Genomic DNA, 202,036 nt, shown 5'->3' with positions numbered 1-202,036 from the left:
ACGCTGAGTTCGGAATAAGACATAGGGCAGCACCGTACCGGAAAGGTCAGGTGTTGCACTCAGTTTTTGCCGCCGCCATGGTATTACTCGTGGCATGGATCAGAAGCATGGTAGTTAACGACTGATTTATAAGGATATTTATTTATTGCTGATAATAGAGTGGGAGTTAGCCTGAAGTTGGTATATGCGAACTTAGTCGTTTTCTGATGTATATAGGGCCCGCGAATTGCGGGCCTTATTTTTGCAAGTCTGTAGTGAGGCGAGTATTCCCATTGTTGTGAGCTGTGCCCAGCGTTGGCTTGATTTTGGTTAGCCTAAACCGGTGTGAGTACCTGGTTGCTAAATTCATGAGCGCTTATCTGCGGAGTTTGATCGCAGTGTAGTCATATATGCCTCGTAAGTTGGCGCTGTTTTCTAACTCCATCTTAAAGGCACTCGTCATGCGATAAGATGTCATGGTTTATCGCGGGTTATTCGCGGGTGACAAGGTCAATGACTTCAACACCAAGAAGGTTTTTAATGGCAGTCGGGAAGCAGGAAATTTAGACTCCAATACTAGTAGTGCGCGGACATCCTTTATCTGCGAATGCGCAAGTAGTACTGCCTCCATCACAGTCCGGTATTTTACGCACTGGAACAGGCCTCTAGTGATATCGGGGACCGAAGAGATTGAGAGGGGGTTGTGTGCTACGAAATCCTTTAATTTCTTATGGTGCTCGCTTTCACCTCCTCCGGCGATTTGACAAGCCAACTCAAGAGCGTGCGAGAAATCGGTTTCGGTCAGTTCAAGGTCTAAAGTTTTTAGGACCTTGTCCCATTGTGGAAACGTAAAAACGTGATTGAGTTCGGCTTTGACAATTACCTGCTTCTGATGGCGGGGCAGAGTAGCGAACTCTTCTTCCTTAACTAAAAACCACCCGACCCCTTCACCAGGTAGGCCGGTGTTTTTATTGACTACCAGCGCTTGGATATCCGAGCAAAAGCCATTGCACTATCTCAGCTCTTTGGCCAGATCTAACCAAGCCATTGCAGCCGGAGGCAAATGCGCACCGGCACGCCAAGCGAGTGCAATATTCCAATCCGTGTGTGGCTCTTCAAGAGGTACTAGAGCGATGCCCGCATGTTTATGTTTTTGCGCAAGCATTCGCGGTAAAAATGCCACCCCTAAACCTGCAGCTACCAGGTCGGCGATGAAATCAATCTGCCCGCTGCGGGCCGTCACCCGGGGCACAATCCCTCTTCGATCACAAGCGGCCATAATTAATGCGTTAAGCGCAAACCCCTCATCAAAGAGGATGAATGGCGAATCCGCCAGATCACTGAAGTTCATTCGCTTGCGTCGCGAAAGCGAATGGGCGCTAGGCAGCACAACCACTAAAGGCTCGTTGCGCACTTCCTGATAAGCGAAAGTTTCATCGATCGGAATCAGTAGTGCTGCCAAGTCCACCTCTCCGGCCTCCAGGCACTCACACAGTTTCTTACTACCGTGCTCTATCAGTTCTATATTCACCATCGGATAGCGGCTGCGATAAGTAGCAAACATCTCAGCGAACAATACCCCGGAGCCTACAGGCGGCAAGCCGATCCGCAGCGTACCGCCCTTCAGGTCGCGCAGTTCATTGATCTCTGCGATCAGATCGTTCCGCTCTGCGAGTAATACCAGTGCGCGCCGATAGGCAATCTCACCTGCGGCCGTCAACTCGCTTTTATGGCCGATACGGTTCAGCAGTGGCGTACCTAGCTCATCCTCGAGCGTCCTGACTGCCTTGCTGACTGAGGACTGAGTCAAAGACACAACCTCCGCAGCTTGGGAGAAACCTCCCTGGCGCACCACTTCTACAAACACCCGCAGCGTTCTGAGATTCATGTGTATTCCAATAGCGACTCAATTCGAGTAGAAAAAGTTGTTTTTATCATACTCAACACTCCCTTATCGTGAAATTCACTCAGCAACGTCCTACGTCGCTGAAATTTTCTAGAGACCTAGGAGTTGTAGATAATGATTATTTCATCGGCATCCGACTATCGCGAAGCCGCGAGACGCAAATTGCCGCGATTTCTGTTCGACTACATCGACGGCGGCGCCTATGCCGAACACACAATGCGTGCCAATAGCGCTGACCTCGCCAGCATCAGCTTGCGTCAACGCATCTTGAGAAATGTTGACAGTTTGAGTCTCAAGACGACGCTCTTTGGAAAGGAACAGAGTCTGCCGATCATCCTCAGCCCCGTCGGACTGACCGGTATGTATGCCCGTCGTGGTGAAGTACAAGCGGCCAAGGCTGCGGCCACGAAAGGCATTCCCTTTTGCCTGTCCACAGTATCGGTCTGCTCGATTGAAGAGGTTAGTTCCCAGAGTTCGCAATCGATCTGGTTTCAACTCTATGTGCTCAAGGATCGCGGATTTATGCGTAATGCCCTAGAGCGTGCTCAAGCAGCCGGCGTTACCACGCTGGTGTTCACCGTAGACATGCCGACGCCAGGCGCTCGTTACCGTGATGCCCACTCGGGCATGTCTGGGCCACTCGCAGCTTCACGGCGCATCCTGCAAGCCACCACTAGGCCGGATTGGGCGTTTAATGTCGGTATCCTCGGTCGTCCGCATGATTTGGGCAACATCTCCAAGTACCTGGGCAAAGCCACCACCCTGGAAGATTATGTTGGCTGGTTAGGCAATAACTTCGACCCCTCTATCAGCTGGAAGGACCTGGAATGGATCCGCGAGTTTTGGAAGGGCCCGATGATTATCAAGGGCATCCTTGATCCACAGGACGCCAAGGACGCAGTAAGTTTCGGCGCTGATGGCATCGTGGTCTCCAACCACGGCGGTCGCCAATTGGACGGTGTGCTGTCCACCGCTAGGGCTTTGCCTCCCATCGCCGAAGTAGTGGGTGATGACCTGACGGTGCTGGTGGACTCTGGCATTCGTTCCGGGCTGGATGTTGTGCGCATGCTCGCCTTAGGCGCCAAGGCATGCCTGCTGGGGCGCTCGACGGTTTACGCTCTGGCCGCCGACGGACAGCACGGGGTAGAGAATATGCTGGATATCTTCTCGCAAGAAATGCGCGTGGCAATGACGCTCACTGGTGTTACCTCGATTGACAAGATCGATCGAACCGCATTGGTTCCAGTTGAGTAATGAAGGTTCGATCATGTCGCAATCACTGACCGTTAAGATGTTGGAAGCGGTACGCAATGTACCGATTGGCTACGTAGTGTGTGGTGGTGTTGTCTGTACTGTGCCGGCGCTCCTCGCGGCTCGCTTACACAACCCCTTGTTCTGTTGGTCAGCGATTGCCGCATTCTGGAGCTATCTGTCGATTCCGAGCGATAAGTCCCCAAAGGGTTGTATCTTCGGCCTGGTTTTCGGCATCACCGGCGCCGTGGCGTCAGGGCTAGGTGCTTGGACGATGGTATGGCCGCAACTGGCTATAGCACTGTCGGCCCTCTTTGCGTTTGCTGGCGCTTACGCCCAGGTTTGCGGCGCGCGCATTAGCATTCCCGCTTTGCTGACAGCGACGGCATTTGCGGTATCCACTGCATTCCCGGCAAAGGACTTTGCCCAGGGATTTGCTTATGCACGTTACTTTCTATATGGCAGCCTATGGGCTACAGGCTCCGCATTGCTGTTCCAATGGTGTCAGTACGACCAGCCTGATGCTGCAAAGCGGCCAGTTTTATGGTCGGCACTCAGAACAAATTTCACACCGAAATCTAACTTCTTTCTGCATGGGCTTCGCGTTGCGCTGTCGGGAGCACTGTCAGTTTGGTTGGTTCAATTGTGGTCGTTGCATTACGGATACTGGATGACCCTTACGGTGTTTCTGATCATGCAGCCCTACATGCATTCAACGTTGAGGATGTCTCTGGAGCGAGTCGGCGGCACCTTCTTAGGGGGAGCCATTGCTGCCGTTCTTGGTTACGCAATCCATGATCCGTTTTTGTTGGCTGCACTGATACTGCCTGTTTCTATTGGCACCCTGGCAGGGCGCTCTGTGAGCCACATCAGCTATTTGATGTTCCTCACTCCACATTTCATACTGGTCGCGCAGGTTGGCCAGTCAGGAGGATCGGAGCTGGATTTGGTATTTCTACGAATGCTCTACAGCACCGGTGGTGCACTTTTAGCGATCATCGCTTCGCTTGTGATTTTTCCTCGCTGGCAAACGGCTGAGCCGTAGAGGACTAGGGGAGTGTTTCCTAGACCGCCGGTTTGAAAGCCCCTTCCCGTGCAGCCAACCAGTAACACCGCGCAAAAACTCAGTAATAGGCTCCGCGTGAACATGGCGTTCTTCCTCATGGTTTGACTCGGATGTTTGTAGGCCCTGATCGTGCCGTAGTCACGTGCGCCCTATCAAAGAGCGCTATACCCCCTCTACAGGTGCTTGTCATGCGATGAGAGGCGGGAGGGCTGAGCATCTAGAGCGTCGTTCGGGAATGGTTCTTTTCATGGTATGCCTTTTGTTTTGTTTGATAGTTATCTGCTTTTAAAGGTTTTATTGCGCTTGTTGATAATAGAGTGGGAATAAGTCATACCGGGTCACCGGTTTGAACTGAAAAAGGCGGTCAACATTAAGTGTTGGCCGCCTTTTTTATGCGTGGTTCAGGGGGGGTAGCTCAAAATCATCCAGTCGCGAGCAAGATCTGTAGCCGTTAACGAGCTCCGCGAGGCCACGTCCGACTGCGCAACAGTCGTTAATGCTGCCTGCCGTATCTCTGTGGCAAACACAAAAAGCCGCAGCTTTCAGCGCCTCGCCACATCCGAAAAGTAGAACTTGTCCAGTGTATGCCGCGACTCGGTGTACTCGAACTGGCGCCCATCCTGCAAGAACGTCTGGTTGCTCACCACGATCACATGGCTCTGACCCTCCAGGTCCAGATGCTGCTGATCATTCTTGCTGCGCGGCACCGCTTCGATGGTGCGCTGGGCATAGCTGATCTGCAGGTTTAGCGTCTGCTCGATATAGGCATAGATCGAGTGCTGGGCTATCTCCTGATCCAGTCCCGGAATCAGATCACTGACAAAGTGGTTGATGTCCAGAATCACCCGTTTTCCATCAATATGGCGCACTCGCTTAATGCGGGTTATCAGGCTGCCCGCTTCAACATCGAACTTCTCGCACAGCGCACCTTCGAGGGGGAATTGGGTGAACTCCACCACCTCAGTGCTGACGTTATCCCCCAGGCGCGGGTAGGTTTCCTGGAAGCTGACGATGCCGCCCAACTGAAACTCGATTGGGCTGGATGACAGTACGAAAGTGCCTTTGCCGTGGATCTTTTGCGCGAAACCGCGTTCTTGCAGTTGCTCGATGGCCTTGCGCACGGTGCCACGGCTGGCCTCGTAAGTGGCCATCAATTGCGTTTCGGACGGCAAGCGCGCGCCGCGAGCCAGGCGTTCAGTGGTGATGCTGGCAAGCAGATCGGTGTAGATCTGATTGTATTTGCTCATGGTGATGGCTCTATGCCGTGTGGGCTACGGGCCCGGAACCTTAAGGGCAGGGGATGGGCAGTGCAAGCCTTGTAGTAAAGCCTATTGGCAAAAATTATCTAACTCGTCTGTACCAGTTATTGCTTTAACTCGTACAGACGAGTATTTTTCGTTTCTGCGTGCTGCCAAAACGACGCTCCATAATAAAAATTCAAGCGGAAGACAACGCATGAGCCACGACTATTCCAAGATCGCCAGCGAGTTGCTGCACAGCCTCGGTGGTGCCGATAACGTTCAACAGGCCGCGCATTGCGTCACGCGTTTGCGTCTGGCGCTCAAGGACCCGAGCCTGGTTGACAGCGCGACCCTTAACCAGATCGATTTGGTAAAAGGCTCCTTCTTTACCGGCGGCCTGTATCAAGTGGTGATCGGCCCCGGCGAAGTCGAAAAGGTCTATGCGGCTCTGCGCGAGCAGACCGGGTTGGCGGCTTCCACCATCGCCGACGTCAAGCAAAAGGGCGCCGACAAGGCCAATGCCATGCAGCGTTTGGTGCGGGTCTTCTCGGATGTGTTTATGCCCATCCTCCCCGCCCTGATCATTGCTGGTCTGCTGATGGGGGTGAACAACCTGCTCGGCGCCAAGGGCATGTTTATTGAAGGCAAAACCCTGCTCGATGCCTATCCGCAACTGGATGGGGTGTGGAGCCTGATCAACCTGATGGCCAATACCTCTTTTGTGTTTCTGCCTGCGCTGGTGGGCTGGTCGGCGGCCAAGCGTTTTGGCGGCAGCGAAATCCTCGGCATCGTGCTCGGCCTGATGCTGGTTCACCCTGATCTGCTCAATGCCTGGAACTACGGCAAGGCCGTGGCCGGGTTGGATGGCCAGAGCCTGCCGTACTTCAATATCCTGGGACTGTTTCAGATCGAAAAAGTTGGCTATCAGGGGCAAATCCTGCCGATCCTGATGGCCGCGTATGTCATGAGCGTGATTGAGAAATGGCTGCGGGCACGGGTGCCCAATGCCATTCAACTGCTGGTGGTGCCCATCACTACCATCGTTATCACCGGGGTGCTGGCGCTGGCGATCATTGGCCCCGTGACCCGTCATCTGGGGATTCTGATCACCGAAGGCGTGGTCATGCTGTTTGATCTGGCCCCTGTGCTCGGCGGGATGATCTTCGGCCTGCTGTATGCGCCGCTGGTGATCACCGGCATGCACCATATGTTCCTCGCCGTCGACCTGCAATTGATCGCCACCCAAGGTGGCACCTTTATCTGGCCGATGATTGTCATGTCCAACCTGGCCCAGGGCAGCGCCGCGCTGGGTGTTTTCTACATGAGCCGCAATGTGCGGGAGCGCAGCATGGCCTCGACCTCTGCCGTATCTGCCTATTTCGGCATCACGGAACCGGCCATGTTCGGGATCAACCTGCGCTACAAGTTCCCGTTTTATGCGGCGCTGATCGGCTCGGCGCTGGGCAGTATTTTTCTGTCGCTGAACAAGGTTCAGGCCTCGGCTATCGGTGTGGGCGGCCTGCCTGGGTTTATCTCGATCATTCCGCAGTACATCCCGATGTTTGTGATCGGCATGCTGGTGGCCATCGTTGTTCCGTTTGTCCTGACCTGTGCCTTGAGCCTGAAAATTGTGCGTCCCGGTTATCGCGTCGCTTAAACCCGTTTCCCGTAAATGCAAGGACCCCTACATGCAAGACTGGCAGCGTTCGGTGATCTATCAGATCTACCCAAAAAGCTTTTACAGCCACGCGGGCAACCCGACCGGTGACTTGCTGGGGGTAGTCGACAAGCTCGATTACCTGCAATGGCTGGGTGTGGACTACCTGTGGCTGACGCCGTTTCTACGTTCTCCTCAGCGCGACAACGGCTATGACATCAGCGATTACTACGCCATCGACCCGAGCTACGGCAGCATGGCCGACTGTGAGTTGCTGATCCGTGAAGCCAAGGCCCGCGGGATCAAGCTGATGCTTGATATCGTGGTCAATCACACCTCTATTGAACACCAGTGGTTCCAACAGGCGCGCAGCAGCCTCGACAACCCGTATCGCGACTTCTATATCTGGCGCGACCAGCCGAACAACTGGGAGTCCAAGTTCGGCGGTTCGGCTTGGGAATACGAGGCGCAAACTGGCCAGTACTTCCTGCATTTGTTTGACCACACCCAGGCAGACCTCAATTGGGATAACCCCAAGGTACGCGCCGAGGTCTACAAGCTGATGTGTTTCTGGCGGGACAAGGGTGTGGGCGGTTTCCGCCTGGATGTGATCAACCTGATCTCCAAGCCAGCGCACTTCCCCCAGGACGACAGCGACGGGCGTCGCTTTTACACCGACGGCCCCCATGTGCATGAGTACCTGCAAGAGATGCACCGGGAAGTGTTCGCCGGCCACGATTTGGTCAGCGTGGGTGAGATGTCGTCCACCAGCCTTGAACACTGCATCCGTTATTCGCGCCCTGACAGCAACGAGCTGTCAATGACCTTCAACTTTCATCACCTGAAAGTTGATTACCCGAACATGCAGAAGTGGGTGCGGGCAGATTTCGACTTTCTTGAACTTAAACGCATCCTCTCGGACTGGCAGGTCGGCATGCAGGCAGGCGGTGGCTGGAACGCCCTGTTCTGGTGTAACCACGATCAGCCTCGGGTGGTCTCGCGCTTCGGCGATGACGGCGAGCACCGTGTGGTCTCCGCCAAGATGCTGGGCACCGCGCTGCACTTTTTGAAGGGCACACCCTATGTCTATCAGGGCGAAGAGATCGGCATGACCAACCCTGGGTTCGAAAGCATCGAGCAGTACCGCGATGTCGAGACCTTGAATATTTATCGCCTCAAGCGTGAAGCCGGTGTGCCTCACGATGAGTGCATGGCCGCGATCAAGCAAAAGTCACGGGACAACAGCCGCACGCCGATGCAATGGGACCCTCAGGCCAATGCCGGTTTCAGTACGGCCGTACCGTGGATCGGTATCCCTGAAAATGCCGCCTTTATCAATGTTGCAGACCAGCGCAATGACCCGGCTTCAGTGCTGCATCACTACCGTCAGTTGATTGCCTTGCGGCGCGCAGAACCGCTGCTGCAACACGGCGAATATCGTCAGTTGCTGCCCGAGCATGTGCAGGTGTGGGCGTACCTGCGTCAAGGCGAGGGCGAGAGCCTGCTGGTGATCAACAATTTTTACGGCACACCTTGCCACATCGAATTGCCCGAGTCGGTGATCGATGAAGGCATGTCGCAACGGTTGTTGATCAGCAACTACGACGACTGTCCTGTGCGCAGTAACAGCCTCTCGCTGCGCCCTTATGAATCTTTTGTCCTGCACCTGAAACCTGAACGTTGATCCCTCAGAAACATGCGTGTCATCACTATAAAAATAAAAAAAGGTCGCTCCATGAAATCATCACTCAACTACAGCATCTGTATCGCCAGCGTGTGCCTGCTGGCACCGCTTTCAGCCAACGCCCTTGAGTTCGCCGGTTACTTGCGTAGCGGCGTGGGCAACTCGCTCAATGGCGGCAAGCAATCCTGTTTCAAGCTGCCCGGCGCCGAGGCCAAATACCGGTTGGGTAACGAATGCGAACAATACGCCGAGCTGGAGCTGCGCCAGGACGTGTACAGCTTCGCCGATGGCTCGGTGCTGAGCGTCGACGGCATGGCTTCGCTGTACAACCAGTACAACCGCCAACTGACCTTTCAGGGCGACAACGGCACGGCCCGCCTGCCGCAACTGTATGCACAGTGGTCCAACCTGCCGAGCCTCAATGGTGGCTCACTGTGGGCCGGACGCCGTTACTACAAGCGTAATGACATCCATATTTCCGACTTCTACTACTGGAACCAGAGCGCCACCGGGGCCGGTATTGAAGACGTGCTGATCGGCGGCCTGAAATACAGCTACGCCCTGTCGCGCAAAGACAACCTCTACCAGGAAAATTACGTGACCCGTCATGACTTCAACGTGGCGGGCATCAACACCAACCCCGGTGGCCAGCTGGAGTTTGGCCTGAGTTACCTCGACAAGCCTGAGCGCACCGATGCCCACAGTGGCTGGGCCATCACCGCGCAGCATGTGCAGAGCGAATTTTTGGGCGGCAAGAACAAGTTCGCCGTGCAGTATGGCGAGGGTTCGGGCACCGGCTTGGGCTACACCGGCGACTTCCGTCTGGACAACAGCAGCAAGCGCTATCGCATCGTCGAGTTCTTTGACTGGCAAATAACCCCGCGATTCGGCGGGCAGGTCGAGGCGGTGTACCAAAAGGATTTTCGCCCTGATGGCGGCAATCAGGAATGGCTGTCCCTTGGTGTACGCCCGACCTACGCGATCAGTGAGCAGTTCAAACTGGTCACCGAGCTGGGACACGATCAGGTCAAGGCCGCAGACGGAACGCGCAAGTTGAGCAAGTTCACTTTCGCGCCGACCTGGTCGCCCAAAGGCCCTGGTTTCTGGGCGCGCCCTGAGGTGCGTTTGTATTACACCTATGCCAGTTGGAACGCCGCGGCACAGCGCGCGGCCAATGAGTTTGACGCCGGGTCCGCGTTGTCCGACAGCGGTGCATTCGGCTCGGCCCGGCATGGTTCCAACGCCGGTGTGCAAGTCGAGTACTGGTGGAAGTAAGCGAGCTGTCGGGGCTCGCGCTCCATCGGCATTTAACCGAATCAATTGCAGGTGAAGTCATGGTCACATCCCAACAACTCCAATTGCTGGCCCCGCTGTCCGGTGTGCTGATGGCGCTGGAAAACATGCCGGACCCGGTGTTCTCCAGTCGCCTGATTGGCGACGGCCTGTGCATCGACCCGACCTCTCAGGTGCTGTGCGCGCCGCTGGCCGGGGTGATCAGCAACCTGCAGCACACCGGCCACGCCATCAGCATCACGGCTGCCAGCGGTGCGCAGGTGTTGCTGCATATAGGTCTGGATACGGTGAACCTGGGCGGCAAGGGCTTTACGCCGCTGGTTGAGGAAGGCCAGCAGGTAGCCGCAGGGCAGGCGTTGATCGAGTTTGACGCTGATTTTGTCGCGCTCAATGCCCGCAGCTTGTTGACCCTGATGCTGGTGGTCAGCGGCGAAAGCTTTGTGCCGCTGGTGCAGGAGGGGGATCTGGTAGAAAGCGGCCAGCCGTTGCTGGCCTTGCACGTGGAGGTTGAGACTCAGGTGATGGCAGAGCAGCAAACCGGCGCAGCGCAGTGTTCAGCGCCGCAGATTTTGCCCAACCCCAACGGTTTGCACGCCCGCCCGGCGGCAGTGCTCGCCCAGGCGGCGAAAGGCTTTGCGGCCACCATTCTTCTGCACAAGCAGGACGCCAGCGCCAATGCCAAATCACTGGTGGCGATCATGGCCTTGCAGACGGTCTACGGCGACCGTGTTTATCTCAGCGCAGTGGGTGCCGATGCCGGGCCAGCGCTCAAGGTGTTGTCCGAATTGCTGGCGTCCGGATGCGGTGAAACGGTTGCTGACGAGGAGGTCCAGGCGCCGCCGGTGTTGCCTGAACAGGCAGCCGCGGATGTATTGCGCGGTGTGTGTGCATCACCGGGTTCGGCCTTCGGGCAGGTATTTCAACTGAGCGAAAATGCGCTGCAGATTGACGAGCTCGCCACAGACTCATCTCAGGAGAACCTGCGTTTAAAGCAGGGGCTGACCGAGGCCACCACGGCGCTGCAGGTGCTTTGCGACAATGCTGCAAGCAAGGCCCAAGCCGATATTTTCAAGGCTCATCAAGAGTTGCTGGAAGACCCGGGCCTGCTGGAGCAAGCCTTTGCGCTGATTGAACAGGGCAAGAGCGCCGCGTTCGCCTGGCAAAGCGCTACTCAGGAGACGGCGACCCTGTTCAAGGGGCTGGACAACCGCTTGCTGGCCGAGCGCGCCCTGGACTTGCAAGACGTTGGCCAGCGGGTACTCAAACTGATGCTCGGCGTGCAGGACAGCCCGCTGGAGTTGCCCGAGAACGCGATCCTGATTGCCGAACAACTGACCCCGTCCCAGACCGCCGCATTGGATACCTGCAAGGTGGCGGGCTTTGCCACTGCCGGCGGTGGTGCGACCAGCCATGTGGCGATTCTGGCCCGGGCACTGGGTTTGCCGGCGATTTGCGCAATGGGCCCCCAAGTGCTGGCGCTGGCCAACAGCACGCAGGTTTTGCTCGATGCCGATTCGGGGGTGTTGCATCTGCAGCCCGACCCGGAGCGCATCAAGCAACTCGACACGCAGCGTGAGCAGCAGCGCCAACGCCAGCAACAGGATTTGCAGCATGCAGCACTGGCAGCCTGCACCCGTGATGGTCAGCAGATCGAAGTCAGCGCCAATATCGCGTCACTGGCCGAAGCTGAACAAGCGGTGAGTCTCGGGGCCCAAGGGGTAGGGTTATTGCGTTCGGAGTTTTTGTATCTGGAGCGCAACAACGCCCCCAGCCACGATGAGCAGGTTGCTACCTACAGCGCCATCGCCCGCACCGTGGGCACCGGGCACAATCTGGTGGTGCGCACTCTGGACGTTGGCGGCGACAAACCGCTGGCCTATGTGCCGATGGATCACGAGACCAACCCTTTTTTGGGCATGCGCGGGATTCGCCTGTGCCTGGAGCGTCCGCAGTTGTTGCGCGAGCAATTGAGCGCGATTCTGGCCAGTGCGGACCTGACCCGTCTGCACATCATGTTGCCGATGGTCACACAGCTGTCGGAACTGCGCATGGCCCGTCAGTTGCTCGAAGAACAAGCGCAGGCATTGGGAATCAAGACCCTGCCCAAGCTGGGGATCATGATTGAAGTCCCGGCTGCCGCTTTGATGGCGGATTTATTTGCGCCTGAAGTGGACTTTTTCTCCATTGGCACCAATGACCTGACCCAATATACCCTGGCCATGGACCGAGACCACCCGCGGCTGGCGGGTCAGGCTGACAGTTTTCACCCGGCGGTGCTGCGCCTGATTGCCAGCACAGTCAAGGCCGCCCATGCCCATGGCAAGTGGGTTGGGGTGTGTGGTGCTCTGGCCTCCGAGACGCTGGCGGTGCCGGTATTGCTGGGGCTGGGTGTGGATGAGTTGTCAGTGAGTGTGCCGTTGATTCCGGCGATCAAGGCGCGGGTGCGTGAGCTTGATTTCGCTGCTTGCCAGACGCTGGCGCAGCAAATGCTGGGGCTGGAAAGTGCCGAACAGGTGCGCACTGCCTTGAAACCTCTGCAGCAGCCCTTGACCGTGTTGGAGTACTGATGATGTTCGATAACGTGCGCAAGGCCTTCTGGAAAGCCCTGACCCCGGACCTGGTGGTGGATGAACCCGGCAAGCTTGACTCGCAACTGCAACCGGCAGTCTTGGCCGCTCTGGGTGGGGCCGGCAATGTGAAGTCCGAACAGCGGGTGGCGTTGACCCGTATCCGTGTCGAACTTGCCGATATTACCCGCCTGGACCCGCAAGCCCTGCGAGCAGCGGGTGTGCCGGGGATATCGAATCTACCGGGCGGGTTGGTGCATCTGGTGGTGGGGCTTTGACTGAAAGCCCCTCTTGCGCCATGAGAGGGCGCTTTCACTTACTGTTTCGCATTCGCAGGTGTATCGTATTCGCCTTTTGCGGGCCCAGCGCCCGCGCCGGATGCGCGAGGTAGTTAAATCCATGTCCTTTACCCGTCGACAAATACTCGGTGGTTTGGCTGGCCTGGTAGTGGTGGGTGTTGGCGCAGGAGGCGCTTCGCGTTACTGGTTAGGCAAGATGGCCGACTCCGAGGCCGGCCACGATTACGAACTGATCGCCGCCCCGCTGGACGTCGAACTGGTGCCCGGTCATCAGACCGAAGCCTGGGCCTTCGGTCCTTCGGCGCCCGGCACCGAGCTGCGGGTACGTCAGGGCGAATGGCTGCGCGTGCGCTTCATCAACCACTTGCCCGTTGCAACCACCATTCATTGGCATGGCATTCGCTTGCCGCTGGAAATGGACGGCGTACCCTATGTGTCGCAATTGCCGGTTCTGCCCGGTGAGTACTTCGATTACAAATTCCGTGTGCCCGATGCTGGCAGCTATTGGTATCACCCGCACGTCAACAGCAGCGAGGAGCTGGGCCGGGGTCTGGTGGGGCCGCTGATTGTCGAAGAGCGTGAGCCCACCGGCTTCAAGCACGAACGCACGCTGAGCATCAAAAACTGGCACGTCGATGAAGAGGGCGGCTTTCTGCCGTTCAGCATCACTCGCGAAGCGGCTCGCGGTGGCACGGCCGGACGACTGTCGACGATTAACGGCGCACATGTTCCGACGATTGATTTACCCGCTGGGCAGATCACCCGCGTGCGTATCCTTAATCTGGACAACACGCTGACGTATCGCCTGAATATTCCCGGCGTCGAAGCCAGGATTTACGCGCTGGACGGAAACCCTATCGAGCCCCGCCCGTTGGGCAAAGATTACTGGTTGGGGCCGGGTATGCGTATTTGCCTGGCGATCAAAGCGCCGCCAGCCGGTGAAGAGCTGTCGCTACGTGATGGCCCGGTGCGTTTGGGCACCTTGCGTTCGGTCGCCGCTACCGATGCACCCGGCGCATGGCCGCCGGCGCTGCCCGCCAACCCGATTGCCGAGCCAGATGTGGCGAATGCCGAGAAGATCAACTTCAACTTTGAGTGGGTCGGCTCGGTGTCCGAAAATCCAGGCGGCGATCAGCCACCCAGTCTGTGGCAAATCAACGGGATTGCCTGGGACATCAAGGACAAGACCTGTGCAGATCGCCCAATTGCCAAGCTCAAGCTGGGGCAGAGCTACATTTTTGAATTGAAGAACATGACGCAGTATCAGCACCCGATTCATTTGCACGGGATGAGTTTCAAAGTACTGGCGTCCAATCGTAAAAAGATCACACCGTATTTCACCGATACTTACCTGTTGGGTAAAAACGAGCGTGCCCGCGTGGCGCTGGTGGCGGATAATCCCGGCGTGTGGATGTTCCACTGCCATGTGATTGACCACATGGAAACCGGCCTGATGGCCGCCATTGAGGTTTCCTGATGCGACAAGGGCGTCAACCCCGGATCATCGATCGCAGCCGCGATCAAGAATACATGCGTGAAGCGCTGGCGTTGGCCGCGCAAGGTGCCGCGTTAGGCGAAGTGCCGGTGGGTGCGGTGCTGGTGCAGGACGGTGAGATTATCGGGCGAGGGTTCAATTGCCCGATCAGTGGCAGCGATCCCAGCGCCCATGCCGAAATGGTAGCCATTCGGGCTGCCGCTGCTGCTGCCAGTAACTACAGGTTGCCCGGCAGTACGCTGTACGTGACGTTGGAGCCGTGCAGCATGTGCGCGGGCCTTATCGTGCATTCACGGATAGCGCGGGTGGTGTACGGCGCGTTGGAGCCCAAAGCGGGAATTGTAGAAAGCCAGGGGCAGTTTTTCACGCAAGGCTTTCTTAACCACCGCGTGCTGTTTGAAGGTGGGGTCTTGGCCGAAGAATGCGGGGCAATCCTCAGCGAATTTTTCAAGGCCAGAAGGGCACGATAACGCTTGCCCTGATCCCGTAGCAGCTGACGAGTAATGCGAGGCTGCGATCGGCGGCGAAGCCGTCGTAAAGTCAGGATGCGCGGTTTTTCAGGTACGGCATATATTCAGGTTTTACGATTGCGTCGCAATCGGACGCAGCCTCGCACGACTCGTCAGCTGCTACGAAATGTGTTGCTACTTCTTGGCCACAATCACCGCACGCATCGGCGCTGGCAGACCTTCGATGGTTTTACTGTGGTCATTGGGATCAAGGTAATCGCTGAGCGACTGAAATTTCATCCACTCTGTAGCGCGCTGCTCCTCGACGGTCGTTGTACTGACGTCTACACAGCGCACATCGGTGAAACCCGCGCGCCGCAGCCAGCGTTCCAGTGCCGGGATTGATGGCAGGAACCAGACGTTGCGCATCTGCGCGTAGCGGTCTTCGGGCACCAATACCTGATTGACATCACCTTCAATCACCAGCGTTTCCAGCACCAGTTCGCCGCCTTTGACCAAGCAGTCCTTCAGCGCCAGCAGGTGTTCAATGGGCGAGCGCCGATGGTAGAACACGCCCATGGAAAACACGGTATCGAAGCCTTCAAGGTTCGCGGGCAGATCTTCGAACGGGAAGGGCAGGTGCCACGCTGCTTCTTGCTGCAAGTAGCGTTGTACGGCCTGGAACTGGCAAAAGAACAGCCAGTTCGGGTCCACACCGATCACGCTGTGCGCGCCGGCGCCAAGCATGCGCCACATGTAGTACCCATTGCCGCAGCCGACATCAAGGATACGCTTGCCCTGCAAGTCGATATGGGGCGAGACCCGTGACCACTTCCAGTCAGAGTGCCATTCGGTGTCGACATGTACGCCGAACAAATCGAAGGGCCCCTTGCGCCACGGTGACAAGCCCATCAGTGCCTGGCGCATTTGGACGCGGGTTTCGTCATCGCAATCGGTGTCCAGCGTCAGGCCGTTCAGCAGGTCGACTTCGGTCGGTACGACGTTGGGTAATGCATCCAGCGCGCTTTGCCAGCGCTCAAGGTCGCCATGACCTTTCTCCATTTTTGCGTCGAGTCGGGCTTGCAGCGTGGTCGCCCATTCAGCCAGGGGCGTGCCGGCCAAACGCCGGGCGAGGGGGGATAGATCAATCATGGCAGGGCAATCAACGAGGCAAAGTTAAGACACTGGAACCACGGCACGACTTTCGAGAACCCGGCTGCCAACAGGCGTTCGCGGTGTTCTTCGAGGCTGTCGGGCTTCATGACGTTTTCGATGGCGCTGCGCTTTTGCGCTATTTCGAGGTCGCTGTAACCGTTGGCACGTTTGAAGGCGATGTGCAGGTCTGTCAACAGCTCATGTTCTTCGCAATCATTGAAGCGCAGCTTCTCCGACAAAATCAGCGCGCCACCTGGCAGCAGTGATTGGCGGATGCGGCTGAGCAATGCCAGACGTTCTTGCGGAGCAATGAATTGCAGGGTGAAATTCAATGCCACCACCGACGCTGGCTGGAACTCCAGCGCAAGAATATCGCCCTCGATGACCTCAACCGGCAATAACTCCTGGAACATCGAGTTTTGCCCGTTGAGGTATTCGCGGCAGCGTTCCACCATGGCCGCCGAGTTGTCCACGGCAATGACGCTACAGCCTTCAGTGCGCACGTGCCGACGCAAGGCTTGAGTGACGGCGCCCAGCGAACTGCCCAGGTCGTATAGAACGCTGTTGGGCTGGGCGAATTGTGCGGCGAGAACACCGAGATTTTCGACAATGGTGGGATAACCGGGCACCGAGCGCTTGATCATGTCCGGGAACACCCGCACCACGTCCTCGTTAAAAGCGAAGTCCGGCACTTGGGCCAGGGGCTGGGCGAAAATACGGTCAGGGTCTTGGATCACGACGGTTCCGGCAGGTGAATTTCAAAAGGGGCCGTATTTTAGCCAAGTTGACGCCGGGATGCGCGTTCTGTCTGATAAACCGCTCTGGCCCGCGGGGTAAAAGGCTCGCTCCCGGTTGAGGTGAGGCTCAGTTCACGGTGATAGAACAGTCAAAGGTTTGTGCCGGTTCGGCTTCGGGCTCCCATGGCTGTTGATAGGTCAGTCGCAAGCGTCCGTTACCTGCGGCAAAGGCTTGGAAACGCCAGGTAGATTGCCCGCCACTGCCCAATACTTGCCCATTGTCGGCACTGCTGTAGACCTCGGGGCTCAGGCTGCGTAAAACGCCACCGGCTGAGTCCTGAATGGCCCAGCGATAACCTGTTGTCGGATTGCTGGGTAATGACACTGTGACATTTTGGCCAGTATGTAACTGCAGTGGGCAGTCGCTTTGTGCTTCAACGATAACGTTGTTTGCAGGGGTGTGTACGCAGGCGGTCAGCAAACTGAGGCTTAGTGCAGGGATAAGGCGTGCAAGGGGCATCGAAGGCTCCGGTCTGACAAATACAATGGCGCAGCATACCCCATCAGGTGGGTTGCGCCATTTTCGTCGGCCAGAGGCTGGAATGCTCTATCAGTATTTGAATGATGCATGGGGCGGGCTGACAGTGAAGTCGCCACACATTTCAAGCGTCTCGCCGTTATGGTCCAGACATTCGAGGGTGAACAGTCGAGCGCTGTAGCAACTCTCAATCACACTCAGGTGTAAGGTGCCAACCACCGCCTCGTTCAAGTGATAGACCTCTTTGCCATTCACTTCAACGCACTCCAGGTAGGTCATCCCCCAAACAGGGCCCCCTTCACCTTTTTTGAACAGGTAAATGCCGGACTGGATATTGACGTCCAGAGTAAGAGTTATGGCTCGATAGGATTTTGAGCCGAAGTCATCGAACTCCGCGGTAATCACAATTTTTTTATGGCTACTGGCAAAGGTCAATTCCTGAGCAGTGAACGGTCGCCGATCCAGTACCTCAGCCTTGAGTTCACCACGGGTTTTGGGATTAAACACAGCCTGACCAAACAGGGCGGGCCAGAAAGCATCTGGATTTTGATGGGCTGGATGATGAAGAGGCATGGCAGGTTCCCGACGTAATACCTGTGGGCTATTGGCCACTTTTTACGTTGAGACCGCAGGGGCTGTCTACTGTCAGAAATACCAGTAAGCACGCTGAATTATGCGCTTATTGCAGGTGAGGCCAGTAAGTGGGCCAAGCGCAGGATGGCTTGGCCCTCTTCCACAATCCGTCAATCAGCGTTGAAACAGTACTTTGGCTACGTCGCTGAAGTGTTTGGCAAAGTGCACGGTAATGCCCTCTTTCAAGTAGTCAGGCAACTCTTCGAAATGCCCTCTATTGGGTTCCGGCAGAATCAGCTCGTGAATTTTTTGCCGGCGTGCAGCGATGACTTTTTCGCGTACGCCACCGATAGGCAATACGTGCCCGGTGAGCGTCAGTTCGCCGGTCATGGCGATGCCTTTTTTCGGCGGCTGATTACGGGCCAGGGACAGCAGCGCGCTGGCCATGGTCACACCCGCGCTAGGGCCATCTTTGGGCGTCGCCCCTTCAGGGACGTGCAAGTGCACAAAAGCCTCGTCGAAAAACCGCGGGTCGCCACCAAACTGTTGCAGGTTAGCGCTGACGTAGCTGTAGGCGATTTCTGCAGACTCTTTCATCACATCGCCTAATTGGCCGGTTAGTTTGAAGCCGCGATTCAGGGTGTGGATGCGCGTTGCCTCAATCGGCAGGGTTGCGCCGCCCATGCTGGTCCAGGCAAGACCGGTGATGACACCAATGCCGCTGATAACCTGCTCGTTGCGAAACACAGGAGTGCCCAATGACGGTTCGAGGTCTTTGGGCCCGATCTTGATCACCGCCTTGGGGTCTTCCAGCAACTTGATCACGGCCTTGCGTACCAGTTTGCCCAATTGTTTTTCGAGCTGACGCACACCGGCTTCGCGGGCATAACCGTCGATGACATGACGCAAAGCGCTGTCGCTGATGGTTAGGCTGTTTTTCGAAACCCCGGCTTTCTCCAACTGTTTAGGCCACAGGTGACGCTTGGCGATCGCGATTTTCTCTTCAGTGATGTACCCGGACAGGCGAATCACTTCCATGCGGTCGAGCAGCGGGCCCGGAATGGAGTCCAAGGTGTTGGCCGTACATACAAACAGCACTTTGGACAGATCCAGTCGCAAGTCCAGGTAATGGTCAAGGAATTCGACGTTTTGCTCAGGGTCCAGAGTCTCCAGTAATGCCGAAGCCGGATCGCCCTGGAAGCTTTGACCCATTTTGTCGATTTCATCGAGCATGATGACCGGGTTCATCACTTCGACTTCTTTGAGCGCCTGCACCAGCTTGCCGGGTTGGGCGCCAATGTAAGTGCGTCGATGGCCCTTGATTTCGGCTTCATCGCGCATGCCGCCCAGGCTGAAGCGGTAGAACGGGCGACCCAGTGATTCGGCGATTGATTTGCCGACACTGGTTTTACCTACACCCGGTGGCCCCACCAGCAATACGATTGAGCCGCTGATTGAGCCCTTATAAGCGCCCACGGCGAGAAATTCGATGATGCGGCTTTTAATGTCATCGAGCCCGGCGTGGTGGGCATCGAGTACTTTGCGAGCGTGTTTGAGGTCGAGCTTGTCTTGCCCGTAAACGCCCCAGGGCAGCGCAGTGGCCCAGTCCAGATAATTGCGGGTGACTGCGTATTCGGGGGATCCGGTTTCCAGAATCGACAGTTTGTTGAGTTCTTCGTCGATGCGCTTTTGCGCCTGTGCAGGCAGGGTTTTGCCTTCAAGACGCTGCTTGAATTGTTCGATGTCCGCACTGCGATCATCTTTGGTCAGGCCCAGCTCTTGCTGGATCACCTTGAGTTGTTCCTTGAGGAAAAACTCACGCTGATGCTCGCCGATCTTGAGATTGACCTCTGCCGAAATTTCTTTTTGCAGACGCACCACTTCGACTTCTTTGCGCAGCATGGGCAGGACTTTTTCCATGCGCTTGAGAATCGGCACGCAGTCGAGCACTTCTTGCAGCTCATTGCCTGTGGCCGACGTCAGTGCGGCGGCAAAGTCGGTGAGAGGCGAGGGGTCGTTGGGACTGAACCGATTGAGGTAGTTTTTCAGCTCTTCGCTGTACAGCGGATTGAGCGGCAGCAGCTCTTTGATCGCATTGATCAGCGCCATGCCGTACGCCTTCACCTCGTCGGTCGGTGCCTTGTCTTCTTGCGGGTATTCAACCTCCACCAAATACGGCGGACGATGATGCTTGAGCCACATGCTGATACGCACACGGGTCAGGCCTTGGGCCACGAATTGCAATTTGCCATTTTCGCGGCTGGCGTGATGCACCTTCACCAGTGTTCCGTATTCCGGAAGGCTGTTGGTGTCGAAATGGCGAGTGTCATCGGGCGGTGTATCGACAAAAAACAGCGCCAGCGAATGATGGGGTGACTTGCTGACCAATTCGAGGGTTTCGGCCCACGGTTCTTCATTGACGATGACCGGCAACACTTGGGCCGGGAAGAACGGGCGATTATGAATCGGGATGATGTAAACCTTGTCTGGCAGATTCTGTCCTGGCAATGCCAATTCAGTGCCTCCCGTGTGTACGGTGTGTTCGGAGTCGGTGTGTTCTACATCTACGTCTACCGTGTCATTTGTAAATTTTTGCTGGTCGCTCATGGGGCACCTGCGCAATTGGGTATGGGTCTTAGATGGGGCGCGGTGGCAGTCGTTTCAATGGTGAAGCGATTTTCATGTCGTTTCACACGCAGCTCTCGGCGCAGGTCGCTTGGACCTCAACGACTGTAGACGCTGCAACAGGGCTGTGAGCAATAGAAAGGCGATACTTTCAAACAGGATGGGTGAATGTCGCCAGTATATTGGCGGTGGACAGTCAGCATTTATTGGGTGATCTTCTGGGTTGCGGCCATGCTGCTGCGAAAATAATAAATACATTGCTGAAAGTCATTAATTTGACTTTTCCTGCCTGCAGGGAGCGCGCTTATGCCTTGGACGGTCGTAATAAATTACCGGGTCTGCGATGCAGCGGAGGCCGGTCATGAAGCTGCGCAATAGCTTTCAAGCGCATATCAGCGTGGTGTTGGCGCTTCTTTTGCTGGTGGTTATCGCGTCTGTGTACCTCGCCGTGAAAGCCGCAACGATTACGGCGGCCAGTGACCAGTCCGAAGAGCAACTGAAAACCGGTACTCGGGTCATCGAAAGCTTTTTCGAGCTGCGCGGGCGCCGCATTCAGTACGGGCTTAATTGGCTGACCAATGACTCGGATTTTCGCGCTGCAACGATGGATGGCAGTCCTCAGAAAATTTTGCATGCATTGCAAGAGTTCGAGCCAAATATTCGGGGCAGTGAGCTCTTCGTGCTCGACCTGCAAGGCAAAATCATTACAAGCACGCTGAAGAACCTGCCTGCCGGCGAGGTCTTCCCCTATGCCCATGCGCTCAAGCTGGCCCGGCGCAACTCGCAGACGATGACGATCGGCGTGCTCGACGGCTTGCCCTACATGTTGGTGCAGGGGGTCGTTCAAGCGCCCTTGCCGGTGGTGAGGGTGGTTTCGGGGATGGCCATGGACAGTGCGTTCGCCGAAGAGTTGAGCGCACTAAGCAATCTCGAAGTGTCATTTATAGCCCTGAAAAACGGTCAGTTCGGGCCGCTGTCCAGCTCTCAGCCGCAGGCGATGAGCGCTGACATTGAGCACTATTTACGCACCCACACCCAAGGGGGTGCCGCGCATTTCACTGAGTATGAACAGCAGCGCTTTTTGGGGCAGATGATTCAAATGGCCAATTCGGGAGATCCTGAAAACGGGCAGGTACTGGCCTTTTTGCAAAGTCCTCTGGACAGGGCGATGCAAGCGTTCAGCTCTCTGGATCGCAAATTTCTGTGGATTTCGATTGCTGCTTTACTGGCTTCTTTGCTGGGAGCCCTGTGCCTTGCCCGTGAAGTGTCACGTCCAGTCAGCCTCTTGGCAGAGGCGGCGCAGCGCATAGGCCGCGGCGATTACCAAACGCCTGTGGCGCTCAAACGCCGTGATGAACTAGGTTTTCTGGCCAAGGCGATCAATACCATGCAAAGCGGCATTGCCGAGCGAGAACAGCAACTGGCGCATAACGCTTTGCATGACACGTTGACCGGTTTGCCTAACCGCGCACTGGTGATGGAGAGACTGGGCAGCAGCATCAGTTCTCGACGTCGTGTGGTCATCATTTATCTGGGCATCGAAAACTACCGGCTGATTAACGAACACTTCGGCCCGGCCGGGGTGGACCTGATCATGTGTGAAACCAGCCAGGTGCTGCGTGACTCGCTGCATCAAGGCAGCACTGCCGCGCGTATCACCGGCAACGAGTTTTTACTGTTGCTTGAAAATACTGATATCGATGCCGGGGTAGCGATGGCGGATCGGCTGTACGCACGCTTGAGTCGTCCGCTGAGTATTGACGGGCATGATGCCGAACTTGAAGTTTGCATGGGGCTGACGGTGTATCCGGGTAATGGTCATAGCCCCGAAGAGTTGATCCGCCGAGCGGGGATTGCTCGACGTGATGCCGCGATGTTGCCGGGTTACTTACAGGTCTATCAGCAAGACCGCGACCTGGCTCATCAACGCCAAATCCAGTTGATCCGGGACTTGCGTCGGGCGGCGGATAACGGCGAATTGTTTCTGCATTACCAGCCCAAACTCGACCTCAGCACTGAACTTGTACAGCAGGCTGAAGCCTTGCTGCGCTGGCAGCACCCAGCGTTTGGACAGGTCTCCCCAGCGGAATTTATCCCGCTGGCAGAGCGTACCGGCAGCATGAACGGACTGACGGACTGGGTTATTGAAGAAAGCATCCGTCAGGTACGTGAGTGGAATCAGCGCGGCCTTCATCTGCAATTGTCGATCAACATTTCGGCCGATGATCTGCTTGCAGAAGATTTGTCCGTGAAAGTCGGGTCGCTGCTCAAGCGCTACAACGTCGCGGCACAGCAATTTATCTTCGAGATCACCGAGAGTGCCGTGATGCGTGACCCTGAACATTCACTCAAGGTGCTACAGGGGTTGCGCGATATGGGGGTCAGCCTGTCGGTGGATGACTTTGGCACTGGCTATTCCTCGCTGGCTCACCTTAAGCGGCTGCCGGTTCAGGAGTTGAAAATCGACCAGTCATTTATACGAAATCTGGACGAAGCCAGTGAGGACGCTGTGATTGTCCGTTCCACCATCGAAATGAGTCACAGCCTTGGGCTTAAGGTCGTGGCCGAAGGTGTTGAGTACCAACACAGTCTTGATCTGCTCAAGCGTTGGGGTTGTGACACTGCGCAAGGCTATCTGATTGGCCGGCCAATGGATGCCGTGGCGTTTGAAGCCTGGATGTCGAACGTGAAAGCGATTGCTTAGCGACAGGTGTGTGCAGGTGGGGTTTCTTTACCCCTTTGATCGTCGCGAGCCAACTCGCCCGCTACAGAAATGAGCGACAAAAAAAGGCGGCTACCGAAAGGTAGCCGCCTTTTTCACAACCAGCTGTAGTGCTTATTCAGCCAGTTTGAACGCCAGTACGTAGTCACCGGCTTTAGTACCCAGACCGCCGTGACCGCCCGCCATGACCAGCACATATTGTGTGCCGTCCTTGCCGGTGTAAGTCATCGGAGTGGTCTGGCCGCCAGCAGGCAGACGACCTTCCCACAGCAGCTTACCGTTGCTTACATCGTAAGCACGCAGGTATTGGTCAAGTGTACCGCTCAGGAAGGCAACACCACCTGCAGTGGTCACTGTACCGCCCAAGCTTGGAACACCCATTGCCAGTGGGATTGGAACCGGCGAGCTGTCACGCACGGTGCCGTTTTTGTGTTTCCAGATCACTTCGTTGTTGGTCAGGTCGACCGCAGCAACGTAGCCCCATGCCGGTGCCTGGCAAGGCAGACCAAGTGGCGACAGCAGAGGTTCCAGAATCACGCCGTATGGAGCGCCTTTGTTCGGTTGAACGCCCGAAGTTTCGCCTTTGCGTGGACCCATTGCAGCCACATCCGCCTGAGGAACCAGTTTGGAGGTGAAAGCCATGTAGCTTGGGTTCAGGAACGCAATTTGACGAACCGGGTCAACCGAAATGCCGCCCCAGTCGAATACGCCGAAGTTGCCTGGATACACAATCGAACCTTGCAACGAAGGCGGGGTGTACATGCCATCGTAACGCAGGGATTTGAAGTTGATCCGGCACAGCATTTGGTCAAATGGCGTCACACCCCACATGTCGCGCTCGGTCAGAACCGGCGGAATCATGTTCAGCTCTGAACGAGGCTGAGTTGGAGCAGTGTGGTCGCCCTCTACAGCGCCGCCTGGAGCCGGTACTTCGTGGATTGGAACAATGTCCTCACCGGTACGACGGTCCAGCACGTAAATGCTGCCTTGTTTGGTCGACGCCAGCAGAGCCGGTTTTTCACCCTCAGCTGTTTTCAAGTTCATCAGCGTTGGTTGACCACCTACGTCCATGTCCCACAGGTCATGGTGAGTAAGCGGACGGTACCAGCGGACTTTACCGGTGTTGATATCCAAAGCAGTGATGCCTGCGGCATAACGCTCGGAGTCTTCGGTACGGTCGCCGCCGTATTGGTCAGGGGTCTGGTTGCCCATTGGCAGGTACAGCATGCCAAGGTCTTCATCGACCGCGAACATCGACCACATGTTAGGCGAGTTACGGGTGTAGGTTTCGCCTTCAGCAATCGGTGCGGTGGCTTCAGGGTTACCGCTGTCCCAGTTCCAGACCAGTTTACCGGTACGCACGTCGTACGCACGGATCACGCCGGATGGCTCGTCAGTGGAAATGTTATCGGTCACGTGACCGCCCACTACAACCAGGTCTTTGGTCACGGCAGGTGGCGAAGTGGAGTAGTAGCCACCCGGTGCAAAGCCACCGACGTTATGACGCAAGTCAATCGCGCCGTTGTCACCGAAGTCTTCACACACTTTACCGGTGTCGGCGTTCAGTGCGATCAGGCGGGTGTCAGCTGTTGGCAGGAACAGGCGACGTGGGCACGAGTTGCTCGAAGTGGCAGCAGGCTCGGCAGCGTTTTCGTCAGTGCTCGCTTTGGCGTAGGCGTTTTCGTCGTGATAGCTCACGCCGCGGCAGGTCATGTGTGCCCAACCTTTGAAGTTTTCAGCATTTTGCGTGCTGATCTTCGGGTCGTAGCGCCAGATTTCCTTGCCGGTATCCGGGTCAAGAGCCAGTACCTGGCTGTGTGGAGTACACACATAGAGCATGCCGTTGACTTTCAGCGGGGTGTTCTCGGCGGTTGTTTCTCCCGGATCACCTTCGCCTGGCATGTCACCGGTACGGATTGTCCAGGCTGGAACCAGCTTGTGGGCATTTTCCGGAGTGATTTGTTTCAGAGGCGAGTAACGATCACCGAAAGCCGTGCGACCGTAGGACTGCCAGTCGCCTTCAGGCATTTCTGGCGCAGCGTTGGTTACACCCGGTACAGCATCACGGTCCAGTTGACCTTTGATTTCGCCAGGGCTGGTGAACTGGCTAGCCAGTGCAGCTGCGCCTGCCAATACAACGGCAACGCTCAGTGCGCCAGTGGCCATCGGGGCCGATTGGCCACGCAGCACTGGACGACGGAACCAAGGCAGCAGCAGGACGATACCGATGGCGAACCACAGTGCCAGACGCGGCACCAGCTGCCACCAGTCCAGACCCACTTCCATCAGGGCCCAAACGGTGCTGGCGAACAGCACCAGAGCATACAGACCCAGCGCCGCACGGCGCCCTGCGATCAGCAATGCGCCTGATAAACCAAAACCGATACCGGCCAGCAGGTAGTACCAAGACCCGCCAAGCGTTACCAGCTTGATACCCCCGACCAACATGGCCAGGCCCATTAGCAGCAGCAAGATACCGAGTAGGCTCGGTAGCAGGCGGCTTCGACTGAAAGCACTATCAGTGCTCATAGTGTGGTTCTCCGTTACGTTATAGATACCCCCGTCTGATCGTGTTTCAAGCACGGGCCGACGCGGGAGTGAATCAACTAAATAGGTTCTTGGTGGCAACCTTCAAGGTTGCCGTTGCCGTCCGTTTGTCAGGTCGGACGTTGGTTTTTCCGGCTTGCGTTCGTTACGTCATCCAGCAGGCAGATGCGGCCCGCAGGAGGGCAGACGGATCGCTGTGTCGAAGGCGTTGAGGGCGTGTGCCACGTGGCTTGACTCAGTAATTGAGTAAAAATGCAGGGCTCTGAAATGACTGTAGTTGTTAGCTGAGTGATATTCGCGCCGCGTGCATTTATTTTTAGCCGTCCGCATTCCTTCCATGTGCTCAACAACGCGGTGGCCGTTGCTCGCATTTAAGGGGTGCGAATTCAGAAATGTGGACATTGTTAAAAGCGAGTCTTTAAAGTTTTTTGCATGGTAGCGCTGTCTCGGGAGGCTGCGCTAACGATGTGATTCTGTGGGCAGAATGAATCGTTTCAGCCCTTTATGCGGAAATGATAAAGCCCTAAAACGTTTAGAAACAGCACTTTTAAATGACATGGATCATTTCTGATTCAGTAACAGTGTGCTGCGACGGTTCGTCTCAGGGCTTTTTTGTCGCGCCCCCCCTTGATTGGAGGCCGCGAATTATGGGGCTTTCAGCTTAGAAGGTAGTGCGCAGCCCAACCTCAATACCCCGTCCTGGGGCCGGTGCAATATTTCGCAAAATAGAACTCGCGTAACGCACCGTTTGGTTGGTCAAGTTGTCGCCTTTGACGAAAGCCAGCCATTGACTGCTGCCGACATCGAAGTGATAACCCGCGCTGGCACCCAGCGTGGTGTAGCCGTTTGTACCGGACTCATTGTCGGGTACCCGACCCTGATTGCTGGCGTGTTCGACGTCCAGACGAGCTTGCCAGCGTTCCATTTCCCACAGCAGGCCGCTGTTCAAGCGCAGGGGTGCGATGCGTGGCAACGGCTCACCCGTGTCGAGGTTTGTGGCACGGGTGTAGTCGCCTGACAGCTCCAGCGCAAACTTGCCGTAGGCGCCTTCCCCCAAGCTCCAGTGATCCTTGGCTTCAAACCCGGCGAAACGTGCCCTAACCCCGGAGTAGGTGTATTCCGGAATGCCCTCTGCGTCAGGCTCGCCTTCATCATCAAGGGTGCGCCCCGTGCCCAGCAAGCCGATGTAATTGGAGAAGTGGCTGTAGAACACCCCCACGCTGCCTTTGTGGGTGCCATTGTCAAAGCGCAGGGCCAAGTCGCTGGACAGCGCTTTTTCTTTGGACAGATTGGCGTCTCCCACTTCATAGGTGCCGGTGGCGACGTGGGCGCCGTTGGCATACAGCTCGTAGAAGGTCGGCGCGCGCTCGGTGTAGCCCAGCGTGGCGGCCAACGACCAGATTGGCGTCAGGGTGAACACGGCACCTGAGGACAGGCTGCCCGCTGTGAAGCTTTTGGAACGGTCGGCGGCGGCAAAGCGCTCATTGCCCTTGGCGTCCGGGTCAACCACAGTGTGTTCAAGGCGTGCGCCCAGGCTGAGTTTGAGTCGATCAGTGGCCTGCAATTCTTCAAGAATAAATAACGCGCCGCTGTTGGTATCGGTCTGCGGCACGAAGGCTTCTTCGCCCAAAGCTGAAAATTCATTGCGATTAACCTGCGCTCCGATCACGCCATTGAGTGGGCCAAGCGGCACATGACGCGCCTCGACGCGGGCTTCGTAGCCCTTGTTTTTGAACGTGGTGCCGACTTCGCCGCCTTCTATTTCCCGGTGCTCGTAGTCGGTGTAGCCGGCATCCAGTTTCAACGAGCTGAAGGGGCCTTGCAGGTTGCGAATTTCCGACGCAAAGGCGTAGTGATCCTGCTTCATGCGGATGCGAACATCTTGCTCGGCCGGTGAACCATAATTGGCGTCGTAGTTGCTATAGGACACGCCGGCATAACCGTCATCCCAGGTGTACGAGCCGCCCACCGAACCGCCGTCCTGACGGCCATTACTGTTGCCTAAACGCCCTTTTTTTGGGTCCTCGTCTTCACTGGCAGGCGCGTGACGGTCGCGGGCGTATCCGGGGATTTTCAGGTCGTTGAATGTACGGGCGTTGGCATCCAGATGCAGGGCGAAGGTGCCGTCCCCGGCTTCCAGTTTTCCTGCACTGCTGCGGGTTGTATCCGCGCCGCCATAACGCAGTTCGCCCGCACCATGAATCCCTTCAATGGCTTCGGTGGGGATGCGGTTATCAAACGTGTTGACCACCCCGCCAATGGCATTGCCACCATACAACAGTGCTGCCGGGCCGCGCACGATTTCAATACGTTCGACGTTGACCGGGTCCAGCGGCACCGCGTGATCGTAAGAGAGCGATGAAGCGTCCAGCGCGCCGACGCCATTGCGCAGGATACGAATACGGTCGCCATCGAGTCCGCGAATGATGGGTCTGCTGGCACCGGGGCCGAAGTAGGACGAAGACACGCCGGGCTGGTTTTTCAGGGTTTCGCCCAAACTGCCTTGTTGCTGCAGGGTTAAATCGTCGCCTTCCAGAACAGTCGTTGGCGAGGCCAGCTGGCTGCTGCCCAGCGGGTTGCCGGTGATGACCTGAGGTTGCAGTTCGAGCGCGTAGGTCGGGGAGGCAATTAGAAAAAAAGTGGCGAGCGGGGTCAGGCGCAGATATCGCAAAGGGAAAGCGGGGGCTGGCATTACAGGTTCCTTGGTCAACGGAGAAAAGGCATATAACGAATAGTTACAATATAACATTCCTTTTCTGAGCTCCAAGCGGAACTTTCATGCACGCGCAGGTCACGACTAGACTCATCGCGTACGAATGCACTTCCCCCTGAGCAGGTGCTCGGCTAAGGTGCGCGGCTTTCCTCTTATTGCTTAAAAGGCTCGGCATGACTGAACCCAACAACAACCCATTGCACGGCGTGACGCTGGAACAAATTCTCACGGCGCTGGTTGCGCATTACGAGTGGGAAGGGCTGGCCGAGCGCATTGACATCCGTTGTTTCAAAAGCGACCCGAGCATCAAATCGAGCCTGACGTTCTTGCGTAAAACACCGTGGGCGCGGGAGAAGGTCGAGCGTCTTTACGTGAAATACGCCCGCAGCAAGCGTGAGCTTTGAGCCGCGTATGAAGACCGTGCTAAAGCACAGGCTATGCCTATTGATGGCATTACTGGGCTGGGGCGGGCTGGCGATTCAGCTGTATGTGATCCTGCTGATGCGCTGGACATCAGGTGCCAGTGTGATCGGCGGGCTGTTGAGTTATTTCAGCTTTTTCACCGTGTTCACCAACACGCTTGTTGCCACGGTGTTGAGTTATGCCGTGATCTCTCGACCTTCGAAAGCTCGGACGTTTTTCCTGCAGCCGTGGGTAAGCAGCGGTATTACGGTGAGCATTATCGTGGTGGGAGTCGCGTACAGCCTGTTGCTGCGTCAGCTCTGGCAACCTCACGGTCTGGCATGGCTGGCCAACGAGTTGCTGCACGACGTGATGCCGGTGCTATTCACGTTGTACTGGTGGTATTGCGTGCCCAAAGGCTGGCTGCGCGTGAGTCATATCGGTGTATGGGCTCTTTATCCGGCCTTGTATTTCAGCTACATCTTGTTACGTGGGCACTTGCTGGGTGTTTACCCGTATCCCTTTATTGATGTGAACAAGTTGGGGTATGCGCAGGTGTTTCTCAACGCGGGTGAGATTTTGGCAGGATTTGTTGCGGTGGCGCTGATGCTGGTGGCGCTTGATCGGTGGCGCGCAACCGATCGTCCGCTCTAACCCTGTGACATGGGTTAGAGCGAAGCACATTAGTCTTCGGTGCTGCCTTCCAACCGCCAGTAGCCAGCGGCTTTCACGAATTCGTCGTTTAAACCATGGGTGTCCAGCAGCACTCTGCGAACTTTGCGTGACAGCGTGCTTTCAGTCGCGACCCACGCGTACAGCGTGCCCGGCGGCATCGTCAGCCCTTCAACGGTTTTGAGTAGATCGTGCTCAGGATCATCTCGATGCACCCAAATCACTTCGACGGCTGCCGCACTGTCCAGTGTTTGCTCTTCAAGCGCGTTTTCGACCTCTACGACCACCAGAGCACGCCGATTACCGGGTAGTTCTTCCAAGCGACGGGCGATGGCCGGCAATGCAGTCTCATCGCCAATCAGCAGATAGCTGTCGAAAATATCCGGCACCACCATCGAGCCTCGCGGGCCGCCGATGTGCAGGAACTGCCCGGGTTTGGCCTGTGCCGCCCAGGTGGCAGCGGGGCCGTCACCGTGCAGAACGAAGTCGATGTCCAGCTCCAGGGTGTCAAGGTCATAACGGCGGGGGGTGTAGTCGCGCATCGGGGGCATGGTGTCGGATTTTTTCCCGGCGCCTAACTCCAGGGTTTCCAGTGCCGACAGTTCCTGTTGGTTCTGCGGGAAAAAAAGCTTTACGTGGTCGTCACTGCCCAAGCTGATAAACCCGGCCAGTTCAGGCCCGCCGACGGTAATTCGGCGCATGCGCGGCGTCAGGTCGACCACCCGCAGCACCTCCAATTTGCGGCGTTTGATTTCATGCATGACCCGGTGAATGGTCTGGGCATTGGTGTCATTCATTGAGCATTCTCCTGCGCGGGCTGGGCAGTAACAGGGCCATCGACGATGGCTTTTGCGGTGTCATTGAGCAAGTCACGAACCCGCTGAATTTCTGCTGGATTCCAGCGGCCGTGGTGCATTTGCAAGGCGTGGCGCAGGTTGTGGATCGCTTCATGGATTTCGGCCGGGCGATCATGACCTCGCAAGGAGCGCTTGCTCACATCAATACGCATTCTTACGCCATCCAGTGCGACCGTTTGCTCGCTCAGGGACTGACGGCCCAAGTCAGTGACGGTGTAGCGTTTTTTCCCGCCGTCGGCATCGCCCTGGATCATTTCACTTTCTTCCAGGAAGGTCAGCGTCGGGTAGATCACGCCAGGACTCGGGCTGTATGCGCCATCAAACAGACCTTCGATCTGTCGGATCAGGTCATAGCCGTGGCACGGCTGTTCAGCAATCAGCGCCAGCAGCAGTAATTTCAAATCGCCGGGGGCAAACACACGGGGACCGCGTCCACCGCGTTCACGGCCGGGGCGTTTTTCAAAACCATCTTGCCCGGCAGTGTGTTCGCGGCCGGAACGTTTCTCGGAACCTTCGTGGCCTGCGCCATGTCCGCGGTGATGGGGATGATGCTCTCTCATTTTCTCTTCGCTCTTTCATTAAGTTAGACACAACTTAAGATATATCTTAGATAATGTAAAAACGAGGCGACAAACGGTAATGGTTCGTAACAACTGCGGGGTTATCAGCTTTTACAACGTGCTCACGTTTTGTGGCGCGTGACACAGGGTAAGGGTTCCGGGTTGCAGATAGGGCGTGAGGATCGGTGCCATGCCTTTGAGCACTTGCACCGGTAGGGCGGAGGTGAATGTGAAGGCTTCTGCTGAACGGCCGGGCACGAAGGCAGTCAAGGTGCCAAAGTGATGCTCGCCGATATAGAACACAAAGGTTGCCGTGCGATTGATGGACTTGGAGCTGATGATTCGGCCCCCTGCGCCCATGCTTTCAATGCGGTTGTCGCCCGTGCCGGTTTTGCCGCCCATGGCCAACGGGGTGCCGTTGTCGAGTGTGAAACTGCCTGATACTCGCCGCGCGGTGCCCGCGTCAACCACTTGCGACAAGGCTTCGCGCAGGGCGTTCGCGACTTCGCTGGGCATCACTCTCACGCCTTTGTTGGGGTCATTCACCAGCCGTGTTTCATACGGTGTATTGGCCGCGAAATGCAGCGTATCAATGCGCAAGACCGGCAAACGCACTCCATCGTTAAGGATGATGCCCATCAGTTCGGACAGCGCCGCCGGGCGATCCCCCGAGCTGCCCAGCGCTGTAGCAAGGGAAGGCACCAGATGGTCAAACGGGTAGCCCACTTGCTGCCAGCGCTGGTGAATATCGAGGAAAGCTTCGATCTCCAGCATGGTGCGAATCCGGCTGTCGCGGGCGCTCTTGTGCCGGCTTTTGAACAGCCAGCTGTACACTTCCTGACGCTCGAATACGCTGGCGGCGACCGCTTGCTTGAAGGTGGCCTCCGGGTTTTTCAGCAAATACCCCGCCATCCATAAATCCAGTGGATGAACCTTGGCGATATACCCTTGATCGGGCAGATCGTAAGCACCCGGGCCGTAACTTTGATAAAGCTTGGCTAAACGCTCATCGGTGATCTTGTCGCTCTTGAGGTGGGCTCGCACAAAACTGTCAAAGGTGGCCTGGCTGGCGTTCGGAAATAGGTAGCGGTGTACCGCCGCCATGCGGATGGGTGTCGGGCGCATGCTGTCGAGAAAGGTTTCCAGGCGTTCCTTGGAGTCCTTGCCTTTGTATTTCTTCCAGAACTTGAGCATGTAGGTGGTGCCTTCGCGGTCGGCGAAGCGGCTTAGGTACTCCTGGCGGCGCGGGTTCAAGTCATCCTTGAGCAATTCAGCATTATTGCTGGGAGCTTGATACGAGGTGTATCGCACCACGTCCCGCATCAGGCGCACAAAGGGCAAGTTGATCGACTCACGTATCGCGTCACGCAGCGTGGGGTTGCGGTGGTTGTCCTGATTACGAAAGTTGTGGAAGTAGTGCATGCCGCCGCCCGTGAAAAAACCTTCACCGGGATTGGCTGAATACGTTCGGTTCAGCGCCGCGTCGAGCATCCTGGCGAGGCTCGACCCCGGGTTTTGAATCATGTAACTCAAGGCCCAGCGGGTCAGCGGGTCCTGATCAGTCACCTGTATTTTCTTGAGCTGGCTACTGGACTGGCTGGCGTAGCGATCATGCAGCTCACTGATGATCTGCAAGTAAGTGGTCAGCACCCGTATCTTGGCCGTTGAGCCCAATTCCAGCTTGCTGCCTTCATTGATATCGAAGGGTTGGTCAGTGCTGTCAGTCTGCACCCGCGCCCGTGCGCCGTCGGGCGTCAGTTCAAACAACGTAAAGCTGTAGCGCACTTGCGCAGTGCTGGAAGGCGTCAGCAAACTTTTTCCCAGCAGACCCATCTTGCCGGCAAATGCAGGGTCTGCCAGTTGCCGCAGATAGTCGCTGGCTTGGCGCTGCAAATCGCTCTGCAAGGTGCTGGTGGCAGACAGATCAAGGCGGTCGAGGTCATACAGCGGACGCTTGAGCATGGCCGACAAGCGCGTGCGGGCCAGGCTGATGCCCTTATTGGTTTCAATAGCCTGCAGGGTGGGCGATACCTGCCAGTCGCGATAGGTTACGCGGCTGGTCAGGGCGGCTTGGGTCAGTGCAGGATCAATGACATTGTTTTGCGCCAATAGCCGGATGTGGCTGTCAGTCAGTTGCGCAAGCTCAGCGCGGCCCTTGGTCAAATAATACGAGGGACGACGCTGGGCAATCATCAAGGACAGTACTTCCCGCAAAGCCAGCCCCTTGTTTGCCAGGCTTTGTGGGTCGGTGGCAGTGCTGGCGAGGTACTGGTTGACCTGATTGAAATCGGTGCCGTACCACACGCGCATGCCTTCCGCCATGCCGTGTACCTCGCCATGACCAGGGACGGCCGACAGCGGCACGCTATTGAGGTAGTCACGGACTATTTTTTGACGGGCTACCAAGGTTTGTGGGCCATCCTGATAAGCCCGCACGCTGGCTGAAATCATCTGGCGCAGCTTTTCGGTGCCCGATACCGTCAAACCATCGGGAGAGTGGCGGTATTTTTCAAGCTGGGTCGCCAAGGTGCTGCCCCCAGCCGATTGCCCCGGCAGGTGAAATAGTTTGGCGACTTGCGAATAAGCGGCCATGGCAAACCGGGGCCAGTCGACAGCAGGGTTGTTTAACGGTTGTTGAGGGTCCAACAGATCGCGGTTCTCGATAAACAGCAAACTGTGAACCACCAAGGGCGGAATACTGGCAAAGGTCGGATAGAGCTGTTGTGGGTAGTTGTACTGGTACAGCGATCCACCTGAGCAATCGGTTATGGAAAGCCCTGCTTGAATCTTCTCGGCGTAGGGGACGAAAAACCCCTTTTGGCTATAGCTGAGCATCTCAGGGGAAAAACGCGCTTGCTCGGCAATCACGTAGTCACGCTTTAACAAGCGCGGCAAAAAATCCCCCAGTGCGCTGTAACCCAGGCGTTTGTCGAAGGGCCCCAAACCTGGGTAATAAATTGAATCACTGGGGCCTGCCTGCACGGAGTAGCTCAGGTTCGCAGCAAAGCGACTGAATTCGCGTGCCTGAATGTGTGAAGTGCGCACCTCTTTGGCGATGGCAAAGCCCAAGACGACAAGACCAATCAGGCCCATCAAAAACAGGACCCAAAATACCCGCCAGCCATAACGTTTGCGCGGGGGCTTTTGCGCAGGCGGATCAGAGTCAGCCATTGGCGCTAATGGTTGCGACGCTTTGCTGGAGTTGGAGTGCCACAGTGCGCCCATAGTTAATTGATCCATGTACGCATCTTTGCTGCGTTTGAGTGAAGCGTAGACGCTGTGGGCTGGTGTTGATGAATTAATCTGTGGGCCTGTTGACTGTTCGTTGTGAGAATTATGAACAAGGAAATAGAGCCTTCCAGAGGGGTAAATACGTCCTAGGTAGGGGCATGACTGTGCACCAACCCTGTGCAATACTCGCCGCCGATCTCTGTAGGGCATTTCCCTTTTGATCCAATGACCTACCCGGTTATGGCCGATCAACAGCGAAAGCAGGTGACCAACCGGGCCCTATAGCTGCATATCCAATAACAATACGAGGTTGTACATTTATGCCAGTCGGCAACCACCAGCCCCACGGTGAAACCGTGCAGGGCGGTCCTCTTAAACGCGAACTGGGCGAGCGCCACATTCGTTTGATGGCGCTGGGCGCCTGTATCGGTGTCGGCCTGTTTCTGGGCTCGGCCAAAGCTATTGAAATGGCCGGGCCGGCCATCATGCTGTCCTACATCATCGGTGGCCTGGCCATTTTGGTGATCATGCGTGCCCTCGGTGAAATGGCCGTACACAACCCGGTAGCAGGCTCTTTCAGCCGCTACGCCCAGGATTATCTGGGGCCGTTGGCTGGCTTTTTGACCGGTTGGAATTATTGGTTTCTATGGCTGGTGACCTGTGTCGCGGAGATTACCGCCGTGGCGGTGTACATGGGGGTCTGGTTTCCGGATGTTCCGCGCTGGATATGGGCGCTCGCCGCACTGATCAGCATGGGCTCAATCAACCTGATTGCCGTCAAGGCCTTTGGTGAATTCGAGTTCTGGTTTGCCCTGATCAAAATCGTCACCATCATTGCGATGGTATTGGGCGGTATCGGCATTATTGCCTTCGGTTTTGGCAATGACGGTGTCGCGCTGGGTATTTCCAACCTCTGGGCCCATGGCGGCTTTTTGCCTAATGGCATGCAGGGTGTACTGATGTCCTTGCAAATGGTCATGTTCGCCTACCTGGGCGTTGAAATGATCGGCCTGACAGCAGGTGAAGCGAAGAACCCGCAAAAGACAATCCCGAGTGCAATTGGCTCGGTGTTCTGGCGCATTTTGCTGTTCTACGTGGGCGCACTGTTTGTGATTCTTTCGATCTACCCGTGGAATGAAATCGGCACTCAGGGCAGCCCGTTTGTGATGACGTTTGAGCGTCTGGGCATCAAAACGGCTGCGGGTATTATCAACTTTGTGGTTATCACCGCTGCGTTGTCATCCTGTAATGGCGGTATTTTCAGCACCGGCCGCATGCTTTACAGCCTGGCGCAAAACGGACAGGCACCGGCCAACTTCGGTACAACGTCGAAAAATGGTGTACCGCGTCAGGCGCTCTTGCTGTCGATCGCGGTACTGCTCTTAGGGGTAGTGCTTAACTACATGGCGCCCGAGAAGGTCTTCGTCTGGGTGACAGCCATTGCCACCTTCGGTGCGATTTGGACGTGGTTGATGATTTTGCTGGCGCAACTGCAGTTCCGTAAAAGCCTGAGCCCGCAACAGGCAGCCGATCTCAAATATCGCATGTGGCTTTATCCGTACAGTTCATTTGCAGCATTGGGTTTCCTGCTGATGGTGGTAGGCCTGATGGCTTACTTCGAAGAGACGCGGATTGCTCTGTTCGTAGGCCCGGGCTTTTTGATTCTACTGACTGTGCTGTATTACATGTTCAGACTGCACCCTACTACGCTGAAAATGTCGAATTCAAAACGCTGAATTAATCGGCACATTATGGCTTCTCATCCCCCCGCTCGTGAATGACTCGCGAGCGGGGTTTTTTTTGGGGGGACTGTCAATGTTTTAATTAATACAAGGCTATTCCTTTGTACGCAGCGAAAGCACTAAAAGTATTTTTTCATTGCTGTGGCCATCGTTTGAAACGTTGAGACATATTTTTCTTGTTATCCGGTTTGTTGTTAGGGGGTGGTGATAATCTTGAACATGAGGGTGACATAGAAGCTTACAGAGGCTGTTAGATATAAGAGTACGTGTTCGACTAACACTGCCGTAGTTTGAAGTTACGCCTTGGAGCGTAAATTTTCATACTGCGGCTGGAACAGTATTCAGGCGTAACAGGTGAATACCCTTAAGTGTTAATGGGTCGGACTATGAGTGACTTCGATATATTAGTAGGGTTGTCTCAAGCGGGAGTCAGTAATTTAGTTGCGCAATATCATGCCAGCCCGCCGGAGAATGATAACCCTTTTAAAGGCCGCATGGAGCTCGAAATATTGGGACAGCCGGCCGTGATTGAATGGGGTGTAATTTCGTCACCCGAGATCATTCTTGCAAGGCCTGATTGCGATGTTTGGCTCGCCGCACAAGGCTGGGATGGCCTGACGAATGAAGAAGCAAACAGGCATTGTCCAAAGTTACCGATGTTACAACTCAAGTTTCCGCAGCTGGATCTTTTATGGGGGCTGTTAGGGGCTGATTTGTCCTCAGGTACATCGAAGGATGTGATTGCACACGCCATTCTTAACCTAAAAGGGTCTACGGTTGGTGTTGAGTTAGTTGCAGTGACTGTCGATCAAAGTGAGTTTGGTGAAATAGATAAGCAGATATTTAATCTTCTGGTGCTTCCTACGATTTTTAAAAAAGCTGAAGAAATACTTACGGTCATTCATTTGCCTGAGCTGGACCTTGGCGAATTGTCGTTCAATCCTCTGCAGATCAGTCAGGTAGATCGCTGCCTTGTGGGAGCCGCGACGCTGAAGAGTAATTTTTCCCCTCTTGATATCACCGGCCTGACAGTGCCTTCAGATTCGGTATTTATCCTGTTGAGCGATAATCTGGTAAATGCTGCGTTGTCTATTGCCTTTACGGCAAACGGTCCATTCATTAAAGAAGACAGTGGCCAGCATCACGGCCTTGCCAACTGGAAATATAAAGCCGAAGGATTACCCAGTGCAAGGTTGGGGTCTGTAGAACCGCTGACTATACACGCAGAGGCCAATATGAATTTGGAGGCCTCGATGTCTCTCACCGCCGCAGGCATTGCTCTATTAGTGGTGAGTCCATTGGGTTGTGTCATCAGCTTGTTTGTGTAGGCAGACATTTAAACAGAGTGATGGCTTAAGTTATTTCGACGGAGTTGATAATGAATTTGCATTACGATGTGGCGTTTGACAATACCCCACTTGCTCTTCCTGTAGAAATTAAAGTTGAAGGCGACCGTGTGATGGTTGCTATTGGGGAAGTACCTGATGTGGGGCTGAGCCTTTCACCGGCAGGCGGCGGACTGGAAGCCATCATGGCGACCATACTGGATCCTCTCGCAGAAAAGCTTGTAGGTGATAACGTGGGCAGCCATGGACGACATGTTGGGCGATAAAGCCTATGAACTCACGAAGCTCAATAGTTTTGAGTTCGGCAATATGGTGATGAGCGCTAAATCACTGTCGACTGGGGGGCATTCTGTAGATGGCAAGCCAGTATTAAAGATAATACCTGTGCTCTCAATTGCACCGATACATGCGTCTGCACATGCAGTGCAAATCAATAAGGTTGATCATCATGGTTATTGAGAATTTTCTTTCGCGGGTTATTTTCGGTCATGGCCAGGCTGAATTGGAATTGGCATTGCCATCGGAATTTAAGGTAGTGACATTAGGCCCTTATCCTCTGTGCCAATATTTCAAATTGCCAGAGAGTGATCTGGGTGGTGAGTTGCAACTGGCCTTCGAAGATATTTCGTTTGCGCCAGTTACAGTTGCAGCCATAGAGCCCGGTACTGACAAGCGCCAGTTCAAAGTCACGCTTAATGCTTCGGTACTTAAGGGTCAATACAAACTGTTCTGCCTCCAACGTCCGGAAGTGACCATGGACACGGGCGGGTTGATGGGCCGTCTGCCTGCATTAAGCGCAGAAGAACCGGCGATGACCGAAGAGCAATACTTCCGTTTTGTGCAGCTGGAACAGCAGCGTAATCATCTAAATCAAACGGCCAATGGACGCTTGCTGGTAGAGGAATATAACCGGCACAACGACGCTTATCACCATGTGTATTCAACTAATGAATTTTTGCGCTTGTATTGGGAGGAGAACGGTACCAGTGAAGACATGGGTGAATACACCTCTGAAGCGCTCAAGCGTGGTGATGTAGTTAACCCTAAAGATCGTGGGTTTGGCAGTCAGGGTGTCGCCTACAACAGCAATGCTTTTCAACAGCAAATTATGCTGGCGGTTGCGTGTCAGAGTGCCGGGTATATAGAAGCAGGTAAAGCAGCCCTGAGTTTCTCTGATGTGGTCAAAGAGACGGGCAACACTTCACAGCTGTCTGTGGAGTTGACCGGTCAAGAGATTTACAACGCGGTTGAGAGTTCCTCGCTCACTTTGAAGAGCCTGCAGACCTCACCTCGAACTGAGGTACTTCTGGCTGCGCTCAAAAATATCGCGACCAGCAAGATCGCTTCCAACTCCGATATCAAATCCTGCCAGCAGTTGGGCTACACCCTGGACGCTAAAATGTGCCAGCGGTTGCGGGCGGTGTATCAAGGTTCTTTGAGTCAGGATTCTGCTCAACCACAATTGGCTACACACAGCGACACTATTGAAATCGCTCTGGAGCGTAGCGAATTTGACTATGTGCTGACAGAGCAGCCCGACGGTGCACTGACCCTCAAACTCAAATCCAGTACGCTGAGCATTCCCGAAATGGGACTGTTATCTGGCACGGTTTATGAGCACGTTAAAGCAGACACCCGTTTTATACGCGGTTTATTGGTTGACCGAATGGCTTCGCAGTTAACCCGTACTCTGCGTGCGCTAGTCAGGCAGCAAGAATGATGCAGAACCCTGACTGCATGGCCGATAAGTTAGTCCCTGCGCCCGATGGCGAGTCCCCGTTCACACTTATATGCGAGGGGTTGCTTGCTGATGATTTACCGCAATTTCGTCATGAAATTGAGCTTGCCCTGCACGCTCAGGCCGACTATCTGACGGATATTGAGTACCAGATGTTCAAGGGCGGAAAAAAAATTCGCCCCATCGTTATGTTATTGGCTGCGCGGATGATTGCAGGCGGCGCACCTTTAAATCCCAAAGTCTATAAAGGCTCAGCGTCCTTGGAGATGCTGCATGTTGCGACCTTGATTCATGACGATATTGTCGACGAGGCACAACTGCGTCGTGGCGTGCCATCGGTATCGGCTGCGCGGGGGATTAAAACCGCATTGCTGGTGGGAGATCTGCAGTTTGTGCAGGCCTTGCGTGGGTTTGCCCAGAACGTCGAGACAGAGAGGGATATGGGGCTGGTGCGGCTTGTCCTCGATACTGCTTTCGACATTTGTCGGGGCGAGCTGGACGAACTGGATCGCACCTTGCCAGCCGATATAGATTCGGCGCTGGCCCGCTACTATCAAACCATCGACCGAAAAACGTCTGAGCTGTTTCGGCTTGCATAGCATGCGGGTGTGGAACTGGCCGGGGGACGATTGCGGGATGCGCGACGTGCCGGCTTTTTCGGACGGTCATTAGGGCGAGCATTTCAAATCATGGACGACGTACTGGACCTTGTGGAATACGAGGGTTCGGCGGGTAAAGAGAACGGTGTAGACCTGACCCAAGGGCGGCTGGCATTACCCGTATTATTTGCCCTGCAGAGTCTGGGTCAGGAGCATGCCATTGCTCAGGCCCTTCGAGGTGAGATCACACTTTGCGGTGAGGCGCTGGAACAGGCTATTGATGACTTGCGCGATAGCGGAGCCATTGACAGGGCGTATGTCCATGCTCGGCGCGAAGCCTACCAGGCGATTTTTTATCTCAAGGGTTTTGCCCCCTCGCCCTATCGATCGGCATTGGAAGACTTGGTGCGATATGTAGTCGACCGTCCTTTAAACCCTGCCATCATTTACAAAGTGGAAGTTTATCCATGAGCACTTTGATGAGTTTCATGCTGGATACATTACAGCCCCGTTTGAATGATCCCGAAAATGCCAAACTCTGGTTACCTCGTCTATTGGGTCAGATGGAGGATGACGAGGGTATTCCAGTACTGCCGATTGAGTCCGCAGAACAGGATTTGGGTTTATTGCAAGGCGAGCATGGCGATTTTGTGGCCGACACGTTCGCCAAGTCCTGGAGCGTGTTTAACATGAAGCCCGCGGAACCAGACCCACAGCGGCCTCATCCTGCTCTCAAATTGTTCGATGTAAAAGTGGGCGGCTTGCAAAACATGAGGGTGCAGAAGGTCAGTTCCCAAGTTACGGCTAATGGGTACGCCGTCAGCGTAGAACTGCTGCCCAATCATTATCCGGACCCGAGTCAGGGGCTGGAAATGCCGCCGTTTAGCCTGTCCGGGCGTTACCTGATCAATCAGTCGCTGTGGGCTGATGAGAGTTATATAGAGCAGATTGAAGGAGAGGGTGAGTTCACCGCGCTGTTTCAAGACTGTGTAGTAAATGCTTTATTAACACTTGAAACGACAGGTGAAGCAGAGCAACGCTCTACGGTTGTCACGCTAAAGGGCTTAGTGCTTAGCGGGAACGCAGAGGAGATGCCAGTCCTGCAATTCGATGACTTGACCCTTGAAGGTGATCTGGAGTTAGCCGAAGCCCTGATCATGTATATCAAAATGGCCCTCAACGGCGAAGATGGCCAGGCCAGCATGCTCGATACAGTTGCCAGCCTGCTTAACCACACCGATAACCTTGCCTCGATAAGCATCTCACTTTCCGACTATTTGGGCTCCGGCCTGGATCACTTCTTCGGCGCTGTGCCTGAGCATGGCTTGCCTGACGATGCTGATAACCAGCAAGGCAATACTCCACTGGATGTGTATTTATTTGATCGCTTGCGTATCGCCTTCAATCAGTCAGGCAGTAACTGGTACTTGCCGCAGCTATTGACTGAAAGCAACGATCCAACAATAGAACCCTACACCCATGACCACATTTCAATTCCTGATCAAAATATTCAAGGACTTAATTACACGGAAATAGAACTTACTCATTTGACCCTAGCGGGACTTTCAAATGCGTACGTGCCTTTATCCACCTGGGTGTTGACCTCACCCGCTATGCGCATGGACGTCGAGTTGGGTGTGTTGCCTGAAGGTCATGCAGGCGTGCCACCTGCCCCACCCGTGAAACTCAATACTGATATTTCGCTTGTTCAGAACGGCTGGGTGGAGCCAGTGCACATTAAAGGGCATGTCAGTGCACATTTGATGGACAGCCATATGCTGCTCAACGTGTTGATGTCAGGTACCGACAGCAATGATCTTTATTTGACCGTCACAGCGTTAGAACCTTTATCGGGGGCCGCCCCTGTCGAATTTTCAGTGGCGCTGGTTCCGCGTAATAGTTTGTTGGAAGGCTTAATAGCTGGCATGTTGAAAAAACCAGAGGTGCAGGCACCTATCATGGCTGAATTGGCTGAAGCCATTGGAAATCAGCGGCCTGAACTGTCGGATAATTTCACGTTGTTGGTTAGAGCTGCACTGAATAATCAACTGAGCTAAGAGTACGGCCATGTCAGATAATCAACTGGTTCAAATTCTTCAAAATATACTTTTTACTCCGGCTTCGGATTTTTATATTGCTAAGTTGCTGCACAGTCCGGAACAGAAGTCTCTGGATCCGTGCAATTTCACAGAAATCGATTTGGGTAGTTTTGACGTCGTCGGTGTTCCCTTTGAAATTGTCATCAAGAATTTGTACGTCAGAGGGTTGAGTAATACTCAAATCAGATTCGATCAACAAGGCAAACCCGAAGTGGTGGTAGAGGGCAACACCGTTTCTTTTGCAGCCAAACAACCCAACACGCAGGTGGGGTACGAGCGACCTTCAGATGTGCCTGCTCAAGTAGAAGCCTTAGGCGAATTGCATATCACTATTGCGGGCAGTCCAATGCCTGCGGGCTCCTTGAACATCACAATCAAATCAACCGACGCAATCAGGGGTGTGTTTACGGCCCAAGAAGAAATCGAAGGTGAATTGGACAGTGCCGAGATCACATTCTTGGTGCTCTCACTTCACCCGCTTGTTAGCGGAGACACCCTTGAAGTCGTTGCTGAGCTGGAAACAGCCTTTCTGAAGGTGATTAACGAGATTCTTAACCGTGAAAGTTCCAAACTGGCCCTCCTGGATGAAATGAATACCTTTTTGGCAAGTGCTCAGACCTTGGCCAGTCTTTCGCAGAAGGCGACGGAACAAGCCCGGTTGGCATTGGCTGATTTTAAGTATCGCTAGATACCTATTTATAAATTTTGGGTGAGGTTTGACTTTAAAGTTCGCCGCTGGATATTACTCTCAGTAGTATTCGGTTGAAAATAGCTCCACGTTGCATTTCGTTGAGTTTACACCCAGCGTTAAAGCCGCTTTATAAAAGCCGGTGTTATTCAAACGGCGCACTGCGCCGTTTTGGTCTGAATAAACATTAATTAATTAGTTGTCTTTAAATAACGTGTATTCAATTGTCTATTCCAATCCAGCCAAGCGGCCAACACTGCCATCATGCCCACGCCCATCAAGGCACTGAACAGTTTGATGACCGTTGTATCTCCTGCCAATGCATTGAGCATGTCCGCAAGGGGAGCGAGGACCACGCCTAAGCAAAAAACCTCCAGCGAATACCGACCCATTCGACAGATTTGGCGAGGTAGCCATTGGTTAAGCCAATCCCCTTGCGTTACACATTTGGCGGCCACATAAACCAGTGCCAGAAAATGCAGCAAGCGCACAGGCGAGAGGTTGGTTTTGCTGATCGGATAGAGATGCTCCCCCAGCCATACCGGCATGACGGCATCGTGAAGTGCTGGCCATTTCCATGAAAGTGCCAGTGCGCCAGTGATCAGCAAGTACGTGACACAGGTTAGAAAGAGAGGCTGGCGCATCAGGGGGCGGACTTGGGAAATTGAAGCCCGCTTGGCGGTCATTGCCGCAGCGCCACCCAGAATAAACAGGAACTGCCAGGCCATCGGGTTGAAGAACCATACGCCGCCTTCTTGCGCTGAGAGGTTCCATACGGGGGCAAGCAGGTACACCAGAAAAGATACGCAGACGACATAAACGGCCTTTCGCAACAGCATCGGCAACACCAGTGGCAAACCCAGTAACAGCACAATATATAAGGGCAATGGGTCCATCAGGTTAGGTTTGAAACGAAGCAGCAACTCATCGGTCAGTGCCTGTTGCGGGTTGCTTAAAAAGTACTGCAGGCCCATCTCTTGCACCAGGTCACGTGTTTCAACATGACTGTTGGCAAAAAATACGATGCCCATCAGCACCGCCAACAAGAAAATATGGACGACATACAGTACCCACGCACGGCGCAGTATTTTGACCGTAGCGATCAGAAAGCCGTCGCGTAGAGCTATTTTTCCGTAAGCCAGAGCGGCTGCGTATCCGGCCAAAAACACAAAAATCTCGGCCGCATCACTGAAACCAAAGTTGCGCACAGTCAACTCGGCCAGCGGGTTATGCGGGATGTGATCCCAAAAGATAAAAATCAGTGCCAACCCGCGAAAGAAATCGATGCGGTGGTCGCGTCCGTTCTGCATCACGGCGAGTGCTCATTCAATTGTTTGATTTAAGACCTGCGAGTGCAGTAAAGATTGCACGCCGCGTTTATGGGCGGCGCGCAGGGTGAGGGTATTGGCGATTAATTGCAAAGGTTGGGTCGCTGAAGCTTCAGATTTTTTACCGCCCGTGAGCGGCCCATGAAGGGCCGCTGCAACGGCTCTGGTCTCAGGCGGCGTTTATGACATTGGCGTCAAAACTGTCGGCCCGGGCCATTTGCCACATGCGCGAGTAGAACTCACCGTTCACTTCGCCTGTCAGTAATTCCCCTGGCTTGAGAAACACATGCAGCTGCGAAAACAGTTTTATCTCGGTGGCAGACACACGGCGTACCAAATGTTTTGCTTGCAGTTGTGAGGGATGCTCAAGACCCGCAGCGGCGAGCATTTCAGCCAGCCCTTTAAGGGTGTTGCGATGGAAGTGGAACACCCGTTGTGCTTTATCCGGCACCACCAGCGCACGCTGGCGCAAGGCATCCTGAGTCGCGACGCCGGTAGGGCATTTGTTGGTGTGGCATGACTGCGACTGGATGCAGCCGATAGCAAACATAAAACCGCGCGCAGAGTTGGCCCAATCAGCGCCGATGGCCAGCACGCTGGCGATGTCGAAGGCACTGACAATCTTGCCGCTGGCACCCAGCTTGATCTTGCTTCGCAAGTTCAGACCCACCAGGGTGTTATGAACAAACAACAAACCTTCGCGCATCGGTGCGCCTATATGGTCGGTGAACTCCACGGGGGCTGCGCCGGTACCACCTTCCTTGCCGTCAATCACGATAAAGTCCGGCAGGATGCCGGTTTCGAGCATGGCCTTGGCAATCCCCATAAACTCCCAAGGGTGGCCCAGACAGAATTTGAAGCCCACGGGTTTGCCGCCCGACAGTTCACGCAATTGAGCGATGAAGTGCATTAATTCCAGCGGGGTCGAGAAGGCACTGTGACGCGACGGCGAAATGCAGTCTTCGCCCATCATGATGCCGCGGGTTTCCGCGATCTCCTGAGTGACTTTGTCTTTGGGCAAAATGCCGCCGTGGCCGGGCTTGGCGCCTTGGCTGAGCTTGATTTCAATCATGCGCACTTGTGGGTTTTGCGCTTGCAGGGCAAAGCGCTCGGGGTCGAAGCGACCATCGGCCGTGCGGCATCCAAAATAACCACTGCCCAGCTCCCACGTCAGGTCGCCACCGTTCTCACGGTGATAGGCACTGATGCTGCCTTCGCCCGTGTCATGGGCAAAATTACCGAGTTTGGCGCCCTGGTTGAGTGCGCGGATCGCGTTGGCGCTCAGCGAACCAAAACTCATGGCTGAAATATTGAACACGGAGGCAGAGTAGGGGTGGGTGCATTGTGGACCGCCCACAATGACCCGAAAACTGGCGGGGTCGCTTAATGGCGCAGGGCGCATGGAGTGGCCAATAAATTCAAATCCGGCCTGGTACACATCCAGCAAGGTGCCAAACGGCTTGTCGGCACTCTCATTCTTGGCGCGAGAGTAGACCAGCGAGCGTTGGGCGCGTGAGAAGGGCAGCGCATCGCTGTCCGACTCCAGCAGGTATTGGCGAATTTCGGGGCGAATAGCCTCCACCAGATAACGAATATTGCCCAGGATCGGGTAATTGCGACGCACTGCATGGGGGCTTTGCAACAGGTCAAAAATGCCGAGCAAGCTCAAGGCCAGCGTCAGTGCGGTAAAAGGCCAAAGCCACTCGTGGTGCATAAAGGGCAGGCTGGCGAGGGTGAAAATCACGCAAAAAGCAAAAAACGCATAACGACTTAACAATGACAGGCTCATACGGTTTCCTGTTTCAGGCTTTTCTGTTCGGTCGGTCGAATGAACAGCAAGATCGGAGCGGTTGACCCCGGTAATACAGCGGGCCTCTCTGGAGTGGAGGTTTGTTGCTGCGAGGTGTTTAACCTGTGTCAGGCCACCTTTGTAAAAACATACTAGCCATTGAACGAGATTTTGTGGGCAAGAACATCCCGACCAAGGTCGTGGGCAGTTTAGACGCCTGACGTAAAGGTGGATGAATCTTCATGCGGCTGTTGCGGCTATCCCTTACATCTGTGTCTTTTCAGCTGCGCGAAGGCATGTGATCCTTTGTGCCCCTACTTCACTGCTGGCTGATTTTAGCGATGCCCTGCGAATTCTCGACAACACCCATGACCATCCGTATTGCCGCTGCTGTGTTGATGGACCCGAAAGGCCGAACCTTGCTGGTACGTAAGCGAGGCACCCAGGCTTTCATGCAGCCGGGCGGCAAGATTGAGGCCCACGAGCAGCCGATCAACGCTCTTGTACGTGAACTCGAAGAAGAGCTGGCACTGAAAATAGATCCGAGCTGCGCCATCTATCTGGGGCACTTTAGTGCCCCGGCAGCCAATGAACCGGGCTTTGAAGTGCTGGCCGAACTGTTTCTGATACAGACCGAGCAGACCGTCACGCCTGCTGCCGAGATTGAAGAAGTGCAGTGGATTGATCCAGCCAACGATGGTGGATTGATGCTGGCCCCTTTGACCCGTGACGTGATCTTGCCCTTTTACCGCAATAGTGTGAAGGCACCTGCTTGATGCTGCTGGAACACCGTAAAACCGTATAACCTGGATATTTAATGGCTATAGAACTGCTTGAACCTTCCCACGCCAAGGCTTATCGGCAATTGATGCTTGAGGCGTACGCGCTGCATCCTGAAGCTTTTGTGTCCAACCTCTCAGACCGAGAGAAGTTGCCGTTGAGCTGGTGGCAAGGGCAGCTGGACGATGAATTAAGCGCCATGTTGGGCGCTTTTGTGGGTGACCGGCTGGCTGGCATTGTCGGTCTGGCGTTTGAACCCTGGGAGGACGCGCAGCATAAGGCCACCTTGTTTGGCCTGTATGTGTCCGAGGGTTTTCGCGGGAAAGGGCTGGGCGAAGGGTTGGTACAGGCCGTGCTGTCACTGGCCGAAGAAGAGCCGCAACTCAAAGTGATAGATCTGACGGTGAGTGCTAACAGCTTCGCCGCCCTGAAGCTGTACAAGCGCTGTGGTTTTCAGCAGTCTGGCCTTGAAGACTGTGCCATTCGGGTGGGGCAGGCGTACTACGACCGTGTCCATATGCGCCGCTTGGTCAACCAAAGTTCGCCTTGACCCTCACCCGTGCCAAACGGGGTGAGGGCGTTGGATTCAGGGTCTACTTAACCGCGCTGACGCCATCCAGAGTCGAGAAAGACGTGTCTTTGGCCGTGAGCAAAAAGTCGCGCATGTAGGGCGCATCCAGCATGTCGGTACGTACTGCCGCATAAAGCGTGGCAAACAACCCTTTTTCACCCAGGCGCTTGGCTTTTACATAGCCCCGCGAGCTGTATTCATGCAGTGCCCAATGCGGCATTCCGCATACCCCACGACCGCTGGCCACCAACTGCATCATCATCACCGTCAGCTCAGACGTACGCACTTGTGCCGGCTCAATATCGGCAGGTTCCAGAAAGCGGGTAAAGATGTCGAGGCGGTCGCGCTCCACCGGATACGTAATCAGGATTTCCGTGCTCAAATCCTCGGGCACGATGAAAGGCTTGTGGGCCAACGCATGTTGATTGGCGACGGCGAGCATGGCCTCGTAGGTAAACAGCGGAACGTACGTCAGCCCCGCGATCTCTTGCGGATCAGAGGTTACGACCAGATCCAGATCACCGCGTGCGAGGGCAGGCAAGGGGGCAAATGCAAAGCCCGAGGCCAGATCCAGCTCGACCTCCGGCCACGCATCGCGAAATTGGTCAATGGTGGGCATCAGCCACTGAAAGCAGCTGTGGCATTCAATCGCCATATGCAGCCGGCCTGCGGTCCCACCGACCAACCGTGCGATGTCACGTTCGGCACCACGCAGCAAAGGCAGCATGGCGTCAGCCAGTTGCAGCAGACGCAAGCCGCCGCTGGTAAAGCGTACGGGCTTGGTTTTACGCACAAACAGGGGCATGCCCATGCGTTCTTCCAGCTCTTTGAACTGGTGGGATAACGCAGACTGGGTCAGGTGTAAACGTTCAGCGGCTTCGACCAGGCTGTCGGACTCGCGCAAAGCGTGCAGGGTTTTGAGGTGACGAATTTCCAGCACGAGGACTCCATGAGTAAATTTTATGATCAACACGAAAGCGTTGAGTTTGTCTCATGTTGTGCCGGGTGTCGATAATTGTGGCTTTAAGGCTACTTAATTCCTGGGAGCTGAAGTTCGCATAGGATCTTACGCCAACGCAATGCCGGGGTAGCTCAATGCAATCGCACCCACACGCTCACCAGCACGGTTGCGGCCATCAACCAGGCCACCGCCGCGAGCGCCAGCGACGCTTCAAGGCGCATGCGGTCGACCAGCACATACAGCGCTGCGAGGTAGACAAAGTAGGGAATGATCGACCACATACCGAAGACGATGGTGGTCTTCAGGTCATCTACCGAACGGCCTTTGCCTACGATGTAGTGGGCAATGAGTGCGAACGTCGGAAACAGCGGCACCAAGCCAGCGATGTAGTAATTTTTGGTTTTTGCCAGCATCGCCAGAATAATCACCACGGCGGCGCCCAAAGCAGCTTTTAAAATCAGATCCACAACATTCTCGCTTAATGAGCCAAGCCGTATTTTTTGACTTTGTCGAACAAGGTAGTCTTGGCCATTCCCAACTCCAGGCTGGCTTGGGTCAGGTTGCCGCCGCTGCGTTGCAGTGCATCACTCAGCAGGTTACGTTCGAATGCCTCGACAGCTTCGGAAAAGCCCAAGCCTTGTGAGGTAATACTGCCGGTTTTTTTGAACGCCGGAAGGCCCAAGGCAAAGCGCTCGGCCACGTTGCGCAACTCGCGCACGTTGCCCGGCCAGTCATGGCTCATCAGGCTGGAAAGCGTCTGATTATCCAGTTCCGGTACGGCGCGATCAAAGCGCAAGGATGATTGCTGCAAGAAGTGTTCGAACAACTGCAGGATGTCTTCGCGGCGCTCGCGCAGCGGTGGCAGTTCCAGCGTTACGACGTTCAAGCGGTAGTACAGGTCGCTACGAAACTGGCTGACTTTGCTCAGTTGATCAAGGTCGGACTTGGTGGCTGCAATGACCCGACAATCCACATCAATGCTCTGGTTGGAGCCCAGGCGTTCCAATGTTCGTTCCTGCAACACCCGAAGCAATTTTATTTGCAGGTTGAGCGGCATGCTTTCGACTTCATCGAGAAACAGCGTGCCGCCATCAGCATGTTCAATCTTGCCGACCCTGCGTTTTCCGGCACCCGTGAATGCGTTGGCTTCGTGGCCGAAAATCTCGCTTTCAAACAGGTTTTCGGGCAAACCTCCGCAGTTCAGCGCTACAAACTGGCGGGGTTGACGACGGCTGAAATCGTGCAGGCAGCGTGCAACCAGTTCTTTGCCTGTGCCGGTTTCGCCTTCTATCAGCACGTTAGCTGACGTATCGGCGACGTTGGCAATCAATTCCCGTAATTGCTGCATCGCTTGCGAGCGGCCGATTATCCGACCTTCTAGTGAGTCGCGCTCAGCCAATTGGCGACGCAACGACCACACTTCACGGGCCAGACTACGTTGTTCCAGCGCCCGGCGTGCAGCATCAACCAGACGCTCAGGAGAAAATGGCTTTTCCATAAAGTCGTAGGCACCGTCGCGCATGGCGCCTACCGCCATGGAAATATCGCCATGCCCTGTAATCAGGACTACGGGTAGGCTGGCATCTCGGGCCTTGAGCCGTTTAAGCAGTTCCAGGCCATCAATCCCCGGCAAGCGGATATCACTAATGACAATGCCGGGGAAATTATCCCCGACCATAGCCAATGCCTGTTCTGCAGTGCTTACGCCTTCGCTGCGGATGTCTTCAAGCGCCAGCGCCTGTTGGCATCCGAGCAAGACATGAGGGTCGTCTTCAACAATCAGAACGGTCAGCTCGTGGTTCATATTGGCTCGGCCTTAACAGGTTGCACCAGCGGTAAAAGTAGGACAAACGCAACACCACCGGCATCGGGAAACTCAACATTGAGGCTACCGCCAGCGGCTGCCGCCAGGCTGGCAGACAGTGTCAGGCCAAGGCCCAGACCCTGTTCGCCCGGTTTAGTGGTGAAGAAGGGTTCAAACAGATGCTTACGACTTTGCGGGTCAATGCCGGGGCCGTTATCGCGCACACTCAACTGATATTTGCCATCGCGCAGCTCGCCCTCAAGCCACAATTGCGGTGAGGCGGTCTCGACGTGCATGGCATCCAGCGCATTGCCTATCAGGTTGACGAGTATTTGTTCCAAACGGGTCTGATCGATGGTCAGTTGGGCATCGCTGAAATCGCGATGCACCTCAACACAGGACGCTTCAAGGCGAGCGGCGAGGAGTTGCAGGGTTGCCTCGACCGCTTTACTCAGGCTGGCCTGACCCTGATCGTCACCGCGACGAGCAAACGATCGCAGATTGGCGGTGATACGGCCCATGCGATCAACCAGGTCGTTAATGGTGGTCAAATTGTCCGCAGCGACTTTCAGGTCTCCTCGTTGAAGAAATCTGACGGCATTTCCGGACAGCGTGCGCAAGGCGGCCAATGGCTGGTTCAGCTCATGGGCAATGCTGGTGGACATTTGCCCGATAGCGGCCAGCTTTCCGGCTTGCACCAATTCGTCCTGTGCGCGGCGAAGGGTGTCTTCTGCATGGCGACGTTCGCGAATTTGGGCTTTTAGCCGTTCGTTGCTGGCGCGCAGGTGAGTGGTGCGGTCAGTGATTTTTCGTTCCAGTTGGTTATTGGCTTCTTGCAGGGCTTCGCGGGCCGCCAGTCGGGTGGCAATCACTTTGCGTCGTTCATTCCAGGCAATCAGCAGAAAGGCCAGTAAAGCGAAAACCACGGCCACCAACATGCCTTGATTGGCTGCCTCTCGCCGCAAGTCTTGCAGAGGAGTCAGTAAAGTGATGTCCCAGGGCGTGTCATTCAGGTTGCGGGTCTGGGCCAGATAGCTGATTTTTTTGTCATCGCTGGGGACGTCGCTGTGGGTGGCAAACGTGACGGTTTCGACGCCCTCGGCGAGCTGTTCGCGCTCAAGAGGTTGAAGCTCATTGAGCGGCCACCAGTAATACTGAAGGCTGCGCGCCAAGCGCTCCTTTGTTTGAGCGGTCAGCGGGCGTACGGATTTGAGGCGTAAGTTTGGGTCACTGGACAGAATGATGATGCCGTTTTCGTCACTCACATAAGCTTCGAGGCGAGCACGTTGCCAGCGCTCCTCAAGGGCTTCGAGCCTGACTTTAATCACCGCGACGCCGATGATTTTGCCTTGCTGTTCTAGGCCGTGGGCCAGGTAGTAGCCAGGCTCACCTGAGGTGCTGCCTATTCCGTAGAAACGGCCCTGGTGTCCGCGCACGGCATCCTGAAAGTAGGCCCGGAAAGACAAATCCTCACCCAAATAACTGTCAGCATCGCGCCAGTTACTGGTGGCCACGACGCGCCCGGTGGTGTCGAGTACATAGATGGCACGGCTGCGGCTGCGTCGGTTAAGGCCTTCGAGGTATTGGTTGACGCTGTCGCGGTTTTGCGCGGTCGGGTCCGCCAACAAGCTTGAAACACTGGACTCCAACTCAAGCAGGCTGGGCAGGTAGGTGTATTTGCCGAGCTCGCTTTCGACGGTGCGGGCGTGGAGCTCAAGCTGGCGCTCGCCGTTTTCGCTGAGGCTGCGGATACCAAAGTGTTCGCTGATGCGATAGCCCGTATAGCCCAGCCCGATGGTCAGCAGGAGGATGAGCGGCGGCAACAGTAAATGTCGGAGCAGGCGAGGTTTCACAGCAAGTGAAGGCGGGGCACCGCGATAAAGTGTGGGGTCGCATTTCATCACAGATGCCTTGGGTCGACCACTGCGCGGTAGAGGCTTTGCAAAACCTGTTACCGCTGGCGTAAAAGGCGCCCGCGGTAACAGGATTCAGGCGCTTAGTGTTGCAGGATTTTGGACAGGAAGTTTTGTGCACGTTCGGAGCGGGCGGACACGTCACCGAAGAACTCTTCTTTCTCGCAGTCTTCGACAATCTTGCCTTGATCCATAAATATCACCCGGTTAGCCACTTTGCGGGCAAACCCCATTTCGTGGGTAACGCACATCATGGTCATGCCTTCGTGGGCCAATTGCACCATCACGTCGAGCACTTCATTGACCATTTCCGGGTCGAGTGCCGAGGTTGGTTCGTCAAAGAGCATCACGATCGGGTCCATGGCCAATGCGCGGGCAATGGCCACACGCTGTTGCTGACCGCCCGACAGTTGGCCCGGGTGCTTATGGGCGTGTGCGGACAGGCCAACGCGCTCAAGCAGCTCCAGGCCTTTTTTGGTGGCTTCGGCCTTGCTTCGCCCCAACACCTTTACCTGCGCAATGGTCAGGTTTTCGGTGATGGTCATGTGCGGGAACAGCTCGAAATGCTGGAACACCATGCCCACGCGCGAGCGCAATTTTGGCAGGTTGGTTTTAGGGTCGGCAATCGAGGTGCCATCAACAATGATGTCGCCCTTCTGGAAGGGTTCAAGGGCATTTACGCACTTGATCAGTGTCGACTTGCCGGAGCCGGAGGGGCCGCAGACGACCACCACTTCGCCTTTTTTGACTTCAGTACTGCAATCGGTCAGTACCTGAAAGTCCCCGTACCACTTGTTGATGTTCTTGATCGAGATCATACGGCAAACCTTTTTTGCAGACGCTTGACCAGCAGCGAGGCGGAAAAGCTGATGATGAAATACACCAGACCGGCGAAGATCAGGAACTCATTGGAGCGGCCGATGATGTCGCCACTGGAGCGTGACGCATTGAGGAAATCGACCAGGCCTACGGTGTAAACCAATGACGTGTCCTGGAACAAAATGATGCTTTGTTGCAGCAGTAACGGCGTCATTTTGCGGAAGGCCTGAGGCAGGATGATCAGACGCATGGCCTGGCCGTAACTCATGCCCAGTGCTTTGGCAGCACCCATTTGCCCTTTGGGAATGGCCTGCACGCCGGCTCGTACGATTTCACAGAAGTAGGCAGCTTCGAACATGACGAAGGCGACCATGCACGACTCAAATGCGCCGATCGGCGTGTCTTTACCGGTAATCCAGCGCAGCACAAAGGGCACGGCCAGGTAGAACCAGGTAATGACCAGCAGCAAGGGGATCGAGCGGAAGTAGTTCACATAGGCGCCGGCCAGATTGGCCAGCCATTTGCTGGAAGACAAGCGCATCAAGGCCAGCACGGTGCCCAGTGCAACGCCACCGATCACGCCCAGGACCATGAGTTTCAAAGTCATGATCATGCCGTTCCACAGGCCCGGCAGTGCGGGTACTATCCCGCTGAAATCGAAGAAGTCCATTATTTACCCCCCAATGACATCAGGCCGGGCACTGCTACTTTCTTCTCGATCAGGCGCATCAGCAGCATCAGGCTCATGTTCAGCGTGAAGTAGATAAGTGTGGCAAGCGTGAACGCTTCAAACAGGTTGGCGGAAAACTCTGCGGTCTGTTTGGTTTGCGCCAGCAGCTCCATCAAACCGATCAACGAGGCCACCGACGAGTTTTTGAACACGTTGAGGAATTCTGAAGTGAGCGGTGGAATGATGATGCGGTACGCCTGCGGCAGCAGTACGTTCCAGTAGATCTGAGTCATGCTGAAACCCATGGCGCGGGCTGCTGACTCCTGGCCGCGAGGCAGCGCCTCAATGCCGGTTCGTACTTGTTCGCACACTCGGGCAGCGGTAAACAGACCCAAACACACCACCACACTCAGGTAAGCCGAAGTGGTCGGATTGAGGTCTTGCTTGTACCACTCTTGCAAACCGGGCGGCAGTAGATCGGGCACCAGGAAGTACCAGATGAACAGCTGTACCAGCAGCGGAACGTTACGGAAAATTTCCACGTAAACTGTGGCGATGCCGGCCAGGAAACGGTTCGGCAGCGTACGCATCACGCCCAGCAGCGAACCCAGGATCAGGGCAACAATCCAGGCGACAACAGCAATCGCGATAGTCCAGCCAAGCCCCGAAATAAACCAGTCGAGATACGTCTCGCTGCCTACGCCGGTGGACTTGAAGAATACGCTCCAGTCCCAGTTGTAATTCATGCAGGGTCTCCCCTCAGATGGGTCTATTAACAAGCATTTGCTTCAGGGAGTCCGTTCTCTCCCGACAGTCTCGTCGGGTACACGCTTGCCGCTCGATATCCAGCGGTTCGAGTGTTCTCTCAGCAATTAAAGAAGCTTGTACGGCCTGTGAACAACGTTCCCGAGCGCGATCAGTCGCGCTCGGGCGTCAGTAGTGAATAATCAGATTTTCACTTCAGGCGCTGGTTTGTCGTTTGGATTAGCGATCAGCTCTTTGACTTTGTCGCTCATCGGGAACATGAGGTTCAGGCCTTTTGGTGGAATTGGCTGAGTGAACCACTTGCTATAGATGTTATTGATCTCGCCGGATTTGTAGATGCCGACGATGGCGTCATCAACCGCTTTTTTGAAATCAGGGTCGCCTTTGCGCACCATGCAGGCGTACACCTCATAAGATTGTGGCGTGCCGGTTACTGCCCAGTCGGTTGGTTTTTTGGCTTTGGCCATTTCGCCAGCCAGCAAGGCGTCATCCATCATGAACGCAACTGCTCGGCCCGACTCCAGCATCTGGAAGGATTCGCCGTGGTCTTTTGCAGAGATCACGTTCATGCCCATTTGTTTGTCGGCATTCATCGACTTGAGGATACGTTCGGATGTGGTGCCAGCCGTGGTCACAACGTTTTTGCCTTTCAGGTCGGCAAAATCCTTGTAAGGCGAGTCCTTTTTGGACAGAAGGCGAGTACCGATTTCGAAGATGCCGACCGAGAAGTCGACTTGCTGGGCGCGTTCTGCGTTGTTGGTGGTGGAACCACACTCAACGTCAACGGTGCCATTTTGTACGAGTGGAATACGGGTCTGGGAGGTGACCAGGTTGTACTTGACCTTGAGGTCTGGCATGTCGAGTTGCTTTTTCAGCCCTTCAACAATGGCCAACTGGATGTCGTGTGAGTAGCCAACTGGCTTGCCGGAAGCGTCCGCGATGTAAGAGAAAGGAATGGAGGAGTCGCGATGCCCAAGGGTAACGGTGCCGGATTCTTTGATTTTCTTCAGTGTGCCGGTCAATTCGGCTGCAAAAACTGGAGTGCTCATCAGGGCGACAGCAATAGCGGCGCCTAAAAGTTGCGGAACGATGCGCATCGGTATTTCCTCGACATTGTTTTTTTTATTGAGCCCGTTGATAGGCCCTTATAGGACTGCGTACAGCTCAACCGCTTGAATGCGCTGTTTTGCATTCGGCCTTGAGTGTAGAGCATGACTCATGCCAAACACGGTTTTTATATTTAAGTTATTGATTTGTATGGATATTTTGGTATTTGATTAAGGGCTGGGCGAAAAGGGTTACCCGGAAAGCCGAATCAATAGGGTGCGAGGTGTTCGGAAAACCGAACCAGGAAGCCCTGTCGGGGCGCTCAATCGACGCCCCGACAGGTGAGGTAGCAGGTGGGAAGTTAAGCTGCTTTTACTTTGCGATGTTTGAGGTTCAGGCTGTCCAAATAAAGCGCCAGATGCTCTTGTTCCTGAGCGGTAGTGAACAGGCCCAACTTGGTACGGCGCCACAGGATGTCCTGAGCATCCAGCGCCCATTCCTGGCTGCACAGGTAGTCGACTTCTCGGCTATAAAGGCCGCTGCCGATGTGTTCTCCCATATCACTCAATGCATTGACACCTTCCAGCAACCGCCATGAGCGGTTGCCGTAAGTGATTGCCCAGCGTTTGGCGATGGCTGCATCCAGCCAGCCATGTTTTTGCGTCAGCGCGGCGCTCAACGCAGCAGGTGTGGTCATGTCTTCACCGCCCGGCAGCGTTGCGCTGGCAGTCCAGCTCGGTTTGATCTGGGTGAAGAACGGTGTCAACTGCGCCATGGCCGATTCAGCCAGCTTGCGGTAGGTGGTCAGTTTGCCACCAAATACAGACAGCAGTGGGGCTTCGCCCTGTGCGCCGGACAACGCCAAGGTGTAGTCACGGGTAACGGCTGAAGGGTTGTCCGACTCGTCATTACACAGCGGGCGAACGCCGGAATAGGTGCGCAGAATATCGGCCCGGCTGACGTGTTGTTTAAAGTGAGCGTTGACCACGTTCAACAGGTAGTCGGTTTCTTCTTCGGTGATCATGACCTTGGCCGGATCGCCGGTGTATTCACGATCGGTTGTGCCGATGATGGTGAACTGATCCATGTACGGGATGGTGAACACAATTCGCTGGTCTTCATTCTGCAAAATGAAGGCGTTAGGTGCGTCATACAGCTTGGGTACGATCAGATGGCTGCCTTGGATCAGGCGGATACCGTAAGGCGAGTCCAGCTTAAGGTCGTCCTTGATGAATTTGGCAACCCATGGACCTGCGGCGTTGACCAGCGCTTTGCTTCGAATCGAGAACAGACTGCCGTCGGCGCGTTCAAGATTCAATTCCCACAGGCCTTTGTTACGACGAGCTCCTACGCAGCGGGTCTGGGTGTGGATATGCGCGCCATTTTCACGCGCAGCCATGGCATTGAGTACCACCAGACGTGCGTCATCTACCCAGCAGTCCGAGTATTCAAAGCCTTTATTGATTTCTGCCTTCAGCGGGCTATCGGCACCAAATTTGATGCTTTTGGAGCCGGCGAGTTTTTCTCGCTTGCCCAAGTGGTCATATAGAAATAACCCCGCCCGAATCATCCATGCAGGGCGCAGGTGAGGACGATGAGGCAATACAAATCGCATGGGTTTGACGATGTGCGGGGCTTTAGCCAGCAGCACTTCGCGCTCAGCCAAAGCTTCGCGCACCAAGCGAAACTCATAATGCTCAAGGTAGCGCAGGCCACCATGGATGAGCTTGCTGCTGGCTGACGAGGTATGGCTGGCCAAATCGTCTTTTTCGCAAAGGAACACAGACAAGCCGCGACCGGCTGCATCTGCCGCGATACCGACGCCATTAATTCCGCCGCCGATAACGGCAACGTCGTAAACCTCAGCGAGGGGAGTAGCAGGCAAGGTGGTCAGGGGCATGATTGGGCCTCGCGTTCTTGACGCATATTTTTTGAATGTGAACATTAATGTTCATTTTCGAAAATAGTAGCGGATAAGTACGCGCACAGCCAGACAAGTTCGATTGAAAAAACTCATCGAATAGGCTTAAAAAGAAAAATTACGAACATTTTTAGTGTGGAGGGGGGGCGTGAATTAGACTCCGATCGGCTTAGGGGGCATGCAGTTCGTGCCTGCATTGCGATCAATTCCCCCCCCCTCTCCTGCGATTGTGCGGTTAAACCACTTCCAGACGAATTTTGTTCTGTGCCAGCAATTGAGTGAGCTCTGGTACAGGTGGCTGATCTGTGACAAGGCAGTCAATCAAGGTGATTGGGCCAAGACGAACCATGGCGTTGCGCCCGAACTTGCTGGAGTCGGCTGCCAGAATGACTTGTCGGGCGTTGGCGATAATGGCTTGAGAAACGCGCACTTCCTGGTAGTCGAAGTCCAGCAGGCTGCCGTCGGAATCAATCCCGCTGATACCCACGAGTGCGAAATCGAACTTGAACTGGTTAATGAAGTCGACACTGGCCTGGCCGACAATGCCGCCATCGCGGCGGACTTTACCGCCCGCAATCAATACTTCGAAGTCGTCTTTAGCGCTCAGGATTGACGCGACATGGAGGTTGTTGGTGATGATTTTCAGATGATTGTGGTTGAGCAACGCCCTAGCAATTGATTCGGTGGTCGTACCGATATTAATGAAAATGGAGGCGTGGTCAGGAATCTGTGCAGCGATGGCTTCACCAATACGGCGTTTTTCATCACGCATCTGGTCGGCGCGCATGGCGTAGGCGGTGTTCTCAACGCTTGAGTCATAGGCGGCACCCCCGTGGTAACGACGTAATAAATCGGCTTCGGCCAATTGATTGATGTCTCGACGGATGGTCTGCGGCGTTACGACGAACAACTGCGCCATTTCCTCGATGCTGACGTAGCCGCGTTCGCGAACCAGTTCGAGGATCTGCTGTTGGCGGGGAGGCAGATTCATGGAGTTTCCTTTAGGCGGCGAAGCAAAATTCGCCCATCATGCCGCAGGAAACAGCCGTCTGCTACTCGTAGCTACGCTGAAACGCTTATGCAGCAACGGACACCAAGGGTGTCCGTTGCTGGTTACTGCGTCAGTGCTTAGTGGCTTTCTTCGTGGGGTTCCCAATCACGCGTACGGCTCACGGCCTTCTTCCAGCCAGCGTAGAGCTTCTCTTTGCAGGCTTCTTCCAGAGCAGGCTCGAACTCGCGTTCAATCACGGCCTTGCCGCGCAACTCATCCAAGCTGCCCCAGAAACCGCAGGCCAAACCGGCCAGGTAGGCGGCACCCAGTGCAGTGGTTTCGCGCATTTGCGGGCGCTCAACCATCGTGCCGAGGATGTCAGCCTGAAACTGCATCAGGAAGTTGTTGGCCACAGCACCGCCATCCACGCGCAGCGCTTTCAGACGTTCACCCGAGTCTTGCTGCATAGCATCCAGCACGTCACGAGTCTGGTAGGCAATCGACTCCAGCGCGGCCCGAATAATGTGATCTACACGTACGCCACGGGTCAGGCCGAACAGTGCGCCGCGCGCATAAGGATCCCAATACGGTGCGCCGAGACCCGTGAATGCGGGTACCAGATACACACCGTTGCTGTCTTTGACTTTGCTGGCAAAGTATTCCGTGTCGTGAGCGTCATTGATGATCTTTAGTTCATCTCGCAGCCATTGCACGGTGGAGCCACCGTTGAATACCGCACCTTCGAGTGCGTAGGCCACTTCACCTTTTGGGCCGCAAGCGATAGTGGTCAACATGCCATGGGTCGATTTGACGGCATTGGTGCCGGTGTTCATCAGCAGGAAGCAGCCGGTGCCATAAGTATTTTTGGCTTGGCCCGGCTCAACGCACATTTGGCCGAACAAAGCGGCCTGCTGATCGCCGGCAATACCGCCAATGGCGATGCCGCTTTTGGTACGCCCGTAGATTTCGGACGAGGACTTGACCTCAGGCAGCATCTCACGCGGGATATCCAGCACCTCCAGCATTTTGGAGTCCCATTCCAGGGTGTGGATGTTGAACAGCATGGTTCGCGAGGCGTTGGTGTAGTCGGTAACGTGAGTTTTGCCGCCGGTAAATTTCCAGATCAGCCAGCTGTCGATGGTGCCAAATAGAAGCTCGCCGTTGCGTGCACGTTCGCGACTGCCTTCGACGTTATCGAGGATCCACTTCAGCTTGGTGCCGGAGAAGTACGGGTCGGTAACCAAACCGGTGGTGTCGCTGATGTACTGCTCGTGGCCATCGCGCTTCAGTTGTTCGCAGATTTCGGTGCTGCGACGGCACTGCCAAACGATCGCATTGTAGATCGGACGGCCGCTGATTTTGTCCCACACCACGGTGGTTTCACGCTGGTTGGTGATACCGATAGCGGCCACCTGGTCGTGATGAAGCCCGGCCTGAGCCAAGGCTTCAACCATCACGGCACTTTGGGTGGCGAAAATTTCCATCGGGTCGTGTTCAACCCAGCCTGCTTGTGGGTAGTGCTGTTGGAACTCACGTTGAGCGGTGCAGACCACGTTGGCGTCACGATCGAAGATGATCGCTCGCGAACTGGTGGTGCCTTGGTCCAGCGCAATAATGTAATTCTTATTCTGAGAGTCGGTCATGTGATTGCCTTGCAGAATGAGGTAATGGTTTCAGGGCGCGAGAAAGAAGTGGGCAGAGATCTCGTGCGCCCCGTTTCAAAATTCGATGTCAGGAAGCTTGGGTTTTCACCTCTGTGGTGGTTTGGGCTTCCATTGCCGTAGGCTCGACAGCAGGCAGATGGCGGGCAATCATCCCGCGATATATAGCTGCGCCGAGGCAAGCACCTACGATCGGTGCAAAGATTGGAATCAGGAAATAAGGAATGTCGCGGGCACCAGTGAATGACACTTCGCCCCAGCCGGCAAAGAAAGTCATCAGCTTAGGCCCGAAATCTCGCGCAGGGTTCATTGCAAAACCGGTCAGTGGTCCCATCGAGCTGCCAATCACAGCAATCAGCAAGCCGATCAGCAGTGGCGCCAGTGGGCCGCGAGGCAATCCATTCTTGTCATCGGTCAGGGCCATGATGACGCCCATCAAGATCGCGGTAATCACCATTTCCACCAGGAAAGCCTGAAGTGTCGACAGCGCAGGGTGCGGATAAGTAGAAAAAACCGAGGCCAGTTCCAGGCTCTCTTTACTGCCGCGAATCATGCTGTGCGCTTGTTCGTAATCGAAGAACAGATTGCTATACAGCGTGTACACCAATGCTGCCGCGCAAAAGGCGCCGGCTACTTGGGCCAGGATGTAAAACGGCAGTTTGCGCTTATCAAAATCGGTGAACAGGCAAAGGGCAATGCTCACGGCGGGGTTCAAATGCGCGCCTGAAACACCAGCTGTGAGGTAGATGGCCATACTCACGCCGATGCCCCAGATGATGCTGATTTCCCAAAGGCCAAAGCTGGCGCCCGCGACCTTGAGGGCCGCAACACAGCCGGTACCAAAGAAAATCAACAGGGCGGTGCCTAGAAACTCGGCCATGCACTGGCCGGAAAGGGTGGGGTGCTGCGTTGCAGTCGTCATTTGAAACCTCATTTTTTTTGTTTTTTGACGTTATCAGTCAGGGTGGCAATGAAGCTGCACGGAAGCCGGATGAATAAAATTCCAGCTTTTCATGTGTTCGTAACGGAAAACAGGTAACGGACAGGCATATTCAGAAACGAAAAAATATAGACAAGAAACACGGCTGTCAAAGGTCGAAAGTGAACGGGTATTCATATTCTGACTTTAAGGTAGTGGTTGGGTACTGATTTTTATGTAAGAAAAGAATACTTTTTTGTAGGGGGGAGGCTGTAATTTGTCCTTCAAGTGAGTCTCGATGGCCAACATCAGCGCCTGTTTGCTAATCAAAAGCCAAGAGTTCGCTAACCTGAGGCCTATATTCAACTCAACACAGGAGCTGCCATGACACCCGCGTTGGACCTGCTGAAAAAAGTTCGTGCCGAACATCGGATACACAGCTATGAACATGATCCTAAAGCAGCCTCTTACGGCCTGGAAGCTGCAGAAAAGCTTAATCTTGAACCCGCACGGGTATTCAAGACGCTTTTGGCCAGCAGTGAAAAAGGGGAATTATTGGTCGCTATAGTACCGGTCGTCGGAAGTCTCGATTTAAAGGCGCTGGCCCATGCGGCTGGCGTCAAAAAAGTCGAAATGTCTGACCCGGCCGCTGCTCAGCGTGCAACGGGGTACCTTTTGGGTGGGATCAGTCCACTGGGCCAGAAAAAACGCCTGCGCACCTTTATTGATGAAAGTGCGCAGGGTTTTGAGACGATTTTTGTCAGTGCCGGACGGCGGGGACTTGAAGTGGAACTATCGCCTGCGGTGCTGGCGGAGCACACGCAGGCCAAGTTTGCGGGTATTGGTCGCGTTTAAAATTGCATCACTTAGCTGGCGGTACTGAAGCGTCTTACGCCTGATTCAGTGTGAGCGATCTGTGCTGCCGTACTGCCGCTGGTTTGAAACATGACCAAGTGTTCGGCCGCGACCCGAATGCCCACGTCAGTGCCGGGCAAGTGATCGGCATGGCTCGGAAAAATAGATTCGAGTTGGCTGCCTGTAGGCAATTGCAGCCGGTAGAGAGTTGATGCGCCTAAGAAGGTTTTGCCTACTATCCTAGCTTTCAGCTCGCTGTCAGGGGCATAAACGATATCGTCCGGGCGAAGTAATACATCGACCGCGCCACCCACAGGCCAGTTGTACGCTCGATCACCTCGCAGCACACCCAGTTCTGTTTGCACGGATTCGGGGCTCAACAGTTGCCCGCGAATGAAATAGCCCTGACCGATAAAACTCGCCACAAACGGGGTTTTGGGCTCGTGGTAAAGGTTGTAAGGCGTATCCCATTGCTCAAGACGACCCTCTTTGAAGACGCCGACGTGGTCGCTTACAGCGAAGGCTTCTTCCTGATCGTGTGTCACCAGAATCGCACTGGTGCCACGAGCCTTGAGGATGTCACGCACTTCATGGCTAAGCTTGCGACGCAGTTCGCCATCGAGGTTGGAGAACGGTTCGTCAAGCAAGAGCAGTTGTGGTTCCGGCGCCAAAGCGCGGGCCAGCGCAACACGTTGTTGTTGACCGCCCGACAGCTCATGAGGGAAGCGCTTGCCAAGGTTCTTCAGGTTAACCAGCTCCAGCAGCTCTTGGGTGACACGCTCTTTTTCGGGGTGCTTGCGAATGCCGAATGCGATGTTGTCAGCCACGCTGAGATGCGGAAAGAGTGCGTAGTCCTGGAACACCATACCGATTCGACGCTTCTCGGGCGCCAGCGTGAAACCGGCCCTGGAGATGACTTCTCCGGCGAGCTGAATTTCGCCCTGATGAACCGGCTCAAATCCGGCTATCGCCCGCAGCGTGGTGGTCTTCCCGCATCCGGAAGAGCCCAGCAGGCAGCCAATGTCGCCGGCATTGAGGTGCAGGTTGAGGTTTTGCACCACGCTTTGCCCTTGGTAACCACAGGCTAGATCACGAAGGTTGAGTAATAGCGGCTGGCTCATGCGGGTTTGAACCCTGGCTGAACAAGGAATTCAAGCAGGGCTTTCTGGGCATGCAGCCGGTTTTCGGCTTGGTCCCATGCGACGGAGCGCGTGTCGTCCAACAGATCCAGACTGATTTCTTCGCCGCGATGAGCAGGCAGGCAATGCATGAACAGCACATCTTCAGCGGCAAGATCAAGCAGTGCGCGGTTAACCTGGTAGGGCGCAAACAGCTTCAGGCGTTTGGCGGTTTCTTCTTCCTGCCCCATGGACGTCCACACGTCTGTGCTCACCAGATGGGCGCCTATGACCGCCTCACGCGGGTCACGCATGATAGTCACACGATCGCCGGCTTGGGCAACGAACTCTGGATTCGGCTCATAGCCTTGCGGGCAGGCAATGCGCAGGTTGAAGTCAAACTGGATAGCCGCCTCTATATAGCTGTTGCACATGTTGTTGCCGTCGCCAATCCAGGCAACGGTTTTGCCTTTAATCGAGCCGCGATGCTCCAGAAACGTCTGCATGTCAGCCAGCAGTTGGCACGGATGCAGGTCGTCCGACAGTCCATTGATGACCGGCACGCGAGAATTTTCGGCGAACTCGATGAGGGTGCTGTGAGCAAAGGTGCGAATCATGACGGCGTCGAGCATGCGCGACATAACGATTGCGCAGTCGCCAATGGGCTCGCCGCGGCCCAGTTGCGTATCCCGCGGGGACAGGAAGATGGCCTGACCACCGAGCTGGATCATGCCCGCTTCAAACGACAGCCGTGTACGGGTTGATGACTTTTCGAAAATCATGCCCAGCACGCGATTTTTCAACGGTTCGATGAGCACACCGCGCTCGCGCAGGTCCTTGAGCTCGATACCGCGACGAATCACGCTGAGTAGTTCTTCGGGCGTGCAATCCATCAGGGAGAGAAAGTGCCTTGCGCTCATCATTAACTACCTTTTTTGCAACGACCGCAGATGCTCAGAGCCGGGTTTATCGGAAAAACGGGCGAGACCTGCGGCGAAAGCCGCACGTGGCGACGAAATAGGGGAAGGCGCGATCTTATAAGGAAATGTCGCGTCTTGCCAATAAGGGTCACATTTTGAGGGGGGGCGGGACGTGAGCTGTACGGGCGCATGGCTAGTACCACTGTTGTGTGGTTCGCCTCTCCTCAGCTGCACATTTGTACACTGGCCCCGTAGTGCTTGGCAATTCTTAGGGGCCGGGGGTAGACGATTGTCTGTCGGGGAGACCGAGCGTCAGGCTCGGCTTTCCGTTACAATGCGCCACCGTGCCGACAACTGAGTCGGAAAGTTCAGCCGAGGTGCTCCATGGATATCATCGAAACTATTAAAGAACAGATTGCCAACAACACCATTCTGCTCTACATGAAAGGCTCCCCGAATGCCCCGCAGTGCGGCTTTTCGGCGAAAGCAGCTCAAGCGGTCATGGCCTGTGGTGAGAAGTTCGCCTACGTGGACATCTTGCAGAACCCTGAAATCCGCGCCAACCTGCCTAAGTACGCAAACTGGCCAACCTTCCCACAGCTGTGGGTAGGTGGCGAGCTGGTCGGTGGTAGCGACATCATGGCTGAGATGGCGGCAGATGGTTCTTTGCAGGCGTTGATTAAAGACGCTGTTGAGAAAGCTGCTGCGAACAAGACTGAAGCCTGATTTCAGTCGCGTCGCTACATAAGTTCAAGTAGCTGCGCATAAAAAAGCCCCGCCTCTGATTAAACAGGGCGGGGCTTTTTAGTAGGCTTTTTACTCGCCCGTTTGCGATTGCAAGTAATTCTCAAGACCTACTTTGTCGATCAGGCCTAACTGCGTTTCGAGCCAGTCGATATGTTCTTCTTCAGATTCAAGAATATCTTCCAGAAGTTCACGGCTACCGAAGTCACCTACAACTTCACAGTGTGCGATTGCGGCTTTGAGGTCGGCGTGACCCGTCTTTTCAATGCGCAGGTCGCACTCCAGCATTTCCTTGGTGTGCTCGCCGATGTGCAGCTTGCCGAGGTCTTGTACGTTGGGCAGGCCCTCAAGAAACAAGATGCGCTTGATCAGTTTGTCCGCGTGTTTCATCTCGTCGATGGACTCGTGATACTCGTGTGCCCCCAACTTTTCCAGACCCCAATCCTGATACATGCGCGCATGCAGGAAGTATTGGTTGATCGCAACCAGCTCATTGCCGAGAATTTTATTGAGATGCTGGATGACTGAGATATCGCCTTTCATGGCTGGGGCCTGCCTTAATTAACCGTGTATAAGGCAGAGTTTGAGCCGCACATAGAAGACTGTCAAACCTAAGTATTTGAATAATAAATGAAAATTAATCGGAATAAGAATGTTTGTATTCCGCGTCTTGGGCGTAAGCACTTGAATTCAGGGCATAAAAAAACCGGACACTAAGTCCGGTTCTTCGAAATGAGTAGTTCAGGCTGCTGAAAATTCTGCTGGAAAACCCAACGTCGCCTGACTGGCTTGCAACGAAGTGAGGGTTTCACGGACGACTTGCTTGGCTAAGCACGCACATTTACCGCATTGGCTGGCAACGCCTGTGGCTTCGCGCACTTCTCGGTAGCTGCAGCAACCTTCATAGATTGCGTCGCGGATTTTGCCATCAGTGACGCCAGTGCAGATGCAAACGTACATAAATAAGAACCATCGCTGGTTGGGATTCAATGACGAAGATCTTAATGTTAACGAGAATGATTGTCAAAGTGCATTAGGTCTCGATTGCCTCCGATTTCCTACATGCTGACGAACGGTTTGGCTTGTCATGTATATGGCATTCAAAAAGGCTTAAGACCGGGTGCGACGAGCGGTGTATGATGCCGGGTCATTTTCACCCGGGATCTGATTGCAGATTGTTGTTTTTGCACAATTTTTTGCTCGATTTCGTTTTCACGTTGCACCAGGAGATAACCAATGAGCGTACTCGTAGGCAAGCAAGCGCCTGACTTCACCGTCGCAGCCGTACTCGGCAATGGCGAAATCGTAGACAGCTTTTCGTTGTCCACCGCCATCAAAGGCAAGTATGGCCTGGTGTTTTTTTACCCGCTGGACTTCACGTTTGTATGCCCATCCGAGCTGATTGCTCTGGATCACCGCATTCCTGAGTTTCAAGCGCGTAACGTTGAAGTGGTTGCCGTGTCGATCGACTCCCATTTCACTCACAACGCATGGCGTAACACGCCGGTGAACAATGGCGGTATTGGTCAGGTGAAATACACCATGGCTGCCGACATCAATCACGCTATCTGCAAGGCGTATGACGTTGAAACTGAAGGCGGTGTTGCGCTGCGCGGCGCTTTCCTGATCGATGACAAAGGCGTTGTTCGCTCGCAAATCGTTAACGACCTGCCGTTGGGCCGCAACATGGACGAGTTGCTGCGTCTGGTTGATGCGCTGCAATTCCACGAAGAGCACGGCGAAGTGTGCCCTGCCAACTGGAAAAAAGGCGACAAGGGTATGACCGCTTCCACTGAAGGCGTAGCGGCTTACCTGACAGAGAATGCTGGCAAACTGTAAGCATTCGTAGAAGCATAAAAAAACCGGACATTGAGTCCGGTTTTTTTATGCGTGGATTTTAAACAGAGCAGCCGACTCAGTCGTTAAAATCTTTCCAACCGCCCATTTGTTTCCAGCGGTTAACGATGCCACAGAACAGTTCAGCAGTTTTTTCAGTGTCATAGCGTGCCGAGTGCGCCTCGCGGCCATCGAAGTCGATGTCGGCCGTTTGGCAGGCTTTAGCCAATACCGTTTGGCCATACGCCAGGCCTGCCAGGGTTGCGGTGTCAAAGCTTGAGAAGGGGTGAAACGGATTACGTTTCATGTCCAGACGCGCTACAGCGGCGTTCAGGAAACCCAAATCGAAGCTGCTGTTGTGACCTACCAGAATGGCACGTTTGCAGCCATTGGCTTTCAAGGCTTTACGCACGCCACGGAAGATGTCGGTCAGCGCAGTCTCTTCGCTGACGGCCATACGCAATGGGTGGTCAAGTTTGATGCCGGTGAATTCCAGAGCCGCTGCTTCGATATTGGCGCCTTCAAACGGTTCAACACGGTGAAAATAGGTGTGCTCCGGGAACACAAAGCCTTTTTCGTCCATGCCGATCGTCACGGCAGCGATTTCCAACAGGGCATCGGTGGCGCAATTGAAACCGCCGGTCTCAACGTCGATTACGACAGGCAAGTAGCCGCGAAAGCGCTCGGCCATAGGGTGGCGTGGGCCGCCATGGCCGCCTTCGTGTTCGTCATCATAATGGTCGTCGCTCACAGCGTTTCCTCCAGCAGGCGCCAGCGCAGTTTTTCACCGGCGCGCAGCGGAATTACGGTCAGCTCGCCAAATGGCAGGCTGGCAGGTGCGGTCCACTCCTGGCGAACCAGGGTGATATGTTCGGTACTGGCTGGCAGTCCATAGAAACGAGGGCCGTTGAGGCTGGCAAATGCCTCCAGTTTGTCCAGCGCATTACGCTGCTCAAAGGCTTCGGCATACATTTCGATGGCTGCATAGGCGGTGTAGCAGCCGGCACATCCACACGCTGCTTCTTTGGCGTGTTGGGCGTGAGGCGCGGAGTCGGTGCCCAGGAAGAATTTTTCGCTGCCACTGGTGGCCGCATCCAGCAATGCTTCTTGATGGGTATTGCGCTTAAGAATCGGCAAGCAATAAAAGTGCGGGCGAATTCCGCCCACCAGCATGTGATTGCGATTGTAAAGCAGGTGATGAGCAGTGATGGTGGCGCCGACATTGGCCGAAGCCTCGTTGACGAACTGCACCGCGTCAGCCGTAGTGATGTGCTCGAACACTACTTTCAGGGTAGGGAAGCGTTCAACAACTCGACGCATATGCTCATTGATGAAGATTTTCTCGCGATCAAAGACGTCTACGTCGGTGCGAGTCACTTCGCCGTGAATCAGCAGAGGCATGCCCACTTCGGCCATGACTTCCAGGACAGGAAAGATCGCATCGATACTGGTCACGCCAGAGTCGGAGTTTGTCGTCGCGCCAGCCGGATAAAGCTTGGCTGCGTGGACGAAACCGCTGGCCTTGGCAGTACGAATATCTTCGGGCTGTGTGCGGTCAGTCAGGTAAAGCACCATCAGCGGTTCAAAACGGCTGCCGGCAGGGCGGGCAGCCAGAATGCGCTGGCGATAGGCATCGGCTTCGGCAGCATTACGCACCGGCGGTACCAGGTTGGGCATGATGATGGCGCGGCCAAAAGTGCGCGCGACATCCGCGACAGTGTGAGGCAACACAGCACCATCGCGAAGATGTATATGCCAGTCGTCGGGACGCAGCAGGGTCAGGCGGTCAGACATTGGGGATTCCAGGCGGGTCAAACTGAAGCGAATGCTACCGGAAAAGACTCTTTCAGGCACTCGCTATCAAGTTTTGTGGCTGCTCACCGATATAAATAAGGTCTGCCGTAAACCAATGGCCTGATTTTTTGCTTTTCAAGCCTGTGGAGCTTGCCGTGCGCCAGTGTTATTTATTCCTGCTGACTTTGCTCACCTGCCTGCCAGCCATGGCAATGACTTTCCAGACGCGACTGGAGAATATTGAGTGGAAAGTAGAAGGGGACAAGTTTGAGTGCCGTCTGATCCAGCCAATCACCGATTTTGGCTCTGGAGTCTTTGTACGTCGGGCGGGCGAACAGGCTGTATTTCGGCTTAACAGCGTTAATTCAGTGTTAGGGGAAGGTTCTGCAACCTTGTTGGCAGCAGCGGCGCCGTGGCAGCCGGGTCGTGAGGATATCAACCTTGGCTCAGTGCGTATCGGTCGCGGACACGTGCTGTTCAACAGCTCTCAGGGGCAGGCCGGGGGCTTGTTCCGAGGCTTGCTGGAGGGGCGCAGCCCTGTGGTGAGGCATTACTCCTCGACGTATGGTGTTTCAGAAGTTCGATTGCTCCCCGTCAAGTTTCGTCAAGCCTATGGTGATTACCAAGCGTGCACCACTAAGTTGTTGCCGAGGAATTTCGAGCAGGTTCGGCAAAGTCGAATTGCTTTTCCAGGCACCACCACTGAGCTTGATGCCTCCGCGCTGAACAGCCTGAACGTGATCCTTGAGTATTTAAAGGTAGATCCTACGGTCAATCGAATCATCCTTGACGGCTATTCGGATAACAATGGTAATCGTCTAACCAATCGTGAACTATCACGGCGACGAGCGTTGGCAGTCATGGATTATTTTAAGGCCCATGGATTCGACGAATCACAGATCAGCCTGCGTTTCCACGGCGAGCAGTACCCGTTGGTCCCCAACTCCAGTGCGGCTAACCGTGCCAAAAATCGCCGCGTCACCGTACGATTGGAGCGTGCCGGTACTCCCGATAAAAGCGTGCCTCGAACGGCTGTCAGCACCCCAGCGAGCATTTCTTGACCGATTTCCTCGTCGCCTTGTTGAAACTTACTGTCGCTTTGTCGTCTTAAGGTGTCGCCCCTCTGTAAATTAGCGCACGTGGGCGGTAGACTGTTCGGCTTTTCGAACAACCCGTGGAGTGATGGCATGGCGGACGTAAACAAGGTCGTTCTGGCTTATTCGGGCGGCCTGGACACTTCGGTGATCCTCAAGTGGCTGCAGGATACTTATAACTGTGAAGTCGTAACCTTTACCGCTGATCTGGGTCAGGGTGAAGAGGTTGAACCTGCACGCGCCAAGGCGCTCGCCATGGGCGTCAAGGAAATCTACATCGACGACCTGCGCGAAGAGTTTGTTCGAGACTTCGTGTTCCCGATGTTCCGCGCCAACACCGTTTATGAAGGTGAGTACCTGCTGGGTACCTCCATCGCGCGTCCTCTGATTGCCAAGCGTCTGATCGAAATCGCCAACGAAACAGGGGCTGATGCCATCTCCCATGGCGCGACCGGCAAAGGCAACGATCAAGTCCGTTTCGAGCTGGGCGCGTATGCACTCAAGCCAGGTGTCAAAGTTATTGCTCCTTGGCGCGAGTGGGATTTGCTGTCTCGTGAAAAGCTCATGGATTATGCTGAAAAGCACAACATCCCTATCGAGCGTCACGGCAAGAAAAAGTCCCCGTACTCGATGGACGCCAACCTGCTGCACATCTCCTACGAAGGCGGTGTGCTGGAAGATACCTGGACCGAGCACGAAGAAGATATGTGGCGTTGGACCAAGTCGCCAGAAGACGCGCCGAATACGCCGACCTATCTGGAGCTGACCTATCGCAATGGCGATATTGTCGCGCTGGACGGGATTGAAATGACCCCGGCTACGGTTTTGGCAACATTGAACCGAATCGGCGGCGAGAATGGCATTGGTCGCCTGGACATCGTTGAGAACCGCTATGTGGGTATGAAGTCCCGTGGCTGTTACGAAACGCCTGGTGGCACCATCATGCTGCGTGCTCACCGTGCCATAGAGTCGATAACGCTGGACCGTGAAGTGGCTCACCTGAAAGATGAGTTGATGCCTAAATACGCCAGCCTGATCTACACGGGCTACTGGTGGAGTCCTGAGCGCTTGATGTTGCAACAAATGATTGATGCGTCACAGGCTCATGTTAACGGCGTTGTTCGACTCAAGCTTTACAAAGGTAATGTAATCGTGACTGGTCGCAAGTCTGACGACTCACTGTTCGATGCCAATATTGCCACTTTTGAAGAAGATGGCGGTGCTTACAATCAGGAAGATGCTGCCGGATTTATCAAGTTGAATGCTTTGCGCATGCGTATTGCTGCTAACAAAGGTCGCTCTTTTTTCTGATTTTGCTGGTTGTGAAAAAGCCCTGGTCCATGACCAGGGCTTTTTTTTGCTTAATGGAGGGTTCTCGACAGTTACTCATCATCAGGCTGGGCTCAAAATATTCAATTGTCGGGTTTCTATGTTGTAAGTAACGATCGTTGAGTCTGCGAAGGGTGAAGGCGTTTTGAAACCCATCAGAGAGCGTTTTTGAAGGTGAAGTTGAGGTTCTGACTGAGGAGTTGTCAGTAAGAGCACCATATCATTTTGATTAATGTGGGTACTGTGTGTTCGCGTTCTCTTCTTGTAGGCATGCAAGATATCGGTGAGGGTATTTTTGTGCGGCAGCTGTAATGCAGGGTGGCTCATGTCAACCACGTGTAAATGGCTTAAGTCAGCTCCCTCTAACAGCAGGTGATGGTCTACTGAGGAAACGTACGAAGTCTTGGGTGATCCAGCTATAGGGCTTGGCTCAGGGTCGTAATCCCTGTGCCCTTGTGGCAAAAAAGTGAATCGGTGAGCGTGAAACGCGCTGGGCTTTTTATCCGGTTTGGACAGTAAGCTCGAAGAGCGCTCCAGATGAAGGGGATATTCCTGTGTTGGAGCCTGATCGGTTTTTTCGGGGCGAACTTCAGAGTCGCGAGCAGCTCGATAGATTTCTTTAGTGTGCTCCTTGGGGGAGTACAGTGATTTATTGTTGAAATTCAGGGTGAGAAAGAAAAGAGTAATCAGGAGGGAAGGAAATATAATCAAAAACCAGACATATATATGCTGGTTGTCACTATCAATGTAAGGCAGAGAGACGGCTGCAGAGGTCTCCGTTAACATTGAAAAAATGGCGATTAACGTGAGAGGGTTATTTATTTTTAAGGGTCTTTTAATCATTTAATAACCTGCGTTGAATAGAGTGTTCAGTGAGTGGTCAGGTGTGTATAAGAAAGAGGGATAATCGTATTTGAATGGTAGCTTTGAAATAGTGAGGGTGAGGCTTGGGTTTCAGTGGAATGTGGATTTTTTAATGAAGGAAATATCTTGTTTCTCAAATGTGTGTTAAATGGTTTTGAAGTGTTTTTTTTTGATGAAGATAAGATTTGTGTCGATGGTAGTCTGTTGCTGATTTTTTAGTAGGAGAGATTTCTTCGGCCAACATTATATTAATGATTTTTATTTGTGGGCGGGTTGGGTGGATAGTTTTTTTTAGAGGTTTGTTATTAGGGTGTTTCTGATTTTTCTGTAGTCCTAATCCTATCGGGTGGCAAGGTAATATTTCTTATCAAATAAGGGTTGGATTTTTTAATTGTCGATGTTAAAGGTGCTGCAGGTCATGTTTTAGTGTTGGATCTTCAGAAGGTTGTTCCGCCCTGCTTGCCCATGGTGTTATGGCACGCTGGATGCGCTGAAGTTCAGTGCGTTAGCGGATTTTCAATAAAGGTTTAGTGTTTTATAGGTCGTGTTTTGAATAAGTTTTTTATGGTGTTTTTTTTGTCATGTTTTAATCAGGAAGCAAGGGGGAAGGTTGAACGGGCGCGTGGGTGAGCTATTGTTTGAATGTGGTATTTGGTTTTAAATGATGCAGGTAAATGCGAAAAAGAATAAAAGCAGTTGGTTTTAAGTCAATGCATTTTCTGATAGTGGTATAAGGAAGAGGCCGCACATCATTAGAATTTTCTTTTTAAATATGAAGATGGATCTGCATATAGGGAGCTCGCACGCTGAGCATTTTGCGAGAGGATCTAGCAAGAGCTTAATATTTATGAGTTATTTTTTTGTAGGGCGAATCTTGATTGTCCGTAGGAAATGTCTTTGGCTGATGGTGCTTAGGGGGGACCACTATGCCCAGGGTGTTGTGACTAGGCTATTGTGCTGGCTCTAAAATTCGAACAGCGAAAAAATTGGAATTACCCATGAATAAAGTGCTGATCGTGGATGATCATCCTGTCATTCGTCTTGCTGTACGCATGCTTATGGAACGACATGGCTACGAAGTTGTTGCAGAGACGGATAATGGAGTAGATGCATTACAACTTGCGCGCGAACATGCGCCTGATATTGTAATTTTGGATATTGGAATTCCGAAACTTGACGGGCTTGAAGTCATTGCGCGTCTGTCAACACCTGTGGTGCCTTTGAAAGTGTTGGTGTTAACGTCTCAGGCCCCGGGTCATTTTTCCATGCGCTGCATGCAAGCAGGTGCCGCTGGCTATGTGTGCAAACAGCAGGATTTAACAGAACTGTTGAGTGCCATTAAGGCTGTGCTATCGGGATATAGTTATTTTCCAAATCAAGCGCTGCACTCGGTTCGCTCAAGTTTGGGCAATGCCAGTGAGGCTGATATGGTCAATCGCCTTTCCGGGCGAGAGATGATGGTTCTGCAACAGTTGGCCAGAGGTAAAAGTAATAAAGAAATAGCAGACGGGATGTTTCTCAGTAACAAAACTGTGAGTACCTACAAAACGCGCCTTTTATTGAAACTGAATGCTCGTTCATTGGTTGACCTCATAGAGCTTGCACAGCGAAACGGGTTGGTATGAGTAGAGTATGGCTTGAGGCTTCAATTTCTCTGGCGCCCTGAACACAAAAAGCCTCCGCTTCAGGAGGCTTTTGATTTTTCTTAAGCTCACAGATCGTACGGGTAGTCTTCCAGCTCTTTCTTGAGGCGCTTTTCGGCTAAAAGCGCATCAATTGTGCGGCGCTTTGCCAGATTGGTTTTAGCGACTTCCGCAGGGGGTTCCACAACCTCATCCTGGTCTACGACAGGAAAATCTTCTTCTACTTCCAGTTCTTCTTTGCCAGTGCTCATTCAGTTCACTCCAGGCCAAGACGTGTAATGGCGCCTCTTATAGCGATATTCGCTGCAAGGGTAAAAAAGATTTTCTCAATCGATCACCGCATAAAATGACTATCACTCAATCGTCAGAGGTTTTTTCCTTGTAATCACACAGGTCCTCGATGCGGCAGCTGCCACAGCGTGGTTTTCGTGCCTGGCAAACGTAGCGGCCATGCAGGATCAGCCAATGATGCGCGTCCATCAGGTAGGGTTTTGGAACAAATTTCATTAATTTCTGTTCGACCTCCACTACGTTTTTACCCGGCGCGATTCCGGTTCGGTTGCACACTCTGAAGATGTGAGTGTCAACGGCCATGGTTAGTTGCCTGAAAGCCGTATTGAGCACGACGTTTGCCGTTTTACGACCTACGCCTGGAAGTGCTTCCAGTTCCTCTCGGGTTTGCGGCACCTGACCGTCATGCCTTTCCATCAATAGGCGGCACGTTTCGATCACGTTCCTGGCCTTGCTGTTGTACAGGCCAATAGTCTTGATGTACTCGGACAGCCCCTCAACACCCAGAGCGTAGATGGCTTCTGGTGTATTCGCGACTGGAAACAATTTAGCCATTGCCTTGTTCACGCTCACATCAGTGGCTTGAGCAGACAAAATTACGGCGATCAATAGTTCGAACGGTGATGTATAGGCCAGTTCTGTTTTGGGTTCGGGATTGTCTTCGTGAAACCGACGGAATATTTCAAGGCGCTTGGCGGCATTCATGGATAAAGCGTTTCCTGGAGAAGCGGTCCGATAAACGAGTGAAGCTCGATAGCTTGCAACCACTATTGGGGTTTGTCTGGATCCAAAGCAGTGAGGGTGGATTCTGCCAGCCTTACCGCTTCCTTCAATAGTCCCAGTTGTGTGCTGGAAACCTCTTGGGTGATTGCCTTTTTGAGCTCGGCACGACGCATGGCAAGCTGTATTTTTGCGCGTTTGAGTTCGGCAGTATTAGTCACAGGGCTGGGTGTGAATATCTCGGTACCAGCTTCAAGTCGAGCCAGTCCACGCTCTGCCAATTCAAATTGCTGCTGGAGCAAAACCAACTGGGCTTGTTGCGAGGCGGTTGGTGGGTGGCCGAATGCCTTTAATGATTTGTTCAGTTGTGCGCGTGCCATTGCAAGTGAGACTTTGGCCTTTTTCAGTGCCGCATCATTTTGATTCGCAGGGGCTTTTGCCTCACCTTCGGTTATTTCAGTGGTTTGAGCAGGTGCAGGTGAGTGCTGGAGGCGTGCCAGCCGTTCTGCCTGCCTTTGCTGTTCCTCGCGCTGAAGGCGCTCTTCACGGCGCTCATGGCGGATGCGCGCATGGGCACGCTTTTGCATGCGTGCTGTCAGGTCTTCTGATTCGTAAGCGAATCCGCTGACAATAGGAGTGGCATCGGCAGCGAATGGCCGCATTTCAATGCAATCCACCGGGCAGGGGGCGACACAGAGATCGCATCCTGTGCATTCGTCGACAATGACAGTGTGCATCAGCTTGGCAGCGCCGAGAATGGCATCGACCGGGCAAGCCTGAATGCATTTGGTGCAGCCAATGCACTCCGCTTCGCGGATATAGGCCACTTGTGCGGGTGCGTTACCGCGTTCAGTGTCCAAAGGGATCACAGGAATACTCAACAAATTCGCCAGGGCAGCGATTGTTTCGGTGCCTCCGGGCGGGCATTTGTTGATTGCTTCGCCTTGAGCAATACCCTTTGCATACGGTTTGCAGCCAGGGTGTCCGCATTTTCCGCATTGGGTTTGCGGTAGCAGGGCATCAATTCGTTGAGTCAGGCTCATGGTGTGATCAGTCCAGCGACAGTGGGCCGCACCCCGGCGGCATTCAGCGTGCGCAGTGATTGATAGGGGCGTCGGTGGGTAAGCATTGATGTCAGGTCTGTCAGGGTCAATACAGCCAAGAGAGCAGAGCTGAGTATGCGGGAAGATCGGAAGAGGGATAAAACGGATATAGCCGCTAACAGCTTGTGAGCTATTAACGGCTATGCGGCAACGTTACTTGATACGTTGACCTGGCTTGGCGCCGCTATCCGGGCTGAGCAGGTAAATCTCTTCACCGCCGGGGCCAGCTGCCATCACCATACCTTCCGAGATGCCGAAACGCATTTTGCGTGGCTTCAGGTTGGCAATCATCATGGTCAAACGACCCTCCAGCTCGGCCGGGTTCGGATAAGCGCTTTTGATCCCGGAGAATACATTGCGTTGTTCATCGCCGATATCCAGCGTCAGGCGCAGCAATTTATCCGCACCTTCTACTGCTTCAGCTTTAACAATCAAGGCAACACGCAAGTCGACAGCGGCAAAAGCATCGAAGTCGATTTCGGCAGCCAACGGTTCTTTTACCAACTCGCCGTTGCCTTGCGGTGCTTGAGCGCCAGTGTCTGTCTGGCTGGCTGCCAGGTCTTCTTTGGAGGCGTCGGTCATAGCTTGTACTTTTACCGGGTCAATACGGGTCATCAATGGTTTGAATGCATTCAACTGATGGTTGGCCAGCAAGACGCGGTGATCATCCCACGTCAGCGGTTCTACGTTCAGGAAGGCTTCGGCATCGGTGGCAAGCACCGGCAAGACCGGCTTGAGGAAGATGATCAGTTGGCGGAACAGGTTGATGCCCAGCGCGCACACGGCTTGAACTTCATCTTGCTTGCCTTCCACCTTGGCCATTGCCCACGGTGCCTTGTCAGCGATCCAGGCGTTGGCGCGATCGGCCAAGCCCATGATTTCACGCATGGCGCGGGCAAAATCACGCGCTTCATAAGCTTCGGCAATGCTGGGTGCCGCTGCAAGGAAGGCTTCTGTCAATTCCGGTGCGGCATTGCCTTCAACCAGTACGCCAGCGTTACCCTTGTGAATGAAGCCCGCGCAACGGCTGGCGATATTGACCACTTTACCGACCAGATCCGAGTTGACCTTCTGTACGAAATCTTCAAGGTTCAGGTCAAGGTCATCGACGCCACGGCCCAGTTTGGAAGCGTAGTAATAACGCAGGTACTCCGGCGACAGGTGATCCAGGTATGTGCGGGCCTTGATAAAGGTGCCGCGCGATTTGGACATTTTCTGGCCGTTGACGGTCAAGTAGCCGTGCACGTTGATGGCGGTTGGCTTGCGATAGCCTGCACCTTCGAGCATGGCGGGCCAGAACAGGGCGTGGAAGTTAACGATGTCCTTGCCGATGAAATGGTAGAGCTCGGCGGTGGAATCCTTTGCCCAATACGCGTCGAAGTCCAGTTCTGGACGGCGTGCGCAGAGGTTCTTGAAGCTGGCCATGTAGCCGATCGGAGCATCGAGCCATACATAGAAGTACTTGCCTGGCGCGTCCGGGATCTCGAAGCCGAAGTACGGCGCATCACGGGAAATATCCCACTGCTGCAAGCCAGCATCCAGCCATTCTGCGATCTTGTTGGCCACTGCATCCTGCAACGCGCCGCTACGGGTCCAGCTTTTCAGCATGGCGTCGAAGTCAGGCAGCTTGAAGAAGAAGTGTTCTGAGTCTTTGAGGACTGGCGTGGCGCCCGAAATCGCTGACTTGGGGTTTTTCAAATCTGTCGGGGCGTAGGTGGCACCGCATTTTTCACAGTTGTCGCCGTACTGATCTTCCGCGCCGCATTTCGGGCAGGTGCCCTTGATGAAGCGATCGGCCAGGAACATTTTCTTTTCCGGGTCGAAATACTGGGTGATCGATCGGGTGGCGATGTGGCCAGCCTCACGCAATTTGATGTAGATCGCACTCGACAGCTCACGGTTTTCTTCGGCGTGGGTCGAATGGAAGTTATCGAAATCGACGAGAAACTCGGCAAAGTCGGCGCTGTGTTCAGCCTGCACGTTGGCGATCAACTGCTCGGGCGTGATGCCTTCTTTCTCGGCACGCAACATGATTGCCGAGCCGTGGGCGTCGTCTGCGCAGACGTAAGTGCATTGATTGCCGCGATGCTTCTGGAAGCGCACCCACATATCGGTCTGGATGTACTCAAGCATATGGCCAAGATGGATTGAACCATTGGCATAGGGCAGGGCGCTGGTGACGAGGATCTTGCGTGGCTCGGACATGGGGCTCGGCTACTTGATGAGACGGTGGTCGGCCACTATAAAGCGCCGGGCAAATTATTTCACCCCGTGGTCGACTATCTGGGCGATTACGGTGTTTTAGATTGTGTTTAGGGTGCTTCTTTACAGGTACGATAGCGGCCTGTTTTTACTCAGTCTTCCGGGAGTTGCCCATGAGCGCAGTGAATCGCGCGGCGGTGGAAGCCGTCCTTCGCCAATACACCGACCCTTATCTGAATCAGGACCCCGTCAGTGCGGGCTGCGTGCGCAACATCGAGGTTCAGGGTCAGCACGTCAGTGTTCAACTTGAGCTGGGCTATGCCGCTGGTCTGTTCAAGAACGGTTGGGCGCAGATACTGCAAATGGCAATCAGAAATCTGGACGGTGTTTCCTCTGCCAAGGTGGAGGTGAGCTGTGTGATTGCGGTGCATAAAGCGCAGGCTCAGATTCCCGGTCTGGCCAATGTGAAGAACATTGTGGCTGTCGCTTCCGGCAAAGGCGGAGTAGGCAAATCGACCACAGCCGCCAATCTGGCGTTGGCATTGGCGCGTGAAGGCGCCCGTGTGGGGATACTGGATGCTGATATTTACGGGCCGAGTCAGGGCGTGATGTTCGGCATCGCAGAAGGCACGCGCCCGCAAATTCGTGATCAAAAGTGGTTTGTGCCCATTGAAGCTCATGGCGTTGAAGTGATGTCCATGGCCTTTCTGACCGACGACAGCACACCGATGGTGTGGCGTGGCCCGATGGTGTCCGGCGCATTGTTGCAATTAGTCACGCAAACGGCCTGGAATGATCTGGATTATCTGGTCATCGACATGCCGCCAGGCACGGGTGATATCCAGCTGACGCTGGCACAGAAAGTCCCGGTCACCGGGTCGGTCATTGTGACCACGCCGCAGGATCTGGCCTTACTGGATGCCCGCAAAGGTGTGGAGATGTTCCGCAAGGTCAACATTCCGGTGTTGGGCGTGGTGGAAAACATGGCTGTGCACATTTGCTCGAATTGCGGTCATGCCGAGCATTTGTTCGGTGAGGGGGGAGGCGAGAAACTGGCGACTCAGTATGGGGTTGAAGTGCTTGCGTCCCTGCCTTTAGCCATGGAGATTCGTGAGCAGGCCGATCATGGCAAGCCCACGGCAATTTCTGATCCGGATAGCCCGATTGCGTTGATCTATCAAGAGCTGGCCCGTCATGTGGGCGCCCGCATTGTTCTGAACGAAGCCACTTCGCAAGCGATGCCAACGATTACCGCCAGCGACGATTGATTGAGTTGTCAGCTCGCTCCTGCTGTTTGTGTAGGGGTGAGCTTGCTAGCGATAGCACCGTCAGCACGGTGTTGCATTTATTACGGGCATAAAAAAACCCCGCTTTTGAGGGCGGGGTTTTTTACTGGATCAGTACAAGTTAGATAACTTGAACTTCCTCAGCTTGCATGCCTTTCTGACCGCGAGTAGCGATGAAAGAAACCTGTTGGCCTTCTTTCAGGCTTTTGAAGCCGTCGGATTGGATTGCTTTGAAGTGAACAAACAGGTCGTCACCGGATTGTGGAGTGATGAAGCCGAAGCCTTTTTCATCGTTGAACCACTTAACGGTACCAGTTTGGCGATTAGACATGGTGTAACTCCTTGAACAAAGATAACTGCGACGCAGGAAAAGCCCTGGCCGAGACTGAGTGCAAAGAGCAGGAAAAATTCTTGGAGATGGTTGGATCGAAATTCAACATATCGTGTAGAGATTCTCAGTGACACAAGCAACACAGTGGCGCCACCTTAACGCTTTTTTCCAAACGTGCAAAGGGTCTTTGCGAAGGTTTCTCTAAAAACGTGACTGGCGGTTGCCCTCACACCCTGTATTCACGGCTTCTTGAGCTATTTTCAATATTTTTCCTTCAGACTTTTGAACCGGGCCTTATGGGGCGGTAAGATGCCGATCAGAATTTTTCTACCTCGCTATTCAGGACACCCGCCATGAGCATCAAACCAGACAAGTGGATTCGCCGCATGGCGCAAGAGCACGGCATGATCGAACCTTTCGTCGAGCGTCAGGTGCGTGAAGAGGGCGAAAACCGTCTTATTTCCTATGGCGTGTCGAGCTATGGCTACGACGTGCGTTGCGCGAATGAATTCAAGGTATTCACCAATATCAATTCAGCGACCGTTGATCCGAAGAACTTCGATGCGGGCAGCTTTGTTGATGTCACCAGCGATGTTTGCATCATTCCGCCCAACTCCTTTGCGCTGGCGCGCACGGTTGAGTACTTCCGCATCCCGCGTAACGTGCTGACGATCTGCCTGGGCAAAAGCACCTATGCACGTTGCGGCATCATCGTTAACGTCACGCCGCTTGAACCCGAGTGGGAAGGTCATGTGACGCTGGAATTTTCCAACACGACAACGTTGCCTGCCAAGATCTACGCCAACGAAGGTGTCGCGCAGATGCTGTTCTTTGAATCCGATGAAGAATGTGAAGTGTCTTACAAGGATCGTGGCGGCAAGTATCAAGGTCAGCGTGGCGTTACCTTGCCGCGTACCTGACAGGCCGTAGGGAATTTCTGAGCGATTCTGCACTCTATTGAGTGTAATTCCGGTGCGCACCCCGCGGGCCGGTTTATCGCTCAGGAGTGCCCTATGAAGATTGATCCGAGTATCCAAGCCCAATTGGCAAGCCTTGAGCCTAATCAGGTTGGGCTATTGGCTTGGTCGCTTCTCGCCCAGCCCCATCTGCAAGCCGGTGGTATTCCCGGCCAGCCTGATCCCGATACCCCGCAGCCTATTGAGCCCGGCGTACCGACCATTCCTGACGAGCCACCACCTGCGCCTGTTGCGTAATCAGGGGTTTCGTATGGCCAGCGGCCACACGGCGCCGTCAGCCACCAGATAGAGGCGTGTGCCGGGCTTTGGGTCGATGTTCACCCCACCCGTGAATGCGCCAAAGGCTGGCAACAAACTGACTCTATCACCCAGGTAAAAACAGGCTGCGCGTACGCTCTGTCGCCCTTTGCCCTGGAGTCGGTAGGTAGGGTGAATGTGCCCGGCCAGTACGTGTAGCGTTGGGTGTGGCGCCGGTTCGTGTTGCAAGGAAAAAGGCGCCATTAACAACGGTTCGGCCACTACATGGATGCCTAATTGTGCAGGTGGGTCTCCCGCCCGAAGGTCATGATTGCCGCGAATCAGCGTCAAGATGACTTCGGAGTGCCGGGCGCGCCACTCTTCCAGTGCGGCCAGTGTGGGGGGCGCGTGGGATTCTTTTGCGTGCAGGAAGTCACCTAAAAACACGATCTGGCGACAGTCATGCTCGGCCAGTAGCTGGTCCAATACTCTCAGATTCGCTTGCGTAGTGCCCGCTGGAACAGGCTGGCCCAGACGCCGATAAGCGGCTGCCTTGCCGAAGTGGGCGTCAGCGATCAGGAGTGCCCTGTGACGCGGCCAATACAGGGCTTTTTCTGCCAGCAAGCAGATGTCTTCGCCCGCCAGATTAACGGTAAGTGAGCGTGTCATCGTTTTTTCGAGCCTTTTGTTACCGCCGCTTCCAGATCCTTGACCATTCGGGCAACGCGGTCGGCGAGTTTTTCGCTGCTTAGACTTTCTCGAAAGCGTTCCACCAGCAGGGGGAAGGCAAAAGGCGTGGCGCGTTTGATGAGTTGCAGATCCAGCGTTCGCGAACGTATGTCCGTCAGCGTCAGTTCCAGACGCGTAATATCCAGCTCCTGACGCAAAACTTCCTCTTCGGCCTGTGTGAGCAGGAGGTTGTCAGGGTCGTAGTTTTTGAACACCTCATAGAATAGTCCACTCGAAGCTTGCACTTGGCGTGTGCTTTTTTGTGCGCCAGGGTAGCCGCCAAACACCAGACCGGAAATGCGGGCAATCTCGCGAAAGCGCCGCAATGCCAACTCACCGGCATTGAGACTGGCCATCACATCGGCCAGCAGATGGTCTGCGGTGAACAATTCAGGTCGCAACAGCGCCGACCAATCCACCTCGCTCGCACACAGCAGCTCGAAACCATAGTCGTTGACTGCGATTGAAAAGCTCAACGGTCGTTGCTGGCTGATGCGCCATGCCAGCAGGCTGGCCAGCCCCAGGTGAACTTGACGCCCGGCAAACGGATAGATAAACACGTGCCAGCCTTCACGAGACTTAAGGGCTTCGGCCAGTACTGTCTGGCTGCCAGGCAGTGCCGACCATTGCTGTTGGACGTCCAGCAATGGCCTGACCGCTTGCATTTCTGGGCCCTCGAAGCGTCCGTGACGCGCCGCGTCCAGTTGCGCCACAACAGCCTCTGCCAGTTCGCTGGAAAGCGGCATGCGGCCACCGTTCCAGCGCGGGACGGCCGCTTTTTTGCCCGTCGTGCGTTTTACATAGGCGGTCATATTTTCAACCCGCACCAGCTCCAGCAATCGCCCGCCAAACAAAAATCCATCGCCGGGTTTGAGGCGGGCGATGAATCCTTCCTCCACACTACCCAGCGCCTTGCCCCCGCCGCCTTTACTCCAGTATTTGAGTTGAATGCTGGCATCGCTGACGATAGTGCCGATGCTCATGCGATGGCGCCGTGCCAGCCGGGCATTAGGCACTTGCCAGCGCCCCTCGGCATCCGGTTCTACCCGCTGATAGTCGGGGTAAGCCGTCAAGGAGTGACCCCCGTGGCGGACAAACGCCAAGGCCCAGCGCCACTGTTCGTCACTTAAGTCCTGATAGGCCCACGTACTGCGGACTTCGCTGAGTAATTCGTCAGGCCTGAAGCCACCGGCCAGCGCCATGCTGACTAAATGCTGCACCAGCACGTCCAACGGGTTACGCGGGGATTCACGCGGTTCGATCATGCGGGCGGCCACGGCTGCTTTGGCGGCCGCCGCTTCGACAAGTTCCAGGCTGTGGGTGGGCACCAGCGTTATCCGCGAGGCCCGCCCGGGTGCATGCCCGGAGCGGCCGGCGCGCTGCATGAGGCGGGCAATGCCCTTGACTGAGCCGATCTGTAACACCCGCTCAACGGTTAGGAAGTCCACACCCAGATCAAGGCTGGAGGTACACACCACCGCTTTGAGTCGCCCGTCCTTGAGGCTTCGTTCCACCCAGTCGCGGACCTCGCGGGCCAATGAACCATGATGCAAGGCAATCAGTCCGGCCCAATCGGGGCGAGCATCCAGCAAGGCTTGATACCACAGCTCTGACTGCGCCCGGGTATTGGTGAAGATCAGGCAACTGGAACTACTCTCAACCTCGGCAACTACAGAAGGCAGCATGCGCAGGCCGATATGCCCGGCCCAAGGGAAGCGTTCAAGGGTGGGTGGCAGCAGGGTGTCGATGTGCAAGTCCTTGATGACCTTGCCCTCTACGCTCACCCCGTCGCCTTGAGGAAGTAACACCTGCTGTGCGTGTGCCTGATTGCCCAGCGTGGCAGAAACCCCCCACACGATCAGTGCCGGGTTCCAGCGCCGCAAACGCGCGAGAGCCAATTGCAATTGCACACCGCGTTTGTTGCCGATCAATTCGTGCCATTCGTCCACGACAACCATGCGCAGATGGCTCATTTGTGTTTCGGCATCGGCTCGGGTGAGCAAGAGTGTCAGGCTCTCGGGCGTGGTCACCAAGGTGCTGGGCAGGCGTCGGCCTTGGCGGGCGCGTTCGCTGCTGCTGGTATCGCCGGTGCGTAAACCTACGTTCCACGGGATGTTCAGCTCTGCCAGCGGCGCCTCAAGGGCCCGGGCCGTGTCTGCCGCCAACGCCCGCATCGGTGTGATCCACACCACTGTGAGGGGCGCGAAGGCAGGTTTTCGCGCGCGAGCGGGCGCGCTTGGAATGGGAGTTGAGGTTGCAAAGTGATCCAGCGCGCCAAACCACACGGCGTAAGTTTTGCCAGCGCCGGTAGACGCATGCAGCAAGCCTGACTGCCCCTGTTTAATGGCGGCCCACACCTCGCGTTGAAAGCTGAAAGGCTTCCATTGGCGGCTGCTGAACCACTGGGCTGCGTAGCGGGATGAACGTGCCATAGCGAGTGCGACACTCTGAGTGGGCTTGTTTCAAAGACCGCACGCGACCGGCATAAGTGCCGCACAAAAGCCATTGCGGGCTATTTCAGGTTGCCACTGAGAAACTGGCGCAAGCGCTCGCTGTTGGGGTGATCGAGTACCGCTTCAGGGGTGCCTTGTTCTTCGACCAGACCTTGGTGCAAAAACATTACGTGGTTGGCCACTTTGCGCGCGAAGTTCATTTCGTGGGTCACCATGATCATGGTGCGGCCTTCTTCGGCCAGCCCTTGAATGACCCGCAACACTTCGCCCACCAGCTCAGGGTCCAGCGCCGAGGTCGGCTCATCGAACAGCATGACTTGAGGTTCCATCGCCAGTGCCCGTGCGATTGCCACGCGTTGCTGCTGGCCACCGGACAGGAACGCCGGGTATTGATCGGCGACGCGGGACGCCAGACCCACCTTATCGAGGTAACGTCGGGCGCGTTCTTCAGCCTCCTTTTTGCTGACGCCCAGCACCCTGCGCGGTGCCAGGGTGATGTTCTCCAGCACGGTCATATGGCTCCACAGGTTGAAGTGCTGAAAGACCATGGCCAGTTGGGTGCGCAAACGCTGTAGCTCCTCCTCGCTGGCAACTCGAATACCGTTTTGATCGGTCACCATGCGAATCAGCTGTCCATCCAGCGTCATCGCGCCTTCGTTGGGTGTTTCAAGGAAATTGATGCAGCGCAAAAAGGTACTTTTGCCTGACCCGCTGGCGCCGATCAGACAAATGACATCCCCGGTTTTGGCCTTGAGCGACACGCCCTTAAGCACTTCATTGTCGCCATAGCGCTTGTGCAGGCCTTCAACGGTCAGTTTGTACATGCATACCTCAAGCAGAAAGAAGGTAGCCGCTTCGATAAGCGTCACGGCTGGCCACATGGGCGATCACCATGCCCGCAGTCGCCATTCGCCTTACCGAACGGGCGAAGAGCAGGCCGGCGCGGGTGGCATGCACCGGCGTCAGGCAGTCACTGACAGGGTCAATGATGTCGGCAATCAACTGGCCAACCTCGATCCAGTCGCCGGGTTTTGCGCTAAAAACCAGTAACCCGCCTACCGGCGTTGCGACAGGTTCCACCCCGGCCAACGGGGTGGCGGGGTAAAGCAGCGGCGGCAAGGGTTTGGCTGCACCGGAAATCGCGCCAAAGTCGATCAAATAATCAATCAGTGCCTGACAATCGTGTTCGGCGTAGGCGTGGCTGACATCGGCCTGACCGCGCAGCTCAACGGTGACGGCGAAACAGCCCTGCGGGATGGCAAAGCAATGTTTGAAACGTTGTTGCAATTGCCACCACAGCAAAGGCAGGCATTCGTCAAATGACTGGCCGCCAGAGTCCGTCGCCAGCAAGCAGGCTTGAGCGCCCAGATAGCGCGCTAGTGGCTCAACGTGGGGCCAAGCCTGTGGCGTGGTGTAGAGGTGGGCCACAGCCTCAAAGTCGCAGTGCAAATCCAAGATCACATCGGCGTCGCACGCCAGCGTTTGCAGGGTCAGGCGTTGTGAGTGCAGTTGCGTCGTCGGTTGTTGCGCCGACATGGCCTGACGCAGGTGATGGCGAATCAGTTGCAGGTTGTGTGCAGGGTCTTGGTTTAACAAGCCTTCAATCTCGTCACCGATTTGCGTGCTGAGGTCCAGGAAGTTGCGATTGAAGTTTTGCCCGCTTTCGAGCTCGTATCGTCCCAGCGGGATGTCCATCAGCACTTGGTCAAGACCCACCGGGTTGGCGACAGGCACCAGCACGATTTCACTGCGTAACAGCCCAGCGCTTTCCAGCTCGCTCAGACGCTGCTTGAGGTGCCAGGCCACCAACATGCCGGGTAGCTCATCGGCATGCAGGGACGCTTGTATGTAGACTTTGCCCTGTGGGACGGCAGGGCCGTAGTGGAAGCTGTGAATATGCCGCTCAGTGCCGGGAACAGGCGCCAGCAAGGGGTGGGACTGATGTCGCTGCATGTGAAAATAAATCCTAGTGAGCAGGCCCAAGGAAGGCTAACCAGCGGCGTTCCGCCAAGCGAAACAAACCGACCAACATAAAGGTGACGCACAGGTAAATGACCGCAGCGATGCCGAATGATTGAAAGGTCAAAAATGTCGCGGAGTTAGCGTCTCGCGCCACCTTCAATACATCGGGGATAGTGGCGGTAAAGGCCACTGTGGTCGAGTGCAGCATCAAGATCACTTCATTGCTGTAAAACGGCAACGAGCGCCTCAAGGCTGAAGGCATGATCACATACGCATAAAGTTTCCAGCCGCTGAGGCCGTAGGCTTTGGCCGCTTCGACTTCTCCGTGAGCCATGTTGCGTATGGCCCCGGCAAAGATTTCCGTGGTGTAGGCACAGGTGTTCAGGGCAAAGGCCAGAATGGTGCAATTCATGGCATCGCGAAAGAACGCATCCAGTTGGGGTTGAGCGCGAACGGCTGCAAGGCTGTAAATCCCGGTGTAGCAAATCAGCAGCTGGATATACAGGGGCGTGCCGCGAAACAGGTAGGTGTAGAACTGCACCGGCCAGCGGACCCATCGATTGGCGCTGACCCGCGCAATCGACAGCGGAATCGACACCACAAAGCCGATCACCAAGGCAGCACTCAATAACCATAACGTCATTGCCAGGCCGGTGAGGTGATACCCGTCGCTGTACAGAAATGGGCGCCAGTATTCCTGCAGTAGCTCAATCATCGCGCCGCCTCCCGAACGCCTGCGCCATAGTGGCGTTCCAGCCGGCGGATGACGAAGTTGGACGCACTGGTGATGGCCAGATAAATCAGCGCGGCAATGACCAGAAAGTAAAACAGTTGATAGGTGCTTTTGCCTGCGTCCTGAGCCGCCTTGACCAAGTCAGCCAGGCCAATGATTGACACCAGTGCGGTGGCTTTGAGCATCACCATCCAGTTATTGCCGATGCCCGGCAGGGCAAAGCGCATCATTTGCGGGAACACTACATACCGAAACCGTTGCCCGCGTTTGAGCCCGTAGGCCGTCGCGGCTTCGACCTGACCGCGGGGGACGGAGAGGATGGCTCCGCGAAAGGTTTCGGTGAAATAAGCGCCGTAGATAAACCCCAAGGTGATGACCCCAGCACTGAACGGGTTGATTTCGATGTATTCCCATTCCATAGCGTCCGTCAGGCTGGTAAGCCAGGTTTGCAGGCTGTAGAAAATCAGCAGCATCAGCACCAGGTCGGGGACACCACGAATCAGTGTGGTGTAGAGCTGAGCAGGGATGCGCAGGCTTTTAAGGCGTGAGAGTTTGGCGCTGGCGCCCAGCAAACCGAGCAGAACGCTGACGGCCAGCGACAGTACCGATAATTTGACGGTCATCCACGTGCCTTCCAGCAACAGCGGGCCAAAGCCCTGCAAACTGAACGCGGATAGCCCAAGGTTATTCAGGAGTGTTTCGACCATGACAATCAAACCTGTGGCGTACATAAAAGCGCCCACCGAGCAGTGGGCGCCGGGGTTTCACTTGCCGCTGTACAGGTTCAGGTCGCCGAAGTGTTTTTTCTGGATTTTGCTGTAAGTACCGTCGTCATGTAACGCTTTGATACCTTTGTTCAACAGGGCCTGTAGCTCTTTGTTACCTTTATTGATACCGATGGCAGTTTTGGAGGGCAGCAGTTCACTGTCGACCGGTTTACTGACTTCATAACCGGCGCCTTGCGGCGATTTCAAAAAGCCCAGCTCAGCTTGCAACATGTCCTGAATCGAGGCGTCGAGGCGGCCTGAGATCAGGTCTGCGTACACTTGGTCCTGATTTGCGTAGGCTTGTGTTTTAACCCCGGCTTTGTCCAGAACCGCTTTGGCGTAGGCTTCTTGAATGGTGCCTTGCTCATAGCCGACCGTTTTGCCTTTGAGCGATTCGGGGGTGGCGTCCAGGCCCGAGCCTTTTTTGAACACTAAAGAGGTTGGTCCTGAGAACAGCTCATTGGAGAAGTCGATAACCTTTTCGCGGGCCGGGGTGACGGTCATGGACGAGATAACGCCATCAAATTTTTTGGCTTTAAGCCCCGGAATCATGCCGTCGAAATCGGATTCGACCCATTTGCACTTCACTTTCAATTCGGCGCAGATGGCATTGCCCAAGTCGATGTCAAACCCCACCAGGCTGCCATCGGCGGCCTTGGACTCAAAAGGGGCGTAGGAAGGGTCTACGCCAAAGCGCAGCTCTTTGTACTCTTTGGCAAACGTGGTGCCCGCAGCCATGCATAAGGTGAGTGCAGAAAGGGCCAGAAAGACTTTTTTCATTATTCATTCCCTAAAACCATTGAGCGCTTGTGGCGCGTGAGTACTGTTACTGCAAAGCCACGACACAAGCGCAGTAGCAATTTCCGATCCACAGTCGGATCGCCAATGGGTAAAAGGAATTAAAAGGGGCAATTCAGCTCATGAGTGTTCATTAATTGAGCACGAACACTGAGTCGCTCCAAAACAGGGCGGACAGTTCAATTCAATAAGGCGCTAAGTGTTTCCAGGCTGTCGGCGTCCTGAATGCCTTTGTCATGTCGCCAGCGCAACATGCGCGGAAAACGCACGGCTATTCCGCTTTTGTGGCGTTTTGACAGGGCGATCCCTTCAAAGCCCAATTCAAATACCATGCTGGGGGTGACGCTGCTGACCGGGCCGAACTTCTCGACCGTGGTTTTACGCACAATCGCATCAACTTTGCGCATTTCTTCATCGGTCAGTCCGGAATACGCCTTGGCGAAAGGGACTAACTGGCGATCAGCTTTTTCGGCGGGACCGTCCCACACGGCGAAGGTGTAATCGCTGTACAGGCTGGCGCGTCGGCCATGGCCGCGTTGAGCGTAAATCAGCACGGCGTCAACGCTGAACGGGTCGACCTTCCACTTCCACCACACGCCCACGTCTTTGGTGCGCCCAACGCCATAGTGAGCATCGCGGGACTTGAGCATCATGCCCTCGACCCCGAGGCTGCGTGATGCCAGGCGTTGTTGCGCCAGATCCGCCCAGTCTTTGCCGTGCAGGACAGGTGACAGGCGCAAGCAGGGATCGCTGCTGGTGTTGATCACGCACTCCAGTTGCGCGCGGCGTTGATGTTGAGTGTGTTGACGCCAGTCAGCGCCTTGCCACTCCAACAGGTCATACGCCAGCAGCACAACGGGAATGTCGTGGAGTATTTTTTTGCTGAGGGTTTTACGGCCGATCCGTTGTTGCAGCAGCGCGAAAGGCTGAACGGCAGGTGCCTGAGCATCGGGCGAGTCTTTCCAGACGACAATTTCACCGTCCAGAACCGTGCCGTCGGGCAAGTTGATGGCCATGCGCTGCAATTCGGGAAAGCGTTCGCTGATCAGCTCTTCGCCTCTTGACCATATCCAGACTTGGCCGTCCCGTTTGACGATTTGGGCGCGAATACCGTCCCACTTCCACTCGACCTGCCAGTCGCCGCACGGCCCTAACTGCGCGTCGAACTGTTCTGTGGGCAGTTGGAGTGGGTGAGCCAGGAAAAAAGGGTACGGCTGCCCTCCACGCAGGGCGTGTTCATCGGCGGACTCAGCGGCGATCAGCTTGAGGTAATCGGCCGCGACAGGTGTGCGTGAGAGTTCGGTGTAGCCCACCAAACGCTGAGCCACGCGTTTGCTGTCGACTCCGGCTAATGCGGCCAAAGCGCGGGTGATCAATAACTTGGATACGCCCACGCGAAAGTTGCCGGTGATCAACTTGATGCACACCATCAGGCTTTGCTGATCCAGCTGCGCCCATAACTCAGGCAAGCGCTGGGCCAGGGTTTCTGCCGTCTGGCCGCGTAAGGGCAGCAGGTGCTGCTCAACCCATTGCGCCAAACCGGCGTCGCTACTGTGACGAGATTCGGGCAGCAATAAGGACAGTGTTTCGGCCAGATCGCCGACGGCCTGATAGCTTTCTTCAAACAGCCACTCGGGCAAATTCGCCAAGTGCATGCCGATCTCGCGCAAGACTCGGCTGGGCACAAGCTGGCGCGGACGGCCTCCGGACAAAAAGTAGACTGCCCACGCGGCGTCAGCCGGTTCTGCCTGAGCAAAGTAGTCTTGCAGCGCTGCCAGTTTGGCATTGCTGGAGGTGGTGGCATCCAGTCTTGCATATAACTGCGCGAAGTCTTTCATGGCGCGGGCTCCACTTCGACGGTCGCTTCTTCCTCATCGCCATATTCGGTGGCAAACCCTTGGGCATCGAGGCCCTTGTCGCAGAGATAACGTACCAGCGTGCCCACCGAGCCGTGCGTCACCATGACCCGTTCGGCGCCGGTTTGCTCAATCGCCCACAACAAGCCCGGCCAATCAGCATGGTCGGAGAGTACAAAGCCCCGGTCTACGCCCCGGCGCCGCCGTGGTCCTCGCAGGCGCATCCAGCCGCTGGCGAACGCGTCACTGTAGTCGCCAAAACGGCGCATCCAGGTGCTGCCTCCCGCAGACGGTGGCGCCAGAATCAGCGCCTGACGCAGCAGCGGGTCGGTTTTTTTGATGTCTCCGGCATACAGCGTCGGCGGGATGAAAATACCAGCGTCGCGATAGACGCGATTAAGCGGTTCGACTGAGCCGTGGGCGACGATGGGACCGAGCGTTGAGTCAATCCCGTGCAAGATGCGCTGCGCTTTGCCGAACGCATAACAGAACAGCACGCTGGCTTTGCCTTGTTGCTGATTCGTACGCCACCAGTGGTTGATCTCGGCAAATATCTCGGCTTGTGGCTGCCAGCGGTAAATCGGCAGGCCAAAGGTCGATTCCGTGATGAAGGTGTGACAGCGCACAGGTTCAAACGGTGCGCAGGTGCCGTCGGGTTCGACTTTGTAATCACCGGACGCGACCCACACCTCACCCTCGTATTCCAGTCGAACCTGAGCGGAACCCAACACATGGCCGGCTGGATGAAAACTGAGGGTGACGCCATGGTGTTTGAGTGTTTCGCCGTACGCCAGGGTTTGCAGGTTAATGTCCTGCCCCAGTCGCGCGCGCAGAATTCCGGCGCCGGGTTCTGCGGCCAGATAGTGCGAATTGCCCGTACGGGCGTGGTCGCCGTGGCCGTGAGTGATGACGGAGCGCTCCACGGCACGCCATGGGTCGATGTAGAAATCACCGGGCGGGCAATACAACCCTTCGGGGCGAGCGATAACAAGGTCCATAAGCATGCCGGGGCAGAGGGCTTGTTAATTGAGAGCGCCGGGGAGGGCGGGAAGTTCGATCCCGGAATGCAAATCACGTAGCCTCGCATTACTCGTCAACTGCTACGGTTTATCCGGGTTGATTCATTTACCCGGCACCAGGGTCAGACGGGTTTTGCCGTACACCCTGTCGAAGTTTTGTGGCTGCATCGGGAAGCTGATGTATCGGCCCTTCAGCCACGGATCAATGCCGTCAAGGTAGTGCGGGCTGGCCGGGTTACTGGATTGGCCGGTGCTGTTTTGCGCCATCATCGGTTCACTCTGACCAAAGTCGACGATCATGCGCATCGCGGGAATGAGGGTGGTTTCGAAGGTGTTAGCGCCCACGTTGTATGCCGCCACATTGAGCGTGGTGTGGTCGCCGCCTGCTGCAATCGGGCCGCGAACCGTTTGACCATCGCTGTTGCGCCACAGGTAATAATGCAGCTTGCCCCACTGCCACGCCTTGTGATCGCTGCCCATCAGGCTATCGCCCGTACTGATTGCGGCGCCAAGGCTGCGGGCCAGTATCGCCGGCTTATCCTCTTTTTGCGGGGTGCGGGTGTCATCCCAGAACGGGCTGTCTTCGCGGCCCAGCAAGTGATCGGACTGAGCAGAGTAGGATTGGCCGCCATTGGCGATAAAGGCTTTCCAGCCCGCGCTGTTTTCAGGGCCCAGCTCATCCTGAAATATCTGTTGGGTGCTGGTTTGCAGGAACAGTTCGTACAGCGCCGCATCGGCTGAGGTGGCGCTGAGTTTACCGTCAAAGGCCATCAGCCGGGTCAGGGCTTCACGGGCTTTGCTTTGATCGTGCGCAGGCAAGGCGGCAATGGCCTGCTTCAACGGCTGGGCCATGCCGGGGGCACTGAACATGGCTTTGAGCTTGGCTGCAAACAGGGTGGTCTGATCGTACTGCATCGCAATCATGCTGCGAGCGTCCTGCTTGCCGTTGCCGGCCAATTGCGCAAGACGTTCGCTGCGTTCCGGCGACAACCATGAGTTTGACAACTGCATGCCGTAGCCAAAAGCCGCCGTACGTTGGTTGGCCGTGCCCAGCCAGCCTTGAATCGGGTCCTGGTCGTAGGGGTGAAGCATCGCGTCGGCGTAACCGTTCCAGTCATAGCGGCTGTCCCAACCCGGCGACGGCAGCAGCCCGATGCCTTCCTGGCGGTTTGGATAAAGCCCGGTGACTTGCCAGCCAATATGGCTGGCATCGGCGTACAGAAGGTTGAGCGCCACGGCGCGTATTTCCCGACTGGCATCAGACGCTTTTTCACTGTTTTGGGCGCGTGACAGGTCGAAGAATGCATCCAGGGTTTTGTCGCCCTTCACGTCCGGCATTTGCAGGGCAAGACCAAGTCCGCTGTTCAGCGCTGTCGGTGTGCCCAATGCACTGTTGAGTAACGGCCCGTGGCGGGTGACATAAATGGTTTCACGCACCGGGCGCTGGCCTTTGATGAAAAAGGTTTCGGTGCGGGCAGTCGCCGGTAGCCATTTGCCGTTGGCCAGGTAATAAAGCGTGTTGCCCTGGCGTTTGAGTTTTTCCAGAAACACATCCTGGTTATCGCCCATGGCCATGCTCATGCCCCAGGCCACCTTGCCGTTGAACCCGGCAAACAAGGTGGGCAGGCCGGCGATCGTGGCGCCTGCCGCCTGATATTTGGGCGCGCGAACTTGCACATAACTCCAGGCTGAGGGTACGCCGATGGGCTGGTGAATGTCGTTGGCCAGCAAGCTTTTGCCGCTACGGCTGCGTTGTGGGCCGATGGCCCAATCACTGGACGCCGTGATGCCGGGCAGGCTCAGCTGTGTGACCTGCTCAAGGGCTTGGGTCACACCGCTCAAACCTTGCAACTGGCGTCCAAGGTCGAGCCCTTTGAGCTTGTCGGCTTCGGCTGCAGGCAAGGCTTCACCGGGATAGGTGGGGGTCAGCCAGGCCAGTTTGTCAGTGCCGACTGTTTGCGCAAGCACCAGCGAATTGAGTTCTTCTTGCAAGTTGGTTGACATGCCGAAGCTCAAGAGGCTGAAAATCAGCGCACTGTCTTGGGGTTTCCAGTACTCGGCTTTATAACCGGCCTGAGCCAGATCGGCCGGCAGCTTGTCGCGGTAGCGGAACAGGTAGGCGTTGACGCCACGGGCGTACACCTCGAAGAACTTTTTCAGGTGCGGGGAGGCGCTTTTATAGAGTTCATCGGCATTGGTTTTCAGATTGACACTGCGCATCAGACGGTCGGCGGGCAGCGCGTCGCTGCCATTGAGTTCGGCCAATCGGCCTTGCGCCAGTAGACGCAGGCGCACCATCTGGCTGATACGGTCGCCGGCGTGTACGTAACCCAGGGTGAACAAGGCGTCATGGAAGTTGCTGCTTTCTATCAGCGGCATGCCCTGGCTGTTGCGTCGTACCGAAACGTTTTGAGCCAGCCCTTTGAGCGGCTGTGTGCCGGAGGTGGGCACCAGACTTTCGCCAGCATTATTTTGGGTCTGACAACCGGCCAGACCCAGCAAAGTGCCCATTGCCGCAGCAACGCCGAACCGGGGTAAAAAACGAAAAAGGGCTGGCGAGGCCATGGCGAAGCTCCTGCGGGGGGTAGTGTCGTCGAAAGGCGCTACGTTAGTGAGGCCGATGACACTGCGCAAGCGCTATCTTGGTGCCAGATTGAGAATGTACAACGGTGTCGACACGCGACTATCGTTCACGCGTGTGGAGCGCTAATCCTCGTAGCAGTTGACGAGTAGTACGAGGCTACGTTCGACGATGCAATCGTCGCAGCTAACCCTGGAACTGTAGGGTTTTACGGCTGCTACGCACCCGGACGTAGCCTCGCGCTGCTCGTCAACTGCTACGGCGTTCAGGTTTATTGCGGTGGGTTGATTTTTTCGACCAGCGCGTAGGCACGTTGAGTGGCCGGGCGCTGCTGGATCCGCTCAAACCACACTTTCAGGTGCGGGAAGTCGTCGAGGTTCTGACCCTGCCAGGTGTGCGGCACAATCCACGGGTAAATCGCCATGTCGGCGATGCTGTACTCGTCGCCCGATACGAACTGACGGCCTTCCAATTGCGTGTTCAGCACACGGTACAGGCGCGCAGTTTCGTCGACGTAACGTTTTATCGCATAGGGGATTTTTTCGGGAGCGAAGCGATTGAAGTGATGGTTTTGCCCGGCCATCGGGCCAAGACCGCCCATTTGCCAAAACAGCCATTGCAAGGCCATTTGCCGTCCACGCAGGTCTTTAGGCAGGAAGCGCCCGGTTTTTTCTGCGAGGTAGAGCAGGATGGCTCCAGATTCAAAGAGGGAGAGAGGACCGCCGCCATCGGCTGGCGCCTGATCGACAATCGCCGGTATGCGGTTATTCGGGGATATTTTCAGAAAGTCCGGGGCGAACTGTTCGTTCTTGCTGATATTGATGGGGTGAATCGTGTAGGGCAGGCCGGCTTCTTCAAGAAATAACGAGACTTTGTGCCCGTTGGGGGTGGTCCAGTAATAAAGATCGATCATGAAGGGCTCCAGAAGGGAAGGTTCACGCAGCCTTTGCAATTCACTGCGGGCTCTCTGTTTTACTCCCTATGGCGCATCGGTTGAAAGTATTTGTGGGATTTTTCATGTTCGCAAAAACACGCACGCCGCACGTGCTCAAAGCAGGTGCGGCGTGCGCCGGGCGCTTTAAAGGATCAGGCGCCGTGGCACTTTTTGAATTTCTTGCTGCTGCCACAAGGGCACGGGTCGTTGCGGCCAACGTCTTTCAGTTCGTTGCGCACAGGCTCTTGAGGCGCATGGCCACAGTGAGGGCCGTGTACGTGTACGTGACCGTGGTCGTGGTCATGGGCGTGATCATGGTGATCATGATCGTGGTTGCAGTCTGGGCCATGAACGTGGGGTTGCTGGGTCATTACTGAATCACTCTGGAATAAAATCGGCGGCGATTATCTCGCCTTTACGCATCACGTGCACGTCGTAACCGAAGAACAGGCCTGTTTCGAGTGTGCCTTCGAGGCGATAGGGGATAGCTTGCTCGGGTGTTTCAAGCAATTTGACCAGTGACCGCACATGGGGCCACAGGTTGGTCCGGATCGGCACCACAAACTGGGCGTGGCTGTTGGGCTTCACGCTGAACCAGTGGCTGTATTCACCTTCACTGAGTTTTATCGGCCCCAGATACACCGCATAACGGATTCCGCGCACGGTTAATGTCGAGTCATTGGGGTTATCGACCCTGAAATGCAGCTTGAAGCGTTGTTCCAACACCTTGGCCTTGACCAGTTCGACACGAACCAGCTGCACCTGCGGGTCTTTGTCACCGGAACCAAACCAGGAGGCGCAACCCGAGAGTGTCAGAACCATCATCAACAGCAAGGTTCGAGTTATCCGAGTTCGAGAATCCATTCGCTACTCCTGATCGGGCTTTCGCCCGGTTACTGGTTGAAAAAACCGGCGCAACATTTTTTGAATTTGAGCCCGCTGTCACACGGGCAAGCATCATTGCGTCCGACTTTCAGTGGCACAGTCGGGTCGATGAAATACCAGCGACCTGCCTGTTGAACAAATGAAGAGCGTTCGCGATGGCTGTGCTCGCCATTGGCGTCGTGCCACCGTGCAGTAAAGGTTACAAACGCGTGTTCTGGTTGACCGCCGAACACTTCGCTGTTTTCAACCTCCAGGCCCAGCCAGGTGCTCTGCGCGCTCCACTGGGACATCGACTGGCGATCAAGCCCTGCTTGCTGCACGGGCAACGTCGTCTCGACAAGGTAGTCAATCAGCCCCAACACGTAGGCACTGTAACGTGAACGCATCAGCAATTCGGCGCTGGGAGGCGGATGCCCGGCGTGATACTGCCCGCAGCAGGCGTCAAGCGAATTACCGCTGCCGCACGGGCAAATAGAGGTATTCATCGGTTTACCACCAGTACTTGCCAAAATTCTCTGGATTGGCCCAAAACCTGGCATTGAGCCAGTCGGGGACTTGCTTGTACTCGCGCAGGTCGTAAGTGAACAGCGTCAATACCTGTTCATCGCGCTGGAAGTGCTCACTGCTTTGTAAGGCCAAGGCGAAAAAGTCGGTTTCTTTCCAGCCACAGGCGTTCAGATCCGCCAGCACGGCAATACGACTGGCATTGAGATTACGAATACCGCCCAACAGTTCAAGTCCTTCGCGTTTGGGCAAATGCTCCAGGCAATCGAGTACCAGCGCCAGATCAAAGCGTTGTGCAGCCAGATGTGGGGGCAGAGCCCCGGGTCTGGCATGGCAGACCACGGCATCCGGGTGTGCGTTCTTGAATGCGGCCAGCGCCGGAAACTCGCTGGCGCCCACCACCAGCAAGCGAGATGGCGCATAGCGATCAAGCAATGCAGCCAGTGCTTGCTGGGGCGTGCGTGTAGAAAAACCAGACGTCATGGAAAGTCCTCAATCAGAACGACCAAGACTAGCCTGCTCACGCCTCGCGGCCTAGGGGCTGTTCCGTTTCATTGCAAACCGTAACGCTGGGTCAAATTTAGCCAGACTGGCGCAGACCCTGAGGCGGGTCTTTACTGTCCGGGCTTCTGGCCGCTTAAAAGGCATACAAAGCGCCAGCGCTGACCAAAAACGCGGCCAAACCACGGTCTAGAGCGCTTGTGCCAACATCCTCAAACGCGGTGGCTGTGGCTCACCATCATCAAACGCGTGGGGAATTTATTTAGCCTGCTCACTGGCGTCAGCCTCCCGTGAGCCGTTAATGTGCGTTCAAAGAAAAACTTATAAAGGGCAAGGGGTATGAAGGTGCTTTGGGGGTTGGGGAAAATACTGGTGGTGTTGTTTTGGGGAGTGGCGCTCTACAACGTCTTCACACCGCTGATTAACCCCTTTGATCTACTGATTAATCTGGCTGGCAGCTTATTGTTGCTGACCCATTTGCTTGAAATACTTTTATTCAATCGTAGCTTGCGGGATCGTCCGCATCCTTGGCGTGACCGCCTGTACATCCTGTTATTCGGCGTTCTTCACGTACAGACTTTTCGTCCTTCAACCGACCGAGACCCCAGCCATGCGTAAGTTATGCCTGCTGGCTGCCCTGTGCAGCCCTTTTGCCCATGCTGAAGTTGTCATGGTTGAAGCCAATACCTTCATGCGTTTGCCTGCCACTACAGGCGTGCTGCAGCTGGAAAAACTCGATGTGGCTGATTACGGCACCCTGCTGATACCGGCGGGCGTGAGTCAGGTCAACATCGACCAACTGCATCTGGGAAAAGAGGCCCGCATCACCATCGTGCCGGCCGACACCGGTATTGAACTGCGCGTGGCTCAGGCCGAACTTGAAGAAGGCAGCCAGATCAACGCCCGTGGCGCGGCTGGCAATTATGAAAAACCTGCGCGCCCGGCCCGTGACCTGAGTGTGCGGATTGAATCGTTGCAAGCACCCAAGCTGATCATTGACGCGCGAGGCGGGACGGGCGCGCCCGGTTATGCCGGGCTGGATGGTGGCAACGGCTCCGAGCCGGGATGCACATGGGGCTCTGCGGGCAAGGGCCATAACGGTGATAACGGCGGTAATGGCCAGGCGGGTGCTTCGGGGGCTCATGTGCGTCTTGAATTGCCACGTGACTACCCGGATGACTTGGTGAACGTCCGGGTTGATGGCGGCGCGGGAGGCAAACCGGGCGAAGCTGGACGGCCTGGCGCGGGGGGCAAATCCAAAGGCTGCGTGGTGTATCGCACCGATGGCGCCAAACCTGGGCGTCCAGGTTTGGCTGGTCAGCCGGGCGAAGTCGGCAGTGCCGGTGCGGTAACGATCAATCGGTTGTAAATGACATTCAAGCTGCAAGCGGCCAGCTTGCAGCTTGAGGCTTCACAGTGGCGTCTCTCAAAACATCGGCCGTGCCGCCGCAATGGCTACGAGCACCACGCCCACAATCAAATTACACCCCACCAAGCGACGAATACTGCCCATCACCGCTGCACCGGCCGCCCATTCCTGAGCCTCAACTGCCCGGCGTAACTCCGGTACCTGTAGTGACTGAACCCGGATAAACAACGCCACCATCACGATGTACAAACCCATCATCACCTGCACATACCGTGGTGCGGTTTCAAATCCGCTGAACCGCATCTGTAACAGACCCACACCGCTTATCGGCAAAATGATCACTGCCACCCACACCCACACAAAAAAACGCTGAAACACTTCTACCCACAGCTTCAACCGTGCGGGCCCCTCAAGGGCTGCTACAGCGGCAGGGCGCAGGATCATCCAGGCGAAGAACATGCCGCCCACCCACAGCATGGCGGCCAGTAAATGAAGGCTGTAGGTGAAGGAAAAGGCGGTCATTGGGGTACTCCGTTCGGCGCAGGATGAATTAGCGGGGTATGATAGCGGCCATTCGAACCACTGAAAATTTATCCAGCGTTTCTTGCGCCCGAAGAACCATGATTAGTACCGAACTCAAATCCCAGATCCAGGGCGCCTACTCGCGTTTTCTCGAAGCCAAGAGCCTCAAGCCGCGCTATGGCCAGCGTTTGATGATCGCTGAAGTGGCCAAAGTGCTGGGCGCTATCGACACCGATGATGAAGGTCACCGCAGTGGTGACCCGGCCGTGGTTGCCGTAGAGGCCGGCACCGGCACGGGTAAAACCGTCGCTTATAGCCTGGCGGCCATTCCCACGGCTAAAGCAGCTGGCAAGCGTCTGGTGATCGCCACGGCGACGGTCGCGCTGCAGGAACAAATTGTCTACAAAGATCTTCCCGACCTGATGCGCAACAGCGGGCTGAATTTCAGCTTCGCGCTGGCCAAGGGGCGCGGGCGTTATATGTGCCTGTCCAAACTCGACATGCTGCTGCAAGAGGGCCACGCGCAAACCGCGACGGCGCAGCTGTTTGAGGAGGAAGGCTTCAAGATTGAAGTCGATGAGGCCAGCCAAAAACTGTTTACCAGCATGATCGAAAAGCTCGCCGGTAATAAGTGGGATGGCGATCGTGACAGTTGGCCCCAAGCCCTGGAAGACCAGGACTGGGCGCGTCTTACCACCGATCACAGCCAGTGCACCAACCGTCATTGCCCCAACTTCGGTCAGTGCGCCTTTTATAAAGCGCGCGAAGGCATGAGCAAGGTGGATGTCATCGTCACTAACCACGACATGGTGCTGGCCGATCTGGCGCTGGGCGGCGGCGCGGTGCTGCCCGATCCGCGTGACACGCTGTATGTGTTCGACGAAGGCCATCACTTGCCCGACAAGGCCATCGGCCATTTCGCGCATTACACCCGTTTGCGCTCAACTGCCGACTGGTTGGAACAAACCGCAAAAAACCTCACCAAACTGCTGGCTCAGCACCCGTTGCCGGGTGATCTGGGGCGTTTGCTGGAGCAGGTTCCGGAGCTGGCGAAAGAGATCAAAGGCCAGCAACAGTTCATGTTCAGCGCCTGCGAGCAAATTGCCGATTTCAAACCCGGTGACGAGCCCGAAGGCCGTGAGCGTCCACGCCACCGTTTTGTCGGGGGGCTGATTCCAGATCACTTGCGTGAAATGGGCATCGAACTGAAAAAAGGCTTCTCGCGCCTGACTGATCTGTTCACGCGTCTGACCGAGATTCTCAAGGACGGCATGGATGGTGAGGTCAATATCGGCATCACCAGCAATCAGGCCGAAGAATGGTATCCGCTGTTTGGCAGTCTGTTATCCCGTGCTCAGGGCAATTGGGAATTGTGGACTGCGTTCACCACCGAAGACCCTGAAGACAATCCGCCCATGGCACGCTGGCTAACCCTGGCCGAGAGCGGCTCGCTGTTTGATATCGAAGTCAATGCCAGCCCGATTCTTGCCGCCGAAATGCTTCGCCGTAACCTGTGGAACGTCGCCTACGGCGCGTTGGTCACGTCGGCGACGTTGACTGCGCTGGGCACATTTGACCGTTTTCGCATGCGTGCCGGGCTGCCCAAAGCCGCTGTGACGGCGGTGGTGCCAAGTCCGTTTCATCACGCAGATGCCGGAGTTTTGCGCGTACCTGACCTCAAAGCCGACCCGCGCGATGCTGTGGCCCATACCGCAGCAATCATTCGTGACTTGCCCGGTTTGGTTGAAGGCTCGCGGGGCACGCTGGTGCTGTTCTCCTCGCGCAAGCAAATGCAGGACGTCTTCGACGGCCTGGAGCGCGACTGGCGTAAACAAGTGTTCATTCAGGGCAACCTGTCAAAACAGGAAACCCTTAATAAGCACAAGGCGCGGGTGGACGGCGGCGATTCCAGCGTGTTGTTCGGGCTGGCCAGTTTTGCTGAAGGGGTGGATTTACCCGGCGCGTACTGCGAACACGTGGTCATCGCTAAAATCCCGTTCTCGGTGCCCGATGATCCTGTCGAAGCCGCACTGGCTGACTGGATCGAAGCCCGTGGCGGTAATCCATTCATGGAGATTTCGGTGCCTGATGCCTCGCTCAAACTGGTACAGGCGTGTGGTCGTTTACTGCGCACTGAGCAGGACCGCGGCACCATCACGTTGCTGGATCGTCGGCTGGTCACTCAGCGCTATGGCAAGGCGATTCTGAATGCCCTGCCGCCATTTCGTCGTGAAATTTCATAAGTGCAGGCCGGCTCAATTGCCGGCTTTGCAGTCGTCTATGCTGTGACATTCGAAACCTCACAGGCCGGCTTTCGGCCGTTAGGGAGAACCTGAACCATATGATTCGCCGCTCGCTCTCTGCTGTTTTAGCGCTGCTGGTCACGACGCCGCTGTTGGCGGCGCCTACCAGTCAACAGACCCTGTTCAACTTCGTTCGCCCCGCCGATGTGGTGAAAGTGGCGACCGAAGATGCGGACTTGCCGCAATACAATGCGGAGCAAACGGCCGGAGGCGAAGTGCTGCGCCGCGTGACGTTCAGTCCGGCCGCCGCCCCCAGTTTGCGGTTGACCCCGCAGACCGGGGTCTGGGACTGGTCACAGTCGGGCATGATGACGCTGCGCATTCAGAATGCGATGAACTGGGCACTGACCCTCGATATCACCGTCAAGAGCACGGACGGCAAGACCCTCACCAGCCGCGTCGATTTACCGGCAGGTCCTGCGCAAACTCTGCTGCTGCCATTACAGGCGAATTCGCCGCATAGCCAAGGCATGCGCGCAGGCCCGCCGATGCCAATGACTCTGGACGGGCAACGCATTCTGCTGGTCAGCAGTCAGGGCCAGATTGATCGCAGCCAAGTGGCGTCCGTAACCCTGTCGATCCCACAGCCCAAGGCCGCGCAAAGCATCTTGCTGGAGCGCTTCGGTGTGCAGGATGGCGAGGGCGTCATCAAGTCGGTCTACAGCTCAATCGTGGACGGTTACGGTCAGTCGACCCGAGCTAAATGGCCGGAGCGTGTGGCCAATGACGAACAGCTCAAAGCGGCTGCTGCCAAAGAACAACAGCAACTCAAGGGCTGGTTGGCCAACCGTACCGATGTGGACAAATACGGTGGCTGGCTCAAAGGCCCCGCATTTGAAGCGACGGGCTTTTTCCACACTGAAAAACGCAATGGTCGCTGGAATCTGGTGACGCCCGAAGGGCATCCGTTTTATTCGTTGGGGCTGAATGCGGTGACCGCCAATGACAGTCAGACCTATATCGCGGGCCGTGACTGGATGTTTACCGATTTGCCCAACGGCAATGCACCGCTGGCGGGTTATTACGGTTCTTCGGACCATAACAACGGCAACGGCGCTTCGCAGGGCCGCGGGTACAACGCCGGGCGCTGGTACAACTTCTATGGGGCTAACCTGCAACGTATTTACGGTGAGCCTTGCGTAGCCGGCACAACGCAACCCGGCTCTGAACCTGTTATTGCGTGCGCCCCTGAAGCGTTTGACGCCAAGCGCTGGCAAACCCATACCCTGGATCGCTTGCAAGCCTGGGGCTTTAACACCATCGGCAACTGGAGTGACCCCGCGCTGGGCCTCAACGACCGCGTGCCTTACACCTTGCCGCTGTCGATTGTTGGCGACTATGCCAGTATCAGTACCGGCAGCGACTGGTGGGGCGGTATGCCTGACCCGTTCGACCCGCGTTTTGCCATGGCCACAGAGCGTGCGGTGGCCATTGCCGCCCGCGATCACCGTGATGACCCGTGGCTGATTGGCTATTTTGCCGATAACGAACTGGCGTGGGCTGGCCCCGGAACTGATCCAAAGTCGCGTTATGCCCTCGCTTTCGGCACCTTACGCTTGACCACTGATGTGCCTGCCAAACGGGCGTTCCTCAAGCAGTTGCGGGACAAGTACCGCAACCAGCAAGGCCTGTCCAAAGCCTGGGGCGTGGACATCCCCGCGTGGGAATTGATGGAAGATCCGGGTTTCGAGGCCCCCACGCCCAATCCCGAGCATCCGCAAATCGAGGCGGACTATCAGTACTTTCAAAAGGTCTTTGCCGACACGTATTTCAAGACCATCTCTGACTCCCTGAAATGGCATGCCCCCAATCACTTGCTGCTCGGCGGGCGGTTTTCAGTCAGCACGCCGGAAGCCGTGGCTTCGTGCGCGCAGTACTGCGATGTCTTGAGTTTCAACTTTTATACCCTGCAACCGCAGGACGGCTATGACTTCGCCAAACTGCGCGAGTTGAACAAGCCGGTGATGATTACCGAGTTCAACTTCGGTTCCCGTGACCGTGGCCCGTTCTGGGGAGGTGTGACCGAGGTTGCCAACGAAGAAGCCCGTGGGCCGGCGTATGCGAAATTCATCAAACAGGCCGTGGCTGAACCTTCGATTGTCGGTGTGCACTGGTTCCAGTATTTGGATCAACCCGTGACAGGCCGCTTGCTGGACGGCGAGAACGGTCACTTTGGCATGATCGGCATCACTGACTTGCCTTTCACCGGCTTTGTTGAAAGTGTCCGCAAAACCAACCTTCAAGCCCTCGACCAATTGGGCGATGAAGCCGCCAAGGCGCAGGTGGATGCAGATCAAGCGGTCAAAGCCGCTCGCCAAACCCCGCAGGAAGGCAATGGCGAACGCTCTGGAACAGGGCATGCGGGTGGTCACTCGGGCAAAGGCCACTGATCATCCGAACCGGATGAGCGGCGATGCATTTCGTCGCTCATCGAGCGTTAGCCTCTGTGTTAATTCCATTTAAAAACTAAGGTCATCCATTCCAACTGAATGGAGTCTTCGAAATGGAAGCTAAAGGCAGATGTGCACGTGGGTTCGAAGCCGTTCAGCAGGCGTTTGAGGCAATCTTCGACGACCCGCAGGAGCGTGGGGCAGGGCTGTGTGTTCAGGTCGGCGGTGAAACAGTGGTCGATCTGTGGGCGGGTGTGGCGGACCTCGAAGGCCAAAAGCCTTGGGAGCGCGACACACTGGTGAATACGTATTGCGCCATAAAGCCGTTTACGGCAGTGGCGGCCTTGATGTTGGTGGAAGAGGGCAAGCTGGAGCTCGATGCCCCTGTTGCCCGCTACTGGCCAGAGTTCGCCCAAGGCGGCAAAGAGCACATCACCTTGCGTCAGGTGATGTCCCACACCTCGGGCATTCCCGCGTTGCGGCTGCCGAATCGCACGCCCATCATGTATGGCTGGGATGACATGGTGGAAATCATGGCCGCCGAACCCCTGTGGTGGCAGCCGGGCACTGATCTGGGCTATGGCGCCCTGACCTATGGTTGGATTATCGGCGAGCTGATCCGGCGGGTGGACGGGCGAGACCCATGTGCGTTTATCGCAGAGAACATCTCGCAACCCCATGAGCTGGAAGTACACATGGGCGTGGCTGACGAGCATTTTCACCGTATTGCCCATTTCGATCGCGCCGAAGGGCGAACCGGTGATCAATACGCGCTCGATCTGCGCGAGGTCATTGTCAATCAACCCGAGCACGTGGCTACCCTTGCTTTCACCAACCCCGGTGTGTGCCCCAAAGCCACTCACGATCCCCGATGGTGGCGTTATCGCCAGCCTGGCGTGAATGGTCATGGTACGGCCCATGGGCTGGCGGGTTTCTACAGTGCGCTGCTGGCCGGTCAATTGATCGGATCGGAGTTGCTGAGTGAATTCACTCGCGAGCACAGCAACAGCATGGATCGCACGCTTTTGAGACCTATGCGCTATGGGTTGGGCTGCATGATGGAGCAGCCAGCCGACCCCGCGGCTTCCAACTGCATGGGCCCCAACACATTTGGCCATGTGGGGCTGGGGGGGCCTGTCAGCTTTGCTGATCCGGAACGCGACGTGACCTTCGGGTTTGTCACCACGACGATGGGCAGCCACGTCTTGATGGACCCGCGGGCCAGACAGTTGGCAACACTGGCCTATGCCGCGCTCTGAGCCTCACTTTTCAGGCCCTCTTGCGTCTGCAGAGGGCTTTTAAGAAACCGCTATATATCCCTCATCCCTCTCGTCTTTTTCACAAAAATTCCACTCTGGCGCTGGTACGGTCCGCGCTGTCTGCTGAGCGCACAAAAATTGTGCTGTAGAGACCTTTGCTCTGTTTCAAATTCTGACAGGTGCTGGAACAATGCACGGCATTGAAAGCCAAGCTTGATTCAGGAGGTAAGGGTGCAGATTCAGGGTTTTCACGACCTTCAGTTTGAAGCAGTTCGCGAAGCATTTGCAGAGCTGTTTAACGATCCGCAAGAGCGTGGTGCTGCCTTGTGTGTCCAGATAGCCGGTGAAACAGTGCTGGATGTGTGGGCGGGCACTGCCGACAAGGACGGTCAGCAACCTTGGCACACCGACACCATCGCCAATCTGTTTTCGTGCACCAAACCCTTTACGGCAGTCACGGCGCTGCAACTGGTTGAGGAAGGCAAACTGGAGCTGGATGTGCCCGTCGCCCGTTACTGGCCCGAATTTGCGGCAGCCGGTAAGCAGGCCATCACGCTGCGCCAGTTGTTGAGCCATCGAGCCGGTTTGCCGGCAATTCGCCAAATGATGCCCCGCGAAGCCTTGTATGACTGGCAGACCATGGTTGATGCGTTAGCCGCCGAAGAACCCTGGTGGACGCCGGGTGATGGCCACGGTTATGCCGCGATCACCTATGGCTGGTTGCTGGGCGAGTTGATCCGTCGGGCGGACGGTCGCACTGCTGGTCAGTCGATCGTGGCACGCACGGCCAACCCGTTGGGGCTGGATTTCCATGTGGGGCTGGCGGACGAAGAGTTTTACCGGGTAGCCCATGTTGCCCGCAGCAAGGGCAATGAAGGGGATGAGGTGGCGAAACGTCTGTTGATGACGATGATGCGCGAGCCTAATTCCATGAGTACGCGGGCATTCACCAATCCACCATCTATTATGACCAGCACCAATACACCTGAGTGGCGGCGGATGGAGCAACCAGCGGCTAATGGGCATGGCAACGCCCGTAGCCTGGCCGGCTTTTATAGCGGTCTGCTGGAGGGGCGTTTACTCGAAGCCGAAATGCTGGAACAGCTGACCCGCGAACACAGCATTGGCGAGGATAAAACCTTGCTGGCACAGACACGGTTCGGACTGGGTTGCATGCTGGATCAGCCGAACGTGCCGAACGCTACGTTCGGGCTGGGGCCAAAGGCGTTTGGCCACCCTGGCGCAGGGGGATCAATAGGGTTTGCCGATCCGGATAGAGAGGTGGCTTTCGGATTCGTAACCAACACCTTGGGACCTTATGTATTGATGGATCCGAGGGCTCAAAAGCTGGTTAAGGTATTGGCCGCGTGTCTGTAACGGTGTATTTGTAGTCCGTAGGTCGGAAGGCTGTAGCTTTTATCCGGGTAATACGTTTTTTTAGTGGGCATATAGCCTTTTTTTCATCAATTCATTGTGTGGATATTCAATGTCATCTAATAAGACCCTCGCCTTGGCCCTTTGCCTGGCTATTACTGGTTGCGCACAAACTCCACAGAATAATGCCGAAGGTGGCCACAAATGGTGGCAGTTTGGCTCGTCCGAGTCGTCGGCACCGACCGATAAGAGTGCAAATGCTGCTGACAAGAAGGCCGCCGCTGCTGTTGAAAAGCCAAAAGTTGCAGTGACGGCTGCGCCTGCTGCTGCCACGACCTCTGCAAAAAAATGGTGGTGGCCATTCGATACTGACGCCAAAGACACTAAAGCGGCACCCATTGGCGTGATTGCGATGCCAGACCCGAAAATTACTCAGGCCTGGCTGGACGAGTACGAGCCGCGTCTGCGTACTGCCATTAAAGGCACCGACTTGCAGTTGGAGCGTCGCGAAAACCTGTTAGTGGTGGTGGCGTCGGCTGACAGCTCGTTCAAGGCAACACGTCCGGACTTGTTGATGCCTTCGATGCTCGGCCCTTTCACTCGCGTAGCCAAGGTTGTTGAAGGCGATCCTAAAACTGCCGTCCTGGTGCTCGGTCATGCTGACTCCAGTGGTGCCATGGCCAGCAATACCAAGTTGAGCCTGGACCGCGCCAAGTCAGTGGCGGCCATCTTTCGTATGAGCGGCTTGCAGGGTAATCGTCTGACGCTGCGCGGTATGGGTTCTGTTATGCCGCGTGCAGCGAACGACAGCAACGAAGGCCGTGCCTTGAATCGTCGCGTTGAAATCATGATGACGCCGCAAGCCACTATGGTCGCGTTGGTCAGCAAATACGCTCAGCCTGCTTTGACCGCTGAACAGTTGGCCGCCGTGCAACCCGCTGTTTCGGCTTCTGCAGCTAAAAAAGCAGCCGCCGCACCGGCGAAAAAAGCCACCGTGGCCAAGAAAGCCGCACCGGCCAAAAAAGCCGTTAAGCCTGCACCGGCCAAGAAAGCAGTTGTGGCTAAAACGGCGGCGGCCAAGAAGGTTGCTGCCAATGATCAAGCCAAAAACTGATTGATTCGGCCAAGGAACGCGTTATGACCCAAGCGCTGGCAGATATGCGCCGTGATTACACCCGCGACGGGCTGACCGAGGCGCAAGCGCCCGACGAGCCTTTTGCGTTGTTTCATCAATGGTTCAGTGATGCGGTCAAGACTGAACAGGCGCCAGTCGAAGCCAATGCCATGACCTTGGCAACGGTGGATGCTCAGGGGCGCCCGCATTGTCGGGTGCTCCTGCTTAAAGGTCTGGATGAGGCGGGTTTTACCTTCTTCACCAACTACACCAGCGCCAAGGGGCAGCAATTGGCCGCGCATCCGTTTGCGGCCATGACTTTCTTCTGGCCAACCCTTGAGCGGCAGGTTCGTATCGAAGGGCGGGTCGAAAAGGTTTCGCCGCAGGAATCCGACGCCTACTATCAGGTTCGCCCATTGGGCAGCCGGATAGGGGCGTGGGCATCACCGCAAAGTCAGGTCATTGCCGACCGTGAAGAACTGAGCGAATTGCTCAAGGCCACACAAGCGCGTTTCAGTGACACCCAACCGCATTGCCCTGAGCATTGGGGCGGGTATCGCTTGGTGCCTGATCGCATTGAATTCTGGCAGGGCCGCCCGAGCCGTTTGCATGACCGGCTCAACTATGTGCGCAAGGGTGCTGACTGGGGCCGTGAGCGACTGGCCCCCTGAACGCCTGAAGTAATTGAGGTCAGCACGCAGGAAAAAACGGCTTAACGGGCTACCCTTAATGTGGCTTGCAATGGCGGTAGGTATTGATTTGGCTGTACTGGCGCTGAATGAACACCCCGTTATCCGCGCTGTGCGGTGACAGGCACCCGGCTGCGGAGTTTTAATGAATCCCTGTTCTTTTGGAGTTGAACCTATGCGTAAGTCCGTACTGCTAATTGCTGCATTTTCGACCATGACGGTCTTGTTGGGCGGCTGCACCTCAAACCTGACGGGCGATTCTTATTCGCGCGATGAAGCGCGCCGTGTTCAAACCGTTCGCATGGGTACTATCGTTGCCCTGCGTCCCGTACAGATCGAGGGCACCAAAACCCCAATCGGTGCGGCAACCGGTGCCGTTATCGGGGGTGTCGGCGGCAGCGCCATTGGCGGCGGCCGTGGCAGCATTGTGACCGCTGTGATCGGTGCTGTAGCCGGTGGTCTGTTGGGCTCGGCCGCAGAGTCGGGCTTGACCAAGACCCAAGGGGTTGAAATTACCGTACGCGAAGACGACGGCAGCACCCGTGCTTATGTGCAGCAGGTAGAGCCTAATCAAGTGTTCCGTACCGGCGAGCGCGTTCGCATCCTGACCGTTGATGGTACAAGCCGCGTCACGCAGTAAGCCTTCAGGCCCGCTTAATAAAAAACCCCGACCTGTGCGAACAGGTCGGGGTTTTTTATTGCGCTCAGCCTCCTACATTCAGAGGGCTGGCTGCTTACGGCTAAAGATGGCTGTCACGGCATAGCCGATCAGTGCGGCCAGAATGGAGCCGGTCAGAATGCCCATGCGGTCCATGCCCACGTAATCGCTGCTGCCCGGAACAAAGGCCAGCGAGCCGACAAACAGACTCATGGTAAAACCGATGCCGCATAGAATAGCGACGCCAAACACCTGGCCCCAGTTCGCGCCATTCGGTAATGCGGCCATGCCGGTTTTTATCGCGATCCAGGTAAAACCAAACACCCCCACTGTTTTGCCGATCAGCAAGCCAGCAGCAATACCCAAAGGTACATGGTGAGTGAAACTGTGCAGGTTGACGCCGGTCAGCGACACGCCCGCATTGGCGAACGCAAATAGAGGCAAGATCGCGTAGGCCACCCACGGGTGCAGCGCATGCTCAATGCCCATCAGCGGCGAGGGCTCGGAGTTTTTAGTGCGCAGCGGTATGCAGAATGCCAACGTCACACCGGCCAGCGTGGCATGCACGCCGCTTTTCAGTACGCAGACCCAGAGGATCAGGCCGATGATCATATAGGGGGCTATCTTCACCACACCCATCCGGTTCATCGCGATCAACGCCACAAGACAAGCCGCGGCCAACAGCAGCGATACACCCGACAATTCGCTGGAGTAGAACACGGCAATCACAATGATTGCGCCCAGATCATCAATGATTGCCAGGGTCATCAGAAACAACTTCAACGACACCGGTACGCGCTTGCCGAGCAGTGCCAACACGCCAAGGGCGAAGGCGATGTCGGTGGCCATTGGAATGGCCCAGCCATCCAGTGCGTCGGGGAAGTCTTTGTTGATGAACCAGTAAATCAGCGCTGGTACGACCATCCCGCCAATCGCGGCACCGCCGGGCAGCACAACTTGTGAGGGTTTGGACAGTTGACCTTCCAGCAGCTCGCGTTTGACCTCAAGACCGATCAGCAGGAAAAACAACGCCATCAGGCCATCGTTGATCCACAGCAATGAGGGTTTGGCGATTTGCAAGGCGCCAATCTGCACCGCGACCGGGACATCCAGAAAGGCGGTGTAATAGTGCGAAAGCGGCGAGTTGTTGATGATCAAAGCCAGAGCCGCTGCGGCAATCAACAACAGACCGCTGGCAGCTTCCAACTGAAAGAAACGAGTGAAAGTGCTACGCAGAGGCAAGGTGGCTCTCCATCGAATAGTTATAAGGTGCGACACCCTAACCCGACTTCTTAGTGGTTAAAACAAAAACTATATTCGTTTTTGTTATAAGCAGCCGCGTGAACTTGCATCGACAAAAAGCCTAGCAGTTGTGTGACAAATTGAGACAAAAAACAGACAGGGCAACGCTCCGGGGAGTCCGTAGCAGCTGCCGTGGGAACGAGGCTGCGTCCGGCGGCGAAGCCGTCGTGAAGCCCGGAGGCGCGATGTTTCAGGGAAACCGCGTACTCCGGGTTTACGACGGCTTCGCCGCCGGACGCAGCCTTTGGCAGCTGCTACCGGGTGCGAGAGAGTATCAGGCTTCGATACCGAGAATATCCCGCGCCACAGCTTCGGCAATGCGTATGCCATCAACCCCTGCCGACAGAATGCCGCCGGCATAACCTGCGCCTTCACCGGCCGGGAACAGCCCTTTGACGTTGAGGCTTTGCATCGACGCGTCGCGGGTCATGCGCAACGGCGACGAGGTGCGGGTTTCAATCCCGGTCAAAATCGCATCATGCATCGAGAAGCCTTTGATCTGCTTCTCGAAGGCCGGCAAGGCTTCGCGGATGGCTTCGATGGCAAAGTCCGGCAATGCCAGCGCCAAATCACCCAAGGACACGCCCGGCTTGTAGGACGGTTCAACGCTACCCAGCGCAGTGGACGGTTTACCCGCGATAAAGTCGCCGACTAGCTGAGCTGGTGCTTCATAGTTGCTGCCGCCCAGCACATAAGCGTGAGACTCCAGGCGCTCTTGCAACTCGATACCCGCCAACGGCCCGCCCGGATAGTCTTCAGGCGTGATGCCGACCACGATGCCCGAGTTGGCATTGCGCTCGTTACGTGAGTACTGGCTCATGCCGTTGGTCACGACGCGGCCCGGTTCGCTGGTAGCCGCAACCACTGTGCCGCCCGGGCACATGCAGAAGCTGTACACCGAACGACCGTTTTTGGCGTGGTGCACCAGTTTGTAGTCGGCCGCACCCAGTTTAGGATGACCGGCGTACTTGCCCAGACGCGCGCTGTCGATCAACGATTGCGGGTGTTCAATACGGAAACCCACCGAGAACGGCTTGGCTTCCATGTACACGCCGCGCTCATGAAGCATGCGGAAGGTGTCTCGGGCGCTGTGGCCCAGAGCCATGATCACATGCCGTGAGTTCAGTTGTTCGCCATCGGCCAGAACCACGCCGGTCAATTGGCCATCATCGATCAGCACATCGGTCACACGCTGCTGGAAGCGAACTTCGCCGCCCAGCGCTTCGATTTGCTGACGCATGTTCTCGACAACGCCCGTCAGACGGAACGTACCGATGTGCGGTTTGCTGACGTAGAGGATTTCGTCCGGCGCACCGGCTTTGACGAACTCGTGCAGCACTTTGCGACCGTGGTGTTTCGGGTCCTTGATCTGGCTGTAGAGCTTGCCGTCCGAGAATGTGCCCGCACCGCCTTCACCAAACTGCACGTTTGACTCCGGATTGAGGACATTTTTACGCCACAGTCCCCAAGTGTCTTTGGTGCGCTGACGCACTTCGGTGCCGCGCTCAAGAATGATCGGTTTGAAACCCATTTGTGCCAACAACAGGCCGGCGAAGATACCGCACGGGCCAAAGCCGACGACAATCGGGCGTTCGCTCAAGTCCTGGGGGGCCTGACCAACGACTTTGTAGCTGACATCGGGTGCTGGATTGACGTTACGGTCGTCGGCGAACTTGATCAGCAGCGGCGCTTCATCACGCACGTTCAAGTCGATGGTGTAGATAAAGCACAGTTCGGACGATTTTTTGCGCGCATCGTAGCTGCGCTTGAACAAGGTGAAATCGAGCAGGTCATCACTGGCGATGCCCAGGCGCTGCAAGATGGCAGGGCGCAGGTCTTCTTCGGGATGGTCGATCGGCAACTTGAGTTCGGTGATTCGTAACATTGACAGTGTCCAGTATCGGGGCCGGGTAAACCCCGGCAGCCTTGTGCGAACCGGCGATTATAAGCCGCATGGCCCCTTAACTGTCAGCACTATGAGGCAACAATCGTCGGTTAGTCGTTACGAGCACCGCCGAAATAACCGCATCCGCGCTGTACCTGACCGTTGATCCGCAGTTCTGCGGCCAAATGCTGCACGCTGCCATTGGCACTGTCGGTGCAGCGTTGTGGGGCGACCCACAACTCAATGCGTTGATGGTTGGCTTCGGTGGACAGCGAGAATCGACCATCACCTACCTGCTCTTCAACATAAGGCAAGGCCAAATCCGGCTGGCCGTCACGCTTGATCACCATGCCCTTGCCGCCAGCCTGCACTTCCCATGCAGGACCATTGCCATTGGCATGCACGGTCAGTTGTTTGAAGTTAGGGTCTTTGCAGGCTCCATTAGTGCGTTCCAGACGGTACAGCTGTTGCAACTGCACCTCGCCATCCGTACCCGGTGTTTTAGCCGAGGTAAAGCTGCCACGGATGTCGACAAACAGTTTGCCCGGCAGGTTGGGCATATCGGTGGCGTCTTGAATCAGGGTGGTGTTGGCACTGTCGCGCACGATATAGCGCTGTTGCCCGATACAGGGTTGAAAAATCAGTTGGTCATTGGCCGATACCAGCTCGCCTTGGAGGCGAGTCAGGCCGGCGTTGCTGTCAACGGGTTTACTGTTGAACAGTTGGCAACCCGCAAAAACGGGAAGCAGGGCGAGCAAAACTAAAGGGCGAGCAACGCGCATCATTGGGACTCCTGACGAATGCCGTCACGTTACTCAGGCTGGTCGAGCATCACAAGGGGGGATATTTCTGGTCTACCCCACTTGATACGTTTGCCCTGTCTGTAAACCCTCGACACTTTTCGCGTAAGCCAGTGCCACGTCAGCTGCTGCATCAAAAAAAAACGGCCCCTAAGGGCCGTTTGGTGCCAAAGGGTGAGGTTAGCCACCCAAGTAAGCGTCACGCACTTTTGGGTCGTTGAGCAATTGCTCACCCGTGCCTTGCATGACCACCCGGCCGTTTTCCAGCACGTAGGCGCGGTCGGCGATTTTTAGCGCCTGGTTAGCGTTTTGCTCCACAAGGAACACGGTCACACCTTCATTGCGCAGTTGTTCGATGATGTCGAAAATCTGCTGGATGATGATGGGGGCCAGTCCCAGTGAAGGTTCGTCGAGCAGGAGCAGTTTCGGTTTGCTCATCAGCGCCCGACCAATCGCAAGCATTTGCTGCTCGCCACCGGACATGGTGCCGCCGCGCTGGGTAAAGCGTTCTTTAAGGCGCGGGAACAAGTGCAAAACCTTATCCATTTGCTCCTGGTAGTCATGCTTCTCGGTGAAAAAACCGCCCATGGCGAGGTTTTCTTCGACAGTCAGCCGGGCAAATACCCGGCGACCTTCAGGCACCACGGCGATGCTCTTGCGCATGATTTGTGCCGAGGTCAGCCCCACCAACTCTTCTCCGAGGTAGCGGATGCTGCCACTTTGGGCCTGTGGTGAGCCGCATAACGTCATCATCAATGTCGATTTGCCAGCGCCGTTGGCACCGATCAGGGTGACGATTTCGCCCTGACGCACTTCGACATTGACGCTGTGCAGCGCCTGGATCTTGCCGTAAAAGGTCGAAACGTTTTCGAATTGCAGCATTTACGCTTCCCCCAAATAGGCTTTGATCACGTCCGGGTTGTCGCGAATCTGCTCCGGTGTGCCGTCAGCCAGCGGTTTGCCTTGGTTGATCACCACAATGTGGTCAGAGATGCTCATGACCAGCTTCATGTCGTGCTCGATCAGCAGCACCGTGGCGTTGTGCTCGTTGCGCAACACACTGATCAACGCTTTGAGGTCTTCGGTTTCCTTGGGGTTCAAGCCCGCCGCCGGTTCGTCGAGCATCAGGATGCGCGGACGGGTCATCATGCACCGGGCAATTTCCAGTCGACGTTGCTGGCCGTAGGCGAGGGTACCCGCCGGGCGGTTGGCAAACTCGGTCAGGTTGACCTTGTCCAGCCAATAGGCGGCGTACTCCATGGCTTCGCGTTCGCTTTTGCGGAAGCCCGGCGTTTTGAACAGACCGGCGAAGAAGTTGGTGTTGAGGTGGCGATGCTGAGCAATCAGCAAGTTTTCAACGGCGGTCATGTCCTTGAACAGACGCACGTTCTGGAAGGTGCGCACCACGCCTTTTGCCGCGATTTCATGCCCGGCCAGACCCTGGATAGGCTGATCGTCCAGCAGGATGGTACCTGCCGAGGGTTTGTAAAAACCGGTCAGGCAGTTGAACACCGTGGTCTTGCCGGCGCCGTTAGGGCCGATCATGGAGACCACTTGTTTTTCCTTGACGGTCAGGGACACACCATTCACCGCCAACAAGCCGCCAAAGCGCATGCTCAGGCCGCTGACTTTCAGAATCTCGCGGCTCATTTTCGCAGCTCCAGGTGAGGACGTTGCATGGGTAGCAGGCCTTGCGGGCGCCATATCATCATAAGCACCATTAATGCCCCGAACAGCAGCATCCGGTACTCACTGAAGTCACGCATCATTTCGGGTAGCAGAATCATCACCACAGCCGCCAGAATCACACCCAGCTGTGAACCCATGCCGCCCAGTACCACGATGGCCAAAATGATCGCCGATTCAAGGAAGGTGAAGGATTCTGGTGTTACCAGACCTTGGCGTGCGGCAAAGAAGCTGCCTGCAAAACCAGCGAAAGTGGCACCCAGGGTGAAGGCCGACAGTTTGATGATGGTCGGATTCAGGCCCAGTGCTCGGCAGGCGATTTCGTCTTCACGCAGTGCTTCCCAAGCGCGGCCGATGGGCATGCGCAGCAAGCGGTTGATCACGAACAGGACAATCAGCACCAGCACCAGTGCAATCAGGTACAGGAAGATCACTTTGTTGATCGAGTTGTAGGGGATGCCGAAATATTCGTGAAACGTCTGCATACCCTCAGCGGCTGTTCGGTCGAAACTCAGGCCGAAAAGAGTCGGTTTTGGAATGTTGCTGATGCCGTTTGGCCCGCCGGTGATGTCCGTCAGGTTACGCAGGAACAAGCGGATGATCTCGCCAAAACCCAGGGTGACAATTGCCAGATAGTCGCCGCGCAAACGCAGAACCGGAAACCCCAGCAGGAAGCCGAAGGTCGCGGCCATCAAACCAGCCAATGGCAGGCAGACCCAAAAACTGAACCCGAAATAATGCGACAGCAGCGCGTAGGTATAAGCCCCTACAGCGTAGAAGCCCACATAACCGAGGTCGAGCAAACCCGCCAAACCGACCACGATATTCAGGCCAAGGCCGAGCATGACGTAGATCAGGATCAGGGTGGCGATGTCGACTGCGCCGCGAGAGCCGTAGAACGGCCAGACCAATGCCACAATGACCAGACCGAGAATGATCCAGCGCTGGGTACTGGGCAGCGTCAGGAAATTGGTGGCCTTGCCTGGAACTTTGGGTAATCCGGGGGTGGATTTCCACGCAGCACTCAACTGATCGCTGAACAGCACGCGCAGGAACAAAAGCAGCGAGCAGATGGCGATAACGCTGAGCGTAAAGGCGCTGGTGTTGTGAACTTCGATATTGACGCCAACGATCGTCAGTTTCAGACCGAGTATCGGGTAGGCCACTGCCCAGACCAACAGAGCGCTGAACAGCGCCGATTTAAAATGCCTAGTCATACTTTTTCAATCTCCGGACGTCCCAGAATGCCGGTCGGACGAAACAGCAGCACCAACACGAGCAGGCCGAAGGCCACTACGTCTTTGTACTGGTCGCCAAAAATATCGGCACCAAAGGCTTCGGCTACACCGAGAACCAGACCACCCAGCATCGCACCGGGAATACTGCCGATCCCGCCTAATACCGCCGCGGTGAAGGCTTTTAATCCTACGAGGAAGCCGGAGCCGGGGTTGATCACGCCGTATTGAACGCTGATCAGAACAGCTGCAACAGCAGCCAAAGCGGCACCAATGACAAAGGTCAGGGCAATGACGTTGTTGGTATTGATACCCAACAGGTTGGCCATCTTCATGTCTTCGGCGCAGGCACGGCAGGCGCGGCCAAGGCGTGAACGGGAGATAAACAGGGTCAGACCGAGCATGGCCAGAAGTGTGACCACGAACACGACGATTTGCATGTAAGAGACAACGACTTCACTCGCACCGCCCGGGCCGAAGGTGAAACCGCCGGGAATCAGGTTAGGGATCGATTTGTCTTTGGAGTCCTGAGACAAAAGCACCATGTTTTGCAGGAAGATCGACATGCCGATGGCAGAAATCAACGGGATTAGACGATTACTGCCCCGCAGTGGACGGTAAGCCACACGTTCAATGCTGTAGCCATAGGCACTGGTGACCACGATGCTGGCGATAAACGCCCCGGTCAGCAGTAGAGGCACACTGTCCAGACCCATCATGGTCAGGCCGGCGATGGCAATAAACGCGATATAGGAACCAATCATGTACACCTCGCCATGGGCGAAGTTGATCATTCCAATGATGCCGTAAACCATCGTGTAGCCGATGGCGATCAGGGCATACGTGCTGCCAACGTTGAGGCCGTTAACCAGCATTTGGAAGAAGTGATAGATGTCAGGCATTACAAAGCTCCTAAAAACCTGAGACGCATTTCACTGGTGGAGTCATTTTCCGGCCTGTGTTGCATGGGATTTAACCCACTTCGGACACAGGTCATTTGCCAGCGAACCGCTGGTGACGGTTTTAAAGATTTTCAGGTGGGCAGGTTTCCGGATCACGAAAGCGCGGCCCCATGTGCGTCAAACAATGATCGGTAAAACAAAACCCACCGCTCGCGCAGTGGGCTTTGTGGTCAGATCAACTGCCAACCCTTACTGAGGGCTTGCTTCGGTTTTAGGTTTGCCGAAATGCCATTCGTAGACCACGAACTTGAAGTTCTTCAGGTCGCCTTTATCGTCGAAGCTCAGGTCACCCATTGGGGTTTTGAAGGTGCCTTTATGGATGGCTTCGGACACTTTTGCAGTGTCTTCGCTTTTGGCTGCCTGGATACCCTGGGCGATGACGTCAACGGCTGCATAAGCCGGGAAAACGAACGGGCCGGTAGGGTCTTTTTTGTCCGCAACAAACTTCTCTACCAATACCTTGTTTTCTGGCAGTTGGTCGAACGCCTGAGGCAGTGTGACCAGCAAACCTTCGGACGCCCCCTGAGCGATTTGCGAGATGGAGTCATTACCCACACCTTCCGGGCCCATAAACTTGGCTTTCAGGCCTTTTTCCTGGGCTTGACGCAGAATCAAACCCAGCTCCGGGTGGTAACCGCCGTAGTAAACGAAATCGACATTGGCTTGTTTGAGTTTGGCGATCAGGGACGCGAAGTCCTTGTCACCGGCATTGATACCTTCAAACACGGCAACTTTGACACCTTTGTCTTCCAGCGTCTTTTTAACAGCGCTGGCTATCCCTTCGCCGTACTGCTGTTTGTCGTGAACGACTGCGACGACTTTTGGTTTGACGTGATCAGCGATGTAGTTGCCAGCTGCCGGGCCTTGGGCGCTGTCCAGACCAATGGTGCGGAAAATATTCTTGTAACCACGAGCGGTGATTTCCGGTGCGGTGGCGGCCGGGGTGATCATGATGATGCCTTCGTCTTCGTAGATGTCCGAAGGAGGCTGAGTGGAGCTGGAGCACAAGTGACCGACAACAAATTTAACGCCGTCATTCACGACTTTGTTGGCTACGGCAACTGCTTGTTTTGGGTCGCAGGCATCGTCGTACTCAACCGCTTCAAGCTTCTTGCCATCTACGCCACCTTTGGCATTGATGTCTGCGATAGCTTGTTTGGCGCCGATGAACTGCATGTCCCCATACTGAGTAACTGGCCCGGTTTTAGGGCCAGCAATACCGATCTTGATGGTGTCTGCAGCAAATGAATGGCTGGCAACCCCGGCCAGAATCATTGCGGCAAACAGTTTAGTCATGTGCTTAGTAGCCATCTCTATTGGTGCTCCACTCTATGTTGTAATTTTTATAGTCCTGGAAGCCAAGGCAGCCGGACCGGGTCATCTTCTGCGCGAATTTCCCGGTCAATCCCCCCTGCAACTGTACCGGTACAGTGTAGAGCGCCGGTTCAGCGCTTGAATAGCAGGCTGCTGGAGGAAAAAACACGGAATGTCGCTTAAACGAAAGAAAGAGACAGAAAAGCGGCGAATTCTGGTGATGATTGTTGTCAGAATGTTGCCATCTAAATCAGGCCTTTCTACGCCTTTGCTCTTTCGTCGCTCTACGCCTCTATTCGGGTTTTTCTACCAAGCCAGCGGCGCTATCATTGCGCCGATTTTTTTACCTGGTGGAACCCATGTCGCAAGAACCTAGCACCCTCTATGCCAAGCTGCTTGGCGAGACTTCAACTATTGAATGGAAAGCCTTACAGCCGTTCTTCGCCAAAGGAGACCTGTTGTGGGTCGAACAGGGTCTGGACTTGATCGAAGCCGCGCAGGCCGTTACTCAGGATGATGCAGAGAAAGTCTCGGCCTGGATGGCATCAGGCCTGCTTGGGAGAATGACGGGAGAGCAGGCGCTAGACGTTCTTGAACGTGACCCACAGCTCTGGGCTGTAGTGGTTTCGCCTTGGGTAATGGTCCAGGAAAGGGCGCAGAAATAACAAGGCGCACCATTACTGGGCGTGCCTGTGCGCTCATTTGTGGAGTGAGGAACGGGTAGGGAAGTAACTGGTTGCAGCGTAGTGGCGAATTGCCGTAGATAATCGCTACAGTCCGCGCCGTAGCGTATTCAAGCGATACAAGCCCTCTACTGTGAGAGGGCTTGTGGCGCTTTTTGGTCGATTAGCCTGCGACCAGTACGCGAATGGCTTCAAGACGCAAGGCGGCTTTTTCAAGCATGGCCAGGCTTTGCTCACGTTGTTTACGCAAGGCAACCAGTTCGCTGTCACGAACGCTCGGGTTGACCGCTTGCAAGGCAGTCAGGCGGGCCAGTTCTTCTTCAGTGTCGGCCGCCAGACGGCGCTTCGCTTCAGCCACACGCTCAGCGTGGCGTGGCGCGATTTTAGCCTCACCGGCGTTGATCTTCGGCGTCAGACTGTCGCGCTGAGCCTGAATGAACTTGTTGGCGCTGGCGCGTGGCACGCTCTCCAACTGCTCATTCAGGGTGTCAAAGGCCACACGCGATGACAGATCGTTGCCATTGGCATCCAACAGGCAACGCAGCGCCGCTGGCGGCAAATAACGACCCAGTTGCAGAGAGCGCGGGGCAACGACTTCACTGACGTAGATCAGCTCAAGCAGCACAGTACCGGGTTTCAGCGCCTTGTTTTTGATCAGCGCGACCGCCGTGTTTCCCATCGAGCCGGACCGCACGAGGTCCATTGCGCCTTGCACCATTGGGTGTTCCCAAGTGATGAACTGCATGTCTTCGCGCGACAAGGCCAGATTGCGGTCGTAGGTGATGGTCACGCCTTCCTCGTCGCCCAGCGGGAAGCTGGCGTCGAGCATTTTCTCGCTTGGCTTGAGGATCAGGGCGTTTTCGGAGTGGTCTTCGCTATCGATTCCGAAAGCGTTGAACAGCGTTTCCATGTAAATCGGCAAGGTGAATTGATCGTCTTGCTCAAGGATCGCCTCAACCAGCGCTTCACCTTCACCTTCACCCGAACCACCGGAGTTCAGCTCCAGCAAGCGGTCACGGCCGGTGTGCAGCTCCTGTTCGAGACGCTCGCGTTCGCTGCGGGCTTCGTCGATCAAAGCTTGCCACTCTTCATCGTCAGCCGCTTCCAGCAATGGCAGCAGGCGTGGGCCGAAGGTGTGTTGCAGTGCGTTGCCGGTCGGGCAGGTGTTGAGGAACGCGTTCAGTGCTTCGTGGTACCACTGGAACAGGCGCTGTTGCGGGCTGGTCTCCAGGTACGGCACGTGCAACTCAATGACGTGCTTCTGGCCGATTCGGTCCAGACGGCCAATGCGCTGTTCCAGTAAGTCCGGGTGGGACGGCAGGTCGAACAGCACCAAATGATGGGCAAACTGGAAGTTGCGGCCTTCACTGCCGATTTCCGAGCAGATCAATACCTGAGCGCCGAACTCTTCGTCAGCGAAGTAGGCAGCGGCACGGTCACGCTCAAGAATATTCATGCCTTCGTGGAAGACGGTTGCAGGAATGCCGGAACGAACGCGCAGGGCGTCTTCCAGATCCATGGCTGTCTCAGCGTGGGCGCAAATCACCAATACTTTGGTGCGTTTGAGCATTTTCAGGGTGTCGATCAGCCACTCTACACGCGGGTCGAAGTTCCACCAGCGTTGATCGTCAGTGGCGTCGGGCAAGGCTTGAAAGCTGACTTCAGGGTACAGCTCGGCGTGCTCGCCCAGCGGCAGTTCAAGGTATTCGTCCGGGCACGGCAGCGGGTAGGCGTGCAGTTTGCGCTCAGGGAAGCCTTTGATCGCGGCACGGGTATTACGGAACAGAACACGGCCAGTGCCGTGACGGTCGAGCAACTCGCGCACCAGACGGGCGCTGGCGTCGGTGTCGCCTTCGTTTACCGCGGCCAGTAATGCGTCGCCTTCGTCGCCGAGGAAACCGTGAATGGTGTTATGCGCCTCTGGGGAAAGGCGGCCTTTATCCAGCAACTCTTGTACGGCTTGAGCCACCGGGCGGTAGTTTTCGCTCTCGGCACGGAAGGCGGCCAGATCGTGGAAACGGTTTGGATCGAGCAGGCGCAAACGTGCGAAGTGGCTGTCCTGACCCAGTTGCTCCGGCGTTGCTGTCAGCAGCAATACGCCGGGGATGACGCCAGCAAGTTGCTCAACCAGACCGTATTCAGGGCTGACCTGATCTTCGTGCCACACCAGATGGTGCGCTTCATCGACGACCAACAGGTCCCAGTCGGCATCAAAAAGAGCGGCCTGCGCTTTAGGGTCGTCAACCAGCCATTCAAGGGCGACCAATGCCAGTTGGCAGTCTTCAAAGGGGTTGCTGGCGTCGCTTTCGATAAAGCGTTCTTCATCAAACAGCGCGACTTCAAGGTTGAAGCGACGACGCATCTCGACCAGCCATTGATGCTGGAGGTTTTCCGGGACGACGATCAAGACACGGTTAGCGCGGCCACTGAGCAGTTGGCGGTGAATCACCAGGCCGGCTTCAATGGTTTTACCCAAGCCAACTTCATCCGCCAGCAATACGCGTGGCGCGATCCGGTCGGCGACTTCGCGGGCAATGTGCAATTGGTGCGCGATGGGCTGCGCACGCACGCCACCCAATCCCCACAACGGCGATTGCAGTTGGCGGCTGGTGTGCTCAAGGGTGTGATAACGCAGGGAGAACCAGGACAGCGGGTCTATCTGGCCGGCGAACAAACGGTCGCTGGCCAAGCGGAACTGAATAAAGTTCGACAGCTGGGTTTCTGGCAGAGTGACAGGTTCGTTTTGCTCGTTGAGCCCGTGATAGACCATCAGACCGTCGGCATCTTCGACTTCGCGTACGGTCATCTTCCAGCCTTCGAAGTGGATGATGGTGTCACCCGGCGAAAACCGAACTCGCGTCAGCGGTGCGTTACGCAGCGAATATTGGCGGGTTTCGCCAGTGGCCGGATAGAGCACGGTCAACAAGCGACCGTCCTGTGCCAGAACGGTGCCTAAACCTAGCTCTGCTTCGCTGTCACTAATCCAGCGTTGCCCCGGTTGATACTGCTGCGCCATGCTGCCTGACTCCCGCTTTGAAAAAGCCGAGTATATTAACGCAGCAGGGGCCTCAGTCCAAAGGTCTCTCACAAAAAGCTGATCAGCTACCGAATGAGTATTCGATAAGTGGTTTAGGAGAACACCTGCATGCTGCCACCGATCTTGCCTTTGAGCGTTGTACCTGTGACGTCGCAACAGGACCCGGTGCGCCCACGCCCGGACATTGCGCCCGTGGTGCCTGCCCAGCCTTCATCGGCAGACAGCACGATCAATCTGAGTGAGAGCGACCGTGAACGGGCCGCCTTGTTGCTGCGTGAAGAACAGCAGCGTCAACAGGATAAGCGCCGGGGTGAAACACAGGCTCATCAGCCAGGCGATGAAGCGGGCGAAGAAAGCGAGGGAGGCGATTTGCCTTCTGTAGATGGTTTGCAGCGTCAGGGTGTGTGGGTGGATATCAAGGTCTGAGTTGTTTTTACTGGTCATGGGAAGGGGGTCGTCGCATTATTGGCCTATCACACACACACAGACAGTGACCCTATAGCGCCATGAGCCAAGACAACACGTTGGTCGACCTGGGTGCCGAGCGCGCCAAGCGGGTGCATGACCTTAAAGAAAAAAAGTTGAACGAAGTACGCATGGCTTTCGAGCAGGCGATGCCGCTGACAACGGCCAAGAAAAAGCCAAAGAAAAAATCCAAAAAGCGCTGAAACTCGGCGTTTTCCATGATCTGTGTCAAATACCCCTCATAACGGCATCTGGCCGTGGACCACTATTGATCCCGGTCAAGGTCTGCGCCTGCGTGTCTGGTTAATCTAGCTTCAACACACAGACAGACACGCAGGAGGCCGTCATGTTTCTTGATAACGTTGTTATCGCCGGGGTGCTTACGGTGGGACTCATGATGGTGTTTTTTGCGGGTCTGGGCATTTTTATCTGGAAGGACTCACGCAAGCGCAAGTAGCGCGAGTTTTTTTGGGGTATGAGCACGCAAGGCATTTTGGGCGACTTCGGTCGCCTATTTTTTTGCCTGCGCAAAACTGTGTTGATCGCATTCCAGGATGAGAGCGGCGTCGTGGCTGGCCCTCACCCCAACCCTCTCCCAAAGGGAGAGGGGGCTCAATTGTGGTGGTATAAGGATTTGCTTTTGCCTTTAGTCCCCTCTCCCTCTGGGAGAGGGCTAGGGTGAGGGTTTTGGGCATAAAAAAAGGTACGACCCTGCGGTCGTACCTTTTCATATTGCAGTGCAGTTATCAGGCGAGGGCTTTGGAAGCCAGCCAGAACAACGTTGCAGACAGTGCAATGGTGGCTGGCAAGGTCAGGACCCAGGCCATCAGGATGGTTTTGATGGTGCCGCCTTGCAGGCCGCTTTTGTTCGCGACCATGGTGCCCGCCACACCCGACGACAGAATGTGCGTGGTGGAAACCGGCAGCGAGTAGATGTTGGCCAGACCGATCGCAAAGGTTGTGGTGATCTGCGCCGACATGCCTTGGGCATAGGTCATGCCCTGCTTGCCGATCTTCTCGCCGATGGTTTTAACCACGCGTCTCCAGCCAACCATTGTGCCCAAGCCCAATGCCAACGCGACTGCCAGAATCACCCAGAACGGGGCGTATTCAGTAGTGGCGGTCAGGTCTTTGCGCAGTTTTTCGAGGTCCGCTTTCTCGCGGTTATCAAGAACCGGCAGTTTGCTGACTTTCTTGGCGGTGTCGTCGAGGCACAGCAGGTAGCGACGAATTTCGATGCGCTTTTCAGCGGGGATCGAGTGATAGTCAGCCACGCCTTTCAACGAACCCAGCAAAGCAGCAATGGTCGGCTCGGTTTGTTGCGGGTTGCAGCTGAACTGCTCTGGCAAATCGCCTTTAACACTTTTGCCCAGTGCCAGGAACTCGCTCAGGGTGGCGTTGTTGCGCTGGTAGAACTGGCTCAAGTGCAAGGTGGCGTCGCGAGTCCGCTCGATTTGATAGGTCGTACTGTTGAGGTCCAGAACAAACACACTCGGCACGATACCAATCAGTACCAGCATGATCAGGCCAATGCCTTTCTGGCCATCGTTGGAGCCGTGAACAAAGCTCACGGTCATGGCGCTGATCACCAACACCAGACGGTTCCAGAAAGGTGGATGTTTTTTGTCATCCATCTTGCGGCGCTGTTCCGGGGTTTTGTGCATCTTGGACCCAGGGCGCCACCATTTCAGGCCGATCAACAGCAGTGCTGCTATCAGAAAACCGGCAAGTGGCGAGAAGACCAGCGAGGCACCAATGTCGATTGCCTTTTGCCAGTTAACGCCTTCACTCACAGGAATCCCTGTGATCAAGGCATTGGCCAGGCCTACACCCAGGATCGAACCGATCAAGGTGTGAGAGCTCGACGCAGGAATCCCGAAATACCAGGTTCCCAGGTTCCAGGTAATGGCAGCAGCGAGCAGTGAAAACACCATGGCCAGGCCGTGTCCGGTATTCACATTTACCAGAAGCTCTACGGGCAGCAGGTGAACGATGGCATAAGCCACGCCGACACCGCCCAGCAGAACGCCGAGAAAATTGAACACACCAGAGAAGAACACCGCCAGATGGGGCGGCATGGCTTTGGTGTAGATGACGGTCGCTACCGCATTCGCGGTGTCATGAAAGCCATTAATGAACTCAAACGCGAGAACAAAGGCTAGGGCGAAGAAGAGGCTGACAAGAACCCAGGCATCCAATGCGCTTAGTAAATCGATCATGAAGGTTTTCTGACACGGACATAAAGGGGGCGGAATTATGCCAGAAAACCCCGGTAATCAATGCACTAGCTGCTGGTTGGTAACATCTATAAATGAAAAATCTTGTAAGACGCTACGGCCGTTGTAAACCGGGAAAGCGCTACAAGCCCCTGAAAACAAAGGCTATGAGCAATCGTGATGCAGTGGCTTAGGCTTCTGGTTGAGTCTGATTCTGTTGTATGAAATATCTCATATCAGACGTTCGGCTGAGGTTAGCTACAGCTTCAACGCAGCAAACGGGCACATCCGCGATCACAAATAATCAATGACGCAGGGCTGTGAGCATGGCTCGGTTTGCTCAAATCCGAGGTTCACGACTCCTCGGATTTAAGCTCTTTTTCAATTTTTTGAATTTCCTGGCTGAAGGCCTGATCGAGCAGGCTGGCGCGTTTTTTCCAGGGCTTGCGCTCGGGCTCAGGTTGCGCGGCATAGGTCGTTATTTCGCCGCCGTAGACTTCCTTGTAACGTTGTTCCTGACGCTCAAGTTCTGCGCGCAGTTCGTCTTTCGTCGTCACAGTGTTACCTAATTGAGTAGAGATAAGATGGATTAGACCATCGTGTATGAGACTGAGGTAAATGAGTTAATTAAACGCGTCCTTTGAAACTACCTGCGAGCAACTTTAGTGGCAAACACCGTGGCCATTGCGGGGTATCAATTAATAATGACAGCGTGCGCAGAATGAACACTTGCTTGTTACACCGCACTGGGCAAGAAGCATGCGAGTAAATTGGATCCAATCAGGGGTGGTACGCCTGAGTCCTGAACTCATCAAGCTGCTGGCCATAAAGGCTCAAGGGATGGCGCTACTATCGCTGAATGACTTCGCATACGTCAACTTCCACATGATCGGCGTCTTACACAAATCGCTCGATAAACTAAGCGCTGTGCCCACCCGATTATTAAAGGGTGACCCGTTGAAGTGGGCACGGATATTAGTGTCTGTTTTGAACGGTTTTAACCCTGCGCTTATTAACCTGAACGTTGCTCTGTGCCGTCGACCTATTTAAAACCGCCGCCGTGAACAGTGTGTGCGAGTTTCGATTACACCGCTCTTCTGTATGTTAATGATCACTGTCCAGAGGGCGCGACATAGTTACGGGCGCTGGAAAGCAGATTGCGATTATCGGACGAAGGTTCGATAATCGCCCAACCTTGCGTGCGCCCTACACGTTTTTAGCTCAGGCAAGCCTGTCATTGCAGTCAACAGTCGAAGCAGGGGTTCAGGAATGAATGATCAAATGCGCACGTGCACTTCCTCTATCGCTCCGCCTATCGTGGCGTCTCCTGCAAAGCGAATCCAGGCGTTTACGGGTGATCCGGACTTTATGGCGTCGTTGGCCCGTGGTCTGGCCGTTGTGCAAGCGTTTCAGGAGCGTAAACGGCATTTGACGATTGCGCAGATCAGCCATCGCACCGAGATTCCGCGTGCCGCGGTGCGTCGATGCTTATACACGCTGATCAAGTTGGGTTATGCCACCACTGACGGCCGTACCTATTCCTTGTTGCCCAAGGTGTTGACGCTAGGCCATGCCTATTTGTCATCAACACCGCTGGCAGTTTCAGCCCAGCCTTATCTTGACCGCATGAGCGAACAGCTGCATGAGGCGTGCAATATGGCGACCCTAGAGGGCAACGACATCCTGTACATCGCCCGTTCGGCGACCACACAACGCTTGATCTCGGTGGACCTCTCGGTGGGTGGGCGTTTACCGGCCTATTGCACCTCGATGGGCCGCATTTTGTTGGCCGCGCTGGACGATGTAACGCTGCATGAATATCTGGCCAATGGCGAATTTCAGGCCAAAACCAGCCGTACTGTACACACGCCCCAGGCGCTCCTTGAATGCTTGCATCAGGTGCGCGAGCAGGGCTGGTGCATTGTCGATCAAGAACTGGAACAAGGTCTGCGTTCTATTGCCGTGCCGGTATATGACGCTTCCGGGCAGGTGCTGGCCGCGTTGAACGTTAGCACCCATGCCGGACGGGTCACACGAACGGAGCTGGAACAGCGCTTTCTGCCCATCATGCTCAATTCCAGCCGTGAATTGAGTGCTCAGCTGTTTACGTGAAGTGCAGCGAACGCATTCAACGTTATTCGATTAGCCAGCACACTAACTATGTGTTCGATAAACGAACACATAGTCGATTATCGGATTGTTTTGGCCCGTGACGGCGGCTTAACCTGCTGAGCATTCGGTGTCGCCCCGGCGCGCCTTTCTCAACTGCAAGTGACCAACAAGAAACGGGAGCTACCCCCATGGCAGACATCATTTCACTGCACGACGCTGTGAAACAATTTGTGCGCGATGGCGATACCGTTGCCCTCGAAGGTTTTACACATTTGATTCCGACTGCTGCGGGTCATGAAATTATTCGTCAGGGCAAGAAAGACCTTACCTTGGTTCGCATGACGCCTGACCTGATTTACGACCAGTTGATCGGTGCCGGGTGTGCGCGCAAATTGATCTTTTCATGGGGCGGCAATCCTGGCGTTGGTTCATTGCACCGGTTGCGCGATGCCGTCGAAAAACAGTGGCCGCAGCCATTGGAAATCGAAGAGCACAGTCACGCCGATCTGGCCAATGCTTATGTGGCGGGTGCTTCGGGCTTACCTTTCGCCGTGCTGCGAGCCTATGCCGGTTCAGACTTGCCCAAAGTTAACCCGCTGATCAAAACCGTCACGTGCCCGTTTACAGGCGAAGTGCTGGCGGCCGTGCCATCGGTGCGCCCGGACGTTACCGTCATTCATGCACAAAAGGCTGACCGTAAAGGCAATGTGCTGTTGTGGGGGATTTTGGGCGTTCAGAAAGAAGCTGCACTGGCGGCCAAACGCTGCATTGTGACCGTCGAAGAAATCGTCGACGACTTGCAAGCACCCATGAATGCCTGCGTATTACCGACCTGGGCCTTGAGCGCTGTATGCCATGTGCCTGGCGGTGCCCATCCGTCTTATGCCCACGGCTACACCGAGCGTGATAACCGCTTTTATCAAGCGTGGGACCCGATTGCTCGTGATCGCGAAACCTTTACCGCGTGGATTAACGAGTTTATTCGTGGCACTGCCAATTTCAGCGAATTTCAAGCCAAGTTGGCACGCGCTTCGGAGGCAAAATAATGACCTACTCCACCAATGAAATGATGACCGTTGCTGCTGCTCGTCGCCTGAAAAACGGCTCGGTCTGTTTTGTCGGCATCGGTCTGCCTTCCAAAGCCGCCAATCTGGCGCGCCTGACCTCGTCGCCCGATGTTGTGCTGATTTATGAATCCGGCCCGATTGGTGCCAAACCCAACGTGCTGCCGTTATCGATTGGCGATGGGGAACTGGCTGAAACGGCAGACACCGTCGTCTCCACCAGCGAAATTTTTCGCTACTGGCTGCAAGGCGGCCGGGTTGACGTAGGCTTTTTGGGCGCGGCCCAAGTTGACCGCTTTGGCAATATCAACACCACGGTGGTCGGTGATTATCACCAGCCTAAAGTGCGCCTGCCAGGTGCCGGTGGAGCGCCGGAGATCGCCGGTTCCGCGAAAAGCGTGCTGATCATCCTCAAACAGTCGGCGCGCTCCTTTGTTGAGCGTCTGGATTTCATAACTTCTGTGGGGCATGGCGAGGGCGGCGATTCACGCAAGCGTCTGGGCCTGCCGGGTGCCGGGCCCGTGGGCATCATTACTGACCTGTGCATCATGGAGCCGGAAGCCCAAACCAACGAATTTGTCGTGACAGCCTTACACCCGGGCGTGACCCGCGAGCAGGTCGTTGCCGCTACAGGTTGGGCGATTCGCTTTGCCGATAACGTAGAGCACACCGCTGAGCCTACCGAAGTTGAACTCAAGGCCTTGCGTGATCTGGAAGCCCGGACCGCCTTGGCCCACGGCCAGGCGCCAGGAGAAGCGTGATGCGTGAAGTCTTTATCTGCGACGCCATTCGCACCCCCATTGGCCGCTTTGGTGGCGGTTTGGCGGCGGTACGTGCCGATGATCTGGCCGCTACGCCGATCAAGGCGCTGATGGAGCGCAACCCAAGCGTGCAGTGGGATGAGGTCGACGAGGTGTTCTTCGGTTGCGCCAATCAGGCCGGCGAAGACAATCGCAATGTGGCGCGCATGGCCGCCTTGTTGGCCGGTCTGCCGGAGACGATTCCCGGAGTGACCCTCAACCGCTTGTGTGCTTCAGGCATGGATGCCATTGGCACGGCTTTCCGGGCGATTGCCAGCGGCGAGATGGAACTGGCGATTGCTGGCGGCGTCGAGTCAATGTCCCGTGCGCCTTTCGTCATGGGCAAAGCGGATGCCGCGTTCTCGCGCAACATGAAGCTGGAAGACACCACGATTGGCTGGCGTTTCATCAACCCGTTGATGAAAGCCCAATACGGCGTGGATGCCATGCCTCAGACGGCTGATAACGTGGCCGACGAATACGGTATCTCCCGCGCCGATCAGGATGCGTTTGCCCTGCGCAGCCAGCAGCGCACTGCGGCAGCGCAGGCAGCAGGCTATTTTGCGGAAGAAATCGTGCCGGTGCGCATCGCCCATAAAAAAGGCGAGACCGTTGTTGAACACGATGAGCACCCGCGTGCAGACACGACACTGGCCACACTCAGCAAGCTCAAACCGGTCAACGGCCCGGATAAAACTGTCACCGCGGGCAACGCTTCGGGCGTCAATGATGGCGCTGCGGCCTTGATTCTGGCTTCGGCCGAGGCAGTGAAGCGTCACGGCCTTACGGCTCGGGCTCGTGTGCTGGGCATGGCCAGTGCCGGCGTCGCGCCTCGGGTCATGGGCATCGGCCCGGTGCCAGCGGTACGCAAACTGGTCGAACGGCTGGGTGTTGCCGTCAGCGACTTTGATGTGATCGAGCTCAATGAAGCCTTTGCCAGTCAGGGCCTTGCCGTGCTGCGTGAGCTGGGTCTGGCAGATGATGCGCCGCAGGTTAACCCCAATGGCGGGGCCATTGCCTTGGGCCATCCATTGGGCATGAGCGGGGCGCGGATTGTGATGACTGCACTCCATCAGCTGGAAAAAACCGGCGGCAAGAAGGGGTTGGCGACCATGTGCGTCGGCGTCGGCCAAGGTCTGGCGTTGGCGATCGAACGGGTCTGATAGCGCGATGTGACAAAGCCGGGCGATTGATCAATCAATCGTTCGGCTTATTGTGATTATGGCGTTAGATGTTGCAAGGTATGTCGGTATGCAACTAAACCCTGATGAGTATAAAAACATGACAACAGCCACTCACTACACAGGAGAGGAGCGCAGAAAAAGGATTTTTGCGATTGTCGGTGCGTCTTCCGGCAACCTCGTCGAATGGTTCGACTTCTACGTATATGCCTTCTGCGCGATCTACTTCGCGCCTGCTTTCTTCCCATCCGATGACCCGACGGTTCAATTGCTGAACACGGCCGGGGTATTCGCGGCTGGCTTTTTGATGCGTCCTATCGGTGGCTGGATTTTCGGCCGGGTAGCCGATAAACACGGGCGCAAGAACTCAATGATGATATCGGTGCTGATGATGTGCGCCGGTTCTCTGGTTATCGCCTTTTTGCCCACCTATGCCTCAATCGGCGCCTGGGCGCCGGCGTTGCTGTTGGTGGCGAGGCTGTTTCAGGGGTTGTCGGTGGGCGGTGAATACGGCACCACGGCGACCTATATGAGCGAAGTGGCCCTTAAAGGTCAGCGTGGTTTCTTTGCCTCCTTCCAATACGTCACCCTGATCGGCGGCCAACTGCTGGCCGTATTGGTGGTGGTGATCCTTCAGCAATTTTTGTCGGAAGACGAGTTGCGTGCCTGGGGCTGGCGCGTGCCTTTCGTGATTGGTGCGCTGGCCGCGCTGATTTCGTTGATGCTGCGTCGTTCCCTGAAGGAAACCACCAGCGCTGAAACGCGACAGGATAAGGACGCTGGCAGTATCCGGGCCTTGTTCCGCGACCATAAAGCTGCGTTTATTACCGTATTGGGTTATACCGCAGGCGGTTCGCTGATTTTCTACACCTTTACGACGTATATGCAGAAGTACCTGGTGAACACGGCCGGTATGCATGCCAAAACCGCCAGCTACATCATGACCGGCGCACTGTTCCTTTATATGTGCATGCAGCCGGTGTTCGGCATGTTGGCGGACAAGATTGGCCGCCGCCAGTCGATGCTGTGGTTTGGCGCGCTGGGCACACTGTGCACCGTACCGATTCTGCTGACACTGAAAACTATCTCCAGCCCGTTTTTGGCCTTTGTGCTGATCACATTGGCGTTGGCGATTGTCAGCTTTTACACCTCGATCAGCGGCTTGGTGAAAGCTGAAATGTTCCCGCCTCAAGTGCGGGCGTTGGGGGTCGGTCTGGCTTACGCCGTAGCCAATGCCATTTTTGGCGGATCAGCGGAATACGTGGCGTTGGGGCTCAAGTCGATGGGCATGGAAAACACCTTTTACTGGTATGTGACGGCCATGATGGCCATCGCTTTTCTGTTCAGCTTCCGCTTGCCCAAGCAACCCAAGTACCTGCACCACGACCTATGAAGCACCGCGCGCGTCTTTGAAGGGCGCGCGCCTTCCAGGAAGGGTTTATGAGCGAGTGCAAGAGTCACCAACTGTTCGATGCGTACTTCACGGCCAAGGCCATGGGGGGCGTGTTCAGTGATCATGGTCGGGTTCAGGCCATGCTGGATTTCGAAGCGGCACTGGCGCGTGCTCAGGCGCGGGTCGGGCTGATCCCTCAGTCAGCGGTGATGCCGATCCACGTGGCATGCCGAGCCAGCCTGTATGACTTCGACGCCTTGGGGCAGGCGATTGCTACGGCGGGCAACTCCGCGATCCCGTTGGTCAAAGCCTTGGGTAAACAGATAGCCATCGCCGTGCCAGAAGCAGAGCGCTATGTGCATCTGGGCGCGACCAGTCAGGACGTGATGGACACCGGCTTGGTGTTGCAACTGCGATCAGCCCTCGCCTTGATTGATCATGATCTGCATCGGCTAGGCGATGTCCTGGCTGAGCTGGCCCTGCGTTATGCCACCACGCCGCTCGCAGGCCGAACCTGGCTTCAACAGGCGACGCCTGTCACCTTGGGCATGAAAATAGGCAGTTGGCTGGGGGCGGTGAGCCGTAACCGTCAGCGCCTGAATGAATTGAAACCCCGCTTGCTGTGTCTGCAATTTGGCGGCGCTTCGGGCACCCTGGCGTCACTGGGTGATCACGCATTGCCCGTGGCGCACGCGTTGGCTGAAGAACTTCAATTGCAACTACCCGATCAGCCCTGGCACACGCAGCGTGATCGTTTAGTCGAGTTTGGCGCGGTATTGGGCCTGATTGCGGGCGGTCTCGGCAAAATTGGGCGTGACATCAGTTTATTGATGCAGACCGAAGCCGCTGAAGTCTTCGAACCCTCGGCGCCGGGCAAGGGCGGTTCTTCAACCATGCCGCACAAGCGCAACCCTGTGGGGTCGGCGGTGCTGATCAGTGCTGCCACGCGTGTGCCGGGTTTGCTGAGCACCTTGTTCAGCGCCATGCCGCAAGAGCATGAGCGCAGCCTGGGGCTGTGGCACGCCGAATGGGAAACCCTCCCCGAGATATGTTGCCTGGTGTCCGGGGCACTGGCTCAAGCGTTGACGATTGCGCAAGGGTTGGAAGTGGATGCCGAACGCATGGCCAGCAACCTTGATCTGACCCACGGGTTGGTGCTGGCTGAAGCGGTCAGCAGTGTGCTGGCTCAGCGCATAGGGCGTGAAGCCGCGCATCACGTGCTGGAACAATGTTGCAAACGGGCCGTCGCCGAGCACCGCCACTTGCGTGCGGTGCTGGGCGAAGAACCTCAAGTGTGCGCCCAGCTGTCGTCACACGAACTGGATCGTTTGCTCGATCCGGCTTATTACCTTGGTCAGGCGACGACGTGGGTTGAGCGTGCGCGGGCTGAACATTTTGCACTTGAATCATAAAAAGGAGCACTGCGTGGGACGTGTACAACTTGCTGAAGGTGAACTCAATTACCAGCTGGACGGCCCGCAGGGGGCGCCGGTGCTGGTCTTGTCCAACTCGCTGGGCACGGATCTGGGCATGTGGGACGCGCAGATGCCTGCGTTTACTCAGCACTTTCAGGTTCTTCGCTACGACACCCGTGGTCATGGCCAGTCACTGGTCACCGAAGGGCCTTACACCATTGGGCAGCTGGGCGCTGATGTACTGGCCTTGCTGGACGCGCTGAAAATCGAGCGTGCTCATTTTTGCGGCTTGTCGATGGGCGGCTTGATCGGTCAATGGCTGGGCATCAATGCCGGTTCACGCCTGCACACGTTAGTGGTGTGCAATACCGCCGCCAAGATCGGCGAGCCAGCCGTGTGGAACCCGCGTATTGAAATGGTGCTGCGCGAAGGGGCTGCGGCAATGGCGGGTCTGCGCGATGCGTCAATTGCTCGCTGGTTCACCCCTGACTTTGCGCAGGCCAACCCGCAGCAAGCCAAGCGCATTACCGATATGTTGGCCGCCACCTCGCCACAGGGTTATGCCGCCAATTGCGCGGCGGTGCGCGATGCAGATTTTCGTGACCAGTTGGGCGCAATCACAGTGCCCACTTTGGTGATCGCTGGCACTGAAGACGCTGTCACCCCGCCTGCGGGCAGCCATTTCATTCAAGAGCATGTGCATGGCGCGCAGTATGCCGAGTTCCATGCCGCTCACCTGTCCAACGTACAGGCCGGTGATGCCTTCAGTCAGCGAGTGCTGGATTTTCTGCTCGCTGAGCAAGCGAATTAAGGAGCATTTTGTGGACGAAAAACAACGTTACGACGAAGGCATGAGCGTGCGCCGCGAAGTGCTGGGCGATGCTCATGTGGATCGCAGCCTCAATGCCCTGACCGAATTCAACAGTGAGTTTCAGGAAATGATCACCCGCCATGCCTGGGGTGATATCTGGACCCGCCCCGGCCTGCCGCGCCATACCCGCAGTCTGATTACCATTGCGATGCTGATCGGCATGAATCGCAGCGAAGAGTTGAAGTTGCACCTGCGGGCGGCGGCTAATAATGGCGTGACCCGTGCCGAGATCAAGGAAGTGTTGATGCAGAGTGCCATCTACTGCGGCATTCCGGCGGCCAATGCGACGTTCCATCTGGCTGAGTCGGTATGGGATGAACTAGGCGTGGAGTCGCGCGGCTAATATCTGCGTAGCAGTTGACGAGTAGTACGAGGCTACGTCCGGCTGCGCAGCAGTCGTAACGGTTTCTCGGCTTGAATCCTTGCGACGATTCCATCGTCGAACGCAGCCTCGCATTACTCGTCAGCTGCTACGGGATTTAAGGTTTTTCTCAAACAACAAACCCGCCAGAAGGCGGGTTTGTTGTTTAACCGAAACGCATCAAGCCTTGGGCGGCTCGTCCGAAATCGGACGGTTTTGCCCAGTCTGCTCGTACCAGCCACCACCCAGCGCCTTGTACAGATTGACTTCACTGGTCAACTGCGACAGACGGTCGGTGATCAATGATTGCTGCGCGCTGAACAACGAGCGCTGAGCATCAAGGAAGGTCAGGTTGCTGTCGATACCAATGCGATACCGACGCTCTGCCAAGCGGTAGTAATCCTGGTTGGCATTGACGAATTGGTTCTGCGCCTCCAGCTGCTGTTTGTACGTTTCGCGTGAAGCGAGACCGTCGGAGACTTCCTGGAACGCCGTCTGGATCGTTTTCTCATACTGAGAAACCGTGATGTCCTTCTGGATTTTCGAGTAGTCGAGGCTGGCGCGCAAAGCCCCTGCGTTAAAGATCGGCAGGGTAATTTGCGGCGAGAACAGCCACGTGCCCGAACCGCCCTTGAACAACCCTGACAAGTCAGGGCTCAAGGTCCCGGCATTGGCCGTGAGGCTGATGCTAGGGAAGAACGCGGCACGTGCGGCGCCAATGTTGGCGTTAGCGGCCAGCAGCTTGTGTTCGGCTTCAAGGATGTCCGGACGACGTTGCAGCAAGTCCGAAGGCAAACCTGCCGGAACTTCATTCAACAGGTCAGCGGCCAGCGGTTTGGCTGGCGACAGGTTGTCCGGCAACGATGTACCTAACAACAGCACCAGGCTGTTCTGATCCTGAGCGACCTGACGGGTATAACGCGCCAGTTGCACTTTGGCGTTTTCGACAGAGGTCCGCAGTTGGCTCACATCCAACGCTGAGGCCACACCCACTTCGTTGCTGCGCAACGTGAGCTTGTAGCTCTCGTTGAAGTTTTTCAGCGTGTCTTCAGTGAGCTTGAGCAGTTCTTTATCAGCCTGCCAGGTCAAGTAGGCATTGGCGACACTGGCCACCAGACTGATCTGGGTGGTGCGTCGCGCTTCTTCGGTTGCAAAGTAGTTCTGCAGCGCTTGCTCACTGAGGCTGCGTACTCGGCCAAACAAGTCCAGCTCATACGCACTGACCCCTAGGGTCGCTGAGTATTGACTGGTAATGCCCGACTCGCCGGTTTGCGACATGCGCGCCGGGGTACGTTGACGACTGCCGCTGGCATCCGCATTGACTGCCGGAAACAGGTCGGCGCGCTGGATGCGGTATTGCGCGGCATACGCGTCGATGTTCAACGCCGCGACCCGAAGGTCACGGTTGTTGACCAAGGCTGTTTGAATCAGCTGTTGCAGGGCCGGGTCATGGAAAAACTGACGCCAGCCTTGTTCGGCGGCGGCCTGATTGGCCGCCTCGGTTGGCGAGTAAGCCGGACCTTTTGGGTACTGCGCGGCTACCGGCGCTTCAGGGCGCTGGTAGTCCGGGATCAACGAGCAGCCGCCCAGCGTAAACGCGGCGATAGCTACTGCGAGAAGCGACTTGCTCATTGGCCAGCCTCTTTATTTGGAGTTTTAGTCAGGTCCACTTTCTTTTTACCTTCGGCACGCTTGCCGATGGCGGACACGGCTACGAAGAACAGAGGCACCCAGAAGATGGCCAGGACGGTGGCGCTCAACATACCACCAATCACGCCAGTACCGATGGCATGCTGACTGCCCGAACCTGCGCCGTTGGAAATAGCCAGAGGCACTACGCCGAGGATAAAGGCCAGCGAGGTCATGATGATCGGACGCAGACGCATGCGGCACGCTTCAATCGCCGCCTCAGTCAACGTTCGGCCTTGTTCATGCAGCTCTTTGGCGAACTCGACAATCAGAATGGCGTTCTTCGCTGCCAGACCGATGGTGGTTAACAGCCCCACCTGGAAGTACACGTCGTTGGACAAGCCGCGCAGGCTGGTAGCCAGCAATGCACCGATAATCCCCAGGGGTACGACCAACATCACCGCAATCGGAATCGACCAGCTTTCATACAGTGCAGCAAGGCACAGGAAGACCATCAGCAAGGAGATTGCGTACAGAGCAGGTGCTTGCGAACCGGACAGACGTTCCTCGTAGGACAGTCCCGTCCAGGCAATACCGACACCGGCTGGCAGCTTCTTGGCCAGTGCTTCAACTTCTGCCATTGCCTCGCCGCTGCTGTAACCCGGTGCAGGGGCACCCAGAATCTCCATGGCTTCTACACCGTTGTAACGCGACAGCTTCGGTGCGCCGTAGGTCCACTCGCCGCGGGCAAAGGCCGAGAAGGGCACCATGGTTCCCTGATCGTTGGTGACGTACCACTTTTTCAGGTCTTCGGGGTTCATGCGCGAGGTCTCATCGCCTTGCAAGAACACCTTCTTCACCCGACCACGGTCGATAAAGTCGTTGACGTAACTGGCACCCAGCCCGATAGACAGCGTGTCGTTGATGTCTGACAGGCTGACACCCTGAGCGCGCGCGGCCTCATCGTCGATGATCAGTTTGTACTGAGGTTCGTCATTCAAACCGTTAGGACGTACGCCGGACAGGATTTTGCTCTGCGCGGCCATGCCGAGAAACTGATTACGCGCTTCCATCAGTTTTTCGTGACCGATACCAGCCCGGTCTTGCAAGTAAACGTCAAAACCGGTGGCGTTACCCAGCTCCATTACAGCTGGCGGAGCAAAGGCGAACACCATCGCATCGCGGAACGTGGAGAAGTGCTTTTGTGCCCGTGCTGCCAACGCAAATACGCTGTCTTCAGGGCCACGTTCGCTCCACGGCTTGAGCATGATGAAGGCCAGGCCAGAGCTTTGACCACGACCTGCAAAGTTGAAGCCGTTTACCGTAAAGACAGAAGATACGGATGAAGACTCATCTTTGAGCAGGTATTCACGCATCCTGTCGATGACGTCCTGCGTGCGTTCAGCTGTCGTTCCAGGCGGTGTCTGAACTTGAGCAAACAACACGCCTTGGTCTTCTTCTGGCAGGAAGGAGGTAGGAATGCGCGTAAACAAGAAGATCATGCCCACGACAATCAACACATAAGCCAGAAAGTACGGCGCTTTGTGACGCAGGATGCTGCTGACGCTGTTTTCGTAGCGTTTGACACCGCTGTCGAACGTGCGGTTGAACCAGCCGAAGAAACCGCGCTTGTTCTCGCCGTGATCACCTTTGGCGATCGGCTTGAGAATTGTGGCGCACAAGGCCGGAGTAAAGATCAAAGCGACCATCACCGACAGCGCCATCGCTGACACGATAGTGATGGAGAACTGACGGTAGATTACGCCGGTAGAACCGCCGAAGAAGGCCATCGGCAGCAATACGGCCGATAGCACCAAGGCGATACCGACCAGGGCGCCCTGAATCTGCCCCATGGATTTTTTGGTGGCTTCTTTGGGCGACAGGCCTTCTTCAGCCATCACCCGCTCGACGTTTTCGACCACCACAATGGCATCATCCACCAGCAAGCCGATGGCGAGTACCAAACCGAACATGGTCAGGGTGTTGATGCTGAAACCAGCTGCAGCGAGGATGCCGAACGTACCCAGCAATACCACCGGCACCGTCATCGTGGTGATGATCGTGGCGCGGAAGTTTTGCAGGAACAGGAACATCACCAGGAACACCAGCACAACCGCTTCTACCAGTGTTTCTACAACCCCTTCAATAGAGGCAGAGATCACAGGTGTCGTGTCATACGGGTAAACCACTTCCATGCCAGGCGGGAAGAAGGGTTGCAGATCCGCGATGGTTTGGCGTACCGCCTTGGCGGTGTTCAGGGCGTTGGCGTTTGTAGCCAGCTTGATTGCCAGGCCGGAGGACGGCTTGCCGTTGTACTGGGCGCTAACGCTGTAGTTTTCGCCACCCAATGCCACATCAGCGACATCGCTCAGGCGAACCTGGGAGCCGTCGGTGTTGACCTTGAGCAGAATTTTCTTGAACTCTTCGGCGGTCTGCAAACGCGTCTTGCCGATAATCGTGGCGTTGAGTTCCTGGCCTTTGACCGCTGGCAGACCACCCAGTTGCCCGGAAGACACCTGCACGTTCTGAGCTGAAATGGCCGATTTAACATTGACCGGCGTCAGATTGAACTTGTTCAACTTGGCCGGATCGAGCCAGATACGCATCGCGTACTGGGAGCCGAACACCTGGAAGTCGCCCACACCTTCGGTACGGGAGATAGGGTCCTGCATGTTGGAAACGATGTAGTTGGACAGGTCGTCCTTGTTCATCGTGCCATCAGTGGACACCACGCCGACGACCATCAGGAAGTTTTTCACTGCCTTGGTCACGCGGATACCTTGCTGCTGAACTTCTTGTGGCAGCAGCGGGGTCGCCAGGTTGAGCTTGTTCTGCACCTGAACCTGAGCGGTGTCAGGATCAGTGCCCTGGTTGAACGTAGCGGTGATGGTCATGCTGCCGTCGGAGTTACTTTCCGACGAGACATAACGCAAATTATCGATACCGTTCAGTTGTTGCTCGATCACCTGAACCACAGTGTCCTGCACGGTCTGCGCCGAAGCGCCCGGGTAGGTCACGGAAATCGAGATGGCCGGTGGTGCAATGCTCGGGTACTGGTTGATCGGTAGCTTCAGGATCGAAAGGGCCCCGACCAGCATCATCACGAGGGCAATTACCCACGCGAAAATTGGACGGTCGATGAAAAAATTCGACATGGTTTATTCCCCTTTAGTGCCCGCAGCTTTTTCTGTGGCCGGGGCAGATGCCGGGGATGCGCCTGGAGACTTGTCCATGATTTTCACTTCAATACCTGGCTTGACGTATTGCAGGCCGTCAGTGATCAGGCGATCACCTGCTTTGAGGCCGTCTTCCACCAACCAGTCGCTGCCGGCGGTACGGGTCGCTTGCAGTACGCGCAATTCAACTTTGTTGTCCGGGCCAACGATCAGTGCTGTCGGCTGGCCTTTGGAGTTGTGAGTTACACCGATTTGCGGGGCCAGAATGGCATCGCTGTTGATACCGGCTTCCAGTTGCGCATGAACAAACATGCCTGGCAGCAGGATGTCTTTCGGGTTCGGGAATACCGCACGCAAAGTGACGGAACCGGTGGTTTCGTCCACTGACACTTCAGAGAATTCCAGGCGGCCTTCTTCTGAGTATTCGCTGCCGTCGGGCAGGGTCAGCTTAACTTTGGCAGCGTTGGCGCCGGCGGATTTCAAGCGGCCATCTGCCAGATCGCGGCGCAGTTCGAGCATTTCGACCGAGGACTGGGTTACGTCAACATAGATCGGGTCCAGTTGAGTGATCACGGCCAATGCGTTGGCCTGACCGCTGGTGACCAGAGCCCCTTCCGTGAACAGCGAACGACCAATACGACCGGTGAGCGGTGCGAGCACTTTGGTGTAACGCAAGTTCACCATGGCGGTATTGAGTGCGGCTTCGGCTTCAAGGCGGGCCGACTCGGCGTTGTCGTATTCCTGACGGCTTACCGCTTGCTCTGCGACCAATTGCTTGTAGCGATCTGCGAGCGATTTGGCCGATTGTAGCGTTGCCTTGGCGCTCAGCACGCTGCTTTGGTAGATGGCTGGATCGATTTGATACAGCTGCTGGCCTTCTTTGACGTCACTGCCTTCCTTGAAGTAGCGCTTAAGAATGATCCCGTTTACCTGCGGGCGAACTTCTGCCGAGCGATAAGACGCTGTACGGCCTGGAAGATCAGTAGTCAGGGTAAATGGCTGGGTTTTCAGCGTCACGACGCCGACCTGAGGGATTTGCGGGGCAGGTGCTGCCTCTTCCTTTTTACATCCGCTGATCAGCGAAGCTAGGGCGATGGCAGCAACCAGAGCGGTAACAGCTGGCTTGAATTGCATGAAAATCCTCGGGTCAGGCACGCGAAAGCGCACAAGAATAGTGGAAGGGTAAAGAAAGCTGTTCCGGGTGGATAAGTAGCTTGCTAAGGAATATACTTACATTCATGTCTGTTTGTAAATAGCGCGGCCCTTTTACACAGCGCGCTACAACATCCTTTTTAACGCTTGAAGTAGGCCGGGATAAGGCATAACAACCGCCACCCGATGTTGGTTTGGACGCTTGAATTAAAACGTCCGGATCCTCCTGATTGAGGTTTTTATTGCCATGGTGCGTCGTACCAAAGAAGAAGCTCAGGAAACGCGCAGTGCGATTCTCGAAGCGGCTGAGCAGGCCTTTTATGAGCGTGGTGTCGCACGCACAACATTGGCTGATATTGCCGCGTTGGCGGGCGTTACCCGCGGCGCCATTTACTGGCACTTCAGCAACAAAGCCGATTTGGTACAAGCCATGTTGGACAGCTTGCATGAGCCGTTGGAAGAACTGGCCAAGGCCAGTGAAAGCCAGGATGAGCTGGATCCACTTGGGTGCATGCGCAAGCTGCTGGTGAAGTTGTTTCGCCAGATAGCCATTGACCCTAAAACCCGGCGCATCAATGAGATTTTGTTTCATAAGTGTGAATTCACTGACGAAATGTGCGATTTGCGTCGTCAACGCCAAGTGGCGATGGTCGACTGTAATAGTCGAATCGAGCTCACACTGAACAATGCTATCCATCGCAATCAACTCCCCAATAACCTTGACGCTCGTCGTGCGGCCATTTGTTTGCATGCCTATATCGACGGCATTCTCGGTCAATGGCTGCTGGTTCCCGACAGTTTTGAACTGCACAAGGAAGCCGAGGTATGGGTTGATGCTGGCATCGAAATGATCAGCTTGAGCCTGAGCCTACGCAATTGATGCCAAATTCGATCAGAGTCTAGTCGGAACGAAGGATAAGGGTAGGAAGATTTCCCAATTGAGGCAGTCAGATTCCGAGCGGTCTTTATATACGTCTAGGTCGCGGGTTTAAAGGTAGTCAGCTATGTATTTTGTAGGCCAATTGTTACCGCATGGTTAAGGGTGCGAAGAGTCCTACATCAGACAACCGTTTGCTTGAGCGTCGGCGCCGCTGCAATGAAACGGGAACAGACCCTAGAGTTGTGGTGTGCGTATCCCCTACACTCGGGTAACGCTGTGGCTTTGGGCCAGAGCTGCCAGAGTTCCAGTGTGTGCGGTGAAAACGCCGACCCTGAACTTAAGCAAACAGGCTGCGATATGCCGAGAGCGTCGTGGCAAATTCGAGGAATAACAATTGAACAAGATTTACTCGAGTGCTGAATCCGCTTTGCAGGGGCTTGTCGAAGACGGCATGACCTTGGCTGTTGGAGGGTTCGGGTTGTGTGGTATCCCGGAAGCCTTGATTGCGGCCCTGCGTGATACTGGTAAACGTGATCTGACTGTGATCAGCAACAACGCGGGCGTCGATGGTTTCGGATTGGGTCAACTGCTGACGACTCGTCAGATTCGCAAAATGATTTCCTCTTACGTCGGTGAGAACAAAGAGTTCGAGCGTCAGTATTTGGCAGGCGAACTGGAGCTTGAATTCACCCCGCAAGGCACCCTGGCTGAAAAGCTTCGGGCTGGCGGAGCCGGTATTCCTGCGTTTTACACCAAGACGGGTTACGGGACATTGGTGGCAGAAGGCAAGGAAACCCGCGAATTTGACGGTGAGTGGTACGTCATGGAGCGCTCGCTACGCGCCGACGTCGCTTTGGTCAAAGCGTGGAAGGCTGACAAATCCGGCAATCTGCTGTTCAACAAAACCGCACGTAACTTCAACCCACTAGCGGCCATGGCGGCCAAAGTGTGTGTGGTTGAAGTGGAAGAGATCGTTGAAATCGGCGAAATCGAACCGGATCACGTTCATTTACCGGGCATCTATGTCCAACGGCTGATCCTTAATGCCACCCCGGAAAAACGCATCGAACAACGCACTGTGCGGAGCGCCTGATCATGGCCTGGACTCGTGAAGAAATGGCGCACCGCGCCGCCCAAGAATTGCAGGACGGCTTTTACGTCAATTTGGGTATTGGCTTGCCGACGCTGGTTGCCAACTACATACCCGAGGGCATGGATGTCTGGCTACAAAGTGAAAATGGCTTGCTGGGTATTGGTCCGTTTCCTACCGAAGATGAGGTAGATGCCGACCTGATCAACGCGGGTAAACAAACCATCACCACTTTGCCCGGCAGCAGTTTTTTCAACAGCGCCGATTCCTTTGCCATGATCCGTGGTGGTCATATCAATCTGTCGATTCTGGGGGCGATGCAAGTCTCCGAGAAAGGCGATCTGGCCAACTGGATGATCCCCGGCAAAATGGTCAAAGGGATGGGCGGCGCGATGGATCTGGTAGCCGGGGTCAAGCGCGTGGTCGTGTTGATGGAGCACACGGCCAAAGGCGGCGCGCACAAACTGCTCAAAGCGTGCGATTTACCGTTGACCGGCGTGGGTGTGGTGGATCGGATCATTACCGACCTGGGTGTGCTCGACGTAACCGAACAGGGCCTAAAACTGATCGAGCTGGCCGCGGGCGTCACGCGTGAGCAGCTTCAAGAAGCCACAGGTTGCGAAATCAACGGTTAACCCCTGCACACTGAAAACCGCTGCCTAAGGCAACGGTTGATGATTGAATGCGTTAAAACGCAAAAAGCCCCGGCTCATATGAGACGGGGCTTTTTAGCTACAGCAGGAATCAGCGTTCCAGATCGACGATCTTGTTTGGCTTGCCATCCCACTCGGCCGCGTCCGGCAGAGGGTCTTTACGCTCAGTGATGTTTGGCCAGATTTCAGCCAGTTCAACATTCAACTGAATAAAATTCTCCATGCCAGCAGGAATTTCATCCTCGGAGAAGATGGCCTGTGCAGGGCATTCAGGCTCGCAAAGCGCGCAATCAATGCACTCATCCGGGTGAATCACCAGGAAGTTCGGGCCTTCGTAAAAGCAGTCCACCGGACAGACTTCTACGCAGTCGGTGTACTTGCACTTGATGCAGTTGTCGGTGACGACGAAGGTCATTTCTAATTTTCTCCTCAGGCGGCGGCAGCGAAGCCCTTCCAGTTCGGGCTCGCAGGGCTCGGGAGTGATATCTACTGATCAGGCTAAAAGGCCAGTAGCATCCCGAACCGCGCGCGATTCTAGCAGCTTTTAAAGGCGTGTCTTTAATGTGTAGAGCAAATCAAGTGCTTTACGTGGCGTCAGATTGTCCAGATCCAGCTTGGAAAGGTCATCCAGAACCGGGTGAGGCAGGCTGGCAAACAGATCACTTTGCTGGGGCGCAGCTTTTTTGCCAGCCACTGGTTTTGGCAATTCATGAGGCAAGCTGGTGGTCTCCAGGCGGCTCAAGTGCTCACGCGCGCGAGTGATGACGGGGGAAGGCACACCGGCCAGTTGCGCCACGGCCAAGCCATAGCTCTGACTGGCCGGGCCTGGCAGCACGTGGTGCAGAAACACGATGCGCTCGTTGTGCTCGGTTGCGCTCAAGTGCACGTTGGCGACCAGTGGCTCACTCTCGGGCAGGACCGTCAGCTCGAAGTAGTGAGTGGCGAACAATGTATAAGCACGCAGTTGAGCCAGTCGTTCGGCGGCAGCCCAAGCCAGCGACAGGCCGTCAAAGGTACTGGTGCCGCGACCCACTTCGTCCATCAGGACCAGACTGCGCTCGGTGGCGTTGTGCAAAATGTTCGCGGTTTCACTCATCTCAACCATGAAGGTAGAGCGCCCGCCTGCCAAGTCATCACTGGAGCCGATGCGGGTAAAGATACGGTCGACGAGCGACAGTTCGCAGCTGGCCGCTGGTACGAAACTGCCGATATGGGCCAGCAACACGAGCAATGCGGTCTGACGCATATAGGTCGATTTACCGCCCATGTTCGGGCCGGTGATCACCAGCATCCGGGTGTTGTCATCCAGTGCCAGATCGTTGGCCACAAACGGGGTGGTCAGCACTTGTTCAACCACCGGGTGACGCCCCTGGTTGATGCGCATGCACGGCTCATCAACAAAACGCGGGCAGTTCAAGTCGAGGTTTAACGCGCGCTCGGCCAGGTTGCTCAGTACATCCAATTCGGCCAGCGCGGCGGCGGTGTCCTGCAGGGGCGGCAGCTCACCAATCAACGTTTCGAGCAAGGCTTCATAGAGCATCTTCTCGCGGGCCAATGCGCGACTTTTGGCAGACAGGGCTTTATCTTCGAAGGCTTTAAGCTCCGGAGTGATAAAGCGCTCAGCCCCTTTCAGGGTCTGGCGTCGAATGTAATCTGCAGGCGCTTGTTCGGCCTGTTTGCTGGGCAACTCGATAAAGTAGCCATGTACCCGGTTGTAACCGACCTTGAGGTTAGCCAGACCGGTACGGGCTTTTTCGCGGGCTTCGAGGTCAATCAAGAATTGGCCGGCGTTTTCGCTCAATGATTGCAGCTCATCCAGCTCGGCGTCATAACCGGTCTTGAGTACTCCGCCATCGCGGATGATGGCGGGTGGATTATCGTTGATGGCTTTTTCAAGCAGGGCCGCCAGCTCGGGGTAGGTGCTGGTGATGCGGGCCAGCTCCTGCAAATGCGGGGCTTCGAGGCCGATCATTGCATCCTGTAACTCTGGCAGTGCCGTCAATGCATCGCGTAAACGGGCCAGATCCCTCGGGCGGGCGTTACGCAAACCGATTCGCGCCAGAATACGTTCCAGATCGCCAATTTCCTTGAGCTGCGGCTGCAGCTTTTCAAAGCGGTAGCCATCAAGCAGGCAGGTAATCGACGATTGGCGCGCGAGCAACACACTCAAATCGCGCAGCGGGCGATTCAGCCAGCGGGTCAGCAAGCGGCTGCCCATCGACGTCTGGCAGCGGTCCACCACCGATTGCAAGGTGTTGTCACGGCCGCCCGCCAGGTTAGTGTCCAGTTCCAGATTGCGGCGGCTGGCACCGTCGAGCACCACAGTGTCATCCAGACGTTCGTGGCGCAGGCTGCGCAAATGGGGCAGGGCGGTACGTTGCGTTTCCTTGGCATAGCTGAGCAAGCAACCTGCGGCGCCAATCGCCAGGGTCAGGTTCTCGCAACCGAAGCCCTTAAGGTCTTGGGTCGAAAACTGCTGGCACAGGCTTTTAAAGGCCGAGTCGCGCTCGAAATCCCACGGCGCGCGGCGACGTACGCCACGGCGTTTTTCTGCCGGCAAGCCTTGTGGCCAGTCATCCGGAATCATCAGCTCAACCGGATTAATACGTTCCAGTTCAGCCAGCAGGTTCTCCCAGCCCTTGATCTCCAGTACCGAGAAGTTGCCACTGGTGATGTCCAGCACCGCCAGACCAAACAGGCGCTCGTCGCCCAGTACGGCGGCAATCAGGTTGTCACGGCGTTCATCCATCAGCGCTTCGTCGCTGACCGTACCCGGCGTGATGATGCGTACCACTTGGCGATCGACCGGACCTTTGCTGGTTGCCGGGTCCCCGACCTGCTCACAAATCACCACCGATTCGCCAAGCTTTACCAGCTTGGCCAAATAGCCTTCAGCGGCATGGTAAGGAATCCCGCACATGGGGATCGCCTGCCCGGCCGACTGCCCGCGTGCGGTGAGAGTGATATCCAGCAATTTGGCGGCTTTTTTCGCATCTTCGTAGAAGATCTCGTAGAAATCGCCCATGCGATAGAACATCAACTGATCAGGGTGCTGGTTCTTCAGGCGCCAGTACTGCTGCATCATCGGCGTGTGGCCGGAAAGGTCGGACGTATTTTTACTCATGAGGGGCTTAGGCGGATTCGTTTTAAAAGTGGGCAAAGGCAGGCGCGCGGCCTGAAGTTTTCGCAATGGGCGCAAGGTTAACATGTCAGCCACGTGCATCTACAGGCGCTCATGGGCGCTGCTATTAATAGAAGAAATAGCAGTTGCCATCTATAAACACCGTCAGCACTATTCTCGCCATGCCTAAACGAACTGTTTCTATCGTCCTAAAAGAACTGCTTGCTCGTCATCAGCTCAGTGCCATGGCGCTGCATCGTAGTACGGGTGTGCCGCAGTCAACACTTTCGCGAATCTTGAATGGCAAAATTGTCGATCCGTCTGATAAACAGATCTCAAGAATCGCCGAATATTTTCAGATCAGTACCGATCAATTGCGTGGCCGGGGGAGTCCTCGCAGCCTTGCTGTATCCGAGGCTGACCCGAGTCATCCGCAGTTGCGGGACATTTGCTTGTGGGATGACGACACGCCTGTGGCTGATGATGAAGTGTCCATCGCCTTTTTGCGGCAAGTTGAATTGGCGGCAGGTTCCGGGCGTTTTGCCATTGAAGAGAGCGAGCGTGCCAAGTTGCGCTTTGGCAAGCGCAGCCTGCGCCACAATGGCGTGCAATTCGATCAGGCCAAGTGCGTGACGGTGCGCGGTGACAGCATGCTGCCGGTTTTGCGCGATGGTGCAACGGTTGGGGTCAACGCGGGTAAGCGTGCGCTTGAAGAGGTCATTGACGGTGACTTGTATGCAATCAATCACAACGGTCAGCTACGGGTGAAGCAGCTCTATCGCTTGCCGAATGGCATTCGTTTGCGCAGTTTTAACCGTGGCGAGTATCCAGATGAAGACTATGCCTACAGTGACATGGAAGATGAGCAACTTGTCATTTTAGGTCATGTGTTCTGGTGGGGCATGTACGCACGCTGAGCGACCTGTCATGAAAACGCCCACTTAAACGTGGGTTTTTTTTCGGTTTTAAGGAGGTAAATCTTACAGATTGCCTATTCATGGCTGACTTGATTTACGCAGACGTAGAAATATATGCACTGGTGCATTGACTGTATATCCATACATGCATAGTCTAGTTTGCATGACGGTCAGCGATCGAATTCAAGCAGGGAAATGGCGCGATCCAATGCGCCTGCAGCCCAAGTCACAAAGTGGCTTTTTATCCATAAGGACCCAGGAGTGATGACACGATGAATGAACCGCAAGTATTGCTGGATATGCCGGTTTTACTGGTCATCCTTCTGGCCTTGGTGGGGGGTGTTTTTGGTGAGATGTGGCGTGCTGACAAAGACGGTGCCAGTGGATGGTTGCTGGTCAGGCGCCTGGCGCTGCGCTCGGGGGCCTGCATGGTGTGCGGCGTCTCGACCTTTATGCTGTTGTATTCGGCTGGTATGTCTGTACTGGCGGCAGGTGCCTTTGGTTGTCTGACCGCCTTGGCCGGTGCAGATGCTGCGATCAGCCTGTATCAGCGTTGGGCTGCCAAGCGGCTCGGGGTGGAGAGTTCTGCAGCCGACTCACGTATCGAACCTTAGTTTTCGTGTAGGTTATGGTGTTGATCAGCCCCGATAATGATGTCGATTTTTTTGTCTCTCAGGAAATCACTATGGACTCACTGTCTCACCTTGCTGCTGAACTCGGGCACCTGCTGCAGGCGCAAAATGCGCAGGTCACGACGGCTGAATCCTGCACCGGAGGGGGAATTGCTGAAGCCATTACCCGTATCCCCGGCTGCTCTGCCTGGTTCGAGGCAGGTTTTGTCACGTATTCCAATGTGCAAAAGACCAAGCAATTGGGGGTTCCCGAGTCATTGTTCGGCCAAGTCGGCGCTGTCAGCCGCGAGGTGGTCGAGGCGATGGTTACGGGTGCACAAGCTCAAAGCGGAGCACGCTTTGCTGTGGCGGTCAGTGGGGTGGCCGGGCCCGGTGGAGGCTCCGAAGAAAAACCGGTCGGCACCGTATGGCTAGCATGGGGTGATGGTAGCGAGGTCACGTCCGAGCGCCGATATTTTGCCGGTGATCGGGATGAGGTGCGTCGACAAACCGTAATTGCTGCTTTGGAAGGTCTAATACGCCGAACGGTACGAGAAATAAAAAATCAGGGGTAGGCGATCGTTTAACCCTGTGGAATAATACTGGCTACTTATACAGTTATCGGCCGACCGGCCTTATTGATTACGAGAGGACTTTAATGGACGACAACAAGAAGAAAGCCTTGGCTGCGGCCTTGGGTCAGATCGAACGTCAATTCGGCAAGGGTGCCGTGATGCTGATGGGCGAGCAAGAGCGTCAGGAAGTGCCGGCTATCTCTACCGGTTCGCTGGGTCTGGACATCGCGCTGGGCATTGGCGGTCTGCCAAAAGGTCGTATTGTTGAAATCTACGGTCCAGAATCGTCGGGTAAAACCACGCTGACCCTGTCGGTAATCGCGCAAGCACAAAAGGCGGGCGCTACCTGTGCCTTCGTCGATGCCGAGCACGCTCTTGACCCTGAATACGCAGCCAAACTGGGCGTAAATGTTGACGATCTGCTGGTTTCCCAGCCGGATACCGGCGAACAAGCGCTGGAAATCACCGACATGCTGGTGCGTTCCAACGCGGTTGACGTGATCATCATCGACTCCGTCGCAGCATTGACCCCAAAAGCCGAAATCGAAGGCGACATGGGTGACATGCACGTAGGCCTGCAAGCCCGTCTGATGTCGCAGGCTCTGCGTAAAATCACCGGTAACATCAAGAACGCCAACTGCCTGGTGATCTTCATCAACCAGATCCGCATGAAAATCGGCGTGATGTTCGGTAGCCCGGAAACCACCACCGGTGGTAACGCGCTGAAGTTCTACTCCTCGGTACGTCTGGACATCCGCCGCACCGGCGCGGTGAAAGAAGGCGATGTGGTGGTTGGTAGCGAAACCCGCGTCAAAGTGGTCAAAAACAAAATGGCTCCGCCATTCCGTCAGGCCGAATTCCAGATTCTTTACGGCAAGGGCATCTATCTCAATGGCGAGATGATCGACCTGGGCGTATTGCACGGTTTCGTTGAGAAGGCGGGCGCCTGGTACAGCTACAACGGCAGCAAGATTGGTCAGGGTAAAGCCAACTCGGCCAAGTTCCTGGACGACAATCCTGAAATCAAGGAAGCCCTAGAGAAGCAGTTGCGCGCCAAGTTGCTGGGGCCAAAGTCGGATGCCGAGATGGCAGAGATCAAAGTCATGCCAAAAATGAGCAAAGCAGCCAAGGCGGCAGCTGATGAAGCTGAAGCGGCAGAAATGGCGCTGGAAAACGGCTCAGACTCCAATAACAACTGATCTGACTCATGACCGTAGTTCTGGATAACCTGGCCGCGGTGCGTCGTACTGCTATGGACCTGCTCGCGCGACGCGAGCATGGTCGAGTGGAGTTGACCCGTAAGTTGCGTCAGCGCGGTGCTTGCCCCGACATGATCGACATCGCCCTTGACCGTTTAACGGAAGATGGCCTGTTATCAGAGTCGCGTTACCTTGAAAGCTACATCTCTTATCGTGCGGGTTCCGGTTATGGCCCTTTGCGCATCCGCGAAGAACTTAATCAGCGCGGATTGCCTCGTCACGATGTAGAAGATGCGCTGCGCGAGTGTGGGTTTAACTGGCAAGAACGTCTGGAAGAAACCTGGCGCCGCAAGTTCTCCGCACAGCTACCGGAAGATGCGAAAGAGCGTGCACGCCAAGGGCGCTTCTTGAGTTATCGAGGGTATCCGCTGGAAATGATCGGCCGCTTGTTAAGTGGCCGAGAATTTGATGACTGACTGCGGGCATCCGTAGTCGCTGTCGTAGGCTGCGATAAGCGTTGCGTGACCTGCGTTCCTGCTACAACGCTTGAACACATAGCCATTTATCACAGCCTCACTTTCCCTACCTTATTCAGTGACCGACTCGGGCCTTTGTGGCGCTAGCGCGGATTCTGCTGTTGCCCAATTTTCGGGCAAGTTGAGGAAGTTGACGAGTTCGCGCAATCGCCCTTGATTACGCCCACTGAAGGCGAAGCTTAGACAGGTCAAGTGGTTGAGTTCAGGATTGTCGTGCTCCACCTCTGCATAGGCTTGCTGGTGAAAACCGTCATGCAGACAGATGTCGGCAAAGTCCTGATTGATTTGTTCAAGCGCAGCGGCACTCACCGCTTTTCTCATGCGTATGACAAATGTTTTGGTGAGCCAGCGACTGGAATGATAGTTGCGGTAGAACTGGTCGATCTCGGCCACGGCCTCTTCGGCGCTGTGAACAAGGCGCATCAGCTTCAAATCATTCGGCAGTATGTATTGATGGGCTTGCAGCTGGTTATGGATGAAGTCCAGTGCACTTTGCCAAAAGGCTGCGCCGGGCATATCCAGTAGTACGATCGGAACCAAAGGCGTTTTGCCGGTCTGCATCAACGTCAGCACTTCCAGCACCTCGTCGAGTGTGCCAAAGCCGCCGGGGCAAATGATCAGGGCGTCAGCTTCCTTGATGAAAAACAGCTTGCGGGTGAAGAAGAAGTGAAAGGCCAGCAAGTGCTCTGAGCCATTGATCGTGGCGTTGGCTCGTTGTTCAAACGGCAGGGTGATATTGAAACCCAAACTGTATTCCAGACCTGCACCCTCATGTGCCGCGGCCATTATGCCGCCGCCACCACCGGTGATGACCATCATGTCTGAACGGGCCAGTGTGGCGCCCACTTCCTTGGCCAATGCATAGAGCGGGTCTTCAGCGGGCGTACGAGCAGAGCCGAAGACGGTGACTTTACGTCGCCCTTTAAATTGCTCTAGCACGCGAAAGGTTTTTTCGAGTTCGCGGATGGCTTGCAGGGTTATTTTGGCATTCCAGCGATCAATATCGTCATGGGCCATGCGCAAAACAGTCAGAAGCATTTCACGATAAAGCGGTTGGTTGGGGCTGTCAGGGGCCACTCGTTGTAATTGTGCATCAACCTCTTCGGCAACGTGCATGCCGTGGCTTTCGAAGTAAAGGGACAGGGTGTCCTGGGTTTGGTCGGGCATGTATAGCTCCTTCTGGACAACATCCTTGGGCGCGCCCGATCAGCCAAGCGCGACGACACAAGGTGTCAAAAGCGATAGCTTGATGATGGTCCGGGGTTGTCTTGACTGGCAATAGCTAATTGCCTGATGTGGAAGAAGAAGCGTAATTACGATGGGTAAACTGGAGAGGACTGCACGCCGCTTTATGCTGCGGCGCGCGCGAAGAGGCGGGTAATGATTATTTGCGCTGGCAGTTGTCGGCGCCGATGTCCTGGGTCAAAACCGATGTGTTGGTTTTATATTCCCGGATGTCAAAGCGCATGATCGCGCCCTTGGCCATCAATTTGCGGAAGTTGGGGTTGCTGCAAACACTGCGGCCCAGTTGCGGGATGGCGGCTTCCGGAGCAGAGCGCATTTGTGCTGACAGGGTCGGACTAGCTTCCAGGTGATTGATCAGCACCGTGCCTTCAACTGAAAAGCCTTTGTCCAGAAGGTCAGGGCTGATGGCGCTGGGTTTCCCTTCATTGCTGACTTTGGCAACTTTGAGCAAGTCCTTGTTCAAGTTGAACTCTGCCAGAGAGGCCGCTTGTGCGCTCAATGGCAGTGCAAACAGTAGAGCAAGGGTCGGGATGATAGTGCGCAGCATGAAACTCTCCTGATTTCAGTGACGCAAGCTTCGACCCGTCATAGATCGGTGCGTTCAGTGATGCAGGAGTATAGGTCAGCATTCGAGCACAGGAAATGCCCACAGTCATGGTGGCTCGGCCTCTGTTAAACTTCCCGGCTCTCTTTTTACTATCCGTCGTTGCCCCAGACCATGACCCTGATGACCTTTTCCCCCAATGCAGTTGCCCGTTTACGTGACGAGCGTGAAGAGGAGAGCACCAAGCCTTATCTGGCGCGAGGTTCACGTGCGCCGCGCTGCCATACGTGCCGAGTGATCGTCAGTCATTGTCTGTGCAACTGGCGGCCCCGGGTCAGTACTCGTGCGGGTGTGTGCCTGATCATGACCAAAAAGGAAGTGTTCAAGCCCAGTAATACAGGCTGGCTGATTGCGGATGTGGTGAGCGACAACTTTGCTTTTATCTGGTCGCGCACTGAAACCGATGAGGCTTTGCTGGCCTTGTTGGCCGACCCGCAATGGCAGCCTTATCTGGTGTTTCCAGGTGAGTATGTTGCCCCTGAGCGTGTCACGCATTCGGTGGAAATGAACGGCAGCAAGCGCCCCCTCTTTATTCTGCTGGACGCGACCTGGACTGAGGCGCGCAAGATTTTTCGCAAAAGCCCGTATTTTGATGCCTTGCCGATTTTGAGTCTGCTGCCCGAAAAACTGTCTCGCTATCGCTTGCGCAGATCGACGCGCAGCGAGCATCTATGTACAGCCGAGGTGGCCAGCCTGTGTCTGGACCTTGCCGGAGACGCCGAGGCCTCATGTGCGTTGGATGCTTACTTTGATGTCTTCAGTCAGCATTATCTGGATGCCAAAAACCAGTTGCCGATGAACGAGAGCAGTGCAGCGCACCGTGAACTGGGCGTTTTTGTAAAAGACCTTCCCCAGAATCGCTCTCAATAGACTAAAGAAGTAGCGCTACAATTTTCACCATGATGTCACCGGGCGCCATTACCGATTCTGAATGATGGCGCTGCAATGGCATTTAGCTGAGTCAAACGTCAGGTTTTCAACTTGACCCCTCTGGCTTCGCTCGGCATGCTTGGCGCCGATTGGGCGGCAACGGCTGATAAAACGCTTATATCTACCGACGTTTAGCGTAATACGCGTGCTTTGACGCGCTGTTTCACGCTGTTGTTCGAGTTGCCTTAGCGAGCACTGAAATACATCAGGGCTCGCCTGAAAAACAGGATCATTTAAAAAATGGCCACATACGAAATCCTGATTGCCGACGACCATCCATTGTTTCGCAGTGCCTTGCATCAGGCGGTGACAATGGGGTTAGGGTCTGATGTCCGCTTGGTCGAGGTCGCCAGTATTGCCGAGCTTGAAGCACAGCTGGCAGCCAAGGCCGATTGGGATCTGGTGTTGCTCGACCTGAACATGCCGGGTGCCTACGGTTTCTCCGGGCTGGTATTGCTGCGTGGGCAGTACCCGCAGATTCCGGTGGTGATGGTTTCGGCTCAGGAAGAAGCGTCAATCATGGTGCGCTCGCGTGAATTTGGCGCCAGTGGTTTTATCCCTAAATCCAGCTCTATGGAAGATATTCAGAAAGCCGTGCGAGCTGTACTGGACGGTGACGTCAGTTGGCCGCCTCAGGCTTTCGAGCCGGTTCAGGTGTCTGCCGAAGCCAAAGCAGCAAGCGAAGGTCTGGCCAGCCTTACCCCTCAACAGTTCAGGGTGTTGACCATGGTCTGTGAAGGGTTGCTGAACAAGCAGATCGCTTATGAGTTAAGTGTGTCCGAGGCCACCATCAAGGCGCACGTCACGGCTATTTTCCGCAAGTTGGGAGTTCGTACCCGTACCCAGGCTGCGTTGTTGCTGCAACAGCTTGAATCAATTTCGAACTATTAAGCACTTGGCTTTCACACTTTTTTAACAAGTCGTGAACTAGCGTTCCTTCCTCATTTTTTGCGCAGTTGCTTATCTATGTCGCCTTTTAAGGGTAAAACCGGATTTAAACGGATTTTGAATGCCAGCGGTTACTCGCTGGACGGTTTACGAGCAGCCTTTACCGGCGAGGCAGCATTTCGGCAATTGGTCTTGCTTAATGTGGTGTTGATCCCGCTGACATTCTTCCTGAATGTCAGCCGGGTTGAGCGCGCGCTGTTAATCGCGGTGTGCTTGCTGGCACTGATTGTTGAGTTGCTCAACTCGGCCATTGAAGCGGCTATTGATCGCATCTCCCTTGATCTGCACCCGCTGTCGAAAAACGCCAAGGACATGGGCAGTGCCGCGCAATTTGTAGTGCTCACCCTGATTGCCGTGGTGTGGGCCGTGATCCTGCTTTAAGCAATACTCGGCAGCACGATCTCGTCGCTGCGCTGAACCCCTGCGGTGAAAGCGCGGCACAGTTCCAGAAACTCGCGCATCGCTGAGGTCTGGTACTTCTTTTTATGCCAGATAAAGAAAAACTGACGGGCTAGATCCAGATCAGGGGTTTCAACGGCCACCAGGCTGCCCCGCCGAAAAGCATCGCGCAACGCCAGGCGAGAGATACACCCAATGCCCAGGCCTGACTCAACCGCGCGTTTGATCGCTTCGGTGTGCTCCAGTTCGAGGCGAATATTGAGTGACGTTTGATGATGGCGCATGGCTTGGTCGAAAGTCAGGCGGGTACCGGAACCCTGTTCCCGCAAAATCCATGCTTCACGGCTCAGCTCTTCCAGTGTTGCGTGACCGCGCGCGGCCAGTGGATGCTGAGGTGCACAAAACACCACCAGCTCGTCTTCAACCCAGCTCTGCACCTCGATGTCGGGGTGGCTGCAATCGCCCTCGATCAGACCCAAATCAATTTCGTAATGGGCGACCTGTTGCACGATATGGGCCGTGTTCTGAACGATCAGTTTGACCTGGCTTTCAGGGTGGGCCTGCATAAAACTGCCGATCAGCAGTGTGGCCAGGTAGTTACCAATGGTCAGTGTGGCGCCCACGGTCAGCGAGCCGAAACCTGATTTGCCGTTGAGTAAATCCTCGATTTCCTTGGCCTGATCCAATAGCGCGACGGCCTGTGGCAATAACTGACGACCCAGTGCATTGAGGCTTAGGCGTTTGCCCGCACGGTCAAATAGCTGGCAGCTGGTTTGACGCTCCAGTTCAGTGATTGAAGTACTGGCGGCCGATTGTGAAAGGGCCAACAAACCCGCAGCGCGTGACACGCTCTCTTGTTGGGCGACGGTGACAAAAACCTGGAGTTGTCTGAGAGTAAATCGCATATCGATATAACCGATAACCCTTATCTTAATAATTCAGTTAACAGATATTGTCCTCGCCATTAGAATGCTGCGCAATCGCGCCCATTGTCAGCGCAGGCGAAATTTAGGAGCCCCGTACATGAGCAACATGAACCACGAACGTGTCCTCAGTGTTCACCACTGGAACGACACCCTGTTCAGCTTCAAGTGCACCCGCGATCCGGGCCTGCGCTTTGAGAACGGTCAGTTCGTGATGATCGGCCTGATGCAGCCTAACGGTCGTCCGCTTATGCGTGCCTATTCGATCGCCAGCCCTAACTGGGAAGAGCATTTGGAATTTTTCAGCATCAAGGTGCCCGATGGCCCGCTGACTTCCCAATTGCAACACTTGAAGGAAGGCGATGAAGTCCTGATCAGCAAAAAGCCTACGGGCACGCTGGTTCTGGATGACTTGAAGCCGGGCAAACATTTGTACCTGTTGAGTACGGGTACTGGTTTGGCACCTTTCATGAGCGTCATTCAGGATCCTGAAACCTATGAGCGTTTCGATAAGGTGATCCTGTGCCACGGCGTACGTTACGTCAATGAAGTGGCTTACCGCGAATTCATCACCGAGACCTTGCCGCAGAATGAGTTCTTCGGTGAAGCGGTGCGTGAAAAGCTGATCTACTACCCGACCGTAACCCGTGAGCCTTTCGAGAATCAGGGGCGTCTGACTGATTTGATGCGCAGCGGTAAGTTGTTCACCGATATTGGCCTGCCACCGATCAACCCGCAGGACGACCGCGCCATGTTGTGCGGCAGCCCGAGCATGCTCGATGAAACCAGCGAAGTGCTTAACAGCTTCGGTCTGACTGCTTCGCCGCGTATGCGTGAGCCGGGTGATTACCTGATCGAGCGCGCCTTCGTCGAGAAGTAAGCAGCGCTGATCAAAAAAAGAGGGAGCTGGCTTGCCAGCTCCCTCTTTTCGTTTGCACTTATTGCTTTGAAATCACCTCGAGCACGCGAATCACACCGGGCTGCGGGTAATGCCAGCGCACATCCACATCCCAAAACCCTGCGCCGTATTCTCGCTCAGCTGTAGGGGTTTGGTAGGCGGGGCGGGGATCCTGAGCCAGACATTGATCAATTAACGCCACCAGTGGCTCTTGAAGGCGCAGGGCATGGCTGTGCGCCTGTTGCAGAGCGCTGTCGGTCCAGTGCACGGGAATCAACACAGGCGGTGCGCTTGCCATGCTGTTGCTGGCACTGTCGATGATGTCGGCGTAAGGCACATAAGGCTTGATGTCGAGTATCGGCGTGCCGTCGAGCAGGTCGATGCCAGAGATAAACAGGCGCCCGGCCTCAACCTTGTCCAGCTTGACCACTGACTGACCCATCCCGTTTGGACGATGGGTCGCCCGGGTGGCGAACACGCCTATGGATTTGTTGCCGCCCAGCCGCGGTGGGCGCACCTTCAGTCGCGGTTTGTCTTCCAGTGCCTTATGGAACACAAACAGTAGCCAGATGTGGCTGACTTGTTCCAGCCCCTGCACTGCGTCGCCCTGATCATAAGGCGCAACCAGCTCCAGTACGCCGCGTGCGGCCGGGGCCAGTTGCGGCTGGCGCGGAATGGCGAATTTCTCCTTGAAGCAGGAGTGCACAAAGCCAACAGGGGAAACGCTGTAGGTCATGGCTTGGATTAGCCGCGAACGCGCAGAGTCAGGCCTTTCAGGAAATTGCGCAGCAGTTGGTCGCCACAGGTGCGGTAGTTGGTGTGGCCGAACTTGCGGAACAGGGCGCTCAGTTCTGGCTTGGACACAGGGAACTCGGCCGCTTTGAGGATCGCGTGCATGTCCTCTTCTTTCAGCTCAAAGGCAACGCGCAGCTTTTTCAGGATGATGTTGTTTGTCACAGGCAGTTCTACAGGCATTGGCGCGCGGCTTTCATCCTTGCCACGCTTGAAGATCACCAAGCCATCAAGGAAGTGCGCCATTACTTCATCAGGGCAGCGAACAAAGCCTTCTTCTTCATCTTTTTTCAGGTAAGTCAGCACGTCTTCTTTCGTGACGTCCAAACCGCCCATTTTGATGATTTCGACAACCTTGTTGTCACTGATGTCGAGCATGTAGCGCACGCTACGCAATACGTCGTTATGAATCATATGGTCAATCCTGATATTCAGCAGTGAGCACCGCAGGCTGTGCTGCGGTGTCGAAATGTTTGGGGCAGGCGGTGTTTAGAACTTTTCGTTGGTCGCCATGTAGCGCCACTGGCCGACAGGCAATTTGCCCATCGATACGCCACCAATACGAATACGGCGCATGGAAATGACGGTCAGGCCGACGGCCTGGCAGAATTGTGCAATGACACCCGGCTGCGGATTTTTCATCGCAAAGCGCAGACGATTTTCGCTCTGCCAGCTGGCCTTGACCGCAGGCAGCTCGCGACCTTTGTAGGTCATGCCGTGGTTAAGGCGGTTCAAACCGTGCGGGGCCATCTCGCCGGAGACTTCGACCACATATTCTTGCTCGATTTTGTTGGCATCGGCAGTCAGTTTGCGCACGATTTTCCAGTCCTGGGTGAACACCAGCAGGCCACTGGCGTTGGCTTGCAGCTCATTGCCAACGGTCAGACGCAGGAAGTGCCCTTTGAGCGGTCGCTTGCCGTAGCGATGTTCTTCGCTCAGGGTCTCAGGGCCAATCAGCGCCATGGCGCTGTCCGTGTCCAGGCCCGCAGGGGCGTTCAACAAAATGGTCACGGGCTCGGGCGGGGTGGCCTTGGCGTGTGGGTCCAGCTCGACCTTTTGGTCGCTGACCTTGAATTGCGGTTCGTCGATGACTTCGCCATCTACCGTGACCCAGCCACCTTCAATGAACAGTTCGGCCTCACGGCGGGAGCAGCCGACGAGTTCGATGAGGCGTTTGGAGAGACGTATCGGTTCAGACATGACAGGGGCCGTAAAAGAATGGGGCGGCTATTGTACCCGGCTCGCGCTGGTTAAGCCCGGCTACATTTAATGAAAGCACGGGGCAGACGCTTATAGCGCAGGTGCAGCAGTGGATAAGGCTGGCCCAGACCGTCCTTTTCGCAGCGGCCGACGACCTCAAAGCCTTGTTTAAAGTAAAAACCAACGGCTTGGGCGTTTTGTTCATTGACGTCCAACTCTTGGGCATTGAACTCATTAATGGCGAATGTGAGCAGGCTTTTGCCGATCCCGAGGCCCCGATAGTCGGGATGGATAAAGAGCATTTCAACTTTGCCGGCCGCCACGCCCACGAATCCGCTGATTTTATTGCGGGCCGGATCTTTGCAACACGCGAGCATCACACAGTCCAGATACTGATCTTTGACCAAGGGGCGCAGCAATTGAATGTAGCTGTCAGGCAAGAAATTGTGGGTAGCGCGAACGGATGCCTCCCATACGTCAGTCAACTCTGCAAAGTCGCCAAGACTCGGCGTATGAATGGCCCACTTGTGTTGCATCGGCGTGTCTCCTGGCGCAGATGACGAGCGTTAAGGTTAACCATAGACGTAAAAAAAGCCCTGTCGTGAACACGGCAGGGCTTTTTCAGACGCGTGAGCGGTTTAAATCGCTTCAGCCCACAGGTCGTACTCGTCGGCGTCGGTCACACGGCACATGATTTTGTCACCGGGTTTGATGTCTTTCTCTGTGGCGATAAACACGTTGCCGTCGATTTCCGGGGCGTCGAAGAAGCATCGACCCACAGCGCCTTGCTCGTCGACTTCGTCGATCAGCACTTCGATTTCCTTGCCGATCTTCAGTTGCAGGCGAGCTGCACTGATGGCCTGTTGGTGAGCCATGAAACGCTCCCAGCGATCTTGCTTGACGTCATCCGGCACGACGGCGGCATCCAGCAAGTTGGCGGGTGCGCCTTCTACGGGGGAGTACTGGAAGCAGCCAACGCGATCGAGCTGGGCTTCGGTCAGCCAGTCGAGCAGGTATTGGAAGTCTTCTTCAGTCTCGCCGGGGAAACCGACGATGAAGGTCGAACGGATGATCAGGTCAGGGCAGATCACGCGCCAGTTCTTGATGCGAGCCAGAGTCTTGTCTTCAAAGGCCGGGCGTTTCATGGCTTTGAGGACTTTAGGGCTGGCGTGCTGGAACGGAATATCCAGGTACGGCAGGATTTTACCGGCGGCCATCAGCGGGATCAGCTCGTCAACGTGCGGGTACGGGTAAACGTAGTGCAGACGTACCCATACACCCAGGCTGCTGAGGGCTTCGCACAGTTCGGTCATGCGGGTTTTAACCGGCGCGCCGTTCCAGAAACCGGTGCGGTACTTCACGTCCACACCATAGGCGCTGGTGTCTTGGGAAATCACCAACAGCTCTTTAACGCCGGACTTGACCAGGCGCTGGGCTTCGTCGAGCACGTCGCCGACCGGGCGGCTGACCAATTTGCCGCGCATGGAAGGGATGATGCAGAAGCTGCAACTGTGGTTGCAGCCTTCGGAAATTTTCAGGTAGGCATAGTGGCGCGGGGTCAGCTTGATGCCTTGCGGCGGCACCAGATCGATCAATGGGTTGTGATCCTGACGTGGCGGTACGACTTCATGAACGGCGTTAACGACTTGCTCGTACTGCTGCGGGCCGGTTACGGCCAAAACGCTAGGATGTACGTTGCGGATAGCGCCTTCTTCAACACCCATGCAGCCGGTGACGATGACCTTGCCGTTTTCCTTGATGGCTTCGCCGATCACTTCAAGGGATTCAGCCTTGGCGCTGTCGATAAAGCCGCACGTGTTGACCACCACGACATCGGCGTCCTGATAGGTGGAAACAACATCGTAGCCTTCCATACGCAGCTGCGTCAGGATGCGTTCGGAGTCGACCAGGGCTTTTGGGCACCCCAGAGAAACAAACCCGACCTTCGGGTTGGCTGGCTTGGTAACGGTGGACATGGCGAACCTCGGTATGTAGTGACGTTACATGCCCGCAAAGGCTGCACGACCAACGGGCGCTTAGTGCGCCTCTAATGAAAAAAAGTGCGCAATTCTAGCTATGGTCAACGCGCTTGACCAGCGTTAAACGGGGATTTGCGACGAGTGCTGCGCTATGCTGCGCGCCGTCGTGAAAAGGGCGTATTTTACGCCCGTGTTTTGCAGGAAATTGTCAGCACAAGCAGTCAGAAAACAGAGCCCGCTGTTCAGTACGGTGCTCGGGGTTTTAAAAGTTCGATCTTGAGTCGCAGGAGTGGTTGATGGGGCAGGTCAGCAGTCAGGCATCAGAACAGGGTCACTCAACGGCAAAGCCCATTGGTATGTTGGTGGCCGCTGTCGGAGTGGTGTATGGCGATATCGGCACTAGCCCGCTGTACACCCTCAAAGAAGTGTTTTCCGGCGGATATGGCGTTCAAGTCAATCACGATGGGGTGTTCGGCATTTTGGCGCTGATCTTCTGGTCGCTGATCTGGGTGGTGTCGATCAAGTACGTGCTGTTCATTCTGCGCGCGGACAACGAAGGCGAGGGCGGCATCATGGCGCTGACGGCGCTGGCGCGACGTGCGGCCTCTCCTTATCCCAGACTGCGCTCAGTGCTGGTGATTCTGGGGTTGGTAGGCGCCTCGCTGTTTTACGGCGACAGCATGATTACCCCGGCGATCTCGGTTTTGTCGGCTGTTGAAGGGCTTGAGCTGGCGTTTAGCGGTCTGGACCGATGGGTTGTGCCGTTGGCGCTGATAGTGCTGGTGGCGCTGTTCTTGATACAACGCCGGGGCACGGCGACGTTGGGCAAACTGTTCGGCCCGATCATGGTGCTGTGGTTTGTGGTGCTGGCGGGGCTGGGGATTCACGGCATCCTGCAACATCCGCAAGTGTTGCACGCGCTGAACCCCGTGTGGGGCGTGCGTTTCTTTGTCTCTCATCCCGGCATGGGCGTGGCCATTTTAGGAGCTGTGGTACTGGCGTTGACCGGCGCTGAAGCGCTATACGCTGACATGGGGCATTTTGGACGCAAGCCCATAGCCCGTGCCTGGTTCATTCTGGTATTGCCCGCACTGGTGCTCAACTACTTCGGTCAGGGTGCCCTGTTGCTGGAGAACCCCGAAGCAGCGCGCAACCCGTTCTATTTGCTGGCGCCAAGCTGGGCATTGATCCCATTGGTGGTTTTGTCCACATTGGCGACGGTGATTGCGTCCCAGGCGGTAATTTCGGGAGCGTTCTCGTTGACTCGCCAAGCCATTCAGCTCGGTTATATCCCGCGTATGCACATTCAGCACACGTCCAGCGCCGAGCAAGGGCAGATTTATATTGGTGCGGTGAACTGGTCGTTGATGGTCGGAGTCATTTTGCTGGTGCTGGGTTTTGAGTCTTCGGGAGCGCTGGCGTCGGCCTACGGCGTGGCCGTGACGGGCACTATGCTGATCACCAGTATTCTGGTGTCTGCCGTCATGTTGTTGCTGTGGAAGTGGCCACCCGTGTTAGCGGTGCCGGTGTTGATCGGCTTTTTGTTGGTGGACGGACTGTTCTTTGCCGCCAACGTGCCGAAAATCGTGCAAGGCGGTGCTTTCCCGGTGTTGGCGGGGATTGTGTTGTTCATCTTGATGACCACTTGGCGGCGCGGCAAACAGTTGCTGGTGGATCGCCTGGATGAAAATGCGCTGCCGTTACCGCTGTTTATCAGCAGTATTCGGGTTCAGCCGCCTCATCGCGTCCAGGGTACGGCGGTGTTTTTGACCGCCCGGCCTGATGCCGTACCTCATGCGTTATTGCACAACCTGCTGCATAACCAGGTACTGCATGAGCAGGTAGTGTTGTTGACGGTGGTCAACGAAGACACGCCAAGAGTGCCAGCGGCGCAGCGTTTTGAAGTGGATGCCTATGGCGAAGGGTTCTTTCGGGTAATCCTGCACTTTGGCTTTATGGATGAGCCGGATGTGCCGCAAGCGCTGAAGCTATGTCATCTGGATGAGCTGGACTTCAATCCGATGCGTACCACCTACTTCCTGAGCCGCGAGACGGTGATTGCATCCAAGCTGGTGGGAATGGCGCGTTGGCGCGAGGCGTTGTTCGGGTTTATGTTGAAAAACGCCAATGGCAACTTGAGGTTCTTTAAATTGCCGGTCAATCGGGTGATTGAGCTGGGGACGCAGGTGGAGATGTAGTAAAGGCCAAAGCCCCTCACCCTAGCCCTCTCCCAGAGGGAGAGGGGACTAAAAGCAAAAGCAGGAATGTGTAACGCCACAGATCAAGCTCCCTCTCCCTCTGGGAGAGGGCTGGGGTGAGGGTAGGCCTTTACTCCGGCTTCACCTGATGCTTCTTGATCAGGTCCACCAGACGCTGAGCCAACGCCGGGTAGTTCTCATCAAAGTGATGCCCGCCCGGCAGTTTCAAGCTTTCACCCACTGCAGTCTTGGCCGTGCAGCCGCTTTCATCGACTTCTTCTGCTCCATAGATGCACACCACTTTGCTGGCAGGCAGTTTGGACATTTCTTCGCCGGTATCGGCTTCTGCGCCCGCTTTACCGAGCCAGCCATCAACATGGATCTCAAAGCTGCCACTGCGGGCAAAAGCCAGCATCATGATGGCATCCACGCGATTCTGCTCGGCTTCGGGCAAGCGGTTATAAGTGGACGGCAGCACGTCTGCACCAAAGGAATAGCCCACCAGCACAAAGCGCTGAGTGCCCCACTTCTGGCGGTAGTGCTGCATCAGTTCCGTCAGGTCGATGGCGCTCTGCTCGGGCGTTTTGTGCTGCCAGTAGTAACGCAGCATGTCGATGCCGACGACCGGGTAACCGATCTTGGCCATTTCCCCGGCCACATCGCGGTCCAGGTCACGCCAACCGCCATCGCCCGACAGAAATAACGTAACGGTGCTGTTTTGCTGGCCTGCCGGGACTTCAACCACGGGCATGCTCAGCCCACCGTTGTCATCCCCCACCAGAATTTTGCGCAGCTCGTTGCTCAACACTTGCGGGAAGTGAATGTCGTAATCGCTAATGCTGGTTTGCGCATTGGGCTGATCGCGCACAAAGGCTGCGCTGGGGTCGTCAGGGTTGTCGTTCCAGGCCACCAGCCAGTTGCCGTGGGCTGCGGATTTGGGTACGGGCAGGCTACAACCGGGTTCTTCCAGCTTGAAACCCACTGACACGGCCTGAGCTTTGTCGTTGGTCTGTTCGGCTAGCCAGCGCCAGGCCAGGGTTGCCCCTGGGCCAATGCCGCTGACCAGTGTGGCAGGGCCCTTGAGCTGTTGCAGGGCTGTTTGCAGCGCTTGCTGCTGTAAGGCGCAATCTTCTTTAGGCAGGATCACTTGCACCAGTTGCGCTTTGCCACCACGGCTTAACGCGGTGAGTTGTTTGTCGGTCAGCGCCTCTTCGGCCGGCGTTGCGATAACCACACGTGCTTGAGCCTTCTGCCCGGGTATTACGTTAGTCAGGGTAGAACCGTCAGTCTGGGACAGGTGTTCAACCGTGGGTTCGGGGGCAGGGCGATTCCACCACCAGTAGCCGCCAGCTGCGAGCGCGACCACAGCAATCAATGCAAGCAACAAAAACCGCCAGGAACGATGTTTCATTAACGTTTCACCAATCCAGTCAAGCCGCCTGCAATCAGGGCGGCGGTATCGGCCAGTGCCACCAGCGGATCAAGTCCGGCGGGTACGGCCATATAACGAGGTTCCCAGTCAGGCTGGAATTTGTCTTTGAAGCGACGTAAACCTTGAAAGTTGTACAAGTGCTCACCACGCTGGAACAACATCGACCCCAAACGCTGGGTCAATGGCGCGCCACGGCGCGGTTGCAGGCCAGACAAGGGCACCATGCCCAAGCTGAATCGTGCGTATCCATGCTTTTTATAATGCTGAATCAGGCCGACCATCATGAATTCCATGGTCAGTTTGGGGGCTTGTGGGTGGGCGCGCATCAGGTCGAGGCTCGACAATTCATGGCTGTGGGTCTCGAGCAAGTTGGCAAACGCAACCGGTTTTCCTTCGAAGCGAATAACCGCCACGCGAAAATGCTTGATGTAGTCCTCACTAAAGCGCCCCAGTGAGAATCCTTTCTCGCGCACGTTCTTGCCCGTCAACCAGGCATCGGAAATCTCTTTCAGCTCGGCCATAGGCGCCTCGCCCGGCTCATGGATTTCCAGTGACAGGCCATCGCGGGTGCCGCGGTTCCAGGTGTAGCGCAGGTCTTTCATCTCTTTGCCTTTGGCGTCGAGATCGAAGCGGTGCAAATCGACTCGGGCTTCTTCGCCGAGTTTGATTGCCGTTAAACCGATGTCCATATAGAAGGGCAGGTTCTCAGCGCGCACCTGATAAAACACCGGGCGAGCATGGTAGACGTCACACAAATCGCGGAACTGCCAGATCAGTTCGGCGCGTTGCTGAGGTGGTCCAATCGGGTCGTACAGCGCCACCAGACTGCGGCCACGGCGGGCGTACATGAGGAAGGCGTTATCGTCAGGGTGAAACAGCAGTGCTTTATCCCCGGTCAACGCCAAGCCGCCGTCGGGCTGGTCAGAAGACAGAATGATCTTTGCGGCTTTCTCCAGCTCGCTCGCATCCGGGAGATGGATAACCGGGCGAGCTGTGCGCAGTAACCAGGTCAATGAGACGACCACCAGCAGTACCGCAGCGCCGAGCAGGGAGCGCAGGCCGCGAGGGGCATCCGAGTCGAGGGTGAATTGCCACCACAGCTGATGGCTGTAGGGGACATCCTGATAGGCGAACAGCAGCAACCAGATGGAAGCGCCAAGTACGCACAGGCTGGACACCAAATACAGGGGCGAAAACGGAAGTTCTGTCAGGCGGCTCGGGCGATAGAACGAGCGGCGGAACAGTCCCAGCAGGCTGGCAGTCAGTACCAGAATGGTGGCTTCTTCCCAGTCAAAGCCTTTTAGCAGGGAGAGCACAGCGCCCACCAGCAACAGAACCGTTGTCAGCATCCACGCTGCTGACAGGCGGCGACGCAGGCCTTGGGCCAGCAACAGGCAAAGTACACCAATCAGGCTCGCGCCGAAGTGTGAGGCATCAATCAAGCGATGAGGGATCAGAAAGCCCATGTGTTCAAGGCGAGTATCGATTTCCGGGGTCGCACCTGAGAACAGCAATACGATGCCGGATATAAACACCAGTATCGACAGAATCGGAGCTGCCAATCCGGATGCGACACGCAAGCTTTGTCGGGTATGGATCAGTCGCTGGGCTTCATTGAGCAGCAACATAAAACACGCGACCAGCAACGGCAGAATCACGTAAATCATCCGATACAGCAGCAGTGCGGCCGCCAGTGGTGCGGCTCCGAGCTTGTCAGCGAATGCGGCGAGCAGAATGGCTTCGAAAACGCCAACCCCGCCCGGTACGTGGCTGAGCACGCCAGCGGCCAATGCCAGTAAATAAACCAGCAGGAAGGGACCAAATGGTGGTGCCTCAGGCAGCAGCAAGTACAGCACCGTAGCCGCGGCAGCGACGTCCAGTGCCGTAATGACCAGTTGCAGCAAGGTCAAGCGTGGGCTGGGCAAGCGCAGGGTACGGCGCCCAGCCTTGACCAACAGGTTATCCGGGATGGGTTGCTCAGGTAGGCGGCGGCGGTAAATGCCCAGCGCCAGTAGCGCAAACAGCGCCAATACGGCAAAAGCGACAGAGCCCAATACCCAGACAGGAATATTCAGCGCCGCCGAGGCCGCAGGTAAATTGCTCAGGGTTGCGAGTGCTGCCAGGGGCGGTAATGCACAGCCCAGAGACAGGCTGGCAAACAGGGTCATGTGGGCGACTTCCGAAGCCCCTACGCCAAAGCGCGCGTAGAGGCGATAGCGCACGGATCCGCCAGACAGCAATGACAGGCCGATAGCATTACCAATGGCAAAAGCGGTGAAGCCGCCAAAGGCAAGGGTCTTGGCGGGCAGTTTTACCCCCGCATAACGACTCGCCGACCACTCATAACCAAGCAATATCAAAAACCCTACGGCTGTCGCAGCCACGGCGCCGAGGAGAGCAGGCTTGGGGATTTCCTGAAGGGAGTCCTGCAGTGCGTAGAGATCCAGTTCACTGAGTAAATGACGACAAGCGATCAACGCTATTGCAAACAGCAACAGGGTCAGTGCAAGTCCAATGGGTTGTCGGTATTTGCTCAGCAAATCCAGCCAGCGCAAACGGGTTGCGGCAATGGGGTGGGCGGCTGTAACGGCTTCAATGGGTTCTGGCGAATTATCGGGCATCAATCACCTCGTGGATCGTGCGCGATAGGATGGAGGCATAGACACAAGTTACCAATCCTTTTGGTCGAAATAATTTGAAATACTTGCAGCCGTTTGCCTGAGGTTCAGGTTAGGGGTGTGAAAAACAGGTAATTGTGGGTGCTAAGCATAGACTGCCGGACTTTCAGAAATATGACGTTTATTGTCAATAAACGCTTGCCGTGCACTTTTCGAGCGCGCACAAAAAAGGCCACTCTTTCGAGTAGCCTTTTTTGATGTTTGGTTGCGGGAGCCGGATTTGAACCGACGACCTTCGGGTTATGAGCCCGACGAGCTACCAGACTGCTCCATCCCGCGTCTGTGTGGGCGCATTCTACAGAGGATCGGCGAGGTGTCAACCTTAAATCGCGTAAGCAATTGAAATAGCCGGATTTAATGCCTGATGACCAGGATCCGTAAGCGCTGTTAAAAACAGTCGCGCACAAAAAAGGCCACTCTTTCGAGCAGCCTTTTAATGTTTGGTTGCGGGAGCCGGATTTGAACCGACGACCTTCGGGTTATGAGCCCGACGAGCTACCAGACTGCTCCATCCCGCGTCTGTGGGGCGCACTTTACAGTGATGAGCGGGGGAGTCAACCTTTAATCCACAAAACGGTTAAATAAGATATGAATCGGATGTGAAGGCTTGTTTGAGAGTATGTGACCCTGCCATGCGTCTTGGTAGTCGCTGCCGAGGAACGAAGGCTGCGATCGGCCTTTAAGCAATTGGAAATTTGGCCAAGGCAACCAAGTCCCTCTACAAAACAAGCGCGCACAAAAAAGGCCACTCTTTCGAGTAGCCTTTTAATGTTTGGTTGCGGGAGCCGGATTTGAACCGACGACCTTCGGGTTATGAGCCCGACGAGCTACCAGACTGCTCCATCCCGCGTCTGTGGGGTGGATTCTACAGCGATACGCAGTGCTGTCAAACGTTAATTTAGAAAATTACGTTCTGCTTCAGATAGTTAGGCTAATTATTGGGTATAAAAATGGCTACAGGCCATACGCACCATGGGGTGTAGCTCGATTGATCCTTTAGCTTCGATTGGAAAAACAAATCCATCTTGGTAATTTCCTACGCTCGTCGGGGATAAATACGACTACTGGTGCTATATACAGTTGCCGGTGACATACTGGCGATCTGCATTGCCTTCCACCTTGAAGAACCTCGCCCCACATGACGCAACGCAAAATCATCCACGTTGACTGTGACTGTTTTTATGCCGCTATCGAGATGCGTGATGACCCGAGCCTGGCGAACAAGCCGATGGCGGTGGGTGGTTCCGCTGACCGGCGCGGTGTGATTTCAACGTGCAACTATGAGGCGCGGGCTTACGGTGTTCGCTCGGCCATGGCGTCCCGTCATGCGCTCAAGCTCTGCCCTGACTTAGTGATCGTGAGCGGTCGAATGGATGCCTATAAAGAAGCCTCCAAGGAGATTCATGGCATTTTGCGGGATTACACCGAGCTGATTGAGCCGCTGTCGCTGGATGAGGCTTATCTGGATGTGTCGGATAGCCCGCACTTTGGGGGCAGTGCGACGCGCATTGCCCAGGACATCCGGCGTCGTGTCTCCAATCAGCTGCATATCACCGTGTCGGCGGGGGTGGCGCCGAACAAATTCCTCGCCAAAATTGCCAGCGACTGGAAAAAACCCAATGGCTTGTTCGTGATCACCCCGGATCAGGTGGAAGACTTCGTGTCGGCGTTGGCCGTTAACAAGCTGCACGGCGTAGGTAAGGTCACGGCTGACAAGCTGGCGCGCCTGGGCATTGAGACCTGTCTTGATCTTCGCGATTGGAATAAATTGGCGCTGGTACGGGAATTTGGCAGTTTCGGCGAGCGTTTGTGGTGGCTGGCGCGCGGGATTGATGAGCGTCAGGTGCAAAGCGATAGCCGCAGACAATCCGTAAGCGTGGAAAACACCTACGACACTGACTTACCCGATCTGGCGACGTGCCTTAAAAAAATACCGGAATTGCTTGAAACCCTGAATCGTCGGATTGAGCGGATCGGTAGCAGCTACCGCCCCGGCAAGCCGTTCGTCAAAGTGAAGTTTCACGATTTTACTCAGACCACCCTTGAGCAGTCGGGTGCTGGTCGCGATCTTGAGAGTTACGAGGGGTTGTTGAGTCAGGCATTTGCCCGCGGTGCCAAGCCCGTCCGATTGTTGGGGCTTGGCGTGCGATTGCACGATTTGAACGGTGGTCATGAACAGTTGGAACTGTTTCAGCGTTAACTGACGCCGGGGTCTGCCACCAATCGACCGGCATTTTGGGTCAGAGACTGCAAGAACTCACGTTGTAACTCAGGGTCGTTGCGAGTGAGTTCGATCAGGCTTTGCTCCAGTTCGCTGGCTTCTTCTTCCAACCCCAATTCCGAGAGGCGTTTGACCCGGTGAACCCATTGGATGACGTCGTCACCTTCAAGGTCGTCGTAGATCAGATTGTGCGCTTCGAGCAATTTTGAACGCAGCGTGTGGCTGATCGACAGGGTGGAATCTGAGTGGGTTTCGTCCTGCGCATCCTCAACCGCAATCGTCAGTGTGCTGATGCGGTTCAAATCCTGCTCGGCAAATGGGCTGTCGAGCAAGTTGAGGCGCAGCACACCGTTACGGTCAGTGGTCATTTCATGGCTTTGCGAGCCAGCCTTCACCACGACCGGCCGCTCTGCCCAAGGCAAGCTTGAGTTCTCGAGTCGCTTGTCGCGTTGAATATCGTCAATGCCCGCCAAATTTTGTTCGGCGCGGCCATGGGACTGTACGTTCATGGCCGGGTTAATGCCGGCAAAACCATAGCTGATCCAGTCTTTCGTCACGCTGTCCGGTAATTGCCCGAACATGAAGACGTTAAGCACATTGGCACCCACGCCCGCGACGATCGCTACTGCGCCCAGCGGAATCTCATAGACCTCGCGCCAGGGTTGGTAGGGCGTGTACCGGTCGTAATGCCGGGTGACATCGAACTCGGTAACCTCAAAGGTCTTTTGTTCATTGATGCGCACACGGCGTTGCGGCAGCTCCAGCACGGAGGGTGAGCCGACGTCGATCTGCAAGTTGTGGGCGAGCAATTTGCGCTCTATGCGCTCCTCGTGTTCGCTGCGTTGTGACATGTGGTTGGCACAGCCGCTCAGCAGCAGGGCGCCGCACATGGCGGCGCCCCCGAGGGTCAAGGTGTGTCGATTGAACATGGTGTCTCTATCTGGATTCAGCGACGAATACGCGCCTGAAGGAAGGCCAGCACGTCAGCAACGGGCAGTGCTTGCGGCTCTGCTTCGGTGCGGCTCTTGTATTCCAGGTTGCCTTCGGCCAGGCCACGGTCGCTGACCACGATACGGTGCGGGATGCCGATCAGCTCCATGTCAGCGAACTTGATGCCTGGGCTGGTTTTCTTGTCGCGGTCGTCCAGCAGCACTTCAAAACCGGCAGCCGTCAGTTGCGCATACAGGGTGTCAGTGGCTTCGCGAACGGCTTCGGTTTCGTAACGCAGTGGCACCAGTGCTACCTGGAACGGAGCCAGGGCGTCGCTCCAGATAATGCCGCGCTCGTCGTTGTTCTGCTCGATGGCTGCAGCGACCACGCGGGATACGCCAATGCCATAGCAGCCCATTGCCAGTGTTACAGGCTTGCCGTTTTCGCCCAGTACCTGACACTTCATCGCTTCGCTGTATTTAGTGCCCAGCTGGAAGATGTGACCGACTTCGATGCCGCGCTTGATTTCCAGCGTGCCTTTACCGTCTGGGCTTGGATCGCCAGCCACCACGTTACGCAAGTCGGCAACAGTCGGAACCGGCAGATCGCGCTCCCAGTTCACGCCGAAGTAGTGTTTGTCATCGATGTTGGCGCCAACGCCAAAGTCGCTCATCAGCTCGACCGAGCGGTCGATGATGCATGGCAGCGGCAGGTTCAGCGGGCCCAAAGAGCCCGCGCCGGCGCCGATCGCATCGCGCAGCTCGGCATCCGAAGCCATGATCAGCGGGCTGGCCACCAACGGATGGTTGCCGGCCTTGATTTCGTTGAGTTCGTGATCGCCACGGATCACCAGTGCGATCAGCTTGCCTTCTTCGGCCGCGTGAACGATCAGGGTCTTGACGGTTTTTTCGATTGGCAGGTTGTAGCCTTCTACCAATTGCACGATGGTTTTGGCGTCCGGCGTGTCGATGAGGCGCAGCTCTTCAGTCGCCGCAGGGCGTGAAGTTTCGCGTGGGACTGCTTCGGCTTTTTCGATGTTGGCGGCGTAATCCGAAGCATTGCTGAAGGCAATGTCGTCTTCGCCGGACTCGGCCAATACGTGGAACTCGTGGGAGCCAGCGCCGCCGATGGAGCCGTTGTCGGCTTCTACCGGGCGGAAGTTAAGGCCCAGACGGGAGAATATATTGCAGTAGGCTTCGTGCATGCGGTCATACGTGACTTGCAGCGAAGCTTCGTCGGTATGGAACGAATAGGCGTCCTTCATGATGAATTCGCGGCCGCGCATCAAGCCGAAGCGAGGACGGATCTCATCACGGAATTTGGTCTGGATCTGGTACAGGTTGATAGGCAGCTGTTTATAGCTGTTCAACTCATTGCGGCACAGGTCGGTGATGACTTCTTCATGGGTCGGGCCTACGCAGAACTCACGACCGTGGCGATCCTTGAGGCGCAACAGCTCAGGCCCGTACTCTTCCCAGCGGCCTGACTCTTGCCACAGTTCAGCCGGTTGAATGCTCGGCATCAGCACTTCCAGAGCGCCAGCAGCGTTCATTTCTTCGCGAACAATCGCTTCGACCTTACGCATGATGCGCAGGCCCATGGGCAGCCAGGTGTACAGGCCGGAAGCAAGTTTACGAATCATGCCGGCGCGCAGCATCAGCTGGTGGCTGATAACGACCGCGTCGGAAGGCGTTTCTTTCTGTGTGGCGAGCAAATATTGACTGGTGCGCATGGTTAGCCGGTGCCGTTGCTGATGACTGGAAATGACTGGGCATTGTACGGGCGAGAGGTGCCTGCGTACAGGGCAGGGCGGGGAGAGTGGCTCTCCCCGGTTTTTACAGGGTTTTTTCGAGATTTACGGGCGGGTTCAGGCGTGCCCGACGGCTTTCCTGAAACCAGTGCAGGCTGATCAGAAGCAAGGTCGGCACGCCCATCACCGCGGTAATGATAAAGAAGTTGTGGTACCCGAATTTCTCGACCAGAACCCCTGAGTAACCACCCATCAAGCGCGGCAACAGCAACATGATGGAGCTGAGCAAGGCATATTGGGTTGCCGAGAACTTCAGGTTGGTCAGGCTGGACAGGTAGGCCACAAAGGCAGATGTCGCGAGGCCCGAGCTGAAGTTATCGAGTGAAATGGTCACAATCAGCATTTGCAGATTGGGCCCCATGTCAGCCAACAGCATAAATAGCAGGTTGGTACCCGCTGAGGCTGCGCCGCCGATCAACAGAATCGGCAAGATCCCGAAACGAACAATCAGCAGCCCCCCCATGCCCGCGCCAACAAGCGTCATGATCAAGCCGAAAATCTTGCTGACACCGGCAATCTGATCCTTGGTAAAGCCTTGGTCGATGTAAAACACGTTGGCCATTACGCCCATGACCGTATCCGACATGCGGTAGGTGGCGATCAGGCCGAGCAGCAGCAACGCTTGCCAGCGGTAACGCAGGATGAAGTCGTTAACGGGTGTCAGAACCGGTGCCAATCCGCGTCGCCCCATTGAGGACAGGCACAGGACGGTCAGCAGCGTGTAGAGAATGGCCCTTAGAAAAGCCCGATCCTCCAATACCAGATTCACGGGACTCACACCTTCGAACAGCACGCTGGCGAAGTCGGTGTTGTACAGCTGAGTGAACATGGCAGGTACGGACACCAGCAGCACGATCAGGACGAACACCGATGCCAGTTGGTGGGCAAAGCTGTAACGCCCGGCAGACAGTTGAGTGCGCAATGGCACCGGTGGTTCGCGCATGAAAAAGGTCGTGAGCAGCGCGGGCACCATCAACAAACCAAACAGCACATAGGTGCCGGTCCATGCGGAGTGCTTGTAGTTGAAGCCTGTTGAGCCGAAGCCCTCGGCAAAAAACAGCGCGCCAGCCGTGGCCAGCAAAGCGGCAACGCGATACCCGGACATGTAACTGGCAGCGAGGGCAGCCTGTCGGCTGTCGTCGGCGATTTCCAGTCGATAGGCGTCGACTGCAATGTCCTGAGTGGCGGAGGCAAATGACACAACAACGGCAATGGCTATAAGCCATGACAAGTGCTTCTGCGGGTCGCAAAAGCCCATGCCTATAAGACCCAGGATCACCAGTGTTTGGGCGAGTACCAGCCAGGAGCGGCGCCGACCGAGTTTACCCAGCAGGGGCAAACGCCATTGGTCGAGCAGCGGCGACCACACCCATTTAAAGGCGTAGGCCAGACCGATCAGGCTCGCATAGCCGATGGTTTCGCGGGCCACACCGGCTTCACGCAACCACACGGAAAGAGTTGAAAACACCAGCATGTACGGTAGACCGGCGGCAAAACCGAGCAGCAACAGCACAAGGGTTGAGGGGCTGGAATAGGCAGCTAGCGCTTCGCGCCAGGTTTTACGGGGCATGGACTCGAGTCTGCCTCTGATTACGGAAACAAAGGGCGCACTCTAACCGCAGTGCTCTATCGGGCGCCAGCCATGGCGGCGTAAATCCACACGACTGTTTGAAAGGCTCACGCCTTCGCAGCGCAATCGCGCACGCTGTTCGTCGCCGGACGGGCTGCCTGCTGGCAAACTGATACGCCCTCCGGCGGCCACTACCCGATGCCAGGGCAGGCGCGTGCCTTCGGGCAACTGGCTGAGCGTGCGTCCAACCCAGCGTGCTGCGCGCCCCAGGCCTGCCAGTTCGGCGAGTTGACCATACGTCACCACGTAGCCTGAGGGCACTTGCATCAGGGTCGAGTAGAGCGCTGTACGGCGAATATCAGCTTGGCTTTGCGGTGATTCAAGGGATGTGCTCACGGCGAGTTCTTCATATTTCACGACGTTAGTTGGGGCTATTACGATTCTGTCAATTGGACCAAGAAATGAACTACAACAGATTAAGTCAGTCTTTATTGCCTGAGGCATTTCTATCCGGATAATGCTGACATTCTTTCGCAAACCTGAGTTTCACATCTGCTTATGTTGTCCAGAACCTTGTTATGCCTTGCCGTCTTGAATGTGTCTACGCCTTTGCTCGCCGATACCGTCTGGTTGAAAAACGGTGACCGCCTTACCGGTAAAATCAAAGTATTCGATGGCGGCAAGTTGTTGGTTCAGACCGACTATGCAGGCGCCATTCCAATTGACTGGAAGCAAGTAAAGACGCTTGAAAGTGATCAGGAGTTGTTGGTCAAGCAAGATGCCTATACCGGCGAAAAAGCCAAGTCGCTCAAGGCTGCCGAAGATGGAAAGGTCACGCTGGTTAATGGCGAAGCGCCTAAAACCGTAGACCTCGCCAGTATCGAGCAGATCATTAAACCCAAGCCGGTGATCGAAGACCTGGTATGGAAAGGCAATGTCGATGTCGCGCTGGATTATAAACGCGCTGATAAAGACACCGATGATTACGATATCGACTTCAAAACCACGGCGCGCCATGGCGCTTGGCGTCACCACGCCGAAGGTGAATACAACCGGGAATTCCAGAATGATGTAGTGACGACGGATAACTGGAGCGCCGAATATGCGCTGGATCACTTTATTGACGATAAGTGGTACTGGCAGGGGCGGCTCGGTTATACGCGGGACAAAGTTGAAGACATTGCCCGTCAACGCACTGTGGGTACCGGTCCCGGCTACCAGTTCTGGGATGATGAGTTAGGTGCGTTTTCCCTAGGCTCGCTGCTTAATCGCACCGATTATGAATATTCCGATGGCAAGAAAGACAACTTCTATTCAATTGCCATGAAGTGGGATTACAACCGTTATCTGTTAGGCAAATCGGTTTCACTCTTTACCAACGGTGAGTTGGGCAAGCCGCTCGAAGGGGCGTCGGATTACAGCCTCGATGCCGAGATTGGCTTGCGCTATAAAGTCACCGAATGGGCTTCGTTGAATCTCAAGGCTGAAAAAGAACTGATCGGCAGTGGCAGCGGTTCGGACAACGCGCTTAATAAAACCCGCTATACCGCAGGGTTTGGCGTGATGTGGTGAGGGTGTAACCCCTCAGCCTTGTCTACTAAAGCCGAGGGGTAATGGGCTGTGATTAAATCCGCAGCCCGCCATCGAGTTCAAGAATACGCCCGCTGTAGTAGTCGTTTTCGAAGATATAGGCCGCTGAGTGGGCGATTTCCTCGACTTTGCCCATACGTTTAAGCGGTATACCCGAGGTCATCTTCTCCAACGCTTCGGGTTTCATGCCCAACGTCATTTCGGTCTCAATAAACCCGGGAGCAATCCCGGCGACACGTATGCCGTAGCGCGACAGCTCCTTGGCCCAGGTCACGGTGGCAGCGGCAACACCGGCCTTGGCGGCAGAGTAGTTAGTCTGGCCGACATTACCAGCGCGCGAAATCGACGAAATATTGATAATTGCGCCCTGATTGTTCAGCTCGACCATTTTCGCAGCCACCTCGCGGGTGCACAGGAATACACCCGTCAGGTTGACGTCTATGACCGCCTGCCACTGTGCCAGGCTCATCTTGGTCATCACGCCGTCCTTGACCTTGAGCAGCAGGCCGTCACGCAAGATGCCAGCATTGTTGATCAAGCCATGGATCGCGCCGAAATCTTCTGCCACTTGGCCTATGGTCTGCGTCACCTGCTCTTCATCGGCCACGTTACACAGGTAAGCACGTGCCTCGACTCCCTGTGCCTGACAAGCCGCAACAGCCAGTTCGAGTTTTTCTGGATTGAGGTCAATCAGCGCCAGTTTTGCGCCTTTGGCCGCCAGATATTCGGCCATGGCACGCCCTAGCCCTTGGCAGCCGCCAGTGATAATGATTACTTTATCGTTTAATTGCATGGGAACCCTCAGCAGCCATTCAGAAGTGAGACCTTATAGGCTATGGATCTGCGCCGCCTGCGCGGTTCGCCTATCAGACATAGCCCTGAGTGCGGGTTGACGGCTAGCCCTGAACTCGTCCGTTTGCGACGGATTTTTTATAAGGAGTCATAAGTTGAGCGTTGAAGCCACCAAGCATGCCCGAGAATTACTGCTCAAGGAATACCGTGGATCCTTGTCCACGCTCTCCAAGGCGATGCCGGGTTTTCCATTTGGGTCCGTTGTACCTTATTGTCTGGATGAGCAAGGACGACCGCTGATACTGATCAGCCGTATCGCTCAGCACACCCACAACCTGCTTAAAGACCCCAAGTGCTCATTAATGGTGGGTGAGCGCGGGGCCGAAGATGTTCAGGCTGTAGGTCGATTGACGTACCTGGCCGAAGCTGAACAACTGACTGACCCTGACGTCATTGAAGCCGCTGCCGAACGCTATTACCGTTACTTCCCCGAAGCGCGCAGCTATGACACGGCTCACAATTTCGATTTCTGGGTGCTTAACCCGGTTCGTCATCGTTATATCGGGGGTTTTGGCGCCATTCACTGGCTGGATAACATCACGCTGGCCAACCCCTTTGCCGGGCCAGTCGAAGTCCGCATGATTGATCACATGAACAGCGATCACGCCAACGCCATTGCTCACTATGTGAAACTGGCCGGTTTGCCGAAGACTACGCCTGCGCAGATGGTGGGTATCGACAGCGAAGGCATGCATTTGCGCATCGGTGATGCGCTTTACTGGTTGGGCTTCCCGGAGCCTTGCAACACTTCGACACAGGTGCGTGAAGCCTTGGTTCTCTTGGCGCGCGCCAGTGAGTGGCCAAAAAAACAGACGGCCTGGACTTGAATTCAGAGAGGCGCGCCGTCATCTAAGCTGGGTTGGAAGATATTCTTCCGGAGAGGAATCATTTGATGCGCGCTTTTCTATTGCTCTTTCTGTTGTTTCCCGTGCTAGAGCTGTACGTCTTTTTCAAGGTCAGCACCGCTATCGGGTTTTTCCCTGCGTTGCTGCTGATCATTGCTGGCTCCATGCTGGGTGTTCTGGTCGTTCGCGTTGCCGGTTTGGCGACTGCACTGAAGGCCCGAGAAAGCTTGAATCGCGGCGAGTTGCCGGCCCAGCAAATGCTCGAAGGCCTGATGCTGGCCTTGGGTGGCGGCCTGTTGGTACTGCCGGGCTTTATCAGTGATGTGGCTGGCCTGCTGTTGCTGTTCCCGCCGGTGCGTCGTTTTCTGGTGTACCGCCTGCGTAAGCGCGCCGAAGAGCAGGCGCTTCGTCAGCGCGCATTTGCCGATGAGTTCGATCCGGTGGTTCGACCGGGTACCCACAAGCCGCTGGGCCGTGAGCCGAACGTGATCGAAGGCGAATTCGAACATCGCGACAAGTAACCTTTCGGCGATTTCAACACGGCACCTCGGGTGCCGTGTTTGTTTTCAGGGCGCAGCGTTTTAAAAATTTTAGCGACCGCGCTCTTGTAATCAGTTGATACGCCCTTATGTAACGGACAACGCAGGGTTTCGCTGATAACAGCGAATCTCTATAAGCGAATGGCACCCGGCATTTCCGGACTTGTAAACCCAGCCGGTATTGACATCGGCCGATGAACACCTCAATTAGGAGAGATCGACAATGAAGCTTCGTCCTCTGCATGACCGCGTCGTAATCCGTCGCAGCGAAGAAGAAAAGAAAACCGCTGGCGGTATCGTTCTGCCGGGTTCTGCTGCTGAAAAAGCTAACAGCGGTGAAGTGATCGCCGTTGGTACCGGTCGCGTTCTGGACAACGGTGAAGTGCGTGCACTGGCCGTTAAAGTGGGTGACAAGGTTGTGTTCGGCCCTTACTCCGGCAGCAACACTGTGAAAGTCGACGGCGAAGACCTGTTGGTGATGGCTGAGAACGAGATTCTCGCTGTAATCGAAGGCTGATTTCCCGCTCCTTTTCCCGTTACTACAAAGTATTTAAGGAAGAACGAACATGGCTGCTAAAGAAGTTAAATTCGGCGACTCCGCCCGTAAAAAAATGTTGGCCGGTGTAAACGTCCTGGCTGACGCAGTAAAAGCGACCCTGGGCCCTAAAGGCCGTAACGTGATCATCGAGAAAAGCTTCGGCGCTCCGACCATCACCAAAGACGGCGTTTCCGTAGCCAAAGAAATCGAGCTCAAAGATCGCTTTGAAAACATGGGCGCGCAGCTGGTTAAAGACGTTGCCTCCCGTGCCAACGATGACGCAGGTGACGGTACTACCACTGCAACCGTTCTGGCTCAGTCGATCGTCAACGAAGGCCTGAAAGCCGTCGCTGCCGGCATGAACCCGATGGACCTGAAGCGCGGTATCGACAAAGCGACCATCGCTATTGTCAAAGAACTGCGTCAACTGGCCAAGCCATGCGCTGACAGCAAGGCAATCGCTCAGGTAGGCACCATCTCTGCCAACTCCGACAGCTCCATCGGCGACATCATTGCCGAAGCTATGGAAAAAGTCGGCAAAGAAGGCGTGATCACTGTTGAAGAAGGCTCGGGCCTGGAAAACGAACTGTCTGTTGTTGAAGGCATGCAGTTTGACCGTGGTTACCTGTCCCCGTACTTCGTCAACAAGCCAGACACCATGACAGCCGAGCTTGATGGCCCGCTGATCCTGCTGGTCGACAAGAAAATTTCGAACATCCGCGAACTGCTGCCAGTACTGGAAGCTGTTGCCAAAGCGGGTCGTCCACTGTTGATCGTCAGCGAAGATGTTGAAGGCGAAGCCTTGGCAACTCTGGTTGTGAACAACATGCGCGGTATCGTTAAAGTAGTTGCTGTTAAAGCACCTGGCTTTGGTGACCGTCGCAAGGCAATGCTGCAGGACATCGCTGTTCTGACTGGCGGTACCGTTATCTCCGAAGAGATCGGTCTGAGCCTGGAAAGCGCTACCCTGGAACACCTGGGTAATGCCAAACGCGTTACCGTGACCAAAGAAAACACCACCATCATTGATGGTGCTGGCGTTGAGGCTGACATTCAGGCTCGCGTTACTCAGATCCGTGCTCAAGTGGCTGATACCACTTCTGACTACGACCGTGAAAAACTGCAAGAGCGTCTGGCCAAACTGTCCGGCGGCGTTGCAGTGATCAAGGTTGGCGCTGGTTCTGAAGTAGAAATGAAAGAGAAGAAAGCCCGCGTTGAAGACGCCCTGCACGCTACCCGTGCAGCCGTTGAAGAAGGCGTGGTACCTGGCGGTGGCGTGGCACTGGTTCGCGCTCTGCAAGCTATCTCCGAACTGAAAGGCGACAACGCTGATCAGAACGTAGGTATTGCTCTGCTGCGTCGTGCTGTTGAAGCACCTCTGCGTCAGATCGTTGCCAACTCCGGCGACGAGCCAAGCGTAGTAGTCGACAAAGTGAAGCAGGGTTCGGGTAACTACGGTTACAACGCAGCCACTGGCGAATACGGCGACATGATCGAAATGGGTATTCTTGACCCAGCTAAAGTGACTCGTTCGGCTCTGCAAGCGGCTTCGTCGATTGCCAGCCTGATGATCACCACTGAGGCGATGATCGCTGAGATCCAGGAAGACAAACCAGCTGGCGGCGGTATGCCAGACATGGGCGGTATGGGTGGTATGGGCGGCATGATGTAAGCCAGCCTTACCCTGATACGCAAAAGCCCCGCCTCAGTAATCAGGCGGGGCTTTTTTGTGGGTGTGGTTAAAAGCTCCTCACCCTAGCCCTCTCCCGGAGGGAGAGGGGACTGGACCGCGTCGATGCTGGATTCAACGCACGATCATCTGAATGTATCGCGGCTCAAATATCCCCCAATCGGCTCCCTCTCCCTTTGGGAGAGGGCTGGGGTGAGGGGGGCGGGTCAATCAGTGCTCTGAAACCTGCACCGGCAACTTCTGCTCCGGCTTCCAGCTCAGCAACTGCTGTTTATAGCCATAGCTGGCGGCTTGATAGTAAGTGATAGCCCGTTCAATCAACGGATCGGTCGCGGGCACGCGAGATTCAACACTGGCTGTCAGCGCTTCATCATGACGACGTAGCCCCTGGCGCGGGCTCAATATCGCCAAATCCTTGCCATCGAACAGTCCCAGGTGCTGGTAGTTGCCCACCACCACGCGCGGTGCCAGCGGATTGTCCTGCAACACGTTACGACCAAAGAATGTCGACTGGTAATCCATGTTCAACAAGCCGAGCAGGGTGGGTGCAAGGTCGATCTGGCTGGCCAGTTGCGCGTTCTCGCGTGCTTCAATCAGCTTTGGCGCATAAATGAACAACGGGATTTGATAGTTGCTGATCGGCAAGTCTTCTTTGCCCGCACTGCCCGCCGTGTGATCAGCCACGAAGACAAAGATCGTGTTGTCAAACCAAGGCTTCTTCCGTGCATTTTCGAGGAATTGGCCGATGGCGTAGTCGGTGTATTTCACCGCTCCATCGCGACCATTACCCGATTTGATGTCGATTCGACCTTCAGGATAGGTATAAGGACGATGGTTCGATGTGGTCATCAATTGCAGCAAAAACGGCTTCTGCTGGGCATAGTCTGTATCGGCCAGTTTCAGGGTTTCACGGTACAGGTCTTCGTCTGCCATGCCCCATGCGTTTTTGAAGTGGATGTCGGCTTCATTCACGCTGCTTTGGTCGACAACGCGATAGCCATTACCACTGAAGAAAGCATTCATGTTGTCGAAGTAACCACGGCCACCGTATACAAATACGCTGTCATAACCGACCGCATTCAATTGCTGGCCAAGGCTGGCAAAGCCGCTTTCACGACCGATGCGTTTCACGATAGAGCGCCCCGGTGTTGGCGGGATAGCCAGAGTAATCGCCTCCAGTCCGCGGTCCGTGCGGGTGCCGGTGGCATAGAAGTTATTGAAGTACAGGCTCTCTTTACGCAACTGATCAAGGTTGGGTGTCAGGTTGCGGCCATCGCCATTGCTGCCCAAATATTTGGCGCTCAGGCTTTCAATGGTGACCAGCACAATATTGGGCTGGCGCGCAGTGCCGGGGTTGTCGATATTGCGACGGATATCCAGCGGGTCCTTGCCGACAAATGTAGCGTTGGGCTCCGTCAATTCGCGGCGCAATTGGGGGGCCACTACCTCGGTGGGCAGGCTGGTGTAGAACTGCTGGTAATCGAGCTCGTTATTACGGAAGGCCGCAAAGAACTGGTACGGGCCGTTGCTGGCCAGTTCATGCTGATAGGCGTTGCCGCCCTGGCCGCGCGGGGCATCCTGATCAAGCAGTTGTAGACTAAGCCCGGCCACCAGCAACAAGCCAGCAAAGGAGGCGGCACGTCCGCGAAGGGTCGGTAGCGGTGCATTGATCGCCGCAGTGAATGGCTTGCGCAACGCAGCGCTCAGAAGGATGGCAACGATGCCAATGGCGCTCAGCAGCAGACCAATCGGGTAGGACTCCATGACGTTATTCAGGACTTCATCGGAGTAAACCAAATAATCCACGGCGATAAAGTTGAAGCGCACGCCGAATTCATCCCAGAACAGCCATTCCGCCACCGCAGTGAATAGCATCGCAAACAGGCTGACGGTCAGCAGGCCTTGCAGGAACCACTGATGCCCACGACGGCGCCATAGGGCCGGCGGACAAAGCAGCAAATACAGACCCAGGGGCAAAGCGGCATAGGTCAAAAAGCCCACGTCGTAGAGCAGGCCAATGCCAAACACAGGCAGCCAATGATTGCCCGCCTCGCCAAGGTGAGTGACCAGTAGAACGCCTCGGGTGATTAAAAAGGTCGCTAGCCAGCAACCGGTCAACAAAAGCAGATAGCGCATAGGCGCGGAGTACAGCAGACGCATGTGTGTTTTTCCTTAAACCCTGGGGTGCGTAAGTGTGCGGGCGCCACTGTAGGGGGGTTGTGAACCGTTGGTAAAAAAAATGTCATAAGCGCCCTACAGCTAACTAAACCGCATAAATGCCCCAGAGCGCTGGCTCTGTGCGGTGCCAGGACTTAAGCTGCGCGAGCCAACATGGCGGTAACTGCGTACGGAGAAGTGCCCATGCGAATTCTATTGGTTGAAGACAACCGCGATATCCTCGCCAATCTGGCCGACTACCTGGGGCTTAAAGGGTATACCGTGGACTGCGCGCAGGACGGTCTGTCAGGCTTGCATCTGGCGGCTACCGAGCATTACGACCTGATCGTGCTCGACATCATGTTGCCCGGTATCGACGGCTATACCCTGTGTAAACGTCTGCGCGAAGATGCACGCCGCGATACGCCGGTGATCATGCTGACCGCCCGCGATCAACTGGATGATCGCCTGCAAGGCTTCAAGTCCGGTGCGGACGATTACCTGCTTAAACCTTTCGCCCTTTCAGAGCTGGCGGCACGCATTGAAGCGGTCTTGCGTCGTGCCCAAGGCGGCGGCCGAAGAGAACTGCAAGTGGGTGACTTGAAATACGACCTCGACACCCTTGAAGTCACCCGCGAAGGGCGCCTGCTCAAACTCAACCCTGTCGGGCTTAAATTGCTGGCCGTGTTGATGCAGAAAAGCCCCCATGTGTTACGCCGCGAGGTCCTTGAAGAGGCCTTGTGGGGTGATGATTGCCCGGACAGCGACAGCCTGCGCAGTCATGTTCACCAGTTGCGTCAAGTGATCGACAAGCCGTTCGACAAACCCTTGCTGCAAACCGTGCATGGCGTGGGCTACCGCCTGGCCGAGAGCCGTGATGGAGTTTAAGCAAAGCCTTGCCCAGCGGATCATCATCGCTTTTGCGCTGATGAGCGCTCTGGTGGCGGGTACGTTCGCCATGGGCATTGTTGCTACGGTTCACCTGGTCGAAGAAAAACTCATTTCTGCTGGCTTGGGCGGTGACCTTCAGCGCTTGCTGCTGATGGATAACGTCGCTGACTGGAACCATCGTCCGGAGCCCGATCAGCTGTTTTATTACAGCGGCGGGCGCGGTGATTTTGCGCTGCCCAAAGACCTGCGCCATCTCGATCCGGGGTTTCATGAGGTCTTTCGTGATCAACTGTCGTACCACGCGATGGTTGAAGTCGTCGACGGGCGCCGCTACGTATTGCTGCAAGATCAAAGTGATTTTGAAGAGCGTGAGCGTGTTCTATTTGCCGTGGTGGTCGTTGGCTTTGTACTGGCACTCGCGTTGGCGGTCTTCCTCGGCTGGGTGTTGGCACGTCGGGTGATGGCGCCAGTGGTGCGGCTGGCGCGACAGGTGCGTCATCGCGAGCAGTTGCTGGGCCTGGCGCCACCTTTGGCGCCGGATTATGCCGCCGATGAAGTCGGCGAACTGGCCGTGGCATTCGACGCCACCTTGGGGCGGCTGCGTGACACCCTGACACGCGAGCGTTTGTTTACCAGTGATGTCAGTCATGAACTGCGCACGCCTCTGATGGTGCTGGCCAGTTCCTGCGAGCTACTGCTTGAAAACCCTTCGTTGGATCAGCGCAGTCGAGCACAGGTCGAGCGAATTTCACGCGCCTGTGAGGAAATGCGGGAACTGGTTCAAACCTTCCTGATGTTGGCTCGCGCGCAACACGAAGATGCCAACATTTCGCCGACGGTGACACTGACCACTGTGGCTGAAGGGCTGATCAGTTTGTGGCGGGGGCCTATCGAAGCCAAAGGTCTGGAGCTCATTTACGATCCAGGCAACCCGTCAGATACGCGTTACAACGCGACCTTTCTACACGCCGTGATGGGCAACCTGCTGCGTAATGCATTGCACTACACCGACACCGGTTTTATCCGTTTGAGCCTGGAGTCCACGGGTTTTGTGGTGGAAGACAGCGGCGTGGGCATTCCCGAAGAGAAACGCCAGGCCATGTTTCAGCCCTTTGTCCGTGGCAGCGAAAAACGGGGCGAAGGCCTGGGACTGGGGCTCTCGCTGGTGCAACGGATTTGTGACAGCCAGGGGTGGCGTGTGACGCTGACGACCATGGAGCCTAACGGCTGCCGTTTCCATGTTGAGTTGAACCCTGAAGACTAAAGATGCGTACAGCTAAGTGGCCCATAGCCAGTATTTGGGCTCTGTACAACCCTGCAAGGTTTGCCAGGCAAAGGCACATAATTTTCACTTTGTAATGACCTGTTAAGCACGTTCTCCTGATTAAAGTGGTGGCTAGACGCTTCAGGAGAGTCATTGTGAACTCAACAATCAAACTTAAATTTTCTGAAAGTACGACCCGCACTACGCGAACGAAGACTTGGCTAAACATCATGACGGTCTAAAGCGTCAACGCTGGTTCGCGCGGGTTTACGTATTAAGCAAGAGGCAATCAATGACCGCTGATTCAGTATCGCCATCCGAGGCTGCGACCGAAGATCGCTTTGAATTCTATTGGCAGCAGCAAGGCGAGTGGGTCGAGGAACCGAATCAGCGGCGCGGCGGCGAGAGCGGTGTGCAACGGATTCACGAACCCGGTGGGCGCCTGCTGTACGTCAAGCGTCAGGTCGGGCATACCTACCGTAGCTGGCGTTACCCGCTGGGGCGCCCAACGGTATTACGTGAGCGCGATGCATTGCTGGCCCTGTCTGACCTGTCGGTTGGCGTTCCCGAGTTGGTTTATTGCGCAGCCCAACAAGGTGCAGACAAACAATGGCGTGCACTCTTGGTGACCGCCGCCCTGGACGGGTTTATCGAAATAGACAATTGGTACGCCGCCGGTGAGCGCCAACGGCATGGCGAAGCGGTGCATGACCGGGTGCTGGAAACCATAGCCCGCAACCTTGCACGCATGCATCTGGGACGTTGGCAGCACAGCTGCCTGTATGCCAAGCATGTGTTTGTACGGGTTACCGGGACCGACGACAGCGCCGTGGTCGAAGTTGCATTGCTTGACCTTGAAAAGTGTCGTCAGCGGCTCACTGCGCACAAGGCCGCGGCGCACGATATGAAACAGCTTCGGCGCCATTCGTCGTGGAATGCCGATGATTGGAAAAAACTGAACTACTTTTATGAAAAGGTGTTTGGTAGCGCCATCAAAGGTTTACGGTGATGAAGAGAGAAATAGCACGAGGTTTGTTTTTGCTGGTGGCCCTGGCTGTTGCCTCCGTGGCCCTGGCCGCATGGGAACAGCCAGTGATGCAGGTGATTAGCGGGCCTAACAGTGCTAATTGCCCTTTGCCGCGCGTCATGAAAGTCACCGAGGCGGCACAGCCGGATCATGACCTGCTGCTGTTTATGTTTGGAATGGCCCAAGGCTTAAAAGGGCAGGGCTAGCCACCGCGTTATCGTTGCTGGCGATGAAGCGTTTTGCGACGTCATCGCCAGCAGCCACAGTGGTCCTTCACATCACATGCAAGTGGTTGTCCCACAACCCTGATGGCAAGTCCAATGGCTTGGCAGTCAGCGTGCTTTGGCGGCAATCATAGAAACGGCAACGCCCCTGGCCGGATGTGACGACAAAACCATCTTTTACCGCGGCTACCCCTGCGCAGTCGGGTAGAGGGGCGTCGAGGCGCAAATCGCTGTTGTCCAGGTCCCAGACAAAAAAACGATTACCCCGCGGTGCCGTCAAGGCGACTAACCGTAAGTCACTGTGCACCGCCACACTGGCTGTGTAGTGGCCCATGGCACGGAGCTGTTCTTCCTTCACTGGAAACGGCTCAAACGCTTTGCCCGGCCGTTTGATCGCCAACAATTCCGATAACGTCTGAGCGTCCCCCATAAATTGCTGACAGGCGACGATGGTGCCGTCATGGGCGATCCCCAAATGACGCACGCTGTTCATTTGTTGACTCAGCGTCTCTTTGCTCAGCAGGGTGCCATCGCGTTGCATCAGCACCAGACTGGGCTCCATCGCGTTCAGATTCATCTCGACGCGACTTTCGGCCTCGGTGCGAATTCCACCATTGGCAACCACCAGTGTTTCACCGTCGGGCATCCACGACACTTGATGCGGGCCAACACCGTGAGTCGAAATCTCGCCGCTATGGGTCAGGCGTTCGCCTTCAAAGCGGTAAACCCCGAGCAAACCTCGACCTGGATCCGTGGTGTCGTTTTCCGTTGCGTACAGCCACTCGCCATCCTTGTGGACCACAGCGTGACCATAAAAATGACGATTGGGCTGCGAGCTCACTGTTTGCAACAGTTGCCCGTCAGCCAGGCTGATCAGGTAGCTTTCGGTGCCAGGGCGCCGCGCCACAAACAACGCAATAGGCAAGGTTGGGTGGTTAATGATGTCATGGCAGCGCTGGCCGACCTGTGTGCTGAAGACTTGAGTGCCGTCCAGGCGATAGCCGACGGCAAAGTGATTGCCGTCAACATCGTCACGGGCACTGAGCAGTAATGGGCTCTGGCCTTTTTGCCGGAACAGCGACCAGCCACCCAAGGTGACAGCGCTTAGCAGTAAACTGCCTAGCTTGAGTGCTTGCCTGCGCATCATCGAACCCTCTTCATCAGTCGCCGTCGTTGGCGTTAAAGCCCAGCTGGATGCCCAGTGCTTTGGCCAGCTCACCTTCATGCAGACGGTGGACGACGTTCAGGCTGTCGTAGATCGCGTCCAGTTGGGCACGGCCAGCCTCGTCAGCCAGCAGTTCGCTGAGTGTGCGCTGGTTATCATTGAACAGCTTGAGCGATGCAGCGTACGCAGCGTCAATCTTGTCGGCCAAAGGCTTTTGATCGGACGGCAGCAAACCGCGCAAGCCCTTATTGTCGACACCGACCCAAACGGTCTGAGCGGCCGAGAGGCTGGCTACCAGACTTTGCAATGAAGACTGGCTGCGCCATGCCTCAGCCTGCAGCGGTTGGGCGATGCCCTTGCTCTGGCGGCCCATCGGCGTGCCGAGTTTCTTTTTCAGGGTGTCCAGTGCCGTGACCTGAACGCGCAGCAAATCGGCAATGGCTTCGTGGGAATCGGCATAGCGCTGGTTCGGGAACTTGCTCATCTGCGCGAGCATGCCGTCGGTGCTGTTCCAGCTCGCCAGAATTTCTTCGGCCAGTTGTTTCTGACGCTCGCCAATGGCGGTCAGCAGTGGGCAATAGCGGGCTTTTTGGGCCGCGTCAGCCAGATCGATGTTGCTGTCGAACAGAATGTATTCGTAGGCTGACAAGCCTTGCACCACGACGCTGGACTTGGCCAGTGCTGCGGCATCGATTTGCGGCTGGGCAATTACCAGTTGCTCCACCTGACGGCCGACCAGATTCTTTTTGTCCGGCCAGAACTGCACTTGCCACGAACGATTGCCCTCGGCCAATGGCCCGATCAGCAAAGGTTGCAGCTCGGCCCAGGCTTTTTGCGCGTGCAGGAAGTCGGCCCGTGCGGTTTCGAGGGTTTCCTTGCCTTCGCAATACGCCAGCGCGCTGACGGCCAGTTGCCGGTCAGCTTCAACCCAGCGGCTGTACGTGGGCAGAATCACCTGCTTGGCGATAGCGGCCGAGGTGACGGCTTGCGGATCTTGTGGCGAGCAGGCCGCCAAAGCGATAGCGGCAAGGCTGGTAAACAACAGCTTGGGTCGAAACATGTCGGAGTCCCCGATCGTGTAAAGCGTTTAAAGAGAATTCAGGAACGCCAGCAACGCAGCGCGCTGCTCGGCATTGAATTGCAATACGTGCTGCTTGGCCGCTTCAGCTTCGCCGCCGTGCCACAGCACGGCTTCGAGCAGGTTACGTGCACGGCCATCGTGTAAAAACTGAGTGTGACCACTGACGGTCTTCGTCAAACCTATCCCCCATAGCGGCGGGGTTCGCCAGTCGCTGCCCGAGGCGGCGAATTCGGTGCGATCATCGGCAAGGCCGGGGCCCATGTCGTGCAATAACAAATCGCTGTACGGATGAATGACTTGATTGGCCAGTTCCGGTTCTGCTGCGTTGGGCGACGTGGTGAATGTCGGCGTATGGCACGACGCGCAGCCCGCCTGATAAAACAGATTTTTACCGGCCAGCACTTGAGGTGAGCCCACATCCCGTCGTGCAGGCACCCCGAGGTTGCGGGTGTAGAACTCGACGAGGCGCAAAATATTGTCGCTGACTTCCGGCTCGCCCTGCGGGCCATTGCCGTTGGGTGCTGCCAGACAGTCAGTTTGGGCCGGGGTGCAATCATCAAACGGTCTCAGGCCAGTGGTCAGGCCCATATCACCAGAAAAGGCGTGAACATTTTGTTGATTGAGGTTCGGTTGCCCGGCTTTCCAGCCAAAACGGCCTAAAACAGTTTTTTGCTGTGCGTCGTCCCACACCCAGTTCGGACGCCCGGAAATACCGTCGCGGTTGTTTTTCTGCCGGTCGGCATTGGCCAGAATCGCTTCGTTGGGAATCGCCTCAAGCAAACCCAGACCAATCATTGGCGGGGCGATCCGCGCCGAGAAACGGGTGTCGGGGTGCATCGGGCCATAACCCAGTTGGGTGATTTGCAGCGTCGGTTTGCGCAACTGCACTTCGGTGCCGTCTTTGAAGCGCACCGGCACAGGCGTGTAATCAACCCGGACCTTGCCCTCGGGGGCAACACCGGGCACAGCCATATCCTGCAACTGGCCGCCATAGACCGGCTCGGGAACAATCCCGGCTTTCTCGATCAATTCGCGGTAGGCGGGGTCGTTGGGAATCGACAGACGCACCAGCATTGAAACGGAGTTGATAGCGTCCGGTGCAGGCGGGTGGCCGCGTCCGTCTTTGATATGGCAGTTTTGGCAGGCATTGGTATTGAACAGCGGGCCAAGACCATCACGTGCGGTGGTGGTGGAGGGCGCTATTACCCAAGGGTTGCGAAAGAAGCTGTTGCCGACGCTGAAATCCAGACGGCGCGTAGGCGAAAGGTTGGCGGACGGCATGGAAAACGCGTTTTGATCGCTTTTGCGCACAGTCGCGGCACCGCCTGAGCGGGCTTCGCCGGGCTCGGGTTTGGTGAAGCGCGGGGCATCATCACAGCCGCCAAGGCCCAGGGCCAACAGCAGCAGAGACAGGCGAAGAGGCAGCGAAGGCATCAAGCGTCCAGATCAGCGAGCAAAATCGAGGGCGCAAAGTTTATCAGGGAAGGTGAATTGAAATAAGAGGAATTAGCGTTTGGTTTGACGTGTGGCAGGCAAGCTCATGAGATTCAGCTTGCTTGTGAGGGGGGGGTAGTCTGGAGGTCAAACTGATCATGATTGAAAATGCCAATCAGCTTGACTGACTGGCAAAACGTTCGTCGATGACTCACATGAGTTAAATCTTGGATGGCTTGAAAATATAATAGGTATTTCCTACAGATTAATCAGAGATGAGCTATATACAAATTTTTCTTCGAATACTCTATGCTTTCTAAAAAAGCGGAGTAAACATGAAAATAATTTTAGCAGTGTTTATATTGGTTGCGATTTCTGGATGTGTAAATGCTCGGTTATTTCCTAAGACATACAGTCCGGAACTTGCTTACAAGTGTCAGACAGATCCGTACGGTTTTGATTGTTTGCACCCTCCTGCAGTGCTTAAAAATTAATATTTATCCAGATATGGTTTTTCGAATTTGGTGTCTGTGTGTATTAAAATTCCCATATAGGAATGGGTATTCCACTGGGCAATATATTTATCACGCTGAATGTTCTTTTTGGCTTGCGACCTGGAATAAATCCAAACCGAGCCCAGCATAAATTTCCAGTACGTTGATCATAGATGACTAAATTCCCATCGTTTTGTATAACCATACACGCGTTGAACCAGAGTGACTTATCAGTGCTGTGAGTGCTTTCAGCAATCCATAAACGTTTTCTGGATGGATCTTAGAGAAAACCACTATTGCTGATGACGAAATGAAGACGTTCGCGCATTTTCTTACGCTGCAAAGTTTTGCTATAAGCTTGATTGCTATCTGCTGACCAAATGGTAGATGCTCCCTCAGTAATCACCAAATTTCCATCAGCTTGTAGTACCAGTCTGAAACGCCCATTTTCAGACATAAGATATTGTCCTGGAGACATTGTTTGGTTTGGTGGTAGTAAGAGGGATCCGCTCGCTTGAAATGGGGTGTAAATTATAGTCATGTTGCTCTCACTCAATAAATAGCTGGGTGTTAATTAGATCGAGTTTGAGTGATGAGGTGGAGGTATATGTATATTGTTGTGAAAGCGTTAGTGATTTATTAATAGGCTGTCAATTTGGCGAAAATTATTAAAATATAATTACGAGTTCTTTTCTTTAGATAGCTGCTCGATAGCGATTACACCTAATGGATAGAGCCCAAAAAAAAGCGGCTCGAGGCCGCCTTTTTGTTTACTGACTTAAAACTTCAGATCAGAAATCGTGATCAGCATTATCCGGGTTCAGGTCACTGATACCGAGTTTGCCAGCGGCCTGCTCGATCGCGCCGGTCTGTTTGACCAGTGCGGCAATGGCGTCACGAACGACTTGGTTGCCCGCTTCGTTGCCCGCTGCGATCAACTGGTCGTAGTGCTCGCCTTTGTTGGCGTGATCAACCATGACCTGAATCTTGGCTTCGGTGTCAGCCAGATCGGATTTCAACGTGGCGTCTGCAGCTGGATCAACAACGACTACCAAAGACGACAGGCTTGGGCCGGTCATTTTGGTGCCGTCAGCGCGCACGTATTCGCCCAGGTACACGTTACGAATACCTTTGGCGTCGTAGAAGTGCGAGTTGTGGGTGTTGTCGCTGAAGCAATCCTGTTCGTCTTCCGGGGAGTTGGCTTCCAGCGACACTTTCATGCGCTCGCCAGCCAGTTCGCCCAACGACAGGCTGCCCATGCCAAACAGCATTTTGCGCAGGCCGTTTTGCGGGGTATCGGCTTCGAGGCTGGCGCGGTAGTTGTCAGGCACATTCGGCGCCCAGTTTCCGACCATTTCATTCAGGTCGTTGACCAGCAGTTGAGTGACGGCTTTGAGGTAAGCGCGACGGCGATCATTGTGCCCGCCGGTGGCGCCTTCGCCTTCAAGGTAGTCGGAGGCAGGACGATTGCCCGCGCCCGGGCCGGTGCCGTTCAGGTCCTGGCCCCACAGCAGGAACTCGATGGCGTGGTAGCCGGTGGCAACGTTGGCTTCGGAACCGCCCAATTCGTTCAAGCTGGCCAGTGTTTCTGGCGTGATTTCAGTCACGTCGACCTTGTCTTCGCCGATCTGGATCTCAGTGTTGGCGATGATGTTGGCGTTGGCACCGGGGTTGCCCAGCGCGCCTGCGTAGCTGGCGTCAACGTAGTCGATCAGGCCTTCGTCCAGCGGCCAGGCGTTCACTTGGCCTTCCCAGTCATCAATGATGGTGTTGCCAAAGCGGAACACTTCGCTCTGCAGGTAAGGTACACGGGCTTGAACCCACGCCTCACGCGCGGCTTTCAGGGTTTCATCGTTCGGCTTGGCGAGGAACGCGTCAATCGCGGTTTGCAGGTTTTTCGCGGTGGATTCTGCGTCGCTGTATACGGCGTGAACCATGTCGGCGTAGTGCGCGACTACGGCTTTGGCGGCGGCTTCATCGACTTTGGCTGCGGTCACATCAGTCGCTGGCGTTGCAGCGCTGGTGGCGGCTGCTGGCGTAGGTGCCGCTGCGGTTTTTTCCTTGTCCTTGTCGCCACATCCGGCGAGTGTGATAGCAATGGCCAGCAGACTGGCGGTGGCCAGGGGCATACGAATCATGGCGAAAATCCTGCTTCGAGAGGTGGGACAAGCGTGCGGCTGCACGCAAAACTGCGACATGATGCGAAAGATTTGCATTTTGTGTAAAGGGTTAGTGTTGGAAATCTTTCTTATTTACAGTGTCTCAGGTTGTTTCTGTCCCTAATCCTGAAATATGGATTTACAGAATGTGAGTGCGCCCACGCTCTTCCTGGACCAAATAGGCGCTCAAGGCTCGCGCAGACAGGGGTTTACTGTACAAGTAGCCCTGACCTTCATGGCAACCTTCCTTGATCACATAGGCTTCTTGTTCGAGGGTCTCGACCCCCTCGGCAATCACCTGCATGCCCAGGCTTTTACCCAACTGAATGATGGCCCGCACGATAGTGGCATCGTCGTCGTCATCTATCAGGTCCTGGACAAAACTTTTATCAATTTTGATTTTGTCCAGCGGCAGGCTCTTGAGATAGCTCAACGAGGAGTAACCAGTGCCAAAGTCATCAATGGCGATCATGGCCCCGGAGCGACGCAGGCTGAGCAAGTGTTGACGGGCCGTGTTGATGTCTTCCATCAGGCTGGTTTCGGTGACTTCCAGCTCCAGACTGCGCGGCGCCAGACGGTGGCGCTTTAACAGGCTATCGATCATCTGCGGCAATTCGGCATGGTGTAACTGCACTGTCGACAGATTGACCGCTATGCGCAGTTCACTGAAGCCCAGATCATGCCATTCCCGCAGTTGGCGACAGGCCTGGTCCAGAACCCACTCACCGATGGCAACAATGCTGGCGTTTTTTTCCGCCAGCGGGATAAAGAGATCAGGCGCGATCATGCCGTGCGTGGGGTGCTGCCATCGTAATAACGCTTCGACGCCCACAACACAGTGGTCGCTGTATCGAATTTGCGGCTGGTAAACAAGATAGAGCTGGTTGTGAGCCAAAGCTTCTTGCAGGTCTTGTTCGAGCTCACGCATGCGCCGCATTTGGCGATCCACGCTGGCAATATAAAACTGGTAACGGCCACGTGAACGGCTTTTCGCCAGCGTCATCGTTTGTTCGGCTTTTTGCAGCAATTGTTCAGCCGTGTCGCTGTCTTCGGGAAACAGGGTAATGCCGATGGTTGCCCGCAAGCGAATGGCGTGTTGACCCACGCTGAAAGGTGTCAGGAAGGTATCCAGAATACTTTGCGCCAATTCGGCGGCTTCGTAGGGCTGTTCAATGTGTGGCTGAACTAACGCGAACTGATCCCCGCCCAGGCGAGCCAGTGCCCCGACGGTTTGATTATGGGCTTGCAATCGGTCGGTAATGACCTGCAATAACTGGTCGCCAGTCTGATAACCGAACTGCTCGTTTATATCTTTGAAATCGTCCATGCCGACGCACAACACTGCGACACGGCGCTGGGAACGGCCTGCATCGGCCAGCGTTCTGCTCAATAGAGTTTGCAGTTGCTGACGGTTGGGCAGCCCCGTCAGAAAATCATGCTGAGTCATGCGCAGCAGCGAGCTTTCAGCTTCTCGACGTAGCTGCGTATTACGTTCAATAGACGCCAATAATTGATTGATCGTATTGACCCATACCCCTAATTCATTGTGCTGATGGCCCTTGAGCAGTGGCATGACTTGCTCACTGGGGTGATCAGGGTTGACGCGTGTCAGGTGTTGGATGATTTTCGAGAGAGGTCGGGTCAATAGCCAGTGGTACACCAGATACAGCACCAACCCCATCAGCAAAGCTCGTAAAACACCGGAGATAAAGACCACCCCGGCATTTGTCAGAAACGCTTCGCCATACATCGCGGTATCGAGGGAGATGCTCAAGTCACCGTAATACTCGTTGTATTGCGAATTACTTTTCAGCGGGATGGTGAATGTGCGCTCCTTACCCAAGATGTAATCGGTGAGCCAACGGTAGGGCGTGTCCTTCAGGGGGCGGGACTTTTGCGCAAGTAGCCCGGTGTTGGGGTTGCCTATTGAGGCTTGGCTTACCGAGTCATCCTGGAAGAGACCGTTGATGACTTGCTGAGCCATATCGCGATCAAGGTTATAGAGCGCTTGAGTGGATGGGTCGCGGAACATCACCAGCACACGCTGAGCGTCGTGCTCAAGGGTCCGGCGCGTTTCGTAGGTATTGAGCACGATTTGCGCGCAACTGATGACGACCCCTACGGCCAATGCTGAAAGCAGCACAACCCGGAGTAACTTGAGTGACAAGCTGTTCTTGAATTCCAGCCTCAAAGCGCAATTCCTTGTTTCTTGCCGTTACTGCTGTGGCCATGTGTGAAGGGGCATTGATGCGGGTGTTAGATGAAGCTATCTCACGATAGTCACAAAGACGAGTGTGCAGGTTTATTGTTAACTGGGCGTGAGTGGGTGATTTATCGTCATTAGGAAAAGAATAGCTGTTGGTGGGTTAGCCTGTGTGGGAGGAAAGCGCTTATGAGCAGGCAAAAAAAAACCCGGCAAGCCGGGTTTTTTACTGGGTATCAAGCTTAAGCGGTGAAGGTTTTGCCTTCGAACTGCTCAGCCACGAACTTCCAGTTAACGAGGTTCCAAAACGCTTCTACATATTTAGGACGTACGTTGCGGTAGTCGATGTAGTAGGCGTGTTCCCAAACGTCGCAAGTCAGCAGCGGGGTGTCGCCGCTGGTCAGCGGGTTGCCGGCGCCAATGGTGCTGGCCAGAGCCAGGGAGCCGTCAGCTTTCTTGACCAGCCAGCCCCAGCCGGAACCGAAGGTGCCGATGGAGGTTTTGCTGAACTCTTCCTTGAACTTGTCGAACGAACCGAAAGCAGCGTTGATGGCATCAGCCAGTGCGCCGGTAGGCTCGCCGCCGCCGTTTGGCGTCATGCAGTTCCAGTAAAAGGTGTGGTTCCAGACCTGAGCGGCGTTGTTGAAAATGCCACCCGAAGAGGTTTTAACGATCTCTTCCAGGGTTTTGCCTTCGAACTCGGTGCCTGGCACCAGGTTGTTCAGGTTCACGACGTAGGTGTTGTGGTGCTTGTCGTGGTGAAACTCCAGGGTTTCTTTGGAGATGTGCGGCTGCAGGGCATCGTGTGCGTACGGCAGCGGCGGCAATTCGAAAGCCATGATGATTCTCCTAATCAGGTCAGTTGCGATGAGCGCAAGGCCGATCACGGGCGGCCAAACACGCGCCGGGGAGTTTTTACTCTTTGCGGCGCAGGGCAGGATCATAGCACCGGGGTCGCGGCATAACCACGCGACAACTGTGTGGGATAGACGTTTCAGCAGGGTTGATTAAAAAAACGGCTTCATGCTCTTGAGTGAATCCCCAGCGTTTGACGTTGATCTTTCGCCCAACCTTGGTTCAGGGGGAGTGTCTGGGCGTTGAATGCATTAAGTAGCACAAGTCTTGTAGGAATCATCCGTAACTTTTTGAGAAACATCCCAAACTCGTCGTGTGGCATAGAACGACACAAGCACATAGCGCATTGTCCACGCGAACGAATAGTGCGGCATGTGTTGTAGGCAACCTTCTTTTGGCAATGACAGTTTTGTCTCGCCTTACATGACCTCCTGCGCGCGCCGGCACTCCTGGATAACCCCGTCGACATGGCAGTCTCAAGATGTCCCAATCTACGAACACTTTCTTTGACCACCGCCGCCACACACTGCACGTGCACGGGGTTGCTGCGCGATTGGACGTGTTGGTCTTTCAGGGCGAAGAAAGCCTGAGCCAGCCCTTCACCTACCGCGTGGAATTCACCAGCACCGAGCGCGACCTAGCCGCTGACAGCCTGCTCGGTCAGGACGCCAGTTTCAGCCTTCACGCCGCGCCGCAAACCGTGCCTTTTTTGGGCTTCACCAAGCCGGAAGTCAAACCGCTGCGCACGGTGCGCGGGGTCATCACCGGCTTCAAGCGTCTTTCCGACTCCGTTGACGAAGCCCGCTACGAACTCACCCTTGAGCCGCGTTTGGCCCTGCTCGGCCGAGGCAAACAGTTTCGTATTTACCAGCATCAATCGGTGCCGGAGATCGTCGAGAGCATCCTGCGCAGCCGTCACGACTTCAGAGGCCAGGATTTTCTGTTTGATCTGAAGCGCGAATACCCCAGGCGCGAACAGGTCATGCAGTACGACGAGAGCGACCTGGCGTTTATCGCCCGCCTGCTGGCCGAGGTGGGCATCTGGTACCGCTTCACCAGCGATGATCGGCTGCGCATCGACGTGGTGGAGTTTCATGACGATCAGCGCAACTACCAGTTCAATGTTGAGCTGCCGTACTACCCACAATCCGGCCTGAGCAGCAGCGCGCAGGATGCCGTCTGGCAACTGCAATCGAGCCATCAGGTGGTGGAAAAAAACATCAACATCCGCGCCTACCACCACCGTGACGCCAGGGCCTGGCTCGATGGCGAAGTCGACCAGACCCGCGGCGCCAAAGGCACCTACGGCGAGGCTTACCACTACGCCGAACCCTACACCGTGCGGGGCGATACGCTGGCACAGGACGAAGACCTGCAAAGCGAAAGCGGCTATTTCTATGCGCGTTTGCGACACGAGCGCTACCTCAATGGCCAGACCCAACTCAGCGGCATCAGTAGCAGCGCAACCTTGGCCCCCGCACAAGTTCTGAAGATCACAGGCGGCGCGCCGCAGGCCTTTGCGCCAAGGGCGGTGATCACCCGCATCATCACCCGCGCGGCCCGTGATAGCAGTTTAGTAGTCACCTTCGAGGCTATTCCCTATTCAGAAACCGTGTGCTTTCGTCCACCACTGCTGGCCAAACCGCAAATCGCCGGCACCGTCCCGGCCCGCGTCACCAGCCCGGATGCCAACTATCTCTACGCCGACTTAGACGAGGAAGGCCGCTATCGGGTGAGCTTCCTGTTCGACCGCGACACCTGGAAGCCGGGCCAGGAAAGCATGTGGCTGCGTTTGGCGCGGCCTTACGCCGGTGACACCCACGGCCTGCACCTGCCGCTGGTCCAGGGCACCGAAGTGGCAGTGGCGTTCGAGCAAGGCGACCCGGATCGCCCCTACATCGCCCATGCCCTGCACGACAGTGAGCACCCGGACCACGTGACCATGCGCAACGAGCGGCGCAACGTGCTGCGCACCCCGACCAACAACAAACTGCGCATGGACGATACCCGCGGCAAGGAGCACATCAAACTCAGCACCGAGCACAGTGGCAAGAGCCAGCTCAACCTTGGGCACATCGTAGATGCGCGCAAGCAAAACCGTGGGGAAGGTTTCGAGTTGCGCACCGATGGTTGGGGGGCGCTGCGTGCGGGCAAAGGGCTGTTTATCAGTGCCGATGAGCAGACCAAGGCCACCGGCGACGTACTGGCAATGCAAGCGGCCTCCAGTCAGGTTCAGGGCGCGGTGCAACAAATCGCCGACGGCCAGGAAATCGCCCAGGCCCACCACAGCCTCCAGCCCGACATCGCTGGCTTGCAGCAATTTCAGGACAGCGCCAAAGACCTGAACGGCTCGTCCATCTTGCTCAGTGCCCCACAAGGTATTGGCGCGGTAACCCCCGCCAGCCTGTTGCTCAAAAGCGGCGATGCGCTGTACGTGCAAAGCAACGACGAAATCAACCTGGCCGCCGCTCAACGCATGTCTCTGCATGCCAACCAGTCGATTTCACTGCTGGCGCAGCGCGAAGGCATGCGTCTGGTCTCCGGCAAAGGCCCGCTGGAAATCGAATCCCATGGCGATCTGATGAACCTGATCGCACAACAAGACATCACCCTGCAATCGGTACTGGGGCATCTGCAACTGACCGCCCTCAACGGCGTCACTCTGGCGTGCGGCGGTGGTTACATCCGCATAACCAAGGCAGGAGCCATCGACCTCGACTCCACCAGCAAGCTCACCCTCAGGGGGCAGCACGTCTGGGAAGCGATGGCCGGCCAGGGTTTTCCACTGCCGACGTTGCCGCAGTCGGTGTGTAAAGAGTGCCTGCAAAGGGCGCGAGAAAAGGCCATCGGCTTACTGAAACGCGAAGGCTGATAGGGAGAAATGCAGATGACAGCCTGTATTCAATGGCAAGAGCAGATCGAACAGGTATGTGCCAGCCTCGGCACTCAGAAAATTGACCTACTGCTTGACCAGTCCGCCTGGGACACCTGTGCAATCCCTGCGTTAAACGCCGTGAGGCCAGCCATTGCATGGTTCTCATTGTTCAGTGGTACGCCTGAGGAAAGCCTTCTGGAACAGGCCCCTCTGTTGATGCGTCTGGACTTGGCACATTGGCAGCATCAGGCCTGGCTGGAAGAGTTGATAAATTACTGCGCCACCGATGCGCGCCTGCTGGTGGTGATTTCACCGTTATCGTTCGAAGACTTGAGCCTTGCCCTGCAAGCCCTGTCGCACATGCAGTGGGGAGGGCAGGCTGGCCTGTTGCGCTATTACGACCCGCGCATCTTTGCGCCGCTGATGAGCTCCATTCTGACCCCTGACCAGCGCAATCAATACCTGCAAACTGCCACCTACTGGGGCTGGCTGGACCGCGACCATCAACCGCAGTGGTTGCCGGGTACGTGCCAGGCACAACAGCAAAGTAGCGACGTTAGCCCAATGCTGGTCCTCAGCGATCTGCAATGCGATGTGATCGGCTGTATCAGCGATGCACAGCGGCTACTGGATAGCGGCGACTTTGATTCTCTGGAGACGAGCCAGGAGCGGCGTTTCACCTCGTTATATTCATGGGCGCTGCAAGCCAGTCAGGAAAATTACTTTGGTGATTTGGCTGAATACGTGAGGCAAAAACGGTGAACTTCAAACAAGGAATATCGGAGAGTCAGTCTTTTCGCAAAATAAAAAAACCGTACCTGCTAGAGGTTGGCGTGCTGAAGCGATTTTGTTTAATCGTATTAATTAGCTTGGTAACTCTTATTGCCGGCTGCGGAACAATAGCTCAGCGAGACGGCACTTCGAGAACTTATCATAAATCGGCTTATTACTATGTTGGCGTTCAGTATGACTGGAGATTACTGATGTTGGAGGGGACCGGTAGTTATGATCCCCGTCCTATGTTGTGTTATCTGAGCGTCGTGTGCCCATTTGTGATCCTGGCCAGTATGCCGATAGATTTCGTATTCGATACGGTGATGTTGTACAGCGATCATGAAAAAAAGATTATCGCAAGGCAAGAGTTCAATCAGTATCTTCGGGATGAGTACTGCCTCGCTGAAAGCGGACCCAATGAAGCGGAACTCAAACCGTTGGGACGTGATAAGAGTTTCTGTTTGAGTGGAAGTGGTGAGTGATCGCGGCATTATTTATCTGACTGTGTGTTTGAAATTCTAGTGTGCCGCTTGTAGTCAAGGACATTGAAAGTCATGAGATTAATGATAAGAACATCACTGATGCAGGGGTTTTGTGGCGTGCTGGTCTTAATGCTGCTTGGGTGCTCTTCTGCGGACAATGAAATGGCGGGAGGGAATATACAAGCCATTAACCACACCTTGAGCGCTATTAATTGGTTGTCGGTTAATGGGTACAGGGCTGATGGAGGAGGGGGGCGCTCCTGCTGCATTATCATGCCGGTCAAATGGCGGCCAGGCTTGAAAGCCCAAATTGAATGGGAAGTTGATCCTGATCCTTTTGCTTCTTCACCGCCATTAGGAACAGATGAATTCAGAGCTTTTATGGTTAAGCATAAAGCCAATTATCAGCACCACAGCGCCACAATGGATATTCCGGAGTGGCCGGGGACAAAAAGATGTGGCCTTACAGTACATTTATTGGTCTGCAACCAGATAAAACTCACAAGTTCATGCTGGGCACCGCGCTCACCCAATTATCCCATTAAAGACCCTATGGAAATGAAGGAACCCGCTGTATGTCCGAAGTAAAAAATAGCGCCATAGCTAAAGTGTGGGCTCCTCCGTTATTTCCCGTAACGAGGGCAACAAAACTTTTGGTCCGAAGTTTGTTGGGTTTATTAGGTCTGGCGTTGGTAGGGTGCTCTTCTGCGGACAATGAAATGGCGGGCGGGAATATTCAAGCAGTTAATCACACCTTAGGCGGTATCAATTGGTTGTCGGTTAATGGGTACAGGGCTGATGGAGGAGGGGGGCGCTCCTGCTGCATTATCATGCCGGTCAAATGGCGGCCAGGCTTGAAAGCCCATATTGAATGGGAAGTTGATCCTGATCCTTTTGCAAAATTGCCGCCTCTTGGAACAAAGGAATTTGATGTTGCTATGGCTAAAGCGGAATCAAGTTATCAACGCCACAGCGCTACCTTGGATATTCCGGAGTGGCCTGGGACAAGAAGATGTGGCCTTACAGTACATTTTTTGGTCTGCAACCAGATTAAGCTCACGAGTTCATGCTGGGCACCGCGCTCACCCAATTATCCGGTTAAAGACCCTATGGAAATGAAGGAGCCTGCTGTATGTCCGAAGTAAAAAATAACTCTATAGCTAAAGTGTGGGCTCTTTCGTTGTTTCCCGTAACGAGGGTAACAAAACTTTTGGTCCGAAGTTTTTTGGGTATATTAGGTCTGGCGTTGATCGGGTGCTCTTCTGCGGACAATGAAATGGCGGGCGGGAATATTCAAGCCATTAACCACACCTTAAGCGGTATCAATTGGTTGTCGGTTAATGGTTACAGGGTTCATGGAGGAGGCGGGAGTTCGTGCTGCATTATCTTGCCGGTCAAGTGGCGTCCAGGCTTGAAAGCCCATATTGAATGGGAAGTCGATCCTGATCCGTTTGCAAAATTGCCGCCTCTTGGAACAAAGGAATTTAAGGTTGCTATGGCTGAAGCGGAATCTAGTTTTCAGCGCCACAGCGCTACAGTGGATATTCCAGAGTGGCAGGGTACTGATTCTTGTGGCCTTAAGGTGCATTTTCTGACCAGTAATAAGATTAAAGTCACAACTTCTTGCTGGGGTTATGGCTCACCTAATAATCCGATTAAAGAACCTAAGCAAATGAAGGAGCCCGCTGTATGTCCGAAGTAAAACATAACTCCATAGCTAAGGTGTGGGCTCCTCCGTTATTTTCCGTAACTAGGGCAACAAAATTTTTGGTCCGAAGTTTGTTGGGCTTATTAGGTCTGGCGTTGGTCGGGTGCTCTTCTGCGGACAATGAAATGGCGGGCGGAAATATTCAAGCAGTTAATCACACATTAGGCGGTATCAATTGGTTGTCGGTTAATGGTTACAGGGTTCATGGAGGAGGCGGGAGTTCATGCTGCATTATCATGCCGGTCAAGTGGCGCCCAGGCTTGAAAGCCCATATTGAATGGGAAGTCGATCCTGATCCTTTTGCAAAATTGCCACCCCTAGGAACAAATGAATTTGATGTTGCTATGGCTAAAGCGGAATCAAGTTATCAACGTCACAGCGCTACCTTGGATATTCCGGAGTGGCCTGGGACAAGAAGATGTGGCCTTACAGTACATTTTTTGGTCTGCAACCAGATAAAACTCACGAGTTCATGCTGGGCATCGCACTCACCCAATTATCCGATTAAAGAACCTAGACAAATGAAGGAGCCCGCTGTATGTCCGAAGTGAAAAATAGCGCCATAGCTAATGTGTGGGCTCCTCCGGTATTCCCCTTGTCGGGTCGTTTGCCGACGGAAGTTGCTACGGTAACTGCTAATTACAACAAACAAACAGCTGAGGAAGATCTTTTTCGCCAAGGGGTCAACGCCAGGGGGCAGAAGCGGCATTCCGACTGCTGTCATAGTCTTCATATCAGTTTGTTTTTTGATGGGACGAATAATAACGATAGTAATGACACCCAGAAGAATCACCCCAGTAATATCGCCAAACTCTATCATGCGTCGATTCAAGATAATGATGCGAAGGCTAAAGGCTATTTCTCGTATTACATGCCAGGTGTCGGCACTGCATTTCCCGAAATTGGTGAGCTGGACTACAGCAAAGAAGGACTCCAATTTGCCACGGGCGGTGAGGATCGCATTAACTGGGCGCTGGTTCAGGTAGCCAGTGCCCTGTCATTTGCACTGACTGCAAGCGGAATTGATGACCCAGTCGCCAAAACCAAGGTCGAGGCCATGAGCACCTTGACGGCGCCGCTGATGATTGCTTTCGGTACTCGCAAGCGCCGGGCCGTCATGGAGGGCCTGCTTAACCCGCTTAAACGCTCGACAGAGCGGGCCCGGCCGCGTGTGCTGGGGGTCAAGCTGTTTGTGTACGGGTTCTCCCGGGGGGCTGCCGAGGCTCGCACCTTTGTCACTTGGCTAAGCGAGTTGTTCGACACCCCAGAGGGGGCCGAGCGGCCCGCTCAATCTCTGATTGGGCTACCCGTGAGTGTCGAGTTTCTGGGGGTGCTGGACACGGTTGCCTCGGTGGGCATCGCCCATGCGGCCCCGTTCTTCGCAGGGCACATGGACTGGGCCGATGACACCCAGTTATTGCCGGACGCGCAGCGCTTCCCGAGGTTTGTGAAGTGTTGCCGACATTTTGTCGCGGGTTTTGAACAGCGCTCGTGCTTCCCGCTGGATTCGATCCGTAACGAAGACGGGCAATACCCCGCCGACACCTACGAAGTGGTGTACCCCGGTGTGCACTCCGATGTAGGTGGCGGCTACCCAAAAAATGATCAGGGCAAGGCCCGGGGTGGCACTAAGGAATTGGTGTCGCAGATCGTTCTGCATGATCTCTATGCCGCCGCCTTTTTAGCAGGAGCCCCACTGCAAGTGTTGGAAGCAGTGCTGCCAAAAAATCTGTTGTCGCAGGCGAAATGGCGAAGCATGGGGCGCGATACGGTAATGGAGTTCAACGTTAGCCCTTTAGTCATCGAACGCTTCAACGCCTGGCGCACCAAAACACTGCAGGTTATCGACACCGCTGAGCCCATGAACGGCCATGCCTGGGAGTACGAACCCATCCGGCTGAGCACCACCGTAGAAGATGCGCTGGCGGATCAATTGGGCTGGATGACCGGTTGGCGCATTGGCCGCTATGCCAATGATGAGAACGATAATAAAGACAGCTACACGCGTCAGCCGTTCTTCACCGAGGCCACTGAGTTCACCGCGTATAAAGATAGCGAAGCGAAGAAGGCCTACGAGGCCTTAAAGGCCGACGCTGTAAAAGCACGCATAAGTAACCCTCAGCACCCCGGCCCACCCATTTATGAGCCTCAAATCGACCAGACCCAACTCAGCCAGGCGGCCGCAGAGTTCAAGTTCGATTACACGGGGCGCAAGCGCGAGCAGACCAGCGTAGCGGGTACGTTTTTGGATGTGATGTTGCGAGATGCGGTCTACCTGCTCAATGAAGATGATGAGCGCCAGGACCACGCGACCCTCAGTGCCTTGGGCAAACGGCGCAGTGAACAATTGTTTCGTGACGCTCATGGCACGCCCAGCGCTGATCCGGACATGGCCCTGTTGGTGGCGTTGTTCGATGACCAGGTACACGACTCGCGGGCCTGGTTCATGTACGACACGCTGGAAACCCGGGAGATGTGGGCGGGTTACTTTTTTTACCGCATGACCTATTTCGGCAATGACAACAGCCGCGAATTGTCGCCAGTGGTCGTGGCCGGTCGCATTGTGGGCGTGGCGATGATCGCCGGGGCCACGGTGTATGGCATCAAGCGCGGTGGCGCCTTGGGTGGGTTGAGCGGGTTTGCGGGGGGGCTCGGTGCGGCGAGCATCGGCTATAAGGTGTTCGATAAGGCCACAGGCCTGACGCTGCCGTTTCTGCCGGGGGCTGAGAAAAGCCTGCAACCGACCCGCCATATTGGTCAGGTCGCGGCCGAGCAAAAGCGCCAGATTACGTGGGATGACGCCATGCGACGCATCGAGCAGACCAATGCAATGCTGCGCCAAACGGGCAGTCTGGTCGAGCAGGTGAAGGGGGTGGCCCCATGAAGCCTCTGATACGTGTAGGCGACCCCTTGCGTCCCTTCGGCGGCGAGGTGCTGACAGGGCACTACGAGGCTTTCGGTAAACCGGTCGCCTGTGTCGATGATCAAGCCCGCTGCAACCTGCATGGCATGACGCACATTATTGAAGGCGCTAGCGGTTCAACCATAGACGGCAAGCCGGTGGCGCTGGACGGGCACCGTTGCGCGTGCGGTTGTGAGTTGGTCAGCACCCTGGCGACGACTTCGATGTCGGTTGCGCCATGAACCGTCCTCCTCACTATCCCGAGTTTACTGAACCCGGCCCACCCCGCTGGCGACGTTGGTGGCTAGGGCTGACCTTACTGTTCGGGTTGCAGTCGGCAGCCTTGTGGATGCTGTGGCCCAAGGAGCAGCCGCGTCTGGATGGGTGGCTCTGGAGTGCCGTGCTGGTGCTGTGCTGGGCGCTGATTTTGGCGGTACGTGTGTTGGTGTGGCAGATCGCGCTGTTCAACCGCAGGGTGTACCTGCGCACGGTAGAGGCGGGCGTGCAGCGTTGGTGGCAACACCGCTCTTTGGGGTTGCCCGTACAGGATGTGGTGTTGCTGGGCCCCAAGGGCGACGAGCAAGCCAATTATCAACGGCTGATGACGGGCGCGGCCCTGCCTAAGCCCGCGACGCCGTCGGGTGCCACGCAGCCCATGCTGCGCTGCGCCTTATCGCTCAGTGATATCACCGAGCGCACCCCGGCCTTGGCTCGGCACTTGGCGCGCTTGACCCTGGAGCGGCCAGGGGTGGCCGAGTGCTGGCCGCATCTGCGTGCGATTGCCTGGGTGGGGGATGAGAGCAGCCAAGCTGCTTTTGTGGGCGTGCTGACCCGCAAGGGCGTGGTGTTGCCCGAGCCCCGTTTGCCCTTGCACAACCTGAAAGATCTGGACGACTTGATTGATACCTTCCACCGCGATTGTCGCGGCGAGAACGACTGGCTGTTGTGCGCCGGCGTGGTGTCGGTGGAGCGCACCGACGATAACGAGCTGCCCGGTGAAGCGGGCTTTCTTTGGCGGGTCAGCCGAACGGGTCGGCAGTTAGTACACCGGGGCGAGTACCAGGCGGGCGAATCGCCTGCCGAACTCTGCGCGCAGTTGCAGCGTTACGCCGGACTGCAAGCGCCGCCGAGCACCTGCCTGGCGTTGGATAAAACCAGCCAGGCAGCGTTTGTGGAGGGAGGGTGGTCGGCGGTGGAACATCAACTGGCCGGGCAATGGGGCGTGTTGGCGGACTTGGCGCCGTTTATCGGCATGTCACTGGCCTTGCTGCAAGCGGGAGAGGCCAGCCAGCCCTGTGGTTGGCTGAGTCAGGATGCAAACAAACGATTGGCGATTGGAGTGGCGGTGCCTCATGGCAACAGTTAAGGACGTGGGTAAAGGTTCGTTGGTGCGCGTGGGGTTGGGCTACCTGCTGATCATGACGCTGGTGGTGTTGCTGGGTGGCTTGTTGTATAGCCTGTGCGGCGATTATTTGGGCTGGCCGAAGATTGCGCATAAGCAGTTGGTGCTGTGGGGGCTGGGGGTGTGGTTTGCGCTCTGCTGGTTATGCCCGGTCATTCTGCTGGCATGGGATCATCTGGCGGTTCGCCAGGCGTCGCGTGTTGTGGGGCCGGATGCCCAAGCGCCGATCTCGCCCTTGAGTCCGGTATCTTCGGCGCGAGACGGATCAATCGTAAGAGCGCTGCGCGAACACCTGCGCGACGACTACGGCCTGTTCTGGCGTCGCAAAATCCGCCTGCTGCTCGTCGTGGGCGAGCCCGCCGAGGTCGACGCCATCGCCCCCGGTTTGAGGGATCAGCTCTGGCTGGAAGGGCAGGACACGGTGTTGCTGTGGGGCGGCAGTGTGCGGGGCGATGGGGCGTTGCTCACAGAATGGAAAGGTTTGAGCCATTGGCGTGGGCTGGACGGGGTGGTCTGGGCGTTGAGCAAACCCCAAAGTGTCGATGCCACCTTGATGAGCGCAGGCGTCCGCTGCCTGCAAGAGTTGGCCCGCGAACTGCACTGGCAGTTGCCGCTTCACCTTTGGCAAGTCTGCGACAGTGAATGGCCGCAGCCCAAACGTGCTGCCCAGCCAGTCGGTTGTCTGTTGCCGGC

At 55.7% G+C, this 202,036-nt stretch carries 177 protein-coding genes, 3 tRNA genes and 3 pseudogenes; 86 read left to right on the top strand and 97 right to left on the bottom strand.

Annotated elements, in window-relative coordinates:
- Window positions 1-991: 991 nt before the first annotated feature.
- Complete coding sequence (locus GHN86_RS04490; RefSeq protein ID WP_010655639.1) at window positions 992-1,867, bottom strand: LysR family transcriptional regulator; 876 nt, start codon at window positions 1,865-1,867, stop codon at window positions 992-994.
- A gap of 132 nt (window positions 1,868-1,999) precedes the next feature.
- Between GHN86_RS04490 and lldD the strand changes: the two genes are divergently transcribed.
- The gene (gene lldD, locus GHN86_RS04485) at window positions 2,000-3,139 is read left to right on the top strand and encodes an FMN-dependent L-lactate dehydrogenase LldD (protein WP_003443295.1); all 1,140 of its coding nucleotides are present in this window, start codon (window positions 2,000-2,002) and stop codon (window positions 3,137-3,139) included.
- A gap of 13 nt (window positions 3,140-3,152) precedes the next feature.
- On the top strand, window positions 3,153-4,181 hold the full coding sequence (locus GHN86_RS04480; RefSeq protein ID WP_003443292.1) for an FUSC family protein: 1,029 nt from the start codon (window positions 3,153-3,155) through the stop codon (window positions 4,179-4,181).
- Between the two features lie 563 nt (window positions 4,182-4,744).
- On the opposite strand, the gene treR is transcribed toward GHN86_RS04480, so the two are convergent.
- Entirely contained in the window at window positions 4,745-5,449 is a 705-nt protein-coding gene (gene treR, locus GHN86_RS04470) for a trehalose operon repressor (RefSeq protein ID WP_153377809.1), read from the bottom strand.
- 208 nt (window positions 5,450-5,657) lie between these two features.
- Here treR and treP point away from each other — a divergent pair, with 208 nt between their 5' ends.
- The 7 genes from treP (at window position 5,658) to tadA (ending at window position 14,908) form a co-directional block, all read left to right on the top strand.
- Entirely contained in the window at window positions 5,658-7,100 is a 1,443-nt protein-coding gene (treP, locus tag GHN86_RS04465; protein ID WP_153386170.1) for a PTS system trehalose-specific EIIBC component, read from the top strand.
- Window positions 7,101-7,131: 31 nt separating this feature from the next.
- Window positions 7,132-8,784 carry an alpha,alpha-phosphotrehalase gene (gene treC / locus GHN86_RS04460; protein ID WP_153377807.1) on the top strand — a complete coding sequence of 551 codons (1,653 nt, stop codon included), beginning with the start codon at window positions 7,132-7,134 and terminating at the stop codon, window positions 8,782-8,784.
- 51 nt (window positions 8,785-8,835) lie between these two features.
- Window positions 8,836-10,059 carry a maltoporin gene (locus GHN86_RS04455; protein WP_153377806.1) on the top strand — a complete coding sequence of 408 codons (1,224 nt, stop codon included), beginning with the start codon at window positions 8,836-8,838 and terminating at the stop codon, window positions 10,057-10,059.
- Between the two features lie 59 nt (window positions 10,060-10,118).
- Window positions 10,119-12,644: a phosphoenolpyruvate--protein phosphotransferase gene (ptsP, locus tag GHN86_RS04450; RefSeq protein WP_153386168.1), complete on the top strand. Its 2,526-nt coding sequence runs from the start codon at window positions 10,119-10,121 to the stop codon at window positions 12,642-12,644.
- A 2-nt stretch (window positions 12,645-12,646) separates the two neighbouring features.
- On the top strand, window positions 12,647-12,922 hold the full coding sequence (locus GHN86_RS04445; RefSeq protein WP_153377881.1) for a PTS transporter subunit EIIB: 276 nt from the start codon (window positions 12,647-12,649) through the stop codon (window positions 12,920-12,922).
- 121 nt (window positions 12,923-13,043) lie between these two features.
- Window positions 13,044-14,420: a multicopper oxidase family protein gene (locus tag GHN86_RS04440; RefSeq protein WP_153377804.1), complete on the top strand. Its 1,377-nt coding sequence runs from the start codon at window positions 13,044-13,046 to the stop codon at window positions 14,418-14,420.
- Window positions 14,420-14,908 (top strand): tRNA adenosine(34) deaminase TadA, encoded by a 489-nt coding sequence (tadA, locus tag GHN86_RS04435; protein ID WP_153377803.1) that lies wholly within the window; start codon window positions 14,420-14,422, stop codon window positions 14,906-14,908. Before GHN86_RS04440 ends, tadA begins: the two co-directional genes overlap by 1 nt.
- Before the next feature lie 174 nt (window positions 14,909-15,082).
- On the opposite strand, the gene cmoB is transcribed toward tadA, so the two are convergent.
- From cmoB to lon, 5 genes are all read right to left on the bottom strand, one after another.
- Window positions 15,083-16,039, bottom strand: coding sequence for a tRNA 5-methoxyuridine(34)/uridine 5-oxyacetic acid(34) synthase CmoB (gene cmoB / locus GHN86_RS04430; RefSeq protein ID WP_153377802.1), 957 nt, complete (start codon window positions 16,037-16,039; stop codon window positions 15,083-15,085).
- Window positions 16,036-16,776: a carboxy-S-adenosyl-L-methionine synthase CmoA gene (cmoA, locus tag GHN86_RS04425; RefSeq protein WP_323369198.1), complete on the bottom strand. Its 741-nt coding sequence runs from the start codon at window positions 16,774-16,776 to the stop codon at window positions 16,036-16,038. The genes cmoB and cmoA overlap by 4 nt, the downstream gene beginning before the upstream one ends.
- 130 nt (window positions 16,777-16,906) lie before the next feature.
- A complete protein-coding gene (locus GHN86_RS04420) occupies window positions 16,907-17,299 on the bottom strand; it encodes a protease inhibitor I42 family protein (protein WP_153377801.1) in 393 nt (130 codons plus the stop codon).
- 90 nt (window positions 17,300-17,389) lie between these two features.
- Window positions 17,390-17,890 (bottom strand): hypothetical protein, encoded by a 501-nt coding sequence (locus tag GHN86_RS04415; RefSeq protein WP_153377800.1) that lies wholly within the window; start codon window positions 17,888-17,890, stop codon window positions 17,390-17,392.
- Window positions 17,891-18,064: 174 nt separating this feature from the next.
- Window positions 18,065-20,497 (bottom strand): endopeptidase La, encoded by a 2,433-nt coding sequence (gene lon / locus GHN86_RS04410; RefSeq protein WP_153377799.1) that lies wholly within the window; start codon window positions 20,495-20,497, stop codon window positions 18,065-18,067.
- Between the two features lie 379 nt (window positions 20,498-20,876).
- Between lon and GHN86_RS04400 the strand changes: the two genes are divergently transcribed.
- Window positions 20,877-23,219 (top strand): putative bifunctional diguanylate cyclase/phosphodiesterase, encoded by a 2,343-nt coding sequence (locus GHN86_RS04400; protein WP_153377798.1) that lies wholly within the window; start codon window positions 20,877-20,879, stop codon window positions 23,217-23,219.
- Between the two features lie 132 nt (window positions 23,220-23,351).
- On the opposite strand, the gene GHN86_RS04395 is transcribed toward GHN86_RS04400, so the two are convergent.
- Window positions 23,352-25,766, bottom strand: a complete 2,415-nt coding sequence (locus GHN86_RS04395; RefSeq protein ID WP_153377797.1) for a glucose/quinate/shikimate family membrane-bound PQQ-dependent dehydrogenase — start codon at window positions 25,764-25,766, stop codon at window positions 23,352-23,354.
- A 679-nt stretch (window positions 25,767-26,445) separates the two neighbouring features.
- Window positions 26,446-28,476 carry a TonB-dependent receptor gene (locus GHN86_RS04390; protein ID WP_153377796.1) on the bottom strand — a complete coding sequence of 677 codons (2,031 nt, stop codon included), beginning with the start codon at window positions 28,474-28,476 and terminating at the stop codon, window positions 26,446-26,448.
- Between the two features lie 194 nt (window positions 28,477-28,670).
- On the opposite strand from GHN86_RS04390, the gene GHN86_RS04385 reads away from it, so the two are divergent.
- The gene (locus GHN86_RS04385; RefSeq protein WP_153377795.1) at window positions 28,671-28,901 is read left to right on the top strand and encodes a VF530 family DNA-binding protein; all 231 of its coding nucleotides are present in this window, start codon (window positions 28,671-28,673) and stop codon (window positions 28,899-28,901) included.
- Window positions 28,902-28,908: 7 nt separating this feature from the next.
- Window positions 28,909-29,553 (top strand): Pr6Pr family membrane protein, encoded by a 645-nt coding sequence (locus GHN86_RS04380; RefSeq protein ID WP_153377794.1) that lies wholly within the window; start codon window positions 28,909-28,911, stop codon window positions 29,551-29,553.
- A gap of 29 nt (window positions 29,554-29,582) precedes the next feature.
- On the opposite strand, the gene GHN86_RS04375 is transcribed toward GHN86_RS04380, so the two are convergent.
- The 3 genes from GHN86_RS04375 to GHN86_RS04365 form a co-directional block, all read right to left on the bottom strand.
- Complete coding sequence (locus tag GHN86_RS04375) at window positions 29,583-30,368, bottom strand: siderophore-interacting protein (RefSeq protein ID WP_153377793.1); 786 nt, start codon at window positions 30,366-30,368, stop codon at window positions 29,583-29,585.
- Window positions 30,365-30,988 carry a PadR family transcriptional regulator gene (locus GHN86_RS04370; protein WP_153377792.1) on the bottom strand — a complete coding sequence of 208 codons (624 nt, stop codon included), beginning with the start codon at window positions 30,986-30,988 and terminating at the stop codon, window positions 30,365-30,367. The genes GHN86_RS04375 and GHN86_RS04370 overlap by 4 nt, the downstream gene beginning before the upstream one ends.
- A 111-nt stretch (window positions 30,989-31,099) precedes the next feature.
- On the bottom strand, window positions 31,100-34,213 hold the full coding sequence (locus GHN86_RS04365) for a transglycosylase domain-containing protein (protein ID WP_153377878.1): 3,114 nt from the start codon (window positions 34,211-34,213) through the stop codon (window positions 31,100-31,102).
- Window positions 34,214-34,539: 326 nt separating this feature from the next.
- Here GHN86_RS04365 and GHN86_RS04360 point away from each other — a divergent pair, with 326 nt between their 5' ends.
- The 8 genes and pseudogenes from GHN86_RS04360 to GHN86_RS04325 all read left to right on the top strand — a co-directional run bounded on the left by GHN86_RS04360 (window position 34,540) and on the right by GHN86_RS04325 (window position 42,431).
- Window positions 34,540-35,955 (top strand): amino acid permease, encoded by a 1,416-nt coding sequence (locus tag GHN86_RS04360; protein WP_153377791.1) that lies wholly within the window; start codon window positions 34,540-34,542, stop codon window positions 35,953-35,955.
- Window positions 35,956-36,347: 392 nt separating this feature from the next.
- The gene (locus GHN86_RS04355) at window positions 36,348-37,289 is read left to right on the top strand and encodes a hypothetical protein (protein ID WP_153377790.1); all 942 of its coding nucleotides are present in this window, start codon (window positions 36,348-36,350) and stop codon (window positions 37,287-37,289) included.
- A 50-nt stretch (window positions 37,290-37,339) separates the two neighbouring features.
- Entirely contained in the window at window positions 37,340-37,573 is a 234-nt protein-coding gene (locus GHN86_RS04350; protein WP_153386166.1) for a hypothetical protein, read from the top strand.
- The gene (locus tag GHN86_RS04345; protein ID WP_153386164.1) at window positions 37,551-37,766 is read left to right on the top strand and encodes a hypothetical protein; all 216 of its coding nucleotides are present in this window, start codon (window positions 37,551-37,553) and stop codon (window positions 37,764-37,766) included. Before GHN86_RS04350 ends, GHN86_RS04345 begins: the two co-directional genes overlap by 23 nt.
- Window positions 37,747-39,027 carry a hypothetical protein gene (locus GHN86_RS04340; protein ID WP_153377788.1) on the top strand — a complete coding sequence of 427 codons (1,281 nt, stop codon included), beginning with the start codon at window positions 37,747-37,749 and terminating at the stop codon, window positions 39,025-39,027. The genes GHN86_RS04345 and GHN86_RS04340 overlap by 20 nt, the downstream gene beginning before the upstream one ends.
- Window positions 39,024-40,115: pseudogene (locus GHN86_RS04335) on the top strand (polyprenyl synthetase family protein). The gene GHN86_RS04340 and the pseudogene GHN86_RS04335 overlap by 4 nt, the downstream one beginning before the upstream one ends.
- Window positions 40,112-41,701 carry a hypothetical protein gene (locus tag GHN86_RS04330; protein WP_153377787.1) on the top strand — a complete coding sequence of 530 codons (1,590 nt, stop codon included), beginning with the start codon at window positions 40,112-40,114 and terminating at the stop codon, window positions 41,699-41,701. Before GHN86_RS04335 ends, GHN86_RS04330 begins: the two are co-directional and overlap by 4 nt.
- Window positions 41,702-41,711: 10 nt before the next feature.
- Window positions 41,712-42,431 (top strand): hypothetical protein, encoded by a 720-nt coding sequence (locus GHN86_RS04325; protein WP_153377786.1) that lies wholly within the window; start codon window positions 41,712-41,714, stop codon window positions 42,429-42,431.
- Between the two features lie 191 nt (window positions 42,432-42,622).
- Here GHN86_RS04325 and GHN86_RS04320 read toward each other — a convergent pair whose 3' ends face one another.
- Both GHN86_RS04320 and GHN86_RS04315 read right to left on the bottom strand, forming a co-directional pair.
- Window positions 42,623-43,741, bottom strand: a complete 1,119-nt coding sequence (locus GHN86_RS04320) for an OpgC family protein (protein ID WP_153377876.1) — start codon at window positions 43,739-43,741, stop codon at window positions 42,623-42,625.
- Between the two features lie 187 nt (window positions 43,742-43,928).
- Window positions 43,929-45,548, bottom strand: coding sequence for an FMN-binding glutamate synthase family protein (locus GHN86_RS04315; RefSeq protein WP_153377785.1), 1,620 nt, complete (start codon window positions 45,546-45,548; stop codon window positions 43,929-43,931).
- Window positions 45,549-45,916: 368 nt separating this feature from the next.
- Here GHN86_RS04315 and GHN86_RS04310 point away from each other — a divergent pair, with 368 nt between their 5' ends.
- Both GHN86_RS04310 and GHN86_RS04305 read left to right on the top strand, forming a co-directional pair.
- Window positions 45,917-46,324, top strand: coding sequence for an NUDIX hydrolase (locus GHN86_RS04310; RefSeq protein WP_228384848.1), 408 nt, complete (start codon window positions 45,917-45,919; stop codon window positions 46,322-46,324).
- A gap of 41 nt (window positions 46,325-46,365) precedes the next feature.
- Window positions 46,366-46,878 carry a GNAT family N-acetyltransferase gene (locus GHN86_RS04305; RefSeq protein ID WP_153377783.1) on the top strand — a complete coding sequence of 171 codons (513 nt, stop codon included), beginning with the start codon at window positions 46,366-46,368 and terminating at the stop codon, window positions 46,876-46,878.
- Between the two features lie 43 nt (window positions 46,879-46,921).
- Here GHN86_RS04305 and metR read toward each other — a convergent pair whose 3' ends face one another.
- From metR to GHN86_RS04245, 12 genes are all read right to left on the bottom strand, one after another.
- Complete coding sequence (metR, locus tag GHN86_RS04300) at window positions 46,922-47,839, bottom strand: transcriptional regulator MetR (RefSeq protein ID WP_146384121.1); 918 nt, start codon at window positions 47,837-47,839, stop codon at window positions 46,922-46,924.
- A gap of 152 nt (window positions 47,840-47,991) precedes the next feature.
- Window positions 47,992-48,318 (bottom strand): GlpM family protein, encoded by a 327-nt coding sequence (locus tag GHN86_RS04295; protein WP_167654246.1) that lies wholly within the window; start codon window positions 48,316-48,318, stop codon window positions 47,992-47,994.
- A gap of 20 nt (window positions 48,319-48,338) precedes the next feature.
- Window positions 48,339-49,664 carry a sigma-54-dependent transcriptional regulator gene (locus tag GHN86_RS04290; protein ID WP_153377782.1) on the bottom strand — a complete coding sequence of 442 codons (1,326 nt, stop codon included), beginning with the start codon at window positions 49,662-49,664 and terminating at the stop codon, window positions 48,339-48,341.
- Window positions 49,661-51,565 (bottom strand): sensor histidine kinase, encoded by a 1,905-nt coding sequence (locus GHN86_RS04285; RefSeq protein ID WP_153377781.1) that lies wholly within the window; start codon window positions 51,563-51,565, stop codon window positions 49,661-49,663. The genes GHN86_RS04290 and GHN86_RS04285 overlap by 4 nt, the downstream gene beginning before the upstream one ends.
- Before the next feature lie 95 nt (window positions 51,566-51,660).
- Window positions 51,661-52,395, bottom strand: a complete 735-nt coding sequence (locus tag GHN86_RS04280; RefSeq protein WP_122784792.1) for an amino acid ABC transporter ATP-binding protein — start codon at window positions 52,393-52,395, stop codon at window positions 51,661-51,663.
- Window positions 52,392-53,066, bottom strand: a complete 675-nt coding sequence (locus tag GHN86_RS04275; protein ID WP_122784791.1) for an amino acid ABC transporter permease — start codon at window positions 53,064-53,066, stop codon at window positions 52,392-52,394. The genes GHN86_RS04280 and GHN86_RS04275 overlap by 4 nt, the downstream gene beginning before the upstream one ends.
- The gene (locus GHN86_RS04270; RefSeq protein ID WP_153377779.1) at window positions 53,066-53,812 is read right to left on the bottom strand and encodes an amino acid ABC transporter permease; all 747 of its coding nucleotides are present in this window, start codon (window positions 53,810-53,812) and stop codon (window positions 53,066-53,068) included. The genes GHN86_RS04275 and GHN86_RS04270 overlap by 1 nt, the downstream gene beginning before the upstream one ends.
- A 201-nt stretch (window positions 53,813-54,013) precedes the next feature.
- Window positions 54,014-54,928: a glutamate/aspartate ABC transporter substrate-binding protein gene (locus GHN86_RS04265; protein ID WP_153377778.1), complete on the bottom strand. Its 915-nt coding sequence runs from the start codon at window positions 54,926-54,928 to the stop codon at window positions 54,014-54,016.
- A gap of 311 nt (window positions 54,929-55,239) precedes the next feature.
- Window positions 55,240-56,778, bottom strand: a complete 1,539-nt coding sequence (glpD, locus tag GHN86_RS04260; RefSeq protein WP_153377777.1) for a glycerol-3-phosphate dehydrogenase — start codon at window positions 56,776-56,778, stop codon at window positions 55,240-55,242.
- 256 nt (window positions 56,779-57,034) lie between these two features.
- Entirely contained in the window at window positions 57,035-57,790 is a 756-nt protein-coding gene (locus GHN86_RS04255) for a DeoR family transcriptional regulator (protein ID WP_153377776.1), read from the bottom strand.
- Window positions 57,791-57,927: 137 nt separating this feature from the next.
- Entirely contained in the window at window positions 57,928-59,433 is a 1,506-nt protein-coding gene (glpK, locus tag GHN86_RS04250; protein WP_153377775.1) for a glycerol kinase GlpK, read from the bottom strand.
- An 88-nt stretch (window positions 59,434-59,521) separates the two neighbouring features.
- The gene (locus GHN86_RS04245) at window positions 59,522-60,373 is read right to left on the bottom strand and encodes an MIP/aquaporin family protein (protein WP_153377774.1); all 852 of its coding nucleotides are present in this window, start codon (window positions 60,371-60,373) and stop codon (window positions 59,522-59,524) included.
- 381 nt (window positions 60,374-60,754) lie between these two features.
- Here GHN86_RS04245 and ybaK point away from each other — a divergent pair, with 381 nt between their 5' ends.
- On the top strand, window positions 60,755-61,225 hold the full coding sequence (ybaK, locus tag GHN86_RS04240) for a Cys-tRNA(Pro) deacylase (RefSeq protein WP_153377773.1): 471 nt from the start codon (window positions 60,755-60,757) through the stop codon (window positions 61,223-61,225).
- An 11-nt stretch (window positions 61,226-61,236) separates the two neighbouring features.
- Here ybaK and GHN86_RS04235 read toward each other — a convergent pair whose 3' ends face one another.
- Window positions 61,237-62,346 (bottom strand): ABC transporter ATP-binding protein, encoded by a 1,110-nt coding sequence (locus tag GHN86_RS04235; protein ID WP_153377772.1) that lies wholly within the window; start codon window positions 62,344-62,346, stop codon window positions 61,237-61,239.
- Complete coding sequence (argF, locus tag GHN86_RS04230; protein ID WP_153377771.1) at window positions 62,343-63,263, bottom strand: ornithine carbamoyltransferase; 921 nt, start codon at window positions 63,261-63,263, stop codon at window positions 62,343-62,345. The genes GHN86_RS04235 and argF overlap by 4 nt, the downstream gene beginning before the upstream one ends.
- 384 nt (window positions 63,264-63,647) lie before the next feature.
- Here argF and grxD point away from each other — a divergent pair, with 384 nt between their 5' ends.
- Complete coding sequence (gene grxD, locus GHN86_RS04225; protein ID WP_153377770.1) at window positions 63,648-63,989, top strand: Grx4 family monothiol glutaredoxin; 342 nt, start codon at window positions 63,648-63,650, stop codon at window positions 63,987-63,989.
- Window positions 63,990-64,079: 90 nt separating this feature from the next.
- Here the strand turns inward: grxD and bfr are convergent, their stop codons facing one another.
- Both bfr and GHN86_RS04215 read right to left on the bottom strand, forming a co-directional pair.
- Window positions 64,080-64,550: a bacterioferritin gene (gene bfr, locus GHN86_RS04220; protein ID WP_153386162.1), complete on the bottom strand. Its 471-nt coding sequence runs from the start codon at window positions 64,548-64,550 to the stop codon at window positions 64,080-64,082.
- Between the two features lie 198 nt (window positions 64,551-64,748).
- Window positions 64,749-64,967 carry a bacterioferritin-associated ferredoxin gene (locus GHN86_RS04215; RefSeq protein ID WP_153377768.1) on the bottom strand — a complete coding sequence of 73 codons (219 nt, stop codon included), beginning with the start codon at window positions 64,965-64,967 and terminating at the stop codon, window positions 64,749-64,751.
- 276 nt (window positions 64,968-65,243) lie between these two features.
- Between GHN86_RS04215 and GHN86_RS04210 the strand changes: the two genes are divergently transcribed.
- Window positions 65,244-65,846 (top strand): peroxiredoxin, encoded by a 603-nt coding sequence (locus GHN86_RS04210; protein ID WP_019411008.1) that lies wholly within the window; start codon window positions 65,244-65,246, stop codon window positions 65,844-65,846.
- A 76-nt stretch (window positions 65,847-65,922) separates the two neighbouring features.
- Here GHN86_RS04210 and rnt read toward each other — a convergent pair whose 3' ends face one another.
- Window positions 65,923-66,594 carry a ribonuclease T gene (gene rnt / locus GHN86_RS04205; protein WP_146384099.1) on the bottom strand — a complete coding sequence of 224 codons (672 nt, stop codon included), beginning with the start codon at window positions 66,592-66,594 and terminating at the stop codon, window positions 65,923-65,925.
- On the bottom strand, window positions 66,591-67,637 hold the full coding sequence (pyrC, locus tag GHN86_RS04200; protein ID WP_153377767.1) for a dihydroorotase: 1,047 nt from the start codon (window positions 67,635-67,637) through the stop codon (window positions 66,591-66,593). The genes rnt and pyrC overlap by 4 nt, the downstream gene beginning before the upstream one ends.
- Before the next feature lie 155 nt (window positions 67,638-67,792).
- Here pyrC and GHN86_RS04195 point away from each other — a divergent pair, with 155 nt between their 5' ends.
- Together GHN86_RS04195 and GHN86_RS04190 are read left to right on the top strand one after the other, a co-directional pair.
- Entirely contained in the window at window positions 67,793-68,698 is a 906-nt protein-coding gene (locus tag GHN86_RS04195) for a flagellar protein MotY (RefSeq protein ID WP_323369178.1), read from the top strand.
- Window positions 68,699-68,824: 126 nt separating this feature from the next.
- Window positions 68,825-70,042: an argininosuccinate synthase gene (locus GHN86_RS04190; protein ID WP_153377766.1), complete on the top strand. Its 1,218-nt coding sequence runs from the start codon at window positions 68,825-68,827 to the stop codon at window positions 70,040-70,042.
- An 81-nt stretch (window positions 70,043-70,123) separates the two neighbouring features.
- Here GHN86_RS04190 and GHN86_RS04185 read toward each other — a convergent pair whose 3' ends face one another.
- Window positions 70,124-70,903, bottom strand: coding sequence for a hypothetical protein (locus GHN86_RS04185; RefSeq protein ID WP_153386160.1), 780 nt, complete (start codon window positions 70,901-70,903; stop codon window positions 70,124-70,126).
- A 1,019-nt stretch (window positions 70,904-71,922) separates the two neighbouring features.
- Between GHN86_RS04185 and GHN86_RS04180 the strand changes: the two genes are divergently transcribed.
- The gene (locus tag GHN86_RS04180) at window positions 71,923-72,549 is read left to right on the top strand and encodes a response regulator transcription factor (protein WP_153377764.1); all 627 of its coding nucleotides are present in this window, start codon (window positions 71,923-71,925) and stop codon (window positions 72,547-72,549) included.
- Between the two features lie 86 nt (window positions 72,550-72,635).
- Here GHN86_RS04180 and GHN86_RS04175 read toward each other — a convergent pair whose 3' ends face one another.
- The 4 genes from GHN86_RS04175 to metG form a co-directional block, all read right to left on the bottom strand.
- Complete coding sequence (locus tag GHN86_RS04175) at window positions 72,636-72,818, bottom strand: PA3496 family putative envelope integrity protein (RefSeq protein WP_153377763.1); 183 nt, start codon at window positions 72,816-72,818, stop codon at window positions 72,636-72,638.
- A 106-nt stretch (window positions 72,819-72,924) separates the two neighbouring features.
- Window positions 72,925-73,563 carry an endonuclease III gene (nth, locus tag GHN86_RS04170; protein WP_153377762.1) on the bottom strand — a complete coding sequence of 213 codons (639 nt, stop codon included), beginning with the start codon at window positions 73,561-73,563 and terminating at the stop codon, window positions 72,925-72,927.
- A gap of 62 nt (window positions 73,564-73,625) precedes the next feature.
- A complete protein-coding gene (gene rsxB / locus GHN86_RS04165) occupies window positions 73,626-74,681 on the bottom strand; it encodes an electron transport complex subunit RsxB (RefSeq protein WP_323369953.1) in 1,056 nt (351 codons plus the stop codon).
- A gap of 153 nt (window positions 74,682-74,834) precedes the next feature.
- A complete protein-coding gene (gene metG, locus GHN86_RS04160; RefSeq protein WP_153377760.1) occupies window positions 74,835-76,886 on the bottom strand; it encodes a methionine--tRNA ligase in 2,052 nt (683 codons plus the stop codon).
- A 170-nt stretch (window positions 76,887-77,056) separates the two neighbouring features.
- On the opposite strand from metG, the gene apbC reads away from it, so the two are divergent.
- Window positions 77,057-78,151, top strand: coding sequence for an iron-sulfur cluster carrier protein ApbC (gene apbC / locus GHN86_RS04155; protein ID WP_153377759.1), 1,095 nt, complete (start codon window positions 77,057-77,059; stop codon window positions 78,149-78,151).
- Window positions 78,152-78,290: 139 nt separating this feature from the next.
- On the opposite strand, the gene GHN86_RS04150 is transcribed toward apbC, so the two are convergent.
- A complete protein-coding gene (locus GHN86_RS04150) occupies window positions 78,291-78,500 on the bottom strand; it encodes a cold-shock protein (RefSeq protein WP_002554837.1) in 210 nt (69 codons plus the stop codon).
- Between the two features lie 353 nt (window positions 78,501-78,853).
- Here GHN86_RS04150 and dcd point away from each other — a divergent pair, with 353 nt between their 5' ends.
- Both dcd and GHN86_RS04140 read left to right on the top strand, forming a co-directional pair.
- Complete coding sequence (gene dcd, locus GHN86_RS04145) at window positions 78,854-79,420, top strand: dCTP deaminase (protein ID WP_016779707.1); 567 nt, start codon at window positions 78,854-78,856, stop codon at window positions 79,418-79,420.
- Window positions 79,421-79,513: 93 nt separating this feature from the next.
- A complete protein-coding gene (locus tag GHN86_RS04140) occupies window positions 79,514-79,714 on the top strand; it encodes a hypothetical protein (protein ID WP_153377758.1) in 201 nt (66 codons plus the stop codon).
- Here the strand turns inward: GHN86_RS04140 and pdeM are convergent, their stop codons facing one another.
- The 15 genes from pdeM to GHN86_RS04065 all read right to left on the bottom strand — a co-directional run bounded on the left by pdeM (window position 79,715) and on the right by GHN86_RS04065 (window position 95,418).
- Window positions 79,715-80,383 carry a ligase-associated DNA damage response endonuclease PdeM gene (gene pdeM, locus GHN86_RS04135; RefSeq protein ID WP_153377757.1) on the bottom strand — a complete coding sequence of 223 codons (669 nt, stop codon included), beginning with the start codon at window positions 80,381-80,383 and terminating at the stop codon, window positions 79,715-79,717.
- On the bottom strand, window positions 80,380-82,875 hold the full coding sequence (locus GHN86_RS04130; protein WP_153377756.1) for a ligase-associated DNA damage response DEXH box helicase: 2,496 nt from the start codon (window positions 82,873-82,875) through the stop codon (window positions 80,380-80,382). Before GHN86_RS04130 ends, pdeM begins: the two co-directional genes overlap by 4 nt.
- Window positions 82,876-82,955: 80 nt before the next feature.
- The gene (locus GHN86_RS04125; RefSeq protein WP_153377755.1) at window positions 82,956-83,720 is read right to left on the bottom strand and encodes an ABC transporter ATP-binding protein; all 765 of its coding nucleotides are present in this window, start codon (window positions 83,718-83,720) and stop codon (window positions 82,956-82,958) included.
- 7 nt (window positions 83,721-83,727) lie between these two features.
- On the bottom strand, window positions 83,728-84,849 hold the full coding sequence (locus GHN86_RS04120; RefSeq protein WP_153377754.1) for a succinylglutamate desuccinylase/aspartoacylase family protein: 1,122 nt from the start codon (window positions 84,847-84,849) through the stop codon (window positions 83,728-83,730).
- Window positions 84,850-84,862: 13 nt separating this feature from the next.
- Complete coding sequence (locus tag GHN86_RS04115) at window positions 84,863-85,573, bottom strand: ABC transporter permease (protein ID WP_153377753.1); 711 nt, start codon at window positions 85,571-85,573, stop codon at window positions 84,863-84,865.
- Window positions 85,570-86,298: an ABC transporter permease gene (locus GHN86_RS04110; RefSeq protein WP_153377752.1), complete on the bottom strand. Its 729-nt coding sequence runs from the start codon at window positions 86,296-86,298 to the stop codon at window positions 85,570-85,572. Before GHN86_RS04110 ends, GHN86_RS04115 begins: the two co-directional genes overlap by 4 nt.
- Window positions 86,299-86,355: 57 nt before the next feature.
- Window positions 86,356-87,138 carry a transporter substrate-binding domain-containing protein gene (locus GHN86_RS04105; protein ID WP_153377751.1) on the bottom strand — a complete coding sequence of 261 codons (783 nt, stop codon included), beginning with the start codon at window positions 87,136-87,138 and terminating at the stop codon, window positions 86,356-86,358.
- A 197-nt stretch (window positions 87,139-87,335) separates the two neighbouring features.
- The gene (locus GHN86_RS04100; protein WP_153377750.1) at window positions 87,336-88,994 is read right to left on the bottom strand and encodes an ATP-dependent DNA ligase; all 1,659 of its coding nucleotides are present in this window, start codon (window positions 88,992-88,994) and stop codon (window positions 87,336-87,338) included.
- Complete coding sequence (locus tag GHN86_RS04095) at window positions 88,991-90,010, bottom strand: ligase-associated DNA damage response exonuclease (protein WP_153377749.1); 1,020 nt, start codon at window positions 90,008-90,010, stop codon at window positions 88,991-88,993. The genes GHN86_RS04100 and GHN86_RS04095 overlap by 4 nt, the downstream gene beginning before the upstream one ends.
- Window positions 90,011-90,133: 123 nt before the next feature.
- Window positions 90,134-92,596: a penicillin acylase family protein gene (locus GHN86_RS04090; RefSeq protein ID WP_153386156.1), complete on the bottom strand. Its 2,463-nt coding sequence runs from the start codon at window positions 92,594-92,596 to the stop codon at window positions 90,134-90,136.
- 287 nt (window positions 92,597-92,883) lie between these two features.
- The gene (locus GHN86_RS04085; RefSeq protein WP_153377747.1) at window positions 92,884-93,525 is read right to left on the bottom strand and encodes a glutathione binding-like protein; all 642 of its coding nucleotides are present in this window, start codon (window positions 93,523-93,525) and stop codon (window positions 92,884-92,886) included.
- A gap of 173 nt (window positions 93,526-93,698) precedes the next feature.
- Window positions 93,699-93,917, bottom strand: coding sequence for an SEC-C metal-binding domain-containing protein (locus GHN86_RS04080; RefSeq protein WP_153377746.1), 219 nt, complete (start codon window positions 93,915-93,917; stop codon window positions 93,699-93,701).
- A 7-nt stretch (window positions 93,918-93,924) separates the two neighbouring features.
- The gene (locus GHN86_RS04075; protein WP_194286187.1) at window positions 93,925-94,410 is read right to left on the bottom strand and encodes an LEA type 2 family protein; all 486 of its coding nucleotides are present in this window, start codon (window positions 94,408-94,410) and stop codon (window positions 93,925-93,927) included.
- A gap of 29 nt (window positions 94,411-94,439) precedes the next feature.
- Window positions 94,440-94,916, bottom strand: a complete 477-nt coding sequence (locus GHN86_RS04070) for a YchJ family protein (RefSeq protein WP_153377745.1) — start codon at window positions 94,914-94,916, stop codon at window positions 94,440-94,442.
- Between the two features lie 4 nt (window positions 94,917-94,920).
- Window positions 94,921-95,418, bottom strand: a complete 498-nt coding sequence (locus tag GHN86_RS04065) for a DUF6231 family protein (protein ID WP_153377744.1) — start codon at window positions 95,416-95,418, stop codon at window positions 94,921-94,923.
- Window positions 95,419-95,775: 357 nt separating this feature from the next.
- On the opposite strand from GHN86_RS04065, the gene GHN86_RS04060 reads away from it, so the two are divergent.
- Both GHN86_RS04060 and GHN86_RS04055 read left to right on the top strand, forming a co-directional pair.
- A complete protein-coding gene (locus GHN86_RS04060; RefSeq protein ID WP_153377743.1) occupies window positions 95,776-96,054 on the top strand; it encodes a DUF1145 domain-containing protein in 279 nt (92 codons plus the stop codon).
- Window positions 96,047-96,805, top strand: coding sequence for a collagen-like protein (locus tag GHN86_RS04055; protein WP_153377742.1), 759 nt, complete (start codon window positions 96,047-96,049; stop codon window positions 96,803-96,805). The genes GHN86_RS04060 and GHN86_RS04055 overlap by 8 nt, the downstream gene beginning before the upstream one ends.
- Window positions 96,806-96,862: 57 nt before the next feature.
- Here the strand turns inward: GHN86_RS04055 and GHN86_RS04050 are convergent, their stop codons facing one another.
- Window positions 96,863-97,327, bottom strand: a complete 465-nt coding sequence (locus tag GHN86_RS04050; protein ID WP_153377741.1) for a CopD family protein — start codon at window positions 97,325-97,327, stop codon at window positions 96,863-96,865.
- 98 nt (window positions 97,328-97,425) lie between these two features.
- On the opposite strand from GHN86_RS04050, the gene dinG reads away from it, so the two are divergent.
- The 7 genes from dinG (at window position 97,426) to GHN86_RS04015 (ending at window position 107,096) form a co-directional block, all read left to right on the top strand.
- The gene (dinG, locus tag GHN86_RS04045) at window positions 97,426-99,570 is read left to right on the top strand and encodes an ATP-dependent DNA helicase DinG (RefSeq protein ID WP_153377740.1); all 2,145 of its coding nucleotides are present in this window, start codon (window positions 97,426-97,428) and stop codon (window positions 99,568-99,570) included.
- 98 nt (window positions 99,571-99,668) lie between these two features.
- Window positions 99,669-102,020 (top strand): beta-galactosidase, encoded by a 2,352-nt coding sequence (locus tag GHN86_RS04040; RefSeq protein WP_153377739.1) that lies wholly within the window; start codon window positions 99,669-99,671, stop codon window positions 102,018-102,020.
- Window positions 102,021-102,133: 113 nt separating this feature from the next.
- The gene (locus tag GHN86_RS04035) at window positions 102,134-103,279 is read left to right on the top strand and encodes a serine hydrolase domain-containing protein (RefSeq protein WP_153377738.1); all 1,146 of its coding nucleotides are present in this window, start codon (window positions 102,134-102,136) and stop codon (window positions 103,277-103,279) included.
- Between the two features lie 231 nt (window positions 103,280-103,510).
- Window positions 103,511-104,656 (top strand): serine hydrolase domain-containing protein, encoded by a 1,146-nt coding sequence (locus GHN86_RS04030; protein ID WP_323369174.1) that lies wholly within the window; start codon window positions 103,511-103,513, stop codon window positions 104,654-104,656.
- Window positions 104,657-104,765: 109 nt separating this feature from the next.
- Window positions 104,766-105,767, top strand: coding sequence for an OmpA family protein (locus GHN86_RS04025; RefSeq protein ID WP_153377736.1), 1,002 nt, complete (start codon window positions 104,766-104,768; stop codon window positions 105,765-105,767).
- Between the two features lie 23 nt (window positions 105,768-105,790).
- Window positions 105,791-106,438 (top strand): pyridoxamine 5'-phosphate oxidase, encoded by a 648-nt coding sequence (pdxH, locus tag GHN86_RS04020; protein WP_153377735.1) that lies wholly within the window; start codon window positions 105,791-105,793, stop codon window positions 106,436-106,438.
- Window positions 106,439-106,631: 193 nt separating this feature from the next.
- On the top strand, window positions 106,632-107,096 hold the full coding sequence (locus tag GHN86_RS04015; RefSeq protein ID WP_153377734.1) for a glycine zipper 2TM domain-containing protein: 465 nt from the start codon (window positions 106,632-106,634) through the stop codon (window positions 107,094-107,096).
- A 78-nt stretch (window positions 107,097-107,174) separates the two neighbouring features.
- Here GHN86_RS04015 and nhaA read toward each other — a convergent pair whose 3' ends face one another.
- From nhaA to GHN86_RS03970, 9 genes and pseudogenes are all read right to left on the bottom strand, one after another.
- Entirely contained in the window at window positions 107,175-108,356 is a 1,182-nt protein-coding gene (nhaA, locus tag GHN86_RS04010; RefSeq protein WP_153377733.1) for a Na+/H+ antiporter NhaA, read from the bottom strand.
- A 334-nt stretch (window positions 108,357-108,690) separates the two neighbouring features.
- Window positions 108,691-110,301, bottom strand: coding sequence for an NAD(P)/FAD-dependent oxidoreductase (locus GHN86_RS04005; RefSeq protein ID WP_153377732.1), 1,611 nt, complete (start codon window positions 110,299-110,301; stop codon window positions 108,691-108,693).
- Between the two features lie 110 nt (window positions 110,302-110,411).
- The gene (locus tag GHN86_RS04000) at window positions 110,412-111,083 is read right to left on the bottom strand and encodes a COG3650 family protein (protein ID WP_194286189.1); all 672 of its coding nucleotides are present in this window, start codon (window positions 111,081-111,083) and stop codon (window positions 110,412-110,414) included.
- 72 nt (window positions 111,084-111,155) lie between these two features.
- Window positions 111,156-111,230 (bottom strand): annotated as a pseudogene (locus tag GHN86_RS03995) (short chain dehydrogenase); the annotation flags it as partial.
- A 51-nt stretch (window positions 111,231-111,281) separates the two neighbouring features.
- Window positions 111,282-111,983 carry an ABC transporter ATP-binding protein gene (locus GHN86_RS03990; protein ID WP_153377730.1) on the bottom strand — a complete coding sequence of 234 codons (702 nt, stop codon included), beginning with the start codon at window positions 111,981-111,983 and terminating at the stop codon, window positions 111,282-111,284.
- Window positions 111,984-112,751, bottom strand: coding sequence for a high-affinity branched-chain amino acid ABC transporter ATP-binding protein LivG (gene livG / locus GHN86_RS03985; protein WP_153377729.1), 768 nt, complete (start codon window positions 112,749-112,751; stop codon window positions 111,984-111,986).
- The gene (locus tag GHN86_RS03980; protein ID WP_153377728.1) at window positions 112,748-114,004 is read right to left on the bottom strand and encodes a high-affinity branched-chain amino acid ABC transporter permease LivM; all 1,257 of its coding nucleotides are present in this window, start codon (window positions 114,002-114,004) and stop codon (window positions 112,748-112,750) included. Before GHN86_RS03980 ends, livG begins: the two co-directional genes overlap by 4 nt.
- The gene (gene livH, locus GHN86_RS03975; RefSeq protein WP_003443109.1) at window positions 114,001-114,924 is read right to left on the bottom strand and encodes a high-affinity branched-chain amino acid ABC transporter permease LivH; all 924 of its coding nucleotides are present in this window, start codon (window positions 114,922-114,924) and stop codon (window positions 114,001-114,003) included. Before livH ends, GHN86_RS03980 begins: the two co-directional genes overlap by 4 nt.
- Window positions 114,925-115,173: 249 nt before the next feature.
- Window positions 115,174-116,301, bottom strand: coding sequence for a branched-chain amino acid ABC transporter substrate-binding protein (locus GHN86_RS03970; protein ID WP_323369194.1), 1,128 nt, complete (start codon window positions 116,299-116,301; stop codon window positions 115,174-115,176).
- 356 nt (window positions 116,302-116,657) lie between these two features.
- Here GHN86_RS03970 and GHN86_RS03965 point away from each other — a divergent pair, with 356 nt between their 5' ends.
- A complete protein-coding gene (locus GHN86_RS03965; RefSeq protein WP_153377726.1) occupies window positions 116,658-116,963 on the top strand; it encodes a DUF2288 domain-containing protein in 306 nt (101 codons plus the stop codon).
- Between the two features lie 181 nt (window positions 116,964-117,144).
- On the opposite strand, the gene rapA is transcribed toward GHN86_RS03965, so the two are convergent.
- Window positions 117,145-119,997 (bottom strand): RNA polymerase-associated protein RapA, encoded by a 2,853-nt coding sequence (gene rapA / locus GHN86_RS03960; protein WP_153386154.1) that lies wholly within the window; start codon window positions 119,995-119,997, stop codon window positions 117,145-117,147.
- Between the two features lie 129 nt (window positions 119,998-120,126).
- Here rapA and GHN86_RS03955 point away from each other — a divergent pair, with 129 nt between their 5' ends.
- From GHN86_RS03955 to ccoM, 3 genes are all read left to right on the top strand, one after another.
- Window positions 120,127-120,444, top strand: a complete 318-nt coding sequence (locus GHN86_RS03955) for an aspartate-semialdehyde dehydrogenase (protein ID WP_153377724.1) — start codon at window positions 120,127-120,129, stop codon at window positions 120,442-120,444.
- A gap of 80 nt (window positions 120,445-120,524) precedes the next feature.
- On the top strand, window positions 120,525-120,686 hold the full coding sequence (locus GHN86_RS23370) for a hypothetical protein (RefSeq protein WP_194286186.1): 162 nt from the start codon (window positions 120,525-120,527) through the stop codon (window positions 120,684-120,686).
- A 143-nt stretch (window positions 120,687-120,829) separates the two neighbouring features.
- Entirely contained in the window at window positions 120,830-120,940 is a 111-nt protein-coding gene (gene ccoM, locus GHN86_RS23935) for a cytochrome c oxidase subunit CcoM (RefSeq protein WP_280116024.1), read from the top strand.
- Between the two features lie 289 nt (window positions 120,941-121,229).
- Here the strand turns inward: ccoM and GHN86_RS03950 are convergent, their stop codons facing one another.
- Window positions 121,230-122,702 (bottom strand): inorganic phosphate transporter, encoded by a 1,473-nt coding sequence (locus GHN86_RS03950; RefSeq protein WP_153377723.1) that lies wholly within the window; start codon window positions 122,700-122,702, stop codon window positions 121,230-121,232.
- 350 nt (window positions 122,703-123,052) lie between these two features.
- Window positions 123,053-123,256: a hypothetical protein gene (locus GHN86_RS03945; protein WP_122784728.1), complete on the bottom strand. Its 204-nt coding sequence runs from the start codon at window positions 123,254-123,256 to the stop codon at window positions 123,053-123,055.
- A gap of 712 nt (window positions 123,257-123,968) precedes the next feature.
- On the opposite strand from GHN86_RS03945, the gene pcaR reads away from it, so the two are divergent.
- From pcaR to pcaC, 8 genes are all read left to right on the top strand, one after another.
- Window positions 123,969-124,811 carry a pca regulon transcriptional regulator PcaR gene (gene pcaR, locus GHN86_RS03940; RefSeq protein WP_153377722.1) on the top strand — a complete coding sequence of 281 codons (843 nt, stop codon included), beginning with the start codon at window positions 123,969-123,971 and terminating at the stop codon, window positions 124,809-124,811.
- Window positions 124,812-124,999: 188 nt separating this feature from the next.
- A complete protein-coding gene (locus tag GHN86_RS03935) occupies window positions 125,000-125,857 on the top strand; it encodes a CoA transferase subunit A (protein ID WP_153377721.1) in 858 nt (285 codons plus the stop codon).
- On the top strand, window positions 125,854-126,636 hold the full coding sequence (locus GHN86_RS03930) for a CoA-transferase subunit beta (protein WP_323369192.1): 783 nt from the start codon (window positions 125,854-125,856) through the stop codon (window positions 126,634-126,636). The genes GHN86_RS03935 and GHN86_RS03930 overlap by 4 nt, the downstream gene beginning before the upstream one ends.
- The gene (gene pcaF / locus GHN86_RS03925) at window positions 126,633-127,838 is read left to right on the top strand and encodes a 3-oxoadipyl-CoA thiolase (protein WP_323369173.1); all 1,206 of its coding nucleotides are present in this window, start codon (window positions 126,633-126,635) and stop codon (window positions 127,836-127,838) included. The genes GHN86_RS03930 and pcaF overlap by 4 nt, the downstream gene beginning before the upstream one ends.
- Before the next feature lie 118 nt (window positions 127,839-127,956).
- A complete protein-coding gene (locus GHN86_RS03920) occupies window positions 127,957-129,249 on the top strand; it encodes an MFS family transporter (protein ID WP_153377718.1) in 1,293 nt (430 codons plus the stop codon).
- A gap of 47 nt (window positions 129,250-129,296) precedes the next feature.
- Window positions 129,297-130,661: a 3-carboxy-cis,cis-muconate cycloisomerase gene (locus GHN86_RS03915; RefSeq protein WP_153377717.1), complete on the top strand. Its 1,365-nt coding sequence runs from the start codon at window positions 129,297-129,299 to the stop codon at window positions 130,659-130,661.
- Window positions 130,662-130,674: 13 nt separating this feature from the next.
- Entirely contained in the window at window positions 130,675-131,475 is an 801-nt protein-coding gene (gene pcaD, locus GHN86_RS03910; RefSeq protein ID WP_323369172.1) for a 3-oxoadipate enol-lactonase, read from the top strand.
- Between the two features lie 10 nt (window positions 131,476-131,485).
- Complete coding sequence (gene pcaC / locus GHN86_RS03905; RefSeq protein ID WP_122784720.1) at window positions 131,486-131,878, top strand: 4-carboxymuconolactone decarboxylase; 393 nt, start codon at window positions 131,486-131,488, stop codon at window positions 131,876-131,878.
- A 198-nt stretch (window positions 131,879-132,076) separates the two neighbouring features.
- Here the strand turns inward: pcaC and GHN86_RS03900 are convergent, their stop codons facing one another.
- The 3 genes from GHN86_RS03900 to GHN86_RS03890 are packed head-to-tail and all read right to left on the bottom strand — an operon-like array spanning window position 132,077 to window position 137,835.
- Window positions 132,077-133,528: an AdeC/AdeK/OprM family multidrug efflux complex outer membrane factor gene (locus tag GHN86_RS03900; protein ID WP_153377715.1), complete on the bottom strand. Its 1,452-nt coding sequence runs from the start codon at window positions 133,526-133,528 to the stop codon at window positions 132,077-132,079.
- On the bottom strand, window positions 133,525-136,680 hold the full coding sequence (locus GHN86_RS03895; RefSeq protein WP_153377714.1) for an efflux RND transporter permease subunit: 3,156 nt from the start codon (window positions 136,678-136,680) through the stop codon (window positions 133,525-133,527). Before GHN86_RS03895 ends, GHN86_RS03900 begins: the two co-directional genes overlap by 4 nt.
- 3 nt (window positions 136,681-136,683) lie before the next feature.
- Window positions 136,684-137,835, bottom strand: a complete 1,152-nt coding sequence (locus tag GHN86_RS03890) for an efflux RND transporter periplasmic adaptor subunit (RefSeq protein ID WP_153386152.1) — start codon at window positions 137,833-137,835, stop codon at window positions 136,684-136,686.
- A gap of 265 nt (window positions 137,836-138,100) precedes the next feature.
- On the opposite strand from GHN86_RS03890, the gene GHN86_RS03885 reads away from it, so the two are divergent.
- The 3 genes from GHN86_RS03885 (at window position 138,101) to GHN86_RS03875 (ending at window position 140,458) form a co-directional block, all read left to right on the top strand.
- The gene (locus GHN86_RS03885) at window positions 138,101-138,733 is read left to right on the top strand and encodes a TetR family transcriptional regulator (RefSeq protein WP_153377712.1); all 633 of its coding nucleotides are present in this window, start codon (window positions 138,101-138,103) and stop codon (window positions 138,731-138,733) included.
- 394 nt (window positions 138,734-139,127) lie between these two features.
- Window positions 139,128-139,826, top strand: a complete 699-nt coding sequence (locus tag GHN86_RS03880) for a CoA transferase subunit A (RefSeq protein WP_153377711.1) — start codon at window positions 139,128-139,130, stop codon at window positions 139,824-139,826.
- Between the two features lie 2 nt (window positions 139,827-139,828).
- Complete coding sequence (locus GHN86_RS03875; protein WP_153377710.1) at window positions 139,829-140,458, top strand: CoA transferase subunit B; 630 nt, start codon at window positions 139,829-139,831, stop codon at window positions 140,456-140,458.
- 109 nt (window positions 140,459-140,567) lie between these two features.
- Here GHN86_RS03875 and fdxA read toward each other — a convergent pair whose 3' ends face one another.
- Both fdxA and mutS read right to left on the bottom strand, forming a co-directional pair.
- Window positions 140,568-140,891 (bottom strand): ferredoxin FdxA, encoded by a 324-nt coding sequence (fdxA, locus tag GHN86_RS03870; RefSeq protein WP_153377709.1) that lies wholly within the window; start codon window positions 140,889-140,891, stop codon window positions 140,568-140,570.
- A 129-nt stretch (window positions 140,892-141,020) separates the two neighbouring features.
- A complete protein-coding gene (gene mutS / locus GHN86_RS03860; RefSeq protein WP_153386150.1) occupies window positions 141,021-143,600 on the bottom strand; it encodes a DNA mismatch repair protein MutS in 2,580 nt (859 codons plus the stop codon).
- A 179-nt stretch (window positions 143,601-143,779) separates the two neighbouring features.
- Between mutS and GHN86_RS03855 the strand changes: the two genes are divergently transcribed.
- From GHN86_RS03855 to recX, 5 genes are all read left to right on the top strand, one after another.
- Window positions 143,780-144,514, top strand: a complete 735-nt coding sequence (locus GHN86_RS03855; protein WP_153386148.1) for a LexA family transcriptional regulator — start codon at window positions 143,780-143,782, stop codon at window positions 144,512-144,514.
- A 272-nt stretch (window positions 144,515-144,786) separates the two neighbouring features.
- Window positions 144,787-145,128: a phage holin family protein gene (locus GHN86_RS03850; RefSeq protein ID WP_153377706.1), complete on the top strand. Its 342-nt coding sequence runs from the start codon at window positions 144,787-144,789 to the stop codon at window positions 145,126-145,128.
- Between the two features lie 71 nt (window positions 145,129-145,199).
- Entirely contained in the window at window positions 145,200-145,700 is a 501-nt protein-coding gene (locus tag GHN86_RS03845; RefSeq protein ID WP_153386172.1) for a CinA family protein, read from the top strand.
- A gap of 83 nt (window positions 145,701-145,783) precedes the next feature.
- Window positions 145,784-146,899 carry a recombinase RecA gene (gene recA, locus GHN86_RS03840; RefSeq protein ID WP_153386146.1) on the top strand — a complete coding sequence of 372 codons (1,116 nt, stop codon included), beginning with the start codon at window positions 145,784-145,786 and terminating at the stop codon, window positions 146,897-146,899.
- An 8-nt stretch (window positions 146,900-146,907) separates the two neighbouring features.
- Complete coding sequence (recX, locus tag GHN86_RS03835; protein ID WP_153377703.1) at window positions 146,908-147,375, top strand: recombination regulator RecX; 468 nt, start codon at window positions 146,908-146,910, stop codon at window positions 147,373-147,375.
- 111 nt (window positions 147,376-147,486) lie between these two features.
- Here the strand turns inward: recX and GHN86_RS03830 are convergent, their stop codons facing one another.
- The gene (locus GHN86_RS03830; protein ID WP_153377702.1) at window positions 147,487-148,602 is read right to left on the bottom strand and encodes a TIGR00730 family Rossman fold protein; all 1,116 of its coding nucleotides are present in this window, start codon (window positions 148,600-148,602) and stop codon (window positions 147,487-147,489) included.
- A gap of 217 nt (window positions 148,603-148,819) precedes the next feature.
- Window positions 148,820-149,227: a PA3611 family quorum-sensing-regulated virulence factor gene (locus GHN86_RS03825; protein WP_153377701.1), complete on the bottom strand. Its 408-nt coding sequence runs from the start codon at window positions 149,225-149,227 to the stop codon at window positions 148,820-148,822.
- A 180-nt stretch (window positions 149,228-149,407) separates the two neighbouring features.
- Between GHN86_RS03825 and GHN86_RS03820 the strand changes: the two genes are divergently transcribed.
- From GHN86_RS03820 to GHN86_RS03810, 3 genes are all read left to right on the top strand, one after another.
- On the top strand, window positions 149,408-150,154 hold the full coding sequence (locus GHN86_RS03820; RefSeq protein WP_153377868.1) for a tRNA-uridine aminocarboxypropyltransferase: 747 nt from the start codon (window positions 149,408-149,410) through the stop codon (window positions 150,152-150,154).
- 300 nt (window positions 150,155-150,454) lie between these two features.
- Window positions 150,455-151,105, top strand: coding sequence for a response regulator transcription factor ErdR (gene erdR / locus GHN86_RS03815; RefSeq protein WP_153377700.1), 651 nt, complete (start codon window positions 150,455-150,457; stop codon window positions 151,103-151,105).
- A 75-nt stretch (window positions 151,106-151,180) separates the two neighbouring features.
- Window positions 151,181-151,543, top strand: coding sequence for a diacylglycerol kinase (locus tag GHN86_RS03810; RefSeq protein ID WP_153377699.1), 363 nt, complete (start codon window positions 151,181-151,183; stop codon window positions 151,541-151,543).
- On the opposite strand, the gene GHN86_RS03805 is transcribed toward GHN86_RS03810, so the two are convergent.
- Complete coding sequence (locus GHN86_RS03805; protein ID WP_122784703.1) at window positions 151,540-152,466, bottom strand: LysR family transcriptional regulator; 927 nt, start codon at window positions 152,464-152,466, stop codon at window positions 151,540-151,542. The genes GHN86_RS03810 and GHN86_RS03805 overlap by 4 nt on opposite strands.
- A gap of 118 nt (window positions 152,467-152,584) precedes the next feature.
- Here GHN86_RS03805 and fpr point away from each other — a divergent pair, with 118 nt between their 5' ends.
- Window positions 152,585-153,364 (top strand): ferredoxin-NADP reductase, encoded by a 780-nt coding sequence (gene fpr, locus GHN86_RS03800; protein ID WP_153377698.1) that lies wholly within the window; start codon window positions 152,585-152,587, stop codon window positions 153,362-153,364.
- 58 nt (window positions 153,365-153,422) lie between these two features.
- On the opposite strand, the gene tsaA is transcribed toward fpr, so the two are convergent.
- The 5 genes from tsaA to rimO form a co-directional block, all read right to left on the bottom strand.
- Window positions 153,423-154,118 (bottom strand): tRNA (N6-threonylcarbamoyladenosine(37)-N6)-methyltransferase TrmO, encoded by a 696-nt coding sequence (gene tsaA / locus GHN86_RS03795; protein ID WP_153377697.1) that lies wholly within the window; start codon window positions 154,116-154,118, stop codon window positions 153,423-153,425.
- Window positions 154,119-154,126: 8 nt separating this feature from the next.
- Window positions 154,127-154,588, bottom strand: a complete 462-nt coding sequence (locus GHN86_RS03790) for a DUF1456 family protein (protein WP_153377696.1) — start codon at window positions 154,586-154,588, stop codon at window positions 154,127-154,129.
- Window positions 154,589-154,663: 75 nt separating this feature from the next.
- Window positions 154,664-155,374, bottom strand: coding sequence for an rRNA pseudouridine synthase (locus tag GHN86_RS03785; protein ID WP_153377695.1), 711 nt, complete (start codon window positions 155,372-155,374; stop codon window positions 154,664-154,666).
- Window positions 155,375-155,424: 50 nt separating this feature from the next.
- Window positions 155,425-155,910, bottom strand: a complete 486-nt coding sequence (locus GHN86_RS03780; RefSeq protein ID WP_153377694.1) for a GNAT family N-acetyltransferase — start codon at window positions 155,908-155,910, stop codon at window positions 155,425-155,427.
- A 102-nt stretch (window positions 155,911-156,012) separates the two neighbouring features.
- Window positions 156,013-157,350, bottom strand: coding sequence for a 30S ribosomal protein S12 methylthiotransferase RimO (gene rimO, locus GHN86_RS03775; protein WP_153386144.1), 1,338 nt, complete (start codon window positions 157,348-157,350; stop codon window positions 156,013-156,015).
- A 299-nt stretch (window positions 157,351-157,649) separates the two neighbouring features.
- Here rimO and GHN86_RS03770 point away from each other — a divergent pair, with 299 nt between their 5' ends.
- Window positions 157,650-159,551 (top strand): potassium transporter Kup, encoded by a 1,902-nt coding sequence (locus GHN86_RS03770; RefSeq protein ID WP_153381601.1) that lies wholly within the window; start codon window positions 157,650-157,652, stop codon window positions 159,549-159,551.
- Between the two features lie 130 nt (window positions 159,552-159,681).
- On the opposite strand, the gene GHN86_RS03765 is transcribed toward GHN86_RS03770, so the two are convergent.
- The 5 genes from GHN86_RS03765 to GHN86_RS03745 form a co-directional block, all read right to left on the bottom strand.
- Window positions 159,682-160,962: a virulence factor family protein gene (locus tag GHN86_RS03765; protein ID WP_153381599.1), complete on the bottom strand. Its 1,281-nt coding sequence runs from the start codon at window positions 160,960-160,962 to the stop codon at window positions 159,682-159,684.
- Window positions 160,962-163,604, bottom strand: coding sequence for a bifunctional lysylphosphatidylglycerol flippase/synthetase MprF (gene mprF, locus GHN86_RS03760; RefSeq protein WP_153381597.1), 2,643 nt, complete (start codon window positions 163,602-163,604; stop codon window positions 160,962-160,964). The genes GHN86_RS03765 and mprF overlap by 1 nt, the downstream gene beginning before the upstream one ends.
- A gap of 259 nt (window positions 163,605-163,863) precedes the next feature.
- Window positions 163,864-163,940, bottom strand: a tRNA-Met gene (locus tag GHN86_RS03755).
- A gap of 162 nt (window positions 163,941-164,102) precedes the next feature.
- A tRNA-Met gene (locus GHN86_RS03750) sits at window positions 164,103-164,179 on the bottom strand.
- Between the two features lie 255 nt (window positions 164,180-164,434).
- Window positions 164,435-164,511: transfer RNA gene (locus tag GHN86_RS03745), tRNA-Met, on the bottom strand.
- A 288-nt stretch (window positions 164,512-164,799) separates the two neighbouring features.
- Between GHN86_RS03745 and dinB the strand changes: the two genes are divergently transcribed.
- The gene (gene dinB, locus GHN86_RS03740; protein ID WP_153381595.1) at window positions 164,800-165,861 is read left to right on the top strand and encodes a DNA polymerase IV; all 1,062 of its coding nucleotides are present in this window, start codon (window positions 164,800-164,802) and stop codon (window positions 165,859-165,861) included.
- Here the strand turns inward: dinB and GHN86_RS03735 are convergent.
- The 4 genes from GHN86_RS03735 to GHN86_RS03720 all read right to left on the bottom strand — a co-directional run bounded on the left by GHN86_RS03735 (window position 165,858) and on the right by GHN86_RS03720 (window position 170,609).
- Window positions 165,858-166,811 carry a hypothetical protein gene (locus GHN86_RS03735; RefSeq protein WP_153381593.1) on the bottom strand — a complete coding sequence of 318 codons (954 nt, stop codon included), beginning with the start codon at window positions 166,809-166,811 and terminating at the stop codon, window positions 165,858-165,860. The two genes, dinB and GHN86_RS03735, sit on opposite strands and share 4 nt — an antisense overlap.
- A 17-nt stretch (window positions 166,812-166,828) precedes the next feature.
- Window positions 166,829-168,544, bottom strand: coding sequence for a proline--tRNA ligase (locus GHN86_RS03730; RefSeq protein WP_153381591.1), 1,716 nt, complete (start codon window positions 168,542-168,544; stop codon window positions 166,829-166,831).
- Window positions 168,545-168,647: 103 nt separating this feature from the next.
- Window positions 168,648-170,192: an AmpG family muropeptide MFS transporter gene (locus GHN86_RS03725; RefSeq protein WP_153381589.1), complete on the bottom strand. Its 1,545-nt coding sequence runs from the start codon at window positions 170,190-170,192 to the stop codon at window positions 168,648-168,650.
- A 42-nt stretch (window positions 170,193-170,234) separates the two neighbouring features.
- Entirely contained in the window at window positions 170,235-170,609 is a 375-nt protein-coding gene (locus GHN86_RS03720; protein WP_416333488.1) for an MGMT family protein, read from the bottom strand.
- Window positions 170,610-170,750: 141 nt separating this feature from the next.
- Between GHN86_RS03720 and GHN86_RS03715 the strand changes: the two genes are divergently transcribed.
- Window positions 170,751-171,764 carry a DUF481 domain-containing protein gene (locus tag GHN86_RS03715; RefSeq protein ID WP_153381580.1) on the top strand — a complete coding sequence of 338 codons (1,014 nt, stop codon included), beginning with the start codon at window positions 170,751-170,753 and terminating at the stop codon, window positions 171,762-171,764.
- A gap of 52 nt (window positions 171,765-171,816) precedes the next feature.
- Here GHN86_RS03715 and GHN86_RS03710 read toward each other — a convergent pair whose 3' ends face one another.
- Entirely contained in the window at window positions 171,817-172,575 is a 759-nt protein-coding gene (locus GHN86_RS03710) for an SDR family oxidoreductase (protein WP_153381577.1), read from the bottom strand.
- A gap of 154 nt (window positions 172,576-172,729) precedes the next feature.
- On the opposite strand from GHN86_RS03710, the gene GHN86_RS03705 reads away from it, so the two are divergent.
- The 4 genes from GHN86_RS03705 (at window position 172,730) to groL (ending at window position 176,228) form a co-directional block, all read left to right on the top strand.
- Entirely contained in the window at window positions 172,730-173,461 is a 732-nt protein-coding gene (locus GHN86_RS03705; protein WP_153381575.1) for a HugZ family protein, read from the top strand.
- A 65-nt stretch (window positions 173,462-173,526) separates the two neighbouring features.
- Entirely contained in the window at window positions 173,527-174,000 is a 474-nt protein-coding gene (locus tag GHN86_RS03700; RefSeq protein ID WP_153381573.1) for an FxsA family protein, read from the top strand.
- Window positions 174,001-174,241: 241 nt separating this feature from the next.
- Window positions 174,242-174,535 carry a co-chaperone GroES gene (locus GHN86_RS03695; RefSeq protein WP_016779794.1) on the top strand — a complete coding sequence of 98 codons (294 nt, stop codon included), beginning with the start codon at window positions 174,242-174,244 and terminating at the stop codon, window positions 174,533-174,535.
- Window positions 174,536-174,584: 49 nt separating this feature from the next.
- Window positions 174,585-176,228 carry a chaperonin GroEL gene (gene groL / locus GHN86_RS03690; protein WP_122784684.1) on the top strand — a complete coding sequence of 548 codons (1,644 nt, stop codon included), beginning with the start codon at window positions 174,585-174,587 and terminating at the stop codon, window positions 176,226-176,228.
- A 228-nt stretch (window positions 176,229-176,456) separates the two neighbouring features.
- On the opposite strand, the gene GHN86_RS03685 is transcribed toward groL, so the two are convergent.
- Complete coding sequence (locus GHN86_RS03685; RefSeq protein ID WP_153386142.1) at window positions 176,457-178,406, bottom strand: LTA synthase family protein; 1,950 nt, start codon at window positions 178,404-178,406, stop codon at window positions 176,457-176,459.
- 201 nt (window positions 178,407-178,607) lie between these two features.
- On the opposite strand from GHN86_RS03685, the gene colR reads away from it, so the two are divergent.
- The 4 genes from colR (at window position 178,608) to GHN86_RS03665 (ending at window position 181,791) form a co-directional block, all read left to right on the top strand.
- Window positions 178,608-179,291, top strand: coding sequence for a two-component system response regulator ColR (colR, locus tag GHN86_RS03680; RefSeq protein ID WP_060690978.1), 684 nt, complete (start codon window positions 178,608-178,610; stop codon window positions 179,289-179,291).
- Window positions 179,281-180,558: a sensor histidine kinase gene (locus GHN86_RS03675; RefSeq protein ID WP_153381569.1), complete on the top strand. Its 1,278-nt coding sequence runs from the start codon at window positions 179,281-179,283 to the stop codon at window positions 180,556-180,558. Before colR ends, GHN86_RS03675 begins: the two co-directional genes overlap by 11 nt.
- A gap of 292 nt (window positions 180,559-180,850) precedes the next feature.
- Complete coding sequence (locus GHN86_RS03670) at window positions 180,851-181,567, top strand: lipopolysaccharide kinase InaA family protein (RefSeq protein ID WP_153381567.1); 717 nt, start codon at window positions 180,851-180,853, stop codon at window positions 181,565-181,567.
- Window positions 181,567-181,791, top strand: coding sequence for a hypothetical protein (locus GHN86_RS03665; RefSeq protein WP_153386140.1), 225 nt, complete (start codon window positions 181,567-181,569; stop codon window positions 181,789-181,791). The genes GHN86_RS03670 and GHN86_RS03665 overlap by 1 nt, the downstream gene beginning before the upstream one ends.
- A gap of 67 nt (window positions 181,792-181,858) precedes the next feature.
- On the opposite strand, the gene GHN86_RS03660 is transcribed toward GHN86_RS03665, so the two are convergent.
- The 7 genes from GHN86_RS03660 to GHN86_RS03630 form a co-directional block, all read right to left on the bottom strand.
- On the bottom strand, window positions 181,859-182,956 hold the full coding sequence (locus GHN86_RS03660) for a DUF1513 domain-containing protein (RefSeq protein WP_153381563.1): 1,098 nt from the start codon (window positions 182,954-182,956) through the stop codon (window positions 181,859-181,861).
- Window positions 182,957-182,969: 13 nt separating this feature from the next.
- Window positions 182,970-184,034 (bottom strand): imelysin family protein, encoded by a 1,065-nt coding sequence (locus tag GHN86_RS03655; protein ID WP_153381561.1) that lies wholly within the window; start codon window positions 184,032-184,034, stop codon window positions 182,970-182,972.
- 27 nt (window positions 184,035-184,061) lie between these two features.
- Window positions 184,062-185,489 (bottom strand): di-heme oxidoredictase family protein, encoded by a 1,428-nt coding sequence (locus GHN86_RS03650; protein WP_153381559.1) that lies wholly within the window; start codon window positions 185,487-185,489, stop codon window positions 184,062-184,064.
- 774 nt (window positions 185,490-186,263) lie between these two features.
- Window positions 186,264-186,524 (bottom strand): hypothetical protein, encoded by a 261-nt coding sequence (locus tag GHN86_RS23585; protein WP_228384984.1) that lies wholly within the window; start codon window positions 186,522-186,524, stop codon window positions 186,264-186,266.
- Window positions 186,525-186,774: 250 nt separating this feature from the next.
- Window positions 186,775-188,121 carry an imelysin family protein gene (locus tag GHN86_RS03640; RefSeq protein WP_153381557.1) on the bottom strand — a complete coding sequence of 449 codons (1,347 nt, stop codon included), beginning with the start codon at window positions 188,119-188,121 and terminating at the stop codon, window positions 186,775-186,777.
- 160 nt (window positions 188,122-188,281) lie between these two features.
- Window positions 188,282-190,333 (bottom strand): putative bifunctional diguanylate cyclase/phosphodiesterase, encoded by a 2,052-nt coding sequence (locus GHN86_RS03635; protein ID WP_153381553.1) that lies wholly within the window; start codon window positions 190,331-190,333, stop codon window positions 188,282-188,284.
- A gap of 254 nt (window positions 190,334-190,587) precedes the next feature.
- Window positions 190,588-191,184 (bottom strand): superoxide dismutase, encoded by a 597-nt coding sequence (locus GHN86_RS03630; protein ID WP_153381551.1) that lies wholly within the window; start codon window positions 191,182-191,184, stop codon window positions 190,588-190,590.
- Window positions 191,185-191,681: 497 nt separating this feature from the next.
- Between GHN86_RS03630 and GHN86_RS03625 the strand changes: the two genes are divergently transcribed.
- The 11 genes and pseudogenes from GHN86_RS03625 to GHN86_RS03575 all read left to right on the top strand — a co-directional run.
- Window positions 191,682-194,072 carry a type VI secretion system Vgr family protein gene (locus GHN86_RS03625; RefSeq protein WP_153386138.1) on the top strand — a complete coding sequence of 797 codons (2,391 nt, stop codon included), beginning with the start codon at window positions 191,682-191,684 and terminating at the stop codon, window positions 194,070-194,072.
- 9 nt (window positions 194,073-194,081) lie between these two features.
- Entirely contained in the window at window positions 194,082-194,837 is a 756-nt protein-coding gene (locus tag GHN86_RS03620) for a DUF4123 domain-containing protein (protein ID WP_153386135.1), read from the top strand.
- On the top strand, window positions 194,834-195,331 hold the full coding sequence (locus GHN86_RS03615; RefSeq protein ID WP_153381545.1) for a YceK/YidQ family lipoprotein: 498 nt from the start codon (window positions 194,834-194,836) through the stop codon (window positions 195,329-195,331). The genes GHN86_RS03620 and GHN86_RS03615 overlap by 4 nt, the downstream gene beginning before the upstream one ends.
- A gap of 72 nt (window positions 195,332-195,403) precedes the next feature.
- Window positions 195,404-195,919 carry a DUF3304 domain-containing protein gene (locus GHN86_RS03610; protein WP_153381543.1) on the top strand — a complete coding sequence of 172 codons (516 nt, stop codon included), beginning with the start codon at window positions 195,404-195,406 and terminating at the stop codon, window positions 195,917-195,919.
- Window positions 195,907-196,476: a DUF3304 domain-containing protein gene (locus GHN86_RS03605; protein ID WP_153381541.1), complete on the top strand. Its 570-nt coding sequence runs from the start codon at window positions 195,907-195,909 to the stop codon at window positions 196,474-196,476. Before GHN86_RS03610 ends, GHN86_RS03605 begins: the two co-directional genes overlap by 13 nt.
- Window positions 196,464-197,033: a DUF3304 domain-containing protein gene (locus tag GHN86_RS03600; RefSeq protein ID WP_153386134.1), complete on the top strand. Its 570-nt coding sequence runs from the start codon at window positions 196,464-196,466 to the stop codon at window positions 197,031-197,033. The genes GHN86_RS03605 and GHN86_RS03600 overlap by 13 nt, the downstream gene beginning before the upstream one ends.
- Complete coding sequence (locus GHN86_RS03595; RefSeq protein WP_153381539.1) at window positions 197,021-197,590, top strand: DUF3304 domain-containing protein; 570 nt, start codon at window positions 197,021-197,023, stop codon at window positions 197,588-197,590. Before GHN86_RS03600 ends, GHN86_RS03595 begins: the two co-directional genes overlap by 13 nt.
- A complete protein-coding gene (locus GHN86_RS03590) occupies window positions 197,578-199,923 on the top strand; it encodes a T6SS phospholipase effector Tle1-like catalytic domain-containing protein (protein ID WP_153381537.1) in 2,346 nt (781 codons plus the stop codon). Before GHN86_RS03595 ends, GHN86_RS03590 begins: the two co-directional genes overlap by 13 nt.
- Window positions 199,920-200,183 (top strand): PAAR domain-containing protein, encoded by a 264-nt coding sequence (locus GHN86_RS03585; RefSeq protein ID WP_153381535.1) that lies wholly within the window; start codon window positions 199,920-199,922, stop codon window positions 200,181-200,183. Before GHN86_RS03590 ends, GHN86_RS03585 begins: the two co-directional genes overlap by 4 nt.
- Window positions 200,184-200,290: 107 nt before the next feature.
- Window positions 200,291-201,307 (top strand): hypothetical protein, encoded by a 1,017-nt coding sequence (locus tag GHN86_RS03580; protein WP_153381607.1) that lies wholly within the window; start codon window positions 200,291-200,293, stop codon window positions 201,305-201,307.
- Window positions 201,294-202,036, top strand: a pseudogene (locus tag GHN86_RS03575) (type VI secretion protein VasK); the annotation flags it as partial. The gene GHN86_RS03580 and the pseudogene GHN86_RS03575, both read left to right, overlap by 14 nt.

This window comes from Pseudomonas helleri, assembly GCF_009600315.1.
GTDB lineage: Bacteria > Pseudomonadota > Gammaproteobacteria > Pseudomonadales > Pseudomonadaceae > Aquipseudomonas > Aquipseudomonas helleri_A.
The sequence above is the reverse complement of the archived record's forward strand: the minus strand, read 5'-3'. Positions and strand labels throughout refer to the sequence as shown.

Excerpts from the sequence above, each read along its gene's own strand:
- GHN86_RS03845 (WP_153386172.1), top strand. The coding sequence starts at position 145,200 with ATGGACTCACTGTCTCACCTTGCTGCTGAACTCGGGCACCTGCTGCAG.
- GHN86_RS04235 (WP_153377772.1), bottom strand. The coding sequence starts at position 62,346 with ATGAGCCAGCCGCTATTACTCAACCTTCGTGATCTAGCCTGTGGTTAC.
- GHN86_RS04150 (WP_002554837.1), bottom strand. The coding sequence starts at position 78,500 with ATGTCTAATCGCCAAACTGGTACCGTTAAGTGGTTCAACGATGAAAAA.
- GHN86_RS04060 (WP_153377743.1), top strand. The coding sequence starts at position 95,776 with ATGAAGGTGCTTTGGGGGTTGGGGAAAATACTGGTGGTGTTGTTTTGG.
- pdxH (WP_153377735.1), top strand. The coding sequence starts at position 105,791 with ATGACCCAAGCGCTGGCAGATATGCGCCGTGATTACACCCGCGACGGG.
- GHN86_RS03900 (WP_153377715.1), bottom strand. The coding sequence starts at position 133,528 with ATGAGCAAGTCGCTTCTCGCAGTAGCTATCGCCGCGTTTACGCTGGGC.
- lldD (WP_003443295.1), top strand. The coding sequence starts at position 2,000 with ATGATTATTTCATCGGCATCCGACTATCGCGAAGCCGCGAGACGCAAA.
- GHN86_RS04420 (WP_153377801.1), bottom strand. The coding sequence starts at position 17,299 with ATGCCCCTTGCACGCCTTATCCCTGCACTAAGCCTCAGTTTGCTGACC.
- GHN86_RS04180 (WP_153377764.1), top strand. The coding sequence starts at position 71,923 with ATGAATAAAGTGCTGATCGTGGATGATCATCCTGTCATTCGTCTTGCT.
- GHN86_RS04265 (WP_153377778.1), bottom strand. The coding sequence starts at position 54,928 with ATGCGCATCGTTCCGCAACTTTTAGGCGCCGCTATTGCTGTCGCCCTG.
- livG (WP_153377729.1), bottom strand. The coding sequence starts at position 112,751 with ATGAGCCGCGAGATTCTGAAAGTCAGCGGCCTGAGCATGCGCTTTGGC.
- GHN86_RS03875 (WP_153377710.1), top strand. The coding sequence starts at position 139,829 with ATGGCCTGGACTCGTGAAGAAATGGCGCACCGCGCCGCCCAAGAATTG.
- GHN86_RS03770 (WP_153381601.1), top strand. The coding sequence starts at position 157,650 with ATGGGGCAGGTCAGCAGTCAGGCATCAGAACAGGGTCACTCAACGGCA.
- GHN86_RS04455 (WP_153377806.1), top strand. The coding sequence starts at position 8,836 with ATGAAATCATCACTCAACTACAGCATCTGTATCGCCAGCGTGTGCCTG.
- tadA (WP_153377803.1), top strand. The coding sequence starts at position 14,420 with ATGCGACAAGGGCGTCAACCCCGGATCATCGATCGCAGCCGCGATCAA.
- dinG (WP_153377740.1), top strand. The coding sequence starts at position 97,426 with ATGATTAGTACCGAACTCAAATCCCAGATCCAGGGCGCCTACTCGCGT.
- GHN86_RS03935 (WP_153377721.1), top strand. The coding sequence starts at position 125,000 with ATGGCAGACATCATTTCACTGCACGACGCTGTGAAACAATTTGTGCGC.
- nth (WP_153377762.1), bottom strand. The coding sequence starts at position 73,563 with ATGAATGCCGCCAAGCGCCTTGAAATATTCCGTCGGTTTCACGAAGAC.
- erdR (WP_153377700.1), top strand. The coding sequence starts at position 150,455 with ATGGCCACATACGAAATCCTGATTGCCGACGACCATCCATTGTTTCGC.
- GHN86_RS04445 (WP_153377881.1), top strand. The coding sequence starts at position 12,647 with ATGTTCGATAACGTGCGCAAGGCCTTCTGGAAAGCCCTGACCCCGGAC.
- GHN86_RS03610 (WP_153381543.1), top strand. The coding sequence starts at position 195,404 with ATGAGATTAATGATAAGAACATCACTGATGCAGGGGTTTTGTGGCGTG.
- GHN86_RS04380 (WP_153377794.1), top strand. The coding sequence starts at position 28,909 with ATGAAGACCGTGCTAAAGCACAGGCTATGCCTATTGATGGCATTACTG.
- dcd (WP_016779707.1), top strand. The coding sequence starts at position 78,854 with ATGAGCATCAAACCAGACAAGTGGATTCGCCGCATGGCGCAAGAGCAC.
- GHN86_RS04290 (WP_153377782.1), bottom strand. The coding sequence starts at position 49,664 with ATGAACCACGAGCTGACCGTTCTGATTGTTGAAGACGACCCTCATGTC.
- mutS (WP_153386150.1), bottom strand. The coding sequence starts at position 143,600 with ATGAGTAAAAATACGTCCGACCTTTCCGGCCACACGCCGATGATGCAG.
- groL (WP_122784684.1), top strand. The coding sequence starts at position 174,585 with ATGGCTGCTAAAGAAGTTAAATTCGGCGACTCCGCCCGTAAAAAAATG.
- GHN86_RS03655 (WP_153381561.1), bottom strand. The coding sequence starts at position 184,034 with ATGTTTCGACCCAAGCTGTTGTTTACCAGCCTTGCCGCTATCGCTTTG.
- GHN86_RS03820 (WP_153377868.1), top strand. The coding sequence starts at position 149,408 with ATGACCTTTTCCCCCAATGCAGTTGCCCGTTTACGTGACGAGCGTGAA.
- GHN86_RS03895 (WP_153377714.1), bottom strand. The coding sequence starts at position 136,680 with ATGTCGAATTTTTTCATCGACCGTCCAATTTTCGCGTGGGTAATTGCC.
- GHN86_RS04140 (WP_153377758.1), top strand. The coding sequence starts at position 79,514 with ATGAAGATTGATCCGAGTATCCAAGCCCAATTGGCAAGCCTTGAGCCT.
- rapA (WP_153386154.1), bottom strand. The coding sequence starts at position 119,997 with ATGGCGCAGCAGTATCAACCGGGGCAACGCTGGATTAGTGACAGCGAA.
- GHN86_RS04070 (WP_153377745.1), bottom strand. The coding sequence starts at position 94,916 with ATGAATACCTCTATTTGCCCGTGCGGCAGCGGTAATTCGCTTGACGCC.
- GHN86_RS04100 (WP_153377750.1), bottom strand. The coding sequence starts at position 88,994 with ATGAAAGACTTCGCGCAGTTATATGCAAGACTGGATGCCACCACCTCC.
- GHN86_RS03735 (WP_153381593.1), bottom strand. The coding sequence starts at position 166,811 with ATGTTCAATCGACACACCTTGACCCTCGGGGGCGCCGCCATGTGCGGC.
- GHN86_RS04080 (WP_153377746.1), bottom strand. The coding sequence starts at position 93,917 with ATGACCCAGCAACCCCACGTTCATGGCCCAGACTGCAACCACGATCAT.
- GHN86_RS03855 (WP_153386148.1), top strand. The coding sequence starts at position 143,780 with ATGCCTAAACGAACTGTTTCTATCGTCCTAAAAGAACTGCTTGCTCGT.
- GHN86_RS23585 (WP_228384984.1), bottom strand. The coding sequence starts at position 186,524 with ATGACTATAATTTACACCCCATTTCAAGCGAGCGGATCCCTCTTACTA.
- GHN86_RS04415 (WP_153377800.1), bottom strand. The coding sequence starts at position 17,890 with ATGCCTCTTCATCATCCAGCCCATCAAAATCCAGATGCTTTCTGGCCC.
- GHN86_RS04310 (WP_228384848.1), top strand. The coding sequence starts at position 45,917 with ATGACCATCCGTATTGCCGCTGCTGTGTTGATGGACCCGAAAGGCCGA.
- GHN86_RS03830 (WP_153377702.1), bottom strand. The coding sequence starts at position 148,602 with ATGCCCGACCAAACCCAGGACACCCTGTCCCTTTACTTCGAAAGCCAC.
- treP (WP_153386170.1), top strand. The coding sequence starts at position 5,658 with ATGAGCCACGACTATTCCAAGATCGCCAGCGAGTTGCTGCACAGCCTC.
- GHN86_RS04075 (WP_194286187.1), bottom strand. The coding sequence starts at position 94,410 with ATGGATTCTCGAACTCGGATAACTCGAACCTTGCTGTTGATGATGGTT.
- GHN86_RS04400 (WP_153377798.1), top strand. The coding sequence starts at position 20,877 with ATGAAGCTGCGCAATAGCTTTCAAGCGCATATCAGCGTGGTGTTGGCG.
- GHN86_RS03710 (WP_153381577.1), bottom strand. The coding sequence starts at position 172,575 with ATGCAATTAAACGATAAAGTAATCATTATCACTGGCGGCTGCCAAGGG.
- mprF (WP_153381597.1), bottom strand. The coding sequence starts at position 163,604 with ATGCCCGATAATTCGCCAGAACCCATTGAAGCCGTTACAGCCGCCCAC.
- GHN86_RS04440 (WP_153377804.1), top strand. The coding sequence starts at position 13,044 with ATGTCCTTTACCCGTCGACAAATACTCGGTGGTTTGGCTGGCCTGGTA.
- GHN86_RS04395 (WP_153377797.1), bottom strand. The coding sequence starts at position 25,766 with ATGAGCACTGATAGTGCTTTCAGTCGAAGCCGCCTGCTACCGAGCCTA.
- ccoM (WP_280116024.1), top strand. The coding sequence starts at position 120,830 with ATGTTTCTTGATAACGTTGTTATCGCCGGGGTGCTTACGGTGGGACTC.
- GHN86_RS03890 (WP_153386152.1), bottom strand. The coding sequence starts at position 137,835 with ATGCAATTCAAGCCAGCTGTTACCGCTCTGGTTGCTGCCATCGCCCTA.
- GHN86_RS04215 (WP_153377768.1), bottom strand. The coding sequence starts at position 64,967 with ATGTACGTTTGCATCTGCACTGGCGTCACTGATGGCAAAATCCGCGAC.
- pdeM (WP_153377757.1), bottom strand. The coding sequence starts at position 80,383 with ATGACACGCTCACTTACCGTTAATCTGGCGGGCGAAGACATCTGCTTG.
- GHN86_RS04330 (WP_153377787.1), top strand. The coding sequence starts at position 40,112 with ATGAGCACTTTGATGAGTTTCATGCTGGATACATTACAGCCCCGTTTG.
- GHN86_RS03805 (WP_122784703.1), bottom strand. The coding sequence starts at position 152,466 with ATGCGATTTACTCTCAGACAACTCCAGGTTTTTGTCACCGTCGCCCAA.
- glpK (WP_153377775.1), bottom strand. The coding sequence starts at position 59,433 with ATGACCGACTCTCAGAATAAGAATTACATTATTGCGCTGGACCAAGGC.
- GHN86_RS03965 (WP_153377726.1), top strand. The coding sequence starts at position 116,658 with ATGTCGCAAGAACCTAGCACCCTCTATGCCAAGCTGCTTGGCGAGACT.
- GHN86_RS04370 (WP_153377792.1), bottom strand. The coding sequence starts at position 30,988 with ATGAGAGAGCATCATCCCCATCACCGCGGACATGGCGCAGGCCACGAA.
- GHN86_RS04120 (WP_153377754.1), bottom strand. The coding sequence starts at position 84,849 with ATGCAGCGACATCAGTCCCACCCCTTGCTGGCGCCTGTTCCCGGCACT.
- GHN86_RS04285 (WP_153377781.1), bottom strand. The coding sequence starts at position 51,565 with ATGAAATGCGACCCCACACTTTATCGCGGTGCCCCGCCTTCACTTGCT.
- dinB (WP_153381595.1), top strand. The coding sequence starts at position 164,800 with ATGACGCAACGCAAAATCATCCACGTTGACTGTGACTGTTTTTATGCC.
- GHN86_RS04360 (WP_153377791.1), top strand. The coding sequence starts at position 34,540 with ATGCCAGTCGGCAACCACCAGCCCCACGGTGAAACCGTGCAGGGCGGT.
- GHN86_RS03955 (WP_153377724.1), top strand. The coding sequence starts at position 120,127 with ATGCTGCCACCGATCTTGCCTTTGAGCGTTGTACCTGTGACGTCGCAA.
- GHN86_RS04210 (WP_019411008.1), top strand. The coding sequence starts at position 65,244 with ATGAGCGTACTCGTAGGCAAGCAAGCGCCTGACTTCACCGTCGCAGCC.
- GHN86_RS04280 (WP_122784792.1), bottom strand. The coding sequence starts at position 52,395 with ATGATCTCGATCAAGAACATCAACAAGTGGTACGGGGACTTTCAGGTA.
- GHN86_RS04035 (WP_153377738.1), top strand. The coding sequence starts at position 102,134 with ATGGAAGCTAAAGGCAGATGTGCACGTGGGTTCGAAGCCGTTCAGCAG.
- GHN86_RS03885 (WP_153377712.1), top strand. The coding sequence starts at position 138,101 with ATGGTGCGTCGTACCAAAGAAGAAGCTCAGGAAACGCGCAGTGCGATT.
- apbC (WP_153377759.1), top strand. The coding sequence starts at position 77,057 with ATGAGCGCAGTGAATCGCGCGGCGGTGGAAGCCGTCCTTCGCCAATAC.
- GHN86_RS04085 (WP_153377747.1), bottom strand. The coding sequence starts at position 93,525 with ATGATCGATCTTTATTACTGGACCACCCCCAACGGGCACAAAGTCTCG.
- GHN86_RS03670 (WP_153381567.1), top strand. The coding sequence starts at position 180,851 with ATGACCGCTGATTCAGTATCGCCATCCGAGGCTGCGACCGAAGATCGC.
- GHN86_RS03630 (WP_153381551.1), bottom strand. The coding sequence starts at position 191,184 with ATGGCTTTCGAATTGCCGCCGCTGCCGTACGCACACGATGCCCTGCAG.
- GHN86_RS04255 (WP_153377776.1), bottom strand. The coding sequence starts at position 57,790 with ATGAATCTGCCTCCCCGCCAACAGCAGATCCTCGAACTGGTTCGCGAA.
- GHN86_RS04390 (WP_153377796.1), bottom strand. The coding sequence starts at position 28,476 with ATGCCAGCCCCCGCTTTCCCTTTGCGATATCTGCGCCTGACCCCGCTC.
- GHN86_RS03810 (WP_153377699.1), top strand. The coding sequence starts at position 151,181 with ATGTCGCCTTTTAAGGGTAAAACCGGATTTAAACGGATTTTGAATGCC.
- GHN86_RS04325 (WP_153377786.1), top strand. The coding sequence starts at position 41,712 with ATGTCAGATAATCAACTGGTTCAAATTCTTCAAAATATACTTTTTACT.
- GHN86_RS04005 (WP_153377732.1), bottom strand. The coding sequence starts at position 110,301 with ATGTTACGAATCACCGAACTCAAGTTGCCGATCGACCATCCCGAAGAA.
- GHN86_RS23370 (WP_194286186.1), top strand. The coding sequence starts at position 120,525 with ATGAGCCAAGACAACACGTTGGTCGACCTGGGTGCCGAGCGCGCCAAG.
- fdxA (WP_153377709.1), bottom strand. The coding sequence starts at position 140,891 with ATGACCTTCGTCGTCACCGACAACTGCATCAAGTGCAAGTACACCGAC.
- GHN86_RS03640 (WP_153381557.1), bottom strand. The coding sequence starts at position 188,121 with ATGATTCGTATGCCCCTGGCCACCGCCAGTCTGCTGGCCATTGCTATC.
- grxD (WP_153377770.1), top strand. The coding sequence starts at position 63,648 with ATGGATATCATCGAAACTATTAAAGAACAGATTGCCAACAACACCATT.
- GHN86_RS03595 (WP_153381539.1), top strand. The coding sequence starts at position 197,021 with ATGTCCGAAGTAAAACATAACTCCATAGCTAAGGTGTGGGCTCCTCCG.
- GHN86_RS04345 (WP_153386164.1), top strand. The coding sequence starts at position 37,551 with ATGGACGACATGTTGGGCGATAAAGCCTATGAACTCACGAAGCTCAAT.
- cmoB (WP_153377802.1), bottom strand. The coding sequence starts at position 16,039 with ATGATTGATCTATCCCCCCTCGCCCGGCGTTTGGCCGGCACGCCCCTG.
- lon (WP_153377799.1), bottom strand. The coding sequence starts at position 20,497 with ATGAGCGACCAGCAAAAATTTACAAATGACACGGTAGACGTAGATGTA.
- rimO (WP_153386144.1), bottom strand. The coding sequence starts at position 157,350 with ATGTCCACCGTTACCAAGCCAGCCAACCCGAAGGTCGGGTTTGTTTCT.
- GHN86_RS04305 (WP_153377783.1), top strand. The coding sequence starts at position 46,366 with ATGGCTATAGAACTGCTTGAACCTTCCCACGCCAAGGCTTATCGGCAA.
- recX (WP_153377703.1), top strand. The coding sequence starts at position 146,908 with ATGACCGTAGTTCTGGATAACCTGGCCGCGGTGCGTCGTACTGCTATG.
- GHN86_RS04065 (WP_153377744.1), bottom strand. The coding sequence starts at position 95,418 with ATGACGTCTGGTTTTTCTACACGCACGCCCCAGCAAGCACTGGCTGCA.
- GHN86_RS03585 (WP_153381535.1), top strand. The coding sequence starts at position 199,920 with ATGAAGCCTCTGATACGTGTAGGCGACCCCTTGCGTCCCTTCGGCGGC.
- GHN86_RS04095 (WP_153377749.1), bottom strand. The coding sequence starts at position 90,010 with ATGGACCTTGTTATCGCTCGCCCCGAAGGGTTGTATTGCCCGCCCGGT.
- recA (WP_153386146.1), top strand. The coding sequence starts at position 145,784 with ATGGACGACAACAAGAAGAAAGCCTTGGCTGCGGCCTTGGGTCAGATC.
- GHN86_RS04110 (WP_153377752.1), bottom strand. The coding sequence starts at position 86,298 with ATGGTCGAAACACTCCTGAATAACCTTGGGCTATCCGCGTTCAGTTTG.
- GHN86_RS04365 (WP_153377878.1), bottom strand. The coding sequence starts at position 34,213 with ATGGGCGCACTGTGGCACTCCAACTCCAGCAAAGCGTCGCAACCATTA.
- GHN86_RS04175 (WP_153377763.1), bottom strand. The coding sequence starts at position 72,818 with ATGAGCACTGGCAAAGAAGAACTGGAAGTAGAAGAAGATTTTCCTGTC.
- fpr (WP_153377698.1), top strand. The coding sequence starts at position 152,585 with ATGAGCAACATGAACCACGAACGTGTCCTCAGTGTTCACCACTGGAAC.
- GHN86_RS03650 (WP_153381559.1), bottom strand. The coding sequence starts at position 185,489 with ATGCCTTCGCTGCCTCTTCGCCTGTCTCTGCTGCTGTTGGCCCTGGGC.
- tsaA (WP_153377697.1), bottom strand. The coding sequence starts at position 154,118 with ATGACCTACAGCGTTTCCCCTGTTGGCTTTGTGCACTCCTGCTTCAAG.
- GHN86_RS04490 (WP_010655639.1), bottom strand. The coding sequence starts at position 1,867 with ATGAATCTCAGAACGCTGCGGGTGTTTGTAGAAGTGGTGCGCCAGGGA.
- GHN86_RS04480 (WP_003443292.1), top strand. The coding sequence starts at position 3,153 with ATGTCGCAATCACTGACCGTTAAGATGTTGGAAGCGGTACGCAATGTA.
- colR (WP_060690978.1), top strand. The coding sequence starts at position 178,608 with ATGCGAATTCTATTGGTTGAAGACAACCGCGATATCCTCGCCAATCTG.
- GHN86_RS04245 (WP_153377774.1), bottom strand. The coding sequence starts at position 60,373 with ATGACGACTGCAACGCAGCACCCCACCCTTTCCGGCCAGTGCATGGCC.
- GHN86_RS03620 (WP_153386135.1), top strand. The coding sequence starts at position 194,082 with ATGCAGATGACAGCCTGTATTCAATGGCAAGAGCAGATCGAACAGGTA.
- GHN86_RS03920 (WP_153377718.1), top strand. The coding sequence starts at position 127,957 with ATGACAACAGCCACTCACTACACAGGAGAGGAGCGCAGAAAAAGGATT.
- GHN86_RS03825 (WP_153377701.1), bottom strand. The coding sequence starts at position 149,227 with ATGCTGCGCACTATCATCCCGACCCTTGCTCTACTGTTTGCACTGCCA.
- GHN86_RS04025 (WP_153377736.1), top strand. The coding sequence starts at position 104,766 with ATGTCATCTAATAAGACCCTCGCCTTGGCCCTTTGCCTGGCTATTACT.
- GHN86_RS03780 (WP_153377694.1), bottom strand. The coding sequence starts at position 155,910 with ATGCAACACAAGTGGGCCATTCATACGCCGAGTCTTGGCGACTTTGCA.
- metG (WP_153377760.1), bottom strand. The coding sequence starts at position 76,886 with ATGTCCGAGCCACGCAAGATCCTCGTCACCAGCGCCCTGCCCTATGCC.
- GHN86_RS03685 (WP_153386142.1), bottom strand. The coding sequence starts at position 178,406 with ATGCGTCTGCTGTACTCCGCGCCTATGCGCTATCTGCTTTTGTTGACC.
- GHN86_RS03605 (WP_153381541.1), top strand. The coding sequence starts at position 195,907 with ATGTCCGAAGTAAAAAATAGCGCCATAGCTAAAGTGTGGGCTCCTCCG.
- GHN86_RS03660 (WP_153381563.1), bottom strand. The coding sequence starts at position 182,956 with ATGATGCGCAGGCAAGCACTCAAGCTAGGCAGTTTACTGCTAAGCGCT.
- GHN86_RS03665 (WP_153386140.1), top strand. The coding sequence starts at position 181,567 with ATGAAGAGAGAAATAGCACGAGGTTTGTTTTTGCTGGTGGCCCTGGCT.
- GHN86_RS04315 (WP_153377785.1), bottom strand. The coding sequence starts at position 45,548 with ATGAGCCTGTCATTGTTAAGTCGTTATGCGTTTTTTGCTTTTTGCGTG.
- GHN86_RS03700 (WP_153381573.1), top strand. The coding sequence starts at position 173,527 with ATGCGCGCTTTTCTATTGCTCTTTCTGTTGTTTCCCGTGCTAGAGCTG.
- GHN86_RS03730 (WP_153381591.1), bottom strand. The coding sequence starts at position 168,544 with ATGCGCACCAGTCAATATTTGCTCGCCACACAGAAAGAAACGCCTTCC.
- GHN86_RS03785 (WP_153377695.1), bottom strand. The coding sequence starts at position 155,374 with ATGTCTGAACCGATACGTCTCTCCAAACGCCTCATCGAACTCGTCGGC.
- pyrC (WP_153377767.1), bottom strand. The coding sequence starts at position 67,637 with ATGTCTGACCGCCTGACCCTGCTGCGTCCCGACGACTGGCATATACAT.
- treC (WP_153377807.1), top strand. The coding sequence starts at position 7,132 with ATGCAAGACTGGCAGCGTTCGGTGATCTATCAGATCTACCCAAAAAGC.
- GHN86_RS03915 (WP_153377717.1), top strand. The coding sequence starts at position 129,297 with ATGAGCGAGTGCAAGAGTCACCAACTGTTCGATGCGTACTTCACGGCC.
- GHN86_RS04185 (WP_153386160.1), bottom strand. The coding sequence starts at position 70,903 with ATGATTAAAAGACCCTTAAAAATAAATAACCCTCTCACGTTAATCGCC.
- GHN86_RS03625 (WP_153386138.1), top strand. The coding sequence starts at position 191,682 with ATGTCCCAATCTACGAACACTTTCTTTGACCACCGCCGCCACACACTG.
- GHN86_RS03675 (WP_153381569.1), top strand. The coding sequence starts at position 179,281 with ATGGAGTTTAAGCAAAGCCTTGCCCAGCGGATCATCATCGCTTTTGCG.
- GHN86_RS04115 (WP_153377753.1), bottom strand. The coding sequence starts at position 85,573 with ATGATTGAGCTACTGCAGGAATACTGGCGCCCATTTCTGTACAGCGAC.
- GHN86_RS03695 (WP_016779794.1), top strand. The coding sequence starts at position 174,242 with ATGAAGCTTCGTCCTCTGCATGACCGCGTCGTAATCCGTCGCAGCGAA.
- GHN86_RS04375 (WP_153377793.1), bottom strand. The coding sequence starts at position 30,368 with ATGAATGACACCAATGCCCAGACCATTCACCGGGTCATGCATGAAATC.
- GHN86_RS04105 (WP_153377751.1), bottom strand. The coding sequence starts at position 87,138 with ATGAAAAAAGTCTTTCTGGCCCTTTCTGCACTCACCTTATGCATGGCT.
- GHN86_RS03990 (WP_153377730.1), bottom strand. The coding sequence starts at position 111,983 with ATGCTGCAATTCGAAAACGTTTCGACCTTTTACGGCAAGATCCAGGCG.
- GHN86_RS04350 (WP_153386166.1), top strand. The coding sequence starts at position 37,340 with ATGAATTTGCATTACGATGTGGCGTTTGACAATACCCCACTTGCTCTT.
- GHN86_RS04130 (WP_153377756.1), bottom strand. The coding sequence starts at position 82,875 with ATGGCACGTTCATCCCGCTACGCAGCCCAGTGGTTCAGCAGCCGCCAA.
- pcaR (WP_153377722.1), top strand. The coding sequence starts at position 123,969 with ATGAATGATCAAATGCGCACGTGCACTTCCTCTATCGCTCCGCCTATC.
- GHN86_RS04190 (WP_153377766.1), top strand. The coding sequence starts at position 68,825 with ATGGCGGACGTAAACAAGGTCGTTCTGGCTTATTCGGGCGGCCTGGAC.
- GHN86_RS03590 (WP_153381537.1), top strand. The coding sequence starts at position 197,578 with ATGTCCGAAGTGAAAAATAGCGCCATAGCTAATGTGTGGGCTCCTCCG.
- treR (WP_153377809.1), bottom strand. The coding sequence starts at position 5,449 with ATGAGCAAATACAATCAGATCTACACCGATCTGCTTGCCAGCATCACC.
- GHN86_RS03765 (WP_153381599.1), bottom strand. The coding sequence starts at position 160,962 with ATGAAACATCGTTCCTGGCGGTTTTTGTTGCTTGCATTGATTGCTGTG.
- glpD (WP_153377777.1), bottom strand. The coding sequence starts at position 56,778 with ATGCCCCTGACCACCTTGCCTGCTACTCCCCTCGCTGAGGTTTACGAC.
- GHN86_RS04000 (WP_194286189.1), bottom strand. The coding sequence starts at position 111,083 with ATGCGCGTTGCTCGCCCTTTAGTTTTGCTCGCCCTGCTTCCCGTTTTT.
- GHN86_RS03950 (WP_153377723.1), bottom strand. The coding sequence starts at position 122,702 with ATGATCGATTTACTAAGCGCATTGGATGCCTGGGTTCTTGTCAGCCTC.
- GHN86_RS03980 (WP_153377728.1), bottom strand. The coding sequence starts at position 114,004 with ATGACTAGGCATTTTAAATCGGCGCTGTTCAGCGCTCTGTTGGTCTGG.
- GHN86_RS03725 (WP_153381589.1), bottom strand. The coding sequence starts at position 170,192 with ATGCCCCGTAAAACCTGGCGCGAAGCGCTAGCTGCCTATTCCAGCCCC.
- GHN86_RS04050 (WP_153377741.1), bottom strand. The coding sequence starts at position 97,327 with ATGACCGCCTTTTCCTTCACCTACAGCCTTCATTTACTGGCCGCCATG.
- GHN86_RS04320 (WP_153377876.1), bottom strand. The coding sequence starts at position 43,741 with ATGCAGAACGGACGCGACCACCGCATCGATTTCTTTCGCGGGTTGGCA.
- GHN86_RS04015 (WP_153377734.1), top strand. The coding sequence starts at position 106,632 with ATGCGTAAGTCCGTACTGCTAATTGCTGCATTTTCGACCATGACGGTC.
- GHN86_RS04040 (WP_153377739.1), top strand. The coding sequence starts at position 99,669 with ATGATTCGCCGCTCGCTCTCTGCTGTTTTAGCGCTGCTGGTCACGACG.
- argF (WP_153377771.1), bottom strand. The coding sequence starts at position 63,263 with ATGAGCGCAAGGCACTTTCTCTCCCTGATGGATTGCACGCCCGAAGAA.
- GHN86_RS04090 (WP_153386156.1), bottom strand. The coding sequence starts at position 92,596 with ATGGCCTCGCCAGCCCTTTTTCGTTTTTTACCCCGGTTCGGCGTTGCT.
- GHN86_RS04125 (WP_153377755.1), bottom strand. The coding sequence starts at position 83,720 with ATGTACAAACTGACCGTTGAAGGCCTGCACAAGCGCTATGGCGACAAT.
- GHN86_RS03790 (WP_153377696.1), bottom strand. The coding sequence starts at position 154,588 with ATGATTCATAACGACGTATTGCGTAGCGTGCGCTACATGCTCGACATC.
- ptsP (WP_153386168.1), top strand. The coding sequence starts at position 10,119 with ATGGTCACATCCCAACAACTCCAATTGCTGGCCCCGCTGTCCGGTGTG.
- ybaK (WP_153377773.1), top strand. The coding sequence starts at position 60,755 with ATGACACCCGCGTTGGACCTGCTGAAAAAAGTTCGTGCCGAACATCGG.
- livH (WP_003443109.1), bottom strand. The coding sequence starts at position 114,924 with ATGCCTGACATCTATCACTTCTTCCAAATGCTGGTTAACGGCCTCAAC.
- GHN86_RS03715 (WP_153381580.1), top strand. The coding sequence starts at position 170,751 with ATGTTGTCCAGAACCTTGTTATGCCTTGCCGTCTTGAATGTGTCTACG.
- GHN86_RS03580 (WP_153381607.1), top strand. The coding sequence starts at position 200,291 with ATGCTGTGGCCCAAGGAGCAGCCGCGTCTGGATGGGTGGCTCTGGAGT.
- GHN86_RS03850 (WP_153377706.1), top strand. The coding sequence starts at position 144,787 with ATGAATGAACCGCAAGTATTGCTGGATATGCCGGTTTTACTGGTCATC.
- bfr (WP_153386162.1), bottom strand. The coding sequence starts at position 64,550 with ATGAAAGGCGATATCTCAGTCATCCAGCATCTCAATAAAATTCTCGGC.
- GHN86_RS04055 (WP_153377742.1), top strand. The coding sequence starts at position 96,047 with ATGCGTAAGTTATGCCTGCTGGCTGCCCTGTGCAGCCCTTTTGCCCAT.
- GHN86_RS03600 (WP_153386134.1), top strand. The coding sequence starts at position 196,464 with ATGTCCGAAGTAAAAAATAACTCTATAGCTAAAGTGTGGGCTCTTTCG.
- GHN86_RS04355 (WP_153377790.1), top strand. The coding sequence starts at position 36,348 with ATGAGTGACTTCGATATATTAGTAGGGTTGTCTCAAGCGGGAGTCAGT.
- GHN86_RS04275 (WP_122784791.1), bottom strand. The coding sequence starts at position 53,066 with ATGGACTTCTTCGATTTCAGCGGGATAGTACCCGCACTGCCGGGCCTG.
- GHN86_RS04385 (WP_153377795.1), top strand. The coding sequence starts at position 28,671 with ATGACTGAACCCAACAACAACCCATTGCACGGCGTGACGCTGGAACAA.
- GHN86_RS04270 (WP_153377779.1), bottom strand. The coding sequence starts at position 53,812 with ATGAATTACAACTGGGACTGGAGCGTATTCTTCAAGTCCACCGGCGTA.